This is a genomic window from Gordonia sp. NPDC003429 (assembly GCF_053588575.1).
Genome location: NZ_JBSFQF010000007.1, coordinates 57,672 through 221,205, shown reverse-complemented (window position 1 = coordinate 221,205; position 163,534 = coordinate 57,672). Strand labels below are relative to the sequence as shown.

Annotated in this window: 136 protein-coding genes and 1 pseudogene (1 of these 137 running past the window's edge); 80 read left to right on the top strand and 57 right to left on the bottom strand. The window is 68.4% G+C overall.

Going from position 1 to position 163,534, the window contains the following annotated elements; translation table 11 throughout:
- The 3 genes from ACWDSI_RS11335 to ACWDSI_RS11325 form a co-directional block, all read right to left on the bottom strand.
- Positions 1-812: polyprenyl synthetase family protein (locus ACWDSI_RS11335; protein WP_449756588.1), on the bottom strand; the 812-nt coding region annotated here is incomplete at its 3' end.
- A 104-nt stretch (positions 813-916) separates the two neighbouring features.
- Positions 917-1,888: an alpha/beta hydrolase gene (locus tag ACWDSI_RS11330; RefSeq protein WP_449756587.1), complete on the bottom strand. Its 972-nt coding sequence runs from the start codon at positions 1,886-1,888 to the stop codon at positions 917-919.
- 106 nt (positions 1,889-1,994) lie between these two features.
- On the bottom strand, positions 1,995-3,074 hold the full coding sequence (locus ACWDSI_RS11325) for an AsnC family transcriptional regulator (protein WP_449756586.1): 1,080 nt from the start codon (positions 3,072-3,074) through the stop codon (positions 1,995-1,997).
- Positions 3,075-3,222: 148 nt separating this feature from the next.
- Between ACWDSI_RS11325 and ACWDSI_RS11320 the strand changes: the two genes are divergently transcribed.
- From ACWDSI_RS11320 to ACWDSI_RS11305, 4 genes are all read left to right on the top strand, one after another.
- A complete protein-coding gene (locus ACWDSI_RS11320; protein ID WP_449747764.1) occupies positions 3,223-4,674 on the top strand; it encodes an MFS transporter in 1,452 nt (483 codons plus the stop codon).
- A gap of 124 nt (positions 4,675-4,798) precedes the next feature.
- Positions 4,799-6,022 carry an NAD(P)/FAD-dependent oxidoreductase gene (locus tag ACWDSI_RS11315; RefSeq protein WP_449756585.1) on the top strand — a complete coding sequence of 408 codons (1,224 nt, stop codon included), beginning with the start codon at positions 4,799-4,801 and terminating at the stop codon, positions 6,020-6,022.
- 50 nt (positions 6,023-6,072) lie between these two features.
- Entirely contained in the window at positions 6,073-6,987 is a 915-nt protein-coding gene (locus ACWDSI_RS11310) for a cytochrome c oxidase assembly protein (RefSeq protein WP_449756584.1), read from the top strand.
- Between the two features lie 3 nt (positions 6,988-6,990).
- Positions 6,991-7,428, top strand: a complete 438-nt coding sequence (locus ACWDSI_RS11305; RefSeq protein WP_449747762.1) for a hypothetical protein — start codon at positions 6,991-6,993, stop codon at positions 7,426-7,428.
- On the opposite strand, the gene trxA is transcribed toward ACWDSI_RS11305, so the two are convergent.
- From trxA to ACWDSI_RS11285, 4 genes are all read right to left on the bottom strand, one after another.
- The gene (trxA, locus tag ACWDSI_RS11300; protein WP_449747761.1) at positions 7,425-7,796 is read right to left on the bottom strand and encodes a thioredoxin; all 372 of its coding nucleotides are present in this window, start codon (positions 7,794-7,796) and stop codon (positions 7,425-7,427) included. The genes ACWDSI_RS11305 and trxA overlap by 4 nt on opposite strands.
- A gap of 43 nt (positions 7,797-7,839) precedes the next feature.
- Complete coding sequence (locus ACWDSI_RS11295; protein WP_449747760.1) at positions 7,840-8,955, bottom strand: hypothetical protein; 1,116 nt, start codon at positions 8,953-8,955, stop codon at positions 7,840-7,842.
- A complete protein-coding gene (locus tag ACWDSI_RS11290; RefSeq protein ID WP_449747759.1) occupies positions 8,955-10,115 on the bottom strand; it encodes a phosphotransferase family protein in 1,161 nt (386 codons plus the stop codon). The genes ACWDSI_RS11295 and ACWDSI_RS11290 overlap by 1 nt, the downstream gene beginning before the upstream one ends.
- A 102-nt stretch (positions 10,116-10,217) precedes the next feature.
- Positions 10,218-12,203: an OPT family oligopeptide transporter gene (locus ACWDSI_RS11285; protein WP_449747758.1), complete on the bottom strand. Its 1,986-nt coding sequence runs from the start codon at positions 12,201-12,203 to the stop codon at positions 10,218-10,220.
- A gap of 244 nt (positions 12,204-12,447) precedes the next feature.
- Here ACWDSI_RS11285 and ACWDSI_RS11280 point away from each other — a divergent pair, with 244 nt between their 5' ends.
- Together ACWDSI_RS11280 and ACWDSI_RS11275 are read left to right on the top strand one after the other, a co-directional pair.
- Positions 12,448-14,316 (top strand): oleate hydratase, encoded by a 1,869-nt coding sequence (locus ACWDSI_RS11280; RefSeq protein WP_449756583.1) that lies wholly within the window; start codon positions 12,448-12,450, stop codon positions 14,314-14,316.
- Between the two features lie 29 nt (positions 14,317-14,345).
- Positions 14,346-14,828, top strand: coding sequence for a PPOX class F420-dependent oxidoreductase (locus tag ACWDSI_RS11275; protein ID WP_449747756.1), 483 nt, complete (start codon positions 14,346-14,348; stop codon positions 14,826-14,828).
- 24 nt (positions 14,829-14,852) lie between these two features.
- Here the strand turns inward: ACWDSI_RS11275 and ACWDSI_RS11270 are convergent, their stop codons facing one another.
- Complete coding sequence (locus tag ACWDSI_RS11270) at positions 14,853-16,151, bottom strand: aspartate aminotransferase family protein (RefSeq protein ID WP_449747755.1); 1,299 nt, start codon at positions 16,149-16,151, stop codon at positions 14,853-14,855.
- Positions 16,148-16,717: a type 1 glutamine amidotransferase domain-containing protein gene (locus ACWDSI_RS11265; RefSeq protein WP_449747754.1), complete on the bottom strand. Its 570-nt coding sequence runs from the start codon at positions 16,715-16,717 to the stop codon at positions 16,148-16,150. Before ACWDSI_RS11265 ends, ACWDSI_RS11270 begins: the two co-directional genes overlap by 4 nt.
- A gap of 96 nt (positions 16,718-16,813) precedes the next feature.
- On the opposite strand from ACWDSI_RS11265, the gene ACWDSI_RS11260 reads away from it, so the two are divergent.
- A complete protein-coding gene (locus ACWDSI_RS11260; protein WP_449756582.1) occupies positions 16,814-17,911 on the top strand; it encodes an NAD(P)/FAD-dependent oxidoreductase in 1,098 nt (365 codons plus the stop codon).
- 16 nt (positions 17,912-17,927) lie between these two features.
- Here ACWDSI_RS11260 and ACWDSI_RS11255 read toward each other — a convergent pair whose 3' ends face one another.
- A complete protein-coding gene (locus tag ACWDSI_RS11255; RefSeq protein ID WP_449747752.1) occupies positions 17,928-19,481 on the bottom strand; it encodes a DUF222 domain-containing protein in 1,554 nt (517 codons plus the stop codon).
- 105 nt (positions 19,482-19,586) lie between these two features.
- Between ACWDSI_RS11255 and ACWDSI_RS11250 the strand changes: the two genes are divergently transcribed.
- Together ACWDSI_RS11250 and ACWDSI_RS11245 are read left to right on the top strand one after the other, a co-directional pair.
- Positions 19,587-20,522 carry a PfkB family carbohydrate kinase gene (locus ACWDSI_RS11250; protein WP_449747751.1) on the top strand — a complete coding sequence of 312 codons (936 nt, stop codon included), beginning with the start codon at positions 19,587-19,589 and terminating at the stop codon, positions 20,520-20,522.
- A 42-nt stretch (positions 20,523-20,564) separates the two neighbouring features.
- A complete protein-coding gene (locus tag ACWDSI_RS11245; RefSeq protein ID WP_449756597.1) occupies positions 20,565-21,662 on the top strand; it encodes an alpha/beta hydrolase in 1,098 nt (365 codons plus the stop codon).
- A 98-nt stretch (positions 21,663-21,760) separates the two neighbouring features.
- Here ACWDSI_RS11245 and ACWDSI_RS11240 read toward each other — a convergent pair whose 3' ends face one another.
- The gene (locus ACWDSI_RS11240) at positions 21,761-23,530 is read right to left on the bottom strand and encodes an FAD-dependent oxidoreductase (RefSeq protein ID WP_449747750.1); all 1,770 of its coding nucleotides are present in this window, start codon (positions 23,528-23,530) and stop codon (positions 21,761-21,763) included.
- 103 nt (positions 23,531-23,633) lie between these two features.
- Between ACWDSI_RS11240 and ACWDSI_RS11235 the strand changes: the two genes are divergently transcribed.
- The 14 genes from ACWDSI_RS11235 (at position 23,634) to ACWDSI_RS11170 (ending at position 35,886) form a co-directional block, all read left to right on the top strand.
- The gene (locus ACWDSI_RS11235; RefSeq protein ID WP_449747749.1) at positions 23,634-24,938 is read left to right on the top strand and encodes an NAD(P)/FAD-dependent oxidoreductase; all 1,305 of its coding nucleotides are present in this window, start codon (positions 23,634-23,636) and stop codon (positions 24,936-24,938) included.
- A 176-nt stretch (positions 24,939-25,114) separates the two neighbouring features.
- Positions 25,115-25,639: an MSMEG_0572/Sll0783 family nitrogen starvation response protein gene (locus ACWDSI_RS11230; RefSeq protein WP_449747748.1), complete on the top strand. Its 525-nt coding sequence runs from the start codon at positions 25,115-25,117 to the stop codon at positions 25,637-25,639.
- 32 nt (positions 25,640-25,671) lie between these two features.
- Entirely contained in the window at positions 25,672-26,571 is a 900-nt protein-coding gene (locus tag ACWDSI_RS11225; RefSeq protein WP_449756581.1) for a carbon-nitrogen hydrolase family protein, read from the top strand.
- Positions 26,564-26,857, top strand: a complete 294-nt coding sequence (locus ACWDSI_RS11220) for an MSMEG_0570 family nitrogen starvation response protein (protein WP_449747746.1) — start codon at positions 26,564-26,566, stop codon at positions 26,855-26,857. The genes ACWDSI_RS11225 and ACWDSI_RS11220 overlap by 8 nt, the downstream gene beginning before the upstream one ends.
- A 25-nt stretch (positions 26,858-26,882) precedes the next feature.
- Positions 26,883-28,217 (top strand): MSMEG_0569 family flavin-dependent oxidoreductase, encoded by a 1,335-nt coding sequence (locus ACWDSI_RS11215; protein ID WP_449756580.1) that lies wholly within the window; start codon positions 26,883-26,885, stop codon positions 28,215-28,217.
- Positions 28,218-28,221: 4 nt separating this feature from the next.
- On the top strand, positions 28,222-29,280 hold the full coding sequence (locus ACWDSI_RS11210; protein ID WP_449747744.1) for an MSMEG_0568 family radical SAM protein: 1,059 nt from the start codon (positions 28,222-28,224) through the stop codon (positions 29,278-29,280).
- A complete protein-coding gene (locus ACWDSI_RS11205; RefSeq protein WP_449756578.1) occupies positions 29,280-30,701 on the top strand; it encodes an MSMEG_0567/sll0787 family protein in 1,422 nt (473 codons plus the stop codon). The genes ACWDSI_RS11210 and ACWDSI_RS11205 overlap by 1 nt, the downstream gene beginning before the upstream one ends.
- 14 nt (positions 30,702-30,715) lie before the next feature.
- Positions 30,716-31,576, top strand: coding sequence for a carbon-nitrogen hydrolase family protein (locus tag ACWDSI_RS11200; protein WP_449747742.1), 861 nt, complete (start codon positions 30,716-30,718; stop codon positions 31,574-31,576).
- Complete coding sequence (locus ACWDSI_RS11195; protein ID WP_449756577.1) at positions 31,573-32,694, top strand: MSMEG_0565 family glycosyltransferase; 1,122 nt, start codon at positions 31,573-31,575, stop codon at positions 32,692-32,694. Before ACWDSI_RS11200 ends, ACWDSI_RS11195 begins: the two co-directional genes overlap by 4 nt.
- Positions 32,695-32,732: 38 nt before the next feature.
- The gene (locus tag ACWDSI_RS11190; RefSeq protein ID WP_449756576.1) at positions 32,733-33,617 is read left to right on the top strand and encodes a hypothetical protein; all 885 of its coding nucleotides are present in this window, start codon (positions 32,733-32,735) and stop codon (positions 33,615-33,617) included.
- A 9-nt stretch (positions 33,618-33,626) separates the two neighbouring features.
- Positions 33,627-34,046 (top strand): CoA-binding protein, encoded by a 420-nt coding sequence (locus ACWDSI_RS11185; protein ID WP_449756575.1) that lies wholly within the window; start codon positions 33,627-33,629, stop codon positions 34,044-34,046.
- The gene (locus ACWDSI_RS11180; RefSeq protein WP_449756574.1) at positions 34,043-34,771 is read left to right on the top strand and encodes a hypothetical protein; all 729 of its coding nucleotides are present in this window, start codon (positions 34,043-34,045) and stop codon (positions 34,769-34,771) included. Before ACWDSI_RS11185 ends, ACWDSI_RS11180 begins: the two co-directional genes overlap by 4 nt.
- A 105-nt stretch (positions 34,772-34,876) precedes the next feature.
- Positions 34,877-35,344 (top strand): MarR family winged helix-turn-helix transcriptional regulator, encoded by a 468-nt coding sequence (locus ACWDSI_RS11175; protein ID WP_449747831.1) that lies wholly within the window; start codon positions 34,877-34,879, stop codon positions 35,342-35,344.
- Between the two features lie 65 nt (positions 35,345-35,409).
- On the top strand, positions 35,410-35,886 hold the full coding sequence (locus ACWDSI_RS11170; RefSeq protein WP_449747737.1) for a hypothetical protein: 477 nt from the start codon (positions 35,410-35,412) through the stop codon (positions 35,884-35,886).
- Positions 35,887-35,899: 13 nt separating this feature from the next.
- Here ACWDSI_RS11170 and ACWDSI_RS11165 read toward each other — a convergent pair whose 3' ends face one another.
- The 3 genes from ACWDSI_RS11165 to ACWDSI_RS11155 form a co-directional block, all read right to left on the bottom strand.
- The gene (locus ACWDSI_RS11165; protein ID WP_449756573.1) at positions 35,900-36,424 is read right to left on the bottom strand and encodes a DUF1697 domain-containing protein; all 525 of its coding nucleotides are present in this window, start codon (positions 36,422-36,424) and stop codon (positions 35,900-35,902) included.
- Positions 36,425-36,766: 342 nt separating this feature from the next.
- The gene (locus ACWDSI_RS11160; RefSeq protein WP_449756572.1) at positions 36,767-38,065 is read right to left on the bottom strand and encodes a DUF4185 domain-containing protein; all 1,299 of its coding nucleotides are present in this window, start codon (positions 38,063-38,065) and stop codon (positions 36,767-36,769) included.
- 72 nt (positions 38,066-38,137) lie between these two features.
- Positions 38,138-39,271: a citrate/2-methylcitrate synthase gene (locus ACWDSI_RS11155; protein ID WP_449756571.1), complete on the bottom strand. Its 1,134-nt coding sequence runs from the start codon at positions 39,269-39,271 to the stop codon at positions 38,138-38,140.
- 53 nt (positions 39,272-39,324) lie between these two features.
- On the opposite strand from ACWDSI_RS11155, the gene ACWDSI_RS11150 reads away from it, so the two are divergent.
- The gene (locus tag ACWDSI_RS11150; protein WP_449756570.1) at positions 39,325-40,539 is read left to right on the top strand and encodes a citrate synthase; all 1,215 of its coding nucleotides are present in this window, start codon (positions 39,325-39,327) and stop codon (positions 40,537-40,539) included.
- A gap of 11 nt (positions 40,540-40,550) precedes the next feature.
- On the opposite strand, the gene ACWDSI_RS11145 is transcribed toward ACWDSI_RS11150, so the two are convergent.
- The gene (locus ACWDSI_RS11145) at positions 40,551-41,324 is read right to left on the bottom strand and encodes a methyltransferase domain-containing protein (RefSeq protein ID WP_449747732.1); all 774 of its coding nucleotides are present in this window, start codon (positions 41,322-41,324) and stop codon (positions 40,551-40,553) included.
- A 78-nt stretch (positions 41,325-41,402) separates the two neighbouring features.
- Here ACWDSI_RS11145 and rnhA point away from each other — a divergent pair, with 78 nt between their 5' ends.
- From rnhA to ACWDSI_RS11105, 8 genes are all read left to right on the top strand, one after another.
- Entirely contained in the window at positions 41,403-41,909 is a 507-nt protein-coding gene (gene rnhA, locus ACWDSI_RS11140; RefSeq protein ID WP_449747830.1) for a ribonuclease HI, read from the top strand.
- The gene (locus ACWDSI_RS11135) at positions 41,906-42,859 is read left to right on the top strand and encodes a D-isomer specific 2-hydroxyacid dehydrogenase family protein (RefSeq protein WP_449756569.1); all 954 of its coding nucleotides are present in this window, start codon (positions 41,906-41,908) and stop codon (positions 42,857-42,859) included. Before rnhA ends, ACWDSI_RS11135 begins: the two co-directional genes overlap by 4 nt.
- Positions 42,860-42,861: 2 nt before the next feature.
- Entirely contained in the window at positions 42,862-43,362 is a 501-nt protein-coding gene (locus tag ACWDSI_RS11130) for a gluconokinase (protein ID WP_449756568.1), read from the top strand.
- 30 nt (positions 43,363-43,392) lie between these two features.
- On the top strand, positions 43,393-43,860 hold the full coding sequence (locus ACWDSI_RS11125; protein ID WP_449747729.1) for a MerR family transcriptional regulator: 468 nt from the start codon (positions 43,393-43,395) through the stop codon (positions 43,858-43,860).
- Positions 43,857-44,840, top strand: coding sequence for an aldo/keto reductase (locus ACWDSI_RS11120; protein WP_449747728.1), 984 nt, complete (start codon positions 43,857-43,859; stop codon positions 44,838-44,840). The genes ACWDSI_RS11125 and ACWDSI_RS11120 overlap by 4 nt, the downstream gene beginning before the upstream one ends.
- A gap of 66 nt (positions 44,841-44,906) precedes the next feature.
- Positions 44,907-45,698 carry an SDR family oxidoreductase gene (locus tag ACWDSI_RS11115; protein WP_449747829.1) on the top strand — a complete coding sequence of 264 codons (792 nt, stop codon included), beginning with the start codon at positions 44,907-44,909 and terminating at the stop codon, positions 45,696-45,698.
- 122 nt (positions 45,699-45,820) lie between these two features.
- Positions 45,821-46,492: a hypothetical protein gene (locus ACWDSI_RS11110; protein WP_449747828.1), complete on the top strand. Its 672-nt coding sequence runs from the start codon at positions 45,821-45,823 to the stop codon at positions 46,490-46,492.
- 125 nt (positions 46,493-46,617) lie between these two features.
- Positions 46,618-47,568 carry a hypothetical protein gene (locus ACWDSI_RS11105; protein ID WP_449747727.1) on the top strand — a complete coding sequence of 317 codons (951 nt, stop codon included), beginning with the start codon at positions 46,618-46,620 and terminating at the stop codon, positions 47,566-47,568.
- Positions 47,569-47,671: 103 nt separating this feature from the next.
- Here the strand turns inward: ACWDSI_RS11105 and ACWDSI_RS11100 are convergent, their stop codons facing one another.
- The 6 genes from ACWDSI_RS11100 to ACWDSI_RS11075 all read right to left on the bottom strand — a co-directional run bounded on the left by ACWDSI_RS11100 (position 47,672) and on the right by ACWDSI_RS11075 (position 56,349).
- Entirely contained in the window at positions 47,672-49,621 is a 1,950-nt protein-coding gene (locus tag ACWDSI_RS11100) for an ABC transporter ATP-binding protein (RefSeq protein WP_449747726.1), read from the bottom strand.
- Entirely contained in the window at positions 49,618-51,351 is a 1,734-nt protein-coding gene (locus ACWDSI_RS11095; RefSeq protein WP_449747725.1) for an ABC transporter ATP-binding protein, read from the bottom strand. The genes ACWDSI_RS11100 and ACWDSI_RS11095 overlap by 4 nt, the downstream gene beginning before the upstream one ends.
- A gap of 77 nt (positions 51,352-51,428) precedes the next feature.
- Positions 51,429-52,712 (bottom strand): acetyl-CoA hydrolase/transferase family protein, encoded by a 1,284-nt coding sequence (locus ACWDSI_RS11090; RefSeq protein WP_449747724.1) that lies wholly within the window; start codon positions 52,710-52,712, stop codon positions 51,429-51,431.
- 15 nt (positions 52,713-52,727) lie between these two features.
- Complete coding sequence (locus tag ACWDSI_RS11085; RefSeq protein ID WP_449747723.1) at positions 52,728-53,528, bottom strand: family 1 encapsulin nanocompartment shell protein; 801 nt, start codon at positions 53,526-53,528, stop codon at positions 52,728-52,730.
- Between the two features lie 40 nt (positions 53,529-53,568).
- On the bottom strand, positions 53,569-54,615 hold the full coding sequence (locus tag ACWDSI_RS11080) for a Dyp-type peroxidase (protein ID WP_449747722.1): 1,047 nt from the start codon (positions 54,613-54,615) through the stop codon (positions 53,569-53,571).
- A 69-nt stretch (positions 54,616-54,684) separates the two neighbouring features.
- The gene (locus ACWDSI_RS11075) at positions 54,685-56,349 is read right to left on the bottom strand and encodes an FAD-binding dehydrogenase (protein ID WP_449747721.1); all 1,665 of its coding nucleotides are present in this window, start codon (positions 56,347-56,349) and stop codon (positions 54,685-54,687) included.
- Positions 56,350-56,685: 336 nt separating this feature from the next.
- Here ACWDSI_RS11075 and ACWDSI_RS11070 point away from each other — a divergent pair, with 336 nt between their 5' ends.
- Positions 56,686-57,645 carry an alpha/beta hydrolase gene (locus tag ACWDSI_RS11070; RefSeq protein ID WP_449747720.1) on the top strand — a complete coding sequence of 320 codons (960 nt, stop codon included), beginning with the start codon at positions 56,686-56,688 and terminating at the stop codon, positions 57,643-57,645.
- Positions 57,646-58,201: 556 nt separating this feature from the next.
- Here ACWDSI_RS11070 and ACWDSI_RS11065 read toward each other — a convergent pair.
- The 4 genes from ACWDSI_RS11065 to ACWDSI_RS11050 all read right to left on the bottom strand — a co-directional run bounded on the left by ACWDSI_RS11065 (position 58,202) and on the right by ACWDSI_RS11050 (position 62,922).
- Positions 58,202-59,743 carry a DUF3068 domain-containing protein gene (locus tag ACWDSI_RS11065; RefSeq protein WP_449747719.1) on the bottom strand — a complete coding sequence of 514 codons (1,542 nt, stop codon included), beginning with the start codon at positions 59,741-59,743 and terminating at the stop codon, positions 58,202-58,204.
- A gap of 57 nt (positions 59,744-59,800) precedes the next feature.
- A complete protein-coding gene (locus ACWDSI_RS11060) occupies positions 59,801-61,183 on the bottom strand; it encodes an ABC1 kinase family protein (protein ID WP_449747718.1) in 1,383 nt (460 codons plus the stop codon).
- 8 nt (positions 61,184-61,191) lie between these two features.
- Complete coding sequence (locus ACWDSI_RS11055) at positions 61,192-61,575, bottom strand: ArsR/SmtB family transcription factor (protein WP_449747717.1); 384 nt, start codon at positions 61,573-61,575, stop codon at positions 61,192-61,194.
- A 78-nt stretch (positions 61,576-61,653) separates the two neighbouring features.
- Positions 61,654-62,922, bottom strand: coding sequence for an MFS transporter (locus tag ACWDSI_RS11050; RefSeq protein ID WP_449756567.1), 1,269 nt, complete (start codon positions 62,920-62,922; stop codon positions 61,654-61,656).
- 110 nt (positions 62,923-63,032) lie between these two features.
- Here ACWDSI_RS11050 and ACWDSI_RS11045 point away from each other — a divergent pair, with 110 nt between their 5' ends.
- From ACWDSI_RS11045 to ACWDSI_RS11020, 6 genes are all read left to right on the top strand, one after another.
- Positions 63,033-65,126: a heavy metal translocating P-type ATPase gene (locus ACWDSI_RS11045; RefSeq protein ID WP_449756566.1), complete on the top strand. Its 2,094-nt coding sequence runs from the start codon at positions 63,033-63,035 to the stop codon at positions 65,124-65,126.
- A gap of 100 nt (positions 65,127-65,226) precedes the next feature.
- Entirely contained in the window at positions 65,227-66,867 is a 1,641-nt protein-coding gene (gene nadB, locus ACWDSI_RS11040) for an L-aspartate oxidase (RefSeq protein ID WP_449756565.1), read from the top strand.
- Between the two features lie 257 nt (positions 66,868-67,124).
- Positions 67,125-67,856, top strand: a complete 732-nt coding sequence (locus tag ACWDSI_RS11035; RefSeq protein ID WP_449756564.1) for a hypothetical protein — start codon at positions 67,125-67,127, stop codon at positions 67,854-67,856.
- Positions 67,857-67,971: 115 nt separating this feature from the next.
- Complete coding sequence (locus tag ACWDSI_RS11030; protein WP_449747712.1) at positions 67,972-68,265, top strand: metal-sensitive transcriptional regulator; 294 nt, start codon at positions 67,972-67,974, stop codon at positions 68,263-68,265.
- A 127-nt stretch (positions 68,266-68,392) separates the two neighbouring features.
- Positions 68,393-68,596, top strand: coding sequence for a heavy-metal-associated domain-containing protein (locus ACWDSI_RS11025; protein ID WP_449747711.1), 204 nt, complete (start codon positions 68,393-68,395; stop codon positions 68,594-68,596).
- Position 68,597: 1 nt separating this feature from the next.
- Entirely contained in the window at positions 68,598-70,859 is a 2,262-nt protein-coding gene (locus ACWDSI_RS11020; protein ID WP_449747710.1) for a heavy metal translocating P-type ATPase, read from the top strand.
- 97 nt (positions 70,860-70,956) lie between these two features.
- On the opposite strand, the gene ACWDSI_RS11015 is transcribed toward ACWDSI_RS11020, so the two are convergent.
- Positions 70,957-72,477: an FAD-binding protein gene (locus ACWDSI_RS11015; RefSeq protein WP_449747709.1), complete on the bottom strand. Its 1,521-nt coding sequence runs from the start codon at positions 72,475-72,477 to the stop codon at positions 70,957-70,959.
- A gap of 93 nt (positions 72,478-72,570) precedes the next feature.
- Here ACWDSI_RS11015 and ACWDSI_RS11010 point away from each other — a divergent pair, with 93 nt between their 5' ends.
- The 7 genes from ACWDSI_RS11010 (at position 72,571) to ACWDSI_RS10980 (ending at position 83,040) form a co-directional block, all read left to right on the top strand.
- Positions 72,571-74,169 carry a molybdopterin-dependent oxidoreductase gene (locus ACWDSI_RS11010; protein WP_449756563.1) on the top strand — a complete coding sequence of 533 codons (1,599 nt, stop codon included), beginning with the start codon at positions 72,571-72,573 and terminating at the stop codon, positions 74,167-74,169.
- A 230-nt stretch (positions 74,170-74,399) separates the two neighbouring features.
- A complete protein-coding gene (locus tag ACWDSI_RS11005) occupies positions 74,400-75,485 on the top strand; it encodes a Re/Si-specific NAD(P)(+) transhydrogenase subunit alpha (RefSeq protein WP_449756562.1) in 1,086 nt (361 codons plus the stop codon).
- Positions 75,485-75,790 (top strand): NAD(P) transhydrogenase subunit alpha, encoded by a 306-nt coding sequence (locus ACWDSI_RS11000; protein WP_449747579.1) that lies wholly within the window; start codon positions 75,485-75,487, stop codon positions 75,788-75,790. Before ACWDSI_RS11005 ends, ACWDSI_RS11000 begins: the two co-directional genes overlap by 1 nt.
- Positions 75,787-77,304, top strand: a complete 1,518-nt coding sequence (locus tag ACWDSI_RS10995; RefSeq protein ID WP_449747580.1) for an NAD(P)(+) transhydrogenase (Re/Si-specific) subunit beta — start codon at positions 75,787-75,789, stop codon at positions 77,302-77,304. Before ACWDSI_RS11000 ends, ACWDSI_RS10995 begins: the two co-directional genes overlap by 4 nt.
- 120 nt (positions 77,305-77,424) lie before the next feature.
- Positions 77,425-79,524: a hypothetical protein gene (locus ACWDSI_RS10990; protein WP_449756561.1), complete on the top strand. Its 2,100-nt coding sequence runs from the start codon at positions 77,425-77,427 to the stop codon at positions 79,522-79,524.
- Positions 79,525-79,619: 95 nt separating this feature from the next.
- Positions 79,620-80,642 carry a YdcF family protein gene (locus tag ACWDSI_RS10985; protein ID WP_449756596.1) on the top strand — a complete coding sequence of 341 codons (1,023 nt, stop codon included), beginning with the start codon at positions 79,620-79,622 and terminating at the stop codon, positions 80,640-80,642.
- 94 nt (positions 80,643-80,736) lie between these two features.
- A complete protein-coding gene (locus tag ACWDSI_RS10980) occupies positions 80,737-83,040 on the top strand; it encodes a SulP family inorganic anion transporter (protein ID WP_449756560.1) in 2,304 nt (767 codons plus the stop codon).
- A gap of 8 nt (positions 83,041-83,048) precedes the next feature.
- On the opposite strand, the gene ACWDSI_RS10975 is transcribed toward ACWDSI_RS10980, so the two are convergent.
- The 3 genes from ACWDSI_RS10975 to ACWDSI_RS10965 are packed head-to-tail and all read right to left on the bottom strand — an operon-like array spanning position 83,049 to position 87,037.
- Positions 83,049-83,786 carry a metallophosphoesterase gene (locus ACWDSI_RS10975; protein WP_449756559.1) on the bottom strand — a complete coding sequence of 246 codons (738 nt, stop codon included), beginning with the start codon at positions 83,784-83,786 and terminating at the stop codon, positions 83,049-83,051.
- Positions 83,787-83,839: 53 nt separating this feature from the next.
- Positions 83,840-84,601, bottom strand: coding sequence for a dienelactone hydrolase family protein (locus ACWDSI_RS10970; RefSeq protein ID WP_449756558.1), 762 nt, complete (start codon positions 84,599-84,601; stop codon positions 83,840-83,842).
- Positions 84,602-84,646: 45 nt separating this feature from the next.
- Positions 84,647-87,037 (bottom strand): ATP-dependent DNA ligase, encoded by a 2,391-nt coding sequence (locus tag ACWDSI_RS10965; protein ID WP_449756557.1) that lies wholly within the window; start codon positions 87,035-87,037, stop codon positions 84,647-84,649.
- Between the two features lie 95 nt (positions 87,038-87,132).
- Between ACWDSI_RS10965 and ku the strand changes: the two genes are divergently transcribed.
- The 3 genes from ku to ACWDSI_RS10950 are packed head-to-tail and all read left to right on the top strand — an operon-like array spanning position 87,133 to position 90,184.
- On the top strand, positions 87,133-88,086 hold the full coding sequence (gene ku / locus ACWDSI_RS10960; RefSeq protein ID WP_449756556.1) for a non-homologous end joining protein Ku: 954 nt from the start codon (positions 87,133-87,135) through the stop codon (positions 88,084-88,086).
- Between the two features lie 55 nt (positions 88,087-88,141).
- Entirely contained in the window at positions 88,142-89,446 is a 1,305-nt protein-coding gene (locus ACWDSI_RS10955; RefSeq protein ID WP_449756595.1) for an MFS transporter, read from the top strand.
- A gap of 6 nt (positions 89,447-89,452) precedes the next feature.
- Positions 89,453-90,184 (top strand): SGNH/GDSL hydrolase family protein, encoded by a 732-nt coding sequence (locus ACWDSI_RS10950; protein WP_449756555.1) that lies wholly within the window; start codon positions 89,453-89,455, stop codon positions 90,182-90,184.
- Between the two features lie 24 nt (positions 90,185-90,208).
- On the opposite strand, the gene ACWDSI_RS10945 is transcribed toward ACWDSI_RS10950, so the two are convergent.
- Positions 90,209-91,132 (bottom strand): LysR family transcriptional regulator ArgP, encoded by a 924-nt coding sequence (locus tag ACWDSI_RS10945; RefSeq protein WP_449756554.1) that lies wholly within the window; start codon positions 91,130-91,132, stop codon positions 90,209-90,211.
- A 71-nt stretch (positions 91,133-91,203) separates the two neighbouring features.
- On the opposite strand from ACWDSI_RS10945, the gene ACWDSI_RS10940 reads away from it, so the two are divergent.
- Positions 91,204-91,824 carry a LysE/ArgO family amino acid transporter gene (locus tag ACWDSI_RS10940; protein WP_449756553.1) on the top strand — a complete coding sequence of 207 codons (621 nt, stop codon included), beginning with the start codon at positions 91,204-91,206 and terminating at the stop codon, positions 91,822-91,824.
- A gap of 175 nt (positions 91,825-91,999) precedes the next feature.
- Here ACWDSI_RS10940 and ACWDSI_RS10935 read toward each other — a convergent pair whose 3' ends face one another.
- A complete protein-coding gene (locus tag ACWDSI_RS10935; RefSeq protein WP_449756552.1) occupies positions 92,000-94,243 on the bottom strand; it encodes an MMPL family transporter in 2,244 nt (747 codons plus the stop codon).
- A gap of 93 nt (positions 94,244-94,336) precedes the next feature.
- On the opposite strand from ACWDSI_RS10935, the gene ACWDSI_RS10930 reads away from it, so the two are divergent.
- From ACWDSI_RS10930 to ACWDSI_RS10915, 4 genes and pseudogenes are all read left to right on the top strand, one after another.
- On the top strand, positions 94,337-95,623 hold the full coding sequence (locus ACWDSI_RS10930; protein ID WP_449756551.1) for an alpha-hydroxy-acid oxidizing protein: 1,287 nt from the start codon (positions 94,337-94,339) through the stop codon (positions 95,621-95,623).
- A 16-nt stretch (positions 95,624-95,639) separates the two neighbouring features.
- Positions 95,640-96,284 (top strand): TetR/AcrR family transcriptional regulator, encoded by a 645-nt coding sequence (locus tag ACWDSI_RS10925; RefSeq protein ID WP_449747593.1) that lies wholly within the window; start codon positions 95,640-95,642, stop codon positions 96,282-96,284.
- An 85-nt stretch (positions 96,285-96,369) separates the two neighbouring features.
- A pseudogene (locus ACWDSI_RS10920) lies at positions 96,370-97,589 on the top strand (acyl-CoA dehydrogenase family protein).
- A complete protein-coding gene (locus tag ACWDSI_RS10915) occupies positions 97,589-98,605 on the top strand; it encodes a phosphotransferase family protein (protein ID WP_449747595.1) in 1,017 nt (338 codons plus the stop codon). The pseudogene ACWDSI_RS10920 and the gene ACWDSI_RS10915 overlap by 1 nt, the downstream one beginning before the upstream one ends.
- Before the next feature lie 11 nt (positions 98,606-98,616).
- Here the strand turns inward: ACWDSI_RS10915 and ACWDSI_RS10910 are convergent, their stop codons facing one another.
- The gene (locus ACWDSI_RS10910) at positions 98,617-99,315 is read right to left on the bottom strand and encodes a histidine phosphatase family protein (RefSeq protein ID WP_449756550.1); all 699 of its coding nucleotides are present in this window, start codon (positions 99,313-99,315) and stop codon (positions 98,617-98,619) included.
- Positions 99,316-99,379: 64 nt separating this feature from the next.
- Positions 99,380-100,453, bottom strand: a complete 1,074-nt coding sequence (locus ACWDSI_RS10905) for a sigma-70 family RNA polymerase sigma factor (protein ID WP_449756549.1) — start codon at positions 100,451-100,453, stop codon at positions 99,380-99,382.
- A 451-nt stretch (positions 100,454-100,904) separates the two neighbouring features.
- On the opposite strand from ACWDSI_RS10905, the gene ACWDSI_RS10900 reads away from it, so the two are divergent.
- Entirely contained in the window at positions 100,905-102,221 is a 1,317-nt protein-coding gene (locus tag ACWDSI_RS10900; protein WP_449756548.1) for an ROK family protein, read from the top strand.
- An 82-nt stretch (positions 102,222-102,303) separates the two neighbouring features.
- Here the strand turns inward: ACWDSI_RS10900 and ACWDSI_RS10895 are convergent, their stop codons facing one another.
- The 4 genes from ACWDSI_RS10895 to ACWDSI_RS10880 form a co-directional block, all read right to left on the bottom strand.
- Positions 102,304-103,155, bottom strand: a complete 852-nt coding sequence (locus ACWDSI_RS10895; protein ID WP_449747599.1) for an ABC transporter permease — start codon at positions 103,153-103,155, stop codon at positions 102,304-102,306.
- The gene (locus ACWDSI_RS10890) at positions 103,152-104,210 is read right to left on the bottom strand and encodes an ATP-binding cassette domain-containing protein (protein ID WP_449747600.1); all 1,059 of its coding nucleotides are present in this window, start codon (positions 104,208-104,210) and stop codon (positions 103,152-103,154) included. The genes ACWDSI_RS10895 and ACWDSI_RS10890 overlap by 4 nt, the downstream gene beginning before the upstream one ends.
- A gap of 97 nt (positions 104,211-104,307) precedes the next feature.
- Positions 104,308-105,243, bottom strand: a complete 936-nt coding sequence (locus tag ACWDSI_RS10885; protein ID WP_449747699.1) for an adenylate/guanylate cyclase domain-containing protein — start codon at positions 105,241-105,243, stop codon at positions 104,308-104,310.
- 153 nt (positions 105,244-105,396) lie between these two features.
- Positions 105,397-106,593: a TetR/AcrR family transcriptional regulator gene (locus tag ACWDSI_RS10880; RefSeq protein WP_449756547.1), complete on the bottom strand. Its 1,197-nt coding sequence runs from the start codon at positions 106,591-106,593 to the stop codon at positions 105,397-105,399.
- 126 nt (positions 106,594-106,719) lie between these two features.
- Between ACWDSI_RS10880 and ACWDSI_RS10875 the strand changes: the two genes are divergently transcribed.
- The 7 genes from ACWDSI_RS10875 to ACWDSI_RS10845 all read left to right on the top strand — a co-directional run bounded on the left by ACWDSI_RS10875 (position 106,720) and on the right by ACWDSI_RS10845 (position 113,798).
- The gene (locus tag ACWDSI_RS10875) at positions 106,720-107,928 is read left to right on the top strand and encodes an acetyl-CoA C-acetyltransferase (protein ID WP_449747602.1); all 1,209 of its coding nucleotides are present in this window, start codon (positions 106,720-106,722) and stop codon (positions 107,926-107,928) included.
- Positions 107,929-107,995: 67 nt separating this feature from the next.
- Complete coding sequence (locus ACWDSI_RS10870) at positions 107,996-110,167, top strand: 3-hydroxyacyl-CoA dehydrogenase NAD-binding domain-containing protein (protein ID WP_449756546.1); 2,172 nt, start codon at positions 107,996-107,998, stop codon at positions 110,165-110,167.
- A gap of 154 nt (positions 110,168-110,321) precedes the next feature.
- A complete protein-coding gene (locus ACWDSI_RS10865; protein ID WP_449756545.1) occupies positions 110,322-110,531 on the top strand; it encodes a TOBE domain-containing protein in 210 nt (69 codons plus the stop codon).
- A gap of 111 nt (positions 110,532-110,642) precedes the next feature.
- The gene (locus tag ACWDSI_RS10860; protein WP_449747605.1) at positions 110,643-111,053 is read left to right on the top strand and encodes a TOBE domain-containing protein; all 411 of its coding nucleotides are present in this window, start codon (positions 110,643-110,645) and stop codon (positions 111,051-111,053) included.
- Positions 111,050-111,844, top strand: coding sequence for a molybdate ABC transporter substrate-binding protein (gene modA / locus ACWDSI_RS10855; protein WP_449747606.1), 795 nt, complete (start codon positions 111,050-111,052; stop codon positions 111,842-111,844). Before ACWDSI_RS10860 ends, modA begins: the two co-directional genes overlap by 4 nt.
- The gene (locus tag ACWDSI_RS10850; RefSeq protein WP_449756544.1) at positions 111,841-112,713 is read left to right on the top strand and encodes an ABC transporter permease; all 873 of its coding nucleotides are present in this window, start codon (positions 111,841-111,843) and stop codon (positions 112,711-112,713) included. The genes modA and ACWDSI_RS10850 overlap by 4 nt, the downstream gene beginning before the upstream one ends.
- Positions 112,710-113,798, top strand: a complete 1,089-nt coding sequence (locus ACWDSI_RS10845) for a sulfate/molybdate ABC transporter ATP-binding protein (RefSeq protein ID WP_449756543.1) — start codon at positions 112,710-112,712, stop codon at positions 113,796-113,798. The genes ACWDSI_RS10850 and ACWDSI_RS10845 overlap by 4 nt, the downstream gene beginning before the upstream one ends.
- Positions 113,799-113,805: 7 nt before the next feature.
- Here ACWDSI_RS10845 and ACWDSI_RS10840 read toward each other — a convergent pair whose 3' ends face one another.
- The 3 genes from ACWDSI_RS10840 to ACWDSI_RS10830 all read right to left on the bottom strand — a co-directional run bounded on the left by ACWDSI_RS10840 (position 113,806) and on the right by ACWDSI_RS10830 (position 117,926).
- Positions 113,806-114,666 (bottom strand): alpha/beta fold hydrolase, encoded by an 861-nt coding sequence (locus tag ACWDSI_RS10840; protein ID WP_449756542.1) that lies wholly within the window; start codon positions 114,664-114,666, stop codon positions 113,806-113,808.
- A gap of 56 nt (positions 114,667-114,722) precedes the next feature.
- Positions 114,723-115,679, bottom strand: a complete 957-nt coding sequence (locus ACWDSI_RS10835; RefSeq protein ID WP_449747610.1) for a R2-like ligand-binding oxidase — start codon at positions 115,677-115,679, stop codon at positions 114,723-114,725.
- Positions 115,680-115,790: 111 nt separating this feature from the next.
- A complete protein-coding gene (locus tag ACWDSI_RS10830; RefSeq protein WP_449756541.1) occupies positions 115,791-117,926 on the bottom strand; it encodes an MMPL family transporter in 2,136 nt (711 codons plus the stop codon).
- Positions 117,927-118,090: 164 nt separating this feature from the next.
- Between ACWDSI_RS10830 and ACWDSI_RS10825 the strand changes: the two genes are divergently transcribed.
- Complete coding sequence (locus ACWDSI_RS10825) at positions 118,091-119,764, top strand: CapA family protein (RefSeq protein ID WP_449756539.1); 1,674 nt, start codon at positions 118,091-118,093, stop codon at positions 119,762-119,764.
- Positions 119,765-119,771: 7 nt separating this feature from the next.
- Here the strand turns inward: ACWDSI_RS10825 and ACWDSI_RS10820 are convergent, their stop codons facing one another.
- From ACWDSI_RS10820 to ACWDSI_RS10810, 3 genes are read right to left on the bottom strand one after another with little or no spacing between them, the layout of a single operon-like run.
- On the bottom strand, positions 119,772-120,332 hold the full coding sequence (locus ACWDSI_RS10820) for a potassium channel family protein (protein ID WP_449747613.1): 561 nt from the start codon (positions 120,330-120,332) through the stop codon (positions 119,772-119,774).
- Positions 120,316-122,310, bottom strand: coding sequence for a M13 family metallopeptidase (locus tag ACWDSI_RS10815; protein ID WP_449747614.1), 1,995 nt, complete (start codon positions 122,308-122,310; stop codon positions 120,316-120,318). Before ACWDSI_RS10815 ends, ACWDSI_RS10820 begins: the two co-directional genes overlap by 17 nt.
- 41 nt (positions 122,311-122,351) lie before the next feature.
- Positions 122,352-123,104, bottom strand: coding sequence for a pirin family protein (locus tag ACWDSI_RS10810; protein ID WP_449756538.1), 753 nt, complete (start codon positions 123,102-123,104; stop codon positions 122,352-122,354).
- Between the two features lie 348 nt (positions 123,105-123,452).
- On the opposite strand from ACWDSI_RS10810, the gene ACWDSI_RS10805 reads away from it, so the two are divergent.
- On the top strand, positions 123,453-125,093 hold the full coding sequence (locus tag ACWDSI_RS10805; RefSeq protein WP_449747616.1) for an NTF2-like N-terminal transpeptidase domain-containing protein: 1,641 nt from the start codon (positions 123,453-123,455) through the stop codon (positions 125,091-125,093).
- A 10-nt stretch (positions 125,094-125,103) separates the two neighbouring features.
- Here the strand turns inward: ACWDSI_RS10805 and ACWDSI_RS10800 are convergent, their stop codons facing one another.
- Together ACWDSI_RS10800 and ACWDSI_RS10795 are read right to left on the bottom strand one after the other, a co-directional pair.
- Complete coding sequence (locus tag ACWDSI_RS10800; RefSeq protein WP_449747617.1) at positions 125,104-125,550, bottom strand: DUF3054 domain-containing protein; 447 nt, start codon at positions 125,548-125,550, stop codon at positions 125,104-125,106.
- A gap of 27 nt (positions 125,551-125,577) precedes the next feature.
- On the bottom strand, positions 125,578-126,702 hold the full coding sequence (locus ACWDSI_RS10795) for a lysylphosphatidylglycerol synthase transmembrane domain-containing protein (RefSeq protein ID WP_449747618.1): 1,125 nt from the start codon (positions 126,700-126,702) through the stop codon (positions 125,578-125,580).
- Positions 126,703-126,736: 34 nt separating this feature from the next.
- On the opposite strand from ACWDSI_RS10795, the gene ACWDSI_RS10790 reads away from it, so the two are divergent.
- Positions 126,737-128,047 (top strand): AI-2E family transporter, encoded by a 1,311-nt coding sequence (locus ACWDSI_RS10790; RefSeq protein WP_449756537.1) that lies wholly within the window; start codon positions 126,737-126,739, stop codon positions 128,045-128,047.
- Between the two features lie 6 nt (positions 128,048-128,053).
- On the opposite strand, the gene ACWDSI_RS10785 is transcribed toward ACWDSI_RS10790, so the two are convergent.
- From ACWDSI_RS10785 to trmB, 3 genes are all read right to left on the bottom strand, one after another.
- Positions 128,054-131,179: an MMPL family transporter gene (locus ACWDSI_RS10785; protein ID WP_449747620.1), complete on the bottom strand. Its 3,126-nt coding sequence runs from the start codon at positions 131,177-131,179 to the stop codon at positions 128,054-128,056.
- Between the two features lie 90 nt (positions 131,180-131,269).
- Positions 131,270-131,992, bottom strand: a complete 723-nt coding sequence (locus tag ACWDSI_RS10780) for an NYN domain-containing protein (protein ID WP_449747621.1) — start codon at positions 131,990-131,992, stop codon at positions 131,270-131,272.
- Positions 131,989-132,852, bottom strand: a complete 864-nt coding sequence (gene trmB, locus ACWDSI_RS10775; protein ID WP_449747622.1) for a tRNA (guanosine(46)-N7)-methyltransferase TrmB — start codon at positions 132,850-132,852, stop codon at positions 131,989-131,991. The genes ACWDSI_RS10780 and trmB overlap by 4 nt, the downstream gene beginning before the upstream one ends.
- A 116-nt stretch (positions 132,853-132,968) precedes the next feature.
- On the opposite strand from trmB, the gene ACWDSI_RS10770 reads away from it, so the two are divergent.
- From ACWDSI_RS10770 to ACWDSI_RS10735, 8 genes are all read left to right on the top strand, one after another.
- Positions 132,969-133,808, top strand: coding sequence for a hypothetical protein (locus tag ACWDSI_RS10770; protein ID WP_449747623.1), 840 nt, complete (start codon positions 132,969-132,971; stop codon positions 133,806-133,808).
- A complete protein-coding gene (locus ACWDSI_RS10765) occupies positions 133,798-135,297 on the top strand; it encodes a hypothetical protein (RefSeq protein WP_449756536.1) in 1,500 nt (499 codons plus the stop codon). The genes ACWDSI_RS10770 and ACWDSI_RS10765 overlap by 11 nt, the downstream gene beginning before the upstream one ends.
- Positions 135,298-135,313: 16 nt before the next feature.
- Positions 135,314-135,697 carry a DUF6802 family protein gene (locus tag ACWDSI_RS10760; RefSeq protein ID WP_449747625.1) on the top strand — a complete coding sequence of 128 codons (384 nt, stop codon included), beginning with the start codon at positions 135,314-135,316 and terminating at the stop codon, positions 135,695-135,697.
- Positions 135,698-135,920: 223 nt separating this feature from the next.
- On the top strand, positions 135,921-137,747 hold the full coding sequence (locus ACWDSI_RS10755) for a phosphoenolpyruvate carboxykinase (GTP) (protein WP_449747626.1): 1,827 nt from the start codon (positions 135,921-135,923) through the stop codon (positions 137,745-137,747).
- Between the two features lie 28 nt (positions 137,748-137,775).
- Positions 137,776-138,810, top strand: coding sequence for an esterase-like activity of phytase family protein (locus ACWDSI_RS10750; protein WP_449756535.1), 1,035 nt, complete (start codon positions 137,776-137,778; stop codon positions 138,808-138,810).
- A gap of 79 nt (positions 138,811-138,889) precedes the next feature.
- Positions 138,890-139,885 (top strand): ABC transporter ATP-binding protein, encoded by a 996-nt coding sequence (locus ACWDSI_RS10745; RefSeq protein WP_449756534.1) that lies wholly within the window; start codon positions 138,890-138,892, stop codon positions 139,883-139,885.
- Positions 139,886-139,903: 18 nt separating this feature from the next.
- Positions 139,904-142,444: an ABC transporter permease gene (locus tag ACWDSI_RS10740; RefSeq protein ID WP_449756594.1), complete on the top strand. Its 2,541-nt coding sequence runs from the start codon at positions 139,904-139,906 to the stop codon at positions 142,442-142,444.
- A gap of 35 nt (positions 142,445-142,479) precedes the next feature.
- Positions 142,480-143,274, top strand: coding sequence for a hypothetical protein (locus ACWDSI_RS10735; RefSeq protein ID WP_449756533.1), 795 nt, complete (start codon positions 142,480-142,482; stop codon positions 143,272-143,274).
- 22 nt (positions 143,275-143,296) lie between these two features.
- Here ACWDSI_RS10735 and ACWDSI_RS10730 read toward each other — a convergent pair whose 3' ends face one another.
- Positions 143,297-144,025 (bottom strand): class I SAM-dependent methyltransferase, encoded by a 729-nt coding sequence (locus ACWDSI_RS10730; RefSeq protein ID WP_449756593.1) that lies wholly within the window; start codon positions 144,023-144,025, stop codon positions 143,297-143,299.
- A 77-nt stretch (positions 144,026-144,102) separates the two neighbouring features.
- Here ACWDSI_RS10730 and ACWDSI_RS10725 point away from each other — a divergent pair, with 77 nt between their 5' ends.
- A complete protein-coding gene (locus ACWDSI_RS10725; RefSeq protein WP_449756532.1) occupies positions 144,103-145,236 on the top strand; it encodes a glycosyltransferase family 4 protein in 1,134 nt (377 codons plus the stop codon).
- Here ACWDSI_RS10725 and ACWDSI_RS10720 read toward each other — a convergent pair.
- Both ACWDSI_RS10720 and ACWDSI_RS10715 read right to left on the bottom strand, forming a co-directional pair.
- Complete coding sequence (locus ACWDSI_RS10720) at positions 145,190-146,911, bottom strand: hypothetical protein (RefSeq protein WP_449756531.1); 1,722 nt, start codon at positions 146,909-146,911, stop codon at positions 145,190-145,192. The two genes, ACWDSI_RS10725 and ACWDSI_RS10720, sit on opposite strands and share 47 nt — an antisense overlap.
- A 15-nt stretch (positions 146,912-146,926) precedes the next feature.
- On the bottom strand, positions 146,927-147,991 hold the full coding sequence (locus ACWDSI_RS10715) for an HpcH/HpaI aldolase/citrate lyase family protein (protein WP_449756530.1): 1,065 nt from the start codon (positions 147,989-147,991) through the stop codon (positions 146,927-146,929).
- 31 nt (positions 147,992-148,022) lie between these two features.
- Between ACWDSI_RS10715 and ACWDSI_RS10710 the strand changes: the two genes are divergently transcribed.
- Positions 148,023-149,300 carry a polysaccharide biosynthesis protein gene (locus ACWDSI_RS10710; protein ID WP_449756529.1) on the top strand — a complete coding sequence of 426 codons (1,278 nt, stop codon included), beginning with the start codon at positions 148,023-148,025 and terminating at the stop codon, positions 149,298-149,300.
- Here the strand turns inward: ACWDSI_RS10710 and ACWDSI_RS10705 are convergent.
- On the bottom strand, positions 149,218-150,483 hold the full coding sequence (locus tag ACWDSI_RS10705; protein WP_449756528.1) for a DUF3068 domain-containing protein: 1,266 nt from the start codon (positions 150,481-150,483) through the stop codon (positions 149,218-149,220). The two genes, ACWDSI_RS10710 and ACWDSI_RS10705, sit on opposite strands and share 83 nt — an antisense overlap.
- A 36-nt stretch (positions 150,484-150,519) precedes the next feature.
- Between ACWDSI_RS10705 and ACWDSI_RS10700 the strand changes: the two genes are divergently transcribed.
- Entirely contained in the window at positions 150,520-151,764 is a 1,245-nt protein-coding gene (locus ACWDSI_RS10700) for an acyltransferase family protein (RefSeq protein ID WP_449756527.1), read from the top strand.
- Between the two features lie 18 nt (positions 151,765-151,782).
- Here ACWDSI_RS10700 and ACWDSI_RS10695 read toward each other — a convergent pair whose 3' ends face one another.
- The 3 genes from ACWDSI_RS10695 to ACWDSI_RS10685 form a co-directional block, all read right to left on the bottom strand.
- Positions 151,783-156,105 (bottom strand): alpha-(1->3)-arabinofuranosyltransferase domain-containing protein, encoded by a 4,323-nt coding sequence (locus ACWDSI_RS10695; protein WP_449756526.1) that lies wholly within the window; start codon positions 156,103-156,105, stop codon positions 151,783-151,785.
- Positions 156,106-156,138: 33 nt separating this feature from the next.
- The gene (locus ACWDSI_RS10690) at positions 156,139-156,339 is read right to left on the bottom strand and encodes a DUF2613 family protein (RefSeq protein ID WP_449747637.1); all 201 of its coding nucleotides are present in this window, start codon (positions 156,337-156,339) and stop codon (positions 156,139-156,141) included.
- A 66-nt stretch (positions 156,340-156,405) separates the two neighbouring features.
- Positions 156,406-156,957 (bottom strand): universal stress protein, encoded by a 552-nt coding sequence (locus ACWDSI_RS10685; protein ID WP_449747638.1) that lies wholly within the window; start codon positions 156,955-156,957, stop codon positions 156,406-156,408.
- A 68-nt stretch (positions 156,958-157,025) separates the two neighbouring features.
- Between ACWDSI_RS10685 and ACWDSI_RS10680 the strand changes: the two genes are divergently transcribed.
- The gene (locus tag ACWDSI_RS10680; protein WP_449747702.1) at positions 157,026-158,186 is read left to right on the top strand and encodes a glycoside hydrolase family 3 N-terminal domain-containing protein; all 1,161 of its coding nucleotides are present in this window, start codon (positions 157,026-157,028) and stop codon (positions 158,184-158,186) included.
- A gap of 136 nt (positions 158,187-158,322) precedes the next feature.
- Positions 158,323-158,937: a TetR/AcrR family transcriptional regulator gene (locus ACWDSI_RS10675; protein WP_449747639.1), complete on the top strand. Its 615-nt coding sequence runs from the start codon at positions 158,323-158,325 to the stop codon at positions 158,935-158,937.
- Between the two features lie 24 nt (positions 158,938-158,961).
- Here the strand turns inward: ACWDSI_RS10675 and ACWDSI_RS10670 are convergent, their stop codons facing one another.
- Together ACWDSI_RS10670 and ACWDSI_RS10665 are read right to left on the bottom strand one after the other, a co-directional pair.
- Positions 158,962-159,864 (bottom strand): MaoC/PaaZ C-terminal domain-containing protein, encoded by a 903-nt coding sequence (locus ACWDSI_RS10670; RefSeq protein WP_449747640.1) that lies wholly within the window; start codon positions 159,862-159,864, stop codon positions 158,962-158,964.
- Positions 159,864-161,228: a 3-oxoacyl-ACP reductase gene (locus ACWDSI_RS10665; protein WP_449747641.1), complete on the bottom strand. Its 1,365-nt coding sequence runs from the start codon at positions 161,226-161,228 to the stop codon at positions 159,864-159,866. The genes ACWDSI_RS10670 and ACWDSI_RS10665 overlap by 1 nt, the downstream gene beginning before the upstream one ends.
- A gap of 97 nt (positions 161,229-161,325) precedes the next feature.
- On the opposite strand from ACWDSI_RS10665, the gene ACWDSI_RS10660 reads away from it, so the two are divergent.
- Positions 161,326-162,621, top strand: coding sequence for an acetyl-CoA C-acetyltransferase (locus tag ACWDSI_RS10660; RefSeq protein ID WP_449747642.1), 1,296 nt, complete (start codon positions 161,326-161,328; stop codon positions 162,619-162,621).
- Between the two features lie 206 nt (positions 162,622-162,827).
- Positions 162,828-163,534: the beginning of a VanW family protein gene (locus ACWDSI_RS10655; protein ID WP_449756525.1), read on the top strand. It continues 1,009 nt past the right edge of the window; the window shows 707 of its 1,716 coding nt (coding positions 1-707); its start codon is at positions 162,828-162,830; the stop codon falls past the right edge of the window.

Genomic DNA, 163,534 nt, shown 5'->3' with positions numbered 1-163,534 from the left:
TTACCGGTGACGGTCGGGTCGCCGAAGATGCCGAGCAGATCGTCGCGGAGCTGAAACGCCTCTCCCGCGGCCAGGCCGATGTCGTTGTACTGACGCAGAAGCAGCGCGGGCGCACGACCCAGTGCGCCACCGAGACCCAGGGGCCTGCCGATCGTGTACAGCGCGCTCTTGAACCGCAGCACCGCGCGCGCCCGCGTTTCCGAGGTGCTCGGCAACGTCTGGCTCAGCATGTCGAGATGCTGGCCGGCGAACGCTTCGTCGCGCATCTGCGACCACATCGATCGCACGGTGGCACGGATGTCGCTGTCGGCGTCGGCGACTGCGGCGGCGATCAGATCATCCGACCAGGCCAGGCACATGTCGCCGGCGAGGATCGCCACCGCCGACCCGAAGTTCGCCGGGTCACCGTGCCTGCTGGCGCGGTGGTGCTCGTCGGCGAAGTGCCGGTGCACCGTGGGCAGTCCGCGGCGCGCGTCGCTGTTGTCCATGATGTCGTCGTGCACGAGGGCGGCCAGGTGGAACAGCTCGATGGCGGCCGCGGCCTCGGTGGCACCTGCGGGCAGGTCACCGCCGGCGGCGCCGCGCGCACCCCACAGGCAGAACGACGCCCGTAGTCGTTTGCCGCGGGCCGCAGCATCACGTAGCACCGTGGTGACCGCCGACAATTCACCGTCGACCGAGGTCAGCACCTGTGCATGCCGTTCGACCTGGGTGGCGATCACCCCGTCGACCAAGGCGCGGTCGGTGTCGGCGAGTGCTGCCGCGCGCGCAACGCCGTCGACGTGATCGGTTCCGGTGTCCGTCGCGCACATCGGCGCCTCCTGCGGTTCTGGTCAGTCGCCGATCGGCGACGGTGGCCACATGCAGACAGTCTTCGGAGCCGAGCACGCCGGAGATGGGTGGTCGCGGGAACCGATCAGCCGTTACGGAACCAGCCGGAGTTGTAGATGTTCCAGATGCCCTGCTGCCAGTAACCCCACGCGTGGGTGCCGACCGGCGGCAGGTCGGTGCGCAGGTTCACGCCGGCCAGCGGTGCTGCCGCCGCGAAGGTGCGGCTCTGCTCACCGGAGACCGCTTCGATCGCGCTGGAGTTGAACCCGGTGATGTAGAAGTCGACGTTGTTGGCGCCCGGAGGCTGGTGATCACCCCACACGCCGGTGCCCGCGTAGATCCACATGTGCAGCCCGCCCATCGAGGGAAGCGCGAGGGTCGGTGAATGGGTGAACGATTCCACGTTGGGGAACCAGCCCCACATGTCGTTGAGGTTGTAGTGACCGGCGTCCCAGGCCGCGGCACGCAGCATTGTCTGCATTCCGGTGGCCACCAGATTCATGAACCCCGACATCGAGACCACGCGGCTGTAGAGGTCGCGGCGCTGGTTGGCGATGGTGACCGCCTGGCTGGCCGACATCGAGAGGCCGACCAGGGTGCGGTTGTGGAAGTGTTTTTGGTCCAGGAATGCAGGCAGCGAGCCTTCGAGCACACTCTGCCAGCGATACGGCCGGGTCTGCCCGGCGGACGGGGACGGCCGTTGCCAGTCGGCGTAGAAGGACGACTGACCACCGATCGGCATCACCACGTTGTAGCCGCGCAACGCCAGGTAGGCGACGTTGGTTTCTTTCTCCCAGCCGTTGTAGTCGTCGGTGGCCCGCAGGCCGTCGAGGAAGATGATGGTCGGCGCCTTCGCCGGCGGCGTGGTCTGCGACGGCCAGGCACGCACCGCGACGTCGTTGTCCATGCCGTAGCCGTAGATCTTCGCGTTGATGAAGCCCTTGATGTTTTTGGGGGACGGACCCCAGGCCTGGGCACTGCCGGTGCCCGCGATCAAGCCCACCACAAGAACCAGGGCGGACACCAACCAGGTGACACGTGTACGCGTGAGTGACACTCGAACTCTCTCCAAAACTCGGGAACGAAGCCCTTGACCAACCATGGGCGCGTCGACGGAGCAGGCAGCCCGGTCGGCGAATCGCAACACAGCCTACTCCGTGTCGTTACCGAATGGTGACCGCGCGCGAGCGCGACCCTGCGCGTGACCCCATCGACCGGGGCGCGGCAGGAGGCGCCAGGCGATCGCCGGCGACCAACGAGCCGGCATTCTTGATCCGCCGCAGCAATGGGACGAGTTCGTAGCTCGTGATCCCCGGGGCCGACGCGAGCACTCCCGTGACGAATCGGTACAGGTCGTCGGTGTCGCCCACCATCACGTTGGCCGAGATGTTCGCCCGTCCGGTCACCGCCACGGCGAACGGGATGTCGGGGTGGGACGCCAGGACGTCGCCGACCGCTGTGAGATGCCGGGGTTCAACGGTGAGCCACAGTGCGGTGCTCTGCAGCCCGATGGCGGCGGCGGCCAGGTCGACGTCGAAGTAGACCATGCCGGATGCCACCAGCTGCTCGACTCGCCGGGTGATCCGGCCGGGCGTGGAACCCAGGGTGCGGGCCAGGGCGCTGTACGGGGTGCGGCCGTCGCGGGTCAGTTCGTCGAGCAGTGCGCGGTCGGCGGCGTCGAGACTCATCTGTCGCGGCGGTCCGTCGTCGCGCGGGATTCGGGTGGCCACCAGTGCCTCGGCCTGTGCGGGGGTGAGGTTGCCGCGCCAGCCGTCCCAGTCGGTCGCGGTGCCACCGGCAAAGGTGTGCAGCACCGCCGCGGGTGTGACGTCGAGAACCGGCGCGGCCTTGGGCAGTGTGCGGGTGAGCAGTTCGCTACCACTGGCGTCGTCGGCGCTGCGCAGATTGAACACCACCTCCCAGCCGGCGCCGTAGATCGACACCCATGAGACGTCGTCTCGGGCGGCGAGCGCGGACGCGATCGCGTCGGCACCCTCGGGACGGCAGCGCACCCGCACGAGCCAGGCGGTGTTGCCGAGCGCGCGGGGATCGGTGGCCATGGTGACCCGCAGCAGTCCGTCGCGACGCATCCGTCGGTAGCGCCGCGCCACTGTCTGTTCGGCGATGCCGAGTACGTCGGCGATCTCCCGAAACGAGACGCGGGGCGAGATCTGCACAGCGCGAGCGATCTGCGTATCGACAGCGTCGAGTACGGCGGAATTCAACGCTGAGCGAGCTCCCATGACCAGAATTCTATGTCCACGAGGGTCGATCGCGACTTCGGTGGGTGTCGCCGACCACACTGGGATTCATCCGCTCGAACCGAGGCGCCGGCCCGATTCGAGCAACCCGCCCGAACCGGGCATTCCCCTGACGAGAGGTTCAGAATCCATGGCACGCAAGTGGTGGACGCTTGTGGTGGTCTGTGCGGCAACGTTCATGTTGCTGCTCGACATCACGATCGTCGTCGTCGCACTCCCCGACATCCAACGCGCCCTCGGCGCCACGTTCAGCCAGGTGCAGTGGGTCACCGATGCGTACGCGCTCGCGCTGGCCTCGCTCCTGCTCACGTCGGGGTCGATCTCCGACAAGTTCGGTCGCCGACGCGTCTTCACCATCGGCCTGGTGATCTTCACACTCGGCTCGCTGCTGTGCGGGCTGGCGCAGGATCCGACGATGCTCATCGTGTCGCGGGCGGTGCAGGGTGTCGGTGGCGCCATGATGTTCGCCACCTCGTTGGCGTTGCTGGCGGCCACTTTTCACGGCCGCGAACGTGGAGTCGCGTTCGGCGTGTGGGGTGCGGTCACCGGTGTGTCGACGGCGCTGGGTCCCATCCTGGGCGGGGTTCTCACCAGCGGGATCTCCTGGCGGGCAATCTTTCTGGTGAACATCCCGATCGGGATCGCGGCGGTGCTGGTCGCCCTGCGAATGGTGGACGAGAGTCGCTCCCCGCACGCGCGTCGCGTCGACTGGCCCGGCGTGATCACCTTCACCGCAGGCCTTTTCGCCCTCGTGTACGGGCTGACCGAGGCCGGTCAGCGATCCTGGGGCGACTCGCTGGTGGTGGGATCGTTCATCGTCGCAGCCGTGCTCCTCGTGGCGTTCGTCGCGATCGAGTTCACCGTGGCCGAGCCGATGTTCGATTTGTCGCTGCTGCGCATCCCCACGTTCCTCGGTGGCTCGGTCTCGGCCTTCGCGATGAACGGCTCCCTGTTCGCGATGCTGCTGTACATCGTTCTCTACCTGCAGAATTCGCTCGGCTACTCGGCGCTGCAGACCGGTGTGCGACTACTGGTGTTGTTCGGGTGCACCATGGTGCTGGCACCGATCGCGGGTCGTCTCTCCGAGCGTGTCCCGGTGCGCTGGCTCATCGGACCCGGCCTGTTGCTGGTGGGCATCGGACTGTTCACGATGACCGGACTCGACGCGGACTCGGACTGGACGCATCTCATCGTGGGGCTCGTGCTGAGCGGTATCGGCAGCGGCTTGGTCAACCCGCCGCTCGCATCCACCGCCGTCGGTGTGGTCCCGGTGTATCGGTCGGGCATGGCGTCGGGTATCAACAACACCTTCCGTCAGGTCGGCATCGCGGTGGGTATCGCGGTGTACGGCTCGGTGTTCTCCGCCCGGATGACGTCGTCGATGCGCGACAACCCGGCAGGAGGGATCCACGCAGGCTACGCCGACGCGCTCAACGTCCTGTTCTGGATCAGCGGAGCGGTGGCCGTGGTCGGTGGCGTGTGCGCACTGCTGTTGATCCGGCAGAAGGACTTCGTGGCCTCGCAGGCACCGCAGCCCGTCGCGGGCGAACCGACCGCGTCGGGGACCGCAGCGGCGCACTGAACCCTGCTCGCGTCACCGCCGTCGCGCGTACCGTGGAGAGAACAGAGGAATCCGGCCCGGTGTGTCCGCTGGGTTGGTTGCGTGAAAGTCTCACGGGGACAACGTCAACGGAGGTACTCAAACGATGAGCACGATTGCGATCGTCGGTGGCGGACTGGCCGCCGGCAAGGCGGCCGAGGCGCTGCGTGAACAGGACTTCGACGGTGACGTCGTGGTCTTCGGCGCCGAAGAACACCTGCCCTACGAACGACCCCCGCTGTCCAAGGAGTACCTCGCCGGCAAGAAGTCATTGCCCGACTTCACCGTGCACGACACCGATTGGTATCTCGATCAGCGGGTGGAGGTACGGCCCGGCACCCGCATCGAGAAGGTCGACGCCGCGGCGAAGACGCTGAGCCTGCCCGACGGTTCCACGTTCGGCTACGACACGCTGCTGCTGGCCACCGGCTCGTCGTCGCGTCACCTGGACCTGCCCGGGGCCGACGCCGACGGCGTGCACCACCTGCGCACCATCGACGACGCCGAATCGCTCTCCGATGCGTTGCCCGAGGGCGCACGCCTGGCGGTCGTGGGTGCGGGCTGGATCGGTATGGAGGTTGCGGCGAGCGCACGCGAGCGCGGCGTGTCGGTGAGCGTTGCCGAGTCGTCGTCGCTGCCGCTGCTGCGGGCGTTGGGCAATGAGGTGGCGCAGGTGTTCGCCGATCTGCACCGCGAGCACGGCGTCGACCTGCGCACCGAAGTCCAGGTGGACGAGATCACCACCAGCGGCGGCCGTGCCACCGGGTTGCGGCTTTCCGACGGTTCCACCATCGACGCCGACGCCGTGCTCGTGGCCGCCGGTGCGGTACCCAACCTCGGGGTGGCGCAGACGGCCGGGGTCGGGATCGACGGCGGCGGCGTACTCACCGACGCCGGGCTGCGCAGCAGCGATCCGAACATCTACGCGGTGGGCGACATCGCCAACGCGGAGCATCCGCTGCTGCGTCGCCGGGTGCGGGTGGAGCACTGGGCCAACGCACTCAACCAGCCGGAGGTGGCCGTCACCAACATGCTCGGCGGTTCTGCGCAGTACACCAACCTGCCGTACTTCTTCACCGACCAGTACGACCTCGGGATGGAGTACACCGGGCTGTCCGACGGCTACGAACGCGTCGTGTTCCGCGGTGACAAGCCCGGCCGCGAGTTCGTCGTGTTCTGGCTCGACGGATCCGATCACGTGCTGGCCGGCATGCAGGTCAACATCTGGGATCAGCTCGACAACGTCAAGGCGCTCATCACGTCCGGTCGCAGCGTCGATCCGGACAAACTCGCCGATTCCGGCATCGACCTCGCCGACCTCGTCGGCTAGCGCGAAACCCGCGGTGCGACAACGTCGTCCGCAGGCGCACACTGGAGGACGTGCATCCGGCCTCGACCCCGCTGACCCCCGACGTCGTGGTCACCGCGTGGCGGCCCGACACCGTCACCACGGTGATCGTGGTTGCCGTGGTGGTCGCCTACTGGCTGGGTTGGCGCCGCGCCGCGACGGTGCCGGTCTCGCGTGCGGTGGTGTTCACCGCGCTCGGTGGCGGGGTGTGGCTGCTGTCGGGGATCAGTGTGATCGGTGTGTACTCCGACACCCTCTTCTGGATCAGGGCCCTGCAGTTCGTGCTGCTGTTGCTCGTCGCGCCGTCGGGTCTGGCCCTGGGCACGCCGGTGACGGTGGCCCGCGACGCGCTGGGTGATGCGGGCCGCGCCCGCCTCGATGCGGCCCTGGACACTCGCGTGGCCCGCGTCCTACTGGGACCGATCGCCACGTCGGCGCTGGTGCTGGTCACGCCCTGGCTCATCTACTTCACCGGCTGGTACGAGTTGGTGTTGCGCGATCCGGCGGTGGACGCCGCGACGCGACTGCTGCTGGTGATGATCGGCGTGCTCTACTTCTACGCCCGCCTGCAGCTCGATCCCGTTCCGCACCGCTACCCGCAAGCGCTGTCGCTGGGCATCACCACGATGGAGAGCATCGCCGACGGCGTGCTGGGCATCGTGCTCTGGCAGGGTTCGTTGGTGGCCGCGGGGTATTACGAGTCGCTGCACCGCACGTGGGGCCCGAGTGTGCGCACCGACCAGACCATCGGCGCCGGCATCCTGTGGATTCTGGGGGACGTGGTGGGTCTGCCGTTCCTGATGCTGCTGTTCCGGCGTTTCCGGGCCGACGAGGCGGTGGCCGAACAGCGTGAGGATGCCCACGCCGCCGCGCACTCCGACGATCCGGTCGAAACGTCGGGTCTGTGGTGGGAGAACGATCCCAACCTGCGCGATCGTTATCGTTGACGAATGCGCACACCCGTCGAGCTGGGCTACGCCACCGCGCTCACCGTGCTGGCGGCAGGCCTCATCTTTCTGCTGGCACTGGTGCTGGGCGTCTGGAAGTACCGGCAGATGCGCGTCGCGCACGATCATCAGGCCCACCCCTACGTCGACATCGCGCACCGTTCGGCGTTGCTCTACTCATTCGCGACGTTGCTGGTCGCGGTGTTCGTCGAGCTCAGTGCCTGGCCCGAGTGGGTGAACCTGATCGCTGCCGCGGTGATGGTGGTGTTCTTCGTCGGTGCGATCGCGAGCTACATCGTGCACGGTGCGCGGCGCGACACCACCAATCAGTTCGCCGCCCCCGACGCCGCGCTGCGGGTGGCGATGGGCGCACTGATCGTGGGTGAGATCGGCGGGATGCTGGTACTGCTCGCGGGGTTCGTGGTGGGGCAGTTCGGCTAGCCCTGTTGCGCCTCGGCGGCGGCGATCTCGGCGCGCACCTGGTCCATGTCGAGGTCTTGCACCGCGCCGATCAGCTGTTCGAGCTGCGCGGGCGGCAGTGCTCCGGGCTGGTTGAACACCAGCACCCCGTCACGGAATGCCATCAGCGTGGGGATCGAGCGGATGCCGAAGCCCGCGGCGAGCTGCTGCTGTGCCTCGGTGTCGACCTTGCCGAACACGATGTCGGGGTGGGTCTCCGACGCCTTCTCGAAGGTCGGCGCGAACTGACGGCACGGTCCGCACCACGCAGCCCAGAAGTCGACGAGCACGGTGCCGCCGCCCTGGACGGTCGACTCGAAGTTGTCGAGGGTCATTTCTTGTGTACTCATGACCTCCACGGTACGTACCCCTAGGGGCATGTGCCACGTGTCGTCACGGTGCGACGGAGACCCAGTCGGCGAAGCCGGAGGGGTCGTGCCTGCCGATGATGAAGTGTTCGAACAGGCCCCAGCCCTCCCGTGTGGTGCCGTCGGCCTCGCGGCACTCGACGCGGGCGACATGGTCGATCGCGCCGAACGGCATCCGACCCACCACCGCGGGATCGTTCATGTCGTAGGTGAGACGTTCGGTGAAGGCCTCACCGCGCCACATGCCGTGCTGCCAGTCGGGATCACCGCCGTAGCCACCGCCGGCATGCAGTACGGCGGGTAGTAGGGAGGTCACCTCCAGGGTGACGGGGGAGCCGTCGAGCGCGGTGGCGGCGATGGTGGCACCGGTCGGGATGCGGGTTCCGGGCCGATAGTGGATGTCGAATCGCGGCCATCCCATCTGCTCGACCCGTCCGTCTTTCCACACCCGGCTGCAGTCGTTGAGGGTGCGCATCCCGTCCGGCTCCTCCTGCACGATGAAGACGAGCGCGAAGTCGTCGAACGCGACGGGCACATAGGTCCACCACATACCGTCGAACGGCGGGTCGGCGGGCCGGCCGGCGGGTTCGGGCTCCCCGATCGGACGGATGCCCCACGAGCGGTCGCGGCTGCCGATCCACGTGGCGGGTTGCACCGCGATCTCGGTGTCGTCGATCCGCAGCCATCCGCTCCACGAGCCGAGCTGGGCGAAACGCTGGGCGTCCAGCGTCACCCGATTGCCGCGGCGCATCAGGTGGGGCTGTTCCTGCAGCGGATCGAACAGGCCGTGCCAGGTCAGGTCCAACGCGATGCCCTCGGTCTCCTCCAGCACGAGGCGTACGGTGCGCAGCGGTTCGACGACCTCGATGCGGTAGGAGTTGACGCGCTGGTCGAGCCGGTTCTGGTCGATCGCGTCGGACAGGTGCAGCGCGGTCTGCTCGTCGCCGCGGCGGATGAGCACATAGGCGTCCTTGACCCCGAGGTTCGGGTAGTAGCCCAGTCCGGTGATGACGAAGATGTCGCCGGTGCGGTCGTGCGCATTGAAATAGCACCGGTCGTAGAAGTTGCGGTCCGACGACTCCGGCCACGCAATCGGTTGCGGTACTTGATGAATCGGGTACTCATCGAGTGGTCCGAGCATCAGGCGGCTCCTGCCAGTAGACGTTCGAGAAGCTGACGATGGTAGAAGAGTTCCGCGTCGATGTCGGTGGGCCGCGGCGCCTCGCCGAAGTGCACGCGCCGGTTCGCGGTGCGCATGAAGATCACTCCCCAGATGACGCCGGCGTAGATGTAGAACCAGTGCAGATCACCCAGGTCGACGCCGGTGAGTTCGCGGTAGGTGTCGCGCACATCGTTCTCGCGCAACACATCAGGCAGTCCCGGTAGGTTGCCGAGTCCACACAGCTCCTGAAAGACGTTGTGCGCGAAGATGAGCCATGAGACGTCGAGTTCCCGGGGGCCCAGGGTGGCCATCTCCCAGTCCAGAATGGCGGCCGGCGCGAACCCGTCGTCGTAGATCACGTTGCCGATTCGCGCGTCACCCCAGTTGAGCACCGGTTCCGCGGCGGCGATCTCGTCGGGAAAGTGCTCGTGCAGCCAGCCGAGTGCGCGTTCGAGGAGAGGTGACGGTCCGAGCCCGTCGGCGGCGAAACGATAGAACCGGTCGAGGTCGACGAGTCTGCGGTGCAGCGGGGTGGGCCCGTCGTCCGTGGCGCCGTCGGACGCACCCGCTTCGAGGAAGCCGAAGGTGGCGGCGGCGTCGGGGATCGAATGCAGGGTGGCGATCACGCCGACGGTGGCGTCCTGCAGTGCGCGGCGTTTGTCGGCCGGTGCGTCGAAGAACCAGTTGTCGCCGAACGTATACGGCATCACGTCGGGTGGCACCCGGCCGTCGACGCGGTCCATCACGAAGAACGGCGAACCGAGGATCTCACCGGTCGACTCGAGCCAGCGCACCGCCGGGATCGGCAGTGTGGTCAGCTCGGCGGCGCGCCGCATCACCTCGTACTGGTGGTCGAGGTGATAGCGCTCGAACACCGGGATGTCGGCGGGGCGCGGCTGCAGCCGCATGGCCCACCGCCCGTGCCGTCGTTCGTCGTTCTCGGTCCACTCGCCGGTGAGCATCACCGTCTCCGACGACATGCCGTTGGCGTCTGCCCCCGGCTCCACCACCACCGTCGGTGACGAACCCGGCGGCAGCCGCGTGCTCAGCCAGTCGGCGAGTGCTGCGGGCAGTGCGGCCGTGTCACGCGCAGATCGCTGCAGGTGGTCGACGTCCTCGAGGGTCGGTTGGCTGGCCATGGCGAGTCCTTCCGTCGGGCATTCACGCGCCGGTCGGCGTGCGGACACCCGGTGTCCAGACTCATGACAGCACCTCGGGGTGGGAGGTGTCTCGAGATCGGATCAGTTCGGCCCGGTGGGACGTTCGGCCAGTTTCTGGAGTGCGCGGTACACACCGATCACGATGAGCACGAACAGCACGATGCCCAGGATCTGCGCGCCGTTGTCCCAGCCGTCGCCGACCACCGCCAGCACGCTGTCGTCGCCGGTGGAGGCGACGATGGCGGCGAACACGACACCCCACAGAGCCTCACCGACGATCAGGCCGGTCGCCAGCAGTACGCCGAGGCGCTTCTTGTCCTCGACGTCGCCGCCGCTGCGTTCGGCCCACTTGTTGTACGCGGCACCGATGAAGGCGCCGAGCGGGATCATCAGCGTGACCGCCATCGGCAGGTAGATGCCCATGCCGACGGCCAGCGGAGGCAGCCGGAACTTCTTCACGGTGAGGCCGAGGACCTCGTCGATCAGGATGATCCCGACGCCGATCGCCACCCCGATCCACAGCATCTTCCAGTTGAGGTCACCGCCGAACACACCCTGTGCGAGTGAGGAGATCAGGCTGGCCTGCGGTGCCGGCAGTGCGTCCTTGCCCGCGCCCGGTGCCCCCTGGAAGCCGAACGCGGTGTTCATCACGCCCAGGATCGGCGGGATGATCGCGGAGCCGAACAGCACGCCGATGATCAGCGCCACCTGCTGCTTCCAGGGTGTGGCGCCGACGAGTTGACCGGTCTTGAGGTCCTGCAGGTTGTCGTTGGAGATGGTGGCGACGCCGAAGACGATGGCGGTGGCGAACAGTGTGTAGGCGATCAGCGCCGCCGACTGCTGGCTGTCGTAACTGCCGAAGACCGCCTTGATGAGCAGCGCGGCCAGGATCACCGCGAGGATGCCCACACCCGAGATGGGGCTGTTGGACGAGCCGATCAGGCCGGCCATGTAGCCGCACACGGCGGCCACCACCAGCCCGATGACGAACACGAACACCAGCGTGGCGGCGATGATGCCGCCGGAATGTCCGGCGATCGCCGTGTCGTGCACGAAGTCCCAGAGCAGCAGGCCGATCGGTACGAGCATCACCACGATGGTGGTGCCGACGATCGGGAACGGGATGTCGCGCTCGGTGATATCGACGGTGACGCCGCCCTTGCGCGCGCGGGCCGACGCGATGGAATCGGCGATACCGCGGGCGATCGGGAGGACGAGCTTGATCAGTGTCCACACCGCGGCCACGGCGATCACGCCGGCTCCGACGAACCGCACGTCGTCGGTGAAGACCTTGTCGACGACGTCGGCGACGGCGGTGCCGGGAGTGACCTGACCCGACGATTGGATGGGCAGGATGATGAAGTAGCCGATCACCAGGCCCACCAGCATCGCGATACCCACGGTCACACCCACCAGGTGACCGATGCCGATGAGCGACAGTTGCAGCCCGGCACTGACGAGTGTGCCGCCGGAGGCGAATTTGAACGCCACCTCGGGACCGGTGTTGATGAGCTTGAGGTTGCCCAGGATGGCGAGGAACGCCGACGTGACACCGCCGATGACGATCGCGCGCAGCCCGGCCTTGTTGCTCTCGACGCCCTCGCGGGTCTCGCCGACCTTGAGGACCTCTGCGGCCGCCACACCCTCCGGGTAGGGCAGATCCGATCCGGTGACCAGTGCCCGCCGCAAAGGGATCGAATACATCACGCCGAGGATGCCGCCCACGGCACAGACCGCGACGGTGATCCAGTAGGGGAAGCCGGTCCACCAGCCGACCATGATCAGGCCGGGCAGCACGAAGATGATCGCCGAGAGTGTGCCGGCCGCCGAGGCGATCGTCTGCACGATGTTGTTCTCGACGATGGAGTGGTTGCGGAAGTTGCGGAGGATGGCCATCGAGATGACGGCCGCGGGGATCGCGGTGGCGAAGGTCAAACCGACCTTGAGCCCGAGATACACGTTCGCGGCGGTGAACACCAGGGTGATCAGTCCGCCGAGGATGGCCCCGCGCAGCGTGAGTTCGCGGAGACTGGTGTCACCTGCCGGCGCGGTGAGGGTCACGGGCATTCCTCTCGTCGGACGGTGCCGGACGTGCGCCATCGATGGGAATTGTGTTCAACACTCTAGGGTCGGCGACGCATTGATGCGCGGCGATCGGGGCGAGTCGTGTGTGTCGCACCGGTGTGGCGGGCCGCACCGGGGATTTCGCAAGTGAATTCACCGACGTTGCGGGTCGATGTCAACTCCGCGTGGTACGGCTTGAACAGGGGGGCAAACCCATAAGCGATCACACCCCGTGAGAGGACGTGCGATGTACTACAGCAGTGGAAACTACGAGGCATTTGCCCGACCCCGGAAGCCGCAGGGGGTGGACGACAAGACGGCCTGGTTTGTGGGCGCGGGTCTGGCCTCGCTGTCCGGTGCGGCGTTCCTGATCCGCGACGGGCAGATGTCGGGTGACAAGATCACCGTCTTCGAACGCCTCAAGTTGCCCGGCGGTGCGCTCGACGGCATCAAGGAACCCGAGAAGGGATTCGTCATCCGCGGTGGCCGTGAGATGGAAAACCACTTCGAATGCCTGTGGGATCTGTTCCGGTCCATCCCGTCGATCGAGATCGAGGGCGCCAGCGTGCTCGACGAATTCTATTGGCTCAACAAGGACGACCCGAACTACTCCTTGCAGCGCGCCACCGTCAACCGCGGCGAGGACGCACACACCGACGGCAAGTTCACGCTGAGCGACAAGGCGCAGAAGGAGGTTCTCAAACTCTTCCTCGCCAGCCGCGAAGAGATGGAGAACGTGCGGATCGACGAGGTGTTCTCCGAGGAATTCCTCAAGAGCAACTTCTGGATGTACTGGCGCACCATGTTCGCCTTCGAGGAATGGCATTCGGCGCTGGAGATGAAGCTCTACATCCACCGTTTCATCCACCACATCGGCGGGCTGCCCGACTTCTCCGCGCTCAAGTTCACCAAGTACAACCAGTACGAATCGCTGGTGCTGCCGCTCTACACCTGGCTGCTCGACCAGGGCGTGACGTTCCACTTCGACACCGAGGTGACCGACGTCGACTTCGACATCTCGGCAGATCGCAAGCAGGCCACCGCCATTCATTGGAATGCCGGCTCCAAGAGCACCGCGGGAGAGCCCGGTTCCACCGGTGTCACCGAGTTGGGCGCCGACGACCTGGTGTTCATGACGATCGGATCGTTGACCGAGAACTCCAACAACGGCGACCACCACACGCCGGCGGAACTCGACGAGGGGCCGGCACCGGCGTGGGACCTGTGGCGCCGGATCGCGGCACAGGATCCGTCCTTCGGCCGGCCGGAGGTGTTCTGCGGCGACATCCCCAAGACCAAGTGGGAATCGTGCACGGTCACCACGCTGGACAAGCGCATCCCCGAGTACATCCAGAAGATCACCAAGCGGGATCCGTTCAGCGGCCGGGTGGTGACGGGCGGGATCGTCACCGCCACCGACTCGAGCTGGCTGATGAGCTGGACGGTCAACCGGCAGCCGCACTTCAAGCAGCAGCCCAAGGACCAGATCGTCGTGTGGGTGTACGGCCTGTTCGTGGACAAGCCCGGCGATTACGTGAAGAAGACGATGAGCGAGTGCACCGGTGAGGAGATCGTGCAGGAGTGGCTCTATCACCTCGGCGTCCCCGATGCCGACATCCCCGAACTCGCGGCGAGCGGCGCGAAGGCGGTTCCGGTGATGATGCCGTACGTGACGTCGTTCTTCATGCCGCGCCAGGCCGGCGACCGGCCCGACGTGGTGCCCGAGGGAGCGGTGAACTTCGCCTTCATCGGGCAGTTCGCCGAGACCAGCCGAGATTGCATCTTCACCACCGAGTACTCCGTGCGCACCCCGATGGAGGCGGTCTACACCCTGCTCGGCATCGAGCGTGGTGTGCCCGAGGTGTTCAACTCCACCTACGACATCCGCAGCATGGTGGCCGCATCGAGCCGGTTGCGTGACGGCAAGATGGTGGATCTGCCCGGGCCGAAGGTGGTGCGGAACAAGATCTTCGGGAAGCTCGAATCCAACCAGGTGGGTGAACTGCTCGCCGAGTACGAGCTGATCCCGACCGCGGGTACCACCCGCAAGATCCGTAACGACGCGATCGATCTGAACGGCACCATCGGCGACCGCGCCCCGGTGACCAAGGACTGACAGGTGGTCGGCGGTCGTATCATTGCCTCGTGGCCAGAACGATCGCGACCGCCGACCCCGTCGATCTCGACGCGCTGCTGGACTTCGTCCGGCCGCGCCATCACCTGCTGTTACTCACGTACAGACGCAACGGAAAACCGCAGATCTCGCCGGTCACCGGAGGCGTCGACGACGACGGTCGCATCGTCATCGCCACCTACCCGGGACGGGCGAAAACCCTGAACGCGCAGCGGGATCCGGACGTGAGCGTCTGCGTGGTCTCCGACGAGTGGAACGGGCCGTGGGTGCAGATCGACGGCACCGCCGAGATCCTGCACATGCCCGACGCCGAAGACGGCCTCGTCGACTATTTCCGATCGATCTCGGGCGAACACCCCGACTGGGATGAGTACCGCGCGGCGATGCGGGTCCAGGGCAAATCGCTGATCCGCATCACGCCGACCTCGTGGGGACCGGTGGCCACCGGCGGTTTTCCCGCCGGCATCGCCGCACGACTCGACGCAGGGGAGTAGCGAGCCGAGCATGCGGTGAGGCGATCAGCGCGCCCCCGTGCACTCGCCGATGGCCTGATCCAGGATGTCGATGCCCAGGCGCAGTTCGTCGTCGGTCGCGGTGAGCGGCGGGGCGATCCGGAACGTGCCGCCCATGCCCGGCAGTTGCACGACGTTCATGTGCAACCCGAGCTCGAAGCAACGCCGGGTGACCGCCGCGCCGAGCCGATCGGCGGTGCCGGTGTCGTCGCCGTCGATCAACTCGAGTCCCTGCAGCAGGCCGCGTCCGCGGATGTCGCCCACCACCGGATGATTGTGTTGGATCTCGGTGAGTCCATCGCGGAGCAGTTTGCCTGCCGCCCTGGCGCGTTGGTCGAGATCGTCGCGCTCGAGCACGTCGAGCACCGTGTTGCCCACCGCGGCGACAAGCGGATCGGAGACGTGGGTGGTGAAGAACAGGAACCCGCGGTCGTGGGCGGCCTGTTCGATCTCGGCGGTGGTGATGGTGGCCGCCAGCGGTAGGCCGGCGCCGAGCGTCTTGGACAGGGTGATGATGTCGGGAACAACGTCGTCACGTTCGAATGCGTACCAGTCCCCGGTGCGGCACAGGCCGGTCTGCGCCTCGTCGACGATGAGCAGCATGTCGCGTTCGCGGCATTTGCGTTGCAGCGCAGCAAGATAGCCGGGCGGCGGCTCGATGACCCCGCCCGAGGACAAGATCGGTTCGACGATGCACGCGGCGAGCGACCCCACCGACTGGGCGTCGATCAGCCCGAAACCGAAGTCGAGTTGACGTTCCCAGTCGAGCGACCCGTCCGGACGGGTGAAGTCCGGGCGGAACGCGTCGGGGGTGGGTAGCGCGAAATTGCCCGCCGCCACCGGACCGTAGCCGCCCCGGCCGGCGCTGTAGGTGGCGGCGGCCGCCGCGTGGGTCATGCCGTGCCACGAGCGCGCGAACGACACGATCTCGTGTTTGCCGGTGACCAACTTCGCCATCCGGATCGCGGCCTCGTTCGATTCGGCCCCGGTGGTCAGCAGCAGCACCTTCTCCAGCGGATCGGGCAGCGAATCGGCGAGCCGGGAAGCCAAGTCGAGCACCGGTTCGCTGAGCATGCCGCTGAACAGGTGATCGAGGGTGGCGATCTGCCGGGAGACGGTGGCCACCACGTCGGGGTGTGAGTGACCGAGGATCGCCGACATCTGGCCCGAGGTGAAGTCCAGGACGCGTCGTCCATCGGCGGTGTAGACGAAGCTGCCCTCGGCGCGCGCGATGAGTTCCGGACTGAAGGTGCCGCCGTACCGGATGAGGTGGCGGGTGAGGTCGGTGTGCGGGAGGTGGGTCAATGTGCCACCGGGCGGCGGCCGAACTCGGTGACCAGTGCCGCGTTGAACACCGGGATGTCGTCGGGATTGCGGCTGGTGATCAGGGTGTTGGGTCCCTCGCGATCCACCACCACCTCTTGGTCGACCCAGGTGGCACCCGCATTGGTGAGGTCGGTGCGCAGGCTGGGCCACGAGGTGAGGGTGCGGCCGCGCACCACGTCGGCCTCGATGAGCGTCCAGGGTGCGTGGCAGATGGCCGCCACCGGCTTACCGGCGTCGAAGAACTGCGTGACCAACGCGACCGCCGACGGCTCGGTGCGCAGGAAATCCGGATTGGCCACACCACCGGGCAGCACCAGCGCATCGAAGGAATCCGCGCTCACCGCCTCGGCGGTGGCATCCACGTCGAAGGTGTCGGCCGCGTCGAGATGGTTGAATGCCTGCACCGTTCCCTCGGCGGTGGACACCAGTTTCGGTGTGCCACCGGTCTCGGTGACCGCACGCCACGGTTCGGTGAGTTCCACCTGTTCAATGCCCTCGGGCGCCACCAGGAAGGCGATCGTCAATCCGTTCAGTTCGTCGGCCATGGCGTTACTCCGTTCATGTCGGGATCGGGTTGGGGGTCTGTCTTCGACGGTACGCGTCGGTGCTCGGCCGGGCAGCGCGCTTGTAGCGTGGAATCCATGACGCGAACCTCGGATGTGGCGGTCATTGGTGCCGGGATCGTCGGGCTGTCGGCGGCCTATCAACTTGCCGAACAAGGACTCACCGTCACCGTTTACGAGACCGGGGTGCCCGGATTCGGACAATCGGCAGGCCAATCGCGAATCTTCCGCCACGCGCACGACGACCCACGGCTGGTGGAACTCGCGGTACGCGCCCGAGCGCACTGGCGACGGTGGGAGGACGAGCTCGGTGCACCGCTGGTCAGTGGCGATGGTGCGGTCTCGCTGGGCGCTGCGGCATCGGGCAGGTTGGCGGAGTTGCAACGCCATCCCGAGATCGGCGCACACACCGTCGACGCCCACGAATTGCGCACGCTGCTGCCCATTCTCGCCGACTTCGACGGTCCGGCGGTCTTCGATCCGGGTGGCGGATCGATTCACACTCGTACGGCCATCGAGCTGCTCGCCCGGGCGCTGGGCGATCGGATCGAGACCCAGCAGGTGATTTCGTTGCGCCGCAACGGCGACGGCGTGCAGGTGCGCTGCCCGACCCTGGTGGCCGAGCACGGTGCGGCCGTGGTCTGCGCCGGACGGGAGACCGCAGCGCTGGCCCGTGGCGTGGGTCTCGACATCCCGGTGACCCTCGGCGCGCATGTGCGGGTGTCGTTCGCGGTGCGCGGCGAGGTCGATCGGCTCCCGACCCTGCAGGACGGCAGCGGCGACTTCGGATTCACCGGTGTCTATGCCGCGGCCTACCCGGACCGTTCGGAATACGGACTGGGACTGTCGGATTCGGTGCCCGCGACCGGCATCGGCGGCATCGCGGACCCGGACACACTGGCACGTCTGGCGGAGGACACGTCGGACTACGTCGCGCGGGCCCTTCCCGGACTGGATCCGACGCCCACCGGCATCGTGCACTGCTGGGTGACGTCGCTGCCGTGGGGCGACGACGGCGTGGCCATCTGGCAGTCGGGGCCGGTGTTCTGTCTGGCCGGCCACAACCTGTTCAAGCACGCGCCGACGCTGGGGGAGATGCTGGCCATGTCGGTGGATGTCGGTGCCGTGCCGGCACCCTTCACCCCTGCGGACCTGCTGGGACGGTCGGCGGAATGAGCGAGGCGAATCCCGGCTAGAACGGTGGCGGGTTCGCGTCGTCCCATTCTTGCTGCGCGCGTTCGGCGATGGCGCGTCGTCGCGCATGCATGGTGTCGATGGTTCGTCGTGCCGGGTGGTCGGGTGGTTTGTCGCGGAGGCGGGGGAACAGGTCGAGTCCGGTGAAGGAGTTGCCGACGAACCAGTGTCCGGTGGGGGATTGGAAGATGCTGGTGTTCATGGCGAGCTGGTAGTCGCGCCACGATCCGAAGGTTTTGACGCGGTGATGGAAGCGGCAGACTGGTTTAATGTTGTGCCGCTTGGTTTTTCCGCCACGAGTCGGGTCCTTGTGGTCGAAGGGCACGGTGTGGTCGAGATCGGTTCGCCAGACGGGGTTGGTGCAGCCGGGAAACGAGCAGCACAGTTCGCCGGAGCGGATCAGGGCGTCGAGCTTGCGGCTGGGGGTGTACCGCAGTGCGGCGCGGGCGGATTGCGCATGGTCGGGGTGAAGGAGTTCGAACTCGGCGCCCGCCATGAGTTCACCTACGGTGGCGGCGTCGATCACGCCGTAACCGTCGAGGTAGCCCGGCTCATCGTCGTCTCCGTCGAGGGTGGACTGGTTGGCCACCACGTGGATGATCGCGCGCGGCGAGGCAGGTGTGTCGGGTGTGGGGGCCGCCGCTCCCGATTCGATGGCGGTGACGCATGCCGGGCAGCGGCAGGCGAGTGTGTCGTGGCCCTCGGCGAGCGCGATCAGCGCGTCGGCGCGGCGTTGGGTGCGTGTTCGCGGGTCCGCGTCGTGCACGGAGTCGGCCATCGCGGTCAGCCGGGCGTCGACGCGTACGCCGGAGGTGACCGGCAGAGTTCCCGACACGCGTGCCTGGCCGGTGGTGAACCGATCCGGACGGATTCGGATGTTGCGGTCGGACTCGACGAGTTCGCGCCGCCGTCGCGGTGCGGCATCGTCGATGCGCGTGACGATCGCATCGATCATCGCGGTGTAACGGGTGAGCGACATCTGATCGCGGGAGAACACGGCAAGGGCGATCTCGGTGTCGACGTCGCGAATGTGTTCCGGCGAGCACAATTCGGTACGTGCGACGGCGATGGTGAATCGACGCAGATCGATACGTCCGCAGGCCAGCGCGCCGGCGGTCTGGGGCAGGCGGTAGCGCAGCGCGTGGGCCGTCACGATGAGGTCACGTGCCTGTCGCGGAGGTACCGAGAGCACCGCGCCGATGTCGGCGATGGTGCGTTCGAGTCCGTCGGGCCCGAATTCGGCACGGGGGTTCTCCCCGGCGCGTCCGCGCGCCGCGTGCTCGGCGATGGCGGCGGCCGAGTCGGCCTGTCCGGTGGTGTGCCGGCCGACGTCATGTCCGTAATCCTCTTCGTGTTCCTCGTGGATGAGGCTGATTGCCTGCAGCATGCGGAACTGAGCGGTCGCGGTGGTGGCGGCGCAGTGGGCGATCACCTCGATCAGATCGGTTTTCGACAACTCCTCGTCATCACCGAGCTGCGCAGCGATCGGCAGCGCCCCGGCAGGGGTCGGGGCCGGCATGCCGACCGACGTCGGCGGCTCTCCTATGGACATGCTTCGAACATACATGCGACCACCGACAATTCTGTTCGCGCAGATCAGGCCGCGAGAACGCGCCGTGCGAGGCCGGTCGGATCTCGCACGCGCGATACTCGACGGGTGAGCGCATCCGGCGAGTCGCCCAGGCACCGGAAGGTTGCCGTTGTCGGCACCCTCAACCTCGACCTCGTGCTGCGGGTCTCACGGCGTCCCGCCGTCGGTGAGACGGTGTTGGGCCGTTCACTCATGCAGCGGCCAGGTGGCAAGGGGGCCAATCAGGCGCTCGCTGCTGCTGCTGAGACGAGCACCTCCCTCATCGGCGCCACAGGCACCGATGCGGCGGGTGATCTGATGATCGAGGCCCTTGAGAAGGGTGGCGTCGATGTGACGCACGTACGGCGGGTCGCGGGAACCAGCGGTCACGCCGTGATCGAGGTGGACGACGACGGGGACAACAGCATCGTGGTGATCACCGGCGCCAATGCGGAACTCGGTGCACACGACGTGGTGTCCGCCCTGGATGCGACGCGCCCCGACGTGGTGGTGACCCAACTGGAGTCGCCGATGGAGGCCATCGCCGCGGCGGCCGGGTGGGCCGATGACCGCGGCCGGCGATTCGTCCTGAACCCCAGTCCGGCGGCACCCGTCGATCCGCGGATTCTCGCGGCGGCCGATCCGCTGATCGTCAACCATCTGGAGGCCGCCTACTACGCTGACGCGCCGGCTTCTGCCGACGTCACCGCCACAGACATCACAGACACGGCCCGACAACTGCTCTCGCAAAGCCGTTCGGTGATCATCACCCGCGGCGGCGAGCCCACCATCGTCGCCACCGCAGCCGGCATCGACACGATCACGGTGCCGCGGATCCGCGTGGTCGACACCACCGGTGCCGGCGACGTCTTCGCCGGGACGTTGGCGGCTCGGCTGGCACGCGGAGCCGGACTGCTCGCCGCCGCCGGTGCGGCCGTCACAGCGGCATCGGCGCACGTGGGCCGCGAGCGGACGGTCGGCGGTTGCGATCACGTAGATGGCCGATCACGTAGATTGCACTGAGTGAATCGGGGAGCGGTCGATCGGGGAACGGTGAAGCAGGACATGGCGTCGGCGGGATCGTCGCGGTGGGCCCGGGTGCGCACCGCCGCCCGCATCCTCGGCGGTCATCAGGTGGCCGCCGATCGGGAGACCCCGTTCACGGTGATCTGCGACGAGCCGCACCGGACGCTGCGCCGCTACGGCACCGACGCGCAGGTGGCTGCCGCGGCACAGCGCCCCCCGGTCCTGCTGATACCGCCGCTGGCCGTGCCCGCCCGCTGCTACGACCTCGGTCCCGGGCAATCGGTGACCGAACACCTGCTGGCGACCGGTCGGGTGCCCTACGTCGTCGACTTCGGCGACGTCGGCCGCGCCGAACGCCACATGGGGTTCGCCGACTACTTCGACCACATCGTGCCCGAGGCGATCACCCGAACCATCGACGATCACTTCGCCGGAGGCGGCGGACAGATCGACCTCGCCGCGTGGAGCCTCGGCGGCACCCTCACGTTCCTCACGGTGGCCGCCCACCCGGACCTACCGGTGCGGTCGATCACCGCGGTGGGCACCCCGCTGGACTACGACGCGGTGGTGCCCTACCCGCTCGTGAAACGACTCATGCGTCCGGTCGGCGGTGTTCCCATCACCGCCGCGCTCCGCACCATGGGAGGTATTCCGGCCCCGCTGGTCCGGATCGCCTACCGTGCCACCGCATGGGACCGGGAGATTCGCAAACCGTCGTACATCATGCGCAACGCCGTAAATGCCGACGCCCTGGCGCGCATGCAGGTGATCGACCGATTCCAGAACTCGATGCCCGGTTACGCGGGCAAGGTGTCGCTCGAGATGTGGCAGAACTTCGTCTACCGCGACGAACTCGCTTCGGGCGTAGTCGATTTCGATGGACGAATTGTCGACATCACCTCCATCACGCAACCGATACAGCTCTTCGGCAGTCATCGCGACGCCATCGCGAGCTGGCGCGCGGCCCACCACGGCGTCGAATTGTTCACTGCCGCATCGGCGGTCCACTTCGACACCGTCGAGACCAGTCATCTTGGCCTCATTGCCGGAGATGCCGCATTCGCGCAGACCTGGCCGCGCGTCGACGAGTTCCTCAGCGGACTCGATGCTCTCGGCGATGGCGACTTTCGCTCGTAGCCAAAGCGTCGCGGGGCGGTGTCATGAGACGTTTCATTCTGAGACTTCTCCGCTGAGGTTGGCGAACTCCTCACCGAGTACGAAGGTCCCGGCCTTCGTCACGCGGTCTCGTCGGCGGTGTGTGACTGTGCGGCGAGGAACGCGTGCACCAGCGGCACCGCGCTCGCGCCCTCACCGCTGGCCGACGCGACCCGCTTCATCGAGCCGCCACGGATGTCGCCGGCGGCGAACACCCCCGGCGCACTCGTCGCCAGGTTCGGTGGCGGCAACTCGCCGGGCCAGTGTTCCTTCGGGACGTCGCGCCCGGTGAGGACGAAACCGCGGTCGTCGGTGGCGATCTGGTCGGGCAGCCAATCGCAATGCGGTTCCGCGCCGATCAGCAGGAACAGCCCGCCCGCCGTCACTCGCTCGGTGGAACCTGTTGACCGGTCGCGTAATCGGAGCCATTCCAGCTGTGCATCGCCACCTCCGTCGACCACTTCCGACGACCCGCGCACGGTGATCCGCGGATGATAGGCGATCTCACCGATCAGGTACTGCGACATCGTTGCCGTCAGGTCGGGCCGACGGATCACGATTGTCACCGAGCGGGCGAACCGCGCCAGATGCACCGCGGCCTGTCCGGCCGAATTGCCGCCACCGACCACGAACACGTCGCGGCCCTCCATCTCGCGGGCCGCCGACATCGCCGCGCCGTAGTTCACGCCGCGGCCCACCAGTTCTTCCAATGCGTGCACGCCGAGGCGGCGGTAGGCCACCCCGCTGCTGATCACCACGGCTCGGGCCAGCACGTCGCCGCCCGCGGTGCAGATACGATGCGGCGCGCCGTCACCGCCGACCTCGAGTCGATCGACCGACCAGCCCGCGTAGAAACGCGCGCCGAACCGCACCGCCTGCGTGCGCGCCCGCTGCGCCAGCCGCATCCCCGAGATACCGCGCGGAAAACCGAGATAGTTGCGGATCATCGAACTCGTGCCCGCCTGCCCGCCGATCGCCTCGGACTCGATCACCACCGTCGAAAGGCCTTCGGAGGCACCGTAAACGGCGGCCGCGAGACCGGCGGGGCCGGCCCCGACAATTGCGAGATCCACCACCTCGTCCTCGTCGACATCCGATGGCCTGCCGTACATCAACGTCGCCACATCCCGGACGGCGTGCGCGACCACCACCTTGTCACGCAATTTGGGGCTCACCGAATGGATCAGCGGGTAGGCGCCCTCGCCGTCCACGAGCGCCATGGCCGTACGACCCTCAGCACTGTCCGGACGGTAGGTGCGGTTGGGCATGCCGGTCCGGTCCAGGAAGTCGCGGATCGACAGCGTCAGCGGTGTCTCGGCGGGGGTGATGATGCGAATCGTGTCGACCACCGGGGTGCCCACGGTGGCTCCCCAATCCGAGAGCATTTCGATGATCGCGTAATGGAACTCCTCGTCGCGTGCTCCGCGCGGCATCAGCAAGAACGTGTCGAACTTGCCCTTCTGCAGCGCGGGCCGCAAGGTGGTGGACTGCTCGGCGAACCGCTCCCATGCGATCACCACCACCCGCCGCGCCGTCGGCACGATGCTGCGGAACGAGCCCATCGCCTCCAGCACCGACATGTCCGGCAGTGCGGAGTCCACGACGATCAGCGCGATCGGCACGCCGTCGGTGGCGAGCCTGCCCAGCGAGACGATGGCCTCGACCGCAGAGCGGGCACACTCGATGCGGTAGTCGCGGCGGTAGCGACCGAACTCGTCGGCCAGCGCGTCGGCGCGCTCGGCGGACACCAGCACGATCGCCGGCGTGGGTGCCGTGTTGTCCTCGGGTGCGACGGACTCGGACTGCCCGGGGTGGGGCTCGGACTGCCCGTCGTGGGCGGGGCCGGTCATCGGCGGCGTCCTCGATGCATGTCACCAGTGTGGCACCGTCGACGAGGCGTGGTTGCGGCCGCGAGGACGCCGCCCGACGATCCGGATGGGTAGGCTGACCGGCATGCGACCCCACGTGGTGATCGTCGGCGCCGGATTCGGCGGGCTCAACGCTGCGCGCCGACTCAAGCGAGCCCCCGTGTCGGTGACCGTGATCGACCGGGGAACCATCCACCTGTTCCAGCCGCTGCTCTATCAGTGCGCCACCGGTTTGCTCTCGGAAGGTTCCATCGCGAGCCCGGTACGGCATCTGCTGCGTCGCCAGCGCAACGCGAACGTGCTGCTCGGGGAGGCCACCGGCGTGGACCCGACCGCCAAGACCCTCACCGTGCTCGGCGCCGACGGCACCTCCACCGAACTGCGTTACGACTACCTGGTGGTGGCCGCAGGCATGCGGACCGCCTATCACGGCAACCACAACGCGGTGACCCATGCCATCGGCATGAAGACACTCGACGACGCCCTGGCCATCCGCCGCCAGATCATCGGTGCCTTCGAGATCGCCGAGACGCTGCCCGACGCCGAACAGCGTCGGGAATGGCTGACTTTCGCGGTGGCCGGCGCCGGGCCGACCGGAGTGGAGCTGGCCGGACAGATCCGGGAACTGGCCACCACCGCACTCGAACGCGAGTTCCGCAGCATCGACCCGAGCGAAGCCCGCGTGCTGCTCTTCCACGGCAGCGACCGCGTGCTGCCGTCGTTCAGTCCGTCGCTGTCGAAGCAGGCACAGAAGTCCCTCGACCGGATCGGGGTGGAAACCCACCTCGGGGTGCACGTGACCGACGTCGGGGAATCCACGGTGCAGACCACGGCGAAGGCCACCGGCGAGGTGACCACCTACGACGCGCGCACCACCCTGTGGACCACGGGAGTGGAGGCGGTGCCCTTCGCCGCCACGCTCGCCGACGCCCTCGGGGTCGAGCAAGGCCATTCCGGAACCATCGAGGTCGGCGACGATCTGACCGTTCCCGGACATCCCGAGATCTTCGTCATCGGCGACATGAGTTCGCACGGCGGGCTTCCCGGCGTCGCGGAGGTGGCCATGCAGGGTGGCTGGTATGTCGGCAATCTCATCCGGTCGCTCACCACCGGTCACACCCACCGAAAGCCGTTCCGCTACCACGATCTCGGGAGCGCGGCCTACATCGCCCGCCGCTCGGCGGTGATGGAGGTGGGCAAGCTGCGGGTGTCGGGAACGCTCGGGTGGTTCGCGTGGGGCGGCATCCACATCACCTTCCTCGCCGGCATCCGCAACCGCACCGGCACCGTGCTCTCCTGGGCGGTCACGATTCTCTCCGACACCCGCGGTGAGCGGGCCATCACCTACGGCGATCCGCGGGTCGCGCGACAGCCCTACGGCGAACACTGATCACTCGACCGGTTTCGTGTTACGCGACTCGGCCGTTCAATTATTCCTTCGGTAACCACCCGGAAACAGTGCGGCGGTGAACTGTCTCTCGTAGCCAGTTGCATCGTTGCCCTTGGCGTACAACCTCTCCCGCCTCTCTCCATTCGCCGTATCACCGCACCCGTCAGGAGCTCTTCGTGTCCAGTTTCGACGAGACCATCACCGAGAACATCGCCAAGTCCCTCGCCGAGATCCCGCATCCGTCGCTACCCAAGGGATCCAACATCTATGGCGCCACCAAGATCTTCCCCGACTATCAGGCCGAGGACGGCGAAACCTACTTCACCCTCGTGCACGGCATCGCGCACGAGTCCTCGGTGTCGTTCGTCGCCGTGCTGCAGGCCACCCGCGCACTGCGCAAGGGGTTCGAATCGGCGATCTACTTCTACGGGCCGGGTGCCATCAATTGCCTTGCCACGCGCGGCTTCCCGACCACCGGCGACTCCGGATTCCCCGGCGAACAGAACATCAACAACGCCCTGGAGACCTTCATCGCCGAGGGTGGCACCGTGTTCTGCTGCCGCTTCGGCATGGCCCTGCACGGCGCCCGTGAGGAAGACCTCATCGAAGGTGTGATCCCGGCGCACCCGCTCGACGTGCAGGACGCGGTGATCCACTACGCCCGCAAGGGCGCCATCATCAACTCGACCTACATGGTCTGATCTCCCAGACGTCTTATCCCCGAGGTGATCTCATGACCACACTGGCAGCGGTCGCGGCGAACTTCACCCGCGACCTCGAACAGAACTACGCCGTCATCGCCGACTACACCGCACGAGCCCGCGCCCGCGGGGTGGATTTGCTGGTGTTCCCGGAGGCCGCGATCGGCGGCTACCTCTCGTCGCTGGGCAACCACGGCGACACGGTGCGTACCACCAGCCGGTCGCTGCCCCCCGCGATCCGCCTCGACGGACCCGAGATCGCACGCGTGCAGTCGATCGTCGGTGACATGGTGATCGCCATCGGCTTCTGCGAACTCGCCGACGACGGCGAGACCCGGTACAACGCGGCGGCGGTGCTCGACGGCACACACATCTACGGCAGCTACCGCAAGGTGCATCAGCCACTGGGCGAGAACATGTCGTACTCCTCGGGTTCGGGATACGGGGTGTTCGACACACCCGCCGGACGCGTGGGCCTCCAGATCTGTTACGACAAGGCATTTCCCGAGGCGGCGAGGATCATGGCTCTCGACGGGGCCGAGATCATCGCGAGCCTGTCGGCGTGGCCCGCGGCGCGCACCGCCACCGCGGAGAACCTGCAGGAGGACCGCTGGACCTACCGGTTCAACACCTTCGATGTGGCACGGGCACTGGACAATCAGGTGTTCTGGGTGTCGTCCAACCAGTCGGGGACGTTCGGGTCGCTGCGGTACGTCGGCAACGCCAAGATCGTCGATCCCGGTGGCAACGTGCTGGATTCGACACTGCTCGACGAAGGACTCGCCGTCGCCGACGTCGACATCGCGGGTACCTTCACCGCCATGCGTGGTGGGATGTTCCACCTGCGCGACCGTCGCCCCGACGTCTACGCGACGCTGGCCGAGGTGGATCCCGCGGGCAGCGGTAGCTGGCGGGACCTCGCTCATGCCTGAGATGAATGTGGCCGTCCGCTGGCCCGACGGACGGATTCAGAACTGCTACTCACCGAGTCTCGTGATGCACGATCATCTCGAGGTCGGTGGCCGCTACACCGTTTCGGACTTCACCTCCCGGGCGGGCACCGCGCTGGCCGAAGCGGCCGAGCGGGTGCGCGCAAAGTACGGCTTCGCATGCACGTCCGCGATGGCCAGCGCCGACGAAATCAATTCCACCGCACGTCAATACGCCGACAACGACGTCGTCGAAGTGATCTCGATGCACCCACCGCTACCTGCGTAGCACCCTCCCGATCCGGAGCAACATCATGAGCACATCCCTTCCGACCGCCCGCCCTCTCGGGCAGGCACACGTTCCGGTCCTCGTCGTCGGCGGTGGCCAGGCGGGACTGTCGGTGAGTTGGTATCTCGGCCGCGCGGGTATCGACCACCTGGTGGTGGAGTCGAAGACACCCATGCACGCCTGGCGCGACGCCCGATGGGACAACTTCACCCTGGTCACCCCGAACTGGCACTGCCGGCTGCCCGGATTCGGCTACGACGGACCCGACCCCGACGGCTTCATGACGCGCGACGAGACCGTCGACTGGCTCGCCCGCTGGCTCGACACGTTCACGCCGCCCTTGCGCTGCCACACCACCGCCACCGGCCTGAGACGCAGTCCCGCAGGCGGATTCGAGGTGACCCTCACCGAATCCGGCGCAACGCACACCGCGCCGGAGACGATCACGGCCGACCATGTGGTGGTCGCCAGCGGTGGCTATCCACTCCCGGTGATCCCACCCTTCGCGTCGGCGCTGACCCCCACCGTCACCCAGATCCACTCCCAGCAGTACCGCAACGCCGCGCAGCTCCCCGACGGCGCAGTGCTGGTGGTGGGCACCGGTCAGTCCGGCACCCAGATCGCCGAGGACCTCCACCTCGCCGGCCGACAGGTACACCTCGCCGTCGGCAATGCCCCGCGGGTGGCACGCCGCTACCGGGGCCGCGACTGCATGACCTGGCTGGCCGAGATGGGGCTCTACGACACCCCGGCCGCCCAGTATCCGGGTGGCAAGGCCGCCACCGAGAAGACCAACCACTACGTCACCGGTCGCGACGGCGGTCGCGACGTGGACTTGCGCCAGTTCGCCACCGAGGGCATGAAGCTCTACGGAGCACTCACCGGCGGCAAGGATTCCGCACTCGAATTCTCCCCGACACTCACCGAGGCGCTGGATTACGCCGACTCGGTGTACAACTCGATCTGCTCCGACATCGACCGCTACATCACCGACTGCTACACCAAAGACCAGGGGATCGTGGCGCCCGAACCGTCGCGGTACGAGCCGGTGTGGACACCCGAGGCCGACCCGCTGCACCTCGACCTCGAGGCCGCCGGCATCGGCTCCATCATCTGGGCCATCGGCTACCGCCCCGACTACCGCTGGATCGAGGCGAGCGCCTTCGACGGTGCGGGCCGGCCCATGCAGACGCGGGGTATCACCGAAGTACCCGGACTGAGCTTCATCGGTCTGCCGTGGATGCACACCTGGGGTTCGGGACGATTCCTTGGCCTCGATCGCGACGCCCGCCATGTGGCCGATGCCATCATCCGCGACATCACGTCCTCGCACCTCGCGCCCGTCGCAGCGGTCGGGTGATTGCATGACCGTATCGACCAGAGTCGACCTGGCGCTGCTCGGGATTCGCGGAGCACCCCCACCCCTGTCCCGTACCGGAGGAGCCGGACCCAGCGACGACGGGCACCTCGTCATCGACGGACGCCACGCCGCCATCCCGCGTAACCCCGACAGCCCGTTCACCGTCGACGGCTCGCGGGTTCTCTACGACGGCATCGACATCGGGATCGAGGCCGCATCGATCGCGCGGCCCAGGTTCTACGATCTACAGACCGACGACGGTGTCGGCTACGAGAAGATCGCGCGGCTGCACGGGCGGGATGTCCTCGCCACCACCGTGGTCCAGACCTGCATCCGCTACGACGAAGACCAACGCTGCCGCTTCTGTTCCATCGAGGAGTCGCTGCGCAACGGGGACACCGTGGCCGTGAAACGCCCTGCCGACCTCGCCGAGGTGGCGCGTGCCGCCGTCGACCTCGACGGTGTGACCCAGATGGTGATGACCACCGGAACCTCCGGTGGAAAGGACCGCGGCGCACGACATCTCGCCCGATGCGTGCGCGCGGTGAAGGCCGCCATCCCCGAACTGCCGATCCAGGTGCAGTGCGAGCCTCCCGGCGACCTGTCGGTGCTCGCCGACCTGCGCGACGCCGGCGCCGACGCGATCGGCATCCACGTCGAATCTCTCGACGACGACGTACGCCGACGCTGGATGCCCGGGAAATCGACGGTGTCGCTGGCCGAATACCGCGCGGCCTGGGCCGAAGCGGTGCGCGTGTTCGGACGCAACCAGGTGTCCACCTACCTGCTCGTCGGACTCGGCGAGAACATCGACGAGATGATCGACGCCGCAAAAGAACTCGCCAACGGCGGGGTGTACCCGTTCGTGGTGCCGTTCCGGCCGCACCGGGGCACCCTCGCCGTCGAGACCGACGGTGCCACGGCGCCGGATGCGGCCGTGGTGGAGAAGGTGACCCGCGAAGTGGGCGAACACCTTCGGCGCATCGGGATGGCGGGGTCGGATCAGCGGGCCGGATGCGCCGCCTGCGGCGCCTGCAGTGTGCTGCCGGACGTGGGCGCCTGATGGCCGCGCCCGTGTCGCGGCCCGAACTGTCCATCCTGGCCGGCACCCCGCGACCCGAGACCCCTACACGGGCAGCCTTTCTCATCTCCGTGTGCGACGACGCGATCCGGCGCGACGCCTACCGCCGACTGCGCCACCGCGAGTTCGTGGACCGGCAGGGTCTGTTCGAACGGTCCGATCTCGATCACGTCGACGATGATCCGCGCACGGTGGTGCTGCTCGGCACGAGTCCGTCCGGTGCCGTCCTGGGAGGGGTGCGGCTGGCACCTGTCTGTGCACCGGACCTGGGATGGTGGACCGGAAGCCGACTCGTCGTCGACCCCGGTGCCGACGCCCCCGGTCTGGGGGCGGCGCTGGTGCGCGCGGCGGTGGCATTCGTGGAATCGCGCGGTGTGCTGCGGTTCGAGGCGCGGGTGCAGGACCGCTACGCACCGCTGTTCGGCAGACTCGGCTGGGACGACCGCGGCACCGACCACACCGTCGCCGGGCGGGCGCATCGCAGGATGAGTCACCCGATGCGTCAGATCCGGCGGACCGCGGAGGTCACCAAGTCGATGCTCGGCGGCACCCTGGCACCGCTGGCCGATCAGCCGGGAGGGCTCGGCCCCGCCGGATTCCGCGGCGACGACGGAGTGCCGGTGCCCGGGTCGGACGTGGTGGCGGCCTGCGATGCGATCGTCCCGTCGATGGTCGAACGTGATCCGGAGTGGGCCGGATGGTGCTCGGTGCTGGTGAATCTCAACGATCTCGCCGCGATGGGAGCCCACCCGACCGGCCTGCTCGACGCCGTGGGGGCACCCGACCGCGCACACCTCGACCGGGTGATCGCCGGCCTGTCCGCGGCCGCCCGCGCGTGGGGGGTGCCCGTTCTCGGCGGACATACCCAGTTGGGGGTGCCGTCATCGCTGGCGGTCACCGCGCTGGGCGCCACCCCGAACCCGGTGCGGGCCGGCGGCGGGCGGGTCGGCGACACCGTGACGGTGCTGGCCGATCTGGTCGGCGGCTGGCGCCCCGGCTATCGGGACAAGCAGTGGGACAGCACCAGCACGCGCAGCGCCGATGAGCTCCGGTCGATGAATCATCTTGTGGCGCAAATACAGCCGGCCGCCGCGAAGGATGTGAGCATGGCGGGTCTGGCCGGCACCCTGGGCATGCTGGCCGAGGCCTCGGGTACCGGCGCCGAACTCGACATGAGCGCGATACCGCGTCCGGCCGACGCCGATCCGGCCGCGTGGCTCACCTGCTTCCCCGGTTTCGCGATGCTGCTCGCCGATCGGCACGCCCACACCGCGGTGAGCGCACCGGTCACCGCGGCGGCGTGCGGGCGTCTCACCGCAGGCACGGGCGTGTACCTGCGGTGGCCCGACGGCGAGCGCACCGAGGCGGTGCCTGCGGGTGTCACCGGCCTCGGGTGTGCGTGACCTAGAGTGCCAGCATGGGAACGGTGACGCTCGGCGCTCTGGCCGCGCATTTCGGACGCGACGTGGAACGCGGAGTGTCCAAGGCGGTCGGCATCATCGAGTCCGCCGCGAGCGACGGCGTGGAGCTGCTCGTGTTTCCCGACGCCAGCATCGGCGGTTACATCGGGGATCTGCGTCACCCCGACCCCACTGAACTACCGCCGGCGCTGCAACCCGACGGCCCCGAGATCGCTGCGCTCATCGCGGCGGCCGGACCGATGACGGTATGCATCGGCTACACCGAGGCCGCCGGCGGTAACCGGTATAACACGGCGGTCTGCCTGTCCGGAGAAGGGGTGCTCGGCACGCATCGCAAGGTTCACCAGCCCGCCGGTGAATCACTGGCCTATTCCGCCGGTGATGCCTTCCGCGCCTTCGACACCCCGGTGGGTCGGATCGGCATGCTCATCGACTACGACAAGACGTTTCCCGAGTCGGCGCGCACCCTGGCCCGGCAGGGTGCCCGCATCATCGCCGCGCTCTCGGCGTGGCCGGCCAGCGTCACCGACCGCGCCGCCCGGCTGCCCGCCGACCGTCAGTCGCGGCTCTTCGACCTCTACGACTGCGCCCGCGCGGCCGAGAACCAGGTCTTCGTCGTGTCGTCCAATCAGACCGGGGTGATGGGATCGCTGCGTTTCCTCGGGCAGGCCAAGGTCGTCGGTCCCGGCGGCGACATCCTGCGGACCACCCGGTCCAAGGGCGGGCTGGCCAAGGTGTCGGTCGACGTCGACGCCGAGATCACCCGCGCGCGAAGGGTACTCAATCATCTCGGCGAGCTGCGACCCGACGCGTACGGGGTGCCCGGCGACGCGCTACCCGCGGGCGAGCCACGGTGAACCGCGGCACTCCGGGGGACGTACCGCGGGTGGCGTTGCTGACGTACTCCACCAAACCCCGTGGCGGCGTGGTGCACACCCTCAACCTGGCCGAGGCGCTCGCCGCGCTGGGCGTGGACGTGACCGTCGTGACACTCGCGCGAGGCGGCGACGACGGATTCTTCCGTGCGGTCGACCCGGCGGTGAACCTCCGCTACATCGAGTTCGCCGATCAGCCCGGCGACAGCGTCACCGAACGCATCCTGCGCTCGATCGGCCTGATGCGCGAACGGTTCTCACCCGGGGATTTCGACATCGTGCACGCCCAGGACTGCATCAGCGCCAACGCGGTGGGCACGTGCATCCGCACCATCCATCACCTCGACACCTTCACCACCCCGATCCTCGTCGAATGCCACGAGAAGGCGATCGTGAATCCCTATGCGCACATCTGTGTGTCGCGTGCGGTGGCCGACGAGGTGCGGGCCGGGTGGTCACTGCACCCGACAGTGATTCCCAACGGTGTTGCCGCACAGCGATTCAGCGCAGCAGCAGGCGACGACGAGCAGGCCGCGTCGGCGCGGGACGCGTGGCAGCGACGACTGGGACGTTTCGTGCTGGCGGTGGGCGGGATCGAACCACGCAAGGGCAGCGTGGATCTGCTCGAGGCGTTCGCACTGCTGCGGACCCGTCATCCCGACCTCGCCCTCGTCTTCGCAGGTGGCGAGACGCTGTTCGACTACCGCGATTACCGTGCCGGATTCGATCGCCGGGCAGCCGAACTCGGCATCGAACCGGTGATCCTCGGTGCGGTGGACGAGGAGTCGCTGCCGGCGCTGGTGGCCGCCTGCGAGGTGTTCGCGTTTCCGTCGGTCAAGGAGGGTTTCGGGCTGGCCGCGATGGAGGCGCTTGCCGCCGGGCGTCCGGTGGTGGCCCGCGACCTGCCGATCCTGCGTGAGGTGTTCGGCGACACCGTGACCTACGCGCGTGACGTCCCCGAACTCGCCGACCGGCTCGAGCAGGCCCGACAACCCGAAGGCGGCCGCCTCGTCGCCGGCCGTGCGCTGGCCGAGTCCCTCACCTGGGAGTCGGCGGCCCGCGCCCACCTCGACTTCTACCGGGCTCATCCCACGCCGTAGCGGGCGTCGAGGTCCGGTCGATCCGTTACGGTCGTCCCATGTTCAGTATCGGAGTGATCGCCGCGGCGCTGGCCGCGGTGGCCTACGGGTTGTCCACCGTGCTGCGTGCCCAGGGGGCGCAGGAGGCAGCGACCTCGACCGGAAGCGCCGCCGGGTCGGCGGGCGGAGCGCTCGCCGCCTTCCGGAATCCGACCTTCCTGATCGGCACCCTGATGGTGATGATCGGTTTCGGCGGCGGCGCCATCGCCGCCCGCTTCCTTCCGTTGTTCCTCGCGCAGTCGATCGTCGCGGGCAACCTCGTCGTCACCGCGCTGCTGGGCACCGTGATGCTGCACACCGCGCTGCACGCCCGGCAGTGGGCGGCGATCGCGTTGGTGGTGGTCTCGCTGTTCCTGCTCGGCCTGTCGGCGTCGCAGGAGGCGAAAACGCACGCCGACATGGCATTTCATTGGTGGTTGTTCGGCATCACGGTGAGCGTCGCCGTCGTCGGCACCGTGATCATGCGCGCGCTGGGAGACCGTGGGGCACTGTTCGGTGGCGCGCTGTCGGGCCTGATGTACGGGGCGCTCGCCGTCTCCGTGCGCGTGCTGCTCGGCGTCGATCCCTTCGACCTGGAGCGGCTGCTTACCGACCCGGCGGCGTGGACCATCGCGATCGCCGGTGCACTCGCGTTCTACATCCAGACGCTCGCGCTGCAGATCGGACCGGTCAACGCGGTCACCGCGGTGCTGGTGGTGGGCGAGACCGGACTGCCGGCCATCGTCGGTGTGCTGTTTCTCGGCGACGAGGCCATCGACGGACTGGAATGGCTTGCGGTGGTGGGTTTCATCGGGGCCATCGCGGGTGCGAGCCTGGTGGCGTGGTTCACCACCACCGGCGACGAGCCCGGACATGAATCCGGTGACCCCGCCGTCGCAGCCTAGACTGAACCGATGAGCACCGACGAGATCATCGAAACGATCCTGCGTCAGTACGACACGATCACCGTCGTCGGCGCGAGTGCGAATCCGGCCAAGCCGTCCAACGAGGTCCCGGCCTACATGAAGGACCACGGCTGGCGGATCATCCCGGTGAATCCGACGGCCACCGAGATCATCGGGGAGACGGTGTATCCGAGCTTGGCCGAGGTGCCCGAGCAGGTGGATTTCGTCGACGTGTTCCGGCCCGCCGCCGACGCCCCCGACATCGCCCGCCAGGCCGTCGCGGCCGGGGCCGGGGCCCTGTGGCTGCAACTGGGCATCGTCTCGCCGCAGGCCCGGCGGATCGCCGAGCAGGCCGGGTTGCTCTACGTCGAGGATCGCTGTCTGAAGATCGAGCAGCGCCGGACCCGGATCACACCGGCCGGGCGATGAACGGTCCGGCCGGACTGCCGCTTGCGCTGCTGTTCGTCGCCTTCCTGCTCACCTTCCTCATCACCCGGACCATCACCCGACTGATCCGTGCCGGAAAAGGTCCGTTCCGCAACAACGTCGCGGGCGGCGTGCACATCCACCACGCGGTACCGGGGATCGTGTTGCTGATCGTCGGGGCCGTCACGTCGGTCGCCGCCGACGGTCACAGTCCGGCCGGGGAGATCGCCGCGGTGCTGATCGGGGTGGGGGCGTCCCTGGTGCTCGACGAGTTCGCGCTCATCCTGCATCTGCAGGACGTGTACTGGTCGGGTGAGGGGCAACTGTCGGTGCAGGTGGTCTCCCTTGCGTTGGCGGTCCTCGGGTTGCTGGCCCTCGGCATCAACCCGTTGACCACCGCCGACGACGACACCCGGTCGGCCTACGGCACCGCCGCATTCGTCGTCGTACTCGTCATCCACCTCGGCTGCGTCCTGCTGTGCGTGGCCAAGGGCAAGTATTCGACGGCGGTGGTCGGCGCCTTTCTCCCGCCGGTGGCCTGGGTGGGTGCCGCGCGGCTGGCACGCCCGCATTCACGCTGGAGCAGGCGACATTACTCGGCCGCCAAGCAGGAGCGTGCGCAGCGCCGCGCATCCGGTTTCGACGCACGGTTCGGCAAGTGGGGGCTGACCGTCGCCGACCTCGTGGCCGGCCGGCCCTCGACGCCGGACCAGTCACACCCGTCCTGACCCGACAACCCACGTCCTGGCGCGCGCAACAGAGGCCACCGTCAATCAGTTGTGTGCGATCGAATAAGATGGGTGAAGGTGGTACCGAACGGCGAAGGGACCGACATGGCCGCGCAGCAGCCCGAGATCGACGACAATCCCCTGCAACTCGAACGGCAGGTGTGTTTCGCACTGGCGCTGGCCAACCGGTCGGTGCTGCGCATCTATCGGCGTCTCCTCGATCCGCTGGGCCTCACCCATCCGCAGTACATGGTGATGCTGGCGCTGTGGGAGTCGCATCCACGATCGGTCAAGGACCTCGGAATCGTGCTGCAACTCGACTCCGCGACGCTCTCGCCGCTACTCAAACGATTGCAGCGAACGGGACTGATCGTGCGCACGCGACGCGACGACGACGAACGCAACGTCGACATCGACCTCACCGCCGAGGGGACGGCACTGCGTGAGCGGGCCCTGTCGATACCCGGTGCTGTGGTCGATGCGCTCGGCGTGCCGCTCGACGATCTCGACGAGCTTCACGATGTGCTGACACGCGTCAATGCGGCGGCCGTGCGCGCCGACGTCCGCGACTGAGCTCCATCCGGCTATGGTCGAAGTGTGTCCGCATGCGACGGGGCACCTGACCAGGGGAGCGCAGCATGGTAGCCGCCATCGTGATCGGAGTGACCGTCCTCGTTGCCCTGTTCATCCTTGGTGGCGCGGCCTGGTTTGCGTTCGATTCCGACAAACGGGTTCGCAAATTCGCCCGCTCCACCGACCTCATTCCCGGGCGGCCCGGCCGCGCGCCGCAGGAGTGGACCACCTCGACCTCGCTGGAGGCGCGACTGCACAGGCGCATTCGTTACGCGATCGCCGACGTGCATCAGAATCCCGCGATTCCGCACGACCAGGGACTCATGGCCGAACGTGATCGCCTCGACTCCGCGGTCTTCGACCTCGACGACAAGCTGATCGCCGCCGCCGAACTCCCGGACGACGACAAATCGGTGGAACTCGAGCGGATCGAGTCGGCGATCAAGCAACTCGAGGAATTGCCCAAGAAGTTGTGGGAGGCGCCTGCCGATCAGCAACGCACCGACATCGACGACGTGATCGCGTCGATCGCGCGGGTCTGATCCGGCCGCAGGCTCATTCGGTCATCTCGATCAGAGTCCGGATGGTTCGTAGGTTGCGCCCGGTGCCCTGCACCCCGAGTCCGCGCGCGATGGCGGGCGCGGTCAGCGCGGACTTCCCCGCACCGGCCTGATAGCGGATGTGCAGATCGCTGCCGATCACGTGCAACTCGTCGTCGCCGAAGTCCTTGTCGGCGAACGACTTCACCCGGTCGGCGGTGGGTGTGCCGGTGAGAAAGTACACGTAGGAGTACTTCTCGTCGGCGACCTCGAACGGATGCGCGGCCAGCGCGTCGATGAGGTCGTCGTGCGAGCGGCTGATCACCTCGCGGAAGAAGCCGTACCGCTGCTCGATCGCCTTCTCCAGCGCCCGGTCGAAATGCTCGGGCGTGCCGGGCGGGGTGCATATCAGGTTGCCCGATGCGATATAGGTCGTGACCTCGGTGGCGCCGAGATCGCTTGCCATGCTGCGTAATTCGGCCATCGGCAGCTTGGCACCGCCGACATTGACCGCCCGGATCAGAACTGCGCGCCGCCCCATCCGCGATGCCTCAGATCACCACCGGGCGCGGTGGCGGTTCGGGCTCGGGTGGTCCCGGCTGCGGTATCGGCTCCGGTTCGGGAACCGGGATGGGCGGCTCGGGCGGCGGCTCGGGAATCGGGGCCGGTGCCGGTGTGGGTTCCGGCGGGGGCGGTGGAGGCGGTACTGGCTGACTCATCGTCTGCGATCCTCTCCGCGGACCACGCGGATGCGGGTCCGCTGTGTCCGACGGTACGCGAGCACCCGCCCGGCGGCCACGAAGAGTGCCGTGCGCTGGGCGGATCCTTGGGTGCGGATCCTCGGGTGCGGATCGTTGAGCGCGGATCGTTGAGCGCGAAACGATCAGCGGAATGCCGCGAGGTCGGTGCGGATCAGCATCACGTTGTAGTCGTCCCAGCGGGACGCGACGAAATAAAGGAACTGCCCACCCGACCCCGGATAGATGGAAGGCGCGTACAGACCGGCGGTCTGCGACGCCGGCACGACGACCCGCGGATTCGACCACGGTCCGGCCGGGGTGGGAGCGCTACGGAAGGTGATGTTGCCGGTGTTCTCGGTGAGCATCACGAAACGCCCGAGATAGCTGTTGTAGGCGACCGACAACTCGGCGACCGGCGCGGTGACCACCGGCACGGCGTCGGCCGGATGCGGCGACCACTGATAGCCGGAACCGCCGCGGAAGTACTCGTAGCGCGAGAGGTCGAGGATGTCGCCGGGCCGGAAACGTGAAATGTAGGCGGGACCCTGCCGGCCGCTCGGCGTGCCGTACTGGTAGACGTAGTCGCCGCTGCGGACGAACGCGCCCATCTGGAATCGGCTGTTGCCGTCGGCGACCTGCGGCACCCCGGGCAGGCCGAGGTCGAGATTCCACCGCCGGGTGTCGGCGTCGAGGCCCCAGGTCTGGCCGTTGTCGCGCGACACCGCGATGGCCGAGTAGTTGGTGGTCCACCTGCCGGGGCCGGGCCCCCACCGGTGGATCGACATCATGTTGACGTACTGCACACCGCCGATGGAGATCGCGCCCGTCGGGATCACGCCGACCTCGATGTTGCGCACAGCCACCGCGTTGACCATCGGCTGCGCGAACGTCGGGTGAGCCGCGGTGACCGAGGCCCCTGACCGGATCACACCCGGGATTGCGTCGGGAAAGGTGACGCCCTTGTCGAGGTCGGAGTTGCCGTTGGCGCGCAGCATCGTGTTGTGCCGCCACACCATCTGGCCGGCGCATTTACCCCAGGTGTCACCGAAGGCCATCAGCACCTGCCCCGAGCCGTTGTCCCAGGGGAGGCCGACGTCGGTGGAGGTGATCGAGAAGCGGGTGTCGGTGTGGTTGGGGCTGCGCGGACCGGTGACCCATTGGATCGCCTTGTTCGGCTTGGTCAGCGTGACCAGTGGTCCCTGCGGCTTCTTGCCCTCGGCCCGGTAGCTGCCGAAGTCCACGCTGCCCAGGCCGATGTCGGAGGAACCGCTGCTGCCGGTGCTGCCGACGTCGCCGCCGGTGAAGCCGTTCGCATTGCAGATCGAGGCATGTGCGGGTGCCGACACCGCGGTGGCGCCTGTCGTCGCCACACCGATCGCCACCGCGAGGACGGCACCTCGACGCAGCATTCGTCCCCGGGACATCGCGGCCCGACTCTTCATGTGACACCTCGCCTCGCCAAAACTGTGAACAGTGTGGCAGATGAGGACGAGGAGTGTCATGGTCCGGCCGGATCAGCCCACCGCGGGAGGCGGACCGACATAACGCGCGGCCGGACGGATGATCTTGCGGTCGGCGGCCTGCTCGAGAATGTTCGCGCACCACCCCACCACCCTGCTCACCGCGAAGGTGGGGGTGAACATCGACCGCGGCACACCGCAGCTCTGCATCACCACACCCGCATAGAACTCGACGTTGGCGTAGCGCGGACGGTCCGGGTGGGCCTCGCGCAGCACCCCCGTGATGGCCGTCTCGGCCTGGACCGCGGCGTCGACGATGGGACCGCCGAGCGACACCGCGATCTCACGAAGCAAGAGCGAACGGGGGTCCTCGGTGCGATAGACGGCATGTCCGAAACCCATGATCCGGCGTCGCGCGTCGACCTGCTCCCGAGCCCACGCGCGTGCATCGCCGTGCGCGGCGATCTCGTCGAGTGCGTCGAGTGCGCGGTCGGGTGCGCCGCCGTGCAGCGGCCCGGAGAACGCGCCGAGCGCCCCGCACACCGCGGAGTAGACGTCGGCCCCGGTCGACGCGATCACCCGCGCGGTGAAGGTCGACGCGTTGAAGCCGTGGTCGATGGTGGCGATGAGATACTGCTCGATCGCCCGCACGTGTGCGGCCGCCGGAATCTCGCCGGTGATCAGGTAGAGCCAGTTCGCGGCCACGCCGAGGTCGGGGTGCGGAACCAGCGGGGTATCGCCGCGGCGAAGGCGGTACAGCGCGGCCAGGATGGTCGGCGTCACCGCGGCCACCCGCAGAGCGTCGGCGCGGCGTCGTTGGTCGTCGCTATCCCACATCGGCTGCGCGCCGACCGCCGGGGCCATCGCCGAGAGCGCCGTGCGCAGGCCGGGGAGGAGGTCGCGTTCACCGCCCAACGTGGCGCTGTGGGCGACGATGGGCTCGATCTCGTCGGGGATCTCGCGTGCGGCACGGGTCAGGGCGACGAAGCCGGCGAGTTCGTCGGCGTCGGGGAGCCGGCCGTGCACGAAGAGGAACCACACCTCCTCGAACGTGCGGCCACGCGCGAGGTCGATGGCCGGGTACTCGCGGTAGTGGTAGAAGCCCTCGTCGCCGCGGACGTCACCGATCTCGGTGTCGGCCACCACCACGTTCTGCAGCCCCGCCGGGGCGATCACCTGCTGAGTCATGACTCCACCATCGGGTGTTGATCGAGGTGCGTCAATGTTGATTCAATCAAGATGTGGAGCGCACTCGTACCCGGCGGTGGCCGACCCCCATCCGGCACGACGGACGCGATTACCTGACCACCGACCAGGTGGCGAAGGTGTTGGGCGTCAAGGTGTCCACGGTGTACTCCTACGTCAGCAGGGGCAGGCTCACCAGCCACCGGCTCGACGGTGTGGGCGGCAGCGTGTTCGGCGTCGACGAGGTGGAGGCGGCACTGCGCGGTCCCCGCCACCGGCCGCCTGCCGGGGTGGTGGAACGCATCCGCACCCAGGTGACCTATCTGCACGACGATCGCCTCTACTACCGGGGCCGCGACGTCGTCGACCTCGCCCGCACGACGAGGTTCGAGGATGTCGCCGCGCTGCTGTGGCAGCAGCCGTGGACGCCGGTCGCCGCAGATCCGACCCTGGCACAGCGGGTCCGGACCGTGGCGCGACCCGGCTGGCGGGGTATGGACCGGGTGCGGCTCGCGGTGGATCTGCTCGGCTCCGACGATGTGTATCGTCACCGCCTCGACGCGCCCGCGGTGGCGGCGAAGGCGGCCACGGTGATCGTCGGGGCGGTTGCGGCGCTCGATTCCACGGACTCGGGGGTGTCCGTCGCGAGTCGTCTGTGGCCGGCGCTCACCGATGAACCGTCGACACCGCAGACGGTGGACCTCCTCAACGCGGCACTGGTGCTGATGGCCGATCACGACCTGTCGGCGGGTGCCGTGGCCGCGCGGGTGGCGGCCAGCGCGCGCGGCAGCATCTACGCCGCATTCGGCGCGGGTCTCGGCGCCTTCGACGGTCCGATGCACGGCGGGGCCACCACGTTGGCCCGTCGCTTCCTGCCCACCGCGCTCGACGATCCCGCGTCGGCGGTGTCGGGCCAGATGTCGGCGGCCACACCGATTCCGGGAACCGGACACGTGGTGTACCGGCACCGCGATCCGCGCGCGGACGCACTGCTGGACATGATGCGGGCCGCCGCGGGCGGCGACCCCCGCGTGCAGCCGGCGATGGACACCGTCGTCGAGGCACTGGGCCCCGGCCGGTTCGTGAATTCCGACCTCGCGCTGGCCGCACTCGCCCTGCGGTACCGGATGCGGCCCGACGCGGCCGAGACCATCTTCGCCGTCGCCCGGCTCGCGGGATGGGCGGCACACGCACTCGAGGAGTACCACGAGACGCCGCTGCGCTTCCGGCCCGAAGGGGTCTACACCGGAGTGCGGCCCCGGCCCGTGTGACCGGTGGGCTGTCAGTTGCGGGTGGCGACGGCGAACGTGCGCCGGTACGGCAGCACCGTGCCCCACGGCTGCGCCGGATATGCCGCGCGCAGCCGTTCCCGGAGTTCGGTGGTGAATCCCTCGCGCATCTCGTCGGGCAGCGCCAGCAGATAAGGGCGTGCACCGGTGCCCGAGATCCAGTCGAACACCGGATCCTCGCCCTTGTCGGCCAGCACGTGCAGGTAGGTGCTCTCCCAGGCGTTGACGACGAAACCGTGCTCGGCGAAGAACGTCAGGTACTGCTCGGGCGGGCAGGCCGGGAGCCTGCGCACCGAGTGCAGGTACTCCGCGTACGGATCGGCGGCGGCCAGATCGGTGAGGGCTTGGTGGGTGGCCGCGCCGGACTGGTTGGGCACCTGGATCGCGAACGCACCCTCGTCGGTGAGGTGCTCGATCAGCCGGCCGATCACCGACATCTGCTCGGGCACCCACTGGAACACCGCGTTCGACAGGAACAGGTCGACGGGCTCCGCGGGCGTCCACTCGGTGAGATCGGCGACGTCGTAGTTGGCGTGCGAATCGCTGTTGATCCGGATCGCGGACTCGATCATCTCCGCCGACGAATCCACCCCCAAGACGTGGGCGTCCGGCCATCGTTCGCGCAGGTGACGGGTGTGTTGTCCCGGACCGCATCCCAGGTCGACGACAGTCGACGGGGTGATCGGTACCTGGGCGACGAGGTCCAGGAAGGGGCGGGCGCGGGCGTCGGCAAACTTGAGGTAGCGGGCTGGATCCCAGGCGGCCATGACCCAACTCTATGTGCACCCGACGCCGATGCGCAGCTTCATCCCGCAACGCTGCAGTAGCCTCGAGAGGTGCCAGAGATGCTCGTCGGCCACGCCGACATCCCCGACGAAACGGTCGTCGCCGCGCAATCCACTCCCGCGGATATCGTCGAGATCTCCACCGACGGCGCCTGCCTGGGAAACCCCGGCCCCGGCGGGTGGGGAGCGGTGCTGCGCTACCGCGGCCACGAGAAGCAGATCTCCGGGTCCGATCCGGAGACCACGAACAACAAGATGGAATTGACCGCCGCGATCGAGGGTCTCGCCGCGTTGACCAAACCCTCCACCGTGATCCTCTTCACCGACTCCAGCTACGTGCGCAACGGCATCACCAAGTGGGTGGCGGGCTGGCAGCGCAACGGGTGGAAGACCGCCGACAAGAAGCCGGTCAAGAACGCCGATCTGTGGCGACGCCTCATCGAGGAGGAGAAGCCGCATCGGGTGACGTGGCGGTGGGTGAAGGGCCACGCCGGCGACCACTACAACGAGATCGCCGACACCCTGGCCACCGACGCGGCCAAACGCATCGCAGGTCGCGACACATGACCGGCGGCGCAACCGATTCCGGTTCGGGCGCTGAGCGCAACGACCCGTTGCCGGTTGCGCTCGAACCCGACCGCGATGAGCATCTGCTCGCCGCGATCGAGGGTGCCGGGGGCCGGGTGGTGCCGCTGGATCAGGCCCGCGTGCTGGTATGGATCGGGGGCGCCGACGGCTTTCCGGACCTACCCGACGAGGTGGCGTGGGTGGCACTGAAAACGGCCGGCATCGAAGAGTTCGTCGACGCGGACGTGCTCGACGACAAACGTGTGTGGACCAACGCGTCGGGCTTCTACGCGGAGAACGTGGCCGAACACGCACTGACCCTGCTGCTGGCGGGTCTGCGTCAGATCAACACCTCGGTGCTGCGTCATTGGGCCAAGGAACCCATCGACACCGCGGTGCGGTCGTTGCACGGCTCGACGGTCGCGATCATCGGCGCGGGCGGCATCGGACGCTCTCTCGTCCCTCGGCTCAAGGCTTGCGGCACAAAGGTTCTCGCCGTCAACCATTCCGGCCGGGAGGTGGCCGGCGCCGACCGTACCCTCCCGTCGTCGCGGACCGACGAGGTGTGGTCGGCCACCGACCACGTGATCCTCACCGCTCCCGCCACACCCGAGACCCATCACCTGATCAATGCGGAATCGTTGGCGCAGTTGCCGTCGCACGCGTGGGTGGTGAACGTCGCACGGGGGCCGCTCGTCGATCAGGAAGCCCTCTACTGGGCGCTGCGCGGCGGTGAGATCGCCGGTGCCGCACTGGATGTCACCGATCCCGAACCGCCGTCACCCGACGACCCGCTGTGGACGTTGCCCAACGTGATCATCACCCCGCACATCGCCAACCCCACCTCAGGGCTGACGCGCGAACTGGCGCCCTGGGTGGCCGAGAACATGCGTCGCTTCATCGCGGGCGAGGAGATGGCGTCAGTGGTGTCGGCCGGACGCGACTACTGAGTGTGACGTCGAGCGTCGGGCCGATCGTGGTCGCCGGGGTGTCGGGGTGCGGCAAGAGCACCGTGGGCGCCGCACTCGCTGCGGTGCTGGCCGTGCCGTTCGCCGACGCCGACGATCTGCATCCGCCGTCGAACATCGAGAAGATGCGTGCGGGCATCCCGCTCACCGATGTCGACCGCCGACCCTGGCTCACCGCGGTCGGCACGTGGCTCGCCGATCACCCGGAGGGCGGGGTGATGGCGTGCTCGGCGTTGCGGCGGACCTACCGCGACCGGCTGCGCCGGGCCGCGCCGACCACCCGGTTCGTGATGCTCGACATCGGCCACGACGACGTGACCGCACGGCTGAAACACCGGCCCGGACATTTCATGCCCGCGTCGCTCGCCGATTCCCAGTTCGCCACCTACCAGCCGCTGGGCCGCGACGAACCGGGAATCACGGTGCGCGCCGAGAGGCCGATGGACGACGTCGTCGCCGAGGTCGTCGATCACCTCTTGCGTTAGAGCGCGCTCGAAGGCCTAGCGTCGGATGTCATGAGCACAGATCGCCTCATGCGCAAGGCGTTGGCCGCCCTCGACGAGATCGACGGGCCGATGTCGGTGGAGGTGATCCACGAGTTGGTGGCCATGCCCGACATCACCGAACCGTTGGGCGTCGCCGAGGCCGCCGACATCCTCGACGTGTCGCCGCACACTCTGCGCTACTACGAGCGGGCGGGGCTGGTCACCGTCGACCGTGACGCCGGCGGTAACCGCGTCTACGACGCCGATGCCATGCGCCGGCTGGTGTTCATCTCCCGGATGAGGTTGTCGGGCATGGCGATCCGCGATCTCCAGCACTACGTGCAGCTCGTCGACGACGGCGACGGCACCGTACCCGAACGGCTCGAGATGCTGCTCGAACACCGCGACATCATCCGCCGTCAGATCGCCGAACTGCGGCTCTCGCTGGCCGCCACCGAGTACAAGATCGCCACCTACGGAGGAAGGGCCCAACCGTGAGTAATCGTCCCGCCGTCTCAGGCGCCCGGCGCAGGGTCGGAGACCTGGAGGTCTCCGCACTCGGCTTGGGTTGCATGGGAATGAGTTTCGCCTACGGCACCGCCGACGACACCGAGTCGATCGCAACGCTGCACCACGCCCTCGACATCGGGGTGAATCTTCTCGACACCGCAGACATGTACGGGCGCGGCGACAACGAACGGCTGTTGTCGACGGTGCTTGCCGACCGCCGCGACGAGGTTGTGCTCGCCACCAAGTTCGGCATACTGGTCGACCCCGACACCGGGTATCCCACCGGCAAGGTGGACGGGTCGCCGAGTTATGTCCACACGGCCGTGGACGCGTCGCTGCGGCGGCTGGGCATCGACGTCATCGACCTGTACTACCTGCACCGGATCGACCCGGACGTCCCCGTCGAGGAGACCGTCGGGGCGATGGCGCAACTCGTCGCGGCCGGGAAGGTGCGGGCGATCGGATTGTCGGAGGCGTCGGCGGAGAATCTGCGGCGCGCTGCTTCGGTGCATCCGATCGCGGCCCTGCAATCGGAGTGGTCGATCTTCAGCCGCGACATCGAAACCGACGTACTCCCGGCGGCGCGAGAGGTCGGGGCCACCGTGGTCCCCTACAGCCCGCTGGGCCGCGGCATGCTCACCGGTGCCGCGATCACACCGGCCGCCGGCGATTTCCGGACCACGCTGCCGCGCTGGCAGGGCGACAACCTGGCCGCGAATCTGGAGCTCGTCGACGAGGTGCGGTCGGTGGCCGCCGAGGTCGGCGCCACCGCCGGGCAGGTGGCGCTCGCCTGGTTGCTCGCCCAGGGCGACGACGTGGTGCCGATCCCCGGCACCAAGCGACGCCGCTACCTCGACGAGAACGTCGGGTCATCGGGGGTGGAACTGACGGGGGCCCAACTCGCCCGACTGTCGGCCCTGGAACCCTCCGGGGACCGCTACCCGGACATGAGTTGGGTCAACCGCTGAACCACCCCGCAACCGAATAATGGAACACGTTCTCGTCGAGCCGTGATCGGTGGCACCCTGACCGGTGTGATCCTGGACAGATTTCGGCTCGACGACACCGTCGCCGTCGTCACCGGAGCGGGCCGCGGCCTCGGGGCGGCCATCGCCATCGCGTTCGCCGAGGCCGGTGCCGACGTGGTGATCTGCGCACGCAGCGAACCCGAACTCGAGCAGGTGGCCGCCGAGGTGGCCGACCGGGGCAGACGCGCCCGGGTGGTGGCGGCCGATCTGTCCGACCCCGAGAAGGCCGCAGCACTGGCCGGTGTGGCGGTCGAGGCGTTCGGGCGCCTGGACGCGGTGGTGAACAACGTGGGTGGTGCGCTGCCCCGCCCGGTGCTCGACACCAAACCCGAGCACCTCGCCGACGCCTTCGTCTTCAACGTGGTCAACGCCCACGCCCTGCTCACCGCGTCGGTCCCGCACATGCTGGCCACCGCGGGCGGAGGGTCGGTGCTCAACATCACCTCGGCCATGGGACGACTGCCCGGCCGCGCGTTCGTGGCCTACGGCACCGCGAAGGCCGCGCTCGCGCACTACACCCGACTGACCGCCATGGACCTCAACCCGCGAATCCGCGTGAACGCGATCGCACCGGGCGCGATCCACACCTCCGCGCTCGACATCGTCGCCGGCGACGACACGATGCGCACCGCGGTGGAGAAGGCCACACCGCTGCACCGCCTCGGCGACCCGCAGGACGTGGCGGCCGCCGCGCTCTACCTCACCTCACCCGCCGGCGCGTACATGACCGGCAAGATCCTCGAAGTGGACGGCGGCATCATCGCGCCGAACCTGGAGTTGCCCATCCCCGACCTCTGACGTCAGCGAGGGCTTCACGCACCGTCTCGTCGTAGTCGAAGACGATGACCGGGTGCCTGCGAATCGGACATCTTCGCAGGTTAACCGTTCTCGCCGATCGGTAGAGTTGTGTGGTGGGCGGAATGATGGACTTCATCGGCAACTACTGGTGGCTGGTGTTCGTCTTCGGCGGTGTCGGCGGCGGCTGGGCGAAGTCGATCTCCGCCTACAACGAGAGGCGTCGGCGCGACAAGATCGAACTGGCCCGGGTCAAGGCCAACGCCCGCACCGAGCAGCTTCGCCTCACCCAGGCCGACAAGGCCGCGGTCTCGCGGGTGATGGATCGCCAGGCGGCCGTGGACGAACGGTGGTTCCGCTACGAGCTGGATCTGGCCACGCTCATCGAATTCCCGATGATGATCGACATGCGCGAACCGATGACGCTGGCGTTCCATCGCGCCAAGGTGCGCGCCGACGACCTGCGGCCGGAGTCGGCGGATGCGCCCCTCGACCCCACCGAGTTCGAGCGCTACCGGGAGGCCGTCGGCGATTACGCCGCGGCGTTCGATGCCGCCGAGCGCGAAGCGCGTCGTCGTAAGCAGTCCGATTTCTCGCCGATCGAACGGGAGTCGTTGGATCGGGCCCGCAAGCTGATCGGGGTGGCTGCCGACAACGCCGCCACACCCGCCGAACGGCAGGCCGCCTACCGCAAGGCACGTCAGGAACTCGACGGGCTCATCGACGTGCCGGCTCCCGCGGCCGCCCAACTCGAGCAGCGCATCGCCGGGGAACTCGAACGCGGCCGCGAGGCCTGACCCCGTTCCCCGTCTCGACGCTATGGCTACCGAAGAACGCTGAGGGTGCAAGCTGCGCGTTCTTCGACAAGCCGAGCGAGTGAGGCCGATGGCACCGAGCGCACCGCAGATGCGTCGAAGCCGGTATGACACTCACCTCCACCACCGATCCCCGGTATCCGACGGACCGCCACGGACTGATCCATCGCGGCCTGGCACACGCCGGCGGCTTCACCGACTACGAGCTGTCCGCGGCGGTCGCCCGCGGCGAGTTGCGGAAGGTGGTGCGCGGCATCTTCGTGCGAGCGATGGACCGCACACCCGCCGACAACCATCGTCTGCTGGCGATCGCGACCTACCTGTCGGCCGGTGACGACGTGGTGGTGAGCCATCAATCGGCGGCGACATTGCTGGGCATCGAGATGCTCAAGCCCGAACTCGGGCGAGCCCAGATCATCATCGGACGCCGCTCGGGAGGGCACAAGGATCGCCATCGTCACGTTCGCGTGGGCGTCGTCCCAGCCGGCGAACGCACCCAGGTACGCGGCATCCAGGTGACAAGCCTGGAGCGGACCGCGGTGGACGTCGCTTGCACGACCGCCATGAAGTTCGCCGGGGCACTGGCGGTCTTCGATTCGGCGCTGCGGCTGGGTGCCGATCCCGGCGAGATCGCCCGGCTGCTCGAGCAGCGGAGACGGGGGGTCGAGTGTGCCCGGCTGGCGTTCGGCTATGCGGACGGGAGGGCAGAGAATCCCGGCGAGTCATGGGGGCGGGCACAGATGATCGAGGCGGGCCTGCCGGTTCCCCGGCTACAGCACACCTTCTTCGACGAGAACGACCGGTTCGTCGCCCGCACCGACTACGACTGGGACGGCAGGCTGGTTGCTGAGTTCGACGGTGAGATCAAGTACGGCAAGCTGCTCCGGCCCGGTGAGTCCCGTGCCGACGTGGTCAAGCGGGAGAAGGAACGAGAGGATGCGCTGCGCCGAATGGACGTCATGGTCGTGCGGTTCACCTGGAAAGACCTCGAAGCCGGGCGCGTGGCGGCCATGCTTCGGGAATGGTTGGACCGGTTCGACCTCATGGCGGCAGGGTGAATACATCCGACGGATAAACGCTCGGTTTGTCGAAGAACGCTGGGCGTGCAAGCTGCGCGTTCTTCGACGGCCACAGCGTTTGTCGTGTCCGGTGGTTCGCCGGTCAGCTCACCTCGGCGTCCACCGGCCCGGCGAACTGGCTGCGGTAGAGACGGCAGTAGGCACCCTCGGCGGCGAGCAGCTCGTCGTGCGTGCCCTGCTCGACGATGTGCCCGTCCTCCATCACCACGATGGTGTCGGCGTCGCGGATGGTCGAGAGCCGGTGGGCGATGACGAAACTCGTGCGGTCGGCACGCAGATTCGACATCGCCTTCTGGATCAGCAGTTCGGTGCGGGTGTCCACCGAACTCGTGGCCTCGTCGAGGATCAGGATGGTGGGCCGGGCGAGGAAGGCACGCGCGATGGTGATGAGCTGCCGCTCACCGGCACTCACGCCGCCGCCCTCCTCGTCGAGCAGCGTGTCGTAGCCGTCGGTGAGGGTGCGGGCGAAGTGGTCGACGTGACTCAGTCGTGCTGCCTCCATCACCTCCTCGCGCGATGCGGTGGGGTCGCCGTAGGCGATGTTCTCGTAGATCGTGCCGCCGAACAGCCACGAATCCTGCAGCACCATGCCGGTGCGTTCGCGCAGGTCGTCGCGCGTCATCCGGCGCGACTCCACGCCGTCGACCATGATCCGTCCGGAATCGACGTCGTAGAACCGCATGATGAGGTTCACCAGGGTGGTCTTGCCCGCACCCGTCGGACCGACGATGGCCACCATGTGTCCGGGGCGGGCGATCAGCGACAAGTCCTCGATGAGCGGCTTGTCCTCGACGTAACGGAACGAGACGTCGTCGAACTCGATGAACCCGCTGTCGTGTGCGGGTGTCTCTGGATGGACGGGGTCGGGGGTCTGTTCCGGCGCGTCGAGGATGTCGAAGATGCGCTCCGCCGACGCCACCCCGCTCTGCAGCAGATTGACCATCGAACCGATCTGGGTGAGCGGCTGGGTGAACTGTCGGGAGTACTGGATGAACGCCTGCACCTCGCCGAGACTGAGCGCACCCGACGCCACCCGCAGCCCGCCGACGACGGCCACGGCCACATAGTTCAGGTTGCCCAGGAACATGATGGTCGGCATCACGATCCCGGAGATGAACTGCGCCCGCCAACTCGACTGGTACAGCTTCTCGTTGCGTTCGTCGAACTCGTCCTCCACCGCGCGCTGGCGACCGAAGGCGGTGACGAGTTCGTGGCCGGTGAACGCCTCCTCGACCTGTGCGTTGAGCTTGCCGGTCGACGACCACTGCGACATGAAGTGCGGCTTGGATCGTTTCGCGATGAGTGCGGTGGCACCGGCGGCCAGCGGGATGGTGATCACCGCGATGAGCGCGAGCAGCGGCGAGATCCAGATCATCATCACCAGGATCGCGATCACCATCAGCAGCGAGTTGAGGAACTGCGAGATGGTCTGCTGCAGGCTTTGTGACAGGTTGTCGAGGTCGTTGGTGACGCGGCTGAGCAGGTCTCCGCGTGCGGTGGTGTCGTAGTAGCGCAGCGGCAGCCGGTGGATCTTGTCCTCGACGTCGGCGCGCAGGCCGCGGATGGTGCCGACCACCACCTTGTTCAGCAGGTACGCACCGAGCCATGACAGCACCGCAGAACCGGCGTAGAGCACCAGAACGATGGTCAGTACCCGTCCGACCGCCGCGAAATCGACACCCACCCCGGGTGTCAGATTCATCGAACCCACCATGTCGGCGAACGTGTCCTGGCCGCGTTCGCGCAGCCCGGCGACGGCCTGCGCCTTGGTGATGCCGGCCGGCAGCATCTTTCCGACGACGCCGTCGAAGATCAGGTTGGTGGCGTCGCCGAGGACGCGCGGTGCGATCGCGGTGAGGATGACCGAACCGACGATCGTCGTGATGACGACCGTCATGAACACGCGGTAGGAGAACAGCAGCCGGATCAGTCGCTTGATCGAGGGGCCGAACGAGCGGGCCTTCTGCACCACCGGGCCTGCCGCCATCGGCCCACGGCCCGGTCCCGGACCGGCCGGACCGCCGCGCGTCATGCCGGTTCCCCGATCGACAACTGCGATTCGGCGATCTCCCGATACGTCTCGCTGGTGGCGAGGAGTTCCTCGTGGCGGCCGATGCCGGCGATCTGCCCGCGGTTGAGGACGACGATCTGATCGGCGTCGACGATGGTGGAGATGCGCTGGGCGACGATGATGACCGCGGCGTCGGCGGTGGCCGGGCGCAGCGCGGCGCGCAGCCGCGCGTCGGTGGTGACGTCGAGCGCGGAGAATGCGTCGTCGAACACGTACACCGATGGCTTGCGGATCAGTGCTCTCGCGATCGCGAGTCGCTGCCGCTGACCGCCCGACACGGTGGTGCCGCCCTGGGCGACCGGGGTGTCGAGTCCGTCGGGCATGGCGGCGACGAAGTCGGCGGCCTGTGCGATGCGCAGCGCCTCCCAGATCTCGTCGTCGGTGGCGTCGGCCTTACCCTGGCGCAGATTGCCGGCGACGGTGCCGGAGAACAGGTACGGGCGCTGCGGCACCAGGCCGATCCGGGCGCGCAGCGCGTCGGGGTCGAGTTCGCGGACGTCGGTGCCACCGACGAGGACGGCGCCCGCGGTGACGTCGATCAGGCGGGGGACCAGTCCGATCAGGGTGGTCTTTCCCGATCCGGTGGATCCGACGATCGCCGTGGTGGTTCCGGGGGCCACGCGAAAGTTGATGTGGCACAGCACCGGATCGTCGGCGCCCGGGTAGCGGAACTCGGCGTCGACGAACTCGACCGTCGACGGGTCGGCGGCGAAGGGCACCGGCGCGGCGGGGGCACGCACCGACGTCTCGGTGTCGAGGACCTCGCAGATGCGTTCGGCGCACACCGACGCGCGCGGGGCCATCATCGCCAGGAACGAGGCCATCATCACCGACATCATGATCTGCATGACGTAGGTGATCATCGCCGACAGCGCGCCGATCTCGACGTTGCCCGCCGAGACCTGATAGCCGCCGAACCAGATGATCGCCACGATGGTGACGTTGGTGATCAGCATGACCGCCGGGAACATCAGCGCCTGCAGCCGGCCCACCCGCAGCGTCGCGTCGGCCAGCGAATCGTTGGCGACGGAGAAACGCCGGATCTCGAAGCGTTCGCGGACGAACGCGCGCACCACGCGGATGCCGGTGATCTGTTCGCGCAGCACCCGGTTGACCGAGTCGATGCGTTCCTGCATCGCCCGGAAACCGGGGATCATCCGTCGGATCAGCATCGTCATCGTGACTGCCAGCACCGGCACCGCCACCACCAGCACCCACGCCAAGCGGCCGCCGACGTGGACGCCCATCACGATGCCGCCGATGCACATGATGGGGGCCATCACGAGGATGGCGGTACTCATCACGATCAGTAGCTGCACCTGCTGCACGTCGTTGGTGGTGCGGGTGATCAGGCTCGGCGCGCCGAATGTTCCCATCTCGCGGGCCGAGTACGTGTTGACGCGATGGAGCAGGTCGTGGCGGATGTCGCGTCCGGTGGCCAGTGCGGCGCGGGCCCCGAAGTATTGGGCGATGATCGTGCAGATCACCTGCGCGATGGTCACACCGAGCATCACGGCGCCGATCCGCAGGATGTAGTCGGTGTCGCCGCGGGCGACGCCGTTGTCGATGATGTCGGCGTTGAGCGTCGGCAGATACAGCATCGCTGCCGTCGCGATCACCTGCAGAACCACGACGGCGGTCATGTGGCCCGGGTACCTCGAGAGGTATGTCCGGATCAGGCGCGTCAGCATGAACTCGTCACCCGTCCGACGCTATCAAGCTGCGCCGACAGGGGCGATCGGTTAACCCGGCACCGTAGTGCGCGCGGTCAGAGCAGACCGGATTCGCGTGCCGCGCGGGTGAGGTCGTCGCGGTGCTCGGGGGCCGCGATGGAGATGAGGGCGGCGGCACGTTCACGCAGCGACCGGCCACGCAGGCTGGCCACCCCGTACTCGGTGACCACGTTGTCGATGGTGTTCTTGTGGGTGGTCACCACGCTGCCCGGGCTCAGCTGCGCGCTGATCCGGCTCTTGCCCTTCGAGGTGGTGGCCCGCGTCACCAGAAACCCTTGGCCGCCTTCGGAATACTGTGCGCCGCGGGCGAAATCGACCTGCCCGCCCGACCCCGACCAGTATCGTCCGCCGATGGTCTCGCTGGCCGCCTGCCCCATCAGATCCACCTCGGTGGTGGCGTTGATGGACACCACATGACGTTCGTCGCCGATGAGGCGCGGGTCGTTGGTCTGGTCGACGGGCAGCAATGAGACGCCCGGGTTGCGGTCGATCCAGTCGTAGAGTTCGCGGGAGCCGAGGCAGAAGGTGGCGACGTGCTTGGCGCGGTGGTGTTTCTTGCGGGCGCCGGTGACCGCGCCGGACTGCACCAGCCGCATCACCCCGTCGGTGATCACCTCGGTGTGGATGCCGAGGTCGCGATGGCCCGAGAGCAGTTCGGCGATCTTGTCGGGCACGTTGCCGATGCCGAACTGCATGCAGGCGCCGTCGGGGATGCGGTCGACGATGTACTCGGCGATGCGGTGATCGCGGGGATCGTCGCTCGCGGACTGTGTTTCGAAGAGCGGACGGTCCACCTCGGTCCATCCGACGATCTGGCTGATGTGGATGTGGTTCTCGCCGTAGGTGTGCGGCATCTGATGGTTGGCCTCGAGGAAGAACGGCATCTCCCCGATCAGTGCGGCGCAGTATTCGGCGTTGGTGCCCAGCGAGAAGTAGCCGTGCTCGTCGGGCATGCTGGCGCCGGTGATGACGAGTTTGGGTCCCCGCAGCGCACGCAGCAGATCGGGGGTCTCCGAGAAGTGGCTCGGCACCAGGTCGCAGGTGCCGTTCCAGAAGGCCTTGCGGGTGGCCGGGGACAGGAAGTAGTCGACGTGACGTAGCCGGTCGCCGAACTCCCCGCGGATGTAGGCGCGTTCCTCGATCGCGCTCATCCGGTGCACGTGCACCCCGGTGAGTTGCTCGTTACCGGCCTCGACGGCGTCGAGTAGTGACGACGGCTCGGCGGCGTAGAGCGGGGCGATGATGTTGGTGCCCGGCGGGATGTGCTCGAGCACCCGCTCGGGAGCCACCGGCATGACCACCGAGTGTTTACTGCTCATATCGGCGTGACCCGCTCAGCCGGCGGTGAGGGCGACGGCGGCCTCACCGGTGTAGGTGAGGTAGGTGAACGACTCCTGGAAGTACAGGTTCACCACGTCGGCGTCGTGCGAGTCGTAGCCGATCGAGACGTCCTGGCCGATGGTGAGTTCGAAGTCGCCGCCACGGGTGGACAACACAAACGCGCCCGAAATTGCTGGGGCCCAGACGATTTCGCCGTCGATGAGCCGCTGGATGTGCTGCCGGATCGGGTAGCCGTGGTTGGAGGTCTCGTTGACCAGGTTGTAGACGTCGGCCGACAGCGCGATCGAATACGGCCCGTCGATGGAGGCGAGTTTCAGCGTCGACAGCGCCAGGCTGAACGCTTCGGGGTAGTCACGCACGTCCTCGGGCAGCGTGATCGGGGAGGCGGTGATCTCCGAGCGGATACCGCTGATACCGGCAGCGGTGTAGCCCTCGAAGATGGCGCGGTCCTCGGCGAGTGCGAGCTGTCGGGCGCCCTCCACCACGGGATCCCAGTCGGAGTCCTCGGCTCCGCGGTCGACGTCGTCGATGGCGTCGCGGGTGACCGTGAAGGGCACCTTCAGCTCGACCAGCGGTGCCACCGTGCGCTGGAAGGCGATGATGCCGTCTGCCGGGGAGTCGATCTTGGCGCGATGCCCGCGGGTCACCGACGACGTCTCGAGCCCGAGGGGGCCCTTGACGTCGACGAGGCGTCGACCGGCGATGTTGCGCTTGAAGGAGCGGGTCGCCTCCTCCTCGATGGCGTCCCACGCTGATGCGGAGATGGGGGCGAGTTCGCGATGCAGGTTGTTCATGATCGGGCTCCTGATTCGGCGGGGATGGGTCGGGTGGGTGTCAACGCAGCGAGCCGATACCCAGCGAACCGTCGCCGGGTCGGGCCGGCTGCGTGGGTGCGGCGACGGTGGGTGCGGGCGTCGGGGAGTCGTCCTCGTCGGGGGCGGCGTCGGCCGCGGGTGGGTCGGGCAGGTCGTCGAAGAAGTCGACGGTGGGGGCGAAGAACTGGGAGCCGCTCACCGCGGTGGTGAAATCGAGGAGGCGGTCGTAGTTGCCGGGCGGGTCGCCGATGAACATCTTGCGCAGCATCTCCTCGGTCACGTCCGGGGCGGCGGAGTAGGCGATGTAGAAGGTGCCCGCCTCTCCGGCGCCGGACACGTCGCCGTAGGGCATGTTGTCGCGCACGATGTCGATCTGCTCGCCGTTCGCGTCCTCGACCACGTTGAGGGCGATGTGCGAGTTCGTCGGTTTCACGTCGTCGGACATCTCGATGTTGTCGAGTTTGGTGCGGCCGATCGCGGCCTCCTGATCTTCCACGGAGATCGAGTTCCACGAGCCGAAGTCGGTGACGTAGCGCTGGATGGCGACGTAGCTGCCGCCGGCGAAGGCGGGGTCTTCGTCGCCGACGGTGATCGCGTCGATGGCGGCCTGCCCGACCGGGTTCTCGGTGCCGTCGACGAAACCGATCAGGTCGCGCAGGTCGAAATAGCGGAAACCGTGCACCTCGTCGACCACGGTGACCGCGTCGCCGAGTTCGGTCATCAGCAGCCGGCCGAGTTCGTAGCAGAGGTCCATCGCGTCGGCCTTGAGGTGCAACAGCAGGTCGGCGGGCGTGGCGGGTGCCACGTGCACGTCACCGGCGTACTCGACGAAGGGGCGCAGGGCTTTGGGGCGCGGGCCGCTGAACAGTCGGTCCCAGGCATCCGAACCGATGGAGACGATGCCGGCCAGCGCCTGTTCCGGTGCGCGCGAGGACACCGAGTTGGTCCGCGACCCGAGGTCGGCGAACATGTCGCGGACCTTCTCCTCACCACCCTCGTTGATCAGCAGGACGAGGAACAGGGCGTGTTTGGTCTTCCGTGTCAGGATCGTCTGCGGTACCGGCACCCGGACCACACTAGTCGAACCGGGTTGTCGGCGGCATGGGTCGGATGTCGCATGTCACGGGCGGGATCGTCACCCCCGGGCGACGGCCCGTCCGGCGGCCCGGCCCGAGAAGATGCAGCCGCCGAGGAAGGTGCCTTCGAGCGCGTTGTACCCGTGCACCCCGCCACCGCCGAAACCGGCGACCTCCCCGGCGGCGAACAGGCCGTCGAACACCGAGCCGTCCGGTCGCATCACCGCCGAGTCGAGGTTGGTCTCGAGCCCGCCGAGGGTCTTGCGCGTCAAGATGTTCAGGCGCACCCCGATCAGCGGACCGTGCTTGGGATCGAGCAGCTTGTGCGGTTTGGCGACGCGGACCAGCTTGTCGCCGAGATACTGCCGCGCGTTGGTGATCGCCGCGAGCTGCGCGTCCTTGGAGTACTTGTTGTCCACCTCGGCGTCGCGGGCCGAGATGACCCGTTCGACGTGCTGGAGGTCGAGTTTGGGGCCACGGGTGATCTCGTTCATGCCCGCGACGAGGTCGGCGAGATTGTCGGCGACCACGAAATCCGACCCGTGATCCTTGAAGGCCTGGACCGGCCCCGGCGCCCCCTTGGCCAGGCGGCTCTTGGCGGCGAACCTGAGGTCCTTGCCGGTGAGGTCGGGGTTCTGCTCGGACCCCGACAGGGCGAATTCCTTCTCGATGATCGACTCGGTGAGGATGAACCACGAGTAGTCGTGGCCGGTCTTGAGGATCTCCCGCATCGTCGAGTTGGTGTCGAAGCCGGGGAAGTTGGGCGGCGCGAGGCGGTTGCCGTTGGCGTCGAGCCACAACGATGACGGTCCGGGGATGATGCGGATCGCGTGGTCGGGCCAGATGGGATCCCAGTTGTGGATGCCCTCGGTGTAGTTCCACATCCGGTCCCGGTTGACCAGGCTGGCCCCTGCCGTCTCGGCGATGCCGAGCATCCGCCCGTCGACGTAGGCGGGGACCCCCGAGATCATGTGCCGGGGTGCTTCGCCGAGGCGGTCGACCGGCCAGTTCTTGCGGATCAGTTCGTGATTGTGGCCGATGCCGCCGGTGGTCACGATCACCGCGCCCGCGCGGAGGTCGAAGTCGCCGACCACGTCGCGGCTCGACGCACGGCCACGGTCGAGGTCGGTGGGCGCGAGCACGGCGCCGCGCACACCCACCGCCGCGCCGTCCTCGACAATGAGTTCGTCGACCCGGTGACGGAAGCGGAACTCGACCAGACCGCGCTTCTCGGCCTCGAGTACGGGGTCGGCGAACACGCGGACCACCTCGGGCCCGGTGCCCCAGGTGATGTGGAAGCGCGGCACCGAATTGCCGTGGCCGTCGGCGAAACCGCCGCCGCGTTCGGCCCAGCCCACCACCGGGGTGACCCGCAGCCCGAGGTCATTGAGGTACTGCCGTTTCTCCGACGCGGCGAAGTCGACGTACGCGCGGGCCCATTGTCGGGGCCAGTAATCCTCGTCCTCGCGGTCGAAACCGGCCGACCCCATCCAGTCCTGCAGGGCGAGTTCGGCGGAGTCGTGGATGCCCAGACGACGCTGCTCGGGGGTGTCCACCAGGAAGAGCCCACCCAGCGACCAGAACGCCTGACCACCGAGGTTGTTGCGATTCTCCTGGTCGACGACGACCACTGTGCGTCCCGCTCTGGTCAATTCGTAGGTGGCCACCAGTCCGGCCAGTCCCGAACCCACGACGATGGCGTCGGCCTGCGATGTTGTCGTCACGTGCGACCCCCTGTTGCTCTGGAATCCGACCCTAGCGCGCCGCACCCGGGCCGAAAAGGGGTCGGGGCCGGGATGTGGTTTTCATGAGAACCGGCTGGGGTGGTCCTGTGACACAAGTGACGCAGTACCGGTATCGACCCAGGTGAGGCGTGTAGGGAAGCATCTTGGGCATGCCTGTGCACGATCTCGGCGTCCTCGTCTGCTTTTGCCGGTGTGTTATCGACCCGTTACACTCGCGTGCGTCGGGGAGCACTCCGGCAGATGTCCACGCTCCCCACCGTCGTTGCCCGTATGGACACGGCCCGCTCGGGTCGAGATCGTAAGGATTCATCACACATGTTGACCCGTGCGCGAAAGCGCCTCGTTGCCGGAGTGGCCGCCGTCGCCGCCATCGCCGGTGTGACCATGGCCGTCGCTCCCGAAGCCCATGCCGCCGGGCAGACCGAGATGGTCTACTCGGCCGCGATGCACCGCAGTATCGCGGTGCGGATTGTCGACGGCGGGGGCAGCGGTCCCAAGCCCACCCTGTATCTGCTCGACGGACTCCGGGCGCCGAACAACACCAGCGGTTGGCTGCAGAACAACACCGGCGCCGACAGCTTCATGCTCGGCAAGGGCACCAACCTCGTCATCCCGTTCGGTGGTGGCGGCAGCTTCTACAGCGACTGGGAGCGTTCCGACCCGAAGCTCGGCGTCGTCAAATGGGAGACCTTCCTGACCCGTGAGCTCCCGGCCTACATGAAGGCCCGCCACAACTCTGACAATGTCCGCAACGGAATCGCCGGCCTGTCGATGTCGGGGACGTCGGCGCTGAACCTGGCCTCGCGGCACCCCGGCTTCTATCGGGCCGTCGCCTCCTACAGCGGCTACCCGACCGTCACCGCCCCGGGATTCACCCAGGGCATCCAAGCCTCGGTGGGGGTCATGGGCGGCGATCCCAACAACATGTGGGGCTTCTACCCGGGAGGTCAGTGGTTCCAGAACGATCCGTTCCTGAGTGCCAACAACCTCGCCAACCACTGGGTCTACGTCTCTGCCGGTAGTGGACTCGGCAGCCGGTACGACAGTTCGGTCAACCCGAGCAGCGCCAACTTCGACCCGGTGAAGTTCTCGCAGATGGTGCCGCTGGAGGTCGCAGCGTCGGTGAGCAGCCAGCTCTACATCCCGCGCGTCGCCGTCGTGCCGGGCGTCAAGCTCACCACCCACATCACCGGCGACGGTGTGCACTGGTGGGACTACTGGCAGAACGACTTCAAGCAGTCGTGGAACACCACGTTCCGCCCCGCCTTCTTCTGAGAGGCAACGGGGACTGCTGAGCGCAGTCGATAACGCGAGGGCCGGTGATCGGATCGATCACCGGCCCTCGCGTTTGTCGTGCCCCGCGCTGCTCGACCGCCCCCGCTGGTTGAGCGCCCCTGCTGGTTGAGCTTGTCGAAACCACCCGCTGGTTGAGCGCCCCTGCTGGTTGAGCTTGTCGAAACCACCCCGCTGGAGAAAGTGATCTCGACAAGCTCGATCAGCAAGTGGCCCCGCTACTCGAGCGTGCCCAGCCCGCTGCTCGAGCGCGCCCCCGCTGGTTGAGCGTGTCGAAACCACCCGCTGGCGAAAGTGATCTCGACAAGCTCGATCAGCAAGTGGCCCCCGCTGCTCGAGCGTGCCCGGCCCGCTGGTTGAGCGTGCCCCGCCCGCTGGTTGAGCTTGTCGAAACCACCTCACCGGGCACGCTCAACCCGAATCTGGGCACGCTCGACGCCAAACTGGGCACGCTCGACCGGGATCTGGGCACGCTCGACCGGGATCTGGGCACGCTCGACCGGGATCTGGGCACGCTCGACCGGCAGGGAGCGGCGGGTCAGCTGTCGCGCGGACGCCGGTCGCGGAGGGACGGTTCCTGGGAGGGTTCGACCGGTGCGAATTCGTCCGACGCCGGCGAACTCTGGTCGTACGCTGCCGGTCCGGTCACCCGCGGGATCTGCTGGGTGTCCCGGTCCCACAGGTAGCCCTCATCCTGCTGGTCGCCATCCTGCTGCTCACCGTCCTGCTGGTCACCGTCCCGGTGTTCGTCGCTCGGCCGCTCGTCCTCGTCGCGGTCGATGACCTCTGTCGCACCCGCGGTTCCGGCCGCTGCCGCAGCACCGGCCCCCGCCGCGCCCGCATGACGGGGAAGGACGGTGGTGGGTTCGGCGGTCTGATCGGTGTCGATCACCCGGGTGTCGGTGTCGTCACCGTCGGGCGGCACCGTTCCGTCGTCGGCCTTCGTGCCACGCCCGCGCCACATCAGCAGCCCCCAGGCGACCAGCAGCACCGCGCCGACGATGCCCAGAATCAGCGGCAACCAGAATCCGCCGAGACGCAACTGCTTGATGTAGCCCTTGCTCTTGTTCGCCTGATAGGCCACCGACCGGTCGGACCACTGCATGTCCGCCTTCAGCACCGACATCCTGAAGTCGCGCACGGCCTGCGGGACCTCGGAGCTCTGGTCGGGCGATTTGAAGACCCAGTCCTGGACCTCACTGGCGTCCACGATCGTTCCGGTTTGCGGCTCCACCCACAGCCGCCGCGTCAGCTTCGCGTACTGGTGCATGGTGATCTGGTCGTTCGGCTTCACACCGGGACCCGAAATACCCCACCACTTGGCAGGCATGGTGAGCATGGTGCCCAGCGCGGCGTCGCCCTGTGGGTCGGGGAGACCGGACAGGTCGGTCTCGGGCACCTCGTTGACAAACGCGTAGGTCTTGACCCCGTCGATCGTCTTCTCGCCGACGTAGTTCGCGGGCAGGTTCTGGCGGGTGTAGATGTCGTAGTACAGGTACGGCCGCTTCTTCACGTTGAAGCCGAACTTGTACTGAAAGCCCTTCCGATCGGGCAGCTGGACCGACACGTCCTTGACACTGACGCCCTTCGGCGCGGGCTGCACCTGGATGAAGCTCACCGTCCCGTTGGGCACGGCGGTCTTCCGGTTGACCGATACGTGGTCGATGTCGGCGCTCAGCATCGCGTCGTCACACGGGAGTTCACCGGTGACCGGCCCGAGTGTCGGAACCGTCTCCTTGCCGTCGGCCGCGCGCGTGCGGTCCACGCGCACCATCTGGCCGGACTGCACCGTCGCCTGGCGGCTGTCGGAGGGGTCCACGATCAGGGTTCGACGCTGCTGGGACAGATTCGCGTCGAGAGTCCGCGCCTTTGCCTGCGACACCGAGCAGCGATCGAAGATCACCGCGGGAAACCGCTCACCCGACGACCCCTCCGGCGGGGCCGACGACGAGTCCGACGTGATGTCCAGGTCGAGCGGAACCACCCGCAACTGTGGCACGAGGAAGGCCGGTACCGCGATGGCCGCGGTGATACAGGCAACCCCCAAGAAAGCCAGCAGTGCCGGCCAGACTCGTCTCATTCTCGACTCCTGTGCAGTGAGCTCAACACTCCCACCCTAGTGGGTGCGTCACGCCGGTTATCCCAGGTACGTGCGATCGGTCCGGCGATCACGCTCGGCCTCTTTCATGATTCCCGCCATGTAGCCGTAGATCTCCGAATCCGACATCGCCTTCCATCGCGGCGCCAGCAGTTTCATGTACTTCTCGACGTAGAGCAGTTGCTTGCCGACGAGCACCAGCTCGCGGGGCAGTCGGGCGTCGTGCGCGCGGGCCACCGCGGCCAGTTGCCTGCCGAGGTCGGTGTAGCTCATCGCGCCGAGGTCGGTTCCCGACAGTGGGGCGGCCACCTTCTCGATGTCGGCGCCGCCCTGCTGCGTCGACCCGGGTTTGCGGACCGCGCCGAGCAGGAAAATGGCCCGGCCCGCCGACTCATAGTCGCCGCGCACGATGAGATCGACCACCAGTTGCCGCAGGATTCTCCTGGTTCGGGGGGTGAACCGGCCGACGATTCCGAAGTCGAGCAGCACCAGCGTGCCCTCGTCGTCGACCAGGACGTTTCCGGCATGCAGATCCCCGTGGAACAGTCCGCCGTGGAAGGCCGATTCCAGCAGGGACAGCAAGAGATTGCGGCACAACGCCACACCGTCGTGACCGGCCGCGCGCACCGCCTCGACGTCGTCGATCCGGATGGCACGGATGCGTTCCATGGTCATCACGCGTGCAGTGGTCAGCTCGGGATACACCTCGGGGACACGGACCCGATTGCCGAACGGTCCTTCTCGAAGGCACTCGTACCACTCCGACATCGCGGCGGCCTCGTTGCGGAAATCGAGTTCGGCGTCGAGTCCGTCGGCGAAATCCTCCACCACGTGTCGCGCGCTGAGCATCCTCCCGTATTCGGAGATCTCCGCGATCCCGGCCAGTCGTTCCAGGATCGCCACGTCGGGGGCCAACCGCCCGGCGATACCCGGCCGCTGGATCTTCACCACCACCTCCTCGCCGTCGGGCAGGGTGGCAGTGTGTACCTGCGCGATGGACGCCGACGCGATGGGCACGGGATCGAAGGTGGCGAACACCTCCTCGGGCGCCCGACCGATGTCGTCGACGAACACGTCGCGGATCTGATCGGGATCGGCGGGCGGCACCCGGTCGAGCAGCGATTCGAATTCGGTGGCGAGCGTCTCGGTGAACACCCCGGGACTCGAGGCGATCAGCTGCCCGAGTTTGACGTAGGTCGGGCCGAGGTGTTCGAAGGTGGCGCGGATCTCCTGCGCAGCGCGTTGCGGGCTCGGTGGCCGCAACTGCAGGGCATCGGTCGCGGTGTGGATCAGGAATCTGCCCACCCCGGCGGCGGCGTGCACGGTGGTGGTGCCGAAACGCAGCGCCTCGGTCAATGGTGAGGCCTGCTGCAGACGGGATCTCCGGCCGGTGTCGTCGTGGCTGTGATGATCGGGAGGCATGCGGAAACTCATTCGTGGGTGGGTTCGCCGGTCACCCGGTGGTCGGCGTGGTTGAGGGCTTCGGCGATCAGTCGGCTGACGTGGCCGTCGCGGATGCGGTAGATGATGCGACGGCCCTCGCGGCGGGTGTCCACGAGGCCGGTGAACCGCAGTTTCGCGAGGTGCTGGCTGACCGCGGTCCTCGACGCGCCGACCGCCTCGGTCAGCGCGCCGACGTCCGATTCGCCGTCGCTGAGCTGCCACAGGATGTGTAGTCGCGTCGGGTCGGAGAGCATCGCGAACAGCGACGTCGCAGCGCCGAGCAGTTCGGGATCGGGCCGTACGGGGTGATGCAGGCTGGCCTCGTGGCGATCGTCGCGGGATTTCGACGCGGGTGCCGTCTTGTCGACCATGTCTCCTGCGTTCGGCTGCGTGGTGTGTTCCGGTGGTACCCGTTCCAGGGTGCCCGTTGCCGCCGGGTCCGGAGCACGTCAGGTCGTGGCGGTGTGCCTCATGGTAGGGGAGCTGTGCGCAAGCTCGCCGGTGTTCGCTCGGCGTGCCGGGACGCGCCGGGCCGTGATGATGGCACCGACCGCGCCGACGACGGCCATCGCGCCGAGCACCAGAACCGTTCCGGCCGTGCCCGCCGGTGCCACCCCGGCCAGCGGATAGGCCACCAGATAGGCGGCGTGCGAGGCGGCGAACTGGGCGGTGAACACGTCGTCGCGCGTGGCCGCACCGGTGTGGTCGCGGATCAGCCGGGTCGTGCCGGTGGACGCCAGAGACGTGCCCGCGCCGAGCACGAACCACGTCGCGGCCAGCGCGGCCATCGACGCGCCGCGGCCCAGCCACGTCGCGGTGACCAACAGTCCGACGATGCACAGCGCGGCACCCACCCACAGCGCGGCACGCACACCGCGACGCCGGATCAGCCACGGCGCGAGCAGCGCCGCGCAGATCGAACCCGCACCGAACACGCCGAGCCCGGCCGCGACCGCGGTGTCGCCGAGCCCGATCCCGGAGCGCACGTAGACCACCGTGTCCACCAGCACCACCGCGGTGGCCGCCGCGACCGTGATGTTGGTCCACAGCGCGATGCGCAGTGCCGGGCGAGACACCATCATCCGCAGTCCGGCCGTCAAGCGGCGGCCGAACGACGTTGCGTCGTCGCTCGCGGATGGTCGGCAGCGATCGTGACGCGCCAGCCCGGAGCCGGCGACGAGCACCGCCGAGGCCGCGAATCCCATTGCGGTGTAACCGAACAACGCGGAATAGGGCATCACGGTCAGCAGCGCGGCCGCGATCACGGGGCTGCCCACCGATTCGAGGTCGTAGGCCACGCGCGAGGCCGAGATCGCCGCGGTGTAGGTGTCCGCGTCGGGCACCACCCGCGCGATCGCCGAGGTGAACGCGGGTGTGAAGGTCGCCGACGCGGTCTGCAGCGCGAACACCAGCACATATACCTGCCACACGTGGGTGACCCACGGCAGGCAGGCGGCCATCGTCAACCGCACCACGTCGGCGCTGACGAGCACCCGGACGGCGGGTAGCGCGCCGACCAACGCGCGCATCACCGGCGACATGACGACGTAGGCGATCATCTTGACCGCCAGCGCCGTGCCCAGCACCCGGCCCGCGTCGGCACCGGCCAGTTGGTAGGCGAGCAGCCCCAGCGCGACGGTCATCACGCCGGTGCCGAGCAGCGACGCGACCTGGGCGGCGTAGAGCCGCCGGAACACGACGTCGGCGAACGGACTCACATCGACGAGTGTACGTGTCATGTGCGCATATGCACACATGACATCAACGAATAAGTCACCGACCGGCCGGATGTTTGACGTATACCCCTATGGGGTATAGAACGGGAACCATGGACCACAACAAGGTGATGACTCACCCCGACATGGGCCATTCAACCGGCACGGACCATGAAGGCTCGGGTCATGCCGGGATGGATCACATGGCGATGGGCGGGCACGCGCATCACGTGGCCCAGTTCCGCCGCCTCTTCTGGATCATGACGGTGATCGCGATCCCGGTGGTGGCGGCCAGCCCGATGTTCGCGTCGCTGCTCGGCTACCACCTGCCCGACGCGGAGTGGATCAAATGGGTGTCGCCGGTGGGTGGCACGGTGATGTACCTCTGGGGCGGCAAACCGTTCCTCACCGGTGCGGTCAGCGAACTACGTTCGCGCACACCGGGAATGATGACGCTCATCGCGCTGGCCATCACCGTCGCGTTCGTCTCGTCGTGGGGCTCGTCGCTGCACCTGCTCGACCATGAACTCGACTTCTGGTGGGAGCTGGCGCTGCTGGTGGTGATCATGCTGCTCGGGCACTGGGTCGAGATGCGGTCGGTCGCGCAGAGCACCTCGGCGCTGGAATCGCTGGCCGGGCTGATGCCCGACGAGGCCGAACGCATCGACACCGACGCCCACGGCGTCGAACAGGTGGTGTCGGTGGCACCGGCCGACCTGCATCCCGGCGACGTCGTGATCGTGCGCCCGGGTGGTCGCGTCCCCGCCGACGGTGACATCGTCGAGGGCACCGCGGAACTCGACGAATCGATGATCACCGGCGAATCGACCCTGGTGTCACGCGGTGTGGGCGATCACGTGGTGGCGGGCACCGTCGCCGCCGACACCGCGATCCGTGTCGAGGTCACCGCCGTCGGCGACGACACCACACTGGCCGGTATCCAGCGACTCGTGGCGCAGGCGCAGAACTCGTCGTCGCGGGCCCAGCGCCTCGCCGACCGCGCCGCGGCACTGCTGTTCTGGTACGCACTCGGCGCCGCGGTGATCACCGCGATCGTGTGGGTTGCGCTGGGGCAACCGGATTCCGCGGTCGTCCGGACCATCACGGTGCTGGTCATCGCGTGCCCGCACGCGCTGGGACTGGCGATTCCGCTGGTGGTGGCGATCGCCACCGAGCGCGCCGCGAAGATGGGGGTGCTGGTGACCGACCGGGTGTCGCTGGAGACCCTGCGTCGCGCCGACGTGGTGCTCTTCGACAAGACCGGAACCCTCACCACCGGCAGCCCCGCCGTGAACGACGTGGTGACCGTCGACGGCTGGACGCGCGACGACGTACTCGCACTCGCCGCGGCCGCCGAACGCGACAGCGAACATCCCCTCGCCGCCGCGATCGTCGACGCCGCCCAGCGAGCGGGAGTCGAGATCCCCGCGGCCGGCGACTTCACGTCGAGCGCCGCCGTCGGCGTCCGTGCCGAGGTCGGGGGCAAGCGGGTGGAGGTCGGTGGTCCGCATCTGCTGGACGATCTGTCGATCGACGCCCTTCCGCAGGCCGCTGAGCTCGCCGAGGCCGGCAACACCGTGCTGCACGTCGTCGTCGACGGCGAGCCGGTGGCCGTCATCGCCCTCGCCGACGAGATCCGCCCGGAATCGGCGGAGACGATCGCGGCCCTGCATCGCCGCGGCGTGGAGGCGGTGATGGTGACCGGTGACGCCGAGCCGGTGGCGCGTTCGGTCGCCGCGCAGGTCGGCATCGACCGCGTCTACGCGGGTGTGCGCCCCGAGGACAAGGAACGCATCGTGGCCACCGAGCAGCGCGACGGTCACACGGTGGTGATGGTGGGTGACGGCGTCAACGACGCCCCGGCGCTCGCGCGCGCCGACGTGGGCATCGCGATCGGCGCGGGCACCGACGTCGCGATCGGATCGGCCGGTCTCGTCCTCGCCGGCAACGACCCGCGCACCGTCGTGTCCGCGATGCGGTTGTCGGAGGCGACGTACCGGAAGATGCAGCAGAACCTGTGGTGGGCGGCGGGATACAACCTCATCGCCGTGCCGCTGGCCGCCGGGGTGCTGGCCCCGATCGGATTCGTGCTGCCGATGGCGGTGGGCGCGATCCTGATGTCGGCGTCGACGGTCATGGTGGCGCTCAACGCCCAGTTGCTGCGTCGCGCCGATCTCCACGAACCACGCAGCGACGGGCAGGCGTAGAGTTCGTCACACCAGGTTTTCGACTGGGAATCGAAAACGGCTCCGAGCGGTTGACCCGGGTGGCTGTCCCGACCAACCACCGGGAACGGAAGGTGTGAACATGAGCCGATCCGAACGCAGGGCCGACCTCGTGGTGGTGGGTGCCGGGATCGCCGGTCTGACCGCTGCGCTGTGCGCCGCCGAGGCCGGGCTGAGCGTGGTGGTGTGCAACAAGGGCCCGCGATGGCACCCCGACCGCGGCGAGCAACCCACCGCCACCTTCTACGCGCAGGGCGGGGTGGCCGTGGTCGCTCCCGACATCGCCGAGGATTCCGTCGACCTGCATCTGCACGACACCGTCGCCGCCGGCGCCGGGCTGACCGACCCGAACGCCGCGCTGCTCATCCTGGCCGACGGGTGGCCGGCGGTGACGCGGCTGATCGGGCTGGGCGCCCGCTTCGACCGCGACGCCTCCGGTGCCCTGTTGCGCACCTGGGAGGGCGGACACTCGGTGCGCCGCATCATCCACTCCGGCGGAGATGCCACCGGCGCACAGATCCAGCGTGCACTCGGGGTGGCGGTGACCTCGGTGGCCGGTGAACTGGCGCTGCAGTGCCTCGACGACACCATCGTCACCCGGCTGTTGCTCTCCGGTGGACGGGTCACCGGGGTCGCCTACCGTGACCGGCACAGCAGCACCCCGGACGAGACCGGGGTTGTTCTGGCCCCCACCGTCCTGCTGGCCACCGGCGGCAGCGGGCACCTGTACGCGGCGACCACCAACCCGCCCGGCGCCACCGCCGACGGGCTGGCGTTGGCGCTGCGCGCGGGCGCCGAGGTCGCCGACCTGGAATTCATCCAGTTCCACCCGACCATGCTCTATACACCGGGCGCGCGCGGCCGGCGCACCCTGGTGACCGAGGCGATCCGCGGCGAGGGCGGCCGGCTGATCGACGTCGACGGCGCGTCGGTGACCAGCGGCGTGCACCCGCGCGGCGATCTCGCGCCCCGCGACGTGGTGGCCAATGCCGTGCAGCGCGCGATCGAACGCACCGGCCACCCGTGCGTCTACCTCGACACCAGCACCATCGACGACTTCGAAACGAGGTTTCCGACCGTCACCGCGGGGCTGCGTCGCGCCGGACTCGATCCGGCCGAGCGCCGTATCCCGGTGGTTCCCGGCGCGCATTACCAGTGCGGCGGGGTGGTCACCGACGTCGACGGTCGCACCCGCGTGCCGGGGCTGCTGGCCGCCGGTGAGGTGGCCCGCACGGGTCTGCACGGCGGCAACCGGCTGGCGTCCAACAGTCTGCTGGAGGGCCTGGTGATGGGTGGCCGGGCGGCTGCGGTGGCGATCGCGCGACGCGAGGAGGGCGTGTCGGAGCCGGACGACGCCGCCGCCGACGTGACCGCGCCGATGCTCGACCGGGGCGTCCTGCAGGATGCGATGTCGGCGCACGTGGGTTTGCGCCGCGATGCCGACGGTCTCACGCAGGTGGCGCACCTGCTGTCCGCCGCGCCGGCCCGGGTGATGCGCACGGCCGCAGACGTGGAGGACGCCACGCTGGGTGTGGCTGCCGCGGCCGTGGTGGCCGCCGCTGCGGCGCGCACCGAAACGCGGGGATGCCATGTGCGAACCGACTATTCGCGAACCGATCCCGCGGATGCGTCTCCGCGTGGCTTCCGATGGGTCGACGGCGAGATCCGCCCGTCGCCGGCTTCGGTCCATGGGTCGGGACTCGCGGTTGGCGCCGCGGGGTAGAACTGGCAGACCTTCCTTCGTAGACTGACCCGGGTGGCGCGCGCGAATTGGCGCGCCGATGGGAGGGCCGGATGAACAGCGAAGGCTGCTGGTCAACGGTTGTGTGTTCGGCGGACGAACGTCGTGCACTCGGGTTGGCGAATACATCGGAATGGTTGCTGCAGTGCCGGCTGGCGGCCGGCCATCGCGGCAACCACGCGACAGATGCGAGTACCCGCCCCCGCGCCGATCGACGTCTGTGGCTCGAGTGGAACGACGTGGACTCACACGCCCAGTCGCTGATCGAACGCAATCCGTGCCCGGTGCCCTCGCCGGACGGGGCCCGATGCATCTTCTTCCACGGCCATGGTGGTCCGCATTTCTATGCCCGGTCCAACGGGCACGCGCCGACTGCCATGTCGGGTCAGGGCCGGCGGCCCGCCGAACCCGCCCGGCAGCCCCAGCCGGACGCCCCACGTCAGGACGGCTACCGAAGCCCGACGGTCGGGCCGCCGGCCGCGGTGCAGTCGCACGGTCCGTCGACGGGTGATCTCACGGTGGTCGCCGCCTATTCCGGTTCGCACCGCCTCGACGATCCGACGCCCCAGGCCGCGACGCCCCAGACCGCGACACCCCAGACCGCGGCACCCCAGACCGCGGCACCAGAGACCCAGGCACCGCAGGTCCTCTCGCCGGTCGAACAGGCGTCCGAGGCCTCGCCGTCACCGTTCCTCGAGGTCAGGTATCGCGGAGAGCGTCGTTCCACCGACTTCGAACCGACCAGCAGTGTGTCCTCGCCGCGCAGCCGCCACCGGCTCGATGACGACGAGACCGTCTATCTGACCGCCGATGCCACTGGAGCCCAGGCCGGCACGCCGCCGGCTGCGCCGCCCGCCGCGGATGCCCTCGACGGTCGCCCTGCCCCGCTCGAGGACCCGACGGTGACCGCGGCGCTGCGTGACATCGCGGCGGCCCTGGAAAAGCTGGCCGCCGCTCTCGATCGCCGCTGACTGGCGACCGCCTGCGGGCGGATGAGCGTGACATTCTCTGAGCACCTACCCTAGGGGGGTACCGTTTTCCCTTGTCTTCTGGTATACCCATAGGGGGTATCAGAGGAGTGTGAAGATGAGCAACGCCACGCACGGCTACATCACCCGCAAGGACGACTACCTCAAGCGGTTGCGCCGGATCGAGGGCCAGGCTCGCGGACTGCAGCGGATGGTCGACGACGAGGAGTACTGCATCGACATCCTCACCCAGCTCTCGGCGATGACCAAGGCCCTGCAGGCGGTGGGGCTGGGTCTGCTCGAGGAGCACATGAGCCACTGCGTGGTGCACGCCGCCCAGGAGAGCGACGAGGCCGGTGCCGCCAAGGTGGACGAGGCGATGGCCGCCATCGCGCGTCTGGTCAAGTCCTGACCGCCCGAGAGCACTGTCCCCAACGGCATTGTCCCCAAAAGCATTGTCCCCAACGGCATTGTTCTTGACGGCATTGCCACAGACAGCGTTGTCCCCGACAGTGCTGCCCCGAGAGAAGGAGAAGTCGATGACCACAACCACATTCACGGTGACCGGGATGACCTGTGCGCACTGCGTCGCCTCGGTGCGCGAGGAAATCGGGGAGATCCCCGGTGTGCGCAGCGTCGATGTCACCCTGGACACCGGCAGCGTCTCGGTGACCAGTGACGGCGAACTCGATCGCACCGACGTGGCCAACGCCGTGGTCGAGGCCGGCTACCAACTGGTCTGAGATGGCCGCGCCCACGCGTACCCCGACACCGCAGGACGAGCGGTCCCTCGTCGATCTCGACATCGGCGGGATGACCTGTGCCTCCTGCGCCAACCGGATCGAACGCAAGCTCAACCGCATCGACGACGTGCACGCGACGGTCAACTACGCCACCGAACGCGCCACGGTCGAGTTCGGCCCGAACGTCGAGGTCGGCGATCTCGTGGACACCGTCCGCGGCGCGGGTTATCGGGCCACTCCGGTGCGGCCCCATCACGGCCGGTCGCCGTCCGACGAGCCGTCGGCGAGCGGCACCACCGCCGACACCGAACTCGGGCTGCTGCGTCAGCGACTCCTGATCTGCGCGGCGCTGACCATCCCCGTGGTGGCACTCGCCATGATCCCGTCGTGGCAGTTCACCTATTGGCAGTGGCTGTCGCTGACGCTCGCCGCGCCGGTGGTGGTGTGGGGCGGCTACCCGTTCCACCGCGCCGCGCTGCTGAACCTGCGCCACGGCACCGCGACCATGGACACGCTGGTGTCGCTGGGAACGCTGGCCGCCTTCGGCTGGTCGCTCTACGCCCTGTTCTTCGGCATGGCCGGAATGCCCGGCATGACACACGGTTTCGACCTCATGCCACAGCACGGCGGCGACGGCGCCTCCTACATCTATCTGGAGGCCGCGGCGGGGGTCACCACCTTCGTGCTGCTCGGCCGCTACCTGGAGAAGCGGGCCAGGCGTCGCGCCGGAGATGCGTTGCGTGCCCTGATCGATCTCGGCGCCAAGGACGTGGTGATCCGTCGTGACGGCGCGGAGCAGCGGGTGTCGATCTCCGAACTGGCAGTCGGCGACGAGTTCGTGGTGCGGCCCGGCGAGAAGATCGCCACCGACGGTGTGGTCATCGACGGTGTCGCCACCGTGGACGCCTCGATGATCACCGGCGAATCGATGCCGGTCGAGGTCACCGCGGGCGACACGGTGGTGGGGGCCACCGTGAACGTCAGTGGGCGGATCGTGGTGCGTGCCAGCCACATCGGCGCCGACACCGCCCTGGCGCAGATGGCCCGCATGGTCGAGGACGCGCAGAGCGGGAAGGCCCGTGCGCAGCGTCTGGCCGACCGGATCTCGGCGGTCTTCGTGCCGGTGGTGCTGCTGATCGCGGTGGCCACCCTGGTCTTCTGGTGGGTCGACGGCTCGGTGCTCTTCGCGTTCACCGCCGCGGTGTCGGTGCTCATCATCGCCTGCCCGTGTGCGCTGGGACTGGCCACACCCACCGCGCTCATGGTCGGCACCGGCCGCGGGGCGCGCGAGGGCATCCTGCTCTCGGGTCCCGAGGTGCTCGAGACCACGCGACGCGTCGACACCATCGTGCTCGACAAGACCGGCACCGTCACCACCGGCGTCATGCGGGTCGACGCCGTGCATCCGGCGGGCCCGGACATCTCGTCCGACGACGTGCTCACGGTCGCCGCAGCTGTCGAGGCCGCATCCGAACATCCGATCGGGACGGCGATCGTCGCTGCCGCACAACATCTTCGGGTTCCCGACGTCACCGACTTCGATTCGGCGCACGGCATCGGGGTCAGCGGTGTGGTCGATGGCGCGCGTATCTGGGTGCGGGGCCCGGCCGACGCCGGCCTTACGCCGGGTGGTGAATCGGCCGACGTGGTGGACCGCGCCCAGCAGCGCGGGGCGACCCCGGTGGTGGTCGGCCGCGACCGCACGGTCCTCGGGGTGATCGTCGTCGCCGACACGCCCAAGCCGTCGGCGTCGGAGGCCATCGCCGGACTGAAGAAACTCGGCCTGACGCCGATCCTGCTGACCGGTGACAACGAGGGCGCCGCCCGGCACGTGGCGCGCCAGGTCGGTATCGACACCGTGATCGCCGGGGTGCGTCCCGCCGGCAAGGTGGACGCCGTCGTCGCGCTGCAACGCGACGGCCACGTCGTCGGCATGGTCGGCGACGGCATCAACGACGCGCCCGCTCTGGCGCAGGCCGACCTCGGCATCGCGATGGGCACCGGCACCGACGTGGCCATCGCGGCGAGCGACGTCACCATCGTCGACGGCGACCTCGGCAAGGTGATCGGCGCGATCCGCCTGTCCCGGCGCACCCTCGGCACGATCAAGCAGAACCTGTTCTGGGCGTTCGGCTACAACGTGGCGGCGATCCCGCTGGCCGCGGCCGGGTTGCTCAATCCGATGATCGCGGGTGCCGCGATGGCCTTCTCGTCGGTGTTCGTGGTGGCAAACAGTTTGCGGTTACGCGGTTTCCGCGCCTAGCCGGGCTGGTCGGGCCGGCTGGCCGGTCGGGCCGCTGCCTGCAGAAAGTAGGGGAGCGGTGTTTTTCCCCTACTTTCGTACCGTTCCCCGTGAAACATCACGGGGAAGGTGTCGAACCCCGGGGAAGGATTCCTTCCCCTACTTTCGTTGCTCGGGCCGCCCGGGTCGCGGCGTGAGCACCGGCGCGACGACCGAAGTACGATCCCTCGCCCAGTTGGGTGCCGCTGGCATAACCCTTGCTGTCCTGGGCGATGTTGGCTGCGCACGCCCCGGCCGCGTACAGACCCGGGATCGGCGCGCCCGCATCGTCGAGCACCTCGCCGTCCACCGAGGTGGCCATGCCGCCCAGGGTGAATCCCGCGTACATCGCCTTGCCGAGGCTCAGGTCGAACACCGCCCACGGGCCGGTGTCCTGCGCGGCGAGAAACTCCGGCGCCTTGTGGAACTCGGGGTCCTCACCGCGCGCGGCATTCTCGTTGTAGGTGTCGAGGGTCGCCTGCAGCCGGTCGGCGGGGATGCCGAGGGCCTCGGCCATCTCGGCCACCGTCTCGTAACCGTCGACGAATGGCACCAGCGGTATCCGCGGCCGCTTCATGTGGGCCTCGTCGACGATGAGATACGCGGTGGCATCGGGTTGTTCCAGAACGAAACTCGACGTCCGGGAATGGTAGGAGTCCTCGGCCACGAACCGCTCGCCGTCGCGGTTCACCGCGAGCCCGGTGAGCAGGATCGCGGGCGGATAGGCGGGTGCGGTGCAGAACGCCTGATCCATGTGCCGCAGCGCGGCTCCCGCCGAGACGCCGAGACGCAAACCGAGGCCGTCGTCGTAGGTGTTGCCCAGCACGTAGGGTTTTTCGGCGAGCCACGGTACGTGCTCGGCCACCATGTCCGGGTTCATCACGAAACCACCCGCGGCGATCACCACGCCCTGCGCCCGGATCACCCCGTCGCCCGTTCCCGGGCTGCGCCAGGCCACTCCGGTCACCCGGCCCGCGTCGTCGACCACCAACTGGCGCGCCCCGGTGTCGTAGCGCACCTCGACGCCGAGGTCGGCGAGGCGTTTCACCAGCAGCTCGATGATCAGCGCGGCACCGCCGGTGTCTCCGGGGACGGGCACCTTGTGGCCCCGCGGGGCGGGGACGGCCATCGTGTTGAACGGCCACACCTTCTCGTTGCCGGTGTACATCAGTCCCTGCGTACCCGGTTGCACCACAGCCTTTTCCGGGTAGTAGCTGCGCTCGAACTCGAAACCGAGCGACTCCAGCCAGTCGAAGTGGGCGACGCTGTCGGTACAGTAGGCGTGGATCTTGTCCGGTTCGGGCTCCCGGGAGACGGCGGTGATGTAGCGCTCCATCTCCTCCGCGGAGTCGTCGTGGCCGGTGGCCCGCTGCACCGCGGTACCGCCACCGAGGTAGAAGTGACCGCCGGCCAGGGCGGTGGTGCCGCCGGCCGCTGCGGCGCGTTCGAGCACCAGGACCCGCGCGCCGCGCGACGCCGCCTCCACCGCCGCACATCCACCGGCGATCCCCAGTCCGATGACCACCACGTCGAACTCGTCGCCGAAGTCCTCCACCGACCCGAGTGCGATGGTCTCGGGAATTTGGGTGCCGTCAGCCATGCGCAGAGAATAGCCGAAAACTAGAACACGTTCTACTACTCGAGTGAATGACGAGATCGCCGTGGCGCATCCGGATATCCGGTATCAAGGGGTGTGACCTCCGACAAGCTGCTCGAGCGGCCCCCGGCGCCCGCCGGGCGCCCGCGACCGCACCGCGTGGCCGCCGCCGTCGCGGGTGTGGTCGCCGTCGGTGCGGCACTCGCGGTGGGTGAACTGGCCGCCGTGCCCGTCTCGCCCAACGCTTCGCCCTACTTCGCGGTGGGTTCGACGGTGGTCGACCACACACCCACTGCCGTCCGGGAATGGGCGATCGGCACCTTCGGCACCTCCGACAAGACCGCGCTGTTCGTCGGGATGGGGGTGATCATCGTGGCGCTCGCGGCGGCGTGCGGCATCGTCGAACGACGGCGACCCCCGATCGGCAGCGTGGTGATCGCCGGGTTCGGGCTCGTCGGTGCGCTCGCCGCGTTCGGCCGCCCCGACGCGCGCTGGACCTTCGTCCTGCCGTCGCTGCTGGCCGGGTTCGTGGGGGTGGCGGTGCTGCGCACCCTGATCGCGCGACTCGACGACGACACAGGTGACGCACACGGCGCATCCGACTCCTCCGGCGAGCGCCGTTCGGCACCGGTGTCCCGCCGGTTCGTGCTCACCGCCGGCGGGATCGCGGCTGCCGCGCTCGTGGTGGGCGGGATCGGCCGTCGGCTGCTCGCCGACGCCGCGCGCACCGTCGCCGACCGCGCCGGCCTGCGCATCCCGGCACCCGCATCACCGGCACCGCCGATACCCACCGGCGCCGACCTCGACGTCCCCGGCGCCACCCCGTTCGTCACCGACAACGCGTCCTTCTACCGCATCGACACCGCCCTGCAGGTGCCGCAGCTGACCACCGCCGACTGGTCGCTGCGGATTCACGGGATGGTCGACGAGGAGGTCACGATCAGCTGGGACGAGCTGCTCGCGATGCCGATGAGTGAGCGGCTGGTGACGCTGACGTGTGTCTCCAACGAGGTGGGCGGCGACCTCATCGGCAACGCACGCTGGCAGGGCGTCCCGATGAAGGCCCTGCTCGAACGCGCCGGTGTCCGCCCCGGCGCCGACATGCTGCTGTCGACGAGTTCGGACGGCTGGACGTGTGGCACCCCGGTGTCGGCGATCACCGACAACCGCGACGCGTTGCTGGCGATCGCGATGAACGGCGACCCGCTGCCCGTCGAACACGGTTTCCCGGTGCGCCAGGTGATCCCCGGCCTGTACGGCTACGTGTCGGCCACCAAGTGGGTCGTCGACTGGGAGTTGACGAAATTCTCCGACGCGCAGGCCTACTGGACCACCCGCGGCTGGTCGGCGCTGGGTCCGATCAAACTGGCCTCGAGGATCGACCGGCCCGCCGACGGCAGCGAACTGCGGGCCGGGCCCGTGATCGTCGCGGGGACCGCCTGGGCCCAGCACACCGGGATCTCCGCGGTGCAGGTGCGCATCGACGACGGCGCGTGGCAGCAGGCCGAGCTGGCCACCGAGTACAGCATCGACACGTGGCGGCAGTGGCGCTACACCTGGCAGGCCACCCCCGGCCGCCACACCGTGGAATGTCGCGCGTTCGACATGACGGGCAAGGCGCAGACCGAACAGTTCGCCTCCCCCATCCCCGACGGGGCCACCGGATTGGACTCGCGGACCTACACCGTGTCCTGACCGTTTGCCGGCACGGCCGGGCGGGTTGTGAGCAAGGCCATAGCTGTGATCTTGGCCCGGTGACGTCATGCTATGTTCGTCGCACCGAATTTCAGACGGCGCGGTATTCGGGTGGCGATAGCCCCCGGGCTGCGCTCGACAGCGTCCGAGGAGCGTGATCGGCCCGAACACGGACCCGGTCATCGACGCGCAGACGCGAAACCCGACAGAGTGAGAAAAGAAGCGAAGACATGAGTGTGGGTGTCGTGCGCGAGACGGCCGATGGGGAGCGTCGCGTGGCGCTCGTCCCCAAGGTGGCCGCCGCGCTGGTAGGCAAGAAAGTCCCGGTGATCGTCGAATCGGGTGCGGGACTCGGGGCACTGATCCCCGACGACGCGTACACCGAGGCCGGCGCCACGATCGGCGATCCGTACACCGCCGATGTGGTGTTGCGGGTGTCGCCACCGTCGGATTCCGAGATCGCGCGGCTGCGCAGCGGGCAGAAGCTGATCGGCTTCCTCGCACCGCGTAACGCGGACAACAAGATCGGTGCATTGCGTGACGCCGGCGTGGAGGCCTACGCGGTGGAGGCCATCCCGCGTATCTCGCGCGCCCAGGTGATGGACGCGTTGAGTTCGCAGGCCAACGTCGCGGGCTACAAATCGGTGATCGTGGCCGCCGACCTGTCGACGCGGTTCTTCCCGATGCTCACCACCGCGGCCGGCACGGTCAAGCCCGCCACCGTCCTGGTGCTCGGCGTGGGCGTGGCCGGACTGCAGGCGCTGGCCACCGCGAAGCGCCTCGGCGCCCGCACCACCGGATACGACGTGCGGCCCGAGGTCGCCGAGCAGGTCCGGTCGGTGGGTGCGCAGTGGCTCGACCTCGGCATCGACGCCGCGGGTGAGGGCGGCTACGCACGCGAACTCACCGACGACGAGCGCGCCAAGCAGCAGCAGGCCCTCGAGGACGCCATCAAGGGATTCGACGTGGTGATCACCACCGCGCTGGTGCCCGGGCGTCCGGCGCCGCGGCTGGTCACCGCCGCCGCGGTGGAGGGCATGAAGCCGGGCAGCGTGGTGGTCGACCTGGCCGGCGAAACCGGCGGCAACTGCGAACTCACCGAGCCCGGGCAGACGGTGGTCAAACACGACGTGACCATCACCTCGCCACTGAACCTGCCGGCCACCATGCCCGAGCATTCCAGCGAGTTGTACTCCAAGAACCTGCTCGCGCTGATCGACCTGATGCTCGGCGACGACGGCGCGATAACCCCCGACTTCGAGGACGAGGTCATCGCGGCTGCGTGCGTGACCCTCCAGAAAGAGAGCGTGGCCTGATGTACACCGGTCTGCTCGCGAACATCGCGATCCTGGTTCTGGCCGGGTTTGTGGGATTCGCCGTCATCTCCAAGGTTCCCAACACCCTGCACACCCCACTCATGTCGGGTACCAACGCCATTCACGGCATCGTGGTGCTCGGCGCGCTGGTGGTGCTGGGTTCGCTTCCCGCAGATGCCAACTGGGGTACCCGGATCATCGCGTTCATCGCGCTGATCTTCGGCACGCTCAACGTGGTCGGCGGCTTCCTGGTGACCGACCGCATGCTCGGAATGTTCAAGGGTAAGAAGGAGTCCGCGAAGTGAGCGCCACTCTCGCCCCCACCGTGCTCGCGAGCGGTCCGACGGGACAGGTCAGCGAAGGACTCGGCTACGGCGTCACCGTCCTCTACATCGTCGCGTTCTCGCTGTTCATCTACGGCCTGATGGGCCTGACCGGCCCCAAGACCGCGGTGCGTGGCAACTGGATTGCGGCCACCGGTATGGGAATCGCGATCATCGCAACGCTTCTGGGCGTGTACAACAACGCCGGCGACGCCGGGGTGCCCGGCATCAACTGGATTCTCATCATCGTCGGCCTGGCCGTCGGTGTGGTGCTGGGCATCCCGCCCGCGCTCAAGACCAAGATGACCGCCATGCCGCAGCTGGTGGCGCTGTTCAACGGCGTCGGTGGTGGCACCGTCGCGTTGATCGCGTGGGCCGAGTACATCGAATCCGACGGCTTCACCAATGTGTGGCAGGTCCCCGACGTCGCGGTCATCGTCGGCTCACTGTTCGCCGCGATCATCGGCTCGGTCTCGTTCTGGGGTTCGCTCGTCGCGTTCGCGAAGCTGCAGGAACTGCTCAACAAGAACCTCGAGAAGCGACTCGTCGCCTCCGCCAAGCTCTTTCAGGCGGCCAACATCGTGCTGGCCATTGCCGCGGTCGTGATCGCCGTGATCATCGGACTCAAGGCCGATTCGTCCACGGCCACGCCGTGGTACTGGATCGTCGCGCTGTTGATCATCTCCGGCGTGATGGGACTGTTCGTGGTGTTCCCGATCGGCGGCGCCGACATGCCGGTGGTGATCTCGCTGCTCAACGCGCTCACCGGATTGTCCGCGGCCGCAGCAGGTCTCGCGCTGAACAACCAGGCCATGATCGTGGCGGGCATGATCGTCGGCGCGTCCGGTTCGATCCTGACCAACCTGATGGCCAAGGCGATGAACCGGTCGATCCCCGCGATCGTCTTCGGTTCCTTCGGTGGCGGCGACGAGGGCGGAGCCGGTGGCATGAGTGCCGCGGGTGGCACGGTCAAGGCCACCTCGGCGGCCGACGCCGCGATCCAGATGGCCTACGCCAACCAGGTGATCGTGGTGCCCGGTTACGGACTCGCCGTCGCGCAGGCCCAGCACGCGGTCAAGGAGATGGCGTCGCTGCTCGAGAGCAAGGGCGTCGAGGTGAAGTACGCCATCCACCCCGTCGCCGGACGCATGCCGGGACACATGAACGTGCTGCTGGCCGAGGCCGACGTGCCCTACGACTCGATGAAGGAGATGGACGACATCAACGGCGAATTCAGCCGCACCGACGTCGCCATCGTGATCGGCGCCAACGACGTGACCAATCCGGCCGCGCGCAACGATCCGAGTTCACCGATCCACGGCATGCCGATCCTCAACGTCGACGAGGCACGGTCGGTGATCGTGCTCAAGCGCTCGATGTCGTCCGGATATGCCGGTATCGAGAATCCGCTGTTCTTCGCCGACCACACCTCGATGCTGTTCGGGGACGCGAAGAAGTCGGTCGACAGCGTGGTGGAGGAACTCAAGGCGCTGTAGCGCCGCGTCGTAGCTGTTGGTCATGCGAGCCGTCGTTTCGCGCCGATCACACATCGATGCGGGTCATCGCCGGGGGTCGGGCCACCGGCGGGACTAGTGTGCTCAATCATGATCCGGTCGGTGTCGGCGCGTGTCCTCTTCGTCCTGGGCACCGTATGCCTGCTGGTGGGATTGCTGGCCGGCGTGGCCAATCGCGAGGCGGTCAACAGTGACCGATTCGCGGCGCACGTCGACTCGATGCGGCAGGAGCCGGCGGTGGCCCGGCAGTTGGGGCTGGTGGTCTCCGACAAGGTGATCGGGGCCTCGCCGGAACTCGTCGCGCTGCGGCCGCTGGTCGAGCAGGTGTCGATCTCGGCGGTGTCGAGTCCCGCCGCCGGACCTGCGGTACGTGCGGCCACCGCGTCGATCCATCGTTCGCTGACCACCGGCGACGCCAATGTGGTGCTGCGCCTGGCCGACCTGGGCGCGGTGACCGTTGCGGCGCTGCGCACGGTGAGACCCGATCTCGCCGCACGCCTTCCGGCCAACATGGATGCCACCCTGTCGTCGATCGGCGCGAGCAGCATCGACAACCGGCTGATCGCCGTGGCCCACTGGGTGCGGGTGTTGGCGTGGCTGCTGCCGCTGATCGGCGTGGTGCTGTTGCTCGGTGCGGCCTTTCTGCGCCCGCCGATCGGTGCCGGGCGCCACCGACGCCTGTCGACGATGGCGATCACTTTCGGCGACGCCGTGGTGTGGATGGCCGCGGGCCTGGTCGCGCTGATCCTCGCGGCCACCGTGATCGCCGCGTTCACCCCGACCGACGATCTGGCGAATGCCGTCGGGGTCGCGGCCTGGCATGAGGTGGACGGGCGGCTGTGGATCATCGCGGTGATCGCTCTCGTACTCGGGCTGGCCGTCCGCGCGGCGGGCACCATGAGTCCGGTCGCGGATCTCGAGGAGTTGCGCGAGCGACTGATCGACACCGTGGTTCGCCGCCCGCGCACGTTGTCGGCGATCGCCGCGCGCGGTGGTGTGCTGGTGCTGGTGGGTGTGCTCGCGGTACTGCGGCCGCAGGCGATGTTGACGTGTGCCGCGGCCGTGGCCGGGGTGGTGCTGCTGCTGTTCGGGGTCCGCGAACTCGTCTACGCCCTCGTCACACAGTCACGCACGAGTGCGAGTCGTCGCCGTGCGATGCGATTCGCCATCCCGTCGGTGGCGATCCTGGCGGTGATCGCGCTGGCCGCGCTGACCGGGGTGCTGGCGTGGTCGCAGGCCACGCCACCGTTGAGCCTGACCACGCGGGCCGACCCGGACGGGTGCAACGGGTACCGCGAACTGTGCGATCGCCGCTACACCGATGTGGCGTTCCCGGCGACGCACAACTCGATGTCGGCGCAGGACGGCAACGGCTGGTTCATCGCCGAGCAGAAGACCGGAGTGATGGGCCAGCTCGACGACGGTGTCCGGGTCTTCCTCATCGACAGCTGGTACGGACAGGTCTCCAACAAACCACCGATCGTGGCCAACACCGAGGACAGCCGCGCGCAGGCCTACGCCGCCGCGGAGGCGACCTACGGTCCCGGGGTTCTCGAAAGTGCGCTGCGGGTGCGTGATTCGCTGAATCTCACCCCCGTCGGGCCGGTACGGCCCTATCTGTGTCACGAACTGTGCGAGTTGGGGTCCACCGAATGGTTGCCGTTGATGGTGAAGGTGCGGGAATGGATGGACCGGCATCCGCGCGAGGTCGTCACCTTCTTCGTCCAGGACATGGTGCGCCCCGCCGACGTGGAGACGATGCTGCGCGAGGCCGGCCTCTACGACATGCTCTACACCCCGGTGCCGAACGAGCCCTGGCCGACGCTGCGCGAGATGATCGACTCGGGCCACCGGCTGGTCTGGCTCCATGAGAACGTCGGCGGTGGTCCGGAGCGCCCGTGGCTCCTCGACGGCAACACCTGGGTGCAGGACACCCCGTACGAGTTCCACACCGCAGAAGACTTCTCCTGCGCGCACTTTCGGGGAGCGCCGGATGCGCCGCTGTTCCTGGTGAATCACTGGTTGAGCAACTTCAGCACCCGAATCCGCGACGCCGGTGAGGTCAACCGCGAGGAGGTCCTGTTCAACCGGCTCGAACAGTGCCGCGTCGAGCGCGGCATGATCCCTAATTATGTTGCCGTGGACAACTATTCGATCGGAGACCTGTTCGCGTCGGTGGACCGCCTCAACGGGGTGGGCTGAGGCGGTCCACCGCTCCGGGCGGTGCGTTACCGACCCGACACCCGCTCGCGGCCCCGTTGTTGCCGCCACCGCCTACTGTTACGCGAGTGACTCGTGTGACGAGAGTGAAACGGTTCCGATACACCGCGGTGGCGGTGATCGCGGCCGCTGCCGTGGGCGGCGGGCTCGGTGCACTGCCCACCGTCGACCACACCCCGGTGCACACGACGGCCACCTCGATCGATCCGGCCTCGCTGTACAACTCGGCGCAGCAGAAGTTCGCCGGTGGCGACGTCGCCGGCGGACTCGACGTCCTCAAACAGGCACTGACGGTGGCCCCCGCCGACGCCGACAGCCTTGCGCTGCAGGCGGTCTGGGCCGACCAGGCCGACGATTCCGGTACCAGCAAGGCGGCGCTGAGCCGCCTCACCATGATCAACCCGACGCTGGCCACCACCGCCCGCAACATCATCGAGGGTGTCACCGCAGCCGCCGCGATCGTGCCCGACACCACGCCCAAGTCCGTGTCCGGCAGCCCCGCCATCGTCATCCTCGGCTACGGCCTCGGCGCCGACGGGACGATGGCCCCCGAGCTCGTCAACCGGCTCACCGCGGGCAAGTCGCAGGCCGACGCGAGTCCCGCGTTGCCGATCGTGGTCACCGGGGGAGTGCCTAAGAAGGGGGTCACCGAGGCCGCCGCGATGCAGAAGTGGCTCGTCGCCAACGGGGTGGCCGGAAGCAGGATCACGCCCGAGGACAAGTCGGGGTCCACCGTCGCCAACGCCCAGAACACTGCCGCGATCCTCGCCTCGCGTGGCATCCGGGACATCGTCCTGGTGACCTCCCCGAACCATATCCGTCGCGGCGCAGCGGATTTCGCGGCAACCGGTCTGCGTGTGGTGGCCACCGTCACCACCGCCACCGACATCGGCAAATACACGAGCCCGCTCACCAGGGATCAGCAGAAGGGTATCCGCCTCGAGGCCACCCGGACCGGGAAGATCCCGGCCACCAAGCAATCGGGATTGCAGCTACCGCAGGACCTTCCGCAGAACCTGCCCGACACCGGCCCCGGCCTCATCCCCGAGATCGGTGGCAAGATTCTGCAGCAGTTACTCGGGAGCGGATCGACGAGCTGAGTGACATCGGCCACAGCCCCGCGAGGTGCGCAGAAGCTCTCACAAACCAAACTCGGGGGCTGTGTCCAAGTCGTTACATAGGTACGTTCGTGCCATGTCGGCAACTACCGGGTTCTTTCCCCGTCCCAGTGACCTACTGAAGTACGACGTGCCCGCCTCCCTCGTGGTATTTCTTGTGGCACTGCCACTTTCACTCGGGATAGCGGTCGCATCCGGCGCGCCCGTGATGGCCGGACTGATCGCCGCGGTGGTCGGTGGGGTGGTCGCAGGTCTCATCGGAGGTAGCCCACTGCAGGTGAGCGGACCGGCCGCGGGTCTGACGGTGGTGGTCGCCGGGCTCATCGCGGAGTTCGGCTGGAAGACCACCTGCGCCATCACGGTGGGGGCGGGGATACTGCAGATCGTGTTCGGCGCGAGCCGAATTGCCGGCGCGGCACTGGCCATCGCCCCGGTGGTGGTCCACGCGATGCTCGCCGGTATCGGAATCACCATCGCCCTGCAGCAGATTCACGTGCTGCTGGGCGCGAGATCGGAGAGTTCGGCGGCCGAGAACCTCGGGGCGCTGCCCGGCAGCCTCGCCGACATCAACTGGGCCGACGCCGCGATCGGTGCCGTGGTGATCGTGCTGATGCTGACCTGGAAGTATCTGCCCCCATTGATCCGGAAGGTGCCGGCACCGCTGGCCGCGATCGTCGCCGCCACGCTGTTGGCACTGGTGGCCGGGCTCGACGTCGACCGGGTCACCCTGAACGGCAACTTCTTCGAAGCCATCTCGCTGCCCGAACTCCCGAGCGGCGGCTGGGGTGCGTTCGCGTTGGGCGTCATCACCGTCGCACTGATCGCCAGCGTCGAGTCGCTGCTCTCGGCGGTCGCGGTGGACAAGTTGCATGACGGGCCGCGCAGCAACTTCAACCGCGAACTGCTCGGACAGGGCAGTGCCAACATCGTCTCGGGAATGATCGGTGGGCTACCGGTCACCGGGGTCATCGTGCGAAGCACTGCGAACGTCGCCGCCGGAGCGCGAACCCGCTGGTCGGCGGTCCTGCACGGTGTGTGGGTGTTCGTGTTCGCGGTGTTCCTGACCGGCCTCGTGGAACAGATTCCCACCGCCGCGCTGGCCGGACTGCTCGTGGTGATCGGCATGCAGCTGGTCAAGCTCGCGCACATGAGGACGGCGCTGCGCACCGGCGACCTCTGGGTGTACGGCGTCACCGTGGCGGGCGTGGTGTTCCTGAACCTGCTCGAAGGTGTGGCGATCGGCCTGACGTTGGCGGTGATCCTGGTGCTGTGGCGGGTGATCCGGGCCGACCTCCGGTCGCAACCGGTTGCCGGAACCGACGATTGGCTGGTCCGCGTCCGCGGATCGTTGAGCTTCCTGTCGCTGCCGCGGCTGAATGCCGCCCTGCGCAAGGTGCCGCCGCAGGCCGACGTCACCGTCGAACTCGACACCGACTTCCTCGATCACGCGGCGTCGGAGATGCTCGAGGACTGGATGCGCGCGCATCGTGCGGCCGGTGGTGCGGTGACGTTGCGTGAGCGGGGTAAGGCCCGGCTCGAGCACGCGCCGCTCGCGCCGCCGCGCAGGCACACCGGCGGGGTGATCGGCCTGACCCCGTGGCGCAGCGCCCGCATCGACGTCGACGATTCCGGTGCCACCGAGGTGCCGCCACAGCTGCGTTCGATCATGTCCGGTGTGGCCGAGTATCACCGCGACCACTCGGATGTGTTGCGGGCGCACCTCGATGATGTCGTGGAGTACCAGGAGCCGGATGCCTTCTTCCTCACCTGCGCCGATTCGCGGATCATGCCCAACATCATCACCTCGAGCGGCCCGGGTGACCTGTTCACCATGCGAAACGTCGGCAATGTGGTCGGCGGCCCGCGGGGAACCGCGGAAAGTGTCGACGCCGCACTGGATTTCGCTGTCGGCGAGCTCGGTGTGACCTCGGTGGTGGTGTGCGGTCATTCCGCGTGCGGCGCCATGCGTGCGCTGCTCAACGATTCGGTGGCATCCGGTGACGGGGCATCAGGTGACGGGGCATCCGGTGACACATCGTCGGGCGCGCCCGGTGAAGGCTCGGCGGTCGAGCGCTGGCTCTGGCAGGCACGCCCCTCGCTGGCCGCACTGCAATTGGGCCACCCGGCCGGGCGGGCCGCAGCCGCCATGGGCTTCAACGAGGTCGATCAGCTGGCGGTGGTCAACGTGGCCAAACAGGTCGAGAAACTCAGTCGCCACCCACTTGTGGGTCGGGCCGCGGCCGAGGCGCGTCTGCGGATCGTCGGCCTCTTCTTCGACATCGGCACCGCGCGTGTCCTCGAGGTCACCGCGCACGGGATCTGTCCGGCCGGTGGGGGACACCTCGTATCGCCGGTGGCCGCGGGATCGCTCACAACCTGACCGATCGCTCAGAACATGACCGAACGGAAGTGGGTGATCACCCGCTGACCGTCGAGGATGTGGAACGCGATACCCGGGGGCTGGCCGCGGTTGATGATGTCCTTGCCCTCGAACGGCAGGTTCAGCGTCGACGCCACGCCCGGTGCCACGCACAGCGGGCGGTCGGCGAAGCGGGTGACCGCGGGGGTGTGCGCATGGCCGCACAGGAACGCGACGATGTTGGGGTGGCGTGCCACCAGTCCGGCCACCCGCTCCTCACCGGTCTGGCGGATGGTGTCCATGAACGGCATGTCCAGGATCACCGGGGGGTGATGGAACGCCACGAAGACGGGTGTCTCCGGTGGCACCTCGCCGATGCGTTCGGACATCCAGGCGATGGTGGCGTCGTCGATGAAACCGTCGTTGCGGTCGGGGATGGAGCTGTCGACCACCACGAACAGCACCCCGTCGATCAGTCGTGAGGCGTTGATTGGCTCCGACGACTCCGCGCCCAGCAGTCCCTGGCTGAATGTCTCGCGCACATCGTGGTTGCCCGCGGTGATCAGCATCGGCAACGGGCTGTCGAGCACCAGGCCCGCCTCGCGATACTCGCTCGGCGAGCCCTCGTCGGCGATGTCCCCGGTGACCAGCAGCGCGTTGATACCGTCGGCACGCGCGTTGATGTAGCTCAGCGTCGACTCGATGCGGGCACGGTTGAACCGCGTTCCATCGAAGTGGAGGTCGCTGATGTGGGCGACGACGAACAAGGGCTCTCCTGAGATCGGCTCACCTGAGGCTAGCCAAGGGTGATCGCGTGCGCTCACCCGATGGTGTTCGCGAGCAGCTTGCGCAGCTCGCGGTAGTGGTATTCCGCGGCGTCGTGGTTGTAGGCGTCGGTATCGGCCATCGTGTACCCGTGCGGTGCGCCCGGGTAGACCGTGGCGATGTGGGTCACCCCGGATTCGATCAGCGCATGCTCGAACCGGGCGATCGCCTCCGCGGGCATCGAGCGGTCCCGGTCGGCGTGCACGGCGAGCAGGGTCGCCGACACGGTGCCCAGCCACAGATGCGGACTCTGCGGAGAATCGATCACCAGTCCACCGGTGTGGAACAGCGCGACCGCGGCCACGTCGTCGGGCCGGGTGGCCGCGGCGAGCAGGGCCAGCCGCCCGCCGGCACAATAACCGGTCACGGCGATCGGTCCCGGTGCCACCTTCTGCAGTGCGTCGATGTACGCGGAGAGGTCGGGCGTGACGACCTCCGGTGTCAGCGCCCGCACCCGCGGCAGGGCGACCGCGAAGAAGGCATCACGGCTCTGCGCATCGAGCAGATCGTCCTCGGGCGCCAGCTCGTCGGCCGAGCCGTCACGGTAGAACAGGTGCGGCACCAGCACGGTGTAGCCCCACGACGCGATGCGGTCGGCCATCTTGCGGGTCTGTGCGCGTAACCCGATCGCGTCGACGATGAACAACACTCCCGGATGGGTGTCGCCGCTGCGTGTTTCGGGTGGTCGCGTCAGATAGGCCTCGGCGGTGCCGTCGGGCGTCGGTACCTCGATCGTCTCGCCGCTGATCGTGGTCATCGGACCTCCTTCATCGGGGGTGACACTGCTGGGGGCTACGGGGTGTCATAGGTCGCCGGGGAGTTTGTCGCGGCGGATACCCCGCCAGCTGGGGTGTCGCAGATGGCCGGTGCTGGTCCAGTCCATGAACCGCACCTCGCCCACGATCTTGGGCAGCACCCAGATGGCGGTGGATTCCACCGGCCGGTCGAGTTTGTCCAGAAAGGGACTCCGCGAGATCCGGAGGGGTTCGAGTTCACCGGCGAGCGAGGTGAGCTGGGCGTCGGTGAAGCCGGTACCCACCCGGCCGACGTAGCGCAGCCCGGTCTCCTCCGGCAGCCCGAGGAGCAGAGAGCCGATCGTGCCCGCACGGTTGCCGCGGCCGAGGCGGTAGCCGCCGACCACCACCTCGATGTCGCTCCAGTTCTTGTGTTTGAGCCAGGAACTGCTGCGTCGTCCCTGCTGATACACCGACGAGCGGCGTTTGGCCACCACCCCTTCCATGCCGTGTTCGCGGCTGTACTCGACGGCTTCGGCACCCGGTCCGGGAAGCAGCGCGGGGATCTCCACGTGCTGTGAGCGTTTGAACGCCGGTGCGAGTTCGTCGAGCAGTGCCCGCCGCTGCGACCACGGTTTGCGCAGCAGCGACGTGCCGTTGAGGTAGAGGATGTCGAACAGGTAGAGCTTGAGTTCGTACGGCTCGTCGGTGTTGTTGCGTGCGGTCAGGAGTGTGAAGTTGGTGCGGCCGGTGGCGTCGAGCGCCACCACCTCGCCGTCGAGGACCACGTCGATCAAACCCAGATCGTCTGTGATGGAACGTAATTCGGGAAAGTCGGCGGTCATGTCGATGCCCGAGCGGGAGGTGAGGGCGAACTCGCCGCCGATCCAGCGCACCAGGATGCGATAGCCGTCCCATTTGCCCTCGAACGCCCAGTCGCGTCCGTCGAGCCCGTCCACCGGCTCGTCGGTGGCCAGCATCGGCCGGGGATGGCGCAGGCTGTCGGGCAGGATCGGCCGCGGTTCGTCGCTCATCAGATGGGCGAGCCAGTTCTTGTCCCCGGTCTTGATCAGCGCGTAGCGTCCCTGCACCCGCTGCCCGTGCAGCCGGACGATGATCTCGTTGTCGCGCCACTTCTCGGTCTCATAGGTGCCGCGGTCCCAGATGTCCACGTGCCCGCCGCCGTACTCGCCGGCCGGGATGTCGCCGGCGAAGTCGGCGTAGGCCAGGGGGTGATCCTCGGTCTGCACGGCCAACCGGTTCTGGTCGGGGTCGATGGGCAGATTCTTCGGCACCGCCCACGACACCAGCACCCCGTCGCGTTCGAGCCGGAAGTCGTAGTGCAGGCGCCGCGCATGGTGTTCCTGGATCACGAAGACGGGCGCCGCGGAACCCGCGCTCGGCTCGGTGTCGTCACCGAACGGTTCCGGTGTCCTCGATTCGTCCCGTTTGCGGCGATACTCGCCCAGGTCGATCACGCCGATCGGCTCGGACGCGACGTCAGCCGCCGCGGGCGCGGGATCGTCGAGACCGGCCAGCAGGTCGCCGTGGGTGGTCACCCGCTCGAGCACCTCGGGGTAGAGCAGCTGGGCCAGGTGGGGTTCGGCGAGCTCGTCCCAGGTCCGGGGCGCGGCGACCCACGGCTGCGCGCGTCCGCGCAGCGAGTAGGGGGCCAGGGTGGTCTTCGACGCACTGTTCTGACTCCAGTCGATGAACACCCGACCCTCACGCACCGATTTCGACATCGTCGCGGTGACCATGTCGGGATGAGCGGCGGCCAGCGCCGTGGCGATCTCCTTGGCCACCGCACGGGCGGAGTCGGGTGCCACCGGCCGCTCGAAACGGGCGTAGACGTGAATCCCCTTGCCGCCGCTGGTGACCGGATAGGAATCGAGACCAGCGGCCGACAGCATGTCCCGGATCCGCAAGGCCACCTCCGCGCACCGCTCCAGCGACACCGACGGCCCGGGATCGAGGTCGAGGACCAGGCGGTTGGCCCGGATGCCGTCGATCCCCTTGGCGCCGCTCGACTTTCCGGGTCTGCGACCCGAGTGCGTCTGCGCGGTGTCGTCAGCGGGCACCAGCCATTGCGGCGTATGTAGTTCCAGCGCCGCCATCTGCGCCAGCCACACCAGCGTCGCCGCCGAATCGGCCATGACGTAGGTGATGGGCCGTTCGCTGTGTTCCACCCGGAAGCGCGGCACCCAGTCGGGTGCGCCCGCGGGCAGGTCCTTCTCGAAGAACGGTGTCGACCCCACCCCGTTGGGCCAGCGCTTGCGGGTGATCAGGCGTCGCTTCAGGTGCGGCAGCATCACCGGCGCGATCCGCGCGTAGTAGTCGACGACGTCGACCTTGCGGGTGGCCCCGTGAACACCGGACTCGGCGGGATAGAGCACCTTCGACAGATTTGTCAGGGAGACCGACCGGCCGTCGATCTCCAGACTCTGTTCGGGCGCCATGACTCCATTGTGCCCAGGTTGCGAGCCACCGATTGTGGCGTTGCGTGAGTTCAGGGTGACCACAATCGGGCTGCGCGGATGGCACAATGGGGCGCATGCGCTCGATCTGGAAGGGCGATCTGAGCTTTGGTCTGGTCAACGTGCCGGTCAAGGTGTACTCGGCCACGGAAAGCCACGACCGCAAGTCCTATCAGGTCGACTCCTCCGACGGCACCAGGATTCGATATCGGCGGGTGCGAGAGGGCACCGACACCGAGGTCGATTTCGGCGACATCGCCAACGCCTACGAATCCGAGGAGGGCCGGCCGGTCATCCTCACCAAGGACGATCTCGCGACCCTTCCGGTGCAGAAGAGTCCGGAGATCTCGATCCTCGAGTTCGTGCCGGTCGACCAGGTGGATCCGATCTTCTTCGACAAGCCCTACTATCTCGAACCGTCGTCGAAATCCCCCAAGGCGTATGTGCTGCTCGCCAAGGCGCTGCAGGAGACCGAGCGGCTGGCGATCGCCTCGTTCACCTTGCGTAACCGCACGCGGATGGCCGCGCTACGCGTCATCGGACCGGGCGTGATGACGTTGCAGACGCTGCTGTGGCCCGACGAGGTGCGTAAACCCGATTTCGACTTCCTCGACGAGGACGTCCCGATCCGCGACCAGGAACTGAAAATGGCGTCGTCGCTGATCGATTCGATGGCCACCGACTACGACCCCACCGAGTTCTCCGACACCTATCAGGAGGAACTGGCCAAGCTGATCGAGGCCAAGGCCGACGGGTCGCAGGCATTCCCCGAGGAGGCCGAGACACCGGCATCCGACGACGATTCCGAGGTCGCCGATCTCCTTGCCGCGCTACGTGCTTCGGTGAAGGATCGCGGCGGCTCATCGGACAGCGGCGACGCGTCCGACGAGGACGAGTCGACGGCCGCGAAGACGACCGGCCGGAAAGCACCGGCCAAGAAGGCCCCCGCAAAGAAGGCTCCGGCAAAGAAGACGGCAGCAAAGAAGGCCCCGGCGAAGAAGGCGGCGGCGAAGAAGCGGGCGGCGAGTTGACGGCCAAAACCGCTGGCTGAGGACCCGGCCGCTGCGGCATGCTCTGTGAGTGACCGTGTCGACCCCCGCCACCCGCCTGCCGCGTGCCCTGCGCCCGCTGGCCGATGGCACCTTCCGCCGGCTGGTCACCGGACTGATCCTGGCGATGTTCGCCGACGGCGTCTGGACCATCGCGCTGGTGTGGCAGGTGATCGCGCTGGGCGGCGGGCCCGGGCAGGTGGCGTGGGCGTCGGGTGTCTCGGCGGTGGGCATGGTGGTGTCCACGCTCGCCGGTGGCGTGCTCGCCGACCGGGTGTCGCAACGCTCCATCATCATCGGTCTGGAGATCGTCAAGATGCTGGCCTTCGGCGCGGCCGGTGTCGCGTCGATGCTCGGGGTGCTGACATTGCCGGCGGTGGTGGTGGTCGCCCTGCTCGGCGGGGTGACCGTCGGCATGTACTACCCGGCTTACTCGGCGTTGCTGCCGCGCGTGGTGGCGGCGCGAGACCTGCAGGCCGCCAACGGAATCGAAGGTTTCGCTCGGCCCGTGGTGTATCAGGCGCTGGGTCCGTTGAGCGCCGGCCTCATCATCGCGGCCACGGCGCCGGGTCCGGCCATCGTGCTCGCCGCGGTGGCCAGCATCGCCTCGGGCGCCTGCTATCTGACGATGCCGCCGCTACCGCCGCGCGCGCGTGCGGTGATCCTGGGCAATCCGGTGCGTTCGGTGGTCTCCGACCTCGCCGAGGGTTTCGGGTACGTCTGGCGGACCCCGTGGCTGTGGGCGACGCTGGCCTTCGCCACGATCCTGGTGCTCGCCACGATGGGACCGCTGGAGGTGCTGGTGCCCTTCGCGTTGCGCGAACGCGTGCACGGCGGCGCCGAAGACCACGCGCTGGTGCTGGCGGCCTACGGCGGGGGTGCCGCGATCGGCGCGGCGTACTTCGCCTCCATCCGGATGCCGCGCCGGTACCTGTCGATCATGTTCGTGATCTGGGGTCTGTCGAGCCTGTCGCTGGTGATCATGGGCGTGGCGGCGCACACGTGGCTGTTCATCGTCGCCGGTGCGCTGCTCGGATTCGGATTCGACGCCCCGTCTGTGCTGTGGGGCACGTTGCTGCAGCGCCGGGTCCCGCCCGCGCTGCTGGGGCGGGTCGCGAGCCTCGACTTCTTCGTGGCGGTGGTGCTGATGCCGGTGTCGATGGCCATTGCCGCGTCGCTGAGTCAGGCGATCGGACTCACCGCCACCTTCGTCCTCGGCGGTATCCTGCCGGTACCGGTCGCGGCCGCCTGCTACCTGGCGGCACGGCTCTGGCGCGACGAGGTCGCCCATCCGCTGCGCGACGAGGTACACATGACGACGCTTGCCGACGATCGGAGTTGACCCGCCGTGCGCCATGAGATCGTCACGCTTGCCGCGGCCGCTTCGTGGCGTACCCCGGTGGTGTTGTGGCAGGGCCTGCGGGCACGCCGGGCGGTGATACGGCTGCCGCAGGCCGCCGGTGACCGCGGTGTGATCGCGGAGCCGGCGAGCGGTCGGCGTACCCGCGTGGTGGTCCTCGGCGACAGCCTCGCCGGCGGGGTGGGCGTGACTCACCATGAGACGACGCTGGCCGGTGGCGTGGCCACCCGCATCGCCCGTCGAACGGGTGGACCGGTGGCCTGGCAGGTGCTGGCGCGGACGGGATACACCGCCCGCGAGACCATCTCGCTGATCGACGCGGACGTGCTGGGCGCCGCCGATGTGGTGGTGGTGTCGGTGGGTGCCAACGACACCAAGAACATGCACTCGGCGGCCCGCTGGCGGACCGACCTGACCGCGCTCCTCGACGAGGTGAGTGCGGCCGCTCCGTCGGCGCGCGTCGTGTTGCTGCCGGTTCCGATCCTGCAGATGTGTCCCGCGCTTCCGCCGTCGCTCGCACGCGTACTCGGCTCTCGGGCGGCACACTTCGACGCGATCGCCGACGATGTGTCCGCAGCCTATCCCGCGGTGTACCGGTTCGACCGCTTCGTACCGCCGGGCGACGATCTGTTCGCGGCGGACGGTTTTCACCCGTCGGCGACGTTTCACGCCATCTACGCCGATCAGATCGAGTCGGCGCTGTTCGCTCACCGGCCTTGACGCACAACGACTCTCGTCGATACGTCAGGGCAGGTGTACCAGGGCCCGGTTGGTGGCCTCGACGATCAGATCGGTGAGTGCCGACAGCAACGCCGACCCCAGTGTCCAGTACTGCCAGTAGAGCGGGACGTCGACGGTCATCTCGGTGAACCGGATCACCTCGCCCGCCGCCAACGCGTCCCCTGCCTGCGCGAGTGGCACTGCACCCCAACCGATTCCGGCCTCCACTGCGCGGTGGTACTCGGCGGATGCGGGGATGTACACCGTCGGCGGTGTGGGAGTGGGCGAGGTCAGACGTTCCAGCACGGACTGTTGCACCCGGTCGTTGCGGTCGAACACCACCATCGGGGCTCGCGCCAGCGCTGCGGCGGTGGGACCCTCGGGCATCCAGGTGTGCAGGAACTCCGGCGTGGCCACCGGCAGATACCGCATCGCGCCGAGTGCTCGCACCGTGGTCCCGCGCACGGGTACCGGGTCGGAGGTGATCGCGCCCATCACGTCACCGGTCTTGAGGAGTTGCGCGTTGAGCGCTTCGTCGTCGCGCAGCACCTCCACCGCCACCGGGTGCTCGCGGTGGAACCGGGCGAGCGGCGGCATCAGCCAGGTGGCCAGTGAGTCGGCGTTGACGGCGATCGGCAGGACCACCCGCGGCAGGTCGGCGAGCGCCGTTCCGGTGTCACCGGCCGGGGCGGCGCCGGTCAGTTCGACGTCGGCCTCCGCGGCGAGCAACTCCCACTGCCGCGCCAACCGGAGCAGTACCTCGCCGTCGCGGGTGGCGGTGATCGGCTTGGTCCGGCGCACCAGCACCCGGCCCACCGCGGTCTCCATCGCCTTGATGCGCTGACTCACCGCCGACGGAGTCACGTGGAGCCGGTCGGCAGCTGCCTCGAAGGTGCCCGCGTCGAGCACCGCGGTGAGCGTGAGAAGACCGTCGCGACCCAAATCCACATAAGACAGTCTAATGATCCGTCAAAAACATTCGCTGGATTTGTGCTCTTGCGGGTCCTAGCGTCGGGATCGTGACCAGTTACCTCCTCGCCGCGGTCGCCGGACTCCTCACCGGCGCCGGCCTCATCGTGGCCATCGGCCCGCAGAACGTGTACGTGCTCCGGCAGGGCGTCCAGCGCGCGCACGTCGACCCGGTCATCGCGGTCTGCGCCGTCTCCGACATCGTCCTCATCGTCGCCGGGGTTGCCGGTCTCGGCGCACTGGTATCCGCGCACCCCGCCGTGGTGACGCTCGCCAAGGTGCTCGGGGGCGCCTACGTCATCGTTCTGGGACTGCTCGCCGCGCGGCGGTGCCTGCGCGGCAGCGCCGCGATCGCCGCCGAACCCGCTGCGGCGGGCACCACGTCACGATGGGTCGCCGTCGGTGCCGCACTCGCGCTGACGTGGCTCAATCCGCACGTCTACCTCGACACGGTGCTCACCATGGGCGCCGTCGCGAACAGTCACGGCACGGGCAGGTGGGCGTTCGCCGTCGGCGCGTGCGTGGCCAGCGTCGTATGGTTCACGCTGCTCGGCCGGGGCGGAAGCAGGCTGGCGCCGCTGTTCGCCAAGCCCCGCGCCTGGCGGATCCTCGACGCCGCGGTCGCGGTGATCATGGTCGGCATGGGTAGCGCGCTGCTGCTGTCGGTGTGAGGGCCCGAGCCGAAAGTAGGGGAAGGATATTCTTCCCCTACCTTCGCGATCATCCCCGGGAATTATCACGGGGAAGGTGCGAAGACTAGGGGAGGAAAATTCCTCCCCTAGTTTCCGCAGCGGCCGCGCACCGCAGCGGCCGTGCACCGCAGCGGCCGTGTGCCCGCAGCCCACGTCAGCGTGCGCCGACGGCGACCGGGTCCTCGCGATCGGTGGGGGTGCCGTCGTCGATCGGGATCTTGCGGATCGCGGTGCCCTCGATGTCGACGTTGGGCAGGATGCGGTCCAGCCAACGGGGCAGCTTCCACGCCCAGTCGCCCATCATCGTGATCACCGCGGGTACCACCGCCATCCGGATGATGAATGCGTCGAAGAACACCGCTGCGGCCAGCGCGAATCCCATCATCTTGGCGATGGTGTCCGGCGCGAGCATGAACGCGGAGAACACCGAGATCATGATGATGGCCGCCGAGGTCACCACGCGTGCGCCGTGCTGGTACCCGACGATCACCGACTCCTTGGCGGACACGTCGTGCACGTACTCCTCACGCATTCGGGACACCAGGAACACCTGGTAGTCCATCGCCAGGCCGAACACCACGCCGATGAGGAAGATCGGCAGGAACGAGATGATCGGTTTGGTGTGGTCGATGAGCCCGAGGTGACCCTCCTGGAAGATCCACACGGTGGCCCCGAACGTGGCACACACCGAGAACAGGAAGCCGATGGTGGCCGTCAGCGGCACCAGCAGCGACCGGAACACGATGGTCAGGATGATGAACGCCAGGCCCACCACCACGATGAGGAACGGGATCAGCGCGTCGCTCAGCTTGGTGGAGATGTCGGACATGATGGCCGTCTGACCGCCGACATTCACCGTCGCGCCGTCGGGTTTGGTCGCCGCGAAGCCACGGATCTGGTCCATCAGTGCGTGGGTTTCCGGACCGGACGGTGACTTGAGCGGGGTCACCGTGATCAGTGCGGCGGTCGCCCCGGCCTGCGGATCGGCCTTGTCGGGGCCGTTGCCCACCCAGGTGACCTGTGCGGCGTTGGCGACGTTCGGCAGCGTCTTGACGTGTGCCACCACGTCGTTCGCGGCGGTGGCGACGTTGCCGCCGTCGGCGTCACTGACCACTACCAGCAGCGGCCCGTTGACGCCCTCGCCGAATCCGCGCTCGAGCAGTTTGGTGGCGGCGTACTCCTTGTCGCCGGTCGCATCCATTCCCAGTTCCATCTTGCTCATCGGGATCGCGGCGATCGCCAGCAGCACGAGGCCCACCAGGGCCACCGGCAGTGGGAAGCGGGTGATGAAGCGGGCGATACTCAGACCGTTCGACGGTTGTGAATCGGGTTCGTCGCCGCGGCGCAGCCCCGGGATGTGGGGTGTGAACACGAAACGGCCGAATGCGCCGAGCAGCGCGGGGATCAGCGTGATGGCACCGAGCACGGCCACCACCACGGCCAGGCCCGCGGAGATCCCCATCTGGGTGATGAACGGGATACCGACCACGCTGAGCGCACACACCGCGATCACCACCGTCAGCCCGGCGAACACGACGGCCGAGCCCGCGGTACCCACCGCGCGCCCGGCGGCGGCCTCCCGGCTGCCGCCCAGATTCAGTTCGGAGCGGTATCGGGACACGATGAACAACGCGTAGTCGATGGACACCGCGATCCCCAGCATCGTGATGATGGTGGTGGCGCTTTGCTGCACGTCGAACACCTTGGCGCTCAACGTGACCAGCAGCATCGTGATGCCGACGCCGAAGATGCCGGTGACGATCGGGATGAACGCCGCCACCACCGCGGCGAACGCGATGATCATCACGATGAAGGCGATCACGAAGCCCAACAGCTCCGACACCCCGCCCTGCTGGAACACCTGCATCAGCGAGCCGGTGCCCTCCACCTGCAGCCCGTTGCCGCGGTACTTGGCGAGCAGATCCTCGAACTGCTTCATGTCGGCCGTGGTGAGATCGCGTGCCTTGATGTTCTGCTTGATCTGGATGAGGCCGACGGTGCCGTTGTCTCCGAGCACCTTGGGAGCCAGGGCCGGTCTGGCCTCGGCCACGGTGACGGGGTTGGCGATGGACTGCGGGTCTTCCACGTGCGGGAGGGTGCGGGCCTCGGCCACCAACGCGTCGATCTGCGCGGTGTGGTTGGCCAGCCCGTCGGGGGCGGCCACCAGGATGCTCGTCGACGAGTTGAGCAGTTGTTCGTTGGCCGCCGGGAAGTCCTGCTTCATCACCGACATCGCGCGATCCGAGTCGGTACCGGGGAGTTCGAAATCGGTCGCGAACTTCGGCGCCAGTGCCGCGGTGAGCGCACCGAGCGCCACCAGCACCACCAGCCACGCCGAGATCACCGACCACTTGTGCCGAAACGCCGACCGTCCGAGTCGGTACAACCAGATCGCCATGTGATCCCTTCCGTGGTGGGTGACCGCCAGCCTATCGACTGTTCGTGAGGCGGGTTCACCACCAACTGCGCCGCCGGTCCTAGCATGTGAGCCATGTCACCGCTATCTCCGGGGCGCGCCCGCCAGAACGACATCTACACCGCAGGTGTGCACGGTCGTACGCCGCGCGTCCCCACCGATTTCACCGAACTCGAGAGGCGCGCACGAGCCGCGATGTCGGAGCGGGCCTGGGCCTACATCGCCGGCGGCGCGGGCGCAGGACGCACGATGTCGGCCAACCGGGCGGCGCTGGACCGCTGGGCCATCGTGCCGCGGGTGCTGCGCGACGTGTCCCAGCGCAGCCTGGCCATCGAACTCTTCGGTGACCGGCTGCTCGCGCCGGTGCTGTTCGCGCCGGTGGGGGCCGGTGATCTGGTGGCGCGCGACGCCGATCGGCTGATCGGGCGCGCCGCAGCCGAACTCGGCGTGCCCTACATCTTCTCCAATCAGGGTGGGGTGCCGATGGAGTCGGTGGCCGCGGAGATGGACCGGGTGCGCGCGGGTGCGCCGCGCTGGTTTCAGCTCTACTGGTCCACCGACGACGCGCTCGTCGACAGTCTGCTCGCCCGCGCCGAACACGCCGGCGCCTCGGCGGTCGCGGTCACCCTCGACACCACGATGCTCGGGTGGCGTCCGCAGGATCTCAACCGGGGTTCGCTGCCCTTCGCGCGGGCCGAGGGAATCGCGCAGTACACCTCGGACCCTCGCTTCGCCGAGATCGTCGAACAGCGTGTGGCGGCCGACGACGGCGAGCGCCCCGAGATCTCGACCGGAGCCATCCGCACCCTGTTCGCGATCGCCCGCAACACGCCGGGGTCGTTGCTGCGCAATCTGATTCGCCCGCAACCACGCACCGGGGTGCAGACCTTCCTGGACATCTACTCCCGGCCGTCGCTGAGTTGGGAGCAGATCGAGAGTCTGCGGACCCGCACCCGCCTGCCGATCGTGCTCAAGGGGATTCTGCATCCCGACGACGCCCGTCGCGCCGTCGACGCCGGGGTCGACGGCATCATCGTCTCCAACCACGGCGGCAGACAGATCGACGGCGCGATCAGCTCGCTCGACGCCCTCGCGGTCATCGCGCCGGTTGTCGACGGCGCGATCAAGGTGCTCGTCGACTCCGGAATCTATTCCGGCGCAGATGTTTTCAAGTCGATCGCGCTGGGCGCCGATGCGGTGTGCATCGGCCGGCCGCACATGTACGGCCTCGCCATCGCCGGAGCCGCGGGCGCCCGCGACGCGGTGGCCGACATCATCGCCGAACTCGACCTCACCCTCGGGCTGGCGGGATACACCTCGGTGCGTGAGGTGAGCACCGACGCGCTCGCCAAGCTGGGATGAACGTGGCGATGACGATATGTTGGTTGCCATGAGCGGTGTGGGCGCGGAGGTGGGTGAGCAGACCGGCCGCTGGCGTGACTTCGGTGAACCCGACCTGCCCGTTCCGCTCGCGGCCGCGCTCGCGGCGTTCGCCGAGCACGGCTATCACGGCACCTCGGTGCGCGAGATCGCGGCGCGCGCGAACCTGTCGGTGCCCGGCCTCTATCACCACTACCCGTCGAAGCAGTCGCTGCTGCAAGGGGTACTCGAGCGCACCATGACCGATCTGCTGGCACGGTCCGAGCAGGCGATCGCCGAGGCCGGTCCCGAACCGGTCGACCAGTTCGACGCGGTGGTCGAGTCGCTGCTGCGATTCCACATGTACCGCCGTGAGCAGGCGTTTGTCGGGTCCACCGAGATCCGCAGCCTCGACGATTCCTACCGGCACACCTATATCGGGCTGCGGGATCGCCAGCAGCGGATGGTCGACGACATCGTGTTCGCCGGGGTGGACGCCGGCGATTTCCGCACCCGCTACCAGAAGGACGCCAGCCGCGCCGTCACCACGATGTGCGTGGGCGTCTCCACCTGGTTCAAGCTCGACGGCGAGTTCGGCGCGGATGAACTGATCTCCCGCAATCTGCAGATCGCCCGCGACGCGGTCGGCTACGTCGAGCGCTGAACCGGCATCTGAACCCTTGACGTGGCCCGCGGGGCTCTGGCATGGTGACGCCTACCGAGCGATCGGTCGGTCCCTGAGGAGGAACATGTCCATCGACTTGCGGTACGGCCCCGAGGTCGACGACCTGGTGAAGCGGACGTCGGCGTTCATCCGCGAGGTGGTGTTACCCATCGAGAACGCCAACGACGGTGACATCACCGCCGCCGGCGGCGACGACCTGCGGCGCGAGTTGAACCGGCAGGCCAAGGACCTGGGGATCCTCGCACCGCACGCACCGGTCGAGTTCGGGGGCGCCGGACTCTCGATGTCGGATCGGGTGCCGGTCTTCGAGGCGGGCGGTTACTCCACCTTCGGGCCCGCCGCCCTGCACATCGGCGCACCTGACGAGGGCAATGTGCACATGCTCGCCCATATCGCCGACGACGAACAGAGACTGACCTACCTCGCACCACTCGCCCGCGCAGACGTGCGCTCGGCCTTCGCCATGACCGAGCCCGCGCCCGGCGCCGGATCGGACCCCGACGCCCTGCGCACGCAGGCCACGCGGGTCGACGGCGGCTGGAAGATCAACGGGGAGAAGCGATTCATCACCGGCGCCGACGGCGCCGGCTTCTACATCATCATGGCCCGCACCGCCGGCGCCCCCGGTGATCGCGGCGGGGCCACGATGTTCCTGGCGCCGGCGACACCCCGGGAATCGAGATCACCCGCCACATCCACACCACCGAACGGGCCATGATCGGCGGCCACTGCGAGGTCCGGTTCACCGATGTGTTCGTCCCCGACAAGGACGTGCTCGGCGAGGTCGACCAGGGATACCGATACGCGCAGGTACGCCTGGGGCCCGCCCGGATGACCCATGTGATGCGGTGGCTCGGGGTGGCCGTCCGATGCCACGAGGTGGCCGTCGACTACGTCGCGCACCGTGAGGGGTTCGGCGGCACGCTCGGCGACCTCGGCATGATCCAGCAGATGGTGGCCGACAACGAGATCGACCTCGCCGCCGCCCGTGCTCTGCTGGTGCAGGCCTGCCACGAACTCGATCTGGGCAACCACGCGTCCACCGAGACGTCGATCGCCAAGACCTTTGCCGCCGAGGCCTATTCGCGGATCGTGGACCGCAGCATCCAGATGTGCGGCGGACTCGGCGTGTCCGACGACCTGCCGCTGGCCCGGCTGCAGCGGGAACTGCGGCCCTTCCGGATCTACGACGGACCCTCGGAGGTGCATCGCTGGGCCATCGCCCGTCGCGCGGTGGGGCGGGCACGCAAACAGCGTCAGTCCCGCGATCACGGGGCGAGCTGATGGCCACCGCGCTTGCTCTGGAACCCGAACTGCTGCAACGATTCCTGGTCGATCAGGGGGTGCCGGTGGCCGGGCCGCTGCAGGTGCGGCTGATCAGTGGCGGCAAGTCGAATCTCACCTACACCGTCACCGACGGGGCGCATACGTGGGTGGCGCGTCGGCCACCGACGAGCGGCCTCACGCCGTCGGCCCACGACATGGGCCGTGAATGGGCGGTCACCTCGGCACTGGCGCACACCGATGTGCCCGTCGCCGCGCCCGTCGCGTTCGACGCGGACGGATCGGTCCTCGGCGCCCCCTGCACCATCGTCGAATTCGTCGACGGCACCGTGATCCGCACCGCCGACGACCTCGCCGCGCTCTCCGACGACGACGTCGAACGTAACGCCGACGCCCTGATCGCCACGCTCGCCGCCCTGCATGCCGTCGACTACGAGGCGGTGGGCCTCGGCGAGTTCGGGCGTCCCGCCGGATTCGCGCAACGGCAGGTGCGGTTGTGGGCCCGGCAGTGGACCCACGTGAAGACCCGCGACCTCGACGACGTCGATCGGCTGGTGGGTGCGCTCGGTGAGCGGGTGCCCGCGCATGCGGGCACCGCCGTGGTGCACGGCGACTACCGGGTGGACAACACGATTCTGGCTTCTGGTGATCCGGGAACCGTTGCCGCGGTGGTCGACTGGGAGATGTCGACACTCGGCGACCCGATCACCGATGTCGCCCTGATGTGTGTGTACCGCGCCCCGGTGTTCGATGCCGTCCTCGGTTTCACCGCCGCGTGGACCAGTGACCGGTACCCGACGGCCGACGAGATCGCGCACCGTTACGCGGCGGTGAGCGGCAACGATCTGGGCGACTGGTCGTTCTATCTCGCTCTGGCGAACCTGAAGCTCGGCGTGATCGCCGAGGGGATCAGCCACCGTGCGCGCGCGGGCGCATCGTCGGGCGAGGGATCGGAGAACGCGGCGGAGGCCACCGGCGAATTCATCGCGGCGGGTCTGCGCGAACTGTCACGCTGAGGCGCGCGATCTCAGCGGAAGGTGGCCACGCCGCCGTCGCGGTCGGAGAGGTGCGCGTATTCGTTGGTCGACACCACGGTCACGCCGCTGCGTCCCACGATCAGCTTGCTGAACGACGCATTGACCATCGAGCGGGCCAGCACCGGCCACCGCCGTGGCGGCACCTCCCAGAGGTCGGCGATCCACTGGGTGATGGTGCCGGCCGACGACACCACCAGCACCGTCTGTCCGCTGCCGGCCAGTTCGGTGGCCCGTGCGGCCGCCGCGGCCACCCGGGCGCGGAACTGCGGGTAGGTCTCACCGGCACTCGCCGACGGGTCGTCGCCCATGCTGGTCTGATCGATCCAGTGGGCCAGCCCGGCGTCGAGGCGCTGTTGATAGGAGCGCGAATCGGCGAACTCGTCGGCGGTCGCGGCGCCGACCAGCGCGGGTAACGAGTACTCGTTCCAGCCCGGATCGACGATCGGGGCGGGTGCGGAGCCGAAGCGTGCGAGCACCGCCGAGAGCGTTTCGGTTTGCCGGGCCAGATCGCCGCTGATGGCCGCGGTGAAGCCGCCCACCTGCGAGGCGAGCAACGCCCCCGTCAGTCCGGCCTGCACCAGGCCCGTGTCGGTGAGGCCGGGCCCCATCGAAGCATCGACGGTCTCGCCGGTCACCCCGTATGCCGTCGGGTTGGCCTGGCCGTGGCGCACGAGATAGATGGTTCCCATGCGGTCCGAGACTATGCGGTCGGATTCGGAGCGGCCGCCCTACCCCGCCGCTGTCGGTGGCCGCCTAGTGCCAGGGACTCGGTGCGGTTCTGGCCGGCGCGTCGTACGGCGCCGGGGGCAGGCCGAACCGGGCGAAGTCTTCTTCCATCGTGTCGCTGAAGAATGCGACCACGTGGGCCACACTGCCGGACTCGTCGGTGTCGCGGACCCCCAGGTCGAGCACTTGGAGCTGGAACGGGCGGTGCACGCCGTCGGGTTCGCGCATGTACAGGCCGAACGCAGCCTGTCCATTGGCGATGGCGGGCAGCAGGATCTGATCGCCCGGCCCGGAGGCGGGACAGTTGCCGCGGATCAGGGAGGCGATGGCCTCGGGGCCCTGATACCAGCCGGTGTACGGCGGCATCTCCCAGATCGCCTTGTCGGTGAACATGGCCACGATGGCGTCGACGTCGTAGCGTTCGAACGCCGAGACGTATTTGGCGAGCAGTTCCCGTTTCGCCTCGTCGGCCAGTGCGCCCGGTGAATCCTTCTGCGGTCGAACGGTTTTCATCTGCTCCCGCGCTCGTTGCAGCAGACTGTTGACCGTGGCGGTGGTGACGCCGATGGTGTCGGCGACCTCGGCCGCGCGCCACTGCAACACGTCGCGCAGGATGAGCACCGCGCGCTGACGTTCGGGCAGGTGCTGCAGGGCGGCGATGAAGGCGAGCCGGATGGATTCGCGCGCACCCACCACGTAGGCCGGATCGGCGTCGGGTCCCGGCGCGATCTCGTCCACCGTTCCGGCGAACGGCTGCAGCCACGGCACCTCGTTGTCGGTGAGCAGCGTGTCGGTGGGATCGAACGCATCCCCGCCGAGTCCGGAGGGCAGCGGGCGGCGTTGCGTGCTCTGCAGCGCCGTCAGGCAGGTGTTGGTGGCGATCTTGTGCAGCCAGGTGCGCATCGAGGCCCGGCCGTCGAACGTGGCGTAACCGCGCCAGGCGCGCAGGTAGGTCTCCTGGGTGAGGTCCTCGGCGTCGTGGTGAGATCCGGCCATGCGGTAGCAGTGGGCCAGGATCTCGCGCCGGAACGGCTCGGCGGCCGCGAGGAACTCGGTGTCGGAGATCGGGTTGGTGGATGCAGGCATGGCCTGGGTGGACATGTGTGCCAGATTACGTCAGCGCACCGACAGCCTCCACCGCGCGCAGTCGCCGACTTTCACCCAGCGTGCGCGCAACCCATCCCAGAGCGCCGACCACGGCCTATCGTCGCCGGTGAACGCGTCTGCCGTCGTCTGCCACGGCCGTGACCTGCGATGTCATGGCCGGGCACGGGGTTGCGGGTGGTGGCCGTCGATTGCTAGCTTCGAGCCCATGACGAGCGAGCAGGCCCGCGCCGCGGCCCCGATCCCAGAGGTGACGTACATGATCACCGCGCTGGGCTGTCGGCTGCCGCTTGCTCGCGTTCTCTGTTGTTGTCGAATGCGCTGAGTCTCTCGTCCCGAGCACGTCCCCGCATTCCCTCCGGGCGCCTATCCGCGTCTGCCTGACGCCCTCACGCCATGGGCGAGGGCCGCGCCGCCCGGTTCCCGACAACACCGCCGAGGAACATCCATGACCGCAACCGTCGATCACCCCCTGCCTACCGCTACCCTTTCGACACCGGTGCGAAGGCCGGTCTCGCGGCCGTCCGGGCCGCGTCAGCCGCTCGGCCGGGCGCTGCCCGTGCCGTCGGAGACCGCGCGCGGGGTGAAGGGAGGCCGGTCCATTCAGATCGCGACCCCACGCCTGGAACTCTCCGACAAGCCCGCCGCGCTGGTGCTACGTACCGCACGACTGACGGGTCCGGTGTTCCGTGACGACGCCGCAGCGGCCACCGGCCTGTCCATTTCCACGGTGAACCGCCAGGTGGGTGCCCTGCTGAAGGCCGGTTTGCTGCGCGAGCGCGCCGACCTGGCACCCGCCGGGGCCATCGGCAGGCCACGGCTGCCGTTCGAGATCAACGTCAACGACTTCCTCACCCTCGGCATCCACATCGGCTACCGCGTCACGTCCATCACCACACACGATCTGCTTCATCGCGTGGTGGGTGCCATCCAGATCCCCACCCCGATCGCCGACAACCCCGAGCAGACGCTCGCCGCCATCGGCGACAGCGCCCGGCGGTTCGCCGCGCGCTGGACCAGCCGACGGGTGCTGTGGGCCGGCGTGGCTCTCGGCGGACGCGTCGCCCCCGGGGGGTTCGTCGATCACCCGCGGCTCGGCTGGGCCGGCGCACCGGTGGGCAGCGTCATCGCCGAGGCGGTGGGCCTGCCCGTGTCGGTGGCATCCCACGTGGAGGCGATGGCGGCGGCCGAACTCGTGGTCAACCCCGAGGACAAGCGGTCGAGCTTCCTCTACTTCTACGCACGCGAGATGCTCGGTATCGCGTTCAGTGTCGACGGCTCGGTGCACACCCCCGCCGCGGGACCGCCGGTCATCGGCCACTTCCCGACCGGGGGCACCACGCTGCTCGACCCGAATCGCACCGGCCGCCTGGAGCCGACGGCCAGCGACACCGGTGTCGTCGAAGCGGCCACCACCCTGGGCCTCGACGTCTCCGACATCGAGGGCGTGCACGCCCTGGCCCGCGGTGGTGACGCCACCGCACGCGCCCTGCTCGAGGAGCGCGCGCAGGTGCTGGGCCGCACCGTGGCTCTCGTCGCCGACATCTTCAATCCCGACCATGTGATCCTCGGCGGCCAGGCGTTCACCGACTATCCCGCGACCCTTCCGCTCGTCGCCGCGGCCATCCGGGACACCTCGGTGGTGCCCAAACGTGATGTGCGGGTGTCGCATTCGGGAATCACCGTGCAGCAGCAGGCAGCCGGTGCGGTGTCGTTGGACGCGGTGTACAACGACCCGCTCGAGGCGCTGGCCGCCACCGCCTGAGCACATAAACGCCACGATCCGCCACGAACACCACGCACGCGCAGTGTTCGTGGCGAGAGTCGGGGTTTCTGCGGGGCCGGGTTCAGTCGGCGGTGCGGCGGGCGTAGTTGCGCAACGCGAACGGGGCGAACACCAGGGTGAGGATCACCGCCCAGATCAACGTCGACAACTCGGGGTACCGCAGTGGCAGGGCGGCCTCGGGACCCGCGGCCGGTCCGTTGCCCCACAGCACGCGCATCGCCTGCACCAGCGACGACATCGGATTCCATTCGGCGATCGTGCGCAGCCACGGCTGCATCGCGGCCGTGGGCACGAACGCGTTGGACACGAACGTGATCGGGAACAGCACCGAGAACATGAACCCGTTGACCGCCTCCACCGACCGCAGCCAGGACCCGATCATCACGCCGAACCAGATCATCCCGAACCCGAAAAGCAGCACCAGCAGGAACCCGAGCGCGCCCTCACCGACGGACGTGGTGATCCGCCAGCCGATGATGAGCCCGGTGATGGCCATGACGACGATGCCGATGGACGAGTGGATGAGGCTGGCGATGCTGCGTCCGATCAGCACCGACGACCGGCGGATGGGCAGCGACCGGAACCGGTCGACGATGCCCTTCTCGATGTCGGCGGTGATGCCGGTGGCGACGATGAACGCGGTGAACACGATGGTCTGACCCATGATGCCGGGCAACAGGTATTCCTTGTAGCTGACATCGGGGTCGCCGGTGCTGATCGCCGGACCGAACACGTACGCGAAGAGCACCACGAACATGATCGGCTGGATGGTCACGTCGGAGAGCATCTCGGGCATCCGGCGGGTGTGGATCAGGTTGCGTTTCACCATGATCCACGACTGTTGGGCGAGGTTCGTCTGGTGTGTGGTGGGGCGCTCGGCGATGGCGGAGGCGCCCGCGACGGTGGCGGTCATGAGGTTCTCTCGGTCGGTGTGGGCGCGGCGGCGTCACCGGCGCCGGGGTTCGGGGAATCGGTGTTCTCACTCTGCTCGGCACGGTGTCCGGTCAGCGAGAGGAAGACGTCGTCGAGGCTCGGGCGGGCCAAGCCGATGTCGTCGAGCGCGATCCCGGACTCGTCGAACCACCCGGCAACCCGGGTGAGATCCGACAGGCCGGCGGCCGCTGTGGTGAGCTTGCGGGCACCGCGGTCGACGAAGACCTCGTTGCCGCTCTTGGCCAGCAGCGCCTCGGCCTCGGCGAGGAGTTCGGCGTCGGACACCGTCACCACCACACTCGCGGCGCCGGCCTGCTCCTTCAGCTGCAGCGGCGTGCCCTCGGCGATGATGCGTCCCCGGTCGATCACCACGATGTTGTCGGCGAGCTGGTCGGCCTCCTCGAGGTACTGCGTGGTCAGCAGCAGAGTGGTGCCCGCGGCGACGAGCCCGCGCAGCACCTCCCACAGCTCGGTACGGCTACGGGGGTCCAGACCCGTGGTCGGCTCGTCGAGGAACAGCACCGGCGGGGCGGCGATGAGGCTGACGGCGAGGTCGAGCCGCCGCCGCATCCCACCGGAGTAGGCCTTGACCTCCTTGTCCCCGGCGTCGGTGAGCGAGAAACGTTCGAGCAGTTCGTCGGACCGTTTCGCCAGTTCGCGGCGGCCGATGCCGTAGAGGCCGCCGATCATGCGGAGGTTCTCGCGGCCGGTGAGGATCTCGTCGACCGTGGCGGCCTGACCGGTGAGACCCATGTTGCGGCGCACCATCTCCGGTTCGGTGACCACGTCGTACCCGGCGATCCGGGCCGAGCCGCTCGTCGGCAGCGACAGTGTGGTCATCATCCGGACCGTGGTGGTCTTGCCCGCCCCGTTGGGGCCGAGCAGGCCGAGCACCGAACCGGTGGGGACACGGAAGCCGACACCGTCGACGGCGGTGAAATCGCCGAAACGTTTGACGAGATCCACCGCCTCGATGGCGATGGACTCGGGGGACGCGGGTGCCTGATGAACAGGTGATGCGGTGGACTGTCGCATAATTCTCCACGGTATCGATCGACTCGGACAATGACGACGGGTTTTTCCGTCATGAGACCGACCGGACGCCGCCCCGGAAGTCATCGGTGCCGCGGGTCTAGGCGACCGGCTCGACCCGCTCCCTGGTGGTGGGGTCGTAGTACTTGTTCGCCTCGAGCACCTTCGCGCGCAACCGCCGGTATCCGCGCACCGACAGCGGCGAGATGGAGCGAACGTAGAACCGCTCGTCGTCGGCCAAGTCGTCGGCCACCGGTTCGCTGACGAGAGTCGTTCCGGGACGGGCAGATTCACACAATCTGGCGGAGATATTCACCGCCTCGCCGAACACGTCGCCCACGCGGCTGAGGATCTGGCCCCTGGCCAGTCCGATCCGCAACTGGGGGATCACCTTGCGCTCACCGAGTTCCTGGACGTCGAGTGCGGTCAGTGCGGCCGACGCGCTGTCGGAACAGGTGAACATCACCCCGTCTCCCAGTGTCTTCACCACCCGGCCGCCGTGCCGGGTCACCGCGCCGAACGTCTCCTCCTCGAATGACTCCAGGAGTTGTTCGAGATCGGCGAGCGCGGTGCGACGCGACATGCTGGTGTATCCGACGATGTCGGCGAAACCCACGACGAGTTCCATCCGTTCGTCGGATTCGCGTGCCTCGTCGCGCTCGAGTGCCTGGTCGAGATGTCGTCGCCAGATGAGCGTCTGGATCGCGCTCAGCGCGGAGGCCATCTGGTCCAGCGTCCACGGCACGTCGGGATTGCGTTCTAGTTCGGTGAGGATCTCGGCCTCCCAGTCGGCCAGCCGTGACATCGACTGGCCGATGGCCCGTGCCATGGCCACCTGGGCGTTGCGCGGCAAGGTGTGCTCGCTGTCGGCAAACATCGCCAGCGCGGTCACCTCGTCGGCGGTGAAGATCTTGTCCGGGGACTGATGCCTCGCGAAACCGAAAGCGTTCCACATCTTCTCGGCGTACTCCTGCGACAGGCCCAGTTCGCTCACCAGTTCGCCGCGGGTGAACTCGGGTCGTCGCGCGCCGGTCATCGACGGCCCGTACGTCGCACTGCAGTGCACCACGTCATGGGGGTAACCGTATCGGGAAACCGCTGTTCGTCCACAGAGGTCACCGATAGTGGGGCCAACCTGCACCGGTACATCCGAACGGGCCGTGCGGTGACCTTTCTGGCGGAAGCCCACTCAGATGTCGAGGACGCCCTTCATCAGAAAGCACATCTGCGCGCCGAAATCGGGTCGCGAGGTACCGCGCCGCATCCGGACCGCGTCGTTGACGATCGACAGCGCGGCGTGCACCGCCACCGCGCCCTGATCCATGCGAAGTCCGGGGTGCACGCGTGCGAGCAGGTCGATCCAGCGTCGTACGTAGCGGCGCTGCACGTCGAGCAACCCCGTCGCGGCCGGTTGTCCCGCCATCACTCCCGAACTGTTGAACGACACCGACAGATCCGGTGTGGAGGTGATCACCGTGACGTAGGACTCCACCAGCAGGCCGAGCAGTTTCGCCGGGTCGGCGGTGGAGGCCTGCGCGGCCATCACGCCCGCCTCCAGCCGCATCGCACTGCGTTGCCCCATCCCCACCAGGATCGCGAGCTTGGAGGAGAAGTGTTTGTAGACGCTCGGGCCGGTGATTCCCACCGCAGCGCCGATCTCGTCGATCCCCACATCGGTGTACCCGCGGTCGGCGAACAACGCGGCCGCCGCGTCGAGGATCTCGTCGCGCCGCGACACCGGCAGCCCGGCGACCGGCGCCGACACCGGCAACGCCGGCGCGGCACCCGGATCGAGTGACAGCAGCCGGTTGGTGAGCGTGGCCAGTTCGGCGTGCGCGCGCGCCGACGACATGCGGGTGCGATGCACCGACAAACTGCCTGCGACGCTCAGCGCCGCCCACGCCAGCGCCCGGCAGTCCCGCTCGTCGACGCCCGGGCGCTGCGCGGCGATCGCGATACCCCACCGGGCCAGCACCCCGCGGGTACGAGCCACCACCAGAGCGTTCTGCTCGTCGGTGAGGTAGTTGCTGGTCCAGCGCCACAACGACACCGACTCGGGGTGGCGAACCCCCAGATCGCACAGGATGTCGACCAGCTCGGGGATCGGCCGCCCGGCATCGGCGAGAGCGCGGTCGGTGCACGCCTCGAGATCGTCGACACCGGCCAGGACCGCGGCGCCCAACAGCGCCTGCTTGTCGGTGAAATGGCGATACACCGACGGCGCGGTGACCCCGGCCGCGCGGGCCACGTCGGCCACCGAGACATACGGGTAGCCGCGCTCGAGGAACAGCGACGCGGCATGGTCGACGAGTTGTCGCTTGCGGTCGGCGGGACGGGCCCGACGAGGTGCGCCCGAGGCGTCGCGGACCGGTTTCTCAGTAGGCATTGTGAATCGACCATAGCTCACATCGGGTGACCGAGGTGACAACGTGACCACCCGCTATGGTCAAACAAGTTATTCCGGGTTAGCCTCGAAGGGTAACCATCGCCGGTTCGTGTGAAAGGAACATTCGTGCCCGATCAAGCATTCATCTACGAGGCGATCCGCACGCCCCGTGGCAAGCAGCGCGGCGGATCGCTGCACAGCATCAAGCCGGTCGATCTGGCCTCCGGCCTCATCGACGAGGTCATCGCCCGTCACGGCAGCCTCGATCCCACCGAGGTCAACGACGTGATCCTCGGCGTGGTGTCGCCGGTCGGTGAGCAGGGCGCCGTGATCGCCCGCACCGCCGCGCTCAACGCAGGCCTCGAAGGCGTGCCGGGCACCCAGATCAACCGTTTCTGCGCGTCGGGTCTGGAGGCCACCAACCTGGCGGCCGCCAAGGTCGCGTCCGGCTTCGACGATCTGGTGCTCGCCGGTGGCGTCGAGTCGATGTCGCGGGTGCCGATGGGTAGCGACGGCGGCGCCCTGTTCATGGACCCCGCCACCGCCTACGACAACTACATCGTGCCGCAGGGCATCGGCGCCGACCTGATCGCCACCATCGAGGGCTTCAGCCGCGACGACGTCGACGCGTTCGCCGCCGAATCCCAGGAGCGTGCCGAAAAGGCATGGACCGGAGGCTACTTCGCGAAGTCCGTGGTCCCCGTCCGCGACCTCAACGGCGTGCTGGTCCTCGACCACGACGAGCACCGCCGCCCCGGTACCACCGCGGAACAGCTCGGCAAGCTCAAGCCCGCGTTCGCCGCACTCGCCGAGATGGCCGGCTTCGACGACGTGGCGCTGCAGAAGTACCACAGCGTGGAGAAGATCAACCACGTCCACACCGGCGGCAACAGCTCCGGCATCGTCGACGGCGCAGCCCTGGTGCTGCTCGGCAGCGAGGAGGCCGGCAAGCGCAACGGCCTCACCCCGCGCGGACGCGTGGTCAGCTTCGCCGAGGTGGGTAGCGAGCCCACCATCATGCTCACCGGCCCCACCCCGGCAACGGAATTGGCGCTGAAGAAGGCCGGGCTCACCGTCGACGACATCGACGTGTTCGAGCTCAACGAGGCATTCGCCTCGGTGGTCCTCAAGTGGATGAAGGATCTGAAGATCCCGCACGAGAAGGTCAACCGCAACGGCGGCGCCATCGCGATGGGTCACCCGCTCGGTGCCACCGGCGCGATGATCTTCGGTACCTGCCTCGACGAACTCGAGCGCACCGGCGGCCGCTACGGCCTGGTGACCCTGTGCATCGGCGGCGGCATGGGTGTCGCGACGGTCATCGAGCGTCTCTGACCCTTCGAGACGCTCGCAAGCTCGCTCCTCAGGGACCGGAACTACACAAAGGAACTTTTGAAAAGCAATGAGTGACAACATGATTGCCTGGGAGAAGGACGCCGACGGAGTGGTCGTCCTCACCATGGACGACCCGAACCAGGGCGCCAACACGATGAACCAGCTGTTCATCGACTCGATCGCCGCCACCGTCGACCGTCTCGAGGCCGAGAAGGACGACATCGCCGGCGTGGTGCTCACCTCGGCGAAGAAGACCTTCTTCGCCGGTGGCGACCTCAAGGACATGACCGCCGAGCGGACCGGGTCCAAGGAAGAGCTCGCCACCGCGATCAGCGAACGCACCAACGGCATGAAGAAGGTGCTGCGCCGCCTCGAGACGCTCGGCAAGCCCGTCGTCGCGGCCGTCAACGGTGCCGCGCTCGGCGGTGGCCTCGAGATCGCGCTGCACACCCACTACCGTGTCGCCGCGGACGTGAAGGGCAGCCAGCTCGGCCTGCCCGAGGTGACCCTCGGCCTGCTGCCCGGCGGCGGTGGTGTGGTGCGTACGGTGCGTCTGCTCGGTATGCAGAACGCGCTCATGGGCGTGCTGCTGCAGGGCCCGCGTCTCAAGCCGGCCAAGGCCAAGGAGATCGGTCTGGTCGACGAGGTGGTCGGCTCGGTCGACGAGCTGCTGCCCGCCGCCAAGGCGTGGATCGCGGCGAACCCCGAGGCCGCACAGCCGTGGGACAAGAAGGGCTACAAGATCCCGGGCGGTGCCCCCACCAACCCGTCGGTCGCGGCCAACCTGCCCGCCTTCCCGGCGTTGCTGCGCAAGCAGATCAAGGGCGCCAACATGCCCGCGCCGCGTGCCATCCTGGCCGCCGCGATCGAGGGTGCCTACGTCGACGTCGACACCGCCGACCTCGTGGAGACCCGCTACTTCGTCTCGCTGGTCACCGGCCAGGTGGCACAGAACATGATCAAGGCGTTCTTCTTCGACCTGCAGCACATCAACAACGGCGGCTCGCGCCCCGAGGGCTACCCGAAGTACACCGCCAAGAAGGTCGGCGTGATCGGTGCCGGCATGATGGGTGCGGCCATCGCATACGTGTCGGCCAAGGCCGGCATCGACGTGGTCCTCAAGGACGTCAGCCTCGAGGCCGCCGAACGTGGCAAGGGGTACGCGGTCAAGCTGGAGGAGAAGGCACTCTCGCGCGGTAAGACCACCGCGGAGAAGAGCGAGGAACTGCTCGCCCGCATCCACCCGACCGAGAAGGCCGAGGACTTCAAGGGCGTCGATCTGGTGATCGAGGCCGCGTTCGAGTCCGTCGAGGTCAAGAACAAGGTGTTCGCCGAGATCGAGGACATCGTCGAACCCGACGCGATCCTCGGTTCCAACACCTCCACGCTGCCGATCACCATCCTGGCGCAGGGCGTCAAGCGCCAGGAGGACTTCATCGGTATCCACTTCTTCTCGCCGGTCGACAAGATGCCGCTGGTGGAGATCATCCGCGGTGAGAAGACCTCGGATGCGGTGCTGGCCAAGGTGATCGACTACACGCTGCAGATCCGCAAGACCCCGATCGTGGTGCACGACAGCCGCGGATTCTTCACCAGCCGCGTGATCGGCACCTTCATCAACGAGGCCATTGCGGCCGTCGGAGAGGGCATCGAGCCCGCGTTCATCGAGCACGCCGGTAGCCAGGCCGGTTACCCCGCGCCGCCGCTGCAGCTCTCCGATGAGCTGAATCTCGTTCTGATGCAGAAGATCCGCAAGTCCGGTGAGGATGCCGCCAAGGCCGAGGGCACCGAGTTCCCGCAGCACGGCTCGTTCGCCGTCGTCGACTACCTCGTCGAGCAGGGCCGTCCGGGCAAGAAGGACGGTGCGGGCTTCTATGAGTACGACGAGAACGGCAAGCGCACCGGACTGTGGCCGGGCCTGCGCGAGAAGTTCAACTCGGGCTCCACCACCATCCCGTTCGAGGACATGCAGGAACGCATGCTGTTCGCCGAGGCACTCGAGACCGTCAAGTGCATCGACGAGGGCGTGATCACCTCGGTGCCCGACGCCAACATCGGTTCGATCTTCGGCATCGGCTTCCCGGCGTGGACCGGCGGTGTGGTGCAGTACATGAACCAGTACGAGGGCGGCCTGCAGGGCTTCGTCGACCGTGCCCGCGACCTCGCGTCGAAGTATGGCGAGCAGTTCGAACCGCCGCAGTTGCTGGTGGACAAGGCGGCCAAGGGTGAGAAGTTCTGACCCGTCGCTGACCTGAACCGATCGTCTCTGGATCGATCATCACCGAAGGCCCCGGCCGGACCCGTTCCGGCCGGGGCCTTCGGCGTAGGTCGGCCCGTGCGCAGAGGTAGATTTGCCCGGGTACAGAAGTATTGCTCGGCGCACAGGAGGAATCATGAAACTGTCGATCCGAAATCAACTGCCGGGCATCGTCACCGAGGTCCAGATCGGGGTGGTGTCGGCGGTGATCCACGTCCGGCTGAAGGACACCGACTACATTGTCACGTCGTCGATCACCAAAGAGGCGGCCGAGGACCTCGAACTCGCCGTCGGCAAGGACGTGACGGTACTGGTGAAGTCCAGCGAGGTGAGCCTCGGAGTGTGAGGCGCCCCGTCGTCGCCGCGACCCGCCCCTACGCGCTGCCGACGGGCAGCCGAGCAGATGCGGAGATGTTACGGTTGGTCTCGTCGAATCTGCGTCAGAACAGGGGCAGCAGTGTCGCAACTGCGGATCAAGAAGGCGGCCGAACTGATGGGCGTCAGCGACGACACGGTGCGCCGCTGGATCTCCGGTGGGGAGCTGCGCTCGCGCCGTGATGGCGCCGGACGCGCGGTGGTGGACGGCCGTGAGCTGGCCGAGTTGGCGCGCCGCAGGGCTCCGGCCGACACCGGTGACGGCACCGACGTCGTCCGCTCGGCCCGCAATCAGCTCGTGGGATTGGTCACCGCGGTCAAATCCGACCCGGTGATGTCGCAGGTTCACATGCAGTGCGGCCCATTCGAGATCACGTCGCTGATGAGCACCGACGCCGTCAACGAACTGGGGCTGGTGCCGGGCGAATTGGCCACTGCGGTGATCAAGGCGACGACGGTGATCGTCGAGAAGAAGGGAATCGGGCAGCAATGAGAAGTTTCGCAATCCGTGCCGGCATCGCGTCGGCGGCCGCGGTGCTGGGAGTGTGGGCGGTCGCAGGGTGTTCGAGCGATGACACGTCGACCGGGTCCACCTCACCGGCATCGGAGTCCGTCGCGTCGGGCACCGTGAACGTGGCCGCGGCAGCATCACTGAAGACCGGCTTCACCGAGTTGGCGGCGACCTTTGAGAAGCAGCATCCCGGCTCGAAGGTGTCGTTGCAGTTCGCGGGGTCGGCGACGCTGGCGAATCAGATCATCCAGGGGTCGCCGACCGACGTCTTCGCCAGCGCCGATGAGAAGAACATGGAGAAGATCGGAGACCGCGCGCTCGACCCGCAGATCTTCGCCACCAACACCCTCGTCATCGCGACCGCTCCCGGAAACCCCAAGAAGATCACCGGATTGAAGGATCTCGCCAACCCCGACATCAAGACCGCCGTCTGTGCCATCCCGCAGCCGTGCGGAAACGCCAGCGCGGCAGTCGAGAAGAACGCGGGGGTCACCATAACCCCGACCACCGAGGAGCCCTCGGTGACCGCGGTGCTCACCAAGGTGACCAGCGGACAGGTCGACGCCGGACTCGTATACGTCACCGACGCGAAGTCGGCGGGAGACAAGGTGTCCACCGTCAGCGACCCCGCGTTTGCGTCCGTGGTCAACAAGTACCCGATCACGGTGATCAAGGGCAGCAAGAGTGAGGCGCTGGGCAAGGAGTTCGTGGCGCTGGTGCTCTCCCCGGAGGGTCGGCAAGTGTTGGCGCGGTTGGGGTTCGGGGCTCCGTGACCGCGGGCGTCGGCGCCCACCGTGACGTCCGTGCCCACCGTGACGTCGCTGCCACCGGTGACGTCCGTGCACACCGTGATGTCCGGGTGATTCCCCGATGGACGTATGTCCCTGCACTGCTGGGGATTGCCCTGATCGTGGTGCCGCCGGCCGCGATGCTCATTCGTACCCCGTGGGACCAGTTCTGGTCACAGGTCACCTCCACGTCATCGCTGCAGGCCCTGGAACTCTCGCTGCGGACCGCTTCCGTCAGTACCGTCGCGTGTGTGGTGCTCGGGGTGCCGATGGCCATGGTGTTCGCCGCCTCCGACGGCCTGGGTATCCGGGTGATCCGATCGCTGGTGTTGCTCCCATTGGTGCTGCCGCCGGTGGTGGGAGGTCTCGCCCTGCTCTACACCTTCGGGCGCTTCGGTCTGATCGGAAAGCCGTTGTCGGCGTGGGGGATCGACATCGGATTCACCACCACCGCGGTGGTGCTCGCGCAGACGTTCGTGGCGCTGCCGTTTCTGGTGATCAGCGTGGAGGGCGCGCTACGCACCCTGGGGTCGCGCTATCAGCAGCTCGCATCGACGCTGGGCGCGAGCCCGACCCAGGTGCTCTGGCGGATCACGGTGCCGCTCATGCTGCCCGCGCTGCTCGCGGGCATGGTGCTGTCGTTCGCCCGGGCGATGGGCGAATTCGGCGCCACCATCACCTTCGCCGGCAACGCGCCGGGAGTGACGCAGACGGCGCCGCTGGCCATCTACGTGGCTCAGATCGACGATCCGGATCAGGCGTTGCCGCTGTCTTTGGTGCTGGTGCTGATCTCGCTGGCGGTGGTGGTGGCCGTGCACGGCCGCCGTGGCGGCGCGGCAGGGTCGCCGGTGTGAGCGTTCGGACGAAACCGGCGGTCGCCGACACCGGACTTCACGTCTCGGTCCGTAATCGTGTGCCGCCACTCGACGTCGACATCGAGGTTCCCGCCGGTGGTGCACTGGCCGTGATGGGGCCCAACGGGGCGGGCAAGACCACCCTGCTGCACGTCGTCGCCGGGCTGCTGCGGCCCGACGGGCCGGCGTCGATCTCCCTCGGCGGCACCGAACTGGTGGGCCGGGGCCGATTCGTGCCACCGTCACGACGCGGGATCGCGCTACTCACCCAGGATGCCGGGCTGTTCCCCCATCTGACGGTGCGCCAGAATGTGGCCTTCGCGCCGACCGTGGCGCGGGTCGGTCGCCGCGCGGTGGCCGACCGGACCGATCATTGGCTCGAGGTCACCGAGACCAGCGACCTCGCCGACCGGAAGCCCGCGCAACTGTCCGGCGGTCAGGCGCAGCGCGTGGCGATCGCCCGGGCGATGGCCGCACAACCCCGGCTGTTGCTCCTCGACGAGCCGCTGCGGGCGCTCGATGTCGCGGTGGCCGCACGGATTCGGGCATTGCTGCGTACCGCGCTCGCCGACAACGGTCAGACCGCATTGTTCGTCACCCACGACGTCGTCGACGCGGTGATGCTCGCGCAGTCCGTGGTGATCATCGACGGCGGGCGCGTGGCCGAGCACCGCGACGTACGAAGGTTGCTGTCGGCGCCCCGCAGCGAATTCGGTTCTCAGCTCGCCGGTCTGACCCTGCTGGAGGGCACCTGGGACGGGCGTCACCTGCACACCCCGGTGGGTGAGGTCACCGGAGAGGCCGGTGACGGCCTGGTGGAGGGGGGCCGGGGTTTCGCGGTGTTCGCGCCGTCGGCGGTGTCGCTCTTCACGCGCCGACCCGAAGGAGCGAGCCCGCGAAACATCTTTACCGCCAACGTTCTTCAGGTGGAGCCGCACGACGATCGGGCGCGGGTGCGTGCCACGAGTGCGGGCGTGGACCTCAGTGCCGAGGTCACCTGGGAGTCGGTGACCGAACTCGGCATCGACGCCGGTGTGTCGCTGTATCTGACGGTGAAGGCACCCGACGTCCGGATCTATGCGTGAGCAGACCTCACACGCCGGCCAGGAACGCCGCCACCGTCGCCTCGAAGGCCTCCTTGGCCTCGATCATCACCCAGTGACCGCAGCGCGGGAACACGTGCAGTTGCGCGTCGGGGATCAGTCGCATCGGCACCATCGCCATGTCCGGCGGACTCACCCGGTCGTCACGACCCCACGTGAGCAGGGTGGGGCAGGACACCTTGTGCATCATCGACCAGTACGGCGGCGCATCCGACGATGCCAGGAACTGCTGCTGCATCTCGAAAGCCGCCGACGAGTACATCATCCGCGCCGTCTGCTGCGCGTCGGGATCGATCGCGGCCTGCCAGCGCTCCTCGATGAGCTCTTCGGTCACCAGGGCGCGGTCGTAGACCATCGACTGCAGCCACCGGATGAGCCGGTCGCGGTCGGGGGCGTCGGTGAACTCCTGCAGCAGCCGCAATCCCTCGCTGGGGTTCGGGCTGAACACATTGGGGCCCACACCGCCGATGGTGACCAATGCGCGTACCCGCTGCGGCTTCTTGATGGCGAGATTGATGCCGACGACCCCGCCCATCGAGTTGCCGATCACCGCGGCGTCGTCGATGCCCAACGCGTCCATGAATCGGATCACCGACGAGCCGGCCGACAGCACCGGATGTCCCTCCACCGGATCGCTCACCCCGAATCCGGGGAACTCGAGGACGAAGCAGTGGTGGGTGCGGGCGAAGAAGCCCAGATTGCCGCGATAGTTTCGCCAGCCGGTCACCCCCGGCCCCGAACCGTGCAGCAGGATCAGCGGGGGCGCCGACCGGTCACCGGCCTCGTGATACCGCAGGACGCCCTGCTCGGTGGCCAGTTCGCGCTTCGTCGCATCGTAGGAGACATCCACCGACCCAGACTAGAACGTGTTCTAGTTCTTGTCACGGGCGCCGCGGGTGGGTGGGCTCAGGCGTTGAGCGCCTCGTCGTCTTCCTCACCGAAGGTGTCCTCGAGCGTCTCCGGGGAGTGGTCGACGTCGATCTCGGCGACCGGCCGCCCGCGCGCGGACGCGATGGCACCGAGGCGCCGGTGCGCGCGGTCGGCGGCGTAGGCGACGAATTCGGAGTTGTCGATGCCGAACGGGGGTTCGTCGAACTGGGTGTTGGTCCACTCGATGAGCCCGAGCGCCAGCGGCATGAGCTCGCTCATCCGGGTGACCACCACATCCCAGAGCGCGTCGTCGGCGGCCACATGCCGCCGGCAGGTGAACGTGCCCCACGCCATGTGCCTGCGCTCGTCGTCGCCGATGAAGCGGATGAGCCGTTGCATGCCGGGCAGGATGCCGCGCCGGGTACACACGCGCTGCCAGGCGTAATAGCCGGTGAGTGCCAGCGTGCCCTCGATCACGTGGTTGTAGGTGACGCTCGCGCGGACCTGGTTGCGCGGCGACGGGTCGGCGTCGAGACGATGCAGCGAATCGGGGAGTTCCTCGAAGAAGAGTTGGCGGTAGTACGGATTGTCGGAGACGAACGGGTTCAGCTCCCCGGTGAGGCCCACGGCGTCCATCCACAGGCGGAAGACCTCGGTGTGCTTGGCCTCCTCGAAACAGAACTGCGTCAGGTACATCTCGTCGCCGAAGCGGCCCTCGGCGGCCATCGCCCGCATGAACGGCTGGATGTCCTGGGTGACGGCCTCCTCGCCCGCGACGAACTCCGACACCAGGAAGGTGGCGCTGCGCCGCTGCTCGTCGGTCATCTCCGCCCAGTCCGCGGCGTCGCGGGACAGATCGATCGCGGTGGGGTCCCAGAACCGGGCATTGCCCTTCATGAACAGGCGCAGCGGAAACGACGACCAGTCGAACCCGCCGCGACGCAACGACGCGAAGTCGTCGCGACCGGTGGCGGAGCTCTCCGCGATGGTCATCCGGGCACCTGCTAACGATCGTTCACCTTGGGTCAAACGACGTTAACGCTGCGGGCGGGGGTCGCGCGGGCACTTCTGGAGAACTCTCAGCTTTGGCGTCCGGCCGGCGGATCAGGAGTCCTTGCGCGCGAGTGCGCTCGGCCACCAGATTCGGCGTCCGATGTCGATCGACAACGCGGGGACGAGCAGGGTGCGCACGATCAGGGTGTCGATGAGGACGCCGAAGGCCACCAGGAACGCCACCTGCACGAGGAACAGCAGCGGGATCACCGCCAGCGCCGCGAAGGTCGCCGCGAGGACCACACCGGCCGACGTGATCACGCCGCCGGTGGCGGTGAGCCCGCGGATCACCCCTTCGCGGGTGCCGTGCCGGATCGATTCCTCCCGCACCCGCGTCATCAGGAAGATGTTGTAGTCGATGCCGAGAGCCACCAGGAACACGAATGCGAACAACGGGACCACCGGGTCGGCGCCGGGAAAGCCGAAGGGGCCGTTGAACAACAGTGCCGACACACCGAGGGTGGTCGCGAAGGACAGCACGGTGCTGGCCAGCAGGATCGCCGGTGCCAGCAGGCTGCGCAGCAGCAGCACCAGCACGGCGAACACCACCAGCAGCACCACCGGGATGATGACGTTGCGGTCGCGGATCGCGGTGGTCCTGGTGTCCAGGTCGATCGCGGTGGTGCCGCCGACCAGCGCGTCCGCGCGCGGAATCGTGTGCACCTTGGAGCGGATGTCGGCGACGGTGTCCTGCGCGGCCAGCGAGTCGGCGTTGTCGCGCAGGGTGGCCTCGATGGCCACCCTGCCGTCCTTGACGACGGGCACGCCGCCCTGCTCGAGCACGTTGGCCTCGGCGACGCCGTCCACCGAACGCACCGCGTCGACGACCTGATCGGTCTGCGACGAGTCGGCGATGATCCAGGTGGGCGAGCCGCTACCGGCCTCGAAGTGCTGGGCCTGGATCTGCGCTCCGCGCACCGAGTCGACGGTGCCCAGGAAGTAGTCGGTCTGGGCGATGCCGTCGGAGCGGAACATCGGCGCGAAGGCCGCCCCGATCAACAACACCACCAGGGTGCCTGCCCAGACCGCACGCGGACGTGCCGCCACCCATTCGGCGATGTTGTGCCACAACCGGTGCGTGCTGTCCGCGTCGGCCCCGTCGGGGTCGCTGCCGGCGGGGTTGCTGCCGTCGGGGGTGTGGTCGGACAGTTTCGGCCGGAGCGGCCAGAACGCCGTGCGGCCGAGGAGCGCGAGCACCGCGGGCAGGAACGTCATCGACGCGAGGAAGGACCCGACGATGCCGATCGCGGCGACCGGACCGAGGCTGCGATTGGAATTGAGATCCGACAGCAGCAGACACAGCACACCGAGGATGACGGTGCCCGCCGAGGCACCCACCGGTTCGATGGTGGCCCGCCAGGCGCGGCGGATCGCGGCGTACTTGTCGGCGGTCTGCGTGAGTTCCTCACGGAATCTCGACACCAGCAGCAGCGCGTAGTCGGTGGCGGCGCCGAACACCAGGATGAACAAGATGCCCTGGCTCTGCCCGTTGAGTTCGAGCACGCCGTGCTTGGTGAGGAAGTACACCGCACCGGAGGCCAGACCCAGCGCGGACACCGCGGAGATGAGCACCACGAACGGCAGGATGGGGCTGCGGTAGACCACGACGAGGATCACGATCACCACGGCGCCGGCGACGAGCAGCAGCAGGCCGTCGATTCCGGCGAACGCCTCGCCGAGGTCGGCGATCTGTCCGGCCGGGCCGGTGACGAGCACGGTCAAACCGTCGGGTGGATCGGCGAGCGCGTCGCGCAGCTTCTCCACCGTGTCGGCGGGTTCGCCCGCGGTGGCGATCGGAACGATCAGCTCGGCGGCCTTACCGTCCTCCGAGCGGATCGCCGGGGAGAACGTCTGACCGAATCCCGTCGAACCGGCCAACGGCGCGGTCTTGGTGGCCAGGAAGGCGCCGTCGGCATCGGTCAGTCCCGATCCGCGCTCCGCGACGACGATCGCGGGGACGTAGTCGGTGTTCTGGAAATCCTCCAGCAGCTTGTTGACCCGGGTCGACTCGGCCGACGCGGGCAGGAACGCGCTGTTGTCGTTCGTCGACACCGACGAGAGCTTGCCCGCGAACGGACCGGTGAACGCGCCGATCGCGATCCACGCCAGCAGCGCCAGCGCGGGGATCAACCACCGCAGACGGGTAGTGGACGGCCGTGACTGCTCGCGCGTCGCCATGGACCCCATCCTGTCATCTGAACGACCGGTGAGGGTGAGACAACTCGAGCACAAGGCTGTGCACGAAACCGGAGAACCTCGTAAAGCGCACTCCGAGCCGTGTGAATTGCGAATAGTATGAAACCGCAAATTCAATGGACGAAGCCGACTCAACGGACGAAATGGAGAAGGCGATGAGTTTCACCCCGGCCATGGACGAAGCGGTCGAGGCCATGACCGCCCTGCTCAATGAGCGTTTGGCCGATCACGAGGACGACGTCGTCGCCGTGCTCACCAAGGCATCCACCGGAGATCTACCGATGGTCGAGACCCTCACGGACTCCGACCGCGCGATCATGCGAACGATCTTCGGGCTCCTCGTCGACATCGGACCCGGCACGTTGTGGAAAGAACTGCAGCCGGTGATGGGGACCGTGCTGTCGCGCGCCAAGGACGGCTCGAACGCCGGCGACCACAAATCGAGCATCCTCGGTCTGTTCGACAAGATCCTCCACGGCCTCGTCGCACGCGGATCACGCATGTTCTCCGACCACGGGCTGCCCGGCGTCGCGGTGCTGACCCTCAGCTACGTCTTCTACGAGGACTTTCACGATCCGCAACCGGAGAAGGGCGTCTACGACGTCGCGGGCACCGCCTTCGAGAAGGTGAAGTGGATCTACCGCTACTGGTTCAACCAGATCGAGGTGGTGGAGCAGGGGTCCGGGCTCGCCGACTTCTTCGCCGACCAGGTGCTGACCCCTGGGCATCTGCCCGAGCTCACCGACGCGTCGACGCGCTCGGTGGTGTCGCTGTGGTGTGCCGGCGATCTGCTGGCCGTCGACGTACTGGTTCCGGAGAACACCGACCGGTTGTTCGAGGACATCGCCGACTTCTACAGCAGTGCCGACATCGTCAGCGCGAACCTCGAATCCACTGTGTCCAAGGATGATCCGATCGGTCGGCATCAGTCGCCCGGCCTGGCGGCACAGATGAACACCTCGCAGGACATGTTCGACCGGTTCGTCGACGACGCGAAGATCAACTACTTCAGCGTGGCCACCAACCACTGCCTCGACTGGGGCGAGCGCGGCATCCTCAATACCCTCGACGTGCTGGCGAAGTCGGGCGCCCACTATTCGGGAACCGCCGCGAGCCAGGCCGAGCAGGATGACGTCGTGGTGGTGGACCGCAATGGCATCAAGGTGGGTCTGTTGTCGTTCACCTTCGACGTGAACGATCAGCCCTGGCCGGACGGCAAGCCGTACCTGGCCAACATGGTGCGCGTCAACGACGCCGACCCCGCCCCCGACTACACGCTCGTCGAACGCCACGTCGCCGCGGCCAAGGCCAAGGGTGCTGAATACATTGTGGCGTACTGTCATTGGGGCTGGGAGTTCGAGATGCACCCGCACGCCAACGTGGTGAAGGCGGCCCACGAGATCGTCGCCCGAGGGGTGGATGTGATCCTGGGCAATCACCCGCACGTCAGTCAGCCGGCGCAGGTGATCGAGCGTGATGGCAAACCCAACGCGCTGGTGACCTATGCCTTCGGCGACTTCGTGAGCTATCACCCCTATAGCCGGAATTCGAAGTTCGCGTGGGCGATCAAGTTCGACATCGAGAAGATCGTCACCGGCGACGACACCGTGGTGTCGTGGCGGAATCTGCAGGCGCTGCCCATCTACATCGTGAACAGTGACCTCGGTGATGGTCGATACGACTGCCGCATCGTCAAATTCGAGAACGTGCTGGCCGATCCGGACGGATACGGACTCACCGATCGCGAGAAGTCGGAACTGCCGCACCTGCGGGATGTGGTGTGGGACAAGATTCTCGCGCCCCTCTCACACATCCCCGCCGATGGGTGACCGCCGGTCAGTCGTCGTCGCCCTGCGACGATGACTTCCGGCGGGACTCGACGAGGACGGTGAGGAACCGGATCCCGAGTCCGAGGAGGATGAAGCTGCTGGCCATCTGCACCGACACCGCGATCCGGGCGGCCTGCGTGGCCGGGGTGATGTCACCGAACCCGGTGGTGGTGAACACCGTCAGGCTGAAATAGAGCGCGTCGACCCGGGTGAGGCGGACGGTGAAACTCCCGTCCGCGTACTCGGAGAACATGAAGTACATGGTGGCGAACGAGACGATGTAGAAGGTGGCGAGCGCCACCAGCATCTCCAACGCTGCGGCCACCGGAAACTTCGAGTGGATGAAGTGCCGGACCTCCCAGAAGACAAAACCCGCCAGGAGCAGTGCGCCACAGATGAATCCGACGAGCTTGACGTCGCTCTCCCGGTTGATCGGCAGCAGGAAGTAGCCGACGAGCAGGATCACGCCCGCCAGGATGGGACGGACGACCGCCGAGATCAGCTGGGCGTTGGTGTACTGCCGCCCCTCGAACTCGCGGTTCGCGCCGGAGCTACCAGATTCGGACACGGTCGGCGTCCGGAAGGTAGAGGGCATCACCTTCGGCCACGTCGAACGCGTCGTAGAACGCGTCGATGTTGCGGACCACCCCGTTGCACCGGAACTCCGGCGGTGAGTGCGGATCGATCGACAGTCGTCGGATGGCCTCGGCATCACGGGTTTTGGTGCGCCAGATCTGGGCCCAACTGTAGAACACGCGCTGCACGCCGGTGAGACCGTCGATCACCGGTGGAGTGGCAGGCTCGGTGGCGAGACGGTAGGCGACCAGCGCGATCGAGAGCCCGCCGAGATCGCCGATGTTCTCGCCGATGGTGAACTCACCGTTCACCGTGTACTTCGGATCGAGTCCCTCGGGGGTGAACGCGCTGTACTGCTCGATCAGTTTGCGTGTGCGGGAAGCAAATTCGCTGCGATCGTCGTCGCTCCACCAATCCACGAGGTTGCCGTCGCCGTCGTACTTGGCGCCCTGATCGTCAAAACCGTGACCGATCTCGTGTCCGATCACGGCGCCGATGCCGCCGTAGTTGGCGGCGTCGTCGGCGTCGGGATCGAAGAACGGCGGTTGCAGGATGGCCGCCGGGAAGACGATCTCGTTCATTCCCGGGTTGTAATAGGCGTTCACGGTCTGCGGCGTCATGAACCATTCGTCGCGATCGACCGGCGCGCCGATCTTGGCGAACTCCCGCTCCTGTTCGAACGACGATGCCCGCGCGACGTTTCCGATCAGATCGCCCCGGTCCACGGCCAGCGCGCTGTAATCGCGCCACTGCGCGGGGTAGCCGATCTTGGGGGTGAACTTGTCGAGTTTGGCCAGGGCGCGTTCCCGTGTGGTGGGCGTCATCCACGGCAGGTCGGAGATGTTACGGCGGTAGGCGGCAACCAGATTGGCGATGAGATCGTCCATCCGGGCCTTGGCCTCGGGTGGGAAGTGCTGCTCGACGTACAGCTTCCCGACGGCGAAACCCATCGCGCCCTCGACGAAGGCCACTGCGCGCTTCCAGCGGTCCCGGATGGCCTCGGTGCCGGTCAGGGTGCGACCGTAGAAATCGAAGTTCGCCGCCACGAACGGCTCGGAGAGATACGGGGCCGCGCTGTGCAGCAGGCGCCACGTGAGCCAGGTCTTCCAGTGCGCCAGCGGCGATTGCTCGACCAGCGTGGTCACGTCCTCGACGAAGGAGGGCTGACCGACAACGACCTCGGCGAAGGTGGTGTCACCGACCGTGCCCAGCCCTCCGAACCATTCGTGCAGATCGAAGCCCGCTGCCGCCGAATCGAACTCGCCGAGGGTCATCAGGTTGTAGGTGAGTTCGGCGTCCCGGCGGCGCACCACGTCCCAGTGGTGGCCGGCGATCGCCGTCTCGAGGTTCAGCACCGTCGTGGCGCGCTCGTCGGCGTCGTCGTGACCGGCGAGGGCGAACATCTCGGCCACGTGGGCGCGGTAGGCGTCGCGGGTGTCGGCGTGCTTGTCCTCGCGGTAGTACGACTCGTCGGGCAGCCCGAGGCCCGACTGCACCACGTGCACCAGATAGCGATCCGAGCGCCGCGAATCGGTGTCGACGTAGAGGCCGAAGAGCCCGCCGACGCCGTGACGCTGGAGCCTGCCGAGACGGCGGGCGAACGCGGCGACGGAGTCGATCGCCTCGATGGCCTCCAGCTCACCCTGGATGGGGCCGATGCCGAGCGCCTCGATGTGGTCGGTGTTCATGAACGATGCGTACAGATCCCCGATCTTCACCGCGTCGCTGCCGCTGGGCGGGTCCGACTCGGCGCACGCGGTGATGATGTCGCGGACGTTCTCCTCGGCACGGTCACGCAGCACGTGGAACGCGCCGTCGACCGAGCGGTCGTCGGGGATCACGTGCGAGTCGAGCCATTTGCCGTTGACGTGCACGAACAGATCGTCTTGGACACGCACCGACTCGTCGATCCATTCGAGGTCGAGTCCGGACGGGGCGGCATCGGTCTTCGAAGCAGTCACGCACTCCATCCTGTCATCCCCGTCGAGATTTTTCGGCGCCGCGGGATCCGTCACACCTCTCCGAGGGCGACGTCCATCGCCCACACCAGGATCTCCGCCCCGGCCTCGCCCGCGGTCAGCGCGATCTCGCCGGTGTCGGTGCCACGGCAGGCGTCGCCGGCCGACAGGGTCACATCCGCCGGCGTATCGGCGCTCACCGAACCGGCGACGACGAAGACGTGCAGGAACCGTGCCGCCGGCAACGAGGCCACGCCGCCGGGCGGCAGACGCGCGGCATACAGCGTGGCGCGCCGATTGGCGATGTGGATGGCGGCATCGACGTCGGGATTTCCCGACGCCACCGTCACGAGTCCGCCGCCGGCGAGATCGGCGGAGATGTCCCACTGCTCGTAGGACGGTTCGATGCCGTGGTCGTCGGGCGCCAGCCACATCTGGATGTAGTGCGCGGGCTGGGTTCCGCTGCCGTCGAGGCCGGGCCAGGCGTCGTTGCGCTCGGAGTGTTCGACGCCCGAACCGGCGCTCATGCGCTGTGCGAGCCCCGGATAGATCACCCCGGAGTGCCCCGCCGAGTCGCGATGCACCAGGCTGCCGGACACCATCCACGTGACGATTTCCGACTCCTGGTGCCAATGTGGCTCGAATCCGCGTCCAGGTAGTAAAAGTTCTTCATTCGATGCAATGAGTACGCCGTGGTGGGTGTTGGATGGGTCGTAGAGGTCGCCGAATGAAAAGGAATGGCGGGAGGTCAGCCAATCAGTAGAGGTCAGACCCCGATCTCCGGACCGTTGCAGCGTGAAGCCCATGGGCCATTATCGGCACATGGGTCCGGAGTGTCGACGGGCCGGCATCGAGCCGTGTCCGACGACCCCGCGGTACGCACCGGCCGCCATCGTCGTCCGGGCGACGATATCCCGCCTCGCGTCACCCGTCCCGCAGCCGCGCCGCGCGCCGTGGAAACCGCGCCGCGTGTGACGGACCCGAGTGTGACGCACAAGGTAGGCGTGACGGATAAGGCGCGTGCGCCGGGCGACGCCGAATCTGTGTCCGGCCGCCCGGTCACAGCTGCGCGAGACCCGATCGTGACCGGTCCGATCCCCGTTTGCAAGCCAGGGGGATCGCAATCGGATGTGACTAGAGTGAAAATTGTGAACATGAAGTATCGCTTGAGGTGGGCTGCGCTCGTCGCGTGCCTGGTGGTCGGTGCGGCGGGCGGAGTGGCCACCTGGCAGTTGGCCTCCACCGGCCCCGACACCGGTGCAGCGGCTGCCATCGGCGAGTTCGCGTCGGCGCTGGGGAGGCAGGACGCGGGTGCCGCGGCGAAGTTCACCACCGCGCCCGGGCAGGCCGGCGAAGCGCTCACACAGACCCTGCAGGCGATGGGTGCCCAGCGGGTGGACGTCTCGGTGGTCAAACCGGTCGAATACAGCGACGGGACCGCCTCCTTCGGCTTGAACACCACCTACCGGTGGGCGGCGGACCGCACCTTCGAGGCCAGTAGTTCGGGTACCGCTCGGCACCTGTCGACGGGCTGGAAGATCACCTGGGAGCCCGCGGTCATCTATCCGGGGCTTCCGGTGGGCGGGAATCTGCGCGAGATCCGCACCGACGCCACGCCTGCGCCCTCGGTGCGCAGCATGTCGGGGCGTGACTTCATGTATCTCCAGCCGGTCAACGAGATCATCCTGGACCCGGCGCAGACCCGGAACGTCGACGGCTCGGTGCGGGCGCTGGCCCGCACCCTGGCCCCGATCGCCCCGCTCGTCACCAGTGATGTGCTCAACCAGAAACTCTCGGCCGCGCAGGGCAAGCCGATCACCGCGGTCACGCTCCGCAACTCCGACATGGAGGTGCTCACCAGCAACCCGAACGTGGTGCCCGGTGTCACGGTCCGCAAGGCCGGGATGCTGGTGATGGCCGATCGGCGCCTGTCGTCTCCGCTCGAGGCGGGTCTCACGAACTATTGGCAGGCGATCCGCGACGCCACCGCGGGCTGGCAGGTGCAGATGGTGGGACCGGGGATGGCGCCGCGTCGACTCGCCGGCGCCCAGGGGCCACCCGGACCCAGCGTCAACACCACCATCGACCAGGGTCTGCAGCTCACGTTGGGTGACGCCGCCGTCGAGGTCGGGCAGCCGGCCACCATCCTGGCCCTCGACGCGAAGACCGGCGGCATCCTGGGGATGGCGCAGAACGGTTACGCCGCCGACCGCGGCATCAACGTCGACCAGGCGTATCCGGTGGGCTCGACGCTCGACCCGGTGCTGTCGGCGGCCGACCGCGCCGCCACCGCCAACCAGGAGTCGGTCCAGGCCGTGCTCGACCGTCTCGGTCTGGGCGTGCAGTTCACCGTTCCCGGTGCCAGCACACCCACGTCGCCGCAGCCCGGTGTGGCCACGATCGACTTCCGCCCCGACGCCCCGACGATGTCGATGATGAACATGGCCGCCCTCGGCGTGGCCATGGCGCGCGCCGATACCGGCACGATGACCTCGGTGGCGCCCTTCGTCATCAAGGGCGCGTCGACGAAGGTCGTGGGCGGCAAACTCGGCGATTTCGACACGGCCCTGAGCGGTCCGATCCTGCGGGCCATGGCGGTCACCGCGAAGACCGGGGACGCCAGCGATCTCACCTCCGCCCCGGGCCTCAAGGCGCTCGTGGGCACCAACGGCCCGCAGGGTCCCGGCTGGTTCGTCGGAGTCCAGGGCGGCAAGGTGCTCGTGATCTACACCGAGGGTGCGAAGTCGGGAACCGCGGCGCTGCAGGTGGCCCAGAAGTATTTCCGGATCAGGTAGTACTTCCGGATCAGGTGAGGGTGCGCGTACGGGTCAGGTATGCCGCCACCGCTCGCCAGCCGAGCAGGAACACGCCGAGCGCGACACTCGCCACGATGACGAAGCTGACCGCGACGCCCTGATGAAGCAGGAAACGCAGGATCATCCCGACCGCCACCGTGCAGACCCACACGACCAGACCCGCGGGGACGATACGTTCGGGCCGGAAGTGGTGGCCGAACCATTCGGATGACTCGACGTGGGAGTACACGTAGGCGATCGACCAGCCCGCGGCCGCCCCCACCAGGAACGGCCAGAGTGTCTGGACGACGCCGAGCGGCGTGAACCCCTCGTGATGGCTGGACCGGCCGATGAGCACGAACACCGTCACCGCGATCGCATCGAGAAGGGCCGACACCGGCATCGGAAGGCCGGTGGACTGCCCAGGCGTGGTGTCCGCCGCGTCAGACCTCGACATGGTGCTCAACCGTAGCGCGTCGTGCGCTCAGCGGGAACCGGAGGTCCCCTCGTCGGGTCGGCGGGCGGGGTCGAACGCACCCGCGGCGATGTCCTGGTCGATTTCCTGCTCGATCGTGTCGTCGCTGCGGATGCGTGACCGGAACCGCAGCAGCACCACCACCCAGCCGATGGCCGCGATCAGCACATAACTGATGATCCGGTAGACGAGAACGGCCGTCAGCGCGTCCGCGGCCGGCATTCCGGCGCTGGTCAGCGCTGGGACGAGCACAGCGTCGACAACGCCGATACCTCCCGGCAGCAATGGCACGGCGGTGCCCACCGCCTTGCCCGCCGCGTAGGCCACCATCAATCCGGCGATCCCCGGGTGGGCGCCCACCGCCCAGCACGCGAACATCAGACAGGCGACGTCGGCAACCCAGTTGAACAGGCTCCAGCCGAAGGCGACGGTGGTGTCGCGTCGGCTCAACTGCACCGCGCGCAGCTGCTCGAGGGTCTCACTGAGCCTGCTGATCCCGTGATCCTGCGGCTTGCTCCGCATCTGGTTGAGCCAGCCGAGCAACCGCTCCCCGGTGGACTGGAGTGACTCCGGGTGGCTGGCGAGGTATTGCAGGACCACCGCCACGGCCACGAATCCGACGACGGAGAAGATCACCGAGAACGGGCTGGTCTTGGCGCCGGCGAGGACCGCACCGCCGAAGCCGAGTACGGCGAGTCCGATCCCGGCCAGCAGACCCGACATCACCACCTGCCACGAGGCGACGACCGGCGTCGCACCCCATTTGCGCGTCTCCCGGTAGGTGAAGGCGGGGGCGATCACCTGACCGCCCGGCATCGTCTGACTCAACGAGTTGGCCGCGAGCACCACCGCCAGCGACTGCATCTGCCGGACGCGCACCCCCGCCGAGCGCAGCAATGCGCGCTGGACCTGCGCGAAACTGTCCATGGACAGCACCGCGGCCACCACACACGCGACCAGCCAGACCCAGTCGAGATCTCCGATCCGGTGCGCGGCCTGCTCCAGTTTTGGCCAGATCAGCACCACCTCCACCGCCAGCACCACGAGAACGACGGCGAGCAACACCCAGCGCAGCCACCAGAATCGTGGTCGGGGAGCAGCGGTACCGTCGACCGCCGGAGAATCCGACCTCATATCGCACACCCTATCCACAGCTACGCTGACACTCGTGAACGCCGCAGCATCGACCCCCGACCCGGCCGCCGACGGCCCGGGTCGTCCCGCACCGCGATCGCTGGCCGAGTACGACCGCTCGCGCGTGCATCCGTTCGTCCGGGCCAGCGCGCAATGGACCTGGCGGCTGTTGATTCTTGTTTTCGGGGTGTATCTGCTCGGCAGGTTGTTCCTCAAGTTCGACGAGGTGTTCGTGCCGGTCGCGCTGGCCATTCTGATCTCGGCGTTCCTGGTACCGGGCGTGGACTGGCTCAACCGCCGCCGCTGGCCGAGATGGCTGGCCGTGGTGCTGATGCTGGTGATCGCGCTGGGAGTGGTGGCCACCGTGCTGACGTTCGTCGGCCGCGCCTTCGTCAACGGCTTCCCCGACCTCACCCACGAGATCATCGTCACCATCGACACCACCCGGGACTGGTTGGTGCACGGGCCGCTGAACATCGACGAATCTCAGGTCCAGAACTTCGGGTCCAACATCATCACCCTGCTGGAGCACAACCAGGCCAAGGTCGCCGGCGGCGCCCTGGCCACGGCCACCACGGCAACAGAACTGCTCACCGGGGCGCTGCTCACGCTGTTCCTGACGATCTTCTTTCTCTATGGGGGAGGACAGATCTGGGAGTTCTGCTGCCGGGTGATCCCGCGGGGCAGCAGACGGCAGGTGGCCGAGGCCGGCGTCGCCGGTTTCGGCACGCTGGTCGCGTACGTCCGCGCGACGGTCATCGTCGCACTGGTCGACGCCACCTGTATCGGTATCGGATTGGCCATCCTGCAGGTTCCGTTGGCGCTGCCGCTGGCCACGATCATCTTCCTGTTCTCCTTCATTCCCATCGTGGGCGCCCTGATCAGCGGCACGCTCGCGGTGGCCATCGCACTGGTGACCCAGGGGTGGGTCACCGCGGTGATCGTGCTGGCCATCCTCATCGGTGTGATGCAACTCGAAGGCCATGTGCTGCAGCCGTTCCTGCTGGGTCGGTCGGTGCGTTTGCATCCGGTGGCGGTGATCATCGCCATCGCCGCGGGCATCGTGGCCGCCGGCATCGTCGGCGGACTGTTCGCGGTGCCGCTGATCGCGTTCGCCAACACGGCCGTGCGGCATCTTTCCGGCAGCCACGAACGGGCGATCTCGTCAGGTGACGGGTCGTTCCATTATGCGCAGCCGGACGATCCGCATTGGGACGAGAAGAGCATCGACACGGCGGTGGCATCGGCGGAGAAGGCGGTCGACGAAGCGATCACCGACGACCCGGACACGTCGACCGATACGTCAGACCGCAGCGGCACGCCGAAGTCCGCGCCCGACGAATGAACCGACCTACTCGCCGGAACGGCTGCGCCGCAACAGATCCTGCACGCTGATCTGACCGTTGCCGCCGTTCGATTCGCCGTTGCGGGCGTGCCGGTCGGCGCCGCGCTGGCGCCGGTCGCCCTCGGCGCCGCCCGGCGTGGCACCCGGGTTGGACGCGTCGGCGGGGATGGCATCGGACGACAGGCCACGGTCGAGCGGCGACTCAACGCCCGGAACTGCTCGGCGCGCGGCGGCGCCGCGAGCTTCTTCCGGCGTGATCGATGCGGCCAGGGGCCGCTGACCGGCCTGGTCGAGATCGGGACGTCGGACGAGTGCCGAACCATCGCGGGCCGGCGCCTTTGCCCGGACCGGGGCCGGCGCCGGTGCTGGTGGCTGTGCCGGCACCGGTGGTGATGGGGGTGCTGGTGCTGGTGCGGGTGCCGGCGCCGGTGCGCCGAGTCGGATACCGCCGTCGCCCAGCATCCAGCCACCGGTGTCGGGGCCTTCGGAGGAGCGTCTGCGGGGGAGTCGGGGAGCCGGCGCGCGGCGGGGGCGGGGTGCGGTGGCCGCTCCGGCGGGCGCCGCGCCCACCGGGGCGGGAGCGCCGGTCGCCGGGACCGCGGGCCGGCGATCCGACGGCGGAGCCGACGGTCCGACGCGAGCAGGTTGCGGCGCAACGGGTTCCGGGCGCAAGATCGGACGCGCACCCGAGCGCGGACGAGCTCCGGGCATGGCCGTGGTCGGTACCTCGGAGATCAGTGCGCCCGCGCTCATGGGTCGGGAATCAGTTGTGCCGGAACGCTTTTCGCCCGGCTCGTCGTCGAGGATGGTCTCGCCGAGTCCGATCTTGCGCTGCAGCGTCTTCATCCAGCGCGGAGCCCACCAGCAGTCGTCGCCGAGCAGCTTCATCGTGGAGGGAACCAGCAGCATGCGAATGATGGTGGCGTCGAGGATCAATGCGGCGATCATGCCGTAGGCGATGTACTTCATCATCACGATGTCGGAGAGACCGAACGCGCCGGTCACCACCACCAGAATGGCGGCGGCGGCGGTGATTATCCGGCCCGTGTGCGCGGTACCCACCCGCACCGCCTCGGTGGTGCTGGCCCCCTTCTGCCGGGCCTCCACCATGCGGGAGAGCAGGAACACCTCGTAGTCGGTGGACAAGCCGAACACGATCGCGATGATCAGCACCAGCACGGCCGCGAACAGCGGCCCCGGGGTGAAGTTGGCGATCGATGCGCCGTGCCCGTCGACGAAGATCCACGTCAGGATGCCCAGGGTGGCGCCGAGTCCCAGCGCCGACATCAACGCCGCCTTGATCGGCAACACCACCGAGCCGAAGGCGAGGAACATCAGCAGTCCGGTGACCAGCACCAGCAGGATCGCCATCAGCGGGAGCCGCGAGAGCAACGCGTCGATCGAATCCTGGACCAGGGCGGGCGTGCCGGCCACCCACATTCGGATGCCGTCGGGTTTGGCGATGGCACGCAGATCCTTGACCGCCTCGCCTGCGGTGTCGCGGTTGACCAGCCCCGCCGACATCTGGATCACCTGCGGGCCGTTGTAGCCGTAGGTGCCGGTGAGCGCGCCGTCGTCGGCCGCGGGGCTGAACTGCTTGGTGAAGCCGGGTATCCGGTTGGCCTCGTCGGCGATCTGCTGGATCTTCTCGCCGCTGTTGGCGTCATTGCCGTCGTACATGACGACGAGCTTGAGCTCCTCGGTGCGCTCCTTCGGGAAGTACTTGTCGAAGGTCTCCTGCGCCACACGACTCGGGTTGTCCGGCGGTAGATAGGCTTCGCTGATCCCGCCGAACTTGATGCCGCCGATCGGGATGGTGAGCACCAGCAGCAACAGCACGGTGGGCACCGCGGTGGCCACCGGATGGCGCATCACCCAACCGGCCAGACGTCCCCAGAAGCCGTCCTCGACCTCCTGCTTGGACTTGGTGCGCCGCAGGAAGGGCAGCCCGAACGCATCGATCCGCGGACCCAGGATCGACAAGATGGCCGGCAGCACCGTGATCGACAGCAGCGCGGCCAGCGACACCGAGAAGATCGCGCCGTAGGCCACCGATTTGAGAAAGCCCTGCGGCATCATCAGCAGACATGCGATGGCGGCGACGATGATCGTCGCGGAGAACGCCACCGTCTGCCCGGCGGTCATCACGGTTCTTCGGACCGCGGCCTTCGTCTCGTATCCCTCGGCGAGTTCCTCCCGGAAACGACTCACGATGAACAGGCCGTAGTCGATCGCGATACCCAGCCCGATGAGCGTGACCACCGACTGCGCGAAGATGTTGAGCTCGGTGAGCTGGGCGATGATGTTCATGATGCCGAGCGATCCGGCGATCGTCAGTCCGCCGATCAGGACCGGCAGGCACGCCGCCACCACACCGCCGAAGATGAAGAAGAGCATCACCGCCACCAACGGCAGGGCGATCACCTCGGCGCGGCGGATGTCGGCGTCCATGCCGCGGGCCATCGCGCCGGCCACCGGCTGCAGTCCGGCCAACTGGAAGGTGGTGCCGTCGAGGCCGAATCGGCCCGGGTCGTCGACCACACCCTGCAGGAACGGCTCCACTTTCTGGTAGTTCGCGAGCACCGAGGTGTCGTCGTTGCCGGCGATACCGATGCTGATGAACGCGTGCTTCTTGTCGGCGGTGAAGGTGCGGGCCCGGATGGTGTCCTGCGCGGCCTTCGAGGCGGGGGTGTTGTCGGCCAGGAAGAACGGGTCGATGATCTCGTTGTTGTGGTCGAGCGCGTACTGATACGCCTGCTGTTCGTCGAGGTTGCGACCGTCGACCGTGATCGTGTTGGTGTCGGGGACGCTGCGCTGCACCACATCGGGGTGCTGCTTGAGCATCTCGTCGACGATGTTCTCCACCTTCGCGCCGAACGCCGGATCGTCGACTGTGGTGCCCTCGGGAGGTGTGATCAGCAGGATGACGTCGGAGCGGTGGTCGCGGCCGAACGCGGTGTCGGCGACCACCGAACCCTTGGCCGACTGCGATGTGGGATCGAACCAGCCGCTCTGGCTGAGGTTCTTGCCCAGACCGAGACCGTAGATGCCGAGCCCACCCATGAGTACGACGAGAACGGCGATGACCGCGAAGCGCATCCGGTAGACGAATGTGCCGATGGCTCCGAACACGTCGACTCCTTTCGAGATATCCGGGTCTGGGAATTCTGGGGATTGTTGCAGTCGAGCCTGAGGGGGCGCTGAGTCGTGGTGGGTGCCCGGTCAGCGCAGCAACGCGCTCAGCGGGCGGAACGGGGTGAGCCACGCGCCGTCGTCGGGCAGCGAATCGAGCCCGATGCGCGGCAGCGGCTCCCGGAACACCCCGGGAATCTCCTCGAGATCGATGAACTCCAGTTCCTCCGACGACAACGCCCAGCTGACGTGCTCGCGGAATCCGATGACGGTCACCGCGACACCGTCGGCCGCGATCTCGAGCAGGGGTTCCCGGAACGCCTGGCCGTCGGCGGAGGCCACGACCAGTCCAGCTAGTCCCACAGTGTGCCTGCGAAGCTCGATGTGGTCGAGCATGTCGGCGTCGACGTCGCTGTCGTCGGACAGCTTTGGCTTGGCGAAAACGGCATATCCGACGTTGCGCAGCGCATCCACCCAGGGTCGGACCACGTCGGCGCTACCAGGCACGATGTTGGTGAACACGGTGGCTTCGGGTTCGATCGGGGTGGGCGCGGGCGAGGCGGCCGAGGTGACGGCCGACACATCGCGCGCGGAAATGTCGGCGGTGCGCTGCAGTAGCCAGCGGCCGAGCGCGTCGAAGCGGGGCCGATGCGCGGCGGTGGGACGTCCTCCCAGGATGGCGCCGAGGCCCATGTCCATGTTCGGTGCGTCCCAGACCAGCAGCACCCGGCGCGCGCCGGTCTGCCCGGAGATGGTGTCGGCGAAATGAACAGCCGAGCCGGAGTGCTCGGGGGCGGGGCTCGCGTCGGTCATGTCGGGGATCCGTCCTCGTGGCGGGATGCGTCATCGGCGTCGAGTGGTCGCAGGTAGACGAACTCGTTGACGTCGCGGCCCTCGCGGTGGGCGCGACCCTCGAACTTGGTGGTGGGCCGCGTCAGGCTGATCGGTGGTCGACGGGTTGCGGGCACGACGTGGGTGCGTGTGGGGTCCTGGGTGGCGAGGATCTCGGCAATCCAGTCGGCGTAGCCCGCGTGGTCGGTGGCGATGTGTAGTACACCGCCCGGCACCAGCCGGTCGGCCATGAGTTCGACGGTGCCACGCTGCACGAAGCGGCGCTTGTGATGCCGGGACTTGGGCCACGGGTCAGGAAAGAACAGTCGAATGCCGGTGAGGCTGCGCGGCGCGATCAGTTCACGCAACACCACCACGCCGTCACCGCGGATCATACGGACGTTGGTCAGCCCGTTGCGGTCGATCAGGCCCAGCAGCTGCGCGAGGCCGGGTTTGTAGACCTCCACGGCCACCACGTCCACCTCGGGTTCGTCGGCGGCCATCGCCGCGGTGGAGATGCCGGTGCCGCTGCCGATCTCCAGGACGCGCGGTGCCGCGCGGCCGAACAGCGCGTCGAAGTCGAGGACGGGTTCGGGGGTCTGCTCGGGGTCCACCGACAGCTCCCGCCCCAGCTGGGGCCACAGGTGTTCCCAGTTGTGCTGCTGACCGGGCGTCAGGGTGCCCCGGCGGAACCGGAAGCTGGTCACCCGCGGGTACACGCGGGAGCGCGCGGCCGCATCCGCTCCGGTTGCCTCGGGAGTCGCATCCGCTCCGGTTGCCTCGGGAGTCGCATCCGCTCCGGTTACCTCGGGAGTGGTGTTCACCGGTCCATCGTTGCTCATCGCGGGCCAAAGGCACACCTCGACACCCGCCTGTGGGTTTGTCGGCGCAACCGGGCCGGACTGCGGCTAACCTGCGACCAGGACATTTCGGGCCGCAATGCGTAGGGGGGTGGGCAATGATCGATCCGTCGGGTCCGCTCGCGCGTGCCATCGACTCCGGCACGGTGGGCGAGTTGCTGCCGTCCTCGTCGGCGGCGGGCCCCGACCTCGAGCGTGCCGCCGCGCGGTACGGACGCGGACTCACCGTGATGGTCGTCGGCCGCGGCGGCGTCGGACGCGACACGATGGCCCGCGCACTACGCGAGCGACTGGCGGTGGCCGCCATCGGACCGGGAGACGAGCCGGAGGCGTCCGCCGACGCCGACCTGTGGATTCATCTGCTCGCCGGAATGCCGCGCCGCACCGACCGGCAGTTGCTGGCCGAACTTCCCGCCGAGCGCACGATCGTGGTGCTCGGCAAGGCCGACACGCACGGCCACCCGGACGAGGCCGCTGTCGTCGCCGCCGATGCGGCCGCGGTGCTGGGCCGGCCCGTGGTGTCCGTGTCACAGCTACTCGCCTGCGCCACGATCACCGACGACGAACTCGCCTATCTGCGCACGCTGGTCGCCGCGGATGCGGTGATGCCGTCGATGGCGGGTCAGTTCCTCGCCAGGTTCGAACCCGGGTCGGCGGAGCGGCTGATGCGGATGGGGTTGCTGCGTCGGGTGGACGCCTTCGGTATCGACACCGCGATGGAACTCATCCGGTCCGGTCACCGGGCCGCCGACGATGCGGATGCGCTGTCCGCGGCGTTGCGCGCGCTCAGCGGGATCGACGCACTCAGACCGGCTATCGCCGAACGGGTGGGGCCGGTGCGCTACTGGCGCGGCGTGGAGCTGCGCGCCCGACTCGAGCTCGCGGCGGCGGCCGGACGCGACCGTGACGTGCTGGAGGGATTGCTCGGTGTCGGTTGAATCCCTGCTGGAGCGGGTGCGCGCGTCGACGACCTTCGACGCGGAGGCGATCGCCGCCGGGGACGCCGTGCTGGTCGCCGCCCCCGACGGTGTCGACGTCGACGACCTGATCGACGCGCTCACCGGCCATGTCGGCGGAGACGATCCGGTGACGTCACCGACCATTCGCCGCTACCACCCCGAACGTGACCAACTCGCCGATCCCGCCCACCCGTCGGCCGGCGTCGCGTTGTTCGTCGTCGACCCGGCGTCGGCCGCCGACCGGGAGGACGAGCGGCTGATGAGTGCGCTGCGCGCCTCCTTCGGCACCGTGGCGCTGGTGTGCACCCGCATCGACGCGTTCTGGGAATGGCCCCGCATCCTGCGTGCCCAGCGGGCGGTCCTCGATCCGTACGAGCAGCTCCCGGTGTTCGCGGTGTCGGCCGCCGCGGCGCTGGGCGGAGCCGCCGACGAGTCGGGCATCCCGGGACTGCTGGACTGGCTGACCGCGGTCGTCGCCGCCCCGGAAGCGGTGCGGACCGAACGGGCGCGGGTGGCCGCGGCCGCCGGTGCGGTGGAGTACGCACTGGGTCGCACGCCGCCACGCCCACCTGCCGATCACCTCGCCGACGAGGTGCAGTCGCTGGCCGCCCGCCGCCGCGATCTGCTGGGCGGCCGCGACCGTGGTCGTGCCGACCGGCTCGCCGTGCTGCGTGTCGGGATCGGGCGGGCCCGCACCCAGACGATGGGCGACATCCACGCCGGTATCCGGGCACTGGCCACCGCCGCGGGCGCCCGCTCGGCCACCGTCACCCGGGCCGGCCTGGCCGAACACACCGCTTGGCTCGACTGTGAACTCGCTGTGCTCACCGGTCGCATCGACGCGATCACCGAGGAACGGATCGAGGAGGTGGCGACCGCGACGCTCGTCGGTCTCGACGTGTCCGAAGAGGCGCCGCCGCCGCCCGATGACGAGCCCGTCGGGGTGCGTCGCTCACCGCCGACCGGCGGCCGGCCCGGTGAGGACGCGCTGCTGATGGTGATCGGCGCCTCCACCGGTCTCGGCATCGGCCGGCTGGTGGTGGCCCCGATGGCCGCGGTGCAGACGTTGCAGTGGTTCAGCATGCCGCTCACCCTGATCCTCGGATTGGGCGTTGCCGTCTGGGTGATCCGGATGCGGCGCGCCGCGTCGCTGCGGTCGGAGATCCGGGTGTGGGGGAGCGAGGTGTTGTCGGAGGCGCGGGGGCGCCTCGAGCACCGCGCCGGCATCCGCATCGGTGCGGCCGAATCGCGGATCGGCGGCCAGGTGGCACGACATCACGAACGCCGCGGCCGGCTCGTCGCCGAGGAGGTCGCGGCGATCGACGACCGCGTTCGCCTGCTCCGTGCCGAGGCCTCGGGCGCCGCGGCGTCGGCCCGTGCCACACGGCAGCGCCTCGATGAACTGCACGACCTGCACGGAGCGCTGGCCGGCCGGGCCGCGGAACTCTGGGCACCCGAAAGCACCTAGCAGATTGGTGGACGACATGGACCCGTTCGATCTCTGGGGCACCGAGCCCCCCGGCACCGACCCCGCCGGCAGCGCGGACTCGGCGGACGACGCCGTCGACGTCGGTTTCACCGATGCGGGAGGTGCCGGTGAGCAATTCGCCGCCGACGACCACCTGTGGGTGCACGACGACGGCCGGATCTGGGACCTCGGCCCCGCCGACGTGGATACCGACGCCGACGGCATCGAGGACTCGCTGACCCGCAACGGGCCCGACGGACTGACCGTCTACACAGACAGCGACCACGACGGTCAGGTGGACAAGATCACCCGAGTGGCCGCCGACGGCTCCTTCTCGGCACAGGCCCTCGACCCGGACAGCGGCACCTGGGTGAGCACCGATTCGGGTCGTCTCGATTGAGGTGACAGCGCCGGTTTCGCAAGGGCTGAAAGTCCCGAAGATGGGGCTTTCGCAGTCTGCTAAATCGGACACAGCCCGCCTTGCGACCCCTGTTGACGTGTGCGAATGTGGCCTATACCGCATCTGATCCCCCAAGGGCGTACTGGGCGGTCTGTCGCAGTATCCTGAGACTAATAAATCCACCAAGTGGCCCGCGTGGGCCACACCTCGGAGGAGGAACACCATGACGTCCGCCACCATCCCGGGCCTCGATCCCGGCACCGCCCCCACCAAACATCAAGGCCTGCTCAAGTGGGTGGCGGAGGTGGCCGAACTCACGCAACCCGATCGTGTCGTGTGGTCCGACGGCAGTGACGAGGAGTGGGAGCGTCTGACAACCCAACTCGTCGAGGCCGGCACGCTGGTACGGCTCAACGACGAACTCAAGCCCAACTCGTTCCTCGCCGAATCCGACCCCGCCGACGTGGCCCGCGTCGAGTCGCGGACCTTCATCTGCTCGAAGTCCGAAGACGACGCCGGCCCGACGAACAACTGGATGGATCCCGCCGAGATGCGGGCGACGATGACCGAGCTCTACCGCGGCAGCATGCGCGGCCGCACCATGTACGTCATCCCGTTCTGCATGGGTCCGCTCGGTTCCGACGACCCCAAACTCGGCGTCGAACTCACCGACTCCCCGTACGTGGTGCTGTCGATGAAGGTGATGACCCGCGTGGGTCCCAAGGTGCTCGAACTGCTCGGTGACGACGGCTTCTTCGTCAAGGGCCTGCACTCGGTGGGTGCGCCGCTCGAGCCCGGCCAGGAAGACGTCAAGTGGCCCTGCAACCCCGACAAGTACATCACCCACTTCCCGGAGGATCGCGAGATCTGGTCCTTCGGATCCGGCTACGGCGGCAACGCGCTGCTCGGCAAGAAGTGCTACGCGCTGCGCATCGCGTCGGTCATCGCCCGCGACGAGGGCTGGATGGCCGAGCACATGCTGATCCTCAAGCTGACCAGCCCCGAGAACAAGGTCTATTTCGTGGCGGCCGCCTTCCCGAGCGCCTGCGGTAAGACCAACCTCGCGATGATCCAGCCCACCATTCCCGGCTGGAAGGCCGAGACGGTCGGCGACGACATCGCCTGGATGCGTTTCGGCGCGGACGGACGCTTGCGCGCCATCAACCCGGAGTTCGGCTTCTTCGGGGTGGCACCGGGCACCAGCGACGACTCCAACCCGAATGCGATGCGGACCATCGAGGCGGGCAACACCCTCTACACGAACGTCGCACTGACCGACGACGGCGACATCTGGTGGGAGGGCATCGGCGGTGAGACGCCTGCGCATCTCACCGACTGGCTCGGCCAGAGCTGGACCCCGGAGTCCGGACATCCCGCCGCGCACCCGAATTCGCGCTACTGCACGCCGATCTCACAGTGCCCTGCACTGGCCGACGAGTGGGACGACCCGGACGGTGTGCCGATCTCGGCGATCCTGTTCGGTGGCCGTCGCAAGACCACCGTGCCGCTGGTGACCGAGGCGCACGACTGGCAGACCGGTGTGTTCATGGGGGCCACCGTCGGCTCGGAGCAGACCGCAGCCGCCGAGGGCACCGTCGGAGCCGTACGACGCGACCCGATGGCCATGCTGCCGTTCATGGGCTACCACGTGGGCGACTACTTCCAGCACTGGATCGACATCGGCAAGAACGCCGACGCCGACAAGCTGCCGAAGGTGTTCTACGTCAACTGGTTCCGCCGCGGTGACGACGGCCGCTTCCTGTGGCCGGGGTTCGGTGAGAACAGCCGCGTGCTCAAGTGGATCGTGAGTCGCCTCGAGGGCGAGAACGACGGCGTGCACACGCCCATCGGCGTGGTGGCCAAGCCCGACGAGATCGACGTGACCGGCCTCGACGTGCCCGCCGAGGACGTCGTCGCCGCGTTGAGGTTCGACGAGGACGAGTGGCGCCGCGAGATCCCGCTGATCGAGGAGCTGTTCGAGTTCGTCGGCGAGAAGCTGCCGACTCCCCTGCAGGACGAACTCGATGCCCTCAAGCAGCGTCTGAGCTGAACCACTACTTGAGGTATCGTTGCCCCCTATGAGCATTCGCTTGTGGGGGGCAACGGTCTGTTCGGCGGTTCTCCTCGGTGTCGCGTCCGCAGTCAGTGCTCCCGTCGCGGGAATCGCCGCCGCCGCACCGGCTCCCGCACCCGCCGTCAGTGCCCGGTACACCGACACCGCCGTCATCGGCGCGGTGCCCACCTTCGGTGCGATCTCCGGCATCGACCGCATCGGGGCGAACCGCTTCGCGATGATCTCGACCGACGTCGGCCGTGCCGGTCCGGCGCGGTTCTTCACCAGCCAGTTCAACTACTCGTCCGCGATGGGCGGGTTCACCTCCGAACCCGGCATCGACGGTGGCGGCCTCATTCTGGGGCCCGGCAATCTGCCGCCGCTGCCCGGTTCCGCGCAGTACGAGGGAATCCGTCGCACCGCAGGCGGTTACGTCGTGGTGAGCGGCGGCGACCACCAATTCGTGCACCTGCAGGGGCCGGGCGGCACCTACGTCGGCGACCTGGCATTGCCGCCGGCGTGGATACCCGGAAAGAAGTCGGGTCTGGCCGGTCAGCTCGGACTCACCGGCGCCGCGGTGGGTCCCGACGGTCAGATCAGCGTCCTCACCGCGGGTGGCCTGCGACAGGATCCGTCCGGATCGGCGCGGCTGCTGACGTTCGGCGGTCCGAAGCGGCCCAACCTCGAGTACGTGTACCGCACCGATCCGGGCCAGGTGGCCGCGGACGTGCTGGCCATCAACAACACCGACTTCCTGGTGCTCGAACGGGGACGCGGCCGCACCACCGAGATCTTCTGGGCGACGACCCGCGGTGCCGATCAGATCGGTGGACGCAAGGCGCTCGGCGGCCGGGAACGGGCCATGGGAAAGCGCCTGCTCTTCACCGCGGCGAGTACACCCATGCTCGACACCGGCAACATGTCGGGCCTGGCGTGGGGCAACTGGCAACCCGACCTGCCCTGGGCGAACACTCGCGCCCGTACTCTGTTCGTCGTCACCAACAATGCGTTCGCCGGACCCACCCGGGTGCATTCCTTCGAGGTGCAGCTACCCCGCTGAGGCAGATCCGGCTGTATCGGGGTCTGTTCAGGGAATCACCTGATGGCCAACGGGACCGCTTTTTGGCACGGTTGATGCCATGACATCAGATCACGAGGTTGTTCGGTCGGGTTCGGGCGCGGGCGCCGAGAACCTGACCAAGGTGTACGGCTCCGGCGACACGGTGGTCCACGCGCTGCGCGGGGTCACCGTGTCCTTCGCGGCCGGTGAGTTCACCGCCATCATGGGTCCGTCCGGTTCGGGCAAGTCGACGCTGATGCACTGCCTCGCGGGACTCGACGTGGCCACCGACGGCCGGGTCTACATCGGGGACACCGACCTCACCGGGCTCTCCGACAAGGAGATGACCCTGCTGCGGCGTGACCGGATCGGATTCGTGTTCCAGTCGTTCAATCTGGTGCCGACCCTGACCGCGGCCGAGAACATCACCCTGCCCATCGACATCGCCGGGCGCGACGTCGACAAGGAATGGTTCGACGCGGTGATCGGCCGGTTGGGCATCGCCGACCGTCTCGGGCACCTGCCCAGTGAACTCTCCGGCGGTCAGCAACAGCGGGTGGCGTGTGCCCGCGCCCTCGTCGGACGGCCCGCCATCATCTTCGGCGACGAACCGACCGGCAACCTCGACTCGCGATCCTCCGGCGAGGTACTCGAGATCCTGCGCGCCGCCACCGACGATTTCGGTCAGACGGTGGTCATCGTCACCCACGATCCGCGGGCGGCGTCCTACGCCGACCGGGTGATCTTCCTGGCCGACGGGCAGATCGTGCGCGAATTGGCGCGGCCGTCGGCCGACGACGTGTTCGAGGTGATGAAGCATCTCGACGACGTGCCGGTTGCCGGCGACGCATCCGCGGGCACCGCCGACTCGGTGCCCCCTGCAGGAGCGGTGCCCCCCGCAGGAGCGGTGTCCCCCGCAGGATCGGTGCCCGCAGAATCGGGGTCCACAGCCGTATCCACGCCTGCCGTCGGTCGCGGCCGGCACGAGGCCCGGCCGGATGGCGCCCGCGGTCTGCCCGCGACCGATCTGCCCGCCACCGATCTGCCCGACGCCGACCCGTATCAGGTGGGCTGAGCGATGGCATCGTCGGTGATGCGCAAGGTGTCGTTGCGCAATCTGCGCGCCCACAAGGTGCGCCTGTTCCTGACGGTGTTCTCGATCGTGCTCGGGACGTCGTTCGTCGCCGGTTCGATCGTGTTCACCTCGACCATTTCGCATGCGTTCAACTCGATCTTCGACAACACCGCGCCCGGGGTGTCGGTCCAGGTGAGCCCCGCCAATCAGCGGTCCCCCGGGGTGCCGACGTCCGTGGTCGACGAGATCACTTCGCACAAAACGGAATTGGGTGTCGCCAAGGTCGTCACCAACTTCTCCGGCTCGGTCACCGTGGCCGATGCGCAGGGTCGGGCCATCCAGACCGGCGGCGCGCCGAGCGTCGCATCGGCCTACACTCCACCGTCGGAATCCCTCGACCCGAACGCCGCGCAACTGCAGCCCGGCGGCCGCGCGCCGACGACGCCGGACGAGATCGTGCTCAATTCGAGCGCTGCCGACAAGGGCGGGCTCAAGGTGGGTTCGAAGACGAAGATCGTGCTCGGGCAGGGATTCACCCCGCCCCGCGAGGTCACCGTGACGGGTCTCATCGATCTCAAGGGTTCCACCGGGGGATTCGTCAACGTCCAGTTCGACCGGACCACCGCATCCGAATTACTTTCCGACGGAAGCCATGTCGCGACGGTCGACATGTCGGCGGTGCCGGGCGTCTCCGACCGGAAGCTGCGCGACAGGGTTTCGGCGCTCGTTGGCAACGACACACTCAAGGTGCGCACCGGCGCGCAGGTGATCCAGGACCAGCGGGATCGGCTCAACGAATTCCTGACGATCTTCACCGGAATCCTGTTGGCGTTCGCGGGGATCGGGCTGATCGTCGGGACGTTCATCATCTACAACACCTTCTCGATGATCGTCGCGCAACGAAACCGTGAACTGGCGCTGCTGCGCGCGGTGGGCGCGGCACAGAAGCAGGTATCGCGGTCGGTGCTGTTCGAGGCGTTCGTCGTCGGTGTGATCGGTGGCGTCGTGGGTCTGGGCGTGGGTATCGGGCTCGCCGCGGCACTCAAGGCGATCATCGCGTCGACATCCGGACTGCCCGAGGGACCCCTGACGGTCAGTGTGTGGGCGGTGCTCGCGGCGCTGTTCGTGGGCGTGGTGGTGACGATGGTGAGCGCATGGGTGCCCGCCGTCCGTGCCTCCCGGGTGCCGCCGGTGGAGGCGATGCGCGCCGGGCTGGCCGAGGGTGCGGGCTCGTTGCGTACCCGGACCATCGTGGGTGCCGTGTTCGGCGTCCTCGCGCTGGCGGCCATCCTGTGGGGTGCGTTCGGCGAGGGTCTACTACGTGCGGTGATGGTCGGTGCGGGGGCCGCCGCGGCCATCGCGGCCGCCGTGCTGGCCGGCCCGGCCCTGTCGCGGCCCGTGGTGGGTGCGCTGGGGCGGGTGATCGGCGCGCCCTTCGGGTCCATCGGTCACCTCGCGCGCACCAACGCCGTGCGCAACCCGCGGCGCACCGCGGCCACCTCGTTCGCGCTGACCCTCGGTCTGCTGCTGGTCGCCGTGATCGGCACACTGGGCACCTCGTTCAAGGGCACCGTGGATTCGGCAGTCGACACCGGCGTCACCGCCGACTACATCATCACCGGCACCAACAACACCCCGCTCCCGTCGGCGGCCGCCGAGGCGGTGCGCAAGGTCGACGGCATCTCCGACGCGGTGTCGTTCGGGATCGTCCAGGGCAAGGTGAACGGAACCGACACCACGGGTTATGCGCCGTTGGGCGGATCGGTGGCCGGCGTGACGGTGCTCGACATGAAGGACGGCGCGTCGCCGGATCTGCCCGCGGACGGCATGTTCGTCAGCGAACGCACCAGCAACGATCGCGGCTGGAAACGCGGCGACACCGTCACCTTCACCTCGGCCTCCGACGAGCAGGTTCCGGTGCGGGTGGACGGTGTGTTCGCCGACAACGAGACGCTGCAACCGTTCCTGGTGGGTTCGTCGGTCTACGAGAAACTCACGCCGCCGTCGTCGCGGATCAGTGTCGGCGTGTTCGTCAAGGCGGCACCGGGCACAGATCTGGCCACCCTGCGCACGAATCTGGAGGACGCCACGAAATCGTTCCTCACCGTTCAGGTGCAGGACCGCGACGAGTTCAAGAGCAGCGTGTCGCAGCAGATCGACCAGATGCTCGGCGTGCTCTACGCGATGCTGGGCCTGGCGCTGCTCATCGCCATCCTCGGCATCGTGAACACGCTGGCGCTGTCGGTGGTGGAACGGCGCCGCGAGATCGGCATGCTGCGTGCGGTGGGCATGGTGCGCGGGCAGGTGCGCCGCAGCATCTACCTGGAATCGGTGCTGATCGCGATCTACGGTGCGTTGCTCGGGGTGATACTCGGCGTGCTGATCGGGTGGGCACTGGTCCGCACGCTGGCCCGCTGGGGCCTCGGCGAGCCGGTGCTGCCGTGGACGCTGATCCTGATCACGCTGGTCGCATCGGGCGTGGTGGGCGTGCTGGCCGCGTTGTGGCCGGCGATCCGGGCCGCGCGCACCCGCCCGCTCGACGCCATCGCCGAAGCCTGAGGAAGCCGTGATGTGCGTTTGGCACAATCGTCGCCATGACTCCACCGCCTGACCGTCCGCGTGAGCCGAGCGACCCCGGCGACGAGCACCCCGAGACACGACAGTTCGATCCGTTCGAGGACCCGGCCTCGGTGGGTGAACCCACCGCACCCACCGAGGCCTACGGTGACCAGCCCTACCGGGATCCCTACGGGCAGGGGTACGGGGGTGACCAGTACGGGGGCGATCAGTACCCCACCGAGGCGTACAGCGACACGCGAGGTGGCACCGGACAGTACGCGGCCCCCTACGACACCCCGCCGCCGTCCGGGCGGCCGCCATCGGCGGGCGCGGGCGGTTCCGGCGGTGGTCCGGGCAAGCGCACCCCACTGCTGATCCTGGCGACGCTGGCGGCAATCGCCCTGATCGCCATCGTCGCGGTACTGATCGTCCGTGGCTCGGGCGGCGACGGCGGCACCACCACCGCCGCGACCACCCCCACCACCACCACCGCACCCACGACCACCACCACCACGGAGGAAACCACCGCCACCACTGAACCGACGACGACCACCACCACCCGGACCGTCACACCCGGCGCGGTGGTCTACCAGATCACCGGCAACGGCGAGGTCGTAGGACTGCGTTTCCGCAGCGGCGACGATTTCGCGGTGGTGGCCGCCACGGGTACGCCGTGGTCGCAGACGGCGCAGGTCGGCGGCGGCAGTGCCGAGCTCACGGCGATTGTGGTGCGCGGTCCGGTGACCTGCAACATCCTGCAGGGCGAGGAACTGTTGTCGTCGTCGACGAGCAGCGGCGGTCCGCTGCGGTGCGCCGCGTCGGTGCAGTGAGCGGGGGTGTTGCGGCCACCGATCAGCGTGGCCGCAACACCAGTACGAGATTCGTGGCCGCCACCTCACGCACCACCGGTATCCGCAGCACCCACCACAGCCACCGCGGCAGGTAGCGGGGAAAGGCGGCCACCAGTCGCGCGTGGGAGCGCACCCCGTCAGCCCATCGCAGGCCGGATGCCGCGGTCACCGGAAACAGCGACGTACCGTACAGGTTCTTGGGCGGATGCCCGTGGCGACGGGTGTACCAGCGTGCCGCCCGGGCGCCGCCGAGATAGTGCGTCAGGCCCATCTCGTGCCCACCGAACGGACCCCACCACAGGGTGTAACTGATCACCACCGTGCCGCCGGGCCGGGTGACGCGGAGCATCTCGTCGGCCATCTCCCACGGACGTGAGGTGTGTTCGACGACGTTCGACGACAGGCACACGTCGAACGATCCGTCGGCGAACGGTAGATGCTGCCCGGACGCGCGCACCGAGCCCCGATGGTCCAGTCCGCCGGCATGCATCTCGGTGGGGTCGGGTTCCACCGACACATACGCCGACCCCGCGCCGCGGAACGCGTCCGCGAAATAGCCCGGGCCACCGCCCACATCGAGCAGTACCGCACCGTCGAGCGGGGCGAATGCCGCGACCATCGCGGCGGTGTCGGCGGCGAGTGCGCCGTAGAACCTGCCGGGATCGGGTTGCTCGTAACGGAAGTCGTCGAGCAGACGCACCGCGCGGCGCAGCGTGGCCAGTCGGGCCATCTCGCCGGGCGGTGTCGGCACGTCCGGTGGTGACACTCCGCAGATGCTACCGGTCGTCCTCGGTAGGCTTGTGGGTGATGAACACACCCGCCGACGTCCTACTGCTGTGCTGGCGGGATACCCGTCACCCGCAGGGCGGCGGCAGTGAGACCTACCTCGAACGTGTCGGCGCCGAACTCGCCGGTCGCGGTGCGCGGGTGACCTACCTGACCTCGTCGTACCCCGGGTCGCGCCGCGTTGAAGAGCGCGACGGCATCCGGTTCGTGCACATCGGCGGGCGGATCACCGTCTATCCGCTGGCGCTGGTGCTGATCGTGGCGGGACGGCTGCACGTCGGTCCGCTGGCGGACACCCGGCCCGACGTCGTGGTGGACACCCAGAACGGCATCCCGTTCTTCGCCACGCTGGTGGCCGGAGCGCCGACGGTGGTGCTGGTCCATCATTGTCATCGTGAACAGTGGCCGGTCGCCGGACGCCTGCTCGGACGGCTCGGGTGGTTCCTGGAATCGCGGGTGTCCCCGCGGGCGCATCGGCACAACCGGTACGTCACCGTGTCGGAGCCGTCGAAACGCGAACTCGTCGCGCTCGGCGTCGACGCCGACCGGATCACGGTGATCCACAACGGTATCGACCCGGTTCCCGCCCACATCGTGCCCATGGCAACCGAACCGGAAGTACTCCGGGTGTGCGTGCTCTCGCGACTGGTGCCGCACAAGCACGTCGAGGACGCGCTCGCGGTGGTCGCCGACCTGCGTCGCACCGGCGTGCCGGTCCACCTCGACATCATCGGTGACGGTTGGTGGGCACCCCGGTTACGTGCGCGCACAACCGAACTCGGCATCGACGACGCCGTCACCCTGCACGGACACGTGCCCGAGGAACGCAAACACGAGATCCTGGCCGCCGCCGACGTCGCGCTGCTCCCCTCGGCCAAGGAGGGGTGGGGGCTGGCGGTGATCGAGGCCGCGCAGCACGAGGTGCCCACCATCGGTTACCGGCACGCCACCGGGCTGCGTGCGTCGATCCGCGACTCGGAGACCGGGCTGCTCGTCGACGGTCTCGACGAGATGATCAGCGCGACAAGAAAATTGCTCGACGACCCGGATGAACGCCGTCGGCTCGGGCAGGCTGCGGCGCGGCGCGCCCGGGACTATTCGTGGTCGGCTACCGGGGACGGTTTCGTCGAGGTGTTCGGACAACTCGGAGAATAGCGGCTCCCGCGCCCACCACGATCATCGCCAGCCACAGCAGATGGGCGGCCCACATCGCCGCCCGCGCCGCGCTCGACGGTGCGGACGGCGGCGCGGCATCGGGGATGCGGAACACGGTGAGCGAGCTATCGTCCACCTCTGGTCGCAACTGCCCGGAAAGAGCTTGCGGGACTGCCGTATCGGGTGTGTCGATGAGCACCCAACCCACTCCGAGCCGAGCCAGCGCGGCGGGGTCCCCGCCGGCCCGCAACACGTCGTCCACCGCGCGTGCGTGCGGCGCCGCTGCGTCCACCACCCGCCCGTCGACCACCAGCTCGCCCGATTCGATCACCGGGGCCCGCAGCATCCGCGGCCACGGGTTCAGCGACGGCCCATCGGCAAACGGGTAGCGGCGCACCGTTCCCGGCGGCCACACCGCCACCGAACCCGTGTCGGCGGGCACCGAATCGGCCACCCGCGCCCAATCGTCGGGGTAGTGCACCACCCCGATCCGGCCGCCGACACCCCAGGCCAGATCGGGTAGCGGCGCCACCACCGCCAACACCACCGCAGCCAGCGCGAAACCCGCCGGGACGCGAGTGCGCAACGCGCCGACGGCTGCCGACGCGCACACCGCGACGAACGGCATCGCCAGCGCGAGGAACTTCGAGGTGTCCCGCAGCAGCCCGCCGCCGGGGATCGCGTCCACCAGCCAGGCGAGCACCGCCCGCCCCGGTGCGGTGGCCGACGCCGCCACCAGCAGCACCGTGACGGTCGCCAGCCCCGCGAGCGCCCACACCAGCGGCGCGGTGGTGCGCGACGACGTTCGCCACAGGGCCACCGCGCCCACGGCCACCACACCGACGAAGCACACGGTGGCCACCGCCGCCCACCAGATGGTGCGGCTCGCCGGCACGGCGTCGGCGTTCCAGATGCCGCCCAGGCCCAGCGCGGTGCCCAGCGGGCCCAGCCCCGGTTCCGATCGCAGGCCGAACGCCCGCACCCCGGCCACGCCGTCGGTGCCGGTGCCACCCGCACCCAGCAGCGCGGCGAGCAGCCACGGCGCCGCCGAAACCACCCAGAGCGCCGCCATCGCGACAGCTCCGGCCCACCGTCGCCGACCCCCGGCGCCCGCACCCGCTGCGGCGACGATCAGCGTCAGAAGCGCGAGCAGCGAACCGGTGGGCGTCAGGCCCGCCACCGCGAGCAGACCGCCGAGTTGCAGCCATCGGCGTGCATCGGGCCGCTCGGCGAGATCGGCCACCGCCACCACGATCCAGCCCAGCGCCGCATAACCGACCAGCAGACCCCAGTGGCCCTGCAGCAGGCGTTGTGCGACAAAAGGATTCCAGATCGCGATGGTGGCCGCCGCGACGGCGCCGGTGCGGCCCGGTGTCAGCCGCAGTGCGAGCCGCCCGTATCCGACGCCCGCGAGAATGAGTGCGGCGCAGAGGATCACGGTCACCAGCAGGCCGCCGTCGACGACGGAACTGCCCAGCGCCACCAGCCAGTCCTGCGGGACCGCCCGCGGCGGCAGGTCGCCGAGCCCCAGCGCCGTGTCGGTGACGAACGAGCGCGGTGTGGACACCGCGTCGCGGTACAGCAGGTACCCCGGGCGCAGGATGGGCGCGAGGATCAGCGCGGTGAGCGCGACGCTGACGGCATACAGCGTCGGCAGTGACCGCCCCGTGCGCACCGGCCCCGCAGCTCGTCAGTAGTGATAGGTGTCCGACGGGGCGGGCGCGTGGCCCGGATCCACCTCGTAGTCGGATCCGGTGACGCCGTAGGCACGGGCGAGGTCGAGGATCTTGGTGGCGCGCGCAATCCGCGGCAGATCCGAACCGTTGCGGATCTCTCCGCCGTCCCGCTCGAAATCGGCGAAGAACTCCTTGGCCCAGCTGATCTCGTCGATCGACGGTGACAATCCCTCGTTCACCGGCGCGCACTGATCGGGGGTGAGACAGATCTTGCCGGTCATACCGAACTCGACGCTCACCGCGGTGGCCTCGCTCAGCTTGAGGGCGCTCGACCCGACGGTGGGACCGTCGATCGCGCTCGGCAGATGCGCGGCCTTGGCGGCGATGGTGAACCGCGACCGGGCGTAGGCCAACGTGAGCGGCGAGTCGCCGAAGCCGGTGTCGCGGCGGAAATCACCGATCCCGAACGCCAACCGGAAGGTGCCCTTCGCGGACGCGATCTCGCTGATCCGCTCCAGTCCGCGGGCGGTCTCCACCAACGCCACGATCGGCACGTCCGGCAGGCGTTTGGCGGTTTCGGTGACATGGTCGACGGACTCGACCATCGCCAGCATCACGCCGCCGACCGACGTCGTCGACAGCGCCTCGAGATCGTCGGCCCACCACGGCGAGCCGAATCCGTTCACCCGCACCCAGTCGCCGGCACCGCCCGGATGATCGGGCCCGCTCGCTTCGCTCCCGGCGCCCGGGTGACTGGGCCCGCTCGCTTCGCTCCCGGCGCCCGGGTGATCCGGATTGTCCGCCCCGAGCCACCGCACCACGTTGTCACGCGCGGCGAGCTTGTCCTTGGGTGCCACCGCGTCCTCGATGTCGAGGACGACGATGTCGGCGCGCGACCGGGCCGCCGGGGCGAAGCGCTGATACTGGGCGCCGTTGACGAGCAGCCAACTGCGGGCGAGTACCGGGTCGATGCGGAAGCCGATGTCGGTGGCGTCGTGCTCGGGGTGCCTGATCTGGTCCTGCCCGATCTGTTGCTGCCCAGTCTGTTGCTGTTCGGTCTGGTCGTACACGCTGTTCATCGTTCCATATGGGGCGGGCACACTTGAGCGCATGGTCACTCCCGTTCCCGGAGCCTCGTCGCCGCGTCCGGCGCGCGACGGCGTCGTCGGCGCACTCGGTTGGGTGGCGCTCGGGTCGATGGTGGCCAACGTCTGCGCGTACGCGGTGCATGTCGCGGCCGGACGGTGGTGGCTGACGCCGGCCGAATACGGCGAGTTCGCGGTGCTGCTGTCGGCGATGCTGGTGCTCGCCGTCCCCGCGCTGGCCTTGCAGGCGGTGGTGGCTCGCGAGGTGGTGCACGGCCACGACGGTGCGGGGCTGCGCCGGCTCACCGCCCGTTGCGCGGTCGCGGTGGTGGGGCTCGTGGTGGTCGCGGTGCCGGTGATGGCCGCAGTGGCCTCGACCGGCATCGCCGTGACGGTGGCCGGCCTCGCGGCCGCGCCCTTCCTCACCGTGATCGGCGGCGGCCAGGGAATTCTGCAGGGCCGCAACGAATTCCGGTTGCTGGCCTGGGTTCTCGCCGCGGTCGGGGTGTTGCGCACCGCGCCGGTGCTCGTGGTGCTGGGGCTCGGGTTCGGCCCGGCGGGTGGGCTGGCGGCGGGATCCTTCGGTGCGGCGGCTGCGGCGCTGCTGGTGTGGGCGGCGGTGGCCGTCTCCGACCGGCGGCGCCCGGAGCGGGCCGGATCGGACGCGCTCTCGGTGTCCGCCGGACTCGGTACGGTGCTGCGCGCGTCGCAGGTGCAGTTGGTGCTGGTGGTGGCGGCGTCGCTGGACCTGCTGCTCGCGCGCAGCGCGCTGGAACCGCGGGCGGCCGGGGTGTACGCCTTCGGGGCCATCGCCACCAAGGTCGCGTTCTGGTTGCCGCAGGCCGTCGGGGTGGTGTTCTATCCACGTCTGGCCGACCCCGCGATCTCACGTGCCTCGTTCCGGCAGGCGGTCACCGTTGTCGCCGCGATCGGTGCGGTGCTCACCGCGCTCGGGGTGGTCGGGGGCCCGCTGGTGCCCATCCTGATCGGTGCCGATTATCGCGGCTTGACCTGGGTGCTCGGGCTGTTCGCGTACACCGGGTCGGCGCTGGCGGTGCTGCAGGTGGGCCTGTTGTCGGCGATCGCGCGGGATCGCACGGCGGTGTCGGTGGCCGTGTGGGCGGTGCTCGTGGCCGAGGCGGCCGCGATCGGGTGGTTGGCCGACTCGGTGGTGTCGCTCGCGGTGATCGCGGCCGTCGCGGCCACGGTGAGCGCGCTGATCACGACGACGGTGGGGCTGCGGGCTCCCGATCGTGGCCCCGGTGCAGCGGCCACATCCGCCGCCACCCACCCGGAACGGTGAGCGTGACGCCGGCGATCAGCGCCAGCGCGCCGAGAATTCCGGCGAGCAGCGGTACCAGCCGACCCCAGATCACCACGGGGGTGGCGCGGTCGGACGCGTGCTGCGCCAGTGATCGCTGGGTGGGCAGGTCGTAGCCGAAGTCGGCGCGCAGGTTGGTCAGGGCCAGGGTGGCCAGCGCCGGGTCGGCGCTGCGGTAGGTCTGCTCGACCGAGATCCGCTCGTCGAGAACGGTGCCGGTCGTCGCGTCGACCGTGATCTGCCACTGTGCGGCGTGATGCAGGGTGGCGGTGACCTGCCGCGTCGGGTCCACGCCGCCCACCCCGAACCAGCTCGCGGGCCGCACGATCCGCGTCGGCGGGGTGCCGTCGGGGGTGCCCGACCCGATCGCGTCGAGGTCGGTGTCGGGGATGTCGGCGGTGTAGCGGATCGCGGTGCGACCGGCCAGCGACGTCTCGCCGTGGTCGACGAGGTCGACGGTGCGCCGGGTGGTGACGTCGAAGAACCGGGCGCCGCTGCGTGGCGGGTCGAAGGGCAGCACGTAGGTGTATCCGCGACGGTCGGGGACCTGGATCGGCGGCCTGTTGCTGTCGTACTGGATCTCGGAATTGCCGCGCGATCCGTCGCCGGTGGCGCTGAGGTCGGGTAGCGCGGAGCTGCGATTGAGCGTCACCCGATCCTTGGTCGCCGACAGGGTGGCCGCCGTGCAGGCCGACGCCCCGGCCGCGGGTGGAACCTCGCTACCCGGGCGCGGGGTGTCGGGGTCCACTTCGCGGCCGTCGAGCCAGATACGGTCGGCCTGTACCGAGGTGCCCGCCTGCAGCGTGACCCGGTGGGCGTCGGCGGGACGGACCGCCACCATCCGCTGCTGTCGTACCAGCGTGGCCTCGACGGTGCGGGCGGTGGGGGTGGCCAGCGAACAGCGGTCGAGGATCACCGGGCGCGGTGACGGTGTGGTGCCGGGAGCGTCGACGCCTGCGGTGGCCACGGTGGTGATGTCGGTGCTCAGCGGGATGGCGCGGAGACGATCGACCACCAGGGTGGGCAGTGCGATGGTGACCGCCACCAGGAACGCTCCGACGAAGATGAGGGTGGGCCCGACGAGGTCGGCGGTGGTCCAGCGCCGCGGACCCGTTTCGGTGGCATCGTCGCCCGGCGTGTCGGGGGCATCGTCGGCCTGCGGCATGCGGTTGAGCGTACTTGTGCGGCATAAGCTGGTGTGATGCCTCCCGAGTCGACATCCGTGCGCCCGGCGGTGTCGGTGTCGGCGCCCGGGCGGCCGCGCCGGTTCTACCCGCAGTTGGAGGGGATGCGCGCGGTGGCGGCGCTCGGCGTGCTCACCACCCACGTGGCGTTCCAGACCGGTGCGGAGCGTCTGCCGGTGCTCGGTCCGGTGCTGGGGCGGCTCGACCTGGCCGTCGCACTGTTCTTCGCGCTGTCGGGATTTCTGTTGTGGCGGTCGTGGGTGGCCGCTGCACATCAAGATCCCGCACGTGCCTCCGCGCCGCCGGTGCGGCGCTATCTGTGTCACCGGGTGGTGCGCATCTGGCCCGCCTACGTCGTGGTGGTGGTGCTGGTGCTCACGCTGCTGCCCGAGGCGCGCGCCGGCGCCGACCTCACGGTGTGGCTGGCGAATCTGACGTTGACGCAGGTGTTCGTGCCGTTGTCGCTGACCGCCGGGCTCACCCAGATGTGGAGTCTGTCGGTGGAGGTGGCGTTCTACCTGATCCTGCCGGTGTTCGGCTACGCACTCTTCCGGTTGCGTGACGAGCGGGTGGGCCTGCGTATCCCTGTGCTGCTGGGCATCGGCGTGGTGAGTCTGGGCTGGGCGTGGGTGGCCGGGACACTGCCCGTGCCCGACGGGGTGCAGCCGACGAACTGGGTGTTCGGATATCTACCGTGGTTCGTCGTCGGATTGTTGCTCGCCGAGATCACCGGAGAGGAGCCGGGCTGGGAGGGTCGCGAGGCGAGGGCGGTGCGTGTGGTCGCGGCGATCGGGGCGCGACGCCGACTGATGTTCGTGGTACTCGTGATCGCCTACGGGCTCGCGTGTACCCGGTTGGCCGGACCGACGGGCCTGGGCGATCTGGCGCCGTGGCAGTTCGCGGTGAAGGTGGTGCTGGGCGCGGTGTGCGCCTTTGCGCTGCTGGCGCCGCTGATCGCGTCCGACGGCCCGTTCCGGATTCTGGATTCGGCGCCGATGCTGGCGCTGGGCCGGTGGTCCTACGGCATCTTCATCTGGCATGTCGCGGTGCTGGCGGTGGTGTTCGGACTGTTCGGCATCGTGCCGTTCAGCGGGCACACGGTGCTGGTGTGGCTGATCACGGTGGCGCTGACCGTCGGGCTGTCGGCGGCGTCGTATGCGTTTGTGGAGGAACCGGCCCGTCAGTGGCTGCGGCGACGAGAGACCACCCCGTCCCCGAAAAACGCCCACCAGCAGCCGCACGCTCGCATATCGCAACCGTGACGCCGGCCCGGGCGCCTTTCAGGTCGGTGGCCGGGCACGCTCGACGCGGATCCGGGCACGCTCGACGCGGATCCGGGCACGCTCGACGAGGAGTGGGGCCAGCACCGACCACACGGTCACCGCGACCGCCAGCAGTGCCGGGAGTTGGACCCACCACGAGAAGCCGTGATAGCCGCCCGGAGCCTGCCACGGACCGGCGGCCAGCCCGATGGTCGCCGCCATCATCGCGACGAAGGCCGCGGCGACCACCGGCGCGGATCGCCGGCGCAGCGCGGCCACCCCGACGGCGACGCCCACGACGGCCGTGGCCGCCACTCCCCACCACCCGGTCAGCACCCACGACGCCGCGAGCCAACCGGCCGTGGCCATCCCCGCCGCGGCGAGCGGCAGGGGACGATCGGCGACGCCGGGTTCGGGCGGCGAGTCGCGGTGTCGGCGCAACGGCAGCACAGCGATCACGAAAAGTGTTGCGAGCAGCGCGAATCCGATGGCCAGTGACCAGCGGTAGAGCGAGTCGTAGCGGAAGGTCAGATCGACGTGCCCGCTCGCGCCGGCCGGTATCACCCAGCCCTGTTCCCAGCCGTTGATCACCACCGGCCGCAATGTCTGCCCACCCAGCCGGGCCTGCCACCCCGGGTTGGTACTTTCGGGCACCACCAGCAGGCGTTGCGCGGCCGCGGTGTCGATGTCGAGGCTGCGACGGGTCGGCGACCAGGCGTCGACGGTCGGCGCGCGCGCCGCAGCCGGTGCCGCGGCGCCGAAATCGCCACCGGCGTCGAGGCCCACCGTGTCGACGGTGAACGCCGGGCCCGGATTCGCCGACAGTTCCTGCTCCCCGGCGGGCAGCCGCACCGAGGGGAGGCACGGCCGCGCCACCACCGGATCACCGGCCCGCAATGCGCCCGCGGTGGTGGTGACCCGCATCGGAATCACCTGCCCCGACACCGTGATCCCGATCCCGGCGGCACAACCGATGTCGACGGGCCGGTCGTCGGCAGGCCGGTCGTCACCGCCTGCCGGTGCCGGTTGCACCCGCACCTCGGCAATCCCGGTGGGGGCGACGCTGGTGAAACCGAGGCTGTTCACGTCGATGAGATCGCGGCGATCGAGCACCGTGATCGAGATGTGGTCGGTGGTGGCGGGATTCACTGTGATCAGCCCGTCGCGGCCCACGCTCCGTTCCTGCGCACCCGTGCCGAGATCCACCGCCACCTTCGTCGGCGCGGCCGGATAGTCCTCAGGCACCACGAGTTGAATGGTCTCCACCCGTTGTGGCGTGGGCAGCGTGACACGCAGCGTCGGGTGGTGCTTCTTTGCACCGCGCTCGCGCTGCTCATCGGTGTCGTCGGCGGCGGTCCACACCGTTCGGGGGTCCCCGTCGACGGCGGCCGCGGCCGAGCCGCGCGGATCGTTCACCGTGGCGGCCCCCTCGGCGGTCACCGACCCCGGCGTGGTGAGCAACTCGGTGAGGCCGTCACCCGGATGCGGTCGCAGGATCATCACCGGGGCGACGGTGGTCTCCTGCGGCACCGACAGTGCGCGGCTCAGCACCGCCGGGTTCTCGGGGGAGAGGCCGAGCCCGGCCGCGCATCGCACGAGGTCGTCGGCCTCCACGCAACTGCTGCGGCCGGAGAGCTCTTGGGACAGAACCCATCCCGACACCCGGGTGTCGGCGGGCAGGGCCGGCAGGATCACCCGATGGCGGATCGGTAGCGCCGCTCCGGTGTTCAGGTCGGTCACCTCCACCTCACCGAGCGCGAACTGGTTTCCCGCCGTGCCGTTCTCGGTCCTGATCGCCCGGATCTGCACCCAGCGGGTGGGTCCGCTCGGCGCGGTCACCGTGACCGGTTTACCGGGCTCGACGCCGGATACCACGGTGCTGCCCGCCTCCGTGGTCACCAGGATCGACGTCACGTCCGGTCCCAGCGCCCGCGCGGTGGTCAGCCGCAACGCGAGATCCGAACGGGGACGGGTGAAGTCGAGGCGCAGCCACTGGCCCACGGCCGAACTGAGTCCGTTGCTCACCCACGCCGAGGCGGCGTCCCCGTCGAACGCCGCGGCCGTCGAGTTGGCCGGGGAGGTCTGTCCCGGCTGGGTGGCGTCGGCCGCCGACCCCGACGCCGACACCGACACCTCGCCGGGCCGATTATCCAGCAGCCATTGGCCTTCGGTGAGCGGCTGACCGTCCACGGGATAGTCGGGTGCGGCGTTCTGGGTGCGGCGGGGGTCACCGGGTGAACGGATCGCCGAGCTGTGGTCGTCGACACGGCCGAAGTCGGTCTCCCGGTCGGCGGGCGTGTCGGTGACGAGCACGGGCGCGTCCGGTAACCCGGCCCGGCGGGCATCGGCTTCCAGCACCGTCGGACCCAACGGCGCCAGCCACAGGCGGGCGCGCAGGTCTTGCACGGCGGCAATCGATTCCGGGCCACCGACGATGCGCGTGGCCGATGCGGTGTCCACCAGCAACGGTCCGGTGCCGGGGAACTCGACGCCCGCCCCCACCTCGGTGCCGCCACCGTTCGGCGGGGTCACCGCATAGATCTGGATCGCCGGCATCTGCGGGCGTAACCCGTTGTCGCGCACCACCCCCGGCACCGTCGGCGGTCCGACGTCCGGACCGAAGGTGGCCACCCGACGCAGTCCGGGTGAGGAGTTCAGCGCCTGCTGCGCCAAGAGCGGGCGCGCCGACCTTGACGTCTGCGGGTCGAGGTCGGCGCGCAGCACCACGTAGCCGACGCCCTGCTGCGCCAGTGTCGCCGCGAGACCCGGCGAACCCCGACCGCCCGCGATGTCACGCTGCACCGAATCCATCGCGCGGATCGCGCCCGGCGGAGTGAGTGGGATGGCGTCGCGCACCGCCCACGGTGTGCTCGCCAGCGGTTGCAGCGGTTCGTCGCGGGTCAGTCCCCAGAGCTGGTCGGCGAACGGCGAACCGGGTACCACCAGCGTGCGGGTCGGGTGGTCCGGATTGTCGTCGGCGGCGTGCTCACCGAGCCAGTCCGCGGTCTGGCGCCAGTAGTCGGGAAGCGCGCGGTAGCTGCCGGCGGGCGCCAACTGCCCGGTCCACATCAGCGAGCCGGCACCCACGATGGCGACCAGCACGATCATCGTCGCCGCCACCGGGCGGGATCGTTGCGGATGCGCGAACGCCGACAACGTGTCCCGCACCGACGCGGTGCCCGGCAGCGGCACCCGCGCCAGCAGGTGGGCGGTGCCCAGCACCAGCGGCAGCCGGACGAACGGTTCGAACTTGTGGATGTTGCGCAGGAACGCACCCGACCCGTCGAGGAACTGCCGGACCTGCTCGGCGACCGGCGAGCCCAGCCCGCCGACGTAGCCGGTGCACATCAACAGCAGTCCCACCACGAGGATGGTGATCGCGCGACCCCGAAACGGCATGCGCCGCATACACAGTCCGGCCAACCCGGTGGCCGCGAGGGTGCCGGTGGCCAGCACCGCGGCCGGCTCGGTCACCAGCACCGCGCCGGCAACGCGTTCGGGTGAGACGAATGGCGTCCACGCGCTCGTGCCGCGCAGCACCTCGGTCAGCGACGTCCACTCGGTGGTGACCCGCGAGGATTCGATGAAGTCGAGGAACGGTGGGGACACGCGCGAGAGGATCAGCAGCGGCGCCACCCACCACGCACACGCCAGCACCAGCGCGCTCGCCCAGAGCCCGCCGAAGGTGATCCAGCGTCGACGATCGCCGGTGGTGACCCCGCACAGCACCCACCACAGCAGTGCCACGCCGACCGCGGCGAGCGTGGCCACCGCGTTCACCGCACCCATCAGGGCCACCGCCACCGCTGAGCGCGCCGCGTCGCGCCACAGCGGAGCACCGCGCGCGGGTCGCACGTCCAGTGCCCGGACCAGCGGGATCAGCACCCACGGCGCCAGCATCATCGGCAGCGTCTCCGACGAGATCGACCCCAGCGTGGTGAGCACCCGCGGACTGAGTACGAACACCACCGCCGCGATCAGCCGCGACCCGGGCGACCCGATGCGCAAGGCCTCACCGAGCCGCACCACGCCGACCACCCCGACCGTCAGCAGGACGGCCCACCACAGCCGCTGGGTGATCCACGGCGGGATGTGGGCGAGTTCGCCGACGGCGAAGAACGCGCCGTGCGGAAAGAAGTAGCCGTAGGCCTGGTTCTGCACCTGACCCATCGGTGCGGTCGGCGTCCACAGGTGCATCGCGCGGCCGAGAAACCCGAGGGGGTTGGCGGTGAGGTCGAGTTTGGTGTCCGCGGCGAGACGTCCCGGCGACTGCAGCAGGCTGACGAGCAGGGCCACCGCGCCGATCACGGCCACGCCGCGACGGCTCAGCGTCCGGTCCATCGGGAGTGCGGGTCCGGCGTCAGGCGGTGGCCGTCACTGATCGGCGGCGGGTGGCGTGCGCGAACCGTAGTCCACCGATCCCTGCACAAACCCGTTGTTCGGGCTGATGTTGTTGAGATCGGTGGCCGGGCTGTTCGACGCGGACAGGAAACCGCCGAGGAACACCGCACCGAGACCGACCACGATGCCGGCGACTCCGGCCACGGCTCCGGCGACGAGGCGGTTGTTGCGCATGGGATGAAATTACCACCCTCACCTGAGGAAAACGTAGACGACCTCAGGAAACGTGAAGGTCACCGGTTACAACGTGACGGGAGGCTGCTTCTCGCATCGGGCGGGCACGATGAACACCGGCCGTGAGCAGTGTTTGAGAACCCGTTCGGCCACGCTCGACCGCAGCAGCGCCTTGAGTCCGGTGTCGCCTCGGGTGCCGGTGACCAGCAGGTCGACGTCGAGTGCGTCGGCGGCAGCCACCAGCGCACCCCAGACCGTCGACTCGACCTCCACCAGGGTGCCGGTCGCGGTGAGTCCGATGTCGGTGGCAAGTGCCACACCCCGCTCGTTGACCGCGGCCGACTCGGCTTCCAGCGCGTCGTCGACCTGGGTGTCGAGGCGGGTGTCGAGAAACGGTTGCATCCCGGCGGCCAGCGACGACATCCGCGGGGCGCTCATCGTGCCGGGCTGCCAGGCGGTGACCACGTGGGCGGTCTCGGCGCGCAGGAACGTGCCCGCGTACCGGATGGCGCGATCGGCATTCGCGGAGCCGTCGTAGGCGATCATCAACGATTGCGGGCGGCCGACAACCCGACGGCCGTCCCGACCGGGGGTGGGGGGAATGGACCCGGCGTCCATATCGCCACGGTACATGCCACACTCGACTGATGGGAGCTCAACGACGGCGATTCGCGCGCACCCGTCCGATGCGGCCACGGGTCCTGGTGATGCTGGTGGCAGCGGCGCTGGCGCTGACCGCCTGCGACTCGACGAGTCCGGGTTCCGCCTCGACCACCACCGCGTATTCGCCGGTGTCCTCCCCCGCGTCGAGTTCCGTACTGCCCCCGCCGATCGCCTGCGGGGTACCCGAACTCGCCCGAATGTCGTTGCGGCAGAAGCTCGCTCAGCTGGTCGTTGTCGGCGTGACCGATGCCGACGACGCGGCGCGGATCGTGCGCACCGAGCAGATCGGCGGCATCTTCGTGGGCAGCTGGACCGACAAGTCGATCCTCACCAGCGGCGCCGCGGCCCGCATCTCCCGCTCGTCGCCGATCCCGCTGATGGTGACCGTGGACCAGGAGGGCGGCCGCGTGTCGCGGTTGTCGTCGCTGGGCATCGACAGCCCCTCGGCGCGTGAGCTGGCGCAGACGAAGACGCCCGCGCAGGTACGCGCGCTGGCGGCGTCGATCGGCCGGCAGCTCAAGCGGCTCGGCATCACCGTGGACTTCGCGCCGGACGTCGACGTCAGCGACGAGAGCGCCGACGAGGTGATCGGCGACCGCTCGTTCAGCAACGACCCACAGGTGGTCACCCGCTACGCCGGTGCTTTCGCCGCAGGACTGCAGGACGCGGGCATCATGCCGGTGTACAAGCACTTCCCGGGACACGGCCACGGCTCCGGCGATTCGCATCTCGGTGTGGTGCGGACCCCGCCGCTGTCGTCGCTGGAGACCAGCGACCTGGTGCCCTACCGGACGCTGCTGCGCGACCCGCAGAACGCAGGCGTGATGGTGGGACATCTGATCGTGCCCGGGCTCACCGGGCCGGAGACCCCGGCCAGCATCAGTCCCGCCGCGATGACGATGCTGCGGACCGGCAGGCCCTACGGGGGCCCGCCCTTCAACGGGGTGGTGTTCTCCGACGACCTGTCGGGCATGGCGGCGATCAGTGCCCGCTATCCGATCGAGCAGGCCGCGCTGATGTCGATCCGCGCGGGCGGCGACATCGCGCTGTGGCTCTCCACCGACCGGGTGTCGTCGGTGCTCGACGCGATGACCAGGGCGGTGAATGTGGGCACGCTCACCGTGCCGCGGGTGGACCGCTCGGTGGTGCGCATCCTGCGCGCCAAGGGTGTCCTGCACTGCTGAGCCTGCACTACTGAGCCCGCACTGCTGAGCCTGCACTGCTGGCACGGTGTCTGCTGCTGCCGGACCGGGCGTCGGCGGATCAACTTACCAGTGGGTAAGTCGTCGGGTAAGATGATGCTCTCCCGAGGAGGTGGCGATGGCCGGCGGTACCAAACGGTTGCCGCGTGCGGTACGTGAGCAGCAGATGCTCGACGCCGCAGTGAAGGTGTTCTCCGAGAACGGTTTCCGCGAGACCTCGATGGACGCGATCGCCGCCGAGGCGCAGATCAGCAAGCCGATGCTCTATCTGTACTACGGCTCCAAGGAAGAGCTCTTCAGCGCGTGCCTCAGCCGCGAATCCGGCCGGTTCATCGACGCGATGGCGGTGGGTTTCGACCCGTCGCTGCGCCAGCGCGATCAGGCCCGCACGGTGGTGCGTGAGTTCCTGCGCTACGTCGACGAACACCGGCAGTCGTGGAAGGTGCTCTACCGCGTCGCCGTGGGCACGGCGAGCTTCAGCCAACTCGTGCACGAGAGCCGCGACCGGGTCACCGAGATGGTCGCCGACCTGATCCGCCGCGGCACCACCGTGGAAGGTGCCAGCGACATCGACTTCGAGCTGTCGGCCGTCGCGCTGGTCGGTGCCGGCGAGGCCGTCGCCGACCGGATGAGCGAGGGCGACGTCGACCTCGACACCGCCACCGACCTCTTGGTCGGCATCACCTGGCGCGGACTCAAGGGCGTCGGGCGCCACGACGAGCCCGTCGGCTGACGGGCCCGTCGGCGACGTAAACCCTCAGGCAGTCCGCGTGGACGCCGTCAGATGCGGATACCCCTTGCGCCGGTTGCGGATCGAGATGTCGAAGCTGCCGGATGATCTGCCGCCCACCCCGTCGATGCGGTGGACGTAGAGGTTGACCTTCGCCGGCAGCAGGATCGGCTTGCCGAACCGGACCGCGTAAACGACGTCGTCGGGTAGCTGCGCCTCCACGTTGGCCACGGCGGCCGCCGCACTCCACATGCCGTGCGCGATGGCCTTCGGGAATCCGAACGCCTTGGCGGTGATGTCGCCCATGTGGATCGGATTGCGATCGCCCGACGCCGCGGCGTACTCGCGGATCCGGGCCAGATCCACCGCGAGAACCGCGTCGGGTGGCGGCGGGGCCTGTTCACGCGGGGCAGGCCCACGCGGCTCGTCGGACAGGCTGGTGCGCTGCTGTTTGAGGAACGTCGCCACCTGCCGGGTGACTGTCTCGGTGCCCACCGTGATCTCCGAGATCATGTCCACCAGAATGCCTTTGCGATGCTCGCGCAGGTTCTCCGCGTGGGTCTCGATGGTCAGCGGTTCGTCGAGGGCGATGGGACGGAACCGGTGGATGGTGTTCTCCACGTGCACCGAGCCGACCGCGCCGAACGGGAAATCGGCTTCGGTCATGAGCTTCATCGCGAGCGGGAACTGCAGCACGAACGGATAGGTGATCGGCAGCGTGGGGCCGAACTGTTGGCCGGTCGCGCGCGTGTAGGCGTGCAGCCGTTCCGGATCCACCCGCACGTTCTCGAGCCGGAAGCGGGTGTCGGGCAGCACGGTGTCGGCGCGCACCGACCCCTGCTTGCCGATCACCGGCAGCATCGCGGCCACGGCCTTCGAGAACACCTCGCGGGTACTCGGCGCGCCGTCGAGGGTGATGGTCTTGCTCATCACGCCCCCAGGAAGCCCTGGCCGCACACGCGGACCACGTTGCCGGTGATCGCGTTGCTGGCCGGGTTGGCGAAGTAGGCGACGGTCTCGGCGACGTCGACCGTCTGCCCGCCCTGCTGCAGCGAACTCATCAGGCGACCGGCTTCGCGGGTGGCCAGCGGGATGGCCGCGGTCATCTTGGTCTCGATGAAGCCGGGGGCGACGGCGTTGATGGTGATGCCCTTGTCGGCGAGGATCGGCGCGTAGGCGTCGACAAGCCCGATCACCCCGGCCTTCGAGGTGCCGTAGTTGGTCTGGCCGCGGTTGCCCGCGATGCCCGCGATCGAGCTGACATCGACGACGGCACCGCCGGCGCGGATGGCGTCCTTGGCGACGAGCGCGTTGACCAGCTGTTGCGGGGCGATCAGGTTCACCGAGATCACCGAGTTCCAGCGTCCGTCGTCCATGTTCGCCAGCAGCTTGTCGCGGGTGATGCCGGCGTTGTTGACGATGATGTCGATGCCGCCGTGACGCTCGAGGGCGTGCTGCGCAAGTTTGTCGCCCGCGTCGGGGGCGCTGACGTCGAGGGGCAGTGCGGTGCCGCCGACCTTGTTCGCGGTCTGCGCGAGTGCCTCGCCGGCGGCCGGGATGTCGGCGCAGATGACGTGGGCGCCGTCACGGGAGAGCACCTCGGCGATGGTGGCGCCGATTCCGCGGGCCGCGCCGGTCACCACGGCGACCTTGCCGGCCAGTGGCTTCTCCCAGTCGGCGGGCGCGGCCGAATCGGCCGGACCCACCCGGATCACCTGGGCGTCGACGAACGCCGACTTCGCCGACAACACGAAACGCAACGTCGACTCCAGGCCGGTGAGCCCGGTCTTGGCGTCGGGCGACACGTAGACGAGCTGCACGGTGGAGCCCTTGAGCAGTTCCTTGCCCAGTGAGCGGGTGAAGCCCTCCAGCGCGCGCTGCGCGACGTGCTCGTCGGGGTCGGTGATCAGTTCGGGGGTGGTGCCGATCACCAGGAACCTGGCGCAGGCGGCGGTGGAACGCATGACCGGCGCGAAGAACTCGTAGAGCTGGGCGAGGTCGGCCGGGGAGGTGATGCCGGTGGCGTCGAACACCAGACCGCCGTACTTGTCGGCGCTACGGCCGGTGGTGGCGTTGTGGATCAGGGTGTAGTCCGGGGTGGAGAGGATCTCGCGCAGCGGCTCCACCAGGCGTCCCTGGCCGCCGAGCAGGACCGGACCGGGCAGCGGCGGCTCGGTGGGCTTGTAGCGACGCAGGGGCGGGGGCACCGGCAGTCCGGCCTGCTTGGCGATGAAGGCGCCGGGTGCAGAATGGACGAAGCTCGAGTACAGGCCAGTGGTTCCGTTGGAGGCCACGTGTATCTCCTTCGATCGTGGATGCGGTTCGACAACGAACTTACTGTCGAGTAAGAATACGCTATAGACATCAACCACCACCCCCTGGGAGTTCGAAGTGGCCAACACACCCAAGACCCGCAGTGAACGTCCGGTCGCGATTCTCGGCGGCAACCGCATTCCGTTCGCGCGCCAGGACAAGGCCTACGCCGCGGTCAGCAATCAGGAAATGTTCACCACGGCACTCGACGGCCTGGTCAGCCGGTTCGGTCTGCAGGGGGAGCGCCTCGGCATGGTGGCCGGTGGCGCCGTGCTCAAGCATTCGCGTGATTTCAATCTCATCCGCGAATGCGTGCTCGGATCGGCACTGTCGCCTTACACCCCGGCCTTCGACATCCAGCAGGCGTGTGGCACCGGCCTGCAGGCCATCACCGCCGTCGCCGACGGCATCGCCCGTGGCCGCTACGACGTGGCGGTCGGCGGCGGTGTGGACACCACCTCCGACGCCCCGATCGGCGTTTCCGAGGATCTGCGGCTGGCGCTGCTCGAGGTGAATCGCGCCCGTAGCCCCAAGGATCAGATTCTCGGCATCCTCAAGGCGCTGCCGAAGCTGGGCATCGACATCCCCCGCAACGGCGAACCCCGCACCGGCATGTCGATGGGTGAGCACGCGGCCATCACCGCCAAGGAGTTCGGCATCAAGCGCGCCGATCAGGATGCGCTGGCCGCCGCGAGCCACCAGAAGATGGCCGCCGCCTACGACGACGGCTTCTTCGACGACCTCATCACCCCCTACCTGGGTCTGACGCGCGACCAGAACCTGCGCGGCGACTCCACCGAGGAGAAGCTGGCGAAACTCAAGCCGGTGTTCGGGGTGTCGCTGGGCGACGCGACGATGACCGCGGGCAACTCCACCCCGCTCACCGACGGCGCCTCCACCGTGCTGCTCTCCAGCGACGAATGGGCGCAGGAGAAGGGGCTGCCGGTGCTGGCCTACTTCGTCGACTCCGAGACCGCCGCGGTGGACTACGTCAACGGACCCGACGGACTGCTGATGGCGCCGACGTATGCGGTGCCGCGTCTGCTCGCACGCAACGGCCTCACCCTGCAGGACTTCGACTTCTACGAGATCCACGAGGCCTTCGCATCGGTGGTGCTCGCGACCCTGCAGGCGTGGGAGTCCGAGGAGTACTGCAAGGAGCGGCTGGGTCTGGACAACGCGCTCGGCTCCATCGACCGCAGCAAACTCAACGTCAACGGGTCGTCGCTGGCGGCCGGTCATCCGTTCGCCGCCACCGGCGGGCGGATCGTGGCCCAGGCGGCCAAGCAGATCAAGGAGAACGGCGGTGGCCGGGCGCTGATCTCGATCTGCGCCGCGGGCGGTCAGGGCGTCACCGCGATCGTCGAGGGGTGACGGATCGATCACCGATTTCTTCAAGAAGGTGTAACGAACCGCAAAGCACGGTAGAAATATGTACTAGCTCCGGTTGAGCTGTCAGACCCCCGACCCGACAGCTCGACCGGAGCGCCTTCTTTTGCCTGGCCGTGTGGCTCCTGACCTGCGGGCATGTGATGTACCCCGTTCGCCAAGGTCCGGAATCTCCGGTATGAGTGATAGTGATGCCCGTCCCGAAACCCTCCCGCCGATTCCGTCTGGGAGTCCGCGTCGGGGTGGTTGTGGCGACAATCACATGTCTGGTTGTGGCCGCCGACCTGGTACTCACCGATGGTCACAGCGCACGCGGCGCCACAGTGGCCGGACTCGACACCGGCAACAGGTCGCCGATGCAACTCACACCGGTCGTTGCGGAACTGGGCAAGCGCGCGGTGCGGCCGGTCACGGTGCGCACACCGTCGGGAACCGCGGTGATCGCGCCACACGATCTCGGGCTCTCCTTCGACGACGAGGCCACCACGAAGGCGTTGCTGCGCCGCTCCCGCAATCCCGTCGACCGGCTGCTGGCCCTGTTCGGCCGCTCGCACGCGGTGACGCCGATCGTCGACGTCGACCGCACCCGGCTCGACGCCGCGCTCGACGAACGCCGCACCGAGCTGGAGCGAGCCGCCGTCGAGGGCGGCGTGCACTTCGACGGGGCCACCCCGATCGCCGACCTGCCCGCACGCGGACTGCGCATCGACCGCGATGGCGCCGCCGACGTCCTGGCCCGGGAATGGCTGGAGGGTGACGGTCCGGACCCGGCGCCGGTGGACCTGCCGATGGAGCCGTTCTCGCCGACCGTCTCCGCGGACACCGTCCGCGCCACCGTGGCCGGCCCGGCGACCGCGGCCGTTGCCGACGACGTGACCCTGCTGGGCAGCGCGGGTGC

Coding starts and splice junctions, on each gene's coding strand:
- ACWDSI_RS10795 (WP_449747618.1), bottom strand. CDS start 126,702: ATGAGGTCGGATTCTCCGGCGGTCGACGGTACCGCTGCTCCCCGACCA.
- ACWDSI_RS11015 (WP_449747709.1), bottom strand. CDS start 72,477: ATGGCTGACGGCACCCAAATTCCCGAGACCATCGCACTCGGGTCGGTG.
- ACWDSI_RS10830 (WP_449756541.1), bottom strand. CDS start 117,926: ATGGGGTCCATGGCGACGCGCGAGCAGTCACGGCCGTCCACTACCCGT.
- ACWDSI_RS11215 (WP_449756580.1), top strand. CDS start 26,883: ATGAGCACATCCCTTCCGACCGCCCGCCCTCTCGGGCAGGCACACGTT.
- ACWDSI_RS11020 (WP_449747710.1), top strand. CDS start 68,598: ATGGCCGCGCCCACGCGTACCCCGACACCGCAGGACGAGCGGTCCCTC.
- ACWDSI_RS10915 (WP_449747595.1), top strand. CDS start 97,589: ATGGCCACCGCGCTTGCTCTGGAACCCGAACTGCTGCAACGATTCCTG.
- ACWDSI_RS10825 (WP_449756539.1), top strand. CDS start 118,091: ATGAGTTTCACCCCGGCCATGGACGAAGCGGTCGAGGCCATGACCGCC.
- ACWDSI_RS10740 (WP_449756594.1), top strand. CDS start 139,904: ATGCGCAAGGTGTCGTTGCGCAATCTGCGCGCCCACAAGGTGCGCCTG.
- ACWDSI_RS11200 (WP_449747742.1), top strand. CDS start 30,716: ATGGGAACGGTGACGCTCGGCGCTCTGGCCGCGCATTTCGGACGCGAC.
- ACWDSI_RS11045 (WP_449756566.1), top strand. CDS start 63,033: ATGGACCACAACAAGGTGATGACTCACCCCGACATGGGCCATTCAACC.
- ACWDSI_RS11145 (WP_449747732.1), bottom strand. CDS start 41,324: ATGGCCGCCTGGGATCCAGCCCGCTACCTCAAGTTTGCCGACGCCCGC.
- ACWDSI_RS10755 (WP_449747626.1), top strand. CDS start 135,921: ATGACGTCCGCCACCATCCCGGGCCTCGATCCCGGCACCGCCCCCACC.
- ACWDSI_RS11185 (WP_449756575.1), top strand. CDS start 33,627: ATGAGCACCGACGAGATCATCGAAACGATCCTGCGTCAGTACGACACG.
- ACWDSI_RS11265 (WP_449747754.1), bottom strand. CDS start 16,717: ATGGCCGACGAACTGAACGGATTGACGATCGCCTTCCTGGTGGCGCCC.
- ACWDSI_RS10770 (WP_449747623.1), top strand. CDS start 132,969: ATGATCGATCCGTCGGGTCCGCTCGCGCGTGCCATCGACTCCGGCACG.
- ACWDSI_RS11155 (WP_449756571.1), bottom strand. CDS start 39,271: ATGACTCAGCAGGTGATCGCCCCGGCGGGGCTGCAGAACGTGGTGGTG.
- ACWDSI_RS10800 (WP_449747617.1), bottom strand. CDS start 125,550: ATGTCGAGGTCTGACGCGGCGGACACCACGCCTGGGCAGTCCACCGGC.
- ACWDSI_RS10865 (WP_449756545.1), top strand. CDS start 110,322: ATGAAACTGTCGATCCGAAATCAACTGCCGGGCATCGTCACCGAGGTC.
- ACWDSI_RS10905 (WP_449756549.1), bottom strand. CDS start 100,453: ATGTCCACCCAGGCCATGCCTGCATCCACCAACCCGATCTCCGACACC.
- ACWDSI_RS10810 (WP_449756538.1), bottom strand. CDS start 123,104: ATGGGCTTCACGCTGCAACGGTCCGGAGATCGGGGTCTGACCTCTACT.
- ACWDSI_RS10680 (WP_449747702.1), top strand. CDS start 157,026: ATGCGGCCACGGGTCCTGGTGATGCTGGTGGCAGCGGCGCTGGCGCTG.
- ACWDSI_RS11065 (WP_449747719.1), bottom strand. CDS start 59,743: ATGAGACGAGTCTGGCCGGCACTGCTGGCTTTCTTGGGGGTTGCCTGT.
- ACWDSI_RS10870 (WP_449756546.1), top strand. CDS start 107,996: ATGAGTGACAACATGATTGCCTGGGAGAAGGACGCCGACGGAGTGGTC.
- ACWDSI_RS11025 (WP_449747711.1), top strand. CDS start 68,393: ATGACCACAACCACATTCACGGTGACCGGGATGACCTGTGCGCACTGC.
- modA (WP_449747606.1), top strand. CDS start 111,050: ATGAGAAGTTTCGCAATCCGTGCCGGCATCGCGTCGGCGGCCGCGGTG.
- ACWDSI_RS11175 (WP_449747831.1), top strand. CDS start 34,877: ATGGCCGCGCAGCAGCCCGAGATCGACGACAATCCCCTGCAACTCGAA.
- ACWDSI_RS10930 (WP_449756551.1), top strand. CDS start 94,337: ATGTCACCGCTATCTCCGGGGCGCGCCCGCCAGAACGACATCTACACC.
- ACWDSI_RS11210 (WP_449747744.1), top strand. CDS start 28,222: ATGACCGTATCGACCAGAGTCGACCTGGCGCTGCTCGGGATTCGCGGA.
- ACWDSI_RS11190 (WP_449756576.1), top strand. CDS start 32,733: ATGTTCAGTATCGGAGTGATCGCCGCGGCGCTGGCCGCGGTGGCCTAC.
- ACWDSI_RS10895 (WP_449747599.1), bottom strand. CDS start 103,155: ATGACCGCCACCGTCGCGGGCGCCTCCGCCATCGCCGAGCGCCCCACC.
- ACWDSI_RS11055 (WP_449747717.1), bottom strand. CDS start 61,575: ATGGTCGACAAGACGGCACCCGCGTCGAAATCCCGCGACGATCGCCAC.
- ACWDSI_RS10670 (WP_449747640.1), bottom strand. CDS start 159,864: ATGAGCAAGACCATCACCCTCGACGGCGCGCCGAGTACCCGCGAGGTG.
- ACWDSI_RS10760 (WP_449747625.1), top strand. CDS start 135,314: ATGGACCCGTTCGATCTCTGGGGCACCGAGCCCCCCGGCACCGACCCC.
- ACWDSI_RS11095 (WP_449747725.1), bottom strand. CDS start 51,351: ATGCTGACGCGCCTGATCCGGACATACCTCTCGAGGTACCCGGGCCAC.
- ACWDSI_RS11295 (WP_449747760.1), bottom strand. CDS start 8,955: ATGCTCGGACCACTCGATGAGTACCCGATTCATCAAGTACCGCAACCG.
- ACWDSI_RS11205 (WP_449756578.1), top strand. CDS start 29,280: ATGGCCGCGCCCGTGTCGCGGCCCGAACTGTCCATCCTGGCCGGCACC.
- ACWDSI_RS11085 (WP_449747723.1), bottom strand. CDS start 53,528: ATGAACAACCTGCATCGCGAACTCGCCCCCATCTCCGCATCAGCGTGG.
- ACWDSI_RS10725 (WP_449756532.1), top strand. CDS start 144,103: ATGAACACACCCGCCGACGTCCTACTGCTGTGCTGGCGGGATACCCGT.
- ACWDSI_RS10925 (WP_449747593.1), top strand. CDS start 95,640: ATGTTGGTTGCCATGAGCGGTGTGGGCGCGGAGGTGGGTGAGCAGACC.
- ACWDSI_RS10710 (WP_449756529.1), top strand. CDS start 148,023: ATGGTCACTCCCGTTCCCGGAGCCTCGTCGCCGCGTCCGGCGCGCGAC.
- ACWDSI_RS11315 (WP_449756585.1), top strand. CDS start 4,799: ATGAGCACGATTGCGATCGTCGGTGGCGGACTGGCCGCCGGCAAGGCG.
- ACWDSI_RS11245 (WP_449756597.1), top strand. CDS start 20,565: ATGGCGTCGGCGGGATCGTCGCGGTGGGCCCGGGTGCGCACCGCCGCC.
- ACWDSI_RS11240 (WP_449747750.1), bottom strand. CDS start 23,530: ATGACCGGCCCCGCCCACGACGGGCAGTCCGAGCCCCACCCCGGGCAG.
- ACWDSI_RS11325 (WP_449756586.1), bottom strand. CDS start 3,074: ATGGGAGCTCGCTCAGCGTTGAATTCCGCCGTACTCGACGCTGTCGAT.
- ku (WP_449756556.1), top strand. CDS start 87,133: ATGCGCTCGATCTGGAAGGGCGATCTGAGCTTTGGTCTGGTCAACGTG.
- ACWDSI_RS10815 (WP_449747614.1), bottom strand. CDS start 122,310: ATGGAGTGCGTGACTGCTTCGAAGACCGATGCCGCCCCGTCCGGACTC.
- ACWDSI_RS11100 (WP_449747726.1), bottom strand. CDS start 49,621: ATGACGCGCGGCGGTCCGGCCGGTCCGGGACCGGGCCGTGGGCCGATG.
- ACWDSI_RS11220 (WP_449747746.1), top strand. CDS start 26,564: ATGCCTGAGATGAATGTGGCCGTCCGCTGGCCCGACGGACGGATTCAG.
- ACWDSI_RS11180 (WP_449756574.1), top strand. CDS start 34,043: ATGAACGGTCCGGCCGGACTGCCGCTTGCGCTGCTGTTCGTCGCCTTC.
- ACWDSI_RS10730 (WP_449756593.1), bottom strand. CDS start 144,025: ATGGCCCGACTGGCCACGCTGCGCCGCGCGGTGCGTCTGCTCGACGAC.
- ACWDSI_RS10685 (WP_449747638.1), bottom strand. CDS start 156,957: ATGGACGCCGGGTCCATTCCCCCCACCCCCGGTCGGGACGGCCGTCGG.
- ACWDSI_RS11110 (WP_449747828.1), top strand. CDS start 45,821: ATGATGGACTTCATCGGCAACTACTGGTGGCTGGTGTTCGTCTTCGGC.
- ACWDSI_RS10835 (WP_449747610.1), bottom strand. CDS start 115,679: ATGACCATCGCGGAGAGCTCCGCCACCGGTCGCGACGACTTCGCGTCG.
- ACWDSI_RS11235 (WP_449747749.1), top strand. CDS start 23,634: ATGCGACCCCACGTGGTGATCGTCGGCGCCGGATTCGGCGGGCTCAAC.
- ACWDSI_RS10935 (WP_449756552.1), bottom strand. CDS start 94,243: ATGGCGATCTGGTTGTACCGACTCGGACGGTCGGCGTTTCGGCACAAG.
- ACWDSI_RS10880 (WP_449756547.1), bottom strand. CDS start 106,593: ATGCCTACTGAGAAACCGGTCCGCGACGCCTCGGGCGCACCTCGTCGG.
- nadB (WP_449756565.1), top strand. CDS start 65,227: ATGAGCCGATCCGAACGCAGGGCCGACCTCGTGGTGGTGGGTGCCGGG.
- ACWDSI_RS11255 (WP_449747752.1), bottom strand. CDS start 19,481: ATGTCCATAGGAGAGCCGCCGACGTCGGTCGGCATGCCGGCCCCGACC.
- ACWDSI_RS11280 (WP_449756583.1), top strand. CDS start 12,448: ATGTACTACAGCAGTGGAAACTACGAGGCATTTGCCCGACCCCGGAAG.
- rnhA (WP_449747830.1), top strand. CDS start 41,403: ATGCTCGTCGGCCACGCCGACATCCCCGACGAAACGGTCGTCGCCGCG.
- ACWDSI_RS11135 (WP_449756569.1), top strand. CDS start 41,906: ATGACCGGCGGCGCAACCGATTCCGGTTCGGGCGCTGAGCGCAACGAC.
- ACWDSI_RS11320 (WP_449747764.1), top strand. CDS start 3,223: ATGGCACGCAAGTGGTGGACGCTTGTGGTGGTCTGTGCGGCAACGTTC.
- ACWDSI_RS11285 (WP_449747758.1), bottom strand. CDS start 12,203: ATGCCCGTGACCCTCACCGCGCCGGCAGGTGACACCAGTCTCCGCGAA.
- ACWDSI_RS10805 (WP_449747616.1), top strand. CDS start 123,453: ATGAAGTATCGCTTGAGGTGGGCTGCGCTCGTCGCGTGCCTGGTGGTC.
- ACWDSI_RS10695 (WP_449756526.1), bottom strand. CDS start 156,105: ATGGACCGGACGCTGAGCCGTCGCGGCGTGGCCGTGATCGGCGCGGTG.
- ACWDSI_RS11090 (WP_449747724.1), bottom strand. CDS start 52,712: ATGAGCAGTAAACACTCGGTGGTCATGCCGGTGGCTCCCGAGCGGGTG.
- ACWDSI_RS10910 (WP_449756550.1), bottom strand. CDS start 99,315: ATGGGAACCATCTATCTCGTGCGCCACGGCCAGGCCAACCCGACGGCA.
- ACWDSI_RS11290 (WP_449747759.1), bottom strand. CDS start 10,115: ATGGCCAGCCAACCGACCCTCGAGGACGTCGACCACCTGCAGCGATCT.
- ACWDSI_RS11170 (WP_449747737.1), top strand. CDS start 35,410: ATGGTAGCCGCCATCGTGATCGGAGTGACCGTCCTCGTTGCCCTGTTC.
- ACWDSI_RS11060 (WP_449747718.1), bottom strand. CDS start 61,183: ATGCCTCCCGATCATCACAGCCACGACGACACCGGCCGGAGATCCCGT.
- ACWDSI_RS11030 (WP_449747712.1), top strand. CDS start 67,972: ATGAGCAACGCCACGCACGGCTACATCACCCGCAAGGACGACTACCTC.
- ACWDSI_RS10750 (WP_449756535.1), top strand. CDS start 137,776: ATGAGCATTCGCTTGTGGGGGGCAACGGTCTGTTCGGCGGTTCTCCTC.
- ACWDSI_RS11105 (WP_449747727.1), top strand. CDS start 46,618: ATGACACTCACCTCCACCACCGATCCCCGGTATCCGACGGACCGCCAC.
- ACWDSI_RS11000 (WP_449747579.1), top strand. CDS start 75,485: ATGTACACCGGTCTGCTCGCGAACATCGCGATCCTGGTTCTGGCCGGG.
- ACWDSI_RS10735 (WP_449756533.1), top strand. CDS start 142,480: ATGACTCCACCGCCTGACCGTCCGCGTGAGCCGAGCGACCCCGGCGAC.
- ACWDSI_RS11125 (WP_449747729.1), top strand. CDS start 43,393: ATGAGCACAGATCGCCTCATGCGCAAGGCGTTGGCCGCCCTCGACGAG.
- ACWDSI_RS11225 (WP_449756581.1), top strand. CDS start 25,672: ATGACCACACTGGCAGCGGTCGCGGCGAACTTCACCCGCGACCTCGAA.
- ACWDSI_RS11070 (WP_449747720.1), top strand. CDS start 56,686: ATGTTGACCCGTGCGCGAAAGCGCCTCGTTGCCGGAGTGGCCGCCGTC.
- ACWDSI_RS10970 (WP_449756558.1), bottom strand. CDS start 84,601: ATGACCACGATCAGCGGCGAGACGATCGAGGTACCGACGCCCGACGGC.
- ACWDSI_RS11260 (WP_449756582.1), top strand. CDS start 16,814: ATGACGCGAACCTCGGATGTGGCGGTCATTGGTGCCGGGATCGTCGGG.
- ACWDSI_RS11005 (WP_449756562.1), top strand. CDS start 74,400: ATGAGTGTGGGTGTCGTGCGCGAGACGGCCGATGGGGAGCGTCGCGTG.
- ACWDSI_RS10700 (WP_449756527.1), top strand. CDS start 150,520: ATGCCTCCCGAGTCGACATCCGTGCGCCCGGCGGTGTCGGTGTCGGCG.
- ACWDSI_RS10900 (WP_449756548.1), top strand. CDS start 100,905: ATGACCGCAACCGTCGATCACCCCCTGCCTACCGCTACCCTTTCGACA.
- ACWDSI_RS10890 (WP_449747600.1), bottom strand. CDS start 104,210: ATGCGACAGTCCACCGCATCACCTGTTCATCAGGCACCCGCGTCCCCC.
- ACWDSI_RS10715 (WP_449756530.1), bottom strand. CDS start 147,991: ATGAACAGCGTGTACGACCAGACCGAACAGCAACAGACTGGGCAGCAA.
- trmB (WP_449747622.1), bottom strand. CDS start 132,852: ATGAGCAACGATGGACCGGTGAACACCACTCCCGAGGTAACCGGAGCG.
- ACWDSI_RS10885 (WP_449747699.1), bottom strand. CDS start 105,243: ATGACCGGCGCGCGACGACCCGAGTTCACCCGCGGCGAACTGGTGAGC.
- ACWDSI_RS10690 (WP_449747637.1), bottom strand. CDS start 156,339: ATGCGCAACAACCGCCTCGTCGCCGGAGCCGTGGCCGGAGTCGCCGGC.
- ACWDSI_RS11305 (WP_449747762.1), top strand. CDS start 6,991: ATGCGCACACCCGTCGAGCTGGGCTACGCCACCGCGCTCACCGTGCTG.
- trxA (WP_449747761.1), bottom strand. CDS start 7,796: ATGAGTACACAAGAAATGACCCTCGACAACTTCGAGTCGACCGTCCAG.
- ACWDSI_RS10965 (WP_449756557.1), bottom strand. CDS start 87,037: ATGGCGCCCGAACAGAGTCTGGAGATCGACGGCCGGTCGGTCTCCCTG.
- ACWDSI_RS11165 (WP_449756573.1), bottom strand. CDS start 36,424: ATGGGGCGGCGCGCAGTTCTGATCCGGGCGGTCAATGTCGGCGGTGCC.
- ACWDSI_RS11160 (WP_449756572.1), bottom strand. CDS start 38,065: ATGAAGAGTCGGGCCGCGATGTCCCGGGGACGAATGCTGCGTCGAGGT.
- ACWDSI_RS10745 (WP_449756534.1), top strand. CDS start 138,890: ATGACATCAGATCACGAGGTTGTTCGGTCGGGTTCGGGCGCGGGCGCC.
- ACWDSI_RS10980 (WP_449756560.1), top strand. CDS start 80,737: ATGTCGGCAACTACCGGGTTCTTTCCCCGTCCCAGTGACCTACTGAAG.
- ACWDSI_RS10705 (WP_449756528.1), bottom strand. CDS start 150,483: ATGCCGCAGGCCGACGATGCCCCCGACACGCCGGGCGACGATGCCACC.
- ACWDSI_RS10780 (WP_449747621.1), bottom strand. CDS start 131,992: ATGACCGACGCGAGCCCCGCCCCCGAGCACTCCGGCTCGGCTGTTCAT.
- ACWDSI_RS10675 (WP_449747639.1), top strand. CDS start 158,323: ATGGCCGGCGGTACCAAACGGTTGCCGCGTGCGGTACGTGAGCAGCAG.